The 164,888-nt window shown below is 43.4% G+C and carries 147 protein-coding genes and 3 pseudogenes; 67 read left to right on the top strand and 83 right to left on the bottom strand.

Annotated features, from left to right (window positions below; genetic code table 11):
- Positions 1-54 precede the first annotated feature (54 nt).
- A pseudogene (locus AB6E54_RS13090) lies at positions 55-981 on the top strand (efflux RND transporter periplasmic adaptor subunit); the annotation flags it as partial.
- Positions 978-4,037: an efflux RND transporter permease subunit gene (locus AB6E54_RS13085; protein ID WP_372106890.1), complete on the top strand. Its 3,060-nt coding sequence runs from the start codon at positions 978-980 to the stop codon at positions 4,035-4,037. The pseudogene AB6E54_RS13090 and the gene AB6E54_RS13085, both read left to right, overlap by 4 nt.
- Positions 4,038-4,216: 179 nt before the next feature.
- On the opposite strand, the gene AB6E54_RS13080 is transcribed toward AB6E54_RS13085, so the two are convergent.
- A complete protein-coding gene (locus AB6E54_RS13080; protein ID WP_029235240.1) occupies positions 4,217-4,954 on the bottom strand; it encodes an EAL domain-containing protein in 738 nt (245 codons plus the stop codon).
- 575 nt (positions 4,955-5,529) lie between these two features.
- Positions 5,530-6,165 carry a hypothetical protein gene (locus tag AB6E54_RS13075; RefSeq protein ID WP_017067365.1) on the bottom strand — a complete coding sequence of 212 codons (636 nt, stop codon included), beginning with the start codon at positions 6,163-6,165 and terminating at the stop codon, positions 5,530-5,532.
- A gap of 252 nt (positions 6,166-6,417) precedes the next feature.
- Here AB6E54_RS13075 and AB6E54_RS13070 point away from each other — a divergent pair, with 252 nt between their 5' ends.
- The 3 genes from AB6E54_RS13070 (at position 6,418) to AB6E54_RS13060 (ending at position 7,922) form a co-directional block, all read left to right on the top strand.
- Positions 6,418-6,663, top strand: a complete 246-nt coding sequence (locus tag AB6E54_RS13070; protein ID WP_017059821.1) for a DUF2164 domain-containing protein — start codon at positions 6,418-6,420, stop codon at positions 6,661-6,663.
- 153 nt (positions 6,664-6,816) lie between these two features.
- Positions 6,817-7,356: a cytochrome b gene (locus AB6E54_RS13065; RefSeq protein WP_017064631.1), complete on the top strand. Its 540-nt coding sequence runs from the start codon at positions 6,817-6,819 to the stop codon at positions 7,354-7,356.
- On the top strand, positions 7,353-7,922 hold the full coding sequence (locus tag AB6E54_RS13060) for a YceI family protein (RefSeq protein WP_372083714.1): 570 nt from the start codon (positions 7,353-7,355) through the stop codon (positions 7,920-7,922). Before AB6E54_RS13065 ends, AB6E54_RS13060 begins: the two co-directional genes overlap by 4 nt.
- 273 nt (positions 7,923-8,195) lie before the next feature.
- Here the strand turns inward: AB6E54_RS13060 and focA are convergent, their stop codons facing one another.
- Positions 8,196-9,647 (bottom strand): formate transporter FocA, encoded by a 1,452-nt coding sequence (gene focA, locus AB6E54_RS13055; RefSeq protein WP_050650436.1) that lies wholly within the window; start codon positions 9,645-9,647, stop codon positions 8,196-8,198.
- 273 nt (positions 9,648-9,920) lie between these two features.
- On the opposite strand from focA, the gene AB6E54_RS13050 reads away from it, so the two are divergent.
- Both AB6E54_RS13050 and AB6E54_RS13045 read left to right on the top strand, forming a co-directional pair.
- A complete protein-coding gene (locus tag AB6E54_RS13050; RefSeq protein ID WP_102333462.1) occupies positions 9,921-10,826 on the top strand; it encodes a LysR substrate-binding domain-containing protein in 906 nt (301 codons plus the stop codon).
- Between the two features lie 205 nt (positions 10,827-11,031).
- Positions 11,032-11,526: a DUF1097 domain-containing protein gene (locus tag AB6E54_RS13045; RefSeq protein WP_017059817.1), complete on the top strand. Its 495-nt coding sequence runs from the start codon at positions 11,032-11,034 to the stop codon at positions 11,524-11,526.
- A gap of 171 nt (positions 11,527-11,697) precedes the next feature.
- Here the strand turns inward: AB6E54_RS13045 and AB6E54_RS13040 are convergent, their stop codons facing one another.
- On the bottom strand, positions 11,698-13,449 hold the full coding sequence (locus AB6E54_RS13040) for an ATP-dependent endonuclease (protein ID WP_065584984.1): 1,752 nt from the start codon (positions 13,447-13,449) through the stop codon (positions 11,698-11,700).
- 238 nt (positions 13,450-13,687) lie between these two features.
- Between AB6E54_RS13040 and AB6E54_RS13035 the strand changes: the two genes are divergently transcribed.
- From AB6E54_RS13035 to AB6E54_RS13005, 7 genes and pseudogenes are all read left to right on the top strand, one after another.
- Positions 13,688-15,427, top strand: coding sequence for a bifunctional UDP-sugar hydrolase/5'-nucleotidase (locus tag AB6E54_RS13035; RefSeq protein WP_372106888.1), 1,740 nt, complete (start codon positions 13,688-13,690; stop codon positions 15,425-15,427).
- A gap of 574 nt (positions 15,428-16,001) precedes the next feature.
- Positions 16,002-17,003, top strand: coding sequence for a TerC/Alx family metal homeostasis membrane protein (locus tag AB6E54_RS13030; protein WP_017059813.1), 1,002 nt, complete (start codon positions 16,002-16,004; stop codon positions 17,001-17,003).
- Positions 17,004-17,316: 313 nt separating this feature from the next.
- Positions 17,317-17,505 carry a hypothetical protein gene (locus AB6E54_RS13025; RefSeq protein ID WP_017059812.1) on the top strand — a complete coding sequence of 63 codons (189 nt, stop codon included), beginning with the start codon at positions 17,317-17,319 and terminating at the stop codon, positions 17,503-17,505.
- Between the two features lie 175 nt (positions 17,506-17,680).
- Complete coding sequence (locus AB6E54_RS13020) at positions 17,681-18,421, top strand: DUF1223 domain-containing protein (protein WP_372106887.1); 741 nt, start codon at positions 17,681-17,683, stop codon at positions 18,419-18,421.
- Positions 18,422-18,622: 201 nt separating this feature from the next.
- Positions 18,623-19,912 (top strand): DEAD/DEAH box helicase, encoded by a 1,290-nt coding sequence (locus AB6E54_RS13015; protein ID WP_017059810.1) that lies wholly within the window; start codon positions 18,623-18,625, stop codon positions 19,910-19,912.
- A gap of 231 nt (positions 19,913-20,143) precedes the next feature.
- A complete protein-coding gene (locus tag AB6E54_RS13010; protein ID WP_372106885.1) occupies positions 20,144-21,862 on the top strand; it encodes an autotransporter assembly complex family protein in 1,719 nt (572 codons plus the stop codon).
- Positions 21,863-22,090: 228 nt separating this feature from the next.
- Positions 22,091-22,854 (top strand): annotated as a pseudogene (locus AB6E54_RS13005) (aspartate/glutamate racemase family protein).
- Positions 22,855-22,955: 101 nt separating this feature from the next.
- On the opposite strand, the gene AB6E54_RS13000 reads toward AB6E54_RS13005, so the two are convergent.
- From AB6E54_RS13000 to AB6E54_RS12975, 6 genes are all read right to left on the bottom strand, one after another.
- The gene (locus AB6E54_RS13000; protein ID WP_029235238.1) at positions 22,956-24,413 is read right to left on the bottom strand and encodes a phospholipase D family protein; all 1,458 of its coding nucleotides are present in this window, start codon (positions 24,411-24,413) and stop codon (positions 22,956-22,958) included.
- Positions 24,414-24,497: 84 nt separating this feature from the next.
- Positions 24,498-26,612: a carboxylesterase family protein gene (locus AB6E54_RS12995; RefSeq protein ID WP_372106883.1), complete on the bottom strand. Its 2,115-nt coding sequence runs from the start codon at positions 26,610-26,612 to the stop codon at positions 24,498-24,500.
- 213 nt (positions 26,613-26,825) lie between these two features.
- Entirely contained in the window at positions 26,826-28,484 is a 1,659-nt protein-coding gene (locus AB6E54_RS12990; RefSeq protein WP_372106882.1) for a hypothetical protein, read from the bottom strand.
- 325 nt (positions 28,485-28,809) lie between these two features.
- Complete coding sequence (locus tag AB6E54_RS12985) at positions 28,810-30,165, bottom strand: FUSC family protein (RefSeq protein ID WP_372106880.1); 1,356 nt, start codon at positions 30,163-30,165, stop codon at positions 28,810-28,812.
- 9 nt (positions 30,166-30,174) lie between these two features.
- Positions 30,175-31,041 (bottom strand): HlyD family secretion protein, encoded by an 867-nt coding sequence (locus tag AB6E54_RS12980; RefSeq protein WP_017059803.1) that lies wholly within the window; start codon positions 31,039-31,041, stop codon positions 30,175-30,177.
- 10 nt (positions 31,042-31,051) lie between these two features.
- On the bottom strand, positions 31,052-31,264 hold the full coding sequence (locus AB6E54_RS12975) for a DUF1656 domain-containing protein (protein WP_017059802.1): 213 nt from the start codon (positions 31,262-31,264) through the stop codon (positions 31,052-31,054).
- Between the two features lie 471 nt (positions 31,265-31,735).
- On the opposite strand from AB6E54_RS12975, the gene aspT reads away from it, so the two are divergent.
- The 7 genes from aspT (at position 31,736) to AB6E54_RS12940 (ending at position 40,574) form a co-directional block, all read left to right on the top strand.
- Positions 31,736-33,451: an aspartate-alanine antiporter gene (gene aspT / locus AB6E54_RS12970; RefSeq protein ID WP_372102593.1), complete on the top strand. Its 1,716-nt coding sequence runs from the start codon at positions 31,736-31,738 to the stop codon at positions 33,449-33,451.
- A gap of 151 nt (positions 33,452-33,602) precedes the next feature.
- Positions 33,603-35,201, top strand: a complete 1,599-nt coding sequence (locus AB6E54_RS12965) for a bifunctional aspartate transaminase/aspartate 4-decarboxylase (RefSeq protein ID WP_102333638.1) — start codon at positions 33,603-33,605, stop codon at positions 35,199-35,201.
- Between the two features lie 206 nt (positions 35,202-35,407).
- Positions 35,408-36,265 (top strand): pyridoxal kinase PdxY, encoded by an 858-nt coding sequence (pdxY, locus tag AB6E54_RS12960; RefSeq protein WP_017060057.1) that lies wholly within the window; start codon positions 35,408-35,410, stop codon positions 36,263-36,265.
- A 213-nt stretch (positions 36,266-36,478) separates the two neighbouring features.
- Positions 36,479-37,651 (top strand): patatin-like phospholipase family protein, encoded by a 1,173-nt coding sequence (locus tag AB6E54_RS12955; protein WP_017060058.1) that lies wholly within the window; start codon positions 36,479-36,481, stop codon positions 37,649-37,651.
- Between the two features lie 17 nt (positions 37,652-37,668).
- Complete coding sequence (locus tag AB6E54_RS12950; protein WP_017060059.1) at positions 37,669-38,094, top strand: hypothetical protein; 426 nt, start codon at positions 37,669-37,671, stop codon at positions 38,092-38,094.
- Positions 38,095-38,252: 158 nt separating this feature from the next.
- Complete coding sequence (locus AB6E54_RS12945; RefSeq protein ID WP_016767437.1) at positions 38,253-39,158, top strand: LysR family transcriptional regulator; 906 nt, start codon at positions 38,253-38,255, stop codon at positions 39,156-39,158.
- A gap of 261 nt (positions 39,159-39,419) precedes the next feature.
- Positions 39,420-40,574, top strand: coding sequence for a BamA/TamA family outer membrane protein (locus tag AB6E54_RS12940; RefSeq protein ID WP_372106878.1), 1,155 nt, complete (start codon positions 39,420-39,422; stop codon positions 40,572-40,574).
- 83 nt (positions 40,575-40,657) lie between these two features.
- Here the strand turns inward: AB6E54_RS12940 and AB6E54_RS12935 are convergent, their stop codons facing one another.
- The 3 genes from AB6E54_RS12935 to AB6E54_RS12925 form a co-directional block, all read right to left on the bottom strand.
- Positions 40,658-41,215: a PhnA domain-containing protein gene (locus AB6E54_RS12935; protein ID WP_017060062.1), complete on the bottom strand. Its 558-nt coding sequence runs from the start codon at positions 41,213-41,215 to the stop codon at positions 40,658-40,660.
- Positions 41,216-41,443: 228 nt separating this feature from the next.
- Complete coding sequence (locus tag AB6E54_RS12930) at positions 41,444-43,864, bottom strand: VolA/Pla-1 family phospholipase (RefSeq protein WP_372106877.1); 2,421 nt, start codon at positions 43,862-43,864, stop codon at positions 41,444-41,446.
- 14 nt (positions 43,865-43,878) lie between these two features.
- The gene (locus AB6E54_RS12925) at positions 43,879-45,126 is read right to left on the bottom strand and encodes a porin (RefSeq protein ID WP_050654485.1); all 1,248 of its coding nucleotides are present in this window, start codon (positions 45,124-45,126) and stop codon (positions 43,879-43,881) included.
- A gap of 358 nt (positions 45,127-45,484) precedes the next feature.
- Here AB6E54_RS12925 and AB6E54_RS12920 point away from each other — a divergent pair, with 358 nt between their 5' ends.
- Positions 45,485-46,567 carry a site-2 protease family protein gene (locus AB6E54_RS12920; protein ID WP_086968002.1) on the top strand — a complete coding sequence of 361 codons (1,083 nt, stop codon included), beginning with the start codon at positions 45,485-45,487 and terminating at the stop codon, positions 46,565-46,567.
- A gap of 137 nt (positions 46,568-46,704) precedes the next feature.
- On the opposite strand, the gene AB6E54_RS12915 is transcribed toward AB6E54_RS12920, so the two are convergent.
- Entirely contained in the window at positions 46,705-47,493 is a 789-nt protein-coding gene (locus AB6E54_RS12915; protein ID WP_017060066.1) for a M48 family metallopeptidase, read from the bottom strand.
- A 139-nt stretch (positions 47,494-47,632) separates the two neighbouring features.
- On the opposite strand from AB6E54_RS12915, the gene AB6E54_RS12910 reads away from it, so the two are divergent.
- The 5 genes from AB6E54_RS12910 (at position 47,633) to AB6E54_RS12890 (ending at position 51,459) form a co-directional block, all read left to right on the top strand.
- Positions 47,633-48,058, top strand: a complete 426-nt coding sequence (locus tag AB6E54_RS12910) for a hotdog fold thioesterase (RefSeq protein WP_017060067.1) — start codon at positions 47,633-47,635, stop codon at positions 48,056-48,058.
- A 95-nt stretch (positions 48,059-48,153) separates the two neighbouring features.
- Complete coding sequence (locus AB6E54_RS12905) at positions 48,154-48,387, top strand: DUF3389 domain-containing protein (RefSeq protein WP_017064605.1); 234 nt, start codon at positions 48,154-48,156, stop codon at positions 48,385-48,387.
- A 153-nt stretch (positions 48,388-48,540) separates the two neighbouring features.
- Complete coding sequence (locus AB6E54_RS12900; RefSeq protein WP_017069657.1) at positions 48,541-50,232, top strand: SgrR family transcriptional regulator; 1,692 nt, start codon at positions 48,541-48,543, stop codon at positions 50,230-50,232.
- Between the two features lie 48 nt (positions 50,233-50,280).
- Positions 50,281-51,186 carry a DMT family transporter gene (locus tag AB6E54_RS12895; RefSeq protein ID WP_102398369.1) on the top strand — a complete coding sequence of 302 codons (906 nt, stop codon included), beginning with the start codon at positions 50,281-50,283 and terminating at the stop codon, positions 51,184-51,186.
- A gap of 21 nt (positions 51,187-51,207) precedes the next feature.
- Positions 51,208-51,459: a hypothetical protein gene (locus AB6E54_RS12890; protein ID WP_017060071.1), complete on the top strand. Its 252-nt coding sequence runs from the start codon at positions 51,208-51,210 to the stop codon at positions 51,457-51,459.
- A 124-nt stretch (positions 51,460-51,583) separates the two neighbouring features.
- On the opposite strand, the gene AB6E54_RS12885 is transcribed toward AB6E54_RS12890, so the two are convergent.
- On the bottom strand, positions 51,584-52,192 hold the full coding sequence (locus tag AB6E54_RS12885) for a DUF2238 domain-containing protein (protein WP_017067299.1): 609 nt from the start codon (positions 52,190-52,192) through the stop codon (positions 51,584-51,586).
- A 201-nt stretch (positions 52,193-52,393) separates the two neighbouring features.
- Between AB6E54_RS12885 and AB6E54_RS12880 the strand changes: the two genes are divergently transcribed.
- Both AB6E54_RS12880 and AB6E54_RS12875 read left to right on the top strand, forming a co-directional pair.
- Positions 52,394-53,233 (top strand): isopenicillin N synthase family oxygenase, encoded by an 840-nt coding sequence (locus AB6E54_RS12880; protein WP_017060073.1) that lies wholly within the window; start codon positions 52,394-52,396, stop codon positions 53,231-53,233.
- 309 nt (positions 53,234-53,542) lie between these two features.
- Positions 53,543-54,163, top strand: coding sequence for a DNA-J related domain-containing protein (locus AB6E54_RS12875; RefSeq protein ID WP_029235437.1), 621 nt, complete (start codon positions 53,543-53,545; stop codon positions 54,161-54,163).
- 145 nt (positions 54,164-54,308) lie between these two features.
- Here AB6E54_RS12875 and mrdA read toward each other — a convergent pair whose 3' ends face one another.
- From mrdA to AB6E54_RS12850, 5 genes are all read right to left on the bottom strand, one after another.
- Complete coding sequence (mrdA, locus tag AB6E54_RS12870) at positions 54,309-56,207, bottom strand: penicillin-binding protein 2 (protein WP_102478747.1); 1,899 nt, start codon at positions 56,205-56,207, stop codon at positions 54,309-54,311.
- 376 nt (positions 56,208-56,583) lie between these two features.
- On the bottom strand, positions 56,584-58,239 hold the full coding sequence (locus AB6E54_RS12865; protein ID WP_017060076.1) for an ABC-ATPase domain-containing protein: 1,656 nt from the start codon (positions 58,237-58,239) through the stop codon (positions 56,584-56,586).
- A 120-nt stretch (positions 58,240-58,359) separates the two neighbouring features.
- Positions 58,360-60,267, bottom strand: coding sequence for a GGDEF and EAL domain-containing protein (locus AB6E54_RS12860; protein WP_102333628.1), 1,908 nt, complete (start codon positions 60,265-60,267; stop codon positions 58,360-58,362).
- A gap of 179 nt (positions 60,268-60,446) precedes the next feature.
- Positions 60,447-61,646 carry an enoyl-ACP reductase FabV gene (gene fabV, locus AB6E54_RS12855; RefSeq protein WP_017067782.1) on the bottom strand — a complete coding sequence of 400 codons (1,200 nt, stop codon included), beginning with the start codon at positions 61,644-61,646 and terminating at the stop codon, positions 60,447-60,449.
- Positions 61,647-61,727: 81 nt separating this feature from the next.
- Positions 61,728-62,345, bottom strand: coding sequence for an arylesterase (locus AB6E54_RS12850; protein ID WP_017060079.1), 618 nt, complete (start codon positions 62,343-62,345; stop codon positions 61,728-61,730).
- Between AB6E54_RS12850 and AB6E54_RS12845 the strand changes: the two genes are divergently transcribed.
- The 3 genes from AB6E54_RS12845 (at position 62,344) to AB6E54_RS12835 (ending at position 67,445) form a co-directional block, all read left to right on the top strand.
- Complete coding sequence (locus AB6E54_RS12845) at positions 62,344-63,018, top strand: ABC transporter ATP-binding protein (RefSeq protein WP_004730959.1); 675 nt, start codon at positions 62,344-62,346, stop codon at positions 63,016-63,018. The two genes, AB6E54_RS12850 and AB6E54_RS12845, sit on opposite strands and share 2 nt — an antisense overlap.
- A 1-nt stretch (position 63,019) precedes the next feature.
- The gene (locus AB6E54_RS12840; RefSeq protein ID WP_102333627.1) at positions 63,020-65,458 is read left to right on the top strand and encodes an ABC transporter permease; all 2,439 of its coding nucleotides are present in this window, start codon (positions 63,020-63,022) and stop codon (positions 65,456-65,458) included.
- Positions 65,459-65,990: 532 nt separating this feature from the next.
- On the top strand, positions 65,991-67,445 hold the full coding sequence (locus tag AB6E54_RS12835) for an FAD-dependent oxidoreductase (protein WP_102333626.1): 1,455 nt from the start codon (positions 65,991-65,993) through the stop codon (positions 67,443-67,445).
- 180 nt (positions 67,446-67,625) lie between these two features.
- Here the strand turns inward: AB6E54_RS12835 and AB6E54_RS12830 are convergent, their stop codons facing one another.
- The 3 genes from AB6E54_RS12830 to AB6E54_RS12820 all read right to left on the bottom strand — a co-directional run bounded on the left by AB6E54_RS12830 (position 67,626) and on the right by AB6E54_RS12820 (position 70,199).
- A complete protein-coding gene (locus AB6E54_RS12830; RefSeq protein ID WP_102333625.1) occupies positions 67,626-68,576 on the bottom strand; it encodes a biotin-dependent carboxyltransferase family protein in 951 nt (316 codons plus the stop codon).
- Positions 68,569-69,321 (bottom strand): allophanate hydrolase subunit 1, encoded by a 753-nt coding sequence (locus tag AB6E54_RS12825; RefSeq protein WP_017060083.1) that lies wholly within the window; start codon positions 69,319-69,321, stop codon positions 68,569-68,571. The genes AB6E54_RS12830 and AB6E54_RS12825 overlap by 8 nt, the downstream gene beginning before the upstream one ends.
- Before the next feature lie 134 nt (positions 69,322-69,455).
- Positions 69,456-70,199, bottom strand: a complete 744-nt coding sequence (locus AB6E54_RS12820; protein WP_017060084.1) for a 5-oxoprolinase subunit PxpA — start codon at positions 70,197-70,199, stop codon at positions 69,456-69,458.
- Between the two features lie 170 nt (positions 70,200-70,369).
- Between AB6E54_RS12820 and AB6E54_RS12815 the strand changes: the two genes are divergently transcribed.
- The 5 genes from AB6E54_RS12815 to galE all read left to right on the top strand — a co-directional run bounded on the left by AB6E54_RS12815 (position 70,370) and on the right by galE (position 75,886).
- A complete protein-coding gene (locus AB6E54_RS12815) occupies positions 70,370-71,887 on the top strand; it encodes a TonB-dependent receptor plug domain-containing protein (RefSeq protein WP_372106876.1) in 1,518 nt (505 codons plus the stop codon).
- 113 nt (positions 71,888-72,000) lie between these two features.
- Positions 72,001-72,288 carry a hypothetical protein gene (locus tag AB6E54_RS12810; protein ID WP_372106874.1) on the top strand — a complete coding sequence of 96 codons (288 nt, stop codon included), beginning with the start codon at positions 72,001-72,003 and terminating at the stop codon, positions 72,286-72,288.
- Positions 72,278-72,814, top strand: a complete 537-nt coding sequence (locus AB6E54_RS12805) for a YfiR family protein (protein WP_102333622.1) — start codon at positions 72,278-72,280, stop codon at positions 72,812-72,814. The genes AB6E54_RS12810 and AB6E54_RS12805 overlap by 11 nt, the downstream gene beginning before the upstream one ends.
- The gene (locus AB6E54_RS12800; RefSeq protein WP_102333621.1) at positions 72,814-74,790 is read left to right on the top strand and encodes a diguanylate cyclase domain-containing protein; all 1,977 of its coding nucleotides are present in this window, start codon (positions 72,814-72,816) and stop codon (positions 74,788-74,790) included. The genes AB6E54_RS12805 and AB6E54_RS12800 overlap by 1 nt, the downstream gene beginning before the upstream one ends.
- A gap of 82 nt (positions 74,791-74,872) precedes the next feature.
- A complete protein-coding gene (gene galE, locus AB6E54_RS12795; RefSeq protein ID WP_102333620.1) occupies positions 74,873-75,886 on the top strand; it encodes a UDP-glucose 4-epimerase GalE in 1,014 nt (337 codons plus the stop codon).
- Between the two features lie 340 nt (positions 75,887-76,226).
- Here the strand turns inward: galE and AB6E54_RS12790 are convergent, their stop codons facing one another.
- Positions 76,227-78,359, bottom strand: a complete 2,133-nt coding sequence (locus AB6E54_RS12790; protein WP_372168899.1) for a TonB-dependent hemoglobin/transferrin/lactoferrin family receptor — start codon at positions 78,357-78,359, stop codon at positions 76,227-76,229.
- Positions 78,360-78,583: 224 nt separating this feature from the next.
- Between AB6E54_RS12790 and AB6E54_RS12785 the strand changes: the two genes are divergently transcribed.
- Positions 78,584-79,471, top strand: coding sequence for a LysR family transcriptional regulator (locus tag AB6E54_RS12785; RefSeq protein WP_102333619.1), 888 nt, complete (start codon positions 78,584-78,586; stop codon positions 79,469-79,471).
- Here AB6E54_RS12785 and AB6E54_RS12780 read toward each other — a convergent pair.
- Positions 79,463-82,144, bottom strand: a complete 2,682-nt coding sequence (locus AB6E54_RS12780) for a bifunctional acetate--CoA ligase family protein/GNAT family N-acetyltransferase (RefSeq protein WP_017069918.1) — start codon at positions 82,142-82,144, stop codon at positions 79,463-79,465. The genes AB6E54_RS12785 and AB6E54_RS12780 overlap by 9 nt on opposite strands.
- A gap of 216 nt (positions 82,145-82,360) precedes the next feature.
- Between AB6E54_RS12780 and AB6E54_RS12775 the strand changes: the two genes are divergently transcribed.
- Positions 82,361-82,924 carry an SPOR domain-containing protein gene (locus tag AB6E54_RS12775; protein WP_017069919.1) on the top strand — a complete coding sequence of 188 codons (564 nt, stop codon included), beginning with the start codon at positions 82,361-82,363 and terminating at the stop codon, positions 82,922-82,924.
- A gap of 179 nt (positions 82,925-83,103) precedes the next feature.
- Positions 83,104-84,099: a D-alanine--D-alanine ligase gene (locus AB6E54_RS12770; protein WP_017064584.1), complete on the top strand. Its 996-nt coding sequence runs from the start codon at positions 83,104-83,106 to the stop codon at positions 84,097-84,099.
- 155 nt (positions 84,100-84,254) lie between these two features.
- Here AB6E54_RS12770 and AB6E54_RS12765 read toward each other — a convergent pair whose 3' ends face one another.
- Entirely contained in the window at positions 84,255-85,223 is a 969-nt protein-coding gene (locus tag AB6E54_RS12765; RefSeq protein ID WP_102333618.1) for a tyrosine-type recombinase/integrase, read from the bottom strand.
- Positions 85,224-85,323: 100 nt separating this feature from the next.
- Here AB6E54_RS12765 and AB6E54_RS12760 point away from each other — a divergent pair, with 100 nt between their 5' ends.
- Together AB6E54_RS12760 and yciH are read left to right on the top strand one after the other, a co-directional pair.
- On the top strand, positions 85,324-85,692 hold the full coding sequence (locus tag AB6E54_RS12760; protein WP_017060095.1) for a DUF3319 domain-containing protein: 369 nt from the start codon (positions 85,324-85,326) through the stop codon (positions 85,690-85,692).
- Between the two features lie 3 nt (positions 85,693-85,695).
- Complete coding sequence (yciH, locus tag AB6E54_RS12755) at positions 85,696-86,007, top strand: stress response translation initiation inhibitor YciH (RefSeq protein WP_008221404.1); 312 nt, start codon at positions 85,696-85,698, stop codon at positions 86,005-86,007.
- A gap of 170 nt (positions 86,008-86,177) precedes the next feature.
- On the opposite strand, the gene AB6E54_RS12750 is transcribed toward yciH, so the two are convergent.
- On the bottom strand, positions 86,178-86,546 hold the full coding sequence (locus AB6E54_RS12750) for a DUF3693 domain-containing protein (protein ID WP_061038269.1): 369 nt from the start codon (positions 86,544-86,546) through the stop codon (positions 86,178-86,180).
- A 123-nt stretch (positions 86,547-86,669) separates the two neighbouring features.
- Between AB6E54_RS12750 and AB6E54_RS12745 the strand changes: the two genes are divergently transcribed.
- From AB6E54_RS12745 to AB6E54_RS12705, 9 genes are all read left to right on the top strand, one after another.
- The gene (locus AB6E54_RS12745) at positions 86,670-86,966 is read left to right on the top strand and encodes a hypothetical protein (protein WP_061038268.1); all 297 of its coding nucleotides are present in this window, start codon (positions 86,670-86,672) and stop codon (positions 86,964-86,966) included.
- Between the two features lie 2 nt (positions 86,967-86,968).
- Complete coding sequence (locus AB6E54_RS12740; protein WP_061038267.1) at positions 86,969-87,169, top strand: hypothetical protein; 201 nt, start codon at positions 86,969-86,971, stop codon at positions 87,167-87,169.
- The gene (locus AB6E54_RS12735; RefSeq protein ID WP_372106872.1) at positions 87,159-88,271 is read left to right on the top strand and encodes a replication initiation factor domain-containing protein; all 1,113 of its coding nucleotides are present in this window, start codon (positions 87,159-87,161) and stop codon (positions 88,269-88,271) included. Before AB6E54_RS12740 ends, AB6E54_RS12735 begins: the two co-directional genes overlap by 11 nt.
- Positions 88,259-88,606: a DUF1293 family protein gene (locus tag AB6E54_RS12730; RefSeq protein WP_055319873.1), complete on the top strand. Its 348-nt coding sequence runs from the start codon at positions 88,259-88,261 to the stop codon at positions 88,604-88,606. The genes AB6E54_RS12735 and AB6E54_RS12730 overlap by 13 nt, the downstream gene beginning before the upstream one ends.
- A 2-nt stretch (positions 88,607-88,608) precedes the next feature.
- A complete protein-coding gene (locus tag AB6E54_RS12725; RefSeq protein WP_061038264.1) occupies positions 88,609-88,833 on the top strand; it encodes a hypothetical protein in 225 nt (74 codons plus the stop codon).
- A 41-nt stretch (positions 88,834-88,874) separates the two neighbouring features.
- On the top strand, positions 88,875-89,075 hold the full coding sequence (locus AB6E54_RS12720; RefSeq protein ID WP_055319872.1) for a hypothetical protein: 201 nt from the start codon (positions 88,875-88,877) through the stop codon (positions 89,073-89,075).
- Between the two features lie 130 nt (positions 89,076-89,205).
- Positions 89,206-90,936, top strand: a complete 1,731-nt coding sequence (locus AB6E54_RS12715; protein WP_372106870.1) for a hypothetical protein — start codon at positions 89,206-89,208, stop codon at positions 90,934-90,936.
- A gap of 2 nt (positions 90,937-90,938) precedes the next feature.
- Positions 90,939-91,280 (top strand): DUF2523 domain-containing protein, encoded by a 342-nt coding sequence (locus tag AB6E54_RS12710; RefSeq protein ID WP_372106868.1) that lies wholly within the window; start codon positions 90,939-90,941, stop codon positions 91,278-91,280.
- On the top strand, positions 91,280-92,647 hold the full coding sequence (locus AB6E54_RS12705) for a zonular occludens toxin domain-containing protein (RefSeq protein ID WP_372106867.1): 1,368 nt from the start codon (positions 91,280-91,282) through the stop codon (positions 92,645-92,647). Before AB6E54_RS12710 ends, AB6E54_RS12705 begins: the two co-directional genes overlap by 1 nt.
- 79 nt (positions 92,648-92,726) lie before the next feature.
- Here the strand turns inward: AB6E54_RS12705 and AB6E54_RS12700 are convergent, their stop codons facing one another.
- Positions 92,727-92,858: a hypothetical protein gene (locus AB6E54_RS12700; RefSeq protein WP_016799651.1), complete on the bottom strand. Its 132-nt coding sequence runs from the start codon at positions 92,856-92,858 to the stop codon at positions 92,727-92,729.
- A gap of 293 nt (positions 92,859-93,151) precedes the next feature.
- Here AB6E54_RS12700 and AB6E54_RS12695 point away from each other — a divergent pair, with 293 nt between their 5' ends.
- Together AB6E54_RS12695 and AB6E54_RS12690 are read left to right on the top strand one after the other, a co-directional pair.
- Complete coding sequence (locus AB6E54_RS12695; RefSeq protein ID WP_372106865.1) at positions 93,152-94,375, top strand: ATP/GTP-binding protein; 1,224 nt, start codon at positions 93,152-93,154, stop codon at positions 94,373-94,375.
- Positions 94,362-94,865 (top strand): hypothetical protein, encoded by a 504-nt coding sequence (locus tag AB6E54_RS12690; RefSeq protein WP_372106863.1) that lies wholly within the window; start codon positions 94,362-94,364, stop codon positions 94,863-94,865. Before AB6E54_RS12695 ends, AB6E54_RS12690 begins: the two co-directional genes overlap by 14 nt.
- 32 nt (positions 94,866-94,897) lie before the next feature.
- Here AB6E54_RS12690 and AB6E54_RS12685 read toward each other — a convergent pair whose 3' ends face one another.
- Complete coding sequence (locus AB6E54_RS12685) at positions 94,898-95,269, bottom strand: regulator (RefSeq protein WP_372106862.1); 372 nt, start codon at positions 95,267-95,269, stop codon at positions 94,898-94,900.
- 916 nt (positions 95,270-96,185) lie between these two features.
- On the opposite strand from AB6E54_RS12685, the pseudogene AB6E54_RS12680 reads away from it, so the two are divergent.
- Positions 96,186-96,677, top strand: a pseudogene (locus AB6E54_RS12680) (GGDEF domain-containing protein); the annotation flags it as partial.
- A 546-nt stretch (positions 96,678-97,223) separates the two neighbouring features.
- On the opposite strand, the gene AB6E54_RS12675 reads toward AB6E54_RS12680, so the two are convergent.
- From AB6E54_RS12675 to AB6E54_RS12635, 9 genes are all read right to left on the bottom strand, one after another.
- Complete coding sequence (locus AB6E54_RS12675; protein ID WP_004731009.1) at positions 97,224-97,376, bottom strand: YoaH family protein; 153 nt, start codon at positions 97,374-97,376, stop codon at positions 97,224-97,226.
- Positions 97,377-97,417: 41 nt separating this feature from the next.
- A complete protein-coding gene (locus AB6E54_RS12670; protein ID WP_017069084.1) occupies positions 97,418-98,572 on the bottom strand; it encodes a conjugal transfer protein TraF in 1,155 nt (384 codons plus the stop codon).
- Positions 98,573-98,622: 50 nt separating this feature from the next.
- Positions 98,623-99,510, bottom strand: a complete 888-nt coding sequence (locus tag AB6E54_RS12665; RefSeq protein WP_065584952.1) for a DUF2861 family protein — start codon at positions 99,508-99,510, stop codon at positions 98,623-98,625.
- The gene (vxrB, locus tag AB6E54_RS12660; RefSeq protein ID WP_009845363.1) at positions 99,510-100,169 is read right to left on the bottom strand and encodes a response regulator transcription factor VxrB; all 660 of its coding nucleotides are present in this window, start codon (positions 100,167-100,169) and stop codon (positions 99,510-99,512) included. Before vxrB ends, AB6E54_RS12665 begins: the two co-directional genes overlap by 1 nt.
- Positions 100,144-101,616 (bottom strand): sensor histidine kinase VxrA, encoded by a 1,473-nt coding sequence (gene vxrA, locus AB6E54_RS12655; protein ID WP_065584951.1) that lies wholly within the window; start codon positions 101,614-101,616, stop codon positions 100,144-100,146. The genes vxrB and vxrA overlap by 26 nt, the downstream gene beginning before the upstream one ends.
- 289 nt (positions 101,617-101,905) lie before the next feature.
- A complete protein-coding gene (gene pntB, locus AB6E54_RS12650; RefSeq protein WP_065584950.1) occupies positions 101,906-103,303 on the bottom strand; it encodes a Re/Si-specific NAD(P)(+) transhydrogenase subunit beta in 1,398 nt (465 codons plus the stop codon).
- A gap of 10 nt (positions 103,304-103,313) precedes the next feature.
- Positions 103,314-104,861 (bottom strand): Re/Si-specific NAD(P)(+) transhydrogenase subunit alpha, encoded by a 1,548-nt coding sequence (gene pntA, locus AB6E54_RS12645; protein WP_017069088.1) that lies wholly within the window; start codon positions 104,859-104,861, stop codon positions 103,314-103,316.
- Positions 104,862-105,161: 300 nt separating this feature from the next.
- A complete protein-coding gene (locus AB6E54_RS12640; RefSeq protein WP_004731023.1) occupies positions 105,162-105,443 on the bottom strand; it encodes an HlyU family transcriptional regulator in 282 nt (93 codons plus the stop codon).
- A gap of 40 nt (positions 105,444-105,483) precedes the next feature.
- On the bottom strand, positions 105,484-105,852 hold the full coding sequence (locus tag AB6E54_RS12635) for a late competence development ComFB family protein (protein ID WP_017060104.1): 369 nt from the start codon (positions 105,850-105,852) through the stop codon (positions 105,484-105,486).
- Positions 105,853-106,328: 476 nt separating this feature from the next.
- Between AB6E54_RS12635 and AB6E54_RS12630 the strand changes: the two genes are divergently transcribed.
- Complete coding sequence (locus tag AB6E54_RS12630) at positions 106,329-107,570, top strand: GGDEF domain-containing protein (protein WP_065584948.1); 1,242 nt, start codon at positions 106,329-106,331, stop codon at positions 107,568-107,570.
- A gap of 144 nt (positions 107,571-107,714) precedes the next feature.
- On the opposite strand, the gene AB6E54_RS12625 is transcribed toward AB6E54_RS12630, so the two are convergent.
- Both AB6E54_RS12625 and AB6E54_RS12620 read right to left on the bottom strand, forming a co-directional pair.
- Positions 107,715-108,725, bottom strand: coding sequence for a Solitary outer membrane autotransporter beta-barrel domain (locus tag AB6E54_RS12625; protein ID WP_029235232.1), 1,011 nt, complete (start codon positions 108,723-108,725; stop codon positions 107,715-107,717).
- A gap of 78 nt (positions 108,726-108,803) precedes the next feature.
- Positions 108,804-109,775 (bottom strand): diguanylate cyclase, encoded by a 972-nt coding sequence (locus tag AB6E54_RS12620; protein WP_170791831.1) that lies wholly within the window; start codon positions 109,773-109,775, stop codon positions 108,804-108,806.
- 131 nt (positions 109,776-109,906) lie between these two features.
- Between AB6E54_RS12620 and AB6E54_RS12615 the strand changes: the two genes are divergently transcribed.
- Positions 109,907-110,344: a DUF3069 domain-containing protein gene (locus tag AB6E54_RS12615; protein ID WP_017060108.1), complete on the top strand. Its 438-nt coding sequence runs from the start codon at positions 109,907-109,909 to the stop codon at positions 110,342-110,344.
- A gap of 311 nt (positions 110,345-110,655) precedes the next feature.
- On the opposite strand, the gene modC is transcribed toward AB6E54_RS12615, so the two are convergent.
- From modC to AB6E54_RS12595, 4 genes are read right to left on the bottom strand one after another with little or no spacing between them, the layout of a single operon-like run.
- The gene (modC, locus tag AB6E54_RS12610) at positions 110,656-111,762 is read right to left on the bottom strand and encodes a molybdenum ABC transporter ATP-binding protein ModC (RefSeq protein WP_017060109.1); all 1,107 of its coding nucleotides are present in this window, start codon (positions 111,760-111,762) and stop codon (positions 110,656-110,658) included.
- On the bottom strand, positions 111,759-112,457 hold the full coding sequence (gene modB / locus AB6E54_RS12605; protein WP_017060110.1) for a molybdate ABC transporter permease subunit: 699 nt from the start codon (positions 112,455-112,457) through the stop codon (positions 111,759-111,761). The genes modC and modB overlap by 4 nt, the downstream gene beginning before the upstream one ends.
- Entirely contained in the window at positions 112,458-113,216 is a 759-nt protein-coding gene (gene modA, locus AB6E54_RS12600) for a molybdate ABC transporter substrate-binding protein (RefSeq protein ID WP_372106859.1), read from the bottom strand.
- Between the two features lie 56 nt (positions 113,217-113,272).
- The gene (locus AB6E54_RS12595) at positions 113,273-114,739 is read right to left on the bottom strand and encodes a cobyric acid synthase (RefSeq protein ID WP_372052282.1); all 1,467 of its coding nucleotides are present in this window, start codon (positions 114,737-114,739) and stop codon (positions 113,273-113,275) included.
- A 286-nt stretch (positions 114,740-115,025) separates the two neighbouring features.
- On the opposite strand from AB6E54_RS12595, the gene AB6E54_RS12590 reads away from it, so the two are divergent.
- The gene (locus AB6E54_RS12590) at positions 115,026-115,418 is read left to right on the top strand and encodes a YgiW/YdeI family stress tolerance OB fold protein (protein WP_017064574.1); all 393 of its coding nucleotides are present in this window, start codon (positions 115,026-115,028) and stop codon (positions 115,416-115,418) included.
- Positions 115,419-115,516: 98 nt separating this feature from the next.
- A complete protein-coding gene (locus tag AB6E54_RS12585; RefSeq protein WP_017060115.1) occupies positions 115,517-116,041 on the top strand; it encodes a hypothetical protein in 525 nt (174 codons plus the stop codon).
- Between the two features lie 137 nt (positions 116,042-116,178).
- Here the strand turns inward: AB6E54_RS12585 and AB6E54_RS12580 are convergent, their stop codons facing one another.
- The 5 genes from AB6E54_RS12580 to nrdD form a co-directional block, all read right to left on the bottom strand.
- The gene (locus AB6E54_RS12580; protein WP_080582218.1) at positions 116,179-117,786 is read right to left on the bottom strand and encodes an ABC-F family ATPase; all 1,608 of its coding nucleotides are present in this window, start codon (positions 117,784-117,786) and stop codon (positions 116,179-116,181) included.
- A 324-nt stretch (positions 117,787-118,110) separates the two neighbouring features.
- The gene (locus tag AB6E54_RS12575; RefSeq protein ID WP_017069095.1) at positions 118,111-118,797 is read right to left on the bottom strand and encodes an ATP-dependent zinc protease; all 687 of its coding nucleotides are present in this window, start codon (positions 118,795-118,797) and stop codon (positions 118,111-118,113) included.
- Positions 118,798-118,808: 11 nt separating this feature from the next.
- Positions 118,809-119,993 (bottom strand): amino acid aminotransferase, encoded by a 1,185-nt coding sequence (locus tag AB6E54_RS12570; protein ID WP_017060118.1) that lies wholly within the window; start codon positions 119,991-119,993, stop codon positions 118,809-118,811.
- A 265-nt stretch (positions 119,994-120,258) separates the two neighbouring features.
- Positions 120,259-120,726, bottom strand: a complete 468-nt coding sequence (gene nrdG / locus AB6E54_RS12565) for an anaerobic ribonucleoside-triphosphate reductase-activating protein (protein ID WP_017064571.1) — start codon at positions 120,724-120,726, stop codon at positions 120,259-120,261.
- A 155-nt stretch (positions 120,727-120,881) separates the two neighbouring features.
- On the bottom strand, positions 120,882-123,002 hold the full coding sequence (gene nrdD / locus AB6E54_RS12560) for an anaerobic ribonucleoside-triphosphate reductase (protein WP_372106858.1): 2,121 nt from the start codon (positions 123,000-123,002) through the stop codon (positions 120,882-120,884).
- Positions 123,003-123,305: 303 nt separating this feature from the next.
- On the opposite strand from nrdD, the gene AB6E54_RS12555 reads away from it, so the two are divergent.
- Positions 123,306-124,181: an endonuclease/exonuclease/phosphatase family protein gene (locus AB6E54_RS12555; protein WP_171733211.1), complete on the top strand. Its 876-nt coding sequence runs from the start codon at positions 123,306-123,308 to the stop codon at positions 124,179-124,181.
- A 163-nt stretch (positions 124,182-124,344) separates the two neighbouring features.
- On the opposite strand, the gene AB6E54_RS12550 is transcribed toward AB6E54_RS12555, so the two are convergent.
- The 5 genes from AB6E54_RS12550 to AB6E54_RS12530 form a co-directional block, all read right to left on the bottom strand.
- Positions 124,345-124,776, bottom strand: a complete 432-nt coding sequence (locus AB6E54_RS12550) for a DUF6691 family protein (RefSeq protein ID WP_372106856.1) — start codon at positions 124,774-124,776, stop codon at positions 124,345-124,347.
- Entirely contained in the window at positions 124,776-125,237 is a 462-nt protein-coding gene (locus AB6E54_RS12545; protein ID WP_010429747.1) for a YeeE/YedE family protein, read from the bottom strand. Before AB6E54_RS12545 ends, AB6E54_RS12550 begins: the two co-directional genes overlap by 1 nt.
- A gap of 209 nt (positions 125,238-125,446) precedes the next feature.
- Positions 125,447-126,679 carry a glycosyltransferase gene (locus tag AB6E54_RS12540; protein WP_372106854.1) on the bottom strand — a complete coding sequence of 411 codons (1,233 nt, stop codon included), beginning with the start codon at positions 126,677-126,679 and terminating at the stop codon, positions 125,447-125,449.
- A 97-nt stretch (positions 126,680-126,776) separates the two neighbouring features.
- Positions 126,777-127,241, bottom strand: coding sequence for a GNAT family N-acetyltransferase (locus tag AB6E54_RS12535; protein WP_029235379.1), 465 nt, complete (start codon positions 127,239-127,241; stop codon positions 126,777-126,779).
- A gap of 22 nt (positions 127,242-127,263) precedes the next feature.
- Positions 127,264-128,361 (bottom strand): ketoacyl-ACP synthase III, encoded by a 1,098-nt coding sequence (locus tag AB6E54_RS12530; RefSeq protein ID WP_102333615.1) that lies wholly within the window; start codon positions 128,359-128,361, stop codon positions 127,264-127,266.
- Between the two features lie 122 nt (positions 128,362-128,483).
- Here AB6E54_RS12530 and trxC point away from each other — a divergent pair, with 122 nt between their 5' ends.
- Positions 128,484-128,918 carry a thioredoxin TrxC gene (gene trxC, locus AB6E54_RS12525; RefSeq protein ID WP_372106853.1) on the top strand — a complete coding sequence of 145 codons (435 nt, stop codon included), beginning with the start codon at positions 128,484-128,486 and terminating at the stop codon, positions 128,916-128,918.
- Positions 128,919-129,020: 102 nt separating this feature from the next.
- Here the strand turns inward: trxC and AB6E54_RS12520 are convergent, their stop codons facing one another.
- Positions 129,021-130,700, bottom strand: a complete 1,680-nt coding sequence (locus AB6E54_RS12520) for a GMC family oxidoreductase (protein WP_102333614.1) — start codon at positions 130,698-130,700, stop codon at positions 129,021-129,023.
- Positions 130,693-132,297, bottom strand: a complete 1,605-nt coding sequence (locus tag AB6E54_RS12515; protein ID WP_065584942.1) for a long-chain fatty acid--CoA ligase — start codon at positions 132,295-132,297, stop codon at positions 130,693-130,695. Before AB6E54_RS12515 ends, AB6E54_RS12520 begins: the two co-directional genes overlap by 8 nt.
- A 369-nt stretch (positions 132,298-132,666) precedes the next feature.
- Between AB6E54_RS12515 and AB6E54_RS12510 the strand changes: the two genes are divergently transcribed.
- Positions 132,667-133,692, top strand: coding sequence for an AraC family transcriptional regulator (locus AB6E54_RS12510; protein WP_372106851.1), 1,026 nt, complete (start codon positions 132,667-132,669; stop codon positions 133,690-133,692).
- A gap of 57 nt (positions 133,693-133,749) precedes the next feature.
- Here the strand turns inward: AB6E54_RS12510 and AB6E54_RS12505 are convergent, their stop codons facing one another.
- Positions 133,750-133,989 carry a hypothetical protein gene (locus AB6E54_RS12505; RefSeq protein WP_017060129.1) on the bottom strand — a complete coding sequence of 80 codons (240 nt, stop codon included), beginning with the start codon at positions 133,987-133,989 and terminating at the stop codon, positions 133,750-133,752.
- Between AB6E54_RS12505 and AB6E54_RS12500 the strand changes: the two genes are divergently transcribed.
- Positions 133,961-135,112: an MFS transporter gene (locus AB6E54_RS12500; RefSeq protein ID WP_372106850.1), complete on the top strand. Its 1,152-nt coding sequence runs from the start codon at positions 133,961-133,963 to the stop codon at positions 135,110-135,112. The genes AB6E54_RS12505 and AB6E54_RS12500 overlap by 29 nt on opposite strands.
- 134 nt (positions 135,113-135,246) lie before the next feature.
- Here the strand turns inward: AB6E54_RS12500 and AB6E54_RS12495 are convergent, their stop codons facing one another.
- Positions 135,247-136,140, bottom strand: a complete 894-nt coding sequence (locus AB6E54_RS12495; RefSeq protein ID WP_372106848.1) for a helix-turn-helix transcriptional regulator — start codon at positions 136,138-136,140, stop codon at positions 135,247-135,249.
- A gap of 50 nt (positions 136,141-136,190) precedes the next feature.
- On the opposite strand from AB6E54_RS12495, the gene AB6E54_RS12490 reads away from it, so the two are divergent.
- A complete protein-coding gene (locus AB6E54_RS12490) occupies positions 136,191-137,588 on the top strand; it encodes an MATE family efflux transporter (RefSeq protein ID WP_372097991.1) in 1,398 nt (465 codons plus the stop codon).
- A gap of 102 nt (positions 137,589-137,690) precedes the next feature.
- Here AB6E54_RS12490 and AB6E54_RS12485 read toward each other — a convergent pair whose 3' ends face one another.
- Together AB6E54_RS12485 and AB6E54_RS12480 are read right to left on the bottom strand one after the other, a co-directional pair.
- Positions 137,691-138,086: a nitrous oxide-stimulated promoter family protein gene (locus AB6E54_RS12485; protein ID WP_372099388.1), complete on the bottom strand. Its 396-nt coding sequence runs from the start codon at positions 138,084-138,086 to the stop codon at positions 137,691-137,693.
- A gap of 3 nt (positions 138,087-138,089) precedes the next feature.
- Positions 138,090-138,605, bottom strand: a complete 516-nt coding sequence (locus AB6E54_RS12480) for a GNAT family N-acetyltransferase (RefSeq protein WP_017067858.1) — start codon at positions 138,603-138,605, stop codon at positions 138,090-138,092.
- A 97-nt stretch (positions 138,606-138,702) separates the two neighbouring features.
- On the opposite strand from AB6E54_RS12480, the gene AB6E54_RS12475 reads away from it, so the two are divergent.
- Positions 138,703-138,912 (top strand): DUF2986 domain-containing protein, encoded by a 210-nt coding sequence (locus tag AB6E54_RS12475; protein WP_017060973.1) that lies wholly within the window; start codon positions 138,703-138,705, stop codon positions 138,910-138,912.
- Positions 138,913-139,026: 114 nt separating this feature from the next.
- On the opposite strand, the gene AB6E54_RS12470 is transcribed toward AB6E54_RS12475, so the two are convergent.
- From AB6E54_RS12470 to AB6E54_RS12430, 9 genes are all read right to left on the bottom strand, one after another.
- Complete coding sequence (locus AB6E54_RS12470) at positions 139,027-139,950, bottom strand: ABC transporter substrate-binding protein (RefSeq protein ID WP_017062538.1); 924 nt, start codon at positions 139,948-139,950, stop codon at positions 139,027-139,029.
- 2 nt (positions 139,951-139,952) lie between these two features.
- Positions 139,953-140,828 (bottom strand): metal ABC transporter permease, encoded by an 876-nt coding sequence (locus AB6E54_RS12465; protein WP_372106847.1) that lies wholly within the window; start codon positions 140,826-140,828, stop codon positions 139,953-139,955.
- Positions 140,828-141,562, bottom strand: coding sequence for a metal ABC transporter ATP-binding protein (locus tag AB6E54_RS12460; RefSeq protein ID WP_017067855.1), 735 nt, complete (start codon positions 141,560-141,562; stop codon positions 140,828-140,830). The genes AB6E54_RS12465 and AB6E54_RS12460 overlap by 1 nt, the downstream gene beginning before the upstream one ends.
- Positions 141,562-142,497: a metal ABC transporter solute-binding protein, Zn/Mn family gene (locus AB6E54_RS12455; protein ID WP_372106845.1), complete on the bottom strand. Its 936-nt coding sequence runs from the start codon at positions 142,495-142,497 to the stop codon at positions 141,562-141,564. Before AB6E54_RS12455 ends, AB6E54_RS12460 begins: the two co-directional genes overlap by 1 nt.
- Positions 142,498-142,513: 16 nt before the next feature.
- Positions 142,514-143,092, bottom strand: coding sequence for a DUF6162 family protein (locus tag AB6E54_RS12450; RefSeq protein WP_372106843.1), 579 nt, complete (start codon positions 143,090-143,092; stop codon positions 142,514-142,516).
- Positions 143,089-143,424 (bottom strand): hypothetical protein, encoded by a 336-nt coding sequence (locus tag AB6E54_RS12445; protein WP_017062543.1) that lies wholly within the window; start codon positions 143,422-143,424, stop codon positions 143,089-143,091. The genes AB6E54_RS12450 and AB6E54_RS12445 overlap by 4 nt, the downstream gene beginning before the upstream one ends.
- Positions 143,425-143,540: 116 nt before the next feature.
- Positions 143,541-144,377, bottom strand: a complete 837-nt coding sequence (locus tag AB6E54_RS12440) for a DUF4198 domain-containing protein (protein WP_372106841.1) — start codon at positions 144,375-144,377, stop codon at positions 143,541-143,543.
- Between the two features lie 138 nt (positions 144,378-144,515).
- Positions 144,516-145,034, bottom strand: a complete 519-nt coding sequence (locus AB6E54_RS12435) for a DUF2271 domain-containing protein (RefSeq protein ID WP_017062545.1) — start codon at positions 145,032-145,034, stop codon at positions 144,516-144,518.
- A 71-nt stretch (positions 145,035-145,105) separates the two neighbouring features.
- The gene (locus AB6E54_RS12430) at positions 145,106-145,735 is read right to left on the bottom strand and encodes a PepSY-associated TM helix domain-containing protein (protein ID WP_017062546.1); all 630 of its coding nucleotides are present in this window, start codon (positions 145,733-145,735) and stop codon (positions 145,106-145,108) included.
- 343 nt (positions 145,736-146,078) lie between these two features.
- Between AB6E54_RS12430 and AB6E54_RS12425 the strand changes: the two genes are divergently transcribed.
- A complete protein-coding gene (locus AB6E54_RS12425; protein ID WP_017062547.1) occupies positions 146,079-146,399 on the top strand; it encodes a hypothetical protein in 321 nt (106 codons plus the stop codon).
- 130 nt (positions 146,400-146,529) lie between these two features.
- Here AB6E54_RS12425 and AB6E54_RS12420 read toward each other — a convergent pair whose 3' ends face one another.
- The 7 genes from AB6E54_RS12420 to AB6E54_RS12390 form a co-directional block, all read right to left on the bottom strand.
- On the bottom strand, positions 146,530-147,708 hold the full coding sequence (locus tag AB6E54_RS12420; protein WP_372106840.1) for a tetratricopeptide repeat protein: 1,179 nt from the start codon (positions 147,706-147,708) through the stop codon (positions 146,530-146,532).
- Positions 147,705-148,325 (bottom strand): energy transducer TonB, encoded by a 621-nt coding sequence (locus AB6E54_RS12415; RefSeq protein ID WP_008219721.1) that lies wholly within the window; start codon positions 148,323-148,325, stop codon positions 147,705-147,707. Before AB6E54_RS12415 ends, AB6E54_RS12420 begins: the two co-directional genes overlap by 4 nt.
- 19 nt (positions 148,326-148,344) lie before the next feature.
- Positions 148,345-148,749, bottom strand: coding sequence for a biopolymer transporter ExbD (locus AB6E54_RS12410; RefSeq protein ID WP_004739212.1), 405 nt, complete (start codon positions 148,747-148,749; stop codon positions 148,345-148,347).
- Positions 148,746-149,306, bottom strand: a complete 561-nt coding sequence (locus tag AB6E54_RS12405) for a MotA/TolQ/ExbB proton channel family protein (protein ID WP_372106838.1) — start codon at positions 149,304-149,306, stop codon at positions 148,746-148,748. The genes AB6E54_RS12410 and AB6E54_RS12405 overlap by 4 nt, the downstream gene beginning before the upstream one ends.
- Complete coding sequence (locus AB6E54_RS12400; protein WP_372106836.1) at positions 149,306-150,682, bottom strand: MotA/TolQ/ExbB proton channel family protein; 1,377 nt, start codon at positions 150,680-150,682, stop codon at positions 149,306-149,308. Before AB6E54_RS12400 ends, AB6E54_RS12405 begins: the two co-directional genes overlap by 1 nt.
- Complete coding sequence (locus tag AB6E54_RS12395; protein WP_372106835.1) at positions 150,682-151,449, bottom strand: DUF3450 domain-containing protein; 768 nt, start codon at positions 151,447-151,449, stop codon at positions 150,682-150,684. Before AB6E54_RS12395 ends, AB6E54_RS12400 begins: the two co-directional genes overlap by 1 nt.
- Before the next feature lie 193 nt (positions 151,450-151,642).
- Positions 151,643-153,739, bottom strand: coding sequence for a TonB-dependent siderophore receptor (locus tag AB6E54_RS12390; RefSeq protein ID WP_372106833.1), 2,097 nt, complete (start codon positions 153,737-153,739; stop codon positions 151,643-151,645).
- A gap of 559 nt (positions 153,740-154,298) precedes the next feature.
- Here AB6E54_RS12390 and AB6E54_RS12385 point away from each other — a divergent pair.
- Entirely contained in the window at positions 154,299-155,603 is a 1,305-nt protein-coding gene (locus AB6E54_RS12385; RefSeq protein ID WP_372106831.1) for a dicarboxylate/amino acid:cation symporter, read from the top strand.
- Between the two features lie 184 nt (positions 155,604-155,787).
- Here AB6E54_RS12385 and AB6E54_RS12380 read toward each other — a convergent pair whose 3' ends face one another.
- The 3 genes from AB6E54_RS12380 to AB6E54_RS12370 form a co-directional block, all read right to left on the bottom strand.
- On the bottom strand, positions 155,788-157,173 hold the full coding sequence (locus AB6E54_RS12380; protein WP_017064547.1) for a sensor histidine kinase: 1,386 nt from the start codon (positions 157,171-157,173) through the stop codon (positions 155,788-155,790).
- A complete protein-coding gene (locus tag AB6E54_RS12375; RefSeq protein ID WP_017062555.1) occupies positions 157,170-157,835 on the bottom strand; it encodes a response regulator transcription factor in 666 nt (221 codons plus the stop codon). Before AB6E54_RS12375 ends, AB6E54_RS12380 begins: the two co-directional genes overlap by 4 nt.
- Positions 157,836-157,915: 80 nt before the next feature.
- Entirely contained in the window at positions 157,916-158,389 is a 474-nt protein-coding gene (locus AB6E54_RS12370; protein WP_372106830.1) for an NYN domain-containing protein, read from the bottom strand.
- Between the two features lie 323 nt (positions 158,390-158,712).
- Between AB6E54_RS12370 and AB6E54_RS12365 the strand changes: the two genes are divergently transcribed.
- A complete protein-coding gene (locus tag AB6E54_RS12365; protein ID WP_372072954.1) occupies positions 158,713-159,210 on the top strand; it encodes a DUF4174 domain-containing protein in 498 nt (165 codons plus the stop codon).
- Between the two features lie 51 nt (positions 159,211-159,261).
- Here AB6E54_RS12365 and cobA read toward each other — a convergent pair whose 3' ends face one another.
- The 4 genes from cobA to nirB form a co-directional block, all read right to left on the bottom strand.
- Entirely contained in the window at positions 159,262-160,038 is a 777-nt protein-coding gene (cobA, locus tag AB6E54_RS12360; protein ID WP_017066845.1) for a uroporphyrinogen-III C-methyltransferase, read from the bottom strand.
- Positions 160,039-160,366: 328 nt separating this feature from the next.
- Complete coding sequence (locus AB6E54_RS12355; RefSeq protein WP_017062558.1) at positions 160,367-161,182, bottom strand: formate/nitrite transporter family protein; 816 nt, start codon at positions 161,180-161,182, stop codon at positions 160,367-160,369.
- A gap of 123 nt (positions 161,183-161,305) precedes the next feature.
- Positions 161,306-161,629 carry a nitrite reductase small subunit NirD gene (gene nirD / locus AB6E54_RS12350; RefSeq protein WP_017066844.1) on the bottom strand — a complete coding sequence of 108 codons (324 nt, stop codon included), beginning with the start codon at positions 161,627-161,629 and terminating at the stop codon, positions 161,306-161,308.
- Between the two features lie 14 nt (positions 161,630-161,643).
- Entirely contained in the window at positions 161,644-164,217 is a 2,574-nt protein-coding gene (nirB, locus tag AB6E54_RS12345) for a nitrite reductase large subunit NirB (protein WP_017071488.1), read from the bottom strand.
- Between the last annotated feature and the right edge of the window lie 671 nt (positions 164,218-164,888).

Raw genomic sequence — 164,888 nt, 5'->3', positions numbered from 1 at the left:
TGGCTACCGATGTATTGTTGAACGCGAAATGTACAGCAAAGATCAACACGCCCTAATCAGTTCAGAAGTTTTAATGGACAGGTGATGCCAGCTGAATTGACTCCCTTGGCATTTAAGCTAGCAGGCGAGATTCAACAAGTATTAGTAGAAGCGGGCGACAATGTCGAAAAAGGGCAGTTATTAGCCACCTTAGATAACGCAACGTACGTACAAGATCTGACTGATGCTCAATCTCAATTCAAACTGGCAAGCAAACAGTTGGCCCGTGGAACGGAGATGTTTGGCAGCGAAATGTTATCGCAATCAGAACACGACCAACTGACGGCTAACTATAAGCTCGCATCGGCGAATTTGGCGGCGGCGAAACGCAAGCTGAGTTACACAGAACTTTTAGCGCCGTTCTCAGGAACAGTTTCAACTGTCGATAAGCAACGATTCGAAAATACGACGCCTGGAGAAACACTACTGAGTGTGTACCAGAACGACAAGGTGTATGTGCGAATTCAAGTATCAGATTCGATCTTGGCGTCAATTAGCCCAGACATGCTTTCAAATAGCTATCGTCCTGAGGCGACCTTTGGCGGTCACACAGGCCAATATCCACTGACGTATCTAGAACACACCAGTGAACTGCACCCACAATCCCGTACCTACGAATTTTGGATGCAGATGCAGCAGCCTGAAAGTGAAATTCTGCCGGGCACGAGCGTTACGGTCAATGTAGATATGGCGAAAGCGGGCCTGAGCGATGTTCAAGGCTACCAATTACCAATGACAACGCTAGAAGCGGGCTCTGAAGCGAATCAGTTCTATGTGTGGAAAATGGAAGACGGACAAGCATTCAAAAGCGAAGTAGAAGTCGACAAGATCAGTGGCCAAGGCGCACTCATCGCTCATGGTGTTGAGCAAGGTGAGCTACTCGTAAATTCGAATTTAAGAAAACTCCGTGACGGAATCCAATTGTCAGGAAAAGCAGAATGAACATCGCAGAATATTCAATAAAGAACAAAGTAATCAGCTGGCTGTTTCTAGTCATTTTGGCCATTGGCGGTGTGACGTCTTTTGGTAATCTATCCCGTTTAGAAGACCCAGCTTTTACCATTAAAGATGCAATGATTATTTCAACTTACCCTGGCGCTACGTCAATGGAAGTTGAAGAAGAGCTGACTTACCCACTAGAAAAAGAGATAAGACAGCTTCCGTACATCGACAAGATTACCTCGACATCATCGAACGGTATGTCCCAAATTATGGTCAGTATGAAGATGGACTACGGTCCAGACGAGCTGCCTCAGATCTGGGATGAAATGCGCCGTAAGATCAACGATCTACAACCAACACTGCCAAGTGGTGTAAATTCCGTTCAGATCATCGATGATTTTGGTGATGTGTTTGGTGTGATGATCATGCTGACCGGTGATGGTTACGATTACGTTGAGCTCAAACAGTACGCAGATTACCTAACGCGTGAAATCGAACTGGTCGACGGTGTCGGTAAAGTTAGCATTGCAGGTGACCAACAAGAACAACTGTTTGTTGAGATGTCACTGGAACGCTTAGCCGCATTGAACCTAGATATGTCGACGGTGACAGCATTGCTAGCACAGCAAAACAGTGTGGTATCGGCAGGCGAGGTGATGCTGAATGGTCAAAGCCTTACGATCAAGCCAAACGGCACCTTAAGCACGGTTGAAGAACTAGAAAACCTGATCATTCATGGTCGCGATACAGGTAACCTGATTCGCTTGAAAGATGTCGCTGAAGTAACTCGTGGTATTCAAGAAAAGCCGGGCAATGTATTAACGTACAACGGTAAACCAGCAATCAACTTGGGTATTGCGTTCTCTTCTGGTGTAAACGTGGTTGAGATTGGTAAAGCACTGGATGCGGAACTGGATCGCCTAGAAAGCATTAAGCCAGCGGGTGTAGAACTGAATTACTTCTACAACCAAGCGCAAGAAGTAGACAAATCTGTGGCTGACTTCTTAATCAGCCTAGTTGAAGCGGTAGCCATCGTTATAATTGTATTGTTGTTCGCAATGGGCTTACGCAGTGGTTTGATCATCGGTTTGGTTCTTCTATTGACGGTATTCGGTACCTTCATCCTGATGGATTACAACGATGTTGAACTGCACCGCATATCTCTGGGGGCACTGATCATCGCGCTGGGTATGCTGGTGGATAATGCGATTGTTGTCGTTGAAGGTATTTTGGTGGGCTTGAAGAAAGGCAAAACCAAGCTTCAAGCAGCGAAAGACATCGTCAAGCAAACACAATGGCCACTGTTAGGTGCGACCATTATCGCTATCACAGCGTTTGCACCGATTGGTTTGTCGAAGGATGCGACAGGCGAATTCATGGGTTCACTGTTTTGGGTACTGTGTTTCTCACTGTTTTTGAGTTGGGTAACTGCACTAACACTAACGCCATTCCTTGCCGAGATGTTGCTTAAAGAAGAAGACAAGGTTGATGAGAACGAAGACCCATACAAAGGCATCCTGTTTGTGGTATTCGGTGCGTGTCTGAAAGTAGCACTTCGATTTAGATGGCTTACTGTAGTTAGTATGGTCGCTCTATTAGCAGTTTCTGTCGTCGGTTTTGGTATGGTGAAGCAGCAGTTCTTCCCGCCGTCAAATACCCCAATGTTTTACGTAGACATGTGGATGCCAGAAGGCACCGATGTTCGTGAAACGATCAAGCAGACAGAAAAAGTTGAAAGCTACATTCGCCAGCAAGACGACGTGGAGTTTGTAACGACAACGGTTGGGCAGGGCATGCAACGTTTCGCACTGACTTACCAACCAGAGAAAAGCTACGAAGCGTACGCCCAGTTACAAGTAAGAACCACTGACCGCGACACTATGTTTAAGGCTCTAGCGGCGCTAGACAAAGACTTAGCGAACGAATTTGAGCAACCAACGTTCCAGTTCAAGTTGATTGAGTTTGGTCCGTCACCCGCTTCAAAAATTGAAGCGCGTATTATCGGTGCCGATCCACAAGTACTGCGTAACATTGCAGTTGAAGTCGAAGACATCTTGCTTGCCGATCTAGGCTCTCGAAATGTTCGTCATGACTGGCGTGAACGTACTAAAGAACTTGTACCACTGTTCAACGAATCTAAGGCTCGTCGCCTAGGCATTTCAAAAACTGACTTGTCTGAGACATTACAGATGGCGTTTGGCGGTTACAACATCGGCCTACTGCGTGATGGTACTCATATGTTACCTATCGTGGCGCGTTTACCGGAAGAAGAGCGTTTTGATTTCGAATCGCTAAACAATGTGAAGATTTGGAGCCCATCACTACAAACTTACATCCCAGTTGAGCAAGTGATTGATGGCGTAGAGCTTCAATGGTCTGAGCCACTGATTCAGCGTCGCGACAGAAAACGTACGCTAACAGTATTGGCTGACCACGATGTTCTTGGTTATGAAACGCCAGCGAGTCTGTTTGCTCGTGTGAAACCAAAGGTAGAAGCATTAGATTTACCAGAAGGCTACAGCATTAGCTGGGGTGGTGAGTACGAAAGCTCTAAAGATGCGCAAGAATCTCTGTTTGGCTCACTGCCAATGGGTTATTTGCTGATGTTTATCATCACGATGCTTCTGTTTAACTCGGTTCGTAAGCCGCTTGTGATTTGGTTTACGGTTCCACTCTCTATCATTGGTGTTTCAATTGGTCTGTTAGGTACCAATATGCCATTCAGCTTCACAGCGTTCCTTGGCTTATTGAGTCTAAGCGGCATGATTTTGAAGAACGGCATTGTACTGCTTGACCAGATCAACAGTGAGCTATCAACAGGTAAAGACCCATATTTAGCGGTTGTCGACAGTGCGATTAGTCGTGTACGACCGGTATCTATGGCAGCATTAACGACTATCTTGGGTATGATTCCTTTGGTATTCGATGCATTTTTCGGCTCGATGGCGATTACCATCATGGCAGGCTTAGGCTTTGCTACCGTACTAACGCTAATAGTAGTACCGGTGATGTTCGCTATTTTATATAGAATCAAACCGTCCACTGCGGGTTATTAGGGAATGATATAAAACAGATTCTTTTAAGCCAGCCCAGTCAAATTTGACTGGGTTTTTTATGCGTGTTGTCCCGTCCTGAAATGTGTTGACACGTGAGAGCGGTAAGAGGGTACGAATAGGCAAGCATTAAAAAATCCGCTACTCAATGGGCAAGCGGCTTTAAGAACAATAGGGCGATTCTAAATTGCTAGCCGTATGTCTAACTCAATCGGCTTTGGCATGGCTAAGTGGTAGCCTTGATACATATTGAAGCCTAAGCCCTGCATCGCTTCGAGTTGTTGTTGGGTTTCAATACCTTCAATCACTGTCTTTGCGCCAATTTGGTTTGCAAGATCAAGTACTAACTCCATTTCTCGAGTGTCGCCTTGTTCAAAGTCCAACATAACCGAGCGGTCTATCTTGATGATATGAGGGTTAATGTGACGAACGCGTTGTTCGGTTGATGCTTGTGTTCCAAAATCATCGACCGCTATTTGAAAGCCATTATCCGCAAGAGAAAGAGCGGCATCTTTCAAACGCTCTTCACTTTCTGCGTTCAACTCTACCAACTCCATCACTATCTGTTCGCATGAAAGGTTAAGCTCGTGAAGGCGTTTAGCTAACAAGCTATCGCTGACCTTTTCTGCAGCAAACAACTCACCAACGTTTGGAAGAACGTTCAAAAATAGATGTAAATGACGGATTGTCGATTGTGCGAAGTTACGGATATGAATCGCTCGACTCAACCTCTCTACATTGATTTTGTCTGTGCTTGAGGTTTCGTCGGAATGGAAGAAGTGATCAGGACGAACAATATCACCTTTGTTATTTGAAATGCGCACCAAAGCCTCAACACCTATTTGAGTCATAGAAGAGTCGAATATAGGTTGATAGACGCTTCTAAGCGTCAGGTCTTGGTATTTCGCAATAAACTGCATATCAGCATCTACGGATATACAGCTAATAAATTCACTTCTGTCTGATAAAATCATAGTCGCTAATAAAGGTGTTTATTTAATGACGAGAATATACGTCACGGCTGTCACAATATTGACAGGTGTTACTAAATTGTCAATTAATAAAAATTCATTTGTAACGTCAATATTTAAATTAATATAACTAACGAAAAATCAGCATGATAAATGACATTAACCATTAAATTTACTTATCATTGACTGTGTTTGATAGTTTAAGTGAATCTAACGGCTAAGTAACGTCTCACATATTAACCCCAACCAATATAAGGCTAGAACGCTGATACACCAGAGAAAAGTAGGGTTAATGGCTTAAATTATGGGGGAGTGTCAAAGTTATAAAATAGATTGACTAAGCGAGTTACACAGAAATGATATCTATCTCTCAAAATCGAGACTGTGAGTCGATCGGCTATTAATAATTAAAACAGGAAGTTCGAATAATTAATGAACAGGGAATGAGTTATCTTTTATAAAATACTGGGATGGAGGTCTAACTATTTACTTTCAAGACTGATTAAAAAAGTTGACCCGTATTCTTACTGCCATTGAAGTACTGCGTAAAGTTGCAGATATTTACGAACCAGTTGTTGATTTCCTGACCGCTTTAAAGGGTGTCCAAATTTAATGAAGCAAGGGCTGATTTTAAAATTATTATTTAAGTCAGTAGCAAATTGAGAATCACTCTCTCTTAGCGTGATACCTTGTTGACTATATTCCGTGATCTCATCTGGGAGTTCACCCATCCACCAATGCAATAATTCGCCACTGTTTTTACTTCGGCTAATCCAATGGTCGGAGACAATGATCAAAACGTCATTGGGTTGAATGGAAAATCCATACTCTTGTTGCCAATTATGGATGTCCAACATCAACTTTCTACGACATGTTTTCCCGGCGCTCACCATATGATGACTGATCATCCAAACGGTACCGATTTCGGAAGATATTCGGAAGTGTCGAGGCGTTTCTCTAGAGGAAAGCATTTCAAGTGGGCTGATGTTGCTTGCATGATTAAAGCTAACGAAGGTGTGCTCCATTCGGCGGGCAAATGCCTTACCTATATGGTGCTCACTGATCCCTTGATTGTGTACAGTAGGGTAGTGGCGTTCACAGAGCTTTAGGCAATCGTCTTGAAATTGATTAACGCTTTTAATCACTAGATCTAATAACAATGAAGTCCCTTATACACAGCTACTATCTTATTGATGGGCAATAGTACGGTAATTGCGGTTCCGTTACCTATCGTCAAAGTGCGAGTTCTTGATCTCTCTATCAAAATTAACCATTGCTGAGTGATTTTATGGATAGCACTGGCGCTCTACAGGTCTGTATTCTAAATTATGAGGAATTCTAGCTAGTTACCTCGACTATAGTCTAGTCAGCAAATCACAATTGATCTACTTACTCTTTATTTGGAAACATTCATGACCATTCAATTAGATTCGAAACAAAAGTCTGAGCTTACTCATACGCTCCAAAAGTACCTGCAGGATGAACTTGATGTGGAGCTTGGTCAGTTCGACACAGAATTCTTGGTCGATTTCATAAGTAAAAAGTTTGGGGCGGTTTACTACAACAAAGGGATAGAAGACGCTCAAAAAGTCATGGAACGTAAAATGTTAGATATCTCAGATGAGCTTTACGAGATCGAACAAATCGTTGAAATCTAACGTTTAGCCCAAACTTGTTCAAATAATTTGAATAACTCGTTTAATTTGAAATGATGTTACCAATGTAAAGCTTGGTAAATAATATGTTACACAAACTTGGTGTAGGGTACGCTTTTCGAAACTACACTACTCGTTAACATTCGGAAGAGATGCATGGACAACAACGTTAGAAATTACAACCCTTTAGCAAGAGCGATGCATTGGATTTCAGCTCTCGCGGTATTTGGCTTATTTGGTGTAGGCCTGTGGATGGTTGATCTTTCATACTACAGCGAGTGGTACAAAACAGCGCCAGACTATCACCGCTCGGTAGGCATTCTTTTGGCTGCCGTTACCGTTATCCGCTTGGTCTGGAAACTAGTTACCGCGTCACCTAAAGTGGAAGGTAAAAGCTATGAAATTGCAGCAGCGAAGATCGCTCACGGCTTCATGTACATCAACTTAGCGGTTTTGTTTATTTCAGGTTATTTGATTTCGACATCAGATGGCCGCGGGATAGAGGTATTCAATTGGTTCACTGTACCAAGTATGGGCGAACTGTTTGCAAACCAATCTGATCTCGCAGGTACGGTTCACTACTATGCTGCATGGGTACTGATCATTATGGCATCAGTGCACGCCTTAGCGGCGATAAAACACCACGTTATCGACAAAGACGATACGCTACGAAAAATGATAGGAGCTTCAAAATGAAAAAGTCAATTATCGCTACAGGATTAGCATTTGCTATGGCAATGCCTTTCGCTGCGAACGCCGCTGATTACGTGATTGATACAAAAGGTGCGCATGCTTCAGTTAACTTTAAAGTTAGCCACCTAGGTTATAGCTTTATCCAAGGCCGTTTTAACACATTCTCAGGTGATTTCTCATTTGATGAAAGCAACGTTGAAGCATCAAAAGTAAACGTAACTATTGATACAACAAGCCTTGATTCAAACCACGCAGAGCGTGACAAGCACATCCGTAGCTCTGACTTCATTGATGCAGGTAAATTCTCTGACGCTACTTTCAACAGCACAAAAGTGGTTGATAAAGGCAACGGCAAACTTGAAGTAATGGGTGACCTTAAGCTTCACGGCGTAACTAAGCCAATCGTTATCGAAGCTGAATTCATCGGTGCTGGTCAAGACCCTTGGGGCGGTGAGCGTGCTGGTTTCGTGGGTACAACTCGTCTAGAACTTGCTGACTTCAACATTCCAGTAATGGGCGCTTCAAGCTATGTAGATATGGATCTACACGTTGAAGGTGTAAAGAAGTAATCTAGCTATTGTTGATCGCTAACTAGTATCAATCTCTTATGTAACACCAAAAGTTAAATAGATACTTAGAAAGCAACAGTTAGAAATAGAGAAAGGCGCAAAGTTTTCACTTTGCGCCTTTTTTATTGAGATAAATGGCAACGCGTTTAGGTCTGTTTTGTGTCAAACCGTTTAGTACGTTAAAAGCCACCGTTTACCTCTAGCCAGTCAACGTTGCCATGACTGAGTTATCTAATTGAACTACTAATCCCTAATAGTTCAACTTAAGATTAGTTAAGCCGTTTCTAGTTCAGCTTGTGGAACCACGTTTAGTCGGTCACCGTAGATTGGACGTAGTGCTTGCATCACTTCAATGCGAGTCAACACACCTACCATTACGCCGTTTTCTAACACTGGAAGCATATGTGGTTGGCTTACTTTCATCGCTTTTGCACGCTCTTCTAGAGAAAGAGATGTCAGGCGAGTAGCGAAGCCCATGCTTGTCGTCGGGTACAGTTGCTCTTTGTCGATGCATAGGAACTCAGCAACGTCCACTAGCTTGTCGTTTGCGTCGATTGCCACAACGTCACGGCTCATTAGGTCTACAACTTTTTGGCCTTTAGTTGGGATGTAATCTTGGCACCAAAGGTCAACCATTACGTCATGAACAGAGAAGATACCCACTAGACGACCTTCAACATCGCAAACAGGAGCGCTAACAAGTTGCGCGTCTAAAAGTGTATCAATCGCGACTGATGTTGGCATTTCTACGCTCAGTGTAATTGGTTGAGTGTTCATGATTTGCTTGATAGTAGTTGCTGTGTTCATAGTAATTTCCTTAACTGACGTAATTTCTGTTGTTTGTGTAATAGCGGTAATTTTTGCTGCTTTAAGTTGTGGGCGACGGTAGATGCTCCAGTTCGCTAAGCCGACCAATACTGAACCACCTACGATGTTGCCGATTGTCACTGGTATTAAGTTTGCGGTGACAAATTGCATGACGTTTAGGTCTGCATACTGGGCTGGTGTTGCGCCGATTTGCATCCAGAAGCTTTCTGGTGCGAATGCTTGAATCGTGATGCCTAGCGGAACCATGAACATATTCGCCACACAGTGTTCAAAGCCTGAGCTTACGAACATTGCAACGGGTAACACGGTCATCATTGCTTTGGTCATTGCGTTAGCAGAGCTGAACGTTAACCAAATCGCTAAACACACCAACAAGTTACAAAGCACACCCAAAGCAAACGCTTGAACTGGGGTGTGGTGTAGCTTGTGTTGAGCAATGTTTAAAGCGTTTAAGCCCCATTGGCCGCCATCCAGTTGATACAAGCCTGCTGCGCTTACCAAAGCCAATAGGAACATGGCACCGATAAAGTTGCCGACATACACCTTGCCCCAGATAGACAGCATCTTCGTGAAGGTGATTTGCTTGTTAGCCCATGAGATGCTTGATAACACTGAGCTGGTAAATAGCTCACCACCGCAAATCACAATCAAGATCAAACCCATACTGAAGGCAAGACCGCCGGCTAAGCGACTCAGTCCCCATCCAGCATCAGCGCTGCCCGTGGTTACCGTGATGTAGAATAAAAAAGCAAGCCCGATGAATGCGCCAGCCATGATTGCCAAACTCAATGTCATGCTGCTGGTTTTATTTGCTTTACTTAATGCAAACTTCTCTGCTTCCGCCATCATTTCTGTTGGTGAGAACAGTTGATGATTTTCAGAAGTGCTGGTTGCCATATCCCCCCCTTGAACAATCCGTCATGTGTAATTCCTAGTGTTAATGACCTGGTTAATCCGTAATGGTTAATCAGTAATGTTTTGCAGGGCTCGTTGTGTCCTGCCATTCCAGATTAGGGCGTTGAGGGGTAGAGGTAAAATTGATAATTTTTAGAAACCACATCAAATTTATTGATATAGATTGGGTTACGCGTAGAATGAAATTGATTGCTCATTGGCTTTATAAAAAACGAGCATCAGGACACAAATAATTAAAAGCATTAAGGATGAATTTTGCGTTATTCATTAAAGCAACTCGCGGTATTTGATGCAGTAGCAGACTCCGGGAGCGTTAGTCAGGCAGCAGACAAATTGGCGTTGACTCAGTCAGCAACAAGTATGTCTCTTGCACAGTTGGAAAAAATGCTCGGCAGGCCTTTGTTTGAAAGGCAGGGCAAGCAAATGGCCCTGACTCATTGGGGTATGTGGTTAAGACCAAAAGCGAAGCGTTTACTGCAAGATGCGCAGCAAATTGAGATGGGTTTTTACGAGCAGCATTTGTTGAGTGGCGAACTCAAATTAGGTGCTAGCCAAACTCCAGCGGAACACCTCGTTCCGGATCTCATCAGTATTATTGATAACGACTTTCCTGAGATGCGAATCTCGCTTGGCGTGCAAAGTACCGACGCAGTCATTGATGGTGTATTAGATTATCAATATGACTTGGGTGTTATCGAAGGTCGTTGTGATGACAACCGAGTTCACCAAGAAGTGTGGTGTACCGACCATTTAACGGTGGTTGCATCGGCTCATCACCCGTTTGCGAAGCGTGAACGAGTCAGCTTGGCACAATTAGAACAAGCAAAGTGGGTATTACGCGAACATGGTTCGGGTACTCGCAAAGTTTTTGATAGCTCTATTCACCATTTAATTGGCGATCTCGATGTATGGCGAGAGTATGAACACGTTCCTGTTTTAAGAAGTTTGGTTGCAAACGGCCCATATTTAACGTGTTTACCTTATCTAGATGTCGAACAGTTTGTTGAGTCAGGTCAACTTGTGACGTTGAATGTTTCTGAGCTTGAAATGGAAAGAACCTTGTCCTTTATTTGGCGTGCTGACATGGCAGAGAACCCACTTGCTGAATGTATCAAGCGTGAAGGTAAGCGCATGATGAAAGGCAAACGGTCGGTTCTTTAGCCGCTATTCAACACCAATGCTAATAACCAAATGTGTTGAATAAGCGATTTCGGTCTCTATCTAGTGATAAATACACATCTGCATACATTATTAATGTGATCGTGATCGGCTAAATAAGGGCTATCTTCCCATAGTATGCTTACTTGATTTTAAGTGAGGCTAAATCCGGTTGCGTTCAATTACGTAATTAGGCTTTAGAAATAGTATGAGTACATTAGTCGCGATTTCATTAACAACAGGTATTTTGTCAGGTCTATGGGGATGGATTGCTATCTCTTTCGGCTTATTGTCATGGGCAGGTTTCTTAGGTTGCACCAGTTACTTTGCTTCGCCAACAGGCGGCGTTAAAGGACTAGCAGGTAGCTTATTGACCAACATGACTGGCGTATTCTGGGCAATGGTGATTATCGAAAGCTCAACCTTCGCAGGGTTAGAGATTTTAGGCTACATGATTACTGCTATTGTGGCATTCTTTATGTGTATTCAAGCGAAACAAGCGTGGCTAGGTTATATCCCAGGCACCTTCATTGGTTGCTGTGCGACGTTTGCTGCAGGTGGTGATTGGCAACTTGTAGTGCCATCTTTACTGCTTGGTGGTGTATTTGGATACTTGATGAAAGCAACGGGGCTATGGCTTCACGAGAAATCGACTCAATCTTCGGAAGTTGTTGAACAACACGCTAAACAGGCAAAGGCTTAATTCGTTAACCTAACCTTAGTTAGTCACTGTGAACTCTTGCAAGATAACCCCCAATTAATTTGTATATCGATTTATACAGGCACACCGTTTGGTGTGCCTTTTTTGGTTGAGGCGACTAGCTAAATATTTCATCAGTAGAGCAACTGATAGCATCTATAAAACAAATTATGTTTAGGTATTTCCATTCGCCATGGTGATCACGCGTTTTAATGTCCACCTTAATAAAAGCGGAATGCATTCTTGTCCTTGATTCTCGCAATGAGAAACAATGGCGAGTGCAAGGTCGGGTTTTGCATGTTTCTTCAATACCTTGGCAACCACTTTCTTTGGAGGGATAGGGTGATCGTATGGAATCTTAACCATGTCACGGAAAAAGCTCTCAAATCCATTCATATATAGGTAATGCTCGATATCTTTATCTGGCAGTTCCGTGAGTCGATGTCTTTCCTGATCATTACCAAGCTTCGATAGCACCGTTGCTGCGTATTTTTTACCCGCCGCATCGCCGTCAGTTACCACATGCCAATCGATGCCAAACTCTTGCGCGACCTTAATCAACGCCTTAAGTCCTGATTGGGCGAACTCAATAATCTGCACACCTTCCGCTGCTAGGTTATAGCCACATTGGTTGGCAAGTTCATTGAACAACCAAACCTCGGTTTCACCTTCTACTAATAGCCAACATCGAGCAAACAGAGCCCCTGAGCGGTGGAAACGGATATGAAAACCAATTCGTCGAAGTTCATCCTTACTGAAATGGTTCATGTTGAGTTGATTGGCGATGGTTTTGTCTGACTGACGAACCAAGCGACGAATCGATTGAAGTGGAACCGCCGCAAGTAGGTCGCCACTGTTGGTGGTCAGGATTTTCTGCATGGGCAATTTCTGCATCAAGCTCCAAGCCCTTGCCAAGTGTGTTGGGTGTAATCGACCTTCTGGATCTTCAAGGATCAAAAGAGGGCGCGCACATCGCCTTAAGTCGTTTGGCCCTTTAGCTTGTAGATAAGCGTTAAGTAACCCCATGAATAATAAGCGAGTTTGTTTGTTCTTGGTCTCTTCGACAAGTTGATGAATACTCTGATCATTGGCACCCGCAGAATAAAGCAATCCGTCTCGCTGTTTTCTAGGGTTACGACGAGAAGTACTTTTGAAAGAAAAATAGTGCTCAATCAAACTTTGCATCGACTCTAGGCTACTGCGCATTTCACCTTTATTAACATGTCCGGGTATCGCCATAAGACGGCGGCAGGTGTTGTCTATTCGTTTTTCTATTCTTGCTTGTCGACCATTACCGTTATTGGCGCCGTTTCCATTTGTTGTGCCATTGCTCGTGTGATGGTTCCCGTTCCCGTTTGAATTTGCATTAGTTGCGTGAACATTAGTCGGCAGGTGAGCATTGTGGTTAAGGGACTTGCCGTTGAAAGGACGATCAAAGTGCCTTGCATCACGCAAACGGATAACGGGATGTAAGGTCATTAATTCTTGAGCAAGCTTTTCTGAATGATGAAGCTTGAGCGGATTACCGTCCAAACCAAGAAATGCATAGTGTGTTGTTGTCTCATACTGTTCTAACGTCGCGCTGATGCGATAGTAGATGCGAAATACGCCAAATTCATCTTGAACCCAAATAGGTTTGAGTTTGCGATAACGACCTGCGTTAAGTTCGCTCTTATCGTTAGCTTTTAAAGCGAGAACAATTTGAAGATGTTGAGACTGCGGGTGTGAAACAGAGTAATCGACATGAAAATCGGTCATTTCAAAGTGATATGGCACACCGTCTGAGGGCAGAATGACGGAAAGGGCATCCAATAATGAAGACTTACCCCAAGTATTTTCACCAATAAGCGTGGTTAGCTCGTCAAACGCGAGTGACATGCGCTTGATACCTCGAAAGCCAGAAATCTCGATTCTTTCTAGTTGCATAGGCTTACTCCTAACGGAAGGCTCTGCTAATTATTTGAAAGCTAACAGATATCTTTAATCATAATCGAAAAATCCAAATCCGGTATGCTCACCTGTCACAAAACCCGTTGTTTATTAATACGGTGCAAAATGAGATTTTTGATCTATCTCGAGTATTTTTTTGCAGTGCAGTTTCATAAAATTCACGATTCTGTCATGATTCTCGACCTAGTATGAAGGGACAAAGAGAGAAGAAAATATGACTAAAAAGAATAAGCCGACAAAAATAGTGTTGGCACACATCAACGACACCCACTCATACTTTGAACCAACCTCGTTACAGCTATCACTTAAAATGAACAACCACATCATTGAACCTTATGTCAGTGCTGGTGGCTTTGCTCGAATTTCAACACGCTTCAAACAAATAGAACAAGATGCCCAGCGTCAGAAGGTTGGAACCTTGTTCTTGCACGCTGGTGACTGCTTCCAAGGCACGTTGTACTTTTCCTTATTCAAGGGAAAAGCCAATGCCGATTTGTTGAATGCCCTTAATATAGATGCCATGACGCTCGGTAATCACGAGTTAGACATGGGTAATGAGCCCGTTGCGATTTTCGCGAAAAGAATCAAATTCCCGCTGTTGGCCGGTAACTGGAATCTATCGAATGAGGATATCAATAAAACTCATACGCTAGCGGACAACGACATTGTTAAGCCTTATCGGCCTGAAACACGAAGTGCTTCTTTTATAACGAAAGAGTTTGATGGCGAGAAGGTCGCAATATTCGGCTTAAGCATCGACAAGATGGCAGGCATCGCTAACCCAGATATCGATACACCGTTTGAAAATGCTTTGGAAACAGCAAAAGCGACCATTGAGCAAATCCATCAAGCAGGTATCAACAAGATTGTGTTACTTAGCCATCTTGGTTACGAAGCTGATTTAGAGTTAGCAGCCAACGTAACAGGTATTGGTGTCATCGTTGGTGGTCATAGTCATCGCTTACAAGGTGATTTCTCTGATATCGGCTTAGTTAAAGATGATGAATACGGTGTGAAAATTGGCGATACCTATGTTGTGCAAGCGGGTTTCCACGCCATGAGCTTAGGACACTGCGAAATCGAGTTCGATTCTCAAGGCAAAGTGACGCACTTCAATGGTAAAAACGAACTGTTATTAGGCCGTCGACTCTTTATAGACGCGAAACTGAGTGAAGTAGGGCAAGACGATGCCCACGATATGGCGTGTGAGTTTTTAAACAATCACCCTAATATTGCAGTGTGTAAGAAAGATCCTGAGCTGCAGAGCATTCTGACGGATAAATACCAGCCGCGAGTTCGAAGGCTTCAGCAACAAGTGATTGCTCATGCAGACACTAAACTTCGCCATGTACGTATTCCAGATGCTAAAGGCCCGAGTCAACTAGCCCCCTTGGTTGCTCAATCATTTCACCATCTAATGAACAAGAAAGGGCATCAGGTTGACTTTGCCATTCACAACGCCGGTGGTGTAAGAAATTCACTGAACAGCGGCGATGTCTCTGTTGCCGATATTGCCGGAAAACTACTACCGTTTGCCGTACCTATTGGTGTGTATGAAGTAAAAGGTGAAACGATCGCTGGCATGCTTGAAGGTGCAATCAATAACGCGATTGATAATGGTGTCGTGGGCACAGGTTCAGGTAGCTTTCCTTATACACATAATTTGAGGTTTTGTTACCACAAAGAAGCGCCTATAGGACACAGGATTCACCATCTAGAAATTCACTCTGATGATTCAGGTTGGCAAGCTGTTTCTCGCAACCGTATTTACCGGGGCGCGTCGTCAGCCTATACAATGAAAGGCAAAGAGGGCTATAACGCTGTGTTGGATATGATCGGTGATGGCACGGTCACCACTGACTCTATGGCAGACTGCTTCATCGAGTTTCTGCAAGACCACCCAGAGTCGCTTCAACTCAATGAACCGTTGAATTGTATGGAGTGTTTTAGATAACTAAAGCTGATACTGATATTTAACACTATTACTCTGGGTTATTTATAAAATTGGCATTGTTTATGCTTTATCTCTGCAGGTCGCCTTCTTGTGGAGATATGCATGGATAAGAAAGATTGGTTAGATGCGGTAGCGGTTGTCGGTTGGGTATCAGTTTGGTCAGCGTTAGTGTATTTAATACCTGCCGCAGGGCTGTAAATTGCTCTTTTTGCAACTTCATTACGCAGTGCAATAGTGTGTTTGACTTGCGAATTTATTCTTAGAATCAATTCGCGTGTCTATTTGACAAAGTGGCATCAATCAGAAAGGAGCGTTTGCTCCTTTTTTGCTTTTTCCGTGCAAATTTATATAGACGAAACACAACCAGAGGATTATTATCCACGCGTTTGGGGAGTAGTTAGCGCAAGTTTACATATCGTCATCTCGTTAGGCCAAGAGTCTATCCGGTATGTAAAAGTGAAATCCCATATTTCACTTCAACGAGACCAACGCAATCACAGTCAAGATCCGTAATGGAGCTTGATATGCTTTGTTTGCGGAAGGTCTTTGTACAGTTCTTCCGCCCGGAGGAATAATGAACTCAACTCAATCTCTATTATCTACAAATAGTGAATCCTTTTTTTCATCGCCAATCATGACGACTTATGCGGGCTTTTTCCTGCTAACGGTTATTCTCGTCTCTATTGATATCTATCAGACTCGTGGCGGTAACGTTACTATCAAGAAAGCGGCAATCTGGAGTGTTTTCTGGTTTGTACTTGCGTTTTTGTTTGCTGGCTCGATTTACCTATTTTGGGACATTTATGCGCCGAACAGTGACTACACAGCGCAAAAAGCAACCGTGTCATTCATTACGGGTTACTTGTTAGAAAAATCCCTTAGCGTAGACAACTTGTTTGTTTTTGCGATGATCTTTGCTCAATACCAAGTTCCTGAGCATCTAAGACCTCGTGCGCTTCTTTGGGGCGTAATTGGTGCATTGGTGCTTCGTGCAATTATGATCGCACTAGGCGCACAGCTATTGGCGGAATATCACTGGGTGCTTTACGTGTTCGCTGCGTTCTTGATTGGTACAGGTATTAAGCTGGCATTAGACAAGGGCGAAGAGGAGAGTGTGAATACTCTGCCTGAAAAGCTACTTCGTAAAGTGATGCCGGTAACAGAGGACTTCCATGGCCCTGCATTAATGGTTAAACAGGGTGCTAAATGGGCATTCACTCCAATGATGTTGGTCATCGGTGCGATCGCAGTCATGGACGTGATGTTTGCATTAGATTCTATCCCTGCGATCTTTGCGGTAACACAAGAACCGTTCTTGGTACTTGCGGCTAACGTGTTTGCGTTACTTGGTCTTCGCTCGTTGTATTTTGTACTGCAAGGTATGATGGACAAGTTCATCTATTTGAAACCCGCGCTTTCATTCATCATGGTGTTCATTGGTGTGAAAATGCTTCTGGTTGATAGCGAGTGGGCTATCCCAACTTACTGGTCATTGGCGGTATTGGTTTCTACGATGACGATTGCGGTTATAGCGTCGGTTTATGCGAAGAAGCCAGGCATTGAACAAGTAAATTAAAAACAAATATAACTTATCGAAAAGTCGATAATGAACACGTGGCTGATGAAGTGGAAAATTTATTTATGTAAATTTTCTGTGACATTGGCCACTGTTGTTTGCGGGGTATTTGTACTAAATGCATGATTTAAACACTATGTTGAATTTGTACTCACATAATCTGCATATCTATTTTGTGGCATTGTTAATGGTTTGTTTTATTAGAAAAACTAATCCCAAAATCTAATTTTAGTCATTTTTTAACCTGCAAAAGATCACCTATTATTCTTGTCATCAGAACGAAACACATTAATAAATTTATAGAGAGGCAATCATGGCTCAAGCAGTACAAATGAATACTATCGCTGTTCCTAACTCTATGGATAAGAAAACCTACTCGGTTAACTTCAAAGGATTGATTGCACACATTTTCGATATTCTTTTCGTAGACAACTCTCCACGTAGTTACTACGCAAGCGACCTATCTGGTCACATGCAACGCGATATCGGTATTAACCGTTAATCTCAGCGTTAACATGTAAATATAGAATTTTAAGAAAACGCCAGCTTCTAAAGCTGGCGTTTTTGTATCTGAAATAAACTCAATCTCTTCGTAAACTAAGCACCTGAAAGAAAAACCTAGGCATAACGGTCTGTATTTGAGCGCCATTCAATTCGCTTTGTACAAGGATCTCGGTATGTCACACGCCAAACGCAATTCATCATTGATTAAACTTTGTTTATTTGCCTTACCGATCGGCTTCTATTCCTCAGTGTCGCTTGCACAAACCTGGAGTAATGAAGGCCAGCCCGCACAGGTTATCGAGCTCTTCACCTCTGAAGGTTGTTCAAGTTGTCCACCTGCTGATCAGTACCTCAGTACTTTTGAAGACCATCCAAAACTTTGGACACAAGTTATTCCGCTTGCCTATCACGTCGATTATTGGGATTACTTAGGTTGGGGCGACAAGTTCGCGAGTAAGGCGTTCAGTCAGAAGCAACGACTGTATAAAGCTTACGGCTTAACAAGTGGGGTTTACACGCCGGGCTTTGTTGTCGATGGAAAAGAGTGGCGCGGTTACTTTAACTGGTTAGACAGAACGTTACCTTCTCTTAAACAACAAAATAACCCCAAGCTAACGGTCAACCATAAAGGCGATACGTTCAGCGTAAGTTACGAAGGCAAAGGTGATTATGTGGCACATATCGCTCTATTGGCGATGAACGAAGTCACAAGTGTAAAAGCTGGTGAAAACAGAGGTAAGAAGTTAGAGCATGATTTTGTCGTAGTGTACGATGGCTACCAACGTGGTGAATCTGAGTGGCAATTCAATGTGGACTTTGATCCGCTAGTCGCTACACCAGACGCAGTCGCTGTTTGGTTAACCGAGCCGAATTCGTATGCACCGGAACAAACGGTAGCAGGTTGGCTGAACTAACTGCAACCCACGACAATTGTGTAGCTGGAATACTCTTAGACGAAGTTGGTACGGCGAGTATCGAGGTTCTCACATCGATAACTTCGCTTCTGACGGATATTAATCAGTGACATAGAAGCGAAAGGGCGATTTAGTTACGTAATACTGCTGAAATACGTTAATATAGCGCGCTATTATTTTAGCTTTGAGTTCCTGCAATTAATGACTAACACCACTACACCAACCAACTTCTCTGATCTTGGCTTAATCTCTCCTTTGATGGCTCGTTTATCTGAGCTTGAATACCAACAGCCAACGCCTATCCAAGCGCAAGTTATTCCAAGTGTGTTAGCAGGACGCGATTTAATTGCAGGCGCAAATACCGGTTCAGGTAAAACCGCAGCATTTGCACTTCCACTGTTACAAAAGATTCATGAAGATGCCCCTCTGGACCGTCGTTCAGGCAAAGGTAACTTTGTTTCTGGCCTTATCTTGGTTCCTACTCGTGAACTTGCTAAGCAAGTGGCTGACAGCGTTAAATCTTACGCTGTGCATTTCAATGGCGCGATTAAAACGGTTTGTGTGTTTGGTGGTGTATCGGTAAACACTCAAATGCAGGCGCTACGTGGCGGCACTGATATCTTGGTGGCAACACCGGGTCGTCTGCTTGACCTTATTTCAAGCAACGCTATCAAGTTAGACAAAGTGAAAACGTTAGTGCTTGATGAAGCTGACCGAATGCTAAGCCTAGGTTTTACCGAAGAACTTGATGCAATCTTGAAGCTCTTGCCGAGCAAAAAACAAACCTTGTTGTTCTCTGCAACTTTCCCAGAGCAAGTTAAAACGCTGACTCACGAACTTCTAAGCGATCCAATTGAAGTTCAACTTCAAAGTGCCAATGCGAGCACACTGGTTCAACGTGTATTCGAAGTAGAAAAAGGTCGCAAGACAGCGTTACTCGCACACCTAATTCAACAACATGAATGGCGCCAAGCTCTGATCTTCGTTAATGCGAAGAACAGCTGTGAGCACCTAGCAGACAAGCTTTACAAGCGCGGTATCATCGCAGAAGTATTCCACGGCGATAAAGGGCAAGGTTCACGTACTCGTATCCTAGAAGATTTCAAATCTGGCGAGATTGACGTTCTGATCGCGACAGACATCGCGGCACGTGGTCTGGATATTGAGAAGCTTCCAGTGGTAATCAACTTTGACTTACCGCGTAGCCCGTCAGACTACATGCACCGTATCGGCCGAAGTGGTCGTGCAGGTGAAGTTGGTCTTGCGTTATCTCTGATCGATCACGAAGATTACCACCACTTCAAAATCATCGAGAAGAAGAACAAGATTCGTCTTGAGCGTGAGCAAATTGAAGGCTTTGAAGTGGATGAAGAAGCGACAGCTGAACTGATCGCAGCACTAAAACCTGTTGCGCCACCGGCCGGTACTGGCAAGAAGAAAAAGAAAAAGAAAGCTCCAAAAAACCAAGATGTGTGGCTGAACAACAACTGATCTTGAGTCAGCAAGCCATATAAATCAGCAAGCCATATAAATCAATAAGTAATAGACATTCAAAAGGTGCTTAATTGCGCCTTTTTTGTGTCTGTAGGGCTGGGATTTGAGTCGTTAATAAACGACTGTTGCGGTGTTAAACAACCCGATAATCCGTTCGAAGGATAGCGTCCTCCATAAGAGATTCAGCGATTTAACGCTTTGCTCATAACCTGTTCGGGTTTTGAGCAATTGGGTAACCGCGTGAAGACCTCGATTAAACAATTAGTGCTGGCCACTTCATTTTTCCTGTTTACCCAACACTCTTCTAGTGCTGCTGAATTTGAGGTTAAAGGGGTTAATAAAACTCTCACCGAAAATGTAGAATTATATTTAGAACCTTTAGCCGATGTTCCTGCATCACAGCTATCGAAAACGAAGCTATCTAAACGTATTCAAGATGCACTCAACCCTTATGGTTATTATCACCCACAGCTCGATATCGACCTCAATGATTCTGATAACGTGATCATTAACATCGATTCTGGTCCTGTCATGCGCATCGCAGAATCGATAGTAAAAATAACAGGTGAAGCTAGCCTAGATGCGGAGTTCATCAATATACTCAATCAAAGCAAGTTAGGCTCAGGTTTAACTTTGTCTCACCAAGAATATGACCAAACTAAGCGTGCGATTTTCTCTTTAGCAAAGCGGAAAGGTTATTTTGACGGCAGGTTTATCGAGTCAAAGATTGAAGTTATTCCTAGCGAGAACATCGCGAATATACACTTGTATTTTGCAAGTGGTCCACGCTACAAGTTCGGTTCTATAAGTATTCCTGATGATGGGGTTGACCCTACTCGTATCGAGAAAATACCCACCTTTAAAAAAGGTGATGACTTTGACACCATCAAGTTAGGTGAACTGCAATCTGATTTGTCAGACACTCAATGGTTTCGAAGTGTCATCGTACATGGTGACTTTGACAAACTTGATGACAACCTAGAAGTTCCAATTGAAATCATTGCCGAGCCAAGTTCTCGAAATATCGTGCAGGTCGGTGGCGGCTATTCTACTGATCTCGGTTTACGCGCCTCTCTCAGTTGGTCAAAGCCTTGGTATAACCGGAGAGGCCACAGCTTTGAAACACAGACATATTTGTCTGAACAGGAGCAATCACTTCAGTTGGGGTACAAAATCCCCACAGAGAAAGTCACAACGGATTACTTTGGTATTCAGTTTGAATCGAAACGAATTGATCATCGAGACACCAATAGCTTTACAAACGATCTTAAGTTCGAACGTTACTGGCAATTAGACAGTGATTGGCAAAGCACCATTTATGTCAAATACTTGCACGAACAGTACCGTCAGGCGTCTGAGGAAGATCAATCGCAATTGCTGTTACCTGGCATCAGTTTTTCTCAGGTTGATCGTAAAAATGATCAGTTGGAGCTCAATCATCGACACATCTATTCTGTCGAGTATTCTGACCCTAGTCTGTTCTCTGACTCAAGGCTGTTGCGGTTGGAAGGAAACAGTGTCCTTTCATGGGATATTAGTGACAGGCAGAAGCTCCATTTCCGCTCCAACGTAGGCATCAACATTGCCAAATCATTATCTGATGTGCCGTCGTCACTGCGGTATTTTGCTGGTGGCGATGGAAACCTGCGAGGTTATGGTTACGAATCTATCTCCCCTAGAGACGAGAATGGTGAACTAACGGGGGCACGTTATATGTTAACTGCTGGGCTCGAATATCAGCATCAAGTCTATCGTTCAATTTGGTTGGGCGCATTTCTTGATGTGGGTGATGCATTTGATCAACAAGCGGATTGGAAGCGTGGGACGGGCGTGAGTTTGATTTGGAACTCACAGTTAATGCCAGTTAAGCTCGATTTTGCTTACGGCTTAGATGCGCCTGAAGGCGACGAATTTCGTATTCATTTTTCCTTTGGTACTCAATTCTGATTTTTGTACGCTGTTTATGCACTCGCGAGGATGCGAACCATCTAATAGGATTCAAGTAAATCGAAAGAGCGTAATAACCTTTGTGCTTTAGCAAACACAAAGGTAAAAACAATGAAAAAGCTACGATTCGGTGTATTTGGTAATATGGGCCCTGAAGCAGATGCTCTGTTCCAAGATATCGTCGCCAAGAAAGAAATTGAACACGGCGCACTTAAAGACTAAGACCACATGGCCATGATAGTGGTGAAAAACTCAGATATCCCCGATCGATCTGAAGTGATTAACGAAGGCGGTACCGATCCTGTGCCTGAACTGATTGAGTCAGCGTGCATTTTAGAACATGCCAATGTTCAGTTTGGCGTAATGACCTGTAACACCGCTCATTACTTTAGACCTGAGGTTCAAAAGCACACCAACGTTTATATCGTCGACATGCTCAAACCACCGTTGATCAAATCAAAGAGCAGAACTCTGAATCTGTTGTTGGTATTTTATGTACCAACGGCACATACAATTCGGGAATCTATGATCGTTACCTAACGGACGCGAATCTGGTGTTCGTTAAGCCAGATTCCTTTGAGCAAGAGCATAACGTGCATAGTGCTATCTATGGTGAAGTAACCGGTGAGATGACAGAGTGTGGACAAGCAATCCGAGAAACCAACGGGATCAAAGCGGGCGAGTTTGAGCGTAATGCCGCACTGCTTGCTGTAGCGATTCAATCCATCGTAGAGAAGGGCGTTGATACGGTTATTTGGGGATGCACGGAACTTCCTTTGGTTAGAAAGCAACTTGAAACGGCATTTCCAACAGTCACTTTTATTGATCCTATGGAAGCGGTAGCTGAGCGTGTCGTTGATATTTACCGTCTCGCTGAGCAATATGTGGAGCGTGGACATGTGGATTACAACATTAATGATGTTAATTCGATCTTCACAACGCTTGATATGGTGAACTACGTAGCCCAAAGAGCGATGACCTACCGTCTATAAGCTCAGATACGTGTATTTGAAACATGAGAAAGCCGCGAATTACGCGGCTTTTTTACATTTGGACTGGAGAAAATTAAAAATTAAGATTCGAAGCTGAACACTTAAAGCTCGAACTCGCCATTCATTTTTCGAAATAACCAATCAGGTACCTTGTTCCATGAACTGTAGTTCGGGTTCTTAGTATGGATTTGTTCCTCTGAAGCCCAGATGGTGTCACCTGATTGTTCTCGCGACACAGCCCAGAACAACTCCTCTTTCTGACGTGTTAAGTAGTGTGTCACTTGCTTCGCAAACTCTTCACTGTCAACCAACACCCCAAACTCAACGTTGAGAAAGTCTGATCTTGGATCGAAGTTAGAAGAGCCAATATAGGTGACACGCTCATCTAAAATTACTGTCTTGTTGTGGTAGTAGGTATCAACATGAAAGTAGTGATCATCATTGATCGCTTGGCTTTTGTACTCATAGATACTTACGCCCTTGTCGAGTAGAGTCTCACGGTGTTTTTCGTAATACGCAGGCACAAAGCCCGAATCATTAGAAGCCGATGAATTCGTCAGTAAGGTGACTTCGGCTTCGCTCTCTCTAAGTGCATCGACGAATACAAACTTGTTATCGCTTGGCACCATATAAGGCGTAGAAATAATAACCTTAGAAGGTGTCGGTACTTTTTGCTTCATCAAGTGTTCAATACGTTGGCGAAAGTAGGGCTTGTTGTCATTGAGTTTCTCCAGTGAGTCAAATACCGGCGTGACAGAGGCTGAAATGAACTTCGGTTGGTTTAAGCTCTTTATCTGCCTTTCGACTTCAGACGTGATCAATGCTTGATTCTTTTCACCTTTGTTCAACGCTTTGGTGAACGCTTGGTATTGCTCTTTCTCTTTGATTTTAATGCGTTCTTGAATTGGCACTACATGCTCACTGTTCCACAACGCTTGGTAGTTTCGGTCGAAAGCAGCAATCACGTCGCCTTTAAACAGCACATCCATATCAAAGAAGTTGGCACTTTCGCTGTAGCCAAAGTAGTCATCACCGATGTTGCGCCCACCGAGGATCATCGATTGGTGATCAACGTTAAAGTATTTCTCATGCAGCCGATTATCTAACTGTTTTTGATGAGTAGAGAAGTTGAGCGCACGACCAATCCAGCCAGCTTTACGTGACTCAAAAGGGTTGAACAGTCGAATCTCAATATTGGCGTGTGAGTCCAACTCCGCAAGCCATTTGTCATTGAATACCAACAAGTCATCCAGTGTGAGGCGCACGGCCACATCGCGGTCAGCGGCGTGTTTCAGCTCGTTTAACAGCATCAGACCCAGAGTGTCGTTTTCCCAAGAGAAGTAAGTCATATCAATCGAGTGTTTTGCTTGGCGAACCAGATCAATGCGGCGCGCAAAGGCTTCAGGCGCACTCGGGATCAAATAGACTTCGGCTTGATGTTCTGTGCTTTGCCAGTTAGCTTCGAAGTCAGGTTCAACATCGGGGTAAGGTTGGGCACATCCTGTGACCAAAGCAATCAACATTATTGTGCATGCTGTTTTTAGTTTGCTAAGTGTCATAACTAACCTGCGTTTAAACATAAAATTTGGTTATAGAAACGGCCAGCGAGCTGGCCGTTAAAGTAGGAAGGGTGTTGAATATGTTTAGTTTAGGTACCAGTCCCAAGGCATAAGACCTTGCTCTGCTAGACCCGTTAAGCGACCTTCACGAAGCTTAGGATCAACACCTGGGTTTGTGACATAGTCCCAGTCGAAGGTAGTGCTGTTGTCGCTGAATCCTGCACCATCAATGACAAGCACATTGTCGGTAGCATCGCTGTACTGGTAGCTCTGGAACAATTCATCGCTAAACCAAAGACGCGACATTTCGTTCATAAGGGCTTTATCTTTGCTTGATGGATTTACTTCGCTTCCATCAAAACGTACAGCTTTGTTGAACATAAATGGCAGTTCTGAACCGTTACATGCACCGCTGATGCAACCAATCGTTTTGAATAGATCAATGATTGGCAGTTGGTCGTATTCGCCCGTTTCTTCATTTAGACCTGTTTTATAGTTCCACATGTTAAAGCTTGGTTTGTGCTCAAAGTGGTATAGCGTTGCTTCTACTCCGCTGTTTACTGCCATGTGACGAGCTGGACCATTGAACAAGGTGTCATTTAGCAAGGTTTTAAATTGCTTCATGTTGTCAAGAGCGCCACCAAAGCTAGATTCTGAGTTAGGGTAGAAATCAGTTAGAGCCAGAATATCTTGGGTTTGCTGGTGGCTAGTGATCTCAACAATTTCGACCAAGCAACCTACGGTACCCGCAATATCGTTGGTATCAATGCATCCAGTCATTTCAAGTAGATCACCTTCTAGCTTGGCACCATAAAATAAGCCCGTTACTGCGCTGTACGCACTGCTTGGCAATACAAGATCTGCTGAAACTTCATCACTTGCTTGCTCAGATAGTTTTTGTTGCAGAAGAACGATGTTGTTTTCATCTTCTAACCAGTTAACCATAGCTAGAGCTAGCTTTGTTGGATCTTCGTTAGTAAGCAGTTCAGGTTCATCATTTGTTAATAACTCGATGACCGTCGGGATTAAGAACGTAGCGCTAAATAGCATGCCAAAGCTGTTCGCTTCATGTGCATTTTCACCTAGGACAGTTGGTACTGATAAGCCTGCTTGCGTTGGTGATTTTGCTGATTCTCTACAGCTACCAAGGAAAGTTTCTTCACACAATATGTAAGGAGCATAAGGCATCAGGTTTGACATTGGCGTCTCATCTGCGGCTGGGCTCAGAATTGGGATTTGCAAAGAACCTAACAACCAATTTTTTAGCTGTTCAATACCATCCAAAGCTGTTTCTTGCGACGCCATGATCTCGTCGACCGAAGTGTCTGCATCAAAGTTATTGTTGCGGCTCTTAGCAACGTCATAACTTGGATACTCGAACCCATAAGGGTTGCTTTGCATGATGGCACGTTGGAAATATTGACCTGCGATATCGTCATCTTGCTGCAAGAAACCGATAGACATAGCACCTGAGCCTTGACCCATAACGGTTACGTTTTGAGCGTTACCACCGAAGTCAGCGATATTGTTATGTACCCACTCTAAGGCGCGCTTCTGGTCACCTAGACCATAATTGCCATCTTTGTTCGCGCCTTTAATCCATTGAGTACCTAACTGACCAAGACGGTAGTTCAAGTTTACATAGATGAAAGGCTTACCATCGTCGCTTCCTTGAGCAACCACCGTATCACCTTGGATGAGCGGCTCTGCACCAGAACCGTATTCGAAATCACCACCGTGAATGAATACATAAACCGGTAGTTCTGCGTCAGCATCTACGCCTACTGGACGCCAAATGTTCAGATTCAAACAGTCTTCAGATGTGTTCTGTGAAACGGTCTTCAATTGAGGACAAGCATCACCAAACGACGTTGCTTCAACAATGCCTTCTGAATTGATCAGTTCAGTTAAATCGACAGGATTGCTGTGTTCAAAACGCTCTGCATCGGCAAACTTAATGCCTTTAAAAGACTCAACAGAAGCCAGTTTATCGTCTTCGGTATTAGATGTAACAACCAGCTCTTCTTTGGTCGCAGTAATCATCACATCGCCGATTTGAGTGGTAAAGGTTTCTGAAGGTGCTGGAATTAAAGGTTCAGGTTTATCAGGGAAAGGAACCGTTGGTTGGCTATCGTCGCCACAGCCTATAAGGGCAGTAGCAATAGACAATGCGATAAGTGAGCGGTATGCAATATTCATATTTAATTTTCCACAATAATATTCGGTATAGTTACGATCAAACGCACTTGTATCGACAATCCTGCAGTTCCATTGGGTATTGCGCTCCATCTATGGAGCATCGACATGGCATATATTTGAGTTGTCATCTTGCTGGACGACTGAGCTTCAGAGGCTCGTATGAAAATATCGCTCTAACGAATCTATATTCACAATAGAGCGATGGTTTGACCGTTAGAATCGGTAGCCAAGGTTCAATGTCACAGCCGAACGAGTTTCGCCTTTGTTGTACAACATGGTCATGTTGTAGTTTTTGCCGATCTGCTTGTTAACACCTGTTAGGAATGCCCACTGGTCGATATCGACGCCAACGTCATAATCAAATTCGATGTCGTCGGTTTTTACGGTGCCTTGCATACGTGAATTTAAACCTTGGTATTCAGCACCCACGAAAAACTGAGCTCGATAATCGACTAATTGGTAACCCAGCATGGGTTGAACCGTCACAATGCCATCACCCCAATCATCCAACCCTTTCAGGCGTGTTTGTGAATAGGTACCTGTGACTGAGGCAAAGAACTCTTTGTAACCAACAGATAATGTGGTGCCCGCGCCGCGTAAGTCATATTCAAGATGAAGTGGTACATTCAAACGACCACTGTTACATAAGGCAGAGACACCTTCGCAAAGTGCGTTACCTAGCCCTGGCAATTTGTTATTGAGCTTGTCTTTTAAGTATTCACCTGCGGCGCCGGTATAAGAGGCGTCAATATTCGCATCAACGTTTACCTTTCCTACGTACCCGAATACATTCCAGAATGGCAAGATATTTACGTCGCCGCGTATCGAAACACTTTCCGCTTTGACCGTCGCAACACTGTCTTCCGGGTCAAATAAATCATTCAAGCGCACTCCACCAATCACGTAATCTGTCATGGGTATATCCATATCTTGATTGCGATAAGCCACTGATACGCCGAATGGAAGGGGTAAATCGATACCTTGACGACGCACCATGTCACCCATTAAAGGGAATACTCGATCTAACTTAACACTCGCTTCTTGCATACGAGGATCTGAAACTTCTTTTAGACGCTCTTCATGCAGGACATTAACGCCGTTGTCGTCTTCATAAATTGCGACGGGTTCAGTTACAGCGCTCATGGTCATCGGTTTCGTTTTAGACGTACCCTCGATGTTAGTTGTCTTACGTTCAATAACGACTTTACCAGAGTCTAACGTTTGGAAATCAATCACTTGGTAATAGGTATCGACTTTTGACTTACCAAGATTAAATGGCTTGTCGTTGGTGATTACCATGCGTTTTGGTGTGCCGCCTACAAGTTCAATATCAACATTCAAGAAACGGAAATAGGCGATGTCTTGTGGTAAGCCGTATTTCGAATAGTTGAAGCTAATGGTCACGTCGCCGTTGTCTTTTTCATTGACTTTCACTGACGATGGATCGAAGCTTTCTGCATAATTTCTTAGTCGATACTCAGTGCGCGTAAACTCTTCAATTTCATCGATCAGTTTTTCGTTTTCATCCAGCTCTTGCGGGTTGTATTTGATGCGCAGGTCGATGTTGCCTTTGCTGTCTGTGTTTTTTATCAGATAGACGCTTGAGTCACGAACCTCATCGCCAATTTGTATGGTTCGATGTGCGTGTTCAACTAGGTGTTCGCCCTGTACGAGCGAACTGATTGCTAGCTTTGGTAAATCATGACTGATGCCATATTTGTCAAATAGTGCTCGACCTTTTTCCATAACTTCGCTGTAAGTCTTGGTTTCTGCCGCAGACGCAAAATTGGGGGTGGTAAGTAATAGGGCGCTCGCTAACACAGAAAGAGTATGGGTCTTACAGGCGCTGGTGCGTATTTCAAAAAAACTCATGACGGTTTCCACGCTGAGTGGCCTCAAACCTTCGAGACTCAAACAGTCGATGTAATACTGAACGTCGTGTTCAGTTGTTATGTATTTATCCGTTAGGATTGCTAGTGTGAATGTCGCGACTAAAAATGCATTGCGTCAATCAATGAGAGGATTTTAAGAGGAGGTGGCAGATCGCGTTAATCGCTTTTGATGGACGCTATCCTCACTTAGTAATAATTAGCGTTAATCAATTGATTTATAATGATTTTCAATAGATAAAAAACGGCCTGTGAAGTAAAAATACTTGGCAGACCGTTTTGTTGTGAGTTGTTAAGCGCATTTAGTTCTAAGCAGTTACCCTCACTCTAAATAGATCAGTAAACAACTTCGCTATCATCAGAATAATCAAAATGTTTACGAGCATCAAAAGTGGCGTTTCAATTCCATAAACAGGTGTGAGGTTGAGCGCACCAGATGTGAGAACAACTAATAAGTTAATACCCAATATTCGGTGTACCTTGAGCTTAGGTGTCGCGAACACTTTCCATATCACCATAATGTTAAGGAAGTAGAATAGTCCCAGCTCCCATAGTTCTGTCATTAATGGCATCACAAAGATGTATTGCAACAGAACCACCGACCCTGTACCCAACACACCATAAAAAGCGTCCTTAATAACGCTTGGTGGCATGGTCGGCACCATAGAAGAGAATACACCGGCTAACATAGGAAATATGAAACCACCTGGAACTGGAAGATAAATCCAAATCAACAGCGATGTGATAAACATCGACACGCCTTGCAGCACTTTGCGCCCATCTTCATTCAAATGTTCAAAAAACGTGCGATGTGCATGATGCCAAGACACGTCTTTATGATCACCTATGACATTGAGTTCACCCTCAACAAGAGATTGTTCTGGTGTTAATACATCGAACGTCTTCAAGTTGTGAGTAAGAACTGCCCATTGGATATCTAAGTCTGATTCGCTGTTACTTTGTTTGAGTAATGTATCTTGGATATGTGCCATTTCATCGATACGCAAGCGCCATGTTTGGATGTTCTCTTTAAGGTGGTAGCTTCCGGTCAGTGGCAGATCTAAAAGTTGATACAGCTTATCAATATTCGCGGTGTTGCTTTCAAGTGCGGCAATGTCGATGTTGTCTGTTTTTTCCATCGCATCTAACAACGCTTGTTTACTGGTTTCGAAACGTTGTACAAAGTTGAGTTCAGTATTCACAGGCCACACGATGCGATACACAATAGAGAACACAACAACACCTAATAGTGTTTCTTGAAGTCTAAGTACAGCAAAGTGAAAGGTGGTTTGGTTATCAAACCCGCCCATACAAGCAACAATCGAACACACGGTAAATCCTATTGAAAAGATGTAGCCGTATTTCTCGTCACTAGACATGAAAATACAAGTGCCTAAGAACACGGTAAGAAATGTTAGAAACAAAAATCGATCTTGTGAAAACATCGCAATGAGGAAAAAGGCATAACCGGTCCCTAACAAGGTTCCCATTAACCGGTTATGGCCTTTGTTTATTGAATGGGCGAAGCTCTCGTTCAATGCCATCACTGCGACGGCTATCGCAGCCCAATACGGTTTTTCCCAACCAAACCACAACGCTAGGCAGATTGCGATAACGATAGAGAGTGCGACTTTAATCGCGTCTTTAGTCGATGCAGTGAACATAAGAATCACCTAGCTATTTTTGATTATTTTGATCGAGGCAGTCATACCAACACGCAGTTGTACGTCTTCTGGTATTTTGTCTAACTTCACTTTGATAGGGATGCGTTGAGCTAGGCGTATCCATTGGAAGTTTGGATTCACGTTTGGCAATAAATCATTACCTGTGCTGCCGTCTTGCTTCGCGATACCAAAACCAATACTTTTGATATGTCCTTCTAGCTGAACATTGTTGTGCATCATTAAGGTCACATAAGCAGTGTCCTGAGCATCGACACCGACTAAATCAGTCTCTTTGAAATAACCTTCAATCCAGAAGCTATCTTCATCAATTAGCGCAACCACAGGTGAATTCGCGACAACTTGAGAGCCAACACGTAGGTTCAGATTGGTGATATAGCCGTTAGTAGGCGCATATACCTTGGTGTACTCAAGGTTGAGATGTGCTTCTTCTACGTTCGCTTTTGCCAGTTCGACATTTGCGGCGCTGGTTTCTACCGCGTTGTTCAAGTTGTTTAGTGTCAGCACGGGCACGGCACCGGGCGTTCTTTTCTCTAAATTCAACGCGCGTTGCTCTTCGTTTTTGGCTTTGGCGAGTAGGGCAAATGCTTGTTTTTGAGTCGCAAGTGCTTTTCTGTAGGTCGCCTTGTAAATACTCGGATCGATCTCAAAAAGAAGATCGCCTTTTTTTACCTTCGAGTTGTCTTCGACATGCACTTCAATGACTTGACCCGTGACTCGAGGTGTAATCGAGACGATATAAGCGCTGACTTGTCCGTCTCTGGTCCATGGGTTACTTGAGTACGACTGGTAATAGCTATAAACCACAGTTCCCGCAGCAGCCAATAATAAAAGTGTGATGAGATAACGTTTGATCACAGTAAGTGCCTCAAAAAATGGTAATAAAATGGCCGATAGCGCCAGTAAAAATCACGATCAAGCTCAGTTCTGCTATTGCAGGAAAGGCGACGTACTTATGAAGGCCAAACCGTGTCGCGATTGACCCTGTTAGCATTGTCAGTATGTAAGCCAGTGCGATAACCAATAACAGCGGTGGGAAGTAGACTTCATCCCACACAAGCTCATGCGGCATGGTATTCATGGTTCTGTTCTCTATTTGTTTAATGAATGCAACGATAACGGAGTTCGATTTATTGTGATAATCGCTTATAGAGGATCGTACCCATCAAAATCCAACTTTATTCGGTGATTATGCCAACTGCCTCTTTGTTGAGAGCCGTAAGCCAGTAAAACAACGGTAGGTAGGTTGTCGTTCTTGAAGTGGAAACACTTAATTGAAATTGATTTCGAAAATCATCTACTTTTGCCGATTTAATATAAATCTATTTAAACCAATCACTTAAGGTGTAAATTGCACTTCAAAAACTATGCGAACAGTTAAAGTGATGATTTGATCCATCAAATGGGATTACATAATAAAACCTTTTGTTCTTAATATTCGGTTCGAAGCAACGAGATGCTTTATTTATTTTGAATAATCCAACAAATATCATTATTAAGTTATTAGTTAGATTATTTACTCCTTATATTTAGTAACAAGAGTAAATTTGTCATGGACATTATTTCTAATCTGTTTGACATGGCACCATTTGTCGCACTATTTATTACACTCTCATTGGGTTATATGGTTGGTAAAATTACTATCGGCCGATTTGTTTTAGGCGGTGTGGCCGGAACATTATTAATGGGCGTAATTATTGGGCAATTTGGTGTTCAGATTGATCCCGGCGTAAAAAGTATTTTCTTTGCGCTCTTTATTTATGCTGTGGGTTATCAAGGCGGCGCACAATTCTTTAAAGCGCTTAACTTTAGAACCATCAACATTCTGTTGTCTGCGGTTGTTATGACGGTTTCAGGCTTATTGTGTGTACTTGCCGCTGCGTGGTTGTTTGACTTAGATAGAGGTACTGCTGCGGGCCTAGCTGCCGGTGGTTTAACTCAGTCTGCGATCATTGGTACTGCAGGCGATGCGATCGCCCGTTTGGGTGGTGTGCCTGAAGAAGCCAAACATCTGATGCAAACTAACGTTGCTGTAGGTTACGCTGTAACATACATCTTTGGTTCATTAGGTCCAATCTTGATGGTGACTTGGGTATTCCCAACGTTGATGAAGTGGGACATTCGCTCTGAAGCAATTGCGTTAGAGGAGAAAAATTCTAACGGTAAACGTGATTTGGCAGATGGCGAATTTAACGCAGTCACAGCTCTAGTGACACGTGCTTTTAAAGTCACTCACGACGATAAACTGGTTGGAAAAACACTCGCGCAATTGAATCAATCATCACTTGCTGCGTGTATCGAACTTATTGAACGCGACGGAAAAGAGCTGAGTGCAGACAAGTTCACAGCACTTAAAGCGGGCGACCTTGTTGTGGTTACCGGCCGTAGAAATGCGGTTCATGAGCTACAGAGCAAGGCGCAAAGTAATGAAGTCGCATTACCGGAAAGCTATGAAGTTATTGAAGAAAATCGTCAACTTATCGCTGACAATCGCAAACTGATTGGTCGTTCGCTAAGAGAGATCAAAGATAGCTCAAATCAACGTTCGTTCCGTGGTGTGTATGTTACAGACTACATGCGTGCTGGTGCTTCAGTCGCCATTACTGATGATCTGATTGTTCAGAAAAACGACGTTATTCAATTAACAGGCACCGCACAAGACATCAACCGAGTTGAAAAACACATCGGTAAGCGTATGGGCTCAGCAACCATGACTGATTTCATCGTACTGGGTTTTGGTATGGTGTTGGGCCTTCTTATCGGCTTAATCAGTTTCAAGATTGCAGGTATTCCAGTAACGATTGGATCTGGTGCAGGTTGTTTGATCTCTGGTTTGCTTGTTGGTTGGTTACGTAGCCGAAACCCACATGTGGCTCAGTTCCCTGCGGGTGCAGCAAACTTTATTCGTGACTTTGGTTTAGCAGCATTTGTTGGCATCGTTGGCCTCCAAGCGGGCCCTCAAGCAGTTGATACCATAAAAGAACATGGTATGTCGCTTCTGTTCTTGGGTATGGCGGTCACCATCATTCCACAGATTATTTCATTCTTTTTCTCGTACTTTGTATTGAAGATAAAGAACCCAGTAGAAGCGTTAGGTTGTGTGACTGGTGGTCGAAGTGCAAACCCAGCGTTCGCTGCATTGATGGAAAAAACAGGCAACGCAACGCCAGTATTCTCTTTCACTGTGACTTACGCCGTAGCCAACGTGTTACTGACTCTATGGGGACCAATTATCGTCGGCATTATTACCGTTAATGCGGGTATGTAATTAAAACCTACAACTCATTATAGATTTAAAAAATCATCAACTTATTAACAGACCTACCCAATCAAAAATAGGGTAGGCCTGAATAATCACGCTTAAGTAAAACACTTTATTTAATTACAAGTGTTTAATATTAAATTATTAGGTAAATATTATGACTACACAAAATACAACTATCGACTTTTCAAAATTCGCTGATTTAAGCCCATTTGAATTAAAAGACAAATTAATTGAAGTTGCTCAAGCAGTGCCAGATCGTGCTTTACTAGACGCAGGTCGTGGTAATCCAAACTTCCTAGCAACATTGCCACGTAAAGCATTTATTCGCTTGGGTGAATTTGCAGTAATGGAAGCGGAACGTAACTACGCTTACCTCGGTGGTGATTTCGGTGGTATCCCTGATGGCGTGGGTATCGTTGAGCGTTTCGATACGTTTACTAAAGAATACTCAAACGACAAAGGTGTTCAGTTCATCGAGCGCGCACTAAGCTACGCAAAAGATCGTCTAGGCATCCAAAAACAAGCGTTCCTAAACGAACTCGTTCTTGCTTACCTAGCGTGTAACTACCCAGTACCACCACGTATGTTGACTAACATTGAGAAAGTGGTGAAGCAGTACATTGCAGAAGAGATGTATGGCCCAGTTCCAATGACCACGGACTTTGACTTGTTCGCAACGGAAGGTGGTACGGCATCAATGACCTACACATTCCAAACGATGTTCAACAATGGTCTATTGAAAAAAGGCGATAAAGTGGCGCTAATTACGCCAATCTTTACCCCTTACCTAGAAATCCCAGAGCTTTCTGAGTACGAACTAGAGATCGTTGAACTGCGTCTTGATGAGACCACTTGGCAGCTTCCAATGTCTGAAATCGAGAAACTGGCAGATACAGACATCAAACTACTTTGCGTCGTTAACCCTGCTAATCCAGCATCAGTGAAATTCTCTGACGAGACTCTAGAGAACCTAACAAACTTTGTGAATGAGCAACGCAGTGACCTATTCATCATCACTGATGACGTATACGGTACATTTGCCGATGACTTCGTTTCTCTATTTGCAAAACTACCATACAACACACTTTGTGTTTACTCGTTCTCTAAGTACTTTGGCGCAACAGGCTGGCGTTTAGGTACCATTGGTATCCAACACAAAAACGTATTTGATGACGCACTAAGTTCTTTCAGCGAAGAAAAACAGTGTCAACTTGATGACCGTTACAAAACACTGACTCCAGAGCCACGTGACATTAAGTTCATCGACCGCATCGTTGCGGATAGCCGTAGCGTAGCCTTGAATCACACTGCCGGTCTATCTCTACCGCAACAAGTGCAAATGGCGATGTTTGCTCTAACTTGCCTAATGGATTCTGAAGGTAGCTACAAAGCAGCATGCAAGCGCATCATTCGTGAGCGCTATACAACTCTATACACCAACATGGGGCTAGAAGTTGAAGAGAACAAAGATCGTGTGGACTACTACACACTACTAGAGTTAGACACTCTAGGTGGCAAACTATACGGTCAAGAGTTCGTTGAATGGTTCAAAGCAAGCGGTAAAGGTAAAGATTTCTTATTCCGTCTAGCTCACGAAACTGGTGTTATTTTACTACCAGGAAATGGCTTCGATACTGTACATGCGTCGGTTCGCGTATCTCTGGCTAACCTGACTCACCATGAGTACGAACTGATTGGCCGCGCAACTCGCAAGGTATTGGACGAGCACTTCGCTGAGTTTCAAGACGCATAAGTTCAAGTCTGGCTTAGAATCAAATACATGATTTAAAGCCGATGACGTCCAACTCATTAAGAATAAGCCTCGGCGATGTCGAGGCTATTCCGACCAAATAAGCACAGTGGTTAGATCGATAAAACTTCCTATCTTGATGTTCCGTTGTGTTTATTTAGTCGTCTTATCCAAGTATTCAAATCCATTTCAAACTGAAAGAGCGACGCATGAAAAGCATTATTTCTATTCAATCTCACGTGGTTTACGGGCATGCAGGAAACAGTTCTGCGGTTTTTCCAATCCAAAGAATGGGACTCGATGTGTGGCCAATCCACACTGTTCAGTTCTCTAATCACACTCAATATCAACAAGGTTGGACCGGGCAAACATTCGGCTCAGATGATATTCGAAACTTGATTCGAGGCTTAGACAACATCAACGTACTGAAAGACTGTGGTGCGATCCTATCGGGTTATCAGGGAAGCGCAGACCAATGTAAAGCGGTTGCCGAGTCGGTTAATTTAGTTAAAGAAAAGAACCACAGTGCACTCTATGTTTGTGACCCTGTAATGGGTGACCCAGATAAAGGTTGTATCGTTGAGGATGGCGTTAGAACCGCCATTACTAAACACTTGCTTCCTATTGCCGATGTTATAGTGCCAAACCAATTTGAACTAAGTGAATTGACCGGCATTAAAATCCTCTCCCTTTATGACGCGGTTACAGCATGTAAGAAAGCATTGGAGCTTGGTCCAAAGATGGTGCTCGTGAAGCATCTTCACTCATTACCCGATGACGCGTTCAGTATGATTTTAGCAACGAAAAAGGCATGTTATTTAGCCCAACGACCGAACATTGAATTTGCTCAACAACCGGTTGGTGTCGGTGACCTTATCTCTGGCCTGTTTACCGCAGGGTTAATAAAGAGAATGTCTCCCGTAGCTGCATTCCGACATGCAAATAACGCGGTCTATGGTGTGTTGGAGCTAACTAAAAGCTATGGCACTTGGGAGCTACAAACAATCAATGCACAATATGAATTTGTAGAGCCTACCCACGATTTCAACGTGGTCAAAATCGGGTAGAGCGTTTAACTCCGATAGTGGTGGAGGGTGTACCTATTCGATGGGTCGCATCCTACAAACGAGATTACGAGCTAAGACTAAACCTAGCTATATTACTCCCAGAAAGAGACGGACTTCACTTTATCCCTATTTATTAACTTCTCTGTTTATAGCTGTTCTTTTGATTAAACAGAGTCTCTGAATCATTTTAGAGAACATTAAATGAGCCTAATTATGAACCGTCTAATTTCCTCGGGTTTTACCGTTGCTTTGTCATTACTTGTAGTGGCATGTAGCTCACCCCACACGTTGGATGTACGCGTACACAAAGACAATTACAAAGAAGTGGTTGTAGAAGAAGCGATATCAGTAAAAGAGCCATTGCGTATGTGGGCGAGTGAGAACCCAGACTTTTTATACTCTCCAATCGATCAAACAACGCCAATTAAAGTGTCAGGTGAGCAACTAAATATCTTAGCTTTGTCAGGAGGCGGCGCGAACGGAGCCTTTGGAGCCGGTATTTTGATAGGGCTGGAAGAATCTGGCCAATTGAAAGACTACTCAATAGTTACTGGCATCAGTGCAGGAGCGCTAATGGCACCATTTGTATTCATCGGCGGAGATGCATTTCCGAAGATGAAGGAGGTGATGTTAAACATCAATGACAAATCAGTGCTCGGCAAAAAGAACTTTTTAAACACCGTGTTTAAAGATGCTTTTACTGACGGTAAAAACTTGAATCAATTTATCGCTCAGGCGTTCCCTGAACCGATGATCGAGCAAATTGCTGCGCGACACCGCAACGGTAAGCGTTTGTTTATTGGTAGCACACACTTTGATTCTGGAGAGCTTGTCATTTGGAATGTGGGCGCAATTGCAAATAGTGACATGCCAGATAAGTCTGAACTTATATATAAGGTTTTAGCAGCAAGTGCTTCTATTCCTGGAGTCTTCCCACCGCAGTTTATCAATGTGAAGTACGAAGGTAAAAGTTATGAAGAACTTCACGTCGATGGTGGTTTAGCCGCTCAAGTATTTTTCAATCCATCTAACTTCGACTATCAGCAGATCTCAGATGCTCTTGGGTTAGAAAAACCACCACAGCTCGATGTTATTCGAAATGGAGCACTGAAAGCGCCGTACCACTCGCTGAGAGATAAGGGTCTAGATTTAGTAGCAAAGAGCGTATCAAGCCTGACTCTTGCTCAAACACGTGGTGATTTATATCGAATGAAATACATCTGTGAAATCAACAACATTGATATGCAATTTACTTACATCGAGCACGACTTTGGTTACGCCAAACGAACCAAAGACATGTTTGATGAACACTATTTATTAACCATATACGAATATGGTTATCACAAAGCAACTCAGGGCAAACCTTGGGTAACAGAATTACCTTAATTTAGGGATATCGTAAAATGAATAAAACAGCTTTAGCGCTACTTATCATGGCAACGTCTAGCGCTGCCATGGCACAAAATGTGACCTCAATGGAACAGCAAAAAGTCGATAACGACATGCTACAACTGGCCGACGTTCAACAAGAAGCGGCGTTGTTCATGGTTGAAGAAAATTCAGATTACGTGGAGATTGACTACATTGGTCAGTGGGTTGACGTGAACAATTACGTCACACACAAAGAAGCTAAAGAACGCCAGCTTCAAAAGACCACCAAGAAATACATTTACTCGCAAACAGGTGAAACTCTAGAATCCATCGAGCAGCGAATTGCTGAGCATATTCAAGTGGACCAACCTAGATATTTCAGTGTCGATGTTTACCGTAATTACCACGGTGATTCTGGGGACTTTAACTATCTAGCTCGAGTTATCGAATACATTTAAGTTATTCGTTTGACATCAACGATAAAACCTACTAGCTTAAGTAGGTTTTTTTGTTTCAAATTGACGAATTATTTTCACTAATATTATTCTGACAAAGTAGATATTTCGCCAACCTGTGGTAATTTAAATACATAACGATTAAAAGTAAGCACAACAACATGAATTTCAGCATTGAACAACTTCTCGCGTTCGTTACCGTTTATGACCAACTCTCTTTCAGCAAAGCCGCCGTTAAACTCAATAAACACAGAACGACAATCGGGCAGGTTATAACTAACCTTGAAGACCAACTCGCGGTAAGCCTATTTGAAAGGGTTGGACGCTCTGTAAAGCCGACAGAAGATGGTCATCATCTTTACCACTACGCTAAGCAAACGATTGAACAGGCACGCACTTTCGACAAGGTAGCCTTGAGCTTGTCTTATGGCGGTTTGGAAAACATTACTTTTGCTTATTCAAGTGTGATACCTCATCAAATCCTTGTGGATATTCGAAAGAAGTTGCGTCGTGATTTCCCGATGATGCGAGTGAATTTTCTTGTACGAAATAAAAAAGACATTAAGCAAGGCCTTCAGAGCGGTGAGTATCATTTTGGATTGGTCAACGTGCATGACAGTCGTGGAATACACAGTTTTGATGCCACCTTTTTAGGCCATATAGAATTTTTTCCTTTCGTTCAAAAAAATGGTGAGTTTTCATCTTTGGCAAAAGAAGATGTACTTTTAGCGCTAAGAAATGCGAAGCAGTTTGTCTTAAAATCCTTCATTGAAGAAGGAATGTCCGAAAAAATAACCGTTAGTTCTGACAATGAAGAAGTCGACCAATTAGCGCTAGTTATCAAAATGGTTGAAGCAGGTCTAGGATGGGCACTTCTACCAAAAACGTTCGCTCATTCTGAATTTTCGCATTACGACATCGAACCTATACAATCGTCTGAAATGGAACAAGGATTTAAATTTGGCTTTGCACTATGGTGCCCTCATTCTAAACAAATTAGCGAAGTTAAGTCATCAGTATTATCAGTTATCAAAGAAAACGTAGAGCGATTGCTAAAGCGAGATTAATGAACCAATAACACAGTTTACTTGTTCACAGAGGCTCATTTATATGAGCCTTTTTCGTATTTGTCATCTTTAGAATGATTTGATTTTGTAGGGCTAGATCCTCCATATGAGAGTAGGGCAATACCACAGTTTGACCTATTCTAACCTTGTCGATTAAGGACCCCTTTATTGGCAATAAGTGTTTAATTTCTATGTTTATTGCAAGGAAGCAAACTTTCGGCCGGGTTTTATTACCCGGCCTTTTTTATTGAGGCCAATCTTATGAATCGCTGCGGCGGCTTTGCTCTTTTTTCTTACTCTTTGCTTACGATAACACCTTCCTTTGCATCGTTTTATGATCCTGTTGATAATCAATTTGATATGGGACATCACATTGCAGAAAATGCAACGGGGTTTTTACCTATACCTATACTAATTACCGAGCCAGCGGTTGGTTATGGTGGTGGTGTTGCTGGGTTGTTTTTACACGAGGGCGAAGAAGAAAAACGAATCCGTAAAGAAGCAGCGTTAAAGGCTATTGATGGTGGTGCGCAGTTAGTACCCTCAGCAATGTCAGTAGTGGGCGCAGTAGGGACAGAGAACGAAACTTGGTTTGTATTTGGTGGCCATAGACGATCTTGGATGAATGATTCCATTCGTTACACAGGAGGCGGCGGCTTTGGTGTTGCGAATTTGGATTTGTACACATCAATCAACTGGGGCCCCATAGATCATGACCTTAGAATAGGCACGTCAACTTCGGTAGCCGTACTTTCACAAAAGGTGCAGTTCCGGATTGGGCATACGCCTTGGATGTTGGGAATAAAGCAGTTATTAGCTAAGTCTGAGATTGAATTTGATAACATGGTTTTAGACCGAATTTTGGGTAACGAATCGGTTACTTCTGGTTTAGGGTTGGAGGCTGAATATGACACAAGAGATAATTTATTTTATCCAACCAAAGGTTACAAATTGTCTGCAGATTACATGGTGTACGACGATGCGATTGGCAGTGATTACAATTACCGAAATTTGAACATAGATGGCGAAGCCTATATCCCAATTACCAATAAATGGACGTTAGGCTTGGCTGCAAATTATCAAAGCTTCGAACAGCAAGACCTGTTTGTATCACCCACAGCGAAACCGTACGTGTCGTTACGCGGGGTGTCATCTTATCGGTACCAAGGAGATGAGATTGAAACAATTCAAGGCCAATTGACGTATAGCATCACTCATCGTTGGAAGGTGTCTGGGTTTTACGGTTCAGGGGTTGCAAAGCAAGATAACGGCATAAGCCACGACAGTACCGTCAATGCCGGAGGTGTCGGCTTTCGATACCAAATCGCGAGACGTTACGGTTTGCACCTTGGGATGGATTATGCGCAAAGCCATGAAGAACGCGCTATCTACTTTAACGTAGGCAGTGGTTTCTAGAACAACGGAATAGGTTGAATTTTTCCAAGAAAAAAGGCGCTAATTAGCGCCTTTTCGTTTTCTATCACTTTCTTACAGTAAGATTACTTCTTACGGCAGAACTCAGCGATTACGTACATTGATTGACCGCCGTTTGTTTTACCAGAAACAAGCTTAGGATCGTCACCAACGCTGATACCACGAATAACAGTACCTTGCTTAATCACTTGGTTAGTACCTTTGATTGGCAGGTCTTTGATTACTGTTACGTCGTCACCTTTCTTAAGTTCAACGCCATTCACATCAAGAGGCTTGTCATCAGCAGACATGCCGATTTGTGCCCAAACTGATGTTTCTTCTTCAAGGTACATCATGTCTAGCGCGTCCTGAGCCCAGCTTTCTGTGTTCAGACGAGTAAGTTGACGCCATGCCGTTACTTGAACTGGCGCTTCCTGGCTCCACATGCTGTCAGTCAGACAACGCCAGTGGTTGATATCTTTAGGATCGTCAATCTCACCAAGACATTTGTCACATACCATGATGCCGTGATCCACTGTTACGTGGCTGTGTGGCGGCACTGCGTATGCAGTAAGAGAAGAATCAGAACCACATAGTTCACATTTAGATTGGCAGCGTTCTAGCATAGTAGCTTCAGAAGACATAATGGACTCACATTTATTAGGTATTAAATTACGGGGCTATTATCCACTTTATTTACAATAAAGAAAGAGGTCGTACGGTATTCTGTCTTGATTAATTTTAGCTGAGATCAACCATTTGTGTTTTAAAGTTTTATGCAAACGGTCAACTAGGGGACTTGTTCGAACGACAGAGACAAAAATGCCAGCGGTTAGGCTGGCATTTGGTTTAGTGAAAAGCTTAAGTCTTAGTTATTCCAATAAAGCATCCGGTGCTGCTGCATCAAGGCTATCCGATTCTAAGAAATCAGCTACTTGAGCTCTCATTGATAGGGTATGAGTGGCATCAGAAAGGTCTGCTTGCGGTCCGATGATCGTAGAGTGCTTAGCCGTTTCGTTATACTGAACAAACACTCGGTTTCCAGTTGAAGTGCTAGCTTTTGTAGAGTCATCCAACCCTAAAGTTGAATCCAATCCTTCAGAACCAACAAACGAAGCCGTGTAAGACAATGGTTTATCGTTATCATCATTACCATTGTTTGGTACCGTTTCATCATTTTGCGACTGGATCAACAACGTTGGATAGCTAGAGCTAATTGATGACTGGTCCTCAGTGTTTGCTATTGAATGTGGATCGACCGTGTCAATAAGGGTTTGAGCGGCGACTTTAAATGCAACTAATTCAGTTTCAATTGCTGCGGCACTAGTTGGATTTTCCTTAGCAAAAGCGGTATAGCAATCGCCATCTTCAATGTCGTCCGTAGTACAAGCTGAAGCCACTGAATCCCGATACGTTGCATTTAACTGTTTAGCTAGATTGTGTTTAATTTCGGGGCCAAAGGTTTCCGATGCGAAGAGTAATTCAGCAATGTGCCCACCTGAATTAGCATATACCGCCGAGCTAAATTTATGTGTACCAGCAATTTCAGATGTAGCTACTGACGTAAATCCAGTAATACCGCCCAATGAGTGGCCCATAAATTTAACGGTTGTGTCTTTTACATCAACTCCGGCTAATGGTGTACCAGTAAAGTCATTCCCCACTTTTTCAAGTGCCATACGAAGACCTATTACATCAAGTGCACTTTGACGGATGTTGTCACGCGCAACGGGCAAAGCGCTTAGATTCAAGTAGTACAGAGCATTATCGTTAGTTGAAATAGCACCTCCGGCAAGTGAACGAGACCCATGAATAGGGTGGTCAATTGCAATGACAGCAAGACCTTCAGCCGTTAAGTTTGCCGCAAACGCATACGCATTCTCTTTTACAGAGGTAATACCGTGTTGGTAGATTACAACCCCGGTTATTGGGTCAGTCACAGGAGTAAACAAAAGCACATCAACAGCTTCAAGTGATTTAATTTGTGGTATTGGTGAATACTGAGTGACAATGCGATCACTATCTAGAGCTGTTCCACTTGCGTCCTTTGTGAGTGTTTTTCCCATTAAAGTCGTGACATCAGCTGCGCTAAGGTTTGTTGGGTCTAATCCTAATTTAACCAACTCTCCACCAACGAAAGAACTTGTAGAGTTATCCGTTAGTGCGCTTTTTATAACCGCTAAACTGTCCAATGCTGATGCAAATGGCGTTGTAGAGAACTTAGTTGGATCGGTTTCCAAGAAATATGGGAGTTGAACAGTACCTTTAGTCACGTTTACCGACGTAGTGCTGATACCAGCGTTAGAGTAAAGGAGATTTATCCCTCCAATCAAAGTGGCATTTTCTGTTGCATCGTCATCGGCAAGATATTTTTTAAAGTCAGCATCTGCAGCGATTGCTGTAGCAAATGGTGTTGTTGATGAGGAATCTAAACTAAGATTGTAAGCGTTTGTCAGATCGATATTATTTGGGTTTGCGCTGCCATTCCAATAAGTCGAAAGTGGGGCCCCAGCATCAATCATTCCGCCAATCAACGATGCTGTAGAGGCAAGAACATCACCAACAGAAGTTGTAGTAAACCAAGCTGAATACACAATCTTTTCCGCATCAATACCAACAGCGGCAGCTATAGCTTCTTGACCTTTAATTAAAGTTTGCGCACTAGCTAAGTCACCGGTTGAATAAGTTTTAGTGGCTGTTTTGAGAGCCGCATAGCTTTGCGATGTACCTACTGGGTTACCATTTACATCTGTAACGTCATCAGTAACAACAAGCAAATATTCAGACTTCTCATCAAAAGGAGTATTAGGTGTAATTGCTAGGTTTGAGCCTACTTTGTAAACTTTGTATTCAGAGCTAGCAACAGGTGTTGGTACTTGAGCCGCTGTGGATGTGTCTGTTAGCTTTTTAGAAAGCTTCAACAATGTCACTCCGGAAGTAACAACTCCAGGAGTATCACCAAAACCGTCGCCTTCAAACTCGATGTAAATTGGCATGCTGGTCGAAAAACCATCGGCATAATTTAATGCTGCTTTTGGGTTAGAAATGCTATCGTCGCCACCTGTTGGGATCGCTAACGTGCCATCTGTAGAGTCAAATAATAGGTTATTGCTTAAAGGAACTGATGCATTACTACCTTGCAAGAGCATTTTTTGAGTTGTCGCTCTTGCCAAAGACGTTTCTAGATAGGCTTCAAGTTGTTGGTTACTTGTTACCGAACTTTCGGTGTTGTCGCCACAACCTGCTAGCAGGATCGCTGAACATAGTAGAGAGATCTTAAAGTTACGTTTCATGATACGATCCTGATTTAGTTAAAAGTGTAGTTAAGCTGAACTGAAGAAAGGTAAGCGGTACCTTCTGCTTCGAAAGTCCTTTCTTGCTGAGCGCCATTTGTCTCAGTGAACTCACCGTCATCACTTACAACAAGTGCGAATCCTGCATCGACAGTCATATTTTCGCTCCAAACATAAGTGAAGCCAGCGCTATACCACATACGATCACTATCAGGAATGCTTAAAGTTGCTTCACCAGCTTGTTCGTCATAAGCGTAACCAGCTCTTAATGTCCACTTACTGTTTAGTTGGTACGTTGCGCCTAGTGAATATCGATTGTTGTCTTCATATTTTTCAGGTTTGTAGAAGCACTGACCTGCTACACCGTTGTCAGTACAATCTGGACTTGTTGCTTTTAACTCCTTAAAAGTACTCCAATCAGTTTGTTGCCAACCGTAGTGAATTGCCCATTGTTCGTTAAGTTGGTGAAATGCTGAAAGCTCCAGAATAGAAGGAAGCTCGATTTGAAGACGACCATCAACCTTGGGAGATGTTGCTCTACCTGAATCGTAGCTGGTAAATTCACCGTCATCGAAATCAAGATCAACAGAAGAGCGGTAAGCGATACTAAAGCGATTGTTTTCGTTCAGCTCATACATCGCGCCAACATTCCAACCATAGGCAAATGTTTCACCGGTCATGCCTATAAGTTTGTCAGATGGATTTCCACCAACAAAGTTAGCGAGCTCGCCTTTATGGCGAGTAAGTTCAGCTTCCGCATACACAAGGTTTAAACCTGCACCAACGCTAAATGATTCATTCACGCGATACGCAATATTTGGATTTAGATTTACAGATAAGAGCGACGTATCACCAGCCATATCACCTGCCGAGATGTCATCAGGGTAATCCGTAGCAACACCATAATTGGTGAACATACCGATACCCCAAGCCCATTTTTCGTTGATTGGGCTGATGTAATATGCGGCTGGCACGACTTGTAATGGAGCAACATCTTTTGAATGCTCGTTAGCGTCAACGTCGTAAACGTTAACCTCTGGATCAACGATAGAAACCGCGCCTGAAAATTGGGCTGTATCAAATAGGGTCATTGCGGCGGGGTTTCTCGCTAGTACACTCGCGTTATCGGCTACAGCGCCTTCACCTGAAAATGCGCGACCAAGACCTGAGGCAGAATGCTCAGCAACTTGGAAACCAGCCGCAAGTGAGTTACATGCAAATAGTACTGAAAGTGAAACGAGAGAGCGTTGTATTGTTTTCATCCTTGACCCTCCTAGGGCATCGAATTTCGTTATTATGGTTTGAAAACACACTGAGCATTTTTGGTGTTGAAGCTCTAATGTAAATGGTATGTTAAATTCATGTTTTATATAAAGTCAAAGAAAGAGTTGTTATTTTGTGAGGTTATGTTTTAAAGGGGCGGCACTTTAACATCGATAATATAAGTATAATCAATAATTTATTCGTGGTTGGAGGTGTGACCAGAGTGTTTATGCATCGTTGCGGTATAAATAGTGTTCAATAGCTCAATATGTAACAACTTTGTTTCTGTTTACCACCATTCGCTAAATCGGCATAATATCGACACTCGTTAGAAGTCATTAAATTGGAATTTTAAGTTTGGAATTACTCGCGATAGAGTTTCTTGGAAAACCGCTTCGTTTAGAAGGATCAATGGCAGGGTGGCAACAGTTGTATTGGGATAACACTTTGGTATCTCAATTAGATGCGACCACAGACCAAGAAGACGCACGAAAACACGAATTTACACTACGCGCTGGCGAAGAAACGTTGCAGTGTCACGTTGAGTCGACAGTTCAGTGGCAACCGTTTGAGATGACGTATAAAGCATTGGTCAATGGCCAAACCATTTCCGAAGGCAATCGAAACACCAAAGATATCGAACAACAAACTCCTGTTGTCGCTCCTAAACCAGAGAAGCGTTTTAGCTTAATTGGGTTGGTGTCGCTCGGTATGAAAGCGCTAAAAAGCGCCAAGCTAATCAAGGTCGTACTTGCTTCTGCGAGTTTAGCGGCCTATTCATGGTTGTTTTCAATTCAGTTCGCTTTGGCCTTAATCGCCTGTTTAATGTTCCATGAGTACGGTCATATTAGAGCGATGAAATACTTCGGCATGAAAACCAAAGGGATCTATTTGATACCATTTCTTGGTGGCTTGGCGTTATCCGATGAAAAGATTAATACGCGTTGGCAAGATGTGGTTATATCAATCATGGGGCCATTGTTCGGCCTGATATTGTCGTTAGTATTTATGGTGCTGTACTGGGCGACTGGCGAAATGTTCTTTGCCGGCCTTGCAGTATTTAATGCTCTATTAAACCTGTTCAATCTATTGCCGATTTTGCCTCTCGATGGCGGACATGTTCTTAAAAGTATCAGTTTCTCGATGAACAGCGTACTTGGCATTGTACTTTGTGTCGCGGCTGCCGTTGCTGGTGTGGTATTGAGTTATCAGTTGAATTTAACCCTGTTTGGTTTCTTATTGATCATGGGCAGTGTTGAAATACTGTTCGAATGGAAAGGACGTCATCACAGTCACTTGTTACCGTTAGACAAATACGGGCAAGTCGTGTCGTTCGTTTGGTATGTGGGTTTAGTGAGCAGTTTGATTGGTGTCATCTGGTATTTTGCATCTACTGGTGATCAGCTATTAAGCCTACCATTACAAATTCTTGGTACTTAACCTGTGAATTTCTGTTGTTGGAATTATCCAGCTACTTAGTGCACTTGAACTGTTAGCAAGCAAGAAACTAAAAATGCCCTAACCAATATGGATAGGGCATTTTTGTATTTACACCAGCTAGGCGATTCTTACTTAGATTACGCTTTGCAATTTGGTCTTGGTGAACCTGATTGAGGAAGCGTTTTTATCGTTGCTTGTAGATCTTTAATACGCGTACTGTGGGAAGGGTGCGTAGAAAGCAACTCTGGCGGTTGATTACCCCCTGATGCTTTCGCCATGTTTTGCCACAAGTTGACACTTTGGTTTGGATCGAAACCTGCTTGAGCCATATACTCTAAACCAACAACATCGGCTTCAGACTCTTGAGTTCGCCCATACGGTAGAATAACGCCATATTGAACGCCTAACCCTAACGCGGCCATCGTCATACCTTGATACTGTTTGTATTCTGATGCACCTAACGCAACGTTAGTAATAGATAAGCCCGTATTAGCGATTTGAGACTGAGAAAGGCGCTCATTACTGTGGTCCGCTAAAACGTGTGCCACTTCGTGACCGATAACCGTCGCGAGTTGGTCTTGATTGACTGCAACCTTGAGTAACCCTGTGTATACACCGATTTTTCCGCCAGGTAGGGCGAATGCGTTCACTTGATCACTATCAAACACAACAACTTCCCATTCACTAAAACCTTGTTTAGGAATATATTGAGTGATGCTGTTCGCTACGCACTGTACATAAGCGTTAGTTTTGGCATCTTTGCTGATGGGTTGTTCTTTTTTCATTTGTTCAAAAGACTGTGCTCCAAGCTGAGACATGTCTTTATCTGAAAAAAGCAGCAATTGGTTTCTTCCTGTCGGAGAAGCGCTACACGCGGTTAGGCCTGCTAGTGTGAGAAGCGAGGCAAACTTCATCCATGACGTCATACAATATCCTCTGTGTATTCGGTTTTTATGCATGTTAACATCAACTTGCGTAATCACTAAGGGCTGTAAGATAACTAACAGCGGTAATATAGAAAAAAGCTATGTACGCGATAACAAGATCAATAATTAAGGAACCCACATGAGTATTTGGAAAAAGCCCGTTGACCTAGATACCTTCAACGCGACCTCAAAAAATACCTTAATTGAACACCTCAACATTGTTTACACCGAAGTAAATGACAACTCTTTGGTGGCAACCATGCCGGTTTGTCACTTTACGCACCAACCACTGGGTATGCTTCATGGCGGCGCATCGGTTGTGCTAGCAGAAACGCTTGGCTCATTGGCTGCAAACTTCTGCGTACCAGAAGGCTATTATTGCGTTGGGCTCGATATCAATGCGAACCACGTAAGGTCAATGCGTGAAGGGCATGTCATTGGTACTGCTGAGCCTATTCACTTGGGCGTCTCTACTCAAGTATGGCAGATCAATATCACTGATGATCGTCAACGCTTAGTTTGTACCAGCCGTTTAACCATTGCCGTTAAGAAACATAAGCGATAACAGACTAGGCAGTCGTACGCTGGTTTTGTCTTTAGAAGAAGTAATCAGTACTTAGAACAAGCAATCAGTATTTAAAGCAGTAACCCGAGAAGCCCATGGTCATAACGTTTAAAAGTGGAAAAGTCATCGCAACCGCACATGAATTGGTTGTTCGTTTAGATGGGGAGCATAGAGTCACGCTGCAAGCCCAAGTTGATGCAATTCAATTGATCGGAAAAGGGGCAAATGTTATTTCAGCTAACGGTTCTGAGTGTAAATGGTCGATAAAATTAGACGATGAACAGCAGCTCCGTGAAATCGCTAATGAAATTGGCTGCGATGTAATGTAATCCTTTACGGTAAAGGCACTTAACCCTTAAGATTGAATAACATCTTAGGATGTCGTACTCATAATTCACAATAAAATTGTGTCAGTAATATTGATTTTACGCCATAAAATAGGGAAACTGAATTCAATGTCCTTTGAATAAGTTTTCCTCTTTATGAGCAGCCCAAGACTTCGCGTTCAATTTGAAACCCTGTTTGAATACTTCGATGGTAAAGATTCTGATGTTCAACTCGACGACATCACGGATGTGCTTTGTTGTACCCGTCGTAATGCCCGAATGGTACTCAACAAGCTTGAAGAAGAAGGGTGGGTAGAATGGTTACCTGCAGCAGGTCGAGGAAAGTTATCTCAACTTATCTTTAAACAGAATCGTTGTGATGTCAGCGAGAACTTAGCAAGACGCTACTTGCAGGAAGGAAAAATTGGACAGGCGCTGTCAGTGCTTGATCACAATGCTGCCAAACTCACGCAAGTTATTCAAAACTACTTGGGCGTACAGTATCAAGAAGGCGAACAAGTTATTCGTTTGCCTTATTACCGGCCGCTTTCAATGCTTAACCCAACCAAATCGATGCGTCGTTCAGAGCAACATATCGCTTGTCAGGTATTCAGTGGGTTGACTCGTCTAGATGAGAATGACCAACTTCAACCCGATCTTGCTCATTCATGGCAAAAAATCAGCGATTACCAATGGCGATTCTTCTTGAGACCCGGTGTTCGTTTCCATAACGGGGAACCTCTGTTAACCAATCATGTTGTGGATACACTGCTTGCACTCGAACCTCTCAACATGTTTTCGCATATCAAAGATGTCTCTTCACCTGCAAATTGTGTAGTAGATGTTTTTCTCACACGTCCAGACAAGTATTTTCCCCTCGCACTAACGGAATCGGTCGCTAAAGTCACATTACCGATCACTTTACGTGGTGAAGACTACGATATTCGACCGATTGGAACGGGACCTTATCGCATTGAAAAGAACGACGAGAAACAACTCGTGTTAACCGCTTTCAATGGGTACTTTGGTTTCAGACCGTTAATTGATCGCGTTGAAGTTTGGGTGGTGGATGAGGCTTATTCTTCAATGGTTTACCCAAGCCTATCTAAGCCTGTTATGGCCGACCGTGGCGATAGCGATGAAGTAGAACTCGATCCTGGCTGCACGTATTTACTGCTCAATAGAAAGAAGGGTATTGCACAAGATCCCGCATGGGCACAGTTTTTATCTAACGCGTTGAATGCGGCGGATCTGTTTGTTCATATTCCAAAAGAGACTGTTATCGATTTGGGCGTGTTACACGCTTATGGGATAAAACCCGGTTGGTATGACATAAAGTTAAAAGTGCCCGTTTGTCCACCAGCAGATTCGAAGCCTACCATAAGATTAGCGTATCAATGCCAACACCCAATGTTCCCAACGCTTGCAAAGGCGATTGTCACGGTGCTGAAGCAATACAACGTCGATGTTGATCTTTACGGTTACGAAACCGATCCTCCGCACGCCGATGATGTTGATGTTTGGATTAACCCTATGGGCATCGCCAATAACAGAGACGACGCCTTGGCTGGCTGGTTAATGGACTACAGTTTTCTTGATGAATCTAGCCCGGCAGAGGACTTCGACCAATGGTGTCACATGATTGACCGTTGGCGTTCTGGTGAATTCGAGCAATTCCCAGCACGACAGTTAGGTAAACAACTGGTCCAAAGCAATCAATTGATCCCGATGTTCCATTGCTGGTTAGGCGTTAATAAAGATCAATGTGGTACGTTGCAAAACGCGAAATGTAATGCATTAGGTTGGTTCGACTTTAGCCAAGTTTGGGTGAAGCCTGACGTTGATTGAAATCCAAGAAAACTCAGTTAGGACCAAATAACTCATTTAGGAAAAACGATGCAAACTCTGATGGTTACATTTATTACGCTGGTGGCATTTGCTGCGAATTCAGTTTTGTGTCGCTGGGCCTTAATGGATCAAACGATCGATCCTTTGAGCTTTTCGATCGTTCGCATCTTATCTGGTGCGCTTACGCTTCTGATTTTATTAACTTTGTCTTCCCAATCTAAAGCTAGACGTGTGTTAACAAACAACACATCGCTATACACAAGGCTAAAATCACAGTTTCAATTCACGTCAATACTGTCACTGCTCGTGTATATGTTTGGTTTCTCGTTTGCTTACTTAGAGCTCGGCGCAGGTCTTGGTGCTCTGGTGTTGTTTGTCGCAGTGCAATTTACGATGATTGCCGCGCACCTGTTTTCTGGAAACAGAATGTCGCTCATTGAGTGGGGCGGGTGTTTGTTATCTGTGGCAGGGCTTGTTTATTTGTTAATGCCAACGGAATCGACTCAAGCACCCGACTTAGTTTCTATTATCTTGATGTCTCTGGCCGGAATTGGGTGGGGCATTTACACATTGGCAGGAAAGAAATCGTCAAACGCACTGCAATCGACCACCGCTAACTTTGGATTCAGCTCGCTAGTTATCCTTGTGGCATTGAGCTTATTAGTTTTAATACCTAATGCATTAACGCAAGTGTCTATCACTGAGCAAGGTTTGATTTACGCGGTTATATCGGGCTCTGTGGCTTCTGGTATCGGTTATAGTTTGTGGTATTACGTAGTGAAAAAACTGAATACCGTGGTTGCGTCTATTGCACAGCTTTCTGTTCCAGTTATCGCGACACTTGGTGGCGTATTACTGTTATCTGAACCTGTCACTATGCAATTTATAGTCTCATCAACCGTTATACTTCTTGGGATAAGCTTGGTTCTTGTCGCACCTAAACTTAAGAAATAAAGAGTTCAATCATTAACTTCTATGGCTAAACCAAACAAGAAACAACCGACCAAGACGGTTCAGATTTTCTGTGCCAAATGCAAAACGCAGCTTTTTAAGTATCGGAAAGGTGGCAAAGGTGCACTCGTGAAATGTTTTAAGGAGCGTATCGTTGAAGATTTCACGACAAAACCATGTGTGTGCCCTGAATGCGGGATTGAATTTGCGCGAGACACTTTGGTTCGAGGTACGCCAGCCTACAAGTTTGTTGGTGGCAAGGTAACGATGAAATAACCCGTCACGATGAAACGACCAATCATTATAAACGAGAAAATAATGTTGAAACTAAAAATGCCACAGCACAGTTTGTGTGTGGCATTTCAACGTTGCTTTTGATACTCAGAGTAAAGAATTGAGCTCAGTAAGCTCTGACACGCCCTTGAAGCTTAAGAAGTAATAGCGAAACAATTGCGCCCGTCGTATCACACAGCATATCTTTCTGTGCATCCCAAATATCGCCTTGTGAACCAAGGAATGCGATACCTTCATCACCACCTGCAATCTCCGCGTACCACCACTCGATGATTTCATAACCTGCAGCAACACTCATGATCGCAAATAACGCAAAGAAACATGCAAGCACCGGTTGAGCCAGTTTTTTACGAATCAAGTACTCAGCGAGTGGGTAAGCATAAAGGCCAATAGAGAAATGCGCGACACGGTCAAAGTTATTCCGTTCTGAACCTATCATGTTATTGAACCAATCAAATGGCACTTCCGCGAAGGTATATTTTGCGCCTATCGTATGCAAAATCAGCCAGATAAACATCAAAACGTAAGCTGTCTTAGTGAAGGTGAGCTTTGTTGATAACCACCAAATACCCACCAATATCGCGAGCGCTGGGACAATTTCGGCAATCCACACCGCTCTTGAAGAGGGAGCGAACGCTGAAAATAGAAACACCGTCAGATACAGCGTCGTCAATGACAGCAATGGTCGATTTTGAGCAAGTGGCGTGATTGTCATATCAAGATCTCTCGTCGAAGTTTTTAATAGTTTTACACAATAATGAACAGTGTTCAATTGGGTCTTAATCACCAGATTTGTTGAAAAGTGGTGTTATCGCCCAGTATCTAGACAAACGGTTGCTAGAGTTTCACAAAAGTTTGATTTACAACAAAGCGATCCTTAAAATCGCTCTATTACTACATAACAAGAAAGAAAGTCATGAAACTGGAAACTGTCGATTACCTTGCTGACGACGCAGCAGAACAATTTGTTCGCTCTCTACGTGAAACTGGTTTTGGTGTTCTTAAGAACCACCCAATCCCGAAAGAGCTTGTTGAGTCAATTTACGAAAACTGGTACCAATTCTTCATCTCTGAAGAGAAAGAGAACTTCCACTTTAATGTTGAAACACAAGATGGATATTTTCCACCTTCAGTGTCTGAAGTTGCTAAAGGCCACACTGTAAAAGACATCAAAGAGTACTTTCACGTATACCCTTGGGGCCAAATCCCTGAACAGCTGAAAGAACAGATTCTAGATTACTACCAACGTGCGAATGCTTTTGCTCAAGAGCTGCTAGGTTGGGTTGAAGCTCATGCTCCTAAAGAAGTACAAGAGAAATTCTCTATTGCGTTATCAGAAATGATCAACGGCAGTGAACAGACTCTGCTTCGTGTTCTTCACTACCCACCAATGCAAGGTGATGAAGAGCCAGGTGCAATCCGCGCTGCGGCACACGAAGACATCAACTTACTGACGGTTCTTCCTGCTGCAAGCGAGCCGGGCCTTCAAGTTAAAGCTCAAAATGACGAGTGGCTAGATGTTCCATGTGACTTCGGTAACATGATCATCAACATCGGTGACATGCTTCAAGAAGCATCTGGTGGTTACTTCCCATCGACAACTCACCGTGTAATCAACCCATCAGGTGAACGCCAAGAGAAGTCTCGTATCTCTTTGCCTCTATTCCTTCACCCGAAACCAGAAGTAGTGCTATCTGAAAAGTACACAGCAAACGAATACCTAATGGAACGTCTAAGAGAGCTTGGCGTTATCTAGTCAGTTCAATGCTTCGTCCCTAAAATTGGGATATATGTGAAAGGTCAGCTAAGTCGCTGACCTTTTTTGTATCCGTACCAAAGAATTGCGGCTTTATTACTAACGGTTGTATTCAACGAAATGGTACTCAGTTTTGACGATAAAAGGTGCCTTTAAGCCAAACGTTAGAAAGTTGTTTGTCCTTAAGCTCGACAAATCTTAGAAAATCGCTTTCAATTAAAGAAGATACGCAACGGATGCGAAACAGGTTACTTATAGTATCCACAGTTCTAGAAATCCATTAATTCAGAGAAGCTAACTGAGTCAACTATGTCGAATTATCAAGATGTGAGAGCAAACTTTCATTGCCATATGGAAAACCCATTGCTTTGGCCGATAATGGAAGTGCTTAAGCAAAAGCCAAGCGGATGGAAAGTACACACATTGGCAGCTCATCTGAACGATCTTGGGTTTGTGCCAGTGTTGGATGCTGTGCCTGAGAAAGAGTTGTTTAAAAAGAACTTCCTTATCATGAATGCGCTTTATCAGCTTCAAGAAACCTTACACCCAGATGGTTGGCTCCAAGTCCAAGCGATGGACATCGAATTGATGAATGGTCGTTATCACGGAAGCAGTCACAGCATCGATCATCAAGACCCACTTCGAGAATACTACATTAATTGGGTTAACTATGAAGCGGATGAAGGTGAAGTCAAAAGGCTGTTGAACGAATTTTGGACTCGGTATAGAAAGTATGTGGGTGGTGATGAACTCGATATGGATCGAAGTCGAGCATTGAACCTGTTTGAGTTACCTTTAGACGCGACACACCATGAAATTAGAAAACGTTGGCGACAACTGGCATTGAGATGGCATCCGGACAGAGACGAAGGCAACACCGCAAAATTTCAGACGCTCTGTGAAGCATGGCATGTATTAAGAAGCTCATAATCGACAGGCATTTTTAGCTGTCTAATTGCTTAGAACCCTAAAACAGAAAGCCCCACATTGTGAGTGACACAAGTGGGGCTTTGTCGTTATTACGTTATGTTTTGGGTAACTACGTTATGTGCTGTAGCGACTTAAGTTATTGGTGTTAGGAGTGATCTTTGCTCTCGCCACTTTTATGTTCAAAGGCATAGTCGAGTACTTTACGGATATAAGGCGCACCGACTTTTGAACCGCCGTTACCGTGTTCAATGACCACAGTTGCGACATATTCAGGGTGTTCATACGGTGCGAAAGCCGTGTAAAGCGCGTGGTCAAGTAAATGCCTAGCGAGTTTCTTCGAGTTGTAGACCTGATCTTTCGCAAGATCAAAGACTTGTGCAGTTCCTGATTTTCCGCCGCTCGTATAGTCAGTTCCCTTAAATGCACGTCTGCCGCTGCCTCTACTTCCGTGGTTCACGAGTCGCATCGCGTTGATTGGTACATCCCAAATTCTATCCGGCACTTCGGTGATTGAGGGCATTGGCTCCGGTTCGACAAGTTGTTGTGTACTGAAATCTTCACCATGATCTAAGGTGGCTCTTAAGATATGAGGTGGCATCACCTTACCATGATTAACCAATACTGACGTTGCTTTAGCAAGTTGCATAGGTGTCGATGTCCAATAACCTTGGCCAATACCAATCGGAACTGTGTCACCCTGATACCAAGGGGTGCGATAACGCATCATCTTCCATTCTCGAGTCGGCATGTTGGCGGTACTTTCTTCATAGATATCAATGCCTGTCGGTTCACCAAATCCAAATCGGTTCATCCAACTTGAAATTCGGTCAATACCCAAATCGAAAGCGGTTTGATAGAAGAATGAATCTACCGACTCTTCAATGGCTTGAGTGACATCGACAGGTCCGTGACCCCAACGTTTCCAGTCACGCCACGATTTAGAGTTTCGTTTAGAGCCAGGAATTCTCCAAACGCCATGGTCGTTACGGATGGTATCTTCAGAGATGACATGTTCTTGCAGTCCTGCCACAGCCATAAATGGTTTAACGGTTGAGGCAGGAGGATAAACGCCTAGAGTGGTGCGGTTAACCAACGGGTGAGCCGGATCATTCAATAAACGTTGGTAGTTCTTACTCGAAATGCCGTCGACAAATAGGTTAGGGTCGTAACTCGGGCTTGATGCCATCGCCAACACGCTGTTGTCTTTCGGATCGAGAATAACCGCGCTTCCAGTTCGGTGATCAAGTTGCTCAAAGACGTATTTTTGCAGCTCAAGGTCAATATTTAACACGATATCTTTACCAGCTACTGGCGGCACGTACTCAATGGTTCGGACTATTCGCCCACGGCTGTTTACTTCGACTTCTTGATAACCTTTGGTGCCGTGCAGAATATCTTCGTAATAACGTTCAACACCCAGTTTTCCTATGATTGTTGTAGCTTGATAATTCGCTTCTATCCCTTGTTCTTCAAGCTTTCTGAGATCGCTATCATTGATGTGCGCCACGTAACCAAGAACATGGGTAAGCACCTCACCATTCGGGTAAAAACGCTTTAAGCTGGTATCTATAGATAAGCCGGGGAACTGGTACTGGTGCACGGAGAACTTGGCGATCTCTTCCTCCGTTAAGTTCTCTAGAATAGTCACAGATTTAAAACGGCGGGTGTTGTGATAGCGTTTTTTGAAACGAGCGATCTGCTCTGCATCACGGGGGACATATTTGTCTAGCTTGGTGAGCATTGCATCGACATCATCGGTTTGCTCAGGAATCATGGTTAGATCAAAGACAAGCTTGTTCTCTGCAAGCAACACGCCGTTACGGTCGTAAATAAGTCCACGAGTAGGGGCGATAGGTAATACTTTGATTCTGTTGCCATCGGCACGAGTTTGATAGCTTTTAAAATTTTCAACTTGAAGTCGGTATAGATTGCCGACTAAGACAAGAGTGAACATCAAGATCCCACAAAACGCGACGATTACGCGGTTTTTGAATAGGTTCACTTCGATTTTATGGTCACGCATCTTAACGCGTTTATGATTCATTGAAGCCTCAAGGGTCTGTTACATTTGGTTACACTTGTCGAATCGGGACTTTATCTGAATATCACTAGGGTTTTGTAAAAGCTGTGTCATGTTTTGAGGGATCGACAGCATTAGATGGCGGTAAACAGTGCCTTTAATTTTCTCATTACAAAAGATGATAAGTAATTGATGTAAAGATTGGTTTTATGAATTTATAAAGTTCAAGAGTTTTGACGACACTAGAGGTTAGGTCAAAAGAGGTTAGATAAATTTACGGCCCTCAGAATGAGAACCGTAGAAGGTTAATTTGCTTATTTAGTGGCTTAGAAGCTTTAGTAAATTAGAAGATTAAAACTTCAAAAACCTAGAAGCACAATAAATCCGATATTTAACGAAATCAGTTCGAAGGCTTGAACTGAGATTTACGCATACGGTTCAGAGCAGCCATCACATCTAACGTTCTTGGTTTCGCTAGGTCACCGTAGTTAGGCATGTTAGCGTGCCATTCGTTTTCTAAAATAGCGTTAAACTCTTTAGCAGGGTTGTTTGACCAACCTGGAGTTTGTGCGAATTGGAACCAAGCCCAACCGATCGCATTCACTTCAGACGGTGATTCTAATTGCTCAAGCGCAGAAAGGTCTGCAAACTCTTTACCAAAACGCAGTGACTCTTTGCCTTTAGCATTAACACGGAATTTACCGTCAGTCAGAATGTTCATCAGTGAAGCACGGTTCAATGAACGCGGTACAAACGTTTCTAAAGCAGTTTCACATTCGTTAGTACGCTGAGTAGGGTGCTGAGCAATCACGTCTTTTGCTTTTTCAGTCACATCTACCGCTTGGTAGTCGTGCATTTGAATCACAGTGTTCGCGACATCTAGGTAATCACCAGAGCCACCCATTACAACAATGGTAGAGATATCCATCTCTTCACGAAGCTGACCAATGCGGTCGACAAGTGGTGTGATTGGCTCATCGCCTTTTGACACTAGCGCTTGCATACGCTCGTCACGAATCATGAAGTTAGTCGCTGACGTATCTTCATCGATAAGTAGAGTTTGAACGCCGGCTTCAATCGATTCTTGTAACCAAGCCGCTTGAGACGTAGAACCTGACGCATCTTGTGTGCTGAAGTCAGATGTGTCTTTCTGCATTGGTAAATGGTTGATGTAGTTTGACAGGTTCAAGCTGTGCACACATCGACCATCTTCAGCGCGGATCTTCATCGTATCAATCGCAGTTACAATGCCTTCGCGACCGTCACCAGGAATATGGTTGTAGATAGAACGTTCAACGGCGTTCAACAGTGTCGATTTACCATGGAAACCACCACCAACGATCAGCGTAATGCCTTTTGGAATGCCTAGGCCGGTCACGTCACCTTGGTTTGGAGTATTTAACGTAACACTCAATGATTCTGGAGCCGCGAAAGGTACCGCGTCTTTCATTGGAAGGTCGCAGTTACCCGCGATACGAGGTAACACACTGCCGTTTGCAACGAAAGCGGCTAGGTTGTTTTCATCCAATTGAGCACGCAGCGCTTCTTGGTCTTCAATCGTTTCACAATGTTTGATCATTGCATCGATGTTTAACTCACGCTCAAGCGTCGCGCGACGAATAAACTTCGGTAAGTAGAAAGTGATGATGTTGTTCGCTTTCTTAGCAAGAATGCTACGACCATCAGCTGGTAAATTAATACGGAAACGAATTTCGATGCCGTGGTCTGTGAATACAACAGCTGTGTTGTCTAATACGGTTTGACCCGTCAGCGCGATAGAAACGGTCGACTCTTGTTTCGCGAACTCAGAGAAGCTACGTGCGATAAAGTCACGAGCGGCTACTTGGTATTCGTAAGATTTTTCTTTCAGCCAATCTAACCCGGTCAAAGACCACGCGCGCGTTGCACGAAAACGAGAAGCTGACGCGTATGGGTCACCTTGGATGTGGTCGATGTGTAATTCAAAATCAGCAAAGTCGTATTGACCTTTAATTTGTTGATATGCACGGTAGTTTTGTTTTTCGAGCTTTTTAAGCTTTGCAGTCAACTGATCCATAACGAGGAATGCCTATATAAGGGGAAAGATAAAAACAGAAAGGCGGCGATTATAAAAATCACCACCTTTAGAGTAAAGAGAAAGTAGGCCTAAATCCAAAACTAACTGCTCTTTTTCGCTTTAAGCGTAACGAGTTGTCCCCAAATAGTTTTGATTGATTAAGCTGTGTTCGAATTCTTGGCTCGGCATTGGTCTTCCGTAAAGGTAACCTTGGCCCACATCGCAGCCTTCGTTAATAATAAATTGCTCCTGAACCTCCGTTTCTATGCCTTCAATCGTCACTTTTAAGTCGAGCTTTTTGGCAATTTGGACAATAGAACGAACAATTTCCGAGTCTTCGTGTGAGTTGAGCATTTGGTCGATAAAGCTCTTATCAATCTTAATGGTGTCGAATGGGAACTTCTTCAGATAACTGAAGGAGGCGTAGCCCGTACCGAAGTCATCTAGTGACAATGTAACGCCAATATCGTGCAAAGATCCCAAGGTATTCTTGGCAACCACTTCATCTGCTATCAGTCCACTCTCCGTAACTTCAAGTTCTAAGAAACGAGGCTCTAAATGATAGGTTTCGAGTAGGTGAACCACTTGTTCCGCAAAGTGTACGTTCTTGAGTTGAATTGCAGACACATTCACAGCCATCTTGAAATCTTCAACGTATTCGGACCACTCTTTGGCTTTTTCAATCGCATTGCGTAAAACAAAGCTGCCCACTTCGAAAATCAAACCGTTTTGTTCAGCCATGTGGATCAGGGTTTCGTTAGAGATATCACCCAAAACAGGATGTCGCCAACGAAGCAAAGCTTCAGCACCGACCCAGCGATGCGTCAACGGGCTAACTTTGGGTTGAAAGTAGAGCATAAGGTCATCATTACGAACGGCTTGAAGCAAATAGCCTTCGATCTTATTAATGTGAGTTTGTTCTTCGGTATGGGATTGAGAGTAGTAAGCGAACTTTTGTCCTGAATCTTTGCAGGCTAACATCGCTTCAGAAGATTTCTGCAGAATGCTTTCCGCGTCATCTTCGTCGTTCGTAATTGCAATCCCAATAAACGCGTGCAAATGCACTTTGTCACTTTCGATGTCGAATTCTGAATGACCAACTTTAACGAGCGTCTGGCAAAGTTCTTCAAGGCGATGGTGTAAATCTTTAACGCTAAACGCCAATACGAGGTCAACCGAAGTAGGGCGTGCAGTTAATACATCGATATCAGAAATACAGTCGATGCGTTTTCGGTATTCAACAAGCACTTGGTCTAACGCGTTATAGCCGTAGCGTGCTTGTATGCGTCTACCGTTGGTAAAACCAATATGAACGACTGCAAATGAGCTGTCTGTCAGCCTTCTCTGTGACAGTAGCTTGTGGTTTAAGCGAGATTCAAATGCGTTTCGGTTTAAAAAGCCGGTGCCGAGGTCGTGATTCTTTTGGAAGTTAATCTTCTGTTCAGCCGCTTTTCGTTTATCAATTTCTTGATTCAACGAGTAATTAAGGCTCGCGAGATCTTTAGTGCGATTGTAAACGCGGTTTTTTAGGTCGCGATTCATTTGGGTAAGCTTGGCGTGTTGGAATAGGGTTTTAAGCTGAGATTCAATCGAGGTGCGAAAGCTCTGTAAAAGCTTGATATAGGTGGGGGTGTAGTGGTTTTCTTTCGAGTCTAAAATGCAGATAGTGCCAAATAATTCACCATTCGGCCAAAGCAGCGGAATGCCACAATAAGAGATTAAGCCAAGCTTCGTGTCGGGGTTGTTTTCCCAATCAACATCGGCAAGCGCATTGGGTACCACAAGTTGCTGCTGGGAATCCATCACCGTCTCACAGTAAAGCCCATTGCCTAGGGTTTCAGAATCACCTTTGTTGTAAGGGTTATTTTCATTTCGGCTGGTCGAGAATACTTCAATATAATTGGCGTGAACACGCATGATCAGTGCGGCGGGCACTTGAGTGATTTGAGCCAAGAGGTCGACAATATTTTGCCAACCAGACACCATATCGTCTGGGATATCTAAGTCTACTGTTTTTATCTTCTTCATATGACTCCGAGTCAATTATGCTAAATGCATCAACACATCCTGTGTTAATTATGATGAACCAAAGAAAACTATGAACCTTACGTTTAATAAGTATAAGAAATGTTGCACGAAAAAACCTCCGCAATTATGCAGAGGTTTTCAAATGTGAATCCGGGTCCCAGTAATGAGATAATTTTAGATTAAGGCTTTAACTTTATAAAATCTTCTGTATTAAGTTTCTGGCTATAATCTACCGATGGTTGAGCAAACCCATTTAATTGTAGAAATTCTTCTTTAAACCCTTGGTAATCCCCTAAGGTTTGGAAGTTATTTTCGTCCATCTTTTCTAGCAGTTCAGTTACGTGCGCTTGGGTTTCTGGGTCTAATTCCCAATCATCCATACGGATCAATCGCTCACCATCAAGTGGTACTTTGGATTGACCATAAAGTTTACTGCCAAACAGACGCTGCATTTGTTGGATACAACCTTCGTGGGTCTCTTTCTCTTTCATCACCTTATACAAAGCAAGTAAGTAAGGGCTTAATCCAGGGATGAAAACGCTCGCTTTAGTGACTAGGGCTTTACATACCGCCGCGTAAGCGTTGCCATCAAAGTTAGCTAACTCTAGATTAAGAGCGTGGCTGGTTTGGTGAAGGTCGATCTTAGCGCGTCCCAATGTACCGTCTAAATAGATAGGATGTGTGACTTCTGGACCCACATAAGAAAACGCGATTGTCTTACAACCCGGAGCAATAGATTCTGCGTTGATGAGCTCATCTATCCATTGTTCCCAATCTTCGCCTCCCATCACTTTGAGTGTGCTTTCGGCTTCCTCTTCCGTCGCGGCTTCAAGCGTGTTGGTGACCCAGTTGTCGTGTTCCAGAGAAATGGTTGCGCCAGTTACGCTTTCACCAATAGGTTTGATGGCAGAGCGCCAAAACTCATCGGAATCTGGTTTAGGACGAACGCCTGCAGCTAAGCTATAGATAATCAGATCCACTTCACCTTCGAAGTAGGTTTCAATGGCTTCGACAACTTGTGAGCGTGTTTCTTGCGAAAATGCGTCGCCAACGATGTTGATAGCAGTGCGTTGCTCTCGTTCGGCTTCTTTTTTGAAGTAGATGTTGTTGTACCAACCAGCACTACCTAGGGATTTTTCGTTTGGACCGCGCTCGAATGAGACGCCGATAGTGTCAGCTTTTGCGCCGCCAAAGGTAAGGGCAATACGAGCGGCAAGGCCAAAGCCTGAGGAAGCGCCGATAATCAGTACTCGTTTAGGGCCATCTTTGATTTGCGGCGCACTCTTAACAAACTTGATTTGTTGCTTTACGGCTTCTTGACAGCCAAGAGGGTGAGCGCTTTTGGCTACCACACCCTTGATAACAGGTTCGATCAGCATAAATAACCTTACAGTTAACGGTGATATGCACTCAGGCTAACGTAAAGCTGTGTAAAATTTATTGAGCTAGACCATTAAAACTTAAAGATACTGATATAATTCTTCGGCGACGAATTCAGCAATCCAAGGTTGAGCTTCTGGTTTTGGATGCAGTCCATCGTTCATCATCCACTCAGGTTTGAGGATGATATGCTCTAGGAAAAACGGCAAAAGTGGCACGTTTTGTTGATCAGCAAGCGCTGCAAAAACGTATTCAAACTGCTGGTTGTAACGCTTTCCGTAATTTGGTGGGATTTTAATCTGCATCATTATAGGTTTGGCGCCCGCAGCTTTTATCTGCTCAATGATCTGCTCAAGATTTGCAGACATCAGCTTAGGTGGGAAACCACGAAGTCCATCATTCGCACCAAGTTCGATAAGAACGGTGTCTGGAGCATGTTCTTCAAGCAATTGTGGTAGGCGGGCTAAACCATTGCCCGTTGTATCACCAGAAATACTCCCGTTAACCACGGTTACCGTTTTGTCATGCTTTGCTAACGCGTCTGGTAACAGGCTTGGCCAACTCTGTTTGATGTCCATGTTGTAACCAGCACTCAGGCTATCACCAAGGACCAGTAACTTAGAATCTAAGCGGGTATCTTGAGCCAAAGAAGCGGTTGAAAATAAAATAAAGAATAAAAAGGAAATTAGTCGAGTCATGCATACATCCATCATTAAAGCAGAAGCTGTTTCGAAGACAGTGTCTACTAATCAAGAACATTTAACAATCCTAGAGCACGTTGATATCGATATTCGTGAAGGCGAAACGGTCGCGATCGTAGGCACGTCTGGTGCGGGTAAATCGACCTTAATGACGCTGCTTGCTGGTCTTGATGTACCAACGAAAGGCGAAATCAGTTTATTAGGACAGCCACTTTCACAGCTTGATGACGAGGCAAGAGCGAAGATCCGCAGTGAATCGGTAGGGTTTGTATTTCAAAGCTTCTTGTTAATTCCAAGTCTTTCAGCGCTACAAAATGTCACGTTACCTTGTTTGTTAAAGGGAGAAGACGAAGACATCGAACGCGCGACTGCTCTGCTTGAATCAGTAGGCTTGAAAGACAGGCTTGATCACTTACCGTCGCAGCTATCTGGTGGTGAACAACAAAGGGTCGCGTTGGCGCGCGCATTTATGATTAAGCCAAAAATTCTTTTTGCCGATGAACCCACAGGCAACCTAGACCAACAAACGGCAGCCAAAATTGTTGAGTTGTTGTTTGAATTGAACTCATCCCACGGTACAACTTTAGTTTTGGTGACACACGATCCTAAGCTTGCACAACGTTGCCAAAGAACACTCAAGATGCATGTCGGTCAGATAGAGGAAGTCTAAATTGAATTCATCAAACGGACTGAATAAACGCCTGTTTTCATGGAGTATCGAAGAGATTCGACACGGTCAGCTTTGGCCAGTTTCAATCGCTTTAACGCTTATTATTGCTTGTGTATTTGCATTGTCGGCGTTGGCCGAACGTATGGAGCAGGTAATTGTTAAGCAGGGCAAAGATGCGCTTACTGCCGATATCGTGTTTATCTCAGCAAACCCAGTTCCACAATCCTTATTAGACCTCACTCAAGTTGAACAGTTAGAAAGCTCTCAGTTGACTCGTTTTTCAACCATGGCATTCAGTGACAACTCGATGCAGTTAGTGACGGTGAAAGCGGTTGAAAGTAATTATCCATTACGCGGTGAAATGATCTTAGTGGGTGCTGATAAAGCATCAAGTAACCATGTTGAGCCTGGGGAACTTTGGTTAGACGAGCGTATATTTGCACAGTTAGAGGTTGAGATTGGTGACGTTGTCACTATTGGCGATGCCGATTTAGCGATAACTGGACGAATCACTCAAGAACCAGGCTTAAGCTTTAACCCATTCCAACAGATGCCAGCCGTTCTGATTCATACAAGCGATATTGATGCCACGGGAGCGATTCAACCGGGCAGTCGTGTTAGTTTTAGGCTGTTTCTCAACGGTGATGATACAAAACTGCAAGCCGCGCAAGACAGCGTAGAATTAACACCAAGCGATCGCTGGCGTACTCAAGATTCTGCGAGCCGTACTAACGACATGTTCGAAAGCACGACTCAATATCTTTCGTTAACCGTTGCTATTGTTGTGATCATGGCTGCGACCACTTTGGTACTCACTTGCCAACATTATGTTGCGAGTCGCCGTAAAACCATCGCGATGCTTAAGAGTTTGGGTGCAAGCAAGCAGTGGATCGTTAAATGGTTGTCTGTACAGGTATCTTTATTAGTGGTTATCGGTGCAGTACTGGGAATAACTATCGGTATCGGCTTAGAGTTTTTGCTTCGTATACCTCTGGGTGACTTATTACCAACGCCACTTCCTAGCTATGGTATTGAACCTGCAATCTTGGCGATTTTATCAAGCATCTTAATTGGTGTTCCTGCTCTTGGTATCCCGTTAATTGGCTTGGTCAATACCTCGGCAATCAGCGTTATCCAATCAAGTCACCAGTCCAATGAAAGCTACAAGAAATATTTGTTGTTACTGGTACCGATTATTCCAATGATGCTGATGTATGGCGACAATCTATTGGTATGGATAGTTCTAGCGGGTATCGCTTGCCTGTTCTTAGTACTTGCGGTCGTTAGTACGCTTGTTCTGCGTTTGGTTGGCAAGTTACCGACATCTACGTCTATGCGTTTAGCATTGAGCAGAATTAATCGCACACCTTTAGCAACGGGGATTCAATTTGGCTCTTTAGCGCTTTCACTGATGTTGCTGTCTATCATCTGGTTGGTAAGAAGTGATTTACTGTCAGATTGGCAGCAAACCTTACCCGAGAACGCACCAAATGCGTTTGCACTTAACATTGCAAGCTATGAAAAAGACAGTTATCTCGAGACGATTGATGCAAACGAAGTAGAGCGTACTCAAGCGTTTCCAATTATCCGAGGACGACTGACGACGATAAACGGTGTCGAAGCATCGGAATACAGTGATACCTCTGGAGAAACAGACGCACTAAGCCGTGAGATCAACTTCACTTGGGGAGATAGCTTACCTAAGTACAATGAAGTATTAGAAGGTAACTGGACACAAGAGCATGGCGTATCTGTAGAATCGGATGTCGCGGAGCAACTGGATCTAAAGATTGGCGATGAGCTGTCATTCACAATCAACAGCCAGAATGTTTCTGCCAAGGTGAATAGCATCCGCAAAGTCGAGTGGCGAGAAATGAAGCCGAACTTCTACTTCATTTTTACTCCAGATGTCTTGAGTTCAATCCCTTCTACTTGGCTAGTGAGCTTCAGATTAGAAGAACAACACAATCAGATGCTCAACGAACTCTCTCGAAATCATCCAACCGTGAGTTTGATGGATATTCGTAAGATGGGTAGCAAGATCCAAGAGTTGCTTAAGCAGATTGTTTGGTCGATTACCGTACTTGCGGCGTTAGGTGTGGTGGCGGGGCTGTTGCTTATCTTCACTCTATTGCGATTGAGCTTATCTCAAAGACAACAAGAGATACGCTTGTATCGAACATTAGGCGCGAGTAAGAAGCGAATTCTCAATACTATTTGGTGTGAGTACGGTTTAATGGCGTTAGTCGCAGGCTCAATTGCAGCCCTTGGTTCTGAGCTCAGCGTGGCAGGAGTGATGAACTTTGGTTTTGAGTTACAACCTTCACTTCACCCGATGTTGTGGATAGCGCTACCGGTGCTAACGTTCATCACATTAGCCGCGGTAGTGAATAGCTTAATCAAACGTTTGTTGGCACCAGTAAACAAGGATTTTGGCTAGTCGTTAGCGAGATCTAGCCAAGCGCTTAAAACGGTCTAAAAGTGAGATTATTTATACTTAGTCATGCACTATTTATAATACGTCGCTTTAGACCGTTTTTTATTTAACCAACCGGTAGCATAAGTAAAAAATATCGCACCTTAGATTCCACTGTTTTTAGCATTTTTTAAAACTAATTACCCAATAATGCCGATTTAATGAACAGCGGTTAGTCCCTGTAAACAAAGGGTTTGCGCAACTTAGCAAGAACGTTATCAACAGTTATCCACAAAAACGGTGGATAACTTTAGGGATAAGTTAACCGCTATGTTTTAAGAGTACTGAGGCAGCCTTTATGTGGCGTCACTTAGGACAAATTTGACTGTTAGAATAACCTTTAAAACCCTATCTGGAGTTATTGAGTCAAGAGATTATTTATGTTTTTTACATAGATATTAAATCCCGCCTATCTAAGACCTTGATAAAAATGTGTTTTAATTCATCGCAGAACAAAAGTAGAATAGAGGCAGTTAATCTTATTCTACAGAACACGATGAACCACAACAAAACGGATACAAATCAACCTTCTATTGCCATTGTTGGTGGTGGTATTGCCGGAACAACGAGCGCGATTCACTTTAGTGAGTTGGGTTTTAAGGTCACTATCTTAGAAAAAGGGCCGAGTTTGGTTAATGGTCCACCAATTTGCCACCTGCACGCTGGCGGCAATTTGTATCGAGATATTTCTGTAGAGCAGTGTCTTCAGTTGCTCACGCAGTCAATTGATACCGTCCGCTTATTTCCTCATACGATCAATATTCGTCCGACAATCATCGCCGTTCCGCACAGTGATGGTGGAGAGCCGTTGGATCTGCTTCCTCGTCTCAAGATAATCAAAAGCGCTTATGCCGATCTTGTTAAACAAGATAAAAGCAACCAAGTGCTCGGTGATCCGGAAGAGTATTATAAGCTGTACAGCAAAGAAGATTTATTAGCACTTTCTGCGAAAACACAGCCTCTGAAACCAACATCGCTTGATGATTGGTGTATTCCTTTCGCCAAGCATACGGATTTAGAGACCCTAAAGTATCCTGTTGCGATGGTCCAAGAGTATGGCTGGAGCGTATTCCGACTTTCTGCGACCGCTCAACTCTCTTTGGGGCAACAAGCTAACTGTACTGTGTTAACCAACAGCCGATTACATTCTGTTGAGTCGACAGGTCAAGGTTGGTCTTTGACTTATACCGATGCCGAAAACCAAAGCTGCCAACTAACGACCGATTACTTGATTAATGCGAGTGGGTTTGAAACGGGTATCGTAGATGACTTTGTTGGCTCTAAGCAGCAAAGACTTGTTGAGTTTAAAGCTGCATACGTTACAGAGTGGCCATATTCGCAAGAATGTAAGGAAGAGTGGCCAGAAGTTATCTTCCATGGCCCGAGAGGTACACCGCAAGGCATGGCGCAATTAACGCCGTATGCTGATGGTGTGTTCCAACTTCACGGCATGACAGAAGGGATTACTCTGTTTGAGGGTGGGCTTGTTTCATCGTCAACAGACTCGTCACAGCCACAGTTGCCTTCGAAGCTGCTTAAGAAAATCGTATCGGGTTGGAGTGAAGATCAGCTTGAATTAAGAACTCGCGCGGCAATAACGCATATGTCTCAGTTCATCCCAAGTTTCAGTTCTGCATTGGTCGGTGGTAAACCTTTGTTTGGTGCACAACAGATTCCGGGAACCGATCCAAGCTTAAGAGCTTCAGACGTTTCATTCTGTGGGGATCGCTATGCTCGACTTGAAGTAGTAAAAGCTTCTTCAACATTAGAAGCGGCACAAAAGGTCGCTGAGCAATGGTTTGATGTATCAGAGGCGGCATCTATTGAAGACACACACTCAGTGACAATGTCACTTAATCTAAATGATATTGAAAACAGAGCGATAGATTTGACACAAGAACGTGGATACCCAGAAGCGCTTGCCAAGGTGTCAGGTCAAGATCACGCTTAATAGCCTATAATTAGTCTATCATCATCGACTGCGTTTAATTTCTTCAATTCGGCTTACTGTAATAGGTAAGCCGAATCTTCATTTCAACATCTGCTTAGATACCGAACCTCATCTAAATGACATCTTCCTAGTTGATTATTCTCAGCTACATAGCATTTAGCACATAACACATCGCAAAAACTAATAGCCGAAAAACTGAGCCCATTGGCACCAAACATCTTGTAAGCCCAAGCGATCGCCCTTGCTGAACGATATCGCATGTCCAGGTTTTGCTTGCGCCAAGCGTGGTAAATCGATTCTGGCGACACATCCTATCTTCGGATAACCACCTAAGGTCTGTCTATCATTAAGCAGCACGATAGGCTGTCCATCTTGTGGAATTTGAATCGCACCTAGGGCAATGCCTTCTGACAATAGCGAAATGTCAGGCGAGTCTACGGGCTCGCCACTGAGTCGATAACCCATCCGATTAGAGTTTTGGTCAACGTGATACTGCGCGTTATACAAAATCTCTCTTGCTGACTCGGAGAATAGCTCGCTTTGATAGCCTTCAATCACTCGTAGGTTCACGGGTAGATTGTAATCAGGCGTGTATCGGAAGGTAACACTCAACGCTTTAAATGGATGAGAGAGTTGGTGTTGGGTAAAAGCGATTTGTTGCCCTTGCTGGCATGGCTCGCCATCTTGCGTTAATCCACCAATCTTTTCACGAGTGACTGTAGAGCAGCTATCAAGAGTTGATGGAACATCGAAACCGCCCTTAATGGCTAAATACGCCCTTAGACCATTTTTAGGCAAACCAAATGAGAGAACTTGCCCCTTAAAAGCTTGAAAAGTGCTCCAGTTAGCCTGTGGTTTACCATCGAGTTTCGCTTGTAAATCACCCCCGCATAGTGCCATCTCGCAATCAACATCGATTCTCAACGCACATTGCCCAAGCGTGATTTCCAACGCCGCTTGGTTGACTGGGTTGCCCAATAGATGGTTAGCCCAGCTATAAGAGTAGTCATCAACCGGTCCACCTTGCGTTAATCCAAGATGAGCAACACCAAATCGCCCAAAGTCTTGAATCAAACTCAACGGGCCGGGCTTAATCACTGTCAGTGTTGGTTTAGTTTTTGTCTTAGCCATTTACGATGCCTCCACCCAACTCTACAAATTCTTTTTTTGAAATCGCTATGAAACGGACGGTATCACCAACATTAAGCAGAGACAGTGGTCTTTGCGTGATATCGGCGTTCTTCAACTGGCTATGATCGAACAACGGAAGTGGGCAATTGCCAATAATATTCCAACCGCCCGGTGAATCCGAAGGGTACACAGCTGTTTTCGTATCCGCGATGGCGATACTGCCTTTGGGCACAATTAAGCGGGGTGTGGAGTGACGGGGCAAGGCAAGCTCATTAACCACATCCGACATAAAGGCAAAGCCAGGCGTAAACCCAATCGCACTGACGCTGTATGTCTGTGAGGTGTGATGTTGAATTATCTGGTCGAGCGACAGGCCTTTGTTTTGATATCGGTCTAAATCGAGCGCCGTTTCTGGTGAGTAATAGGCAGGAAGCTCAATCGTATCACGAGTTTTACTAACACTAGAAAAGGACGACAGAGCATGACTCAACAAATTATTGAGCTGTTCAATGAGCTGCTGTTCTGATATTCGATAAGGGAGGTAGTCGACCAATATTGTTTGGTAAGCCGGTGTCACATTCATCAACACCGATGCTAAGTTTTGGCGAATGGCATCGGAAAAGTGAGCTATGTATTGCGCATATTCGGCGCTAGATTGATTATTTGAAGGCGATAGCGTCAAGGTCACCAAAACGCTGCATTCCGCGACTGGCGCTATATTGAATTCAATCTGATTCGTCGTCATTTCGTTTCCATACGTTTGTTATCTTGCCTTTTTTAGCTTACTTGGCGTGTCTCACTTCCGTGTCCAAGCCAATACAAATCAATTAGATCTCACGAGCGATTAGACCATGCGTCATACCAATCACACGCTTCATACTAATTAAAAGCGTTGAGGTCTTGTCTGATTTTTCTAATTAATGCGATGGATTGAGGGTTATCACCATGAACACAGATAGTATCAGCTTCAATAGGCAGTCTTTCGCCCTCTAAAGTCGTAACCGAGCCATAGTTAATGATTTGCATAACTTGGTTATAGATATCGTCTTGATTGACGTAAACCGAGCCTTTTTGAGTACGTGGCGCTAATTGTCCGTTATTTAAATAAGCACGGTCGGCAAACGCTTCAAACAAGAGAGGCAAGTCATGGTCGTCAGCAATATCCAAATACTGTTGATTGTCTGATGAAGAGAGAATCATCAACGGGATGTTAAACTCAGCGACGGCTTGGGCTACCGCATTGAACACATCAATGTTTGCCATCATATCGTTATAAAGAGCGCCATGAGGTTTCACATAGCCAACAGTGGTATGGTGATAGCGGCAAAGGGCTTGTAATGCACCGACTTGATAACAAACCAGCTCACTGATTTCGTCCATGGTGTGTGGAATAGAACGGCGACCAAAACCAACGAGATCTTGATAACCGGGATGAGCACCAATTTGGGTGTGATAGTGCTGTGCCAGTTTTATCGTCTTGGACATAACGTGCGGATCAGACGCGTGGAAGCCACAAGCGATGTTTGCCATATCGACCCATTCCATGACCGACTCGTCATCGCCCATCTTCCAATTGCCGAAACTTTCTCCCATGTCGCAATTAAGCAAAATCTTCGTTGTCACGTGGTGCTAATCCTTTACGTTGAGGTAAGTAATGACGGTCTTATAAATACCATAAATAAACAGTGACCTAACTCAAACTTTCGACACCGTAGATTTACCAGTATGGCATTTCATATATAGTTGAACTATTGATTAAAGGATTAATATCTATCTGTATATTAGGTGAGCACATGATATCCCGCCAGGTTTGCTTAGGACTAGCATTAACGACACCTGTTTTTGTCTCTGCTCAAGAAAACTCTCTAGACCAGCTCATGTCGATGAGCCTTGAAGAGTTGTCTATGTTAGATGTCGAAATGGAAACGGCTTCGAAAGTGACACAAAAACTCACTGATATTCCCTCGTCGGTGTACGTACTTTCTAATGAGCGAATTCAGCGTAGTGGGGCGAAAACCATTGCTGAAGTCCTAACACTTGTACCCGGACTCAAAGTCACCAAATTCAACGAAACCTCATGGTTTGTTTCGACTCGCGGCTTTCATGATGGGCTATATAACAAGATGCTCGTGATGATGGATGGACGAAGCTTGTTTAGCCCAGTCTATGGCGGTACGTATTGGAGTGACGTTGATTATGTGCTTGCCGACATCGAACGCATCGAAGTACTAAAAGGCCCCGGCGGAACAATTTGGGGAGGCAACGCGGTTAATGGTGTTGTCAATATCATTACTAAGTCTGCCAATGATACGCAGGGGACTTATCTCTCCGGTGTCGCGTCTAATACTGATAACTATGAATTTAGTGTTCGTCAGGGATTAAGCCTCAACGACAGTGTGAATGCGCGTGCCTTTTATAAGTACCGAGAAGAACCCACGTATCGCACAAACGAATCTGAAAAATGGAAAGCACAAACGGCAGGGATGGTTTTTCAGCCAAGTAATGCCGAAGAAAATTGGTCATTACGTATCGGGGGTGAGAAAAGCTTTTATGAGTCGGACTTGTATACGTTTCAATATGATAACTCAGGGTCGTTTGTCGGATCACAAGCCAACGATTTCGATAACAAGAGTCAATCTGTTTACGTCCAATTCAACGACTCTCGCCATTTTGATGAAAGTTCGACACTCTCATATTCGTTATGGGGTGAATATAATGAGGATAATGCGCCAGACGCTCCGGGAAGCTATTCGACCCTCGATTTTGACTCTACTTATATCAACCAACTATCGGAAAGCCATCAGCTAACACTTGGTGGTGGCCTGCGATATATGTATCTTGATTTCTCCTCAAGCCAAGTTTCGGACGTGGATTGGTACAACCCTGATTACTACGGTCGAGCTTACAACATCCAATCTGCCAACGATTACATTGCGAACGCTTTTATACAGTCTCAAATTCAAATGACGGAAGCGCTGTCTATTACTCTTGGTGCCAAGGTTGAACACTTTACACAGAATGAATCAACTGAGCTTTCACCTCAATTGCGTGGTTTATATAAGTTCACCCAACGTCACTCCGTATGGGCGGGGCTTAGCCGTGCGGTCGTTGCACCATCTTATATGGATTCCAATTCCACCTATTATTTCAATAGTTACAATGCTGACTCAAACAACAGCTACCTAGATGTATATAAATCAAGCTCGAGTCTTGAAACAGAGAGTGTCGTAACGGCGGAAATGGGTTATCGCTACTCAAACAATTCAAATTTCGAACTCGATGCAACGATTTATCTGAGTGAACATGACTGAGTTACGCCTATACGACATTGGAAGGTGAGAATAAAGGTGATGACCTGAAATCTAGTCCTCAAACGAGTGTTTATTACGATATTGATAATGAACATTTAGCCACGGCACAGTTGATGTGGAATATCACCGAAAGTTGGCAATTCGATGTGATAGGCCAGTACATTAATGTGAATTACCCAGACTATTGGGTAGCAGGCGATGGCACTCAATATAAATGGCAGTCTTACCCACATGAAATAACCTTTGATGCGCGTCTCGCATGGAAAAAATCGTCCGCAGCACCTTTAATTGAAGTGGTTGTTGAAAATATAGGTAAGAGTGACGGCTATCAAGCTGAATTCACATCTCAGAAAAGCGTCAATCAAGAATCGGTGTATGTGAGGATCTCTCATGAATTCTAAATGGCTTAAGCACCGCATTAAGCTCGGCTTATCTAAACTAGGCTTAGCGGCTTTAACGATGCTTATTGTGCCGTTGAACACCTCAGCTGCTAGCTTCAAACCTTATGAAGTGAAAGCGGTGTACCTTTTTAGAATTGCGAATTTTATACGTTGGAATGATGAAAGCTCAATGAACGCTGTGAACTTTTGTGTGATTGGCGATGAAAAGGTAAGCCAAGTGCTGACGTCAATTACCGAGGGGAAATCTATTCGTTCACTCGATATCCAAGTCCAACAGTCGATTACTTCTAAGTGCGATATTACGTATTTGTCTGACCGTAAAAATGACCAATTTCTTAGTCAAGAGCACTCGCCACATACTGTGACAATCAGTGATATGCCTAACTTTACGGACTTAGGTGGAATCATTGAACTCACGCACATCGATAATAAGCTCAAACCTAAGATCAACCTAGAGAACGCAAGGCGCGGTGACTACGCCATTGGCTCAAGCCTGTTACGAATCGCTATAGTGGAGGGCCAATAATGTTGTCTTTCATTAATAACATATCGATTAAAAACAAGCTGATATTACCCATTATCATCTTTATCGCAGTCACTTTTGTCACGATTCAATCAGTAAATTACACTGTCACGTTTGAGAGAGAGAAAGAGAGTCTTATTCAGCGTGTTAAAGTGCTAGCACAAGTTGTTGCTTATAACTTGCAAGCCGCGATTTTATTTGAAGACAAGTCATCGGCTCAGGAAATATTGTCAGCTTTCGTCGCAGATAAAGATATTGTTAGAGTGAAGCTCTATGACATCAACGAACAGCTTTTTGCCAGCTATCAGGTGAGCAACACTCTGGTTCCAAGGCCAAACGCAGAAGAATTAGACGATATCGCCGATCATCAATTTGCCATCTCTGAGCATTTCATCTTCTTGCTCGTTCCAGTGACACTGGATGGCGCAGTGATCGCGAACTTGAGAGTAACAATATCGAAAGAGACGTTTAATTCGATCTTAACGAATATTTTCAAGGTTGCGGTCGTCTACCTGTTGTTTCTGGTGATGTTAGGCGGAGTAGTGGTCAAATTGGTGCAACGCTTGATTATCGAACCGATGTTTGACCTCAATGAGGCGATGCAAGCCTTTGTTGAGCGTCGTTCGAAGCAGCCTAAATTAGTCGTAACGAACCGCGATGAAATCGGCGATCTGGTTCGAGCTTTCAATACCATGTTAGAAAGGCTTCAACATCGCGATAACCAAATCAATTTTACGTTAGACAAGTTACAAGAAGAAAAATCATTCGCAAATGAGGTCATTGAAACCGTTCAGCACTCTTTGTTGGTGGTGGATGAAAAAGGGCTCATTCTTCATGCGAACGCAGCTACTCGGGATATTTTTAAATGCTCGGAAGCCTTTCTTGAGAATTTGTTGATCCAAGAGTTGATCGCGACCAAGCAAACGGGTTACTTACAAGATGTTATTGATGCCAATATTGAACTTAATGACGAATTGCTGGAAACCACCGATCTCTTTCAATCAAAACGCTGGCTTCGTGTGAGCAGTCGTTCTTTGACAAAACATGGTCGTATTCTTTATGCAATCCAAGATGTCACCGACATAGAAACGGCCATGAGTCGCCAACGTATTGCTGCGGGTGTTTTCGAAAACAGTAAAGACGGCTTGATCGTGCTCAACTCATCCAATGTGATAACCATGGTTAACCCGGCGATCACACAACTTCTCGGTTATCACTCTGATCTGCTGGTGGGCAAAACACCATTTGAAGTATTTTCGTGGCAGCAATTTTCATCATTGATGCCGACAATTCGCAGTTCGTTAGACAACTATGGTCAATGGCAAGGCGAAGTGTGGGAGAAAAGCGCGTCCGGCACGTTAGTTCCAATGTTTGTCAAAGTGAATCGAATTGCCTCAGACAACGAGAAAGACGAGTTTGATATGGTATTAACGCTGTCTGATTTATCCAACGTTAAAGAGATGGAAAGACTCGAACACTTGGCTCATCACGATGCATTAACCGGGTTAGCGAATAGAGCGCAGCTGTATAAGGTTATGGATGATGTTGTCACGTCGAGCCACTATTCAAATCAGCATTTTGCGGTTATTTACTTGGATTTGGATGGCTTCAAAGAAGTGAATGACAACTATGGTCACGATGCGGGTGACGAAATCCTTAAAGAAGTGTCAAACCGGTTATTATCTCAGGTAAGAGCGGGGGATTTGGTTGCACGTTTGTCGGGTGATGAATTTGTTCTTATTATTAAACAGACAAACAAAGTCTTATTAGCGAAGTTAGCCGAGCGATTGTTGGATCTGATCGGGCAAGAAGTGAATTATAAACAGCGTTCACTTCATGTTGGGGCGAGCTTAGGTATCAATTTAGTTGATGGCTCAGAGCGTGATATTGACGTGATTCTAAAGGTTGCTGATGAGGCTATGTACCAAGCGAAACGCAAAGGAAAAGGTCAGTTTGTGTTCGCTCGTGAGGGTAAATAGGCACCGGTGTTTGTGAGCTCACCCTAAGTTGTTGTATCATAAGTGATAGGTTGAATATTTTTAATTAAAAGGTCTGCTAAGCATGAATGTTTTAGTTACAGGTGGCATGGGTTACATTGGTAGCCATACAAGTATCCAGATGATCAACGCAGGTATGACACCTGTACTTTTTGATAGCTTGTACAACAGCAAACCAAGCGTTCTAGAGCGCATCGAAAAAGTCTCGGGCGTTCGTCCCAACTTCATTGAAGGTGACGTTCGTGATAAAGCGCTTTTGACTGAAACTATGAAGCAACACAACATCGAAGCGGTTATCCATTTTGCTGGTCTGAAAGCCGTCGGAGAGTCTGTGGAAAAGCCTCTTGAATACTACGACAACAACGTAAACGGCACTTTAGTTCTTGTTGATGCAATGCGTGATGCGGGTGTAAAAACCTTGGTATTTAGCTCTTCAGCAACGGTATACGGTGATCCTGCAAGTGTGCCAATTACTGAAGACTTCCCAACAAGCGCTACCAACCCATATGGTCGTAGTAAACTAATCGTTGAAGAGTGTTTAACCGATTTCCAAAAAGCCAATCCTGATTGGAGCATTACACTGCTGCGTTACTTTAACCCTGTAGGTTCACATCCAAGTGGTGAGCTAGGTGAAGACCCGCAAGGTATCCCAAATAACCTAATGCCATTTGTCTCTCAAGTAGCAGTGGGCCGCCGTGAATTCCTATCTGTATTTGGTAGCGATTATCCAACAAAAGACGGGACTGGCGTTCGCGATTACATCCACGTAATGGATCTGTCTGATGGCCACATCGCAGCGCTTGAGAAAGTAGGGTGCAAAGACGGTCTTCATATCTACAACCTTGGTACGGGTAACGGTTCAAGTGTGTTAGACATGGTTAAAGCATTCGAACAAGCAAGCGGTAAAGAGATCCCTTACAAGCTAGTTGAACGCCGTCCTGGTGACATCGCAGAGTGTTGGGCAGATCCAGCTAAAGCTCAGAAAGAACTGGGCTGGAATGCAAGCCGCACATTGGCTGAAATGACCGAAGATACATGGCGCTGGCAGTCAACAAACCCGAATGGATTCCCTGGTTAACCTAGTGGTTTCGTGAATGATTCAAAAATTAAAAGATGCTTTCGGGCATCTTTTTTGATCTTAATCGAATAAAAAGTAAATTAGTGGTTAAAAAGTATCATTCTGTATCCGCTGTGTTATTATGCTCGCGAATTATATGTTTAATGTTAATTTTCTTTGGAGTTAATCATGGAACTAGGCCTAATCATCACTTTCATCGTTGCTGCTGCAGTAATGGTTAAAAAAGAGATGGCAGAGAAGTAATTTCACTTATTACCTTTTTTATACAATTTTTTAGTGAAATAATAAAAGCCAGCATTTAGCTGGCTTTTTAGTATCTGCAATTCAGTTTTTTAACGAATTAGAATTCGTATTTAGCTGTAATTGACCAGTTACGACCTGCTTGCGTGTAATCTTTATCTTCTTGTGAGAATCCACGAACGTCATTCCACGAGTAGTACTCTTCATCCGTAACGTTGAAGAGACCTGCTCTAAGCGTAAGATCCTTCATCGGCAAGTAGTATGCTGTTAGGTCAACTACAGTTGCTGAATCAATTGGTAGAATTTCATCATTCAAACCATCGCTGTTGATATCACTAGACTTCTTACCTGCTGTGTAGCTTATGTTAAGTGATGTACCCCATAGTGCTGAAGGAGCATCATAGTTAAAACCAACGACAGCGTTCCAAGGGTTTACACTGTTAAGAGGATTACCTTCGCCATCTTCACCTTCAGTATACGTTGCAGAAACACGAGTACTAACACCTTTCACTGGCATGAAGCTATTCCAAGACTGTGTATTTGACGCTTCGATACCTTTAATTACGGCTTCATCAATGTTTACATTCTGATATATTGTTGGATCGGCCGGAGTGGCTGAGCCACTAACTGCTACGTTATCAATAAAGTTATCATAATCGCTGTAGAAGATAGCAATTTCGCTTGATGAATAATTTGTGTTATGACGCCAACCTAACTCGTATGAAATACTTTCTTCAGCTTCTAAGTCAGGGTTAGGGGCATTCAAATAACCGTGAGCAGGATTACCAAATGAGTAGTAAAGCTCTTGGAAATCAGGAGCTCTAAAGCCTTGGCTGATTTGACCGAAGATCTTATTTTCATCATTAAGCGTGTAAGTTGTACCCAAACGTCCGGTAACAGCTGAGTCTGAATATTTTGCATAAGACTCTTCTGGGTTACCACTTGGGTTTTGACTTGTATCACCTGGATCAGTTTCAAAACCATCAAAACGAACACCCGGAGTAATCATCCAATTTCCGATCGTCATTTCATTTTGAGCAAAGAATCCATATTTTCTTTCAGATGCGGCAGGGATGTAGAAAATAACTTGGTCTGCGCTGATGGAGTTATATTCGTTATTAACGTTTTTAATGTCTTTGTCCGAATATGAAGCGCCATAGATAAAGTAGTTTTCTACATTACCCGTCATGAAGAACTTATCGAATTGCACATCAAATTGATAACCTTCATCCTCGTAGATATAGTCCTTTTTCTGAACATTACCTGCCGGAGGTAGGAACATACCGCCATTAGAAGTACGATTAGTTACGCCATTCTCTTCTTTGCTCAGCCAGTCAGCTTGCCAAGTAATAGTATCTGCAAACGCTAGGTCAGCATCCCAAATATGTTTGATACCGATTTGCTGTTGGCTAGTTGTGTCTTCGCCAGTGTAGTCGGTGTAACTTGCACTATTTAAATCGGTATCACCAGAATTCTCAATGAAGTTACCAGAAAACTCTAAACGGTGTTGTTCGTTTAATTGGTACTGAAGCTTAACCAACAAGTTGTTGTGCTGAGTATCTTGCTCATCAGGTGTACCAAAGTTATCAGTTTGCTCACCGTCTCTGCGAGTATAAGCAACTAACGTTTCTAGGTCGCCAATACGATTTGCTAAAGCAACCGATTCGCTAAAGGTATTATCAGATGAAGAGTAGTTGAACTTCGCGTGGCCACCGAAGTCTTTGTCTTTTAAAAAGTCACTCGGGTCTTTTGTTTCGAACGCAGCAATACCACCAATCGCGTCAGAACCATACAGAGAAGAAGCCGCACCTTTAACAATCTCGACAGACTTCAACATATCCGTATCGACATCAATGCGTGAAGAGTTAATGAAGTTATATGACTGAGTACCACTTGGAGTAAATTGGCTAGTTTGTGATACTCCATCAACGATAACCTTTACTCGGTTACCTTCCATACCACGAATGTTAATACCTTGAATCCCTTGGCGAGAATTCGTCGTCACCGTGACACCTGGTGTGTACTTAAATAAGTCTTCTACATCCGTAACCATGTTTTTTTCGATATCTTTATCGTTAATCACAGTTACCGACGCAGCAACATCTTCAAGTTGTTGATTAGTACGAGTCGAAGATACAACAACCTCGTCAAATAGGGCATAATCTTCAGCAAAGGCTGATGTTGATGAAAGCGCTAAAACGATTGAAGCAGAGAGCAGGGATTGCTTATACATCTGATAGTTACCTTAGTTCCATAGTATTATCTTGATTTGCGAAATATAATATTGGATCTAAATGATAATTACTATTATTTGCATTTAAATGATTTTCAATTTTATCAACTAACTCATAATTAATACTCTTAAATATCTGTATTAAAAAGACTTTTACAGTTCCATTCACAGTCTGAATGCTTCTGTTTTTGTGATTCAAGTCTCATTTATAAAGTAGGAAAGCTATGCATAGTCCAATAACACTTGAAGCGTTACACATCCTAGACGCCATCGACCGACGTGGAAGTTTCGCCGCCGCGGCCAATGAAATGGACAGAGCGCCTTCATCACTCAGCTATCAAATACAGAAGCTTGAACAAGATCTAGACATCATGATTTTTGACCGCTCAGGCCACCGTGCAAATTTCACGGAAGCGGGTCAGTTGATACTTGAGCAAGGTAGAATCATTCTTGGAGCTACAGAACGTCTTGTTAACGAGGCAAGCATTCTAGCCAATGGTTGGGAGCTCGATTTGACCATCGCCTTTGATGGCATTATCCCGATTGCTAACTTTTTCCCACTGGTAGATGAACTAGGAAAAATCAGTAAAACACGCGTTCGTTTGCAAGAGGAAATCTTAGCGGGTTGTTGGGAATCTCTCACAGATGGTCGTGCTGACTTATTGGTATGCCCTAAGCTCGATACAATTCCAAACGATATGAAAAGTGACGCAATTGGTAAAATGGAGATGGTGTGGGTCGCGGCATCAAGCCACTATGTTCACAAGCGTTCTGGTGAATTCGATCAGAAGGTGAGAGAAAGTTACAGGGTTATTGCCATTGCAGACACCGCACGCGATCAGCCAGCACTAAGCATCAATATTCTAGAGAAACAGCCACGTTTAACCGTGACAAGCTTTCCTGCGAAAGTAGAGGCTTTGACATCAGGACTAGGGATTGGCACCTTACCGAATAGTGTCGCTAAACCTTTGATTGAATCTGGCGTACTACAGCAGATCTCCGGTACAGAACCACAACCGATCGATATTGTTATGGCTTGGCGACGCAACAAAATGGGCGACGCCAAGTCTTGGTGTATCCAACATCTTAAAAAGACATGGGCGTTAAAGTAACGGTAACACCATATCTGCAGTACCATCTTCAAAACTGATATCTAGCTTAAAACCGAGCTTTTGAGCTAGTGTCAGCATCCCTCTATTGGTTGGCATCGTCATACCCGACATCTGCTTGGTCTGCTTCGCACGGCAGTAATCGATAACCTTGGTCATAAGAATGCGACCTAGACCAACACCTTTAAGGTCAGAACGAATCAATATTGCGAATTCGGCGTCTGTGTTCTCAGGGTTAATCAGCGCACGGGACACGCCGATGATCGCTGGAACGCCTTGTTCCTCGCGAACGACCACAAAGGCGATTTCTCTATCGAAATCAATCTGAGTGAAATTCGCCAACGCCTCATGATTGAATTCACCGACATCACTAAAGAAACGCTTATAGAGATCTTCCTTAGACACACGGTTAATGAAGTCAGCATGAAGCGGTTCATCTTCGGGAAGAATAGGGCGTAACAACACTTCGGTTCCATCTTTTAGCTGGATACGTTCTTCAAGCTCGACCGGATAAGGGCGAATCGCAAGACGTTCCTGTGGATCGCCTTCGTACGCTTTCAAGATGATATCGGCATCTAATATCGTGAACTTGTCACCATTGGCCAGTACTGGATGGATATCCAAATCATGTATTTCAGGGCAATCCACTACCATTTGCGATATACGTACCAATAACTCAGACAAACCTTCTATATCGATGGGGTTAGGGAGTTTTTGTAGACGAATCTTGCCGCTTTTTATCGCTCGAATAATCAAGTAACGCGCCAGTGTCATGTTGAGCGGTGGAAAAGCAGCTGCGGCATCAATCGACTCATCCCACTCCGAACCACCTTGTCCAAGTAATATGATTGGGCCGAAGGTTTCGTCTGTTGTAACCTTAATACGCAACTCTTGGCCGCCCGCGAGCTTAGCCATACCTTGAATTAACAAGCCGTGGATGTTTGCTGTAGGGAAGGATAATTGAGAACGATCGAGAATTGCCTGAGCCGCATTGGCAACTTCACTGCTGTTTCGCAAATTGAGCATCACGCCTTGTACGTCTGACTTATGTGCAATATCCGGCGAACGTAATTTTACTGCGACGGGATAACCGATCGTTTCAGCGATGTGTACCGCTTCACTTGGGTCAGAAGCGATCCAAGTTGGTAACACATCGAGGTTGAAGCTCTTGAAAAACTGACTGTTTTGGTGAGTATCAAGGCTAACTGTATCTTTATCCAGTAGTTTTCTTTCTATCCAACCTTTCGCATCTGCTAGATCTTCAATGTGTACTTTTTCTGCAGTGGTCGGCGTTTCCATTAACTGACGTTGGTTACGTCTGTACTCGACTAAGTGCATGAATGCGACCACAGAGCTTTCAGGGGTCCGATAAGTTGGGAAACCCGCTTCGGTAAACAGCTTTCGTGCGGGCCTTGCTGTTAGCTCACCAGACCAATTCGTCAGGATGTTAAAGCGCTTGTGGCGAGGGTGCTTCTTAATCGCTTCAATAATTCGTTCTGCCGTTTTAGCGGAATGTGCGACCGCTGAAGGGCTGTGCATGATAAGAATCGCGTCTGCTTCATCGCCATCGAGTAAGATGTTTATAGTGTCGATATAACGTTGATCACCAGCGTCGCCGACAATATCGATAGGATTGCTATGAGACCAACTCGATGGCAAAACCTTGTTCAACTTATCAAGTGTCTCTTCTGAAAACTCTGCGAGCTTACCACCGCGGTCAAATAGGGTGTCCACAGCCATAATCGCAGGGCCGCCACCATTAGTAACAATAGCCAAGCGCTCGCCTCGCAATGGTACTGAATGAGTCAGTGTTTCTACCGCAGCAAACAGTTCATGTAAGTTCTTAACTCGTAGCATGCCGCTGCGTCGGATTGCGGAATCATAAATAATATCTAATGTGTCGGCACCGCCAGTGTGAGCCATTGCTGCGGCTCTGCCTTTCGCCGTTCGACCGCCTTTCAACACCAAAATTCGTCGGTTACGCGAAGCCGCACGCGCTGCAGAAATAAAGCGCCTCGCATCAGTAATGCTGTCTACATAAAGCAATATCGCTTCGGTGTGAGAGTCGGTACTGAGATAATCCAATAACTCCGAGAATTCGATATCGCTACCATTGCCTATAGAGATAAACGCCGAAAAACCGATCTCTTTGTCATTAGCCCAATCGAGAATAGTGGTACACACAGCTGCCGACTGAGAAACAAAGGCGATCTTACCGGGTAATGCTGTCACTGGAGAGAATGAGGCGTTCAAATTTAACCAAGGAACAATCACCCCCAAACTATTGGAACCCAACACTCGAATGTTGTGCTTTTTGGCAATCGCTAGGCATCGTTCATCATACGTCTCACCATTATCGCTTTCTTGCTGCATGTCTGAAGAAAGCACAATGACAGAGGCTATACCTTTCTCAGCCAGTTCTTCAAAAATAGCGACATTACGGGTCGCATTGGTACACAAGATTGCGAGGTCAGGAACAATCGGTAACGACAAAATGTTCTTGTAAGAAAGCACACCGGCCACTGAATCATATTTCGGCGTAACCGGCATCACCGCACCTTTAAAATCCCCATGCAACAAATTGTTCATAACAATATATCCTGCGCGTGTTTCTCGTTGAGAAGCACCAACAACAGCGATTGAACGGGGTTTAAGTAGGGGATCAAGATGATTCATAGACATATCCTAGCAATGCACGTAACTTCATCGTAACTTACTTTGCACTCACAGGTTGATGGCAAATTCACCGAATTCAGATGAATAAGCAAACACTGCATAAAGTTTGTGAAATAGGTCACCCACTAATGGTGTATAATCCCAAAGTTAACTTGATTCTAAACCGACGTATCGGCATGATTTATAGTAATTATTATTAAGGATATAGAGCTTTCCATGAAAAAATTTGCAATTGTGACTTTGCCACTGCTCTTGGCTGCGTGTGTATCTGACGACTACGTTACCAATGTCACTTCAGATAGTTATCAAGAAGAGTACAAAACGGCAAAAGTTGAAGCTCCAGTTGTATCTCAATCTGAGCAAACAAGCGTTGTTGAAGAAAATGTTGTCAACGTTATCAGAACCGAACCTGTTGAACAGAAAGTCGCTCAAACGACTCAAGCTAAGCCAGTTGCAGTAGTGACAGGCCCAACCAAGAAACAACAAGACATGAACCAACGTTTTGGTTACACAGTTCAAGTTGTTGCTGTTGGCAGCCAAAGTAAAGTCGATTCTTTCGTGAAAATGCTACCTACGACTTCTCAACCAGTTTGGGAAAACTACAAAATGGTTAACGGCACTAAGTGGTTCACGGTACTTTATGGTGACTACGCAACACGCTTAGAAGCTAAAAAGGCAATCTCAACACTGCCGAACACTTTCCAAAACTTGAAGCCGTTCGTTAAGAGCATTGATGACATCAAGAACTCTGAATACCCAACGCTTAACAAGTTGAACTAAGTTTTGATTCATAAAGAAGGGGCAAATGCTCCTTCTTTTGTTTTAAGACTCGCTGTTTTGTTTAATAGTTAATCGCTCGATCTTTCGAACGCAATTTTAACAATCAAAACACTGTACCTATCTCGACTTTTGTTTATCATTGAAGTCAGTACTCCTAGTTTCAAGGACCGAATTTACCCATGAACACCACAAACATCCTTCTACTTTGCGGCGGTGGATCTTCAGAGCATGAAGTATCTTTAGTTTCAGCCAATTACCTTTTTGAACAACTTAATAGCGTTGCAGATTTTAACGTTGTAAGAGTTGAAATTAAGAACGAAGGCTGGTGTCTTGATTCAGGTGAATTGGTTTATCTTGATATTAACGACCAAACCTTACGCGGTGACAATTTAGCATCTAAAGTCGATTTCATTGTGCCTTGCATACACGGTTTCCCAGGTGAAACAGGTGACATTCAATCACTGTTTGAAATGGCTAAAATTCCATACCTAGGTTGTGGTCCAGAAGCAAGCAACAACAGCTTTAACAAAATCACGTCAAAGCTTTGGTACGACGCACTTGGTATTCCAAACACGCCGTACCTGTTCTTATCAGACAACAATGATCAAGCTCACTCACAAGCAACTCAAGCATTTGAAAAGTGGGGTAAAGTGTTTGTGAAAGCGGCTCGTCAAGGTTCTTCTGTAGGTTGTTACCAAGTTAACCAAGTAGAAGATTTAAGCGAGGCTATCAACAAGGCGTTCACTTTCTCGGACCAAGTATTGGTTGAGAAATCAGTGGTGCCTAGAGAGCTAGAAATTGCTGCTTATGAAATCGATGGCGAGCTACACATCAGCAAGCCGGGTGAGGTGATTGCACCGAATGGCGCATTTTACTCTTACGAAGAGAAGTACAGTGCAGACAGCCACTCGATCACTGAAGTTGAAGCAAGTAATTTAACTGACGAACAGCGTGAATTGATTGCAGACAGCGCACGAAAAGTCTTCACCCAGATGAAGCTTCGTCACTTGTCTCGTATCGACTTCTTTTTAACGCAAGACAACGAAATCTACCTGAACGAAGTCAACACCTTCCCAGGTATGACGCCAATCTCCATGTTCCCTAAAATGGTTGAGCATGACGGCCACAAATTCAGCCAGTTCTTAGAAAACTGCGTGAGAACAAGCCTTTCTTAGGTTTCTAACTCGTTTTCGTTCACTTAGAGCTGAACCAACAAGTGCCTTGAGCTTTCGCCAAGGCGCTTTTTGTTTTTAACGCTAACCGTTTTTTCAAATATCGTTTTAACCATAACTTATATCAAAATAGTAATATCCAAGTAATCTGCGACCCGTCATTGCCAAGGTATTAACGCCTTAAACTTCATCTTCTCACTATCAGCCGTTCCCGTGAAACCGACATATTGAGCTGGCATTGCCGGGCTAAGCCAACGACCAAAGTCCTGAATATCTCTCACCTTAAGACCTTGTTTCGACAACTCTTGTGCAGCACCAACACGAATCGAATTTCCAGAGAAATGGTGATTTTCTGGCAGTTGAAGTAAGTCGCTAGCTCTTCTCAATATCCTATAGATGGACGAATCATCTAAAGGCTGCAAACCAATATTCTCATGCTTGTCTATCGCACGAAATACTGGCAAGTCATCTTGTATACCAGTAAACGAAAGCCAACGTTGAAGTGCAACATTGGCTATTTGTGACAACTGATAAGCCGAATCTTTGACTGTTACTTGGTAATGATCTTCAACGTACTCAACATCACTCATCGATAACAACTTAAGCTCTGAGCGCTTTAAAGCACACTCGAACATCACGTTATAAATAGCAATGTCTCTGATCTCTTTCAGGTTTGCTTTCTCATGGGAGAGTAACGTATTCAAATCAGTGAGATGCACAGATGTCATAGCATTGGTTTGTTTAGCGTCACCGGCCATTTGAGATTGTAAATGGAGTAGGGTAAAGCGAACTTGCCTGTGCTTGATCGGGTTAGCAAAGCTCAACACAGTATGCAACATGCTAAGCGTTGCAGTGTAACGTTTTAGCGATGCGTATTTTCTATCGTTAGACTCCGTTTCAAGAAAACGACGAACAGCGGTTATAGATGCGGGAAGTGTGTTAATACGATGTTTGGTACAGAACGCATGATAGCGATTCCAATCACTGTAAATGCCCAACAGTGAATTGCGAGAGTATTGAAATCCTGTCAACTCATCTATAATTTCTATTGTCGCGTTGCTGTTTAATTTTTCAACAAATGAATTAATTATCACAGAGTCAGTTAAAATAGGGACTTTTTTTCTCAAATTACCATACCTCGACAGGTGTTTTTACCATATTATGCTTGATATCATTATTAGTATACTTATGATTAATGCAGTGAAAACAGAAAGATGATTAATAGATATGGCTAATTCAATTTACCGAAGCGTCCATCTTCAATCGATAGATGCTAACAACACAGTTTGGCGTGCTAAGTTAAAAAACAACGTTATTCAGGGCAACCTAGCTGCCGTGAAAAAGAGTATTGATTGGTGGATTGATACCGCATCTATTATTGATCCAAAAGAATTCATGTCATTAAATAAGTCGAGAGGAACTGGTGGCTCGACTGAAAACTTCAACGGCTACCAAATCAAGAATGATACCGGTGAGCCTAATGCGTGGTATTGCATGTTTAACGGTCGCTTAATCAAAGGCGGCAAGGTTGCAATCCAACGCCATATAGAAGCTTACTTACTCGCAAAACAAAAAGCAGAGCAACAAAAGAAGTAAATTATGAGCCTAGTATATTCAACAGAAACAGGTCGCATTAAGCCTGAAGAAGAGAAAGTCCAACGTCCTAAAGGCGATGGTATCGTTCGAATCCAAAAAGAAACCAAAGGCCGTAAAGGCAAAGGCGTTTCTGTCGTAACTGGCTTAGACCTAGATGACGCACCATTAAAACTAATGGCAGCAGAACTCAAGAAAGTTTGCGGCTGCGGTGGCTCAGTAAAAGATGGCAACATCGAAATTCAAGGTGACGCGCGCGACAAGATCAAAGCGCACCTTGAAAAGAAAGGCTACAAAGTTAAATTTGCTGGCGGTTAATCTCTAACTAATACCAGGGTTAAAATCGAAGATTATTATCACTGGTTATTAGGTATTTTATGGTAAATAGCCAGTTTGGTTAAATACACAGTATAAATTAGAGAATATCGGCACAATACAAAGGCAGGGCATCACACAAAGATACCTGCCTTATAAACATCAAAATACATTTAACATAACGTACATAATACGCAGTTGGCTAGTGCTTTATTTGGGGTGGCTGCCATCAGTGCTAATCCCGCGCAAGTCATTGAAATCGCTTTTAATCCTAGCCCGTTGCACTTTTTTGCTATGTGTTCCCATAGCTGTTTAATCTCTGGATTTTCGTTGCGGTCAACGTGACAACCAAGCAATGCCATCTCTGGATCAATTCCTGCGCTTTCCGCTAGAAAAACCGCTTCTGAATCAGATATATAGCGAGTTCCTTTTCGCATTTCACCAATCCGTTGTCTAGGCAGATTCAAATCATGTGCAATCTGCTTATCTTGTACGTAGTTTTGAGCCTTTTTGTAGGCATCTAACAGTTCATTTTGATACATAAGACATTCTCCCTTTAGCTACATTCTAGCTGATTAGGCATGATTTTCCGTGCTTAACAGGCACAACTTTTCGTGCCTATAATCCTCCTAAGTCAATCGCAACCAACTTATCGAGGTGCTGTTATGTTTACAATTGAACCGATTCAATACGGCTCTGTTTTGAAATCTGAACACGTTAGCTTCTCTAACTACCCAGATTTCACACACGCGTCCGTGTCTCTTCATAACTCACCACTAGAAATCTGCTTTGAGTTCCTTGTTAGCGAACTTGAATTTGGCCAGCGCACAATTGGCGAAGAACTTTTTCATACTGTCAGCTATAAGAATCCACTTTATAACTCTAGTGACTCTTTCACTTTTACCTTTGATAACGACCAAGAGCTTGAACAGTTCTGCGCGTTCTACGGCTTGGAACGTTAATCATGGATTCTATCTACTTCGACAACGAACCCAATCATGGCATTAACGCCTATTTCCCTTGGGGTCATAACTTCTTCAAGACTCAGCGTGAGTTCTTCCAGTTCATGGAGGTTCATTACGGCATGGTGTCATTTCAGGTTGTTGAAATCACCGATGAAAACTACCAAGAGCTTTTGGTTAAGGGTGTGTTCCATGCCATCTAAAAAGCCTCATAAGTTCCATGATGAAATTCGTCCGGTTCAAGTGGATCACCTAGCCTTTTCGTTTTCTTACGGTTCGCTTAGACACTTGGATAACTCGAACGAACAAGACTTTATCAACATGCAGTTTCCTGAGTTTAAAAAGCAAAGCGTTAAAGGTCGTTTTAACTCACCAGAAGCTATCGAGAAATCAATTGAGTTACACCGTAACAAGTGTCGTAAGGTTTTAGCCGATAGGTTTGATGAGTTCATGGCAAAAGTCTTTAACTTCCGTCTGTCTCCTATGCGTGGCCGTGGTTTGCATGGCTATGAAGATTCAATGGTGATTTACGATTCTACGGGCACGGTTGAATGTGGCTTGGTGGGTGTTGGCGGTAACAACGATACGGTTTACGTACAAATCAATGGTACGGGTTGCGCTAAGTTGTTCGACTTCACCACACACAAAAAGGTGCATTGGTGGTTGTCACTGTTGGGTATCACTCGCCTAGCCCGTTTAGATCTCTGCGTGGATGACTACACCGGAATCTTTGACTGTAAGTATGCTGAGAAATGTTTTTATGAGGGAGCATTTCGCACTGCTTCTCGTGGTCGTGGTCCGACAATGGTTCCTCATAAGCGCGTTTCACAATCCGGTGAATTATCAGAGGAAGCCGTTTTAGTTGGCTCTCGTACCTCTGCAATTTACTGGCGTGTGTACAACAAGAAGTTCGAGCAAAACATCGCTGACCCTGAAGTGATTTGGTACCGCAATGAAGTGGAATTGAAGAAGTGTGATTTGGCACTACTCGCCTCGCCTGCTTCGGCCTTTGCTGGTCTTTGTGACTTCTCAGCAAGTATCGACCCTGCTGAACCGATGAAGATTGAGCTTAACAAAAAGAAAGCCGGTCTTGAGTTCTTTGCTCGTATTGCTTGGGTTCGTCGCCAATGTGGTAAAGCACTTTCTGAAGTTGTGGCAATGACTGAGGGAGACTTAGGTGAAGCATTCGGAATGCTCATTCCTACGCACCATAGACGCGCAAACTTTGAAACCTCGTTAGGCATTCCTGACGAATACACTAAACAGAAAATCGAAATTTTGGAGTCAAGAATATGCCTACAATAACTGGTATCTCTATCAAGCGTTTCCCTAAATCTAATATGGAGTTCGCCGAGCTGTCTGTCCTACGTGCTGTTGAAGAAGTCGATAACGAGAAGTTTCAACAAACGGGTATCGGCTTTTCAACTGACATCCCTTACAACAAACAAGCGCTGAAAATTGATGTGGCCTACGCTCGTCAACTTATCCAAAGCCGCGCTTTTGTTGCTAACCGTGAATACGAACTTAGCTTTGGTGCAAACCCAAATGATCCTCTAGATATCTTGGTGAACAAGCTTGTCCCTGTCGATGAAGAAATTAAAAAGCACTTCGATAACTTTATGAAAGCTAACAAGGCTTAACAATGAACTGCATTACGACCACTCAACAAGGTTACTTAAGAACGTCAACTGACTTTGATTGTCAGCTCGTAATGCTTAGCGACACTGAATACAACAATTTAGTCACTGCGTCTCAGTCTTTGAACATCGACAGTGAGCTCTATACCGCTGTTTCAGGTTGGATTTTATTATCTTTCGTTTCTGGCCATGTGCTAGGACGAATCTTAAAAACTCTTGGCAAAGGCTAAGGGTCAACTTTTAGTAACACACTCTTAAAAAAGGAAATATCATGAAAAAACGTCTATTGGTTCTAGGTTCTACTGCATTTGTATCTGCTTCTTCATTTGCTGATAATACTGCAATCACAACGGCTATCAACGAAGCTGTAACGACTGGTCAATCGAACTACGGTTTGGTTGTGGTTGGTCTTATCGGTCTTGCTGCGATTGGCTTTGGTCTTCGCGCTATCATGAACTCTATGGGGAACTAATGGGAGACATTGTCTCTCAAGTCGTAACCGTCCTGTTTGGGGTGGTTATGGCTATGTCATTCGTATATGGAGTATATACGGGTATTAATGCCTCCTAGTTTGGGGGCGTTTTCTTATCTGGGGTTTTACAGTGAAACAATATCCAAAATACCTCTCTCTTCTTCTTGTCCTTGTGGCTTTCAATTCCAACGCTTTGCAGTGTGGTGCGGGTGAAGTTGAGGTTGATGGCGTTTGCGTTAGTTCTTGTAAGATACTAGAAGGAACGGGAAAAAATTTGACGTGGGATTCTTACGTATGGGGTGATAATCCTCGATCTTACTGTATTGGTGATCGTTCCTCTGGTGCAGCTTGTAACATGACTCCTAGTTCTGTGTCTGTTTCTGTTGAAGCAGGACGTTGGACTAACAAGTTTTATTATACGGGTTCTACTTGTAGCTTTGACCAAATCAACCGCTATTCAGGTGACGTTCCTGAGCTCTTTCCATTTGAAGGTGATGTTAACCAAAATGGTGTTCAAGATGACTTAGAAGATTGGGATGGCGATGGCATTAAAAACGGTGAAGACCCTAACCCTTATAGCAATGACAACCAGGTTACGGATTCTGATGGTAACAATGTTCCTGATAATTTAGACGAGTTTTATGAACGTCTAGAAGAAGCTCAAACTATTAATAATTGTTTTGTTGACGATGATAATAGAGATTGTCTCCATTACCGTTATGTGATGGATGAGTTGAATGATAATAACTCTAAATTAATAGGAATAGTTTCTGATTTAAGTAGACGTAATTTAACCAAAGAAGATTTTAATCGAGCGGTTGCAGAGTTAATCAATACTCAAAAGACCAATGATTTATCTTTTGCTCACAAGATAGACTCTTTAACGGCCGCTCAGGGTGGTTTGGAAAACACCGTTAGAGAAAGTGTTTGGGCAGCAAGGCAAGATATAAAAAATCGTTTGGAAGACCGTTACAACCAGACGTTTTACAGGTTTGATGATTTGGAAGAATTAATCAACTCTAATGGAGGCGGCTCTGGTGGTGATGGCGGCCTGACTAAAGACCAAAATGACTGGCTTCTTGAGGCTTACCGAAGCAGCTTGTTTAATGAAGTAACGGTTAAGCAGCTTATGCAAGGTCAAGACAGTGAGCGTAAGATGATGACTGGTATGCATTACGCGGTTATTGACGCTATTGAATCTTCCGGCTCTGGCTCTGGTCTTACTGACCAACAAAAAACTCAATTAAGAAATGCAGCAAAAGCAAATGCTAATAATAAATTACTAAAAACCCTAGCTTCTGACACTTCTGATATCAAAGAAAAGGTTTCAAGCAATAACGCTATGATTGATGGCCTTTACTACGAGTTTGAAGATGTTAATTCAAGAATAGATTCCTTGGGCTCTCCTGATTTATCTGGTGTCGAGTCCAGTATTTCTGATCTATCAGACAAAATCGACGGCCTTGAAACGGGTGATATGTCTGGGGTTGAAGGTAAGATTGACGAACTAATCAACGGCATCACTAACAATAATAACTTCGTTGAGCCTAGCTCTAGTTTCAATGGCGAAGGGTTTATTGTCACTCCAGACCAAATTGCTGAAGTTCAAAACGAAGTCATAGAAATCAAACAAGAAATGACCGATGAATTTGAAAAGTTCAAAGCGTTATTCTCTATCGATACCAGCTCTTTCAACAACGGTACTTACAAAGAGCACTCCTTAAATCTCAATGTTAACCATGCTGAACGCTCTTTCAAATCTGGCGTGTTATCTGCCCTACTCGATAACGCCACACTCATCTCAGCTGTTGTAATGTTCTTGTTTGTTTTATCTGGAATTAGAATGTTAGGTAAGGATTAGTTATGGATTACATCTACTCTTTTATTGATTGGATTAGCTTACAGATGTCATTCATCACTGACTTCTTTAAAGCTATCCCCCAAATGACGCTAGACCTCTTTTCATACATTCAGATTTTTATGATTAAGATGAAGTTAAAAGCGGAATTGGAGTTTATCAAGCTCTCTTACAACTCGGCTCAAATCCTCTTAAAAGAGATCGGCTTTAACGACATTTTGTCCAAAGCTTTTAATGCTTTGCCTGACGAGTTGCGATTCTATGCGTTTAAGTTTGGCGTCCCTCAAAGTCTTGCCGTCTGGGCTAACTTCTTCACTACCGCTTTAGTGATGAGGCTCTCTAGATAATGGCTATTACTATAAGAACGGGCGCTAACGGCTCTTACAAATCTGCATACACGGCTTACTTCTCTATCTATCAAGCTCTAAAAGCAGGTAGAACGGTTGTAACTAACATGGAGGGTATGCAGCCCTTAAACGTCATTGAAGAGCGATTTAATATCCAGTTCCCTAGCACCGCTAAACTCTTTCGTATTAGCTCTAGGGACGAATCTGGCGTTCACCTATGGACGCACTTTTTCTGTTGGTGCCCTATTGGCGCTCTGATTGTTATTGATGAATGTCAGGATATCTTCTCTAAAAACGTTGGCTTCGATATACGCAAAGTGAAGTACAAACCTTTGTCTGACTTCATCACCCAATCGCCTCGTGACGGTTTATTGCCGAAAGACTATGAGCGCTTTTTCAATTCTCGTTACACCCCTGCGAACATGGACGAATTACAAGATTCTGAAATCGATGACAGAGGCATTGCTGAGTACGATTCAGAAGGCAGAATTATCTATCCTCACAGCTTCAATGAAGGATTCATGAGGCACCGAAAATATGATTGGGATATCGAGTTGCTTTCACCAGATTGGAAGCAAATCGATTCAGGAATCAAGGCATGTGCAAACCAGAACTTCTTTCATAAGGGACGCGATCAGTTTTTCTGGACGAAACGAAATCCCTACATCTTGAAGCATGACAAATCGGTATCAACACCGGTCATTCCCAAAAAGAAGGACGTTAACTTAACCAACCAAAAAATCCCTCTAGACTCTTTCCTACTTTACAAATCTACGGGGACAGGCAGCGCTAAACAACAATTAGCCATGAATACGCTTTTTCGTAACCCTAAAGCTATTTTGGTTTTCCTTTTATCCATCTTCTGTTTGGGGTACATAATCTATGACTTATCCAATCGTTATTTTGAAACTACTGAGACGGTGGAGGAAACGGGACAAGCAACGTCTTCAGCTACCGTTCCTAAGCAAAGTGAAACACTACCTAGCAAAAATAGTGAAGCTTCTGGGGATGTATCTTCTAGTGGGGATAGCAGTAAAGGCACTGACAAAGATAGCCTTTCTCATGTTCCTATAGCTGAGGTACTTCCTTTTGAGGGGATCAAGAAAGCCTTTGTAACGGGTGTGAACTTCGCTATTAAAAACGGCTCTATTGAACGTCATGTTAGCATCGAGGTGGAAGCGCTCGATGGTTTCTATTCTGTAAACGAACACTTTCTGAAAGCTTACGACATTACGTTTGACCGGATTGATGATTGCTTATTGAAGCTGAACAGAGGCCAGCTGTCGAAGTTGATAACATGTAAGCCTTACGCAGCTGCCGCGGCCACTTTGCCAGAAGTGAGTCGAGCTGATGTCAGTTTGTTTTAACTAGCCCCGCAGGGATAAGAGAGTGCGAAGCGCGAACGAGGCACCGAGCCACACCGTAGAGGTTATTAGTCCGTATGTCTTAACTGGCGAGTGTTTCTAACTGCCAATGCCAATCTAAGTAGCACCCTCCCTCATCCTGCCAGAATCGCTCTTTAAGGCCTTGCCACATCGGTAAGGCTTTTTTGTGTTCACTGGCTTTCTTTAAGATCATTTGAGTGTCGAAAAGGATCTCTTTTCAGTGCTGACGGACAACAAGTGAGGACGACGAAGACTGAGGAGGACGAGCGCGGCGGGAGGAAGCCAACCCCCGTGTTGTATCACGGGGGTAAATTCGACCAAACTATAACGGTTCACCTTTCTGCTCTATGTTAGTTTTGTTCATAAATACGCCCTTAAATGGCAACTTATGACAATTAAGTCAGAAAGTCTCGATAAGAGGTGATTTAAAGATCTAATTACTATATAGTCATCGCATAAAGTTTAGTTAGTAGTAATGAGTTACATATGATAAGAAAATTTGGATTTACGAACTTCACTAGCTTCAAAGAAAGTGTCGAAGTGAACTTTGAGTTCGATGGTAAAACGCCAGAAAGTGTCAAGAATGGTATGCCGGTATCTACAGTAATGGGGATAAAAGGCGCCAATGGTTCCGGTAAGACTAATATACTTAGAGCTTTAGCCTTTCTTAGTTACTTTTGCACAAAAGGAGCTCGTACTCATGTAAAAAGAAAAGGTTCAGAGCCAACATCGCTAGTTGCTGTTGATGGTTTTTTTAATAATAATGAGCCGGTTAACTTCTATATTGATTTTGAAATCGACAATGTTCAATACTTTTACGAGCTCGATATAAAATCGGGTAAGATTATACACGAGTCATTGGCTAAAAAAGCTCAGCGTTCAGTTAACTTAATAAAAAGAGTAAATAATACAATAACTGAACGGATTAAAACATTAGAAGACTTTGACAACTTCGAGCTTAGCGAAGATACGTCAATTTTAGAAATGGTTACTAAATTTAAATTCAAGCATGACATTAGTGAACTCAAAAAAGTATATGACTTCTTCTACAATATAATTATAAATGTCACATATGAAGGCTACACTGAACTTAGCTTTGACTTAGGCGAAGACACTCTTATATTTAGTAAAAATAAACACATGTTCGAATTTGTTAAAGAGCTAATTAAGGCTTCAGATTCTTCTATCATCGATATAGAAATAAGGCAGTACAAGGATAGCAAAGGTGATGACATACACCTTCCCGTGTTTATACACCGATGTGAAAGCGGTACCGAAGAGCTAAGTTTTGGTAGTCAATCAAGCGGAACCAAAAAGCTATACCAAGTACTTAGCGCATACTTTGAAGTTCTAAGAAATGGCGGAGTTTTAGCCCTAGATGAATTTGACATACATCTTCACGCCAAAATGTTGCCTCTGATACTAAAACTATTTTTAAATAAAAAAGTAAATACTAAAAACGCTCAATTTATTTTCACCTCACACAATACTGAAATTATAGATACTTTAGGTAAATATCGAACTTTATTGGTTAATAAAGAAGATAGTGAAAGCTATGGTTACAGATTAGACGAGATTCCAGGTTCAATGATTCGTAACGACAGACCGATATCACCGCTATATATAGACGGGAAGATTGGTGGTATCCCAACTATCTGTGATATGAATTTAGAATCTATAATGGAAAGAATTGAATATGGCGAAGAATAATAATAGTAGGAAGGACCGATTTTTAAGCTCACGTTCAACTTGTGGGCTAGATACGTCAGATATAAATAAGAGGTGCCTATTTAATTTTTCATATTTTTCACCATCTTTTGGTGGAGAGCCTCTATCTGATTGGGCGAAACAACCCAATGGCTCTGCGACATTGAATAATTTATTTGAAAAACTTGTGAACTTCACGAAAGAGCCCTTGACGTACTGGGAAAATGAGCGAGCAGGTGCAGGTGGATTAAAAGTACTAACCTATTACCCTTCGTTCCCTCAAAAGTCTCCTTTTCAGATCCCCCCTTCAGTACCGCATGATGTTAGGTGGGGACGCTTTCGGCTTGGTAATAAAGTTAGAGTAGCAGGTTTTTCAGTACCTAATACATTAGCATCTCAACTTGACAAAGATGGTAACTGCTTTAACCCCAATATATTCTACGTTGTTTTCCTTGATAAAAATCATTCGTTTTGGCCTGTAGAAACTAATTGATAGAGGCTCCAATTGGAGCCTCTAAAACTCTTTTAATTATCCTTGATTCTCGCTATCGCCCTAGCAAGACCAAGTAAATGTGTTGAAGTCTTGATCTCTAACTCCGATTGAATCCCCAACAACGCAATTCCGGCTAAAATTTGTTGTGGCCTCACGACTTGGCCTGTCGGCAGCTCCATACTGTCGTATAACATTTTGAACTGTTCCCAATCACCACTTACGCTGAGTTCCCGACCTTTGGCCATTCGCATAAGCCTTTTGCACTCCGGAGGTATTGGGTTTCCCTCATCCCAACCTGTGACAGTTCTCACAGATTTAAAACACAGTTCAGCGACCTCTTCTTTCGTCATTTGGCATTCTAACTCTCGAAAAATGTAATTCTTACTCATTTCGCGATACTTCAATGATAAAACCTCTAAATACAAGAGGTTGCACTGAATTTATAAGATATGCACCATTAAACATAATCAGACATAATACGCAGTTAATAATACGTGTAGTTAATTCTAAAGGTAGTATTCTCATCTTTTGTCCTTAAAATCCTTGTTCCAACTGACTCTCACGCTTCTTGCGCCGTTCAGGGTTTTCTTAGCGCATTTGAAATCAAATAATTATATGTGCGGCCAACATCTACACAATCCAACCTTCATTCAGCAAATCTAATTGACGAGAAACTTTGTCCATCTGATTTAACTTATCTTGCCACTTCTCTGTTTGCACTAACGAACCGCCGCGTTGTGTGTGATTCTTGTGAGCATTGCTGTTGTTTCTTTTTCAGATTTCACACACGCGACCAATGTTTTTTATCAACTGCACATGCTGAGCTTTCGTTCAAATCCATCAGCTAATAAAGTTCGTCTGTCTTACGTAGATTCGCACACACATTTTTCAAACCTTCTTAACGATTCTCTCTAGAGTTAGTACTTTGTGTTCAGTTTGCATAGATTCATTACACTTATTGCTGGTACACAACACCGATACTTGGCAGATCCATAATCACGGTTTGCCCTGAAATTACGTTCAATTGGACTTAGGTAGCTTTGGTAATAAACCTAAGAGTTACTTTAAACCCATTGCGCTTAGTTTTTCTTTACTTGTTTTCTCTAACTGATATGCCTGCTTTGAAGTCGCAATGGTGTTACCGCCTGAGATTAGAAAGCTTATAATGTTTATCGACACATGTAATCAATAAGTAAAGTGACACTGTAGCTAGCTGTACAGGTAAAGCTTGGTCCTATGGAACACAAAATAAAGAACCCAAATAATAACTGTATATTTACACAGTTAAATTATTATCCCCTTAAAAACGTTACCTTTCGTATAAATACCGAACAAAAACAACGCTATTTAGGCATATATCTGTCGCTGGGCGCGTATTTTTGCCTAGCAATCACGCTAGTGTCGTTGATCTCTTTTAATACGCTCATGGATAAGAACTACATCATCACACCTGACAGATAGCCTACGCGCGTAAATACGGACAGAGACCACGATGGTGGCACCGTAGGCTCATTACATAAGTCAGAAGATGGAATTAAGTTACAGCGTGACTTTGAACAAACCTATAGCTTACCCTTCTGTGAAATTGAGTACGTTAAGAGATCGACCCAAAATAAAGGGCTCGATCTCTCAACGTTCGATTCGGTCACCATCAATATAGAATATGAAGGTCAAGAGGAGCCAAGGTTTCGATTCTACATACGTAACCACGACGACAACTACAGCGCTCAAAGCGACCCTATTTCTAACAAGTTCTATCGCTTAGACTTATCATTCCCCAATAGAAAACACATCGATTTAGCATTCTCAAATTGATACGCGCCGCATTCCTTAATCGACTTCTACACAACACCTTACGCCTCGTAAGCTTTTTAAATACTTATTCTGTAAAGCACATATGTGGCAACGAAGCTTGCTCTAAGCGGTGGTAAGCCATTCGCGATATCGGTTTTGAACATTACCGCTGTGGATTGTTTCACTCTGTTCTTAGATAAAATCCTCATTTGTCTGCTTCTGATCATTCATGGATTCTCATCCGTTCAAAATACAAGTCACAACGTCACTAGCCGTAAAAACACCATATATTTAGCCATTTAGACATGGTGACACAAATACTGACACCTAAAGTGGCGATTGTTTTACTTTCAGATCTTGCTGTAATTTAATTACAACTCAAAGCCAAGTAAAGCCTGAGAAGTTAATTACTCTGACGTAACTTGTTGAATAAAAAGTATTTAAGAGTTTTGGACAGGTCGGGATTTAGAGAAACTAAAGAGTAGGTATGTACGAGATAATATACTAGAGGGTAATATATTTAGTTATAGTGCACTATCGTATTAAAAAAGAAGGGCTGATGCCCTACTCTTCTTTATTACTCATTTCTTCACGGATTTGCTCAGCAACGATTTTGATAGCTTGTGCTGTGCTGATGCCTTGGGTCATCATTTCTTGAATTCGTTCAACAGCTTTCTGTTGTTCTTCGTGAGAAAGGGTTGGTAAGTCGTTTAGCATGCTCTGCTCCTTTATTTAGGAGCAGAACTATATAAGGACTGTTAGTAACTAGCAAGGAAATTGATGGATGCACCCATTGCATTTTCATTCGTGTAGTTAGCACTTAGATCTAGCTGAAACAAGTTCAATGGCGAGATACCAACACCAGCTGTCACTGTTCCTTCTGAATCAGAGTAAGCCAGGTTCTTGTAATACCCTCCCCTTAGCTTAAGCTGACGTAACAGGTCGACTTCAGTACCAACACGAATCATCTGTTCGTTGTCTTCGAACGAAGTAAACTTCTCTGCTTCATTCAAATCATAATCAACACTCAACGTAAAGTAATCAGAAACGATCCCCGCACCAACAGTGTAGACAGGCCCCAGGTTATAAGAATGACTCGATGTTACTGTTCTTGTAGCCCCTGTGCTGCTTGTTAGCTGTTGGCTAACGGATTTAGTTTCAATCTCACGGTCTATAATATTCGTTGCAGAAAAACCCACTCTAAATGGGCCGTAAAACCAAAGCGCACCTGCATCAATATTAAATGTAGTTTCCGCGGTGTCGTTTTCTCGAACATCACTTAGATCGTAGTTTTGTGCCGAGGCAATGTAGTTATACGTATAGATTCTTTGGAGTTTTGGAGAAATACCAAACGACAAATGTTGTCCCATGAACGTTTGATATTTTGCTAATGATATACCAGCTTCCATAATGCCAATAGAAACAGCTTTAACAGCAGTTAACTCAGCATTAACCAAGTCACTATTAGCAGCGTCACTAGATGTATCAGGGGTTACAAATGATTCAGTGTATGCTTTTGCAAATACGTTTGCTGCAATATACTGATTTGGTAGAGCGAATGCTACAACACCACCTAAATCAACATTCAGGCTATCACCATTAAGAGCATCTAGATCAGAACCAGTCACAGTACCTGACTCAATGCTGTCAACTAAATTATCGATATCATCAACTAAGTTATTAGGGTCATTATAATTACCGCCAAAACTTGGCGTGATCATTCCCATGTCATCATTACGACGATAAATCGCAACAAGTGCTGGGTTATAGAATGGAGCAGTTAGGAAGTTTGCTGAAACAACACCAACACCACCCATCGCATCACCACGCGCTTCAATGGCGTAGTTTGCTGCTGAAAGAGGAAGACTGGCGAATGCAATTGATGCTGCGAGTAGTTTTGTGGTTTTTTTCATGCCGTTTATCTTTGTTAGATCCCTTACATAGTTAACGGCTCAATTCTAAATTACTTTAACTCTTCTTCGCTAGAAATATCATAAGTTTTACTGATAGTTTGTGCTTGTTCTATCGCTATGTCACCTTGCCAGCGTGAATGCACCATTGAAACCGCCAAAACGTAGCGATCATTGGGAAGTTCTTCGCCAGTTAGGTTCATTGGATAATCAGATTCATAGCTCTTGCCCCACACCTGCTCATAGTGTTCATCGATGTAATCGTACAAACCAATTTCGAGCTTAGGAAGCGGACAATAAGGGTTCAGCAGTTCTTTTTTATCGATGCGCCACGTGTCTTTTGATGCCCAACGAACTTGCTGACGAAAAGCAACGTCACCAAGAATAATCCAAGTACTCCATGAATTACCGCCATCGCCTTTCACACTTAAACGATACAGGCCTGACTCAAGTTGAGATGCTAAATTGTAACGCTTGCGGTATAGGCTCACCGATGCGTTGTTTACCACTTCACTGTCTTTGGTTAGCTCACTGTCCGATGAAACAATCTTATCGACCCATTTCTCGAAGGTAATATCTTGAATGTTGTTTTCGGATTCAACATCAATCGATACGCGAAAAGTATCTCGGCCAGGGCTTTGAATGATGTGTCTTTTAACGACGACTGAACTGATCCAATCTGGGAGTGTTTTTCTGGTGAGGGTTTTACCACAATCTTTGTTCAATGCTTGATCGAACAGCTCATTGAGGTGATCTTCTCGTGATTGAGAAGAGTTGATTTGCCAAACTTCCACTAGTGAATCAAACATCTGAGGTAAGTCATTATCCAACAGGTGTTTATGAACTTGAGTTAGAGTATCACTACTCTTAAACCAATCCGCAGCTTGCGCGGTATTCACCACGCAAGACAACATTAATAGTGGAAGTAAGGCTTTTTTCATTACGCTTTCATCTTGTAACCAACGCCACGCAGCGTTTCGATTTCTAGACCCGGCAGTTTCTGTCTTAGTTGCAGAACGTGCGTGTCTACCGTACGTGTTGTTGGGAAATGGTTGTAACCCCATACATGGTCAAGCAGCTCATCACGAGTGAATACACGGCCAAGGTTGCTTGCCAAAAATAGCAGTAGGTCAAACTCAGTACGCGTTAGGGTGACTTCCAGTTCATTGAAAAACACTTCACGTGTCGCTTTATCGATAACTAGATTTTGAGCCATCACTTTTGATGCATCTTGATCTTCAGCATCAGGCAGGCGTAACTGCGCGCGAATTCGAGCAAACAATTCAGCTTCAGCGAAAGGCTTAGTTAGATAGTCGTTTGCACCTGAGTCTAGGCCCGCAACTTTGTCTTTTACTGTGACGAGAGCCGTTAGCAAAATAACTGGGATGTCTTTCTTTTTCTTCCAACCTGGAAGTGAATCTACTGAGTCACCATCAGGAAGTTGACGGTCTAGAATCACTAGGTCCGCTTGTTCCCAGTAGCCTTCAACTTCAGAGATCAGTTCTGCATGCAAACATTCATATCCAGCTTGCTCAAGGCTAACTAATAAACCGTCAGCTAAATTTTTATCATCTTCAACGAGAAGCAATGTCTGTTTCACAAGGTATCTCCAAAATAAATGTTGTTGGGGGGCCGATAAGCGTCATGTGACCGCCCATTTTTCCGACCATAGATTCCACTATCGTCAGACCTAAACCGAGTCCACTCTTACTTACGAATGGCTTTCTTAGTTGCCCCCAATCTTTGCGGGACAAGTCTCCATTATCTATAACTTTGAATGTCAGCTTCTTGTCAGAAGTATTCAGTTCTAGTATCACTGGTGCGACACCGTATTTCACGGCGTTTCTGATCAGGTTGTCGATGCACGTTCCTAACCAATATACGTTTATTTTTGCAGCAATATCTTTGTTTACACGGAGTTCAATACCCGGTGCAAATTCTTCTTCAACTTTGTATTGAAGCCACTCTTCAACGCTTGGTACCCACTCTGTTGCGAGCGGTTGGTTGTCTGATTGCAAATAGTCTTTACTTGCTTCTGCCAACTGTCTTAAACGGCGTGTATCTTCACACAGCCTACGAAACTCATCATATACTGATTCTGGTAAGTGTTCGAACTCGCGTCTGAACCCTTCAACCGTCAATGACAAACTTGCAATCGGCGTTCTTAATTCGTGCGTTAGGATTTGAAGCACCAGCATGCGGCTCTTCATCTCTTGTTTCTTACTGTTCCAACGGTAAACCGCCCAACCTAAGACAAGCATGATGTTGGCAATAACCAAGATAAACATGGCGACTTGCAGAAGCTCTGAATGATCTTCTATTTCCCAACACACATTACCACGCTGGACAAAACAGCTTTTACCTTCTGAAGACAAGCTAAACGATAACCCAGCAAGCGTGGCATTTTCGTTCCAGACTGATTTTTTATACAGGTAATATCTGTAGCCGCGTTTTACCCACATCTCATCAAGCTCAACAAACATACTCGCACCCGCTAACAGCGCGGTGATTGCTTCGCTATCCATTTGTTGCAAGCGAGACAGTAGTTCATCGTGTTCGGTGTTTGGTCGCTCTTGAATATGCATAAAGCGCTTCAGAGAGTCGAATTTTTCTGGGTACTTCTCAACGTATCGTGCCGCATAAGAACCGCCGCCAGGGTGAATCAAACCACTACGGCTAAACCAACGGTCAGAAAGCTTGGTGCCTTTACACATTGCACGAGTAAAAACTAAAGGCTCAGTAATCAAAGGGCTTAACGGCAGTTTACCACTACAGGTTTTTGATAACTGGTACAAGCGCTGAATGTCTTTTAACGGGTACTCTGCTGTTTGTGGCAGCATAGAAGACGGCATGATCAAACGTGTTGGATAATCAGCCTGTAGCACTCGAATATCGTAAGATTCGATTGCCGTTTCATGATCAAAGAGTTTGGTGAAATTATCGATACGCTCAGGTAAAGAGTCGGCAAATGCGTTTGCAGACACAGACAACGTAGCGATAAGAAGAGTAAATGTTCTTTTGATGATCACAAACCAACGCAAATTCATATAGATCAACCAAATATATACCATTCGCTATCAAAGATAAATTTTTAACCGCATGAAAAACATTGAGAATGGCGAGCTACAGAGATAAAGGCCAATATATTACGGCCACATTGTACATACGTACTAGTAGGCTGATTGGCAAGCCAAACCTCAATTGCGACAAGTTTTGCATCAGGCTTCGTCAACTTCGTATCAACTGAGATCACACATAGAGTCGCTTTCGTAAGATAAAAAAAGGAGCTCAAATGAGCTCCTTATCGAGTTGTTACATATTGTTTAGAGGTGATCTCTATAGATGTTCTAAGATACTTAGACAACTCTTTTTAGCATCGCCAAACAGCATCTGCGTGTTCTCTTTGAAGAACAGTGGGTTTTGCACACCGGCGTAACCTGTGTTCATCGAACGCTTGAATACGATAACATTCTGAGCGTTCCAAACTTCAAGTACTGGCATACCAGCAATTGGGCTGTTTGGATCTTCAAGTGCTGCAGGGTTTACGGTGTCATTCGCACCAATTACCAATACAGTATCTGTCTCATCGAAGTCATCGTTGATTTCGTCCATTTCTAGAACGATATCGTAAGGCACTTTCGCTTCAGCAAGCAGTACGTTCATGTGACCCGGTAACCTACCAGCAACTGGGTGGATACCAAATCGAACATTAATGCCCTGCGCTCGTAGCTTGTCAGTGATTTCATGCACTGGGTATTGTGCTTGAGCTACTGCCATGCCGTATCCAGGAGTGATGATTACTGACTTAGAGTTTTTCAGCATATCAGCCACATCTTCAGCTGATGTTTCGCGGTGTTCACCTTGCTCTTCATCGCCATCAGACACAACCACTTCTTGGCCGAATCCACCAGCAATAACGCTGATGAAAGAGCGGTTCATCGCCTTACACATAATGTAAGACAGAATCGCACCCGACGAACCAACCAATGCACCAGTTACGATAAGCAGATCGTTTGCAAGCATGAAACCTGCCGCTGCTGCTGCCCAACCAGAGTACGAGTTCAGCATAGAGACAACTACTGGCATATCTGCACCGCCAATCGATGCCACTAGGTGGTAACCGAATGCGAATGCGATAAGTGTCATCACCATTAGTGCGAACATGCTGCCGTCTGCTTTAACGAACATGATCATCAGCAGTGTAGAAACTACGATAGCCGCTAGATTCCACTTGTGCTTATGAGGGATGTTCAATGCAGACGAAGAGATAACGCCACGAAGCTTACCAAACGCAACAATAGAACCCGTGAACGTCACCGCACCGATAAACACGCCAAGGAACACTTCCACTAGATGGATAACGTGCTCTGCATGAATATCTGCAGGGTTGATAGAAACAGCAGCAGGTGGATCGATGTAGCTGTTGTAACCTACAAGTACTGCAGCCATACCTACGAAGCTGTGCAGAATTGCAACCAGCTCTGGCATTTCAGTCATTTCTACTTTTCTTGCGTAGTGGATACCAATACCACCACCGATCACCATAGCGATGATGATCCACACAATACCAGCAGAGTGAGGGCCAAAGATCGTTGCGATCAACGCGATTGCCATACCCGTGATACCGTAATAGTTACCTGCACGCGCAGATTCCTGTTTCGATAACCCAGCCAAACTCATAATAAAAAATACAGCAGCAACAATATAAGCTGCTTGTACTAATCCTTCAGACATCTGTTACTCCTTAGTCTTTACGGAACATTTCAAGCATACGTTTGGTCACGGTAAAGCCACCAAAGATATTGATACTTGCAATTAATACGGCAATAAATGATAAGAACGTGACGACGCCACTTCCTTGTCCGATCTGTAACAGTGCACCTACTACAATGATGCCTGAAATCGCGTTAGTCACAGACATCAAAGGCGTATGCAGAGAATGGCTTACATTCCAAACTACGTAATAACCCACCACACAAGCGAGAACAAAAACGGTAAAGTGAGATAAGAACGCAGCTGGAGCAACCGAAGCTACCCAAGCGAATGCACCAACAGCTACCGCCATACCCGCCACTTTCTTAATTGGAGAAACAGGTTCTTCAACTTTAGGCTCTGGTTTGGCCGCTTTTGGCTTAGTTTGTTGTGGTTGAGCTGAAACTTGAATTGGTGGAGCTGGCCAAGTGACCTCGCCCTCTTTAACGACAGTAACACCACGCAGAACAACATCTTCAAAGTCGATATTGATGTTGCCATCTTTCTCTTTGCAAAGCAGTTTCAAAAGGTTAACTAGGTTCGTTGCATACAGTTGAGATGATTGAGTCGGCAGTCGACCAACCATATCAGTGTAACCAACCACCTTCACGCCATTAGCCGTTGTAATGACTTGATCCGCAACCGTGTATTCACAGTTACCGCCATTGGCCGCCGCAAGGTCTACAATCACACTACCTGCACTCATGCTGTCTACCATCTCTTTGGTAATCAGCTTCGGAGCCGGGCGACCTGGAATCAGCGCCGTAGTAATGATGATATCAACGTCTTTTGCTTGAGCTGCATAAAGCTCTTCCGCTTTCTTATTGAATGCTTCAGACATCTCTTTTGCGTAGCCGTCACCAGCACTGGTATCTTCCTTGAAATCCACTTCCAAGAATTCAGCACCCATCGACTCAACTTGTTCTTTAACTTCAGGACGAACATCGAATGAACGAACGATCGCACCTAAGCTACCCGCAGCGCCGATTGCCGCTAGTCCAGCAACACCAGCACCTGCAACCAGTACTTTTGCTGGTGGAACTTTACCCGCAGCCGTAATCTGGCCCGTGAAGAATCGACCAAACTCATGCGCCGCTTCAACAACAGCACGATAACCCGCGATGTTTGCCATAGAACTCAATGCATCTAACGCCTGAGCTCTTGAAATTCGTGGTACAGAATCCATCGCCATCACGTTGATGTTACGACTGGACAATTGTTCCATTAACTCTGGATTTTGAGCAGGCCAAATAAAGCTGACCAATGTTGCGCCATCTTTAAGAAGATCGATTTCATTTTTAGACTCGTCAACGATCGGAGCGTTAACTTTAAAGATAATATCGGATTTCCAAGCTTCATCTGCGGTGACAACTTTTGCTCCAGCTTGTTCATAAGCTGCATCTTCAAAACTTGCTAACGCACCTGCTTGTGATTCAACACAAACTTCAAATCCTAATTTTAGAAGCTGTTCTACCGATTTCGGCGAAGCAGCGACTCGCGTTTCACCTGCGAGCGTTTCTCTTGGTACACCAATTTGCATAGCTATTCCTTGACTATTGGCACGAATGACTTATTCGTTTGTATCTAACGACAACTAATACTTCAAGCGTTTTGTTCAAAGAACAGGAAAAGTTATTACTTATAACGATTTGGACGGAATTTAAGCGCTTCATTCGGATAAATGACGACCGTCTCGAACCAAGAGGTCAAACCACTTGCAAATAATCCTTTTAATAACAACTCACTAGCTGTTCTTTATCCATAAAACTAAAAAGAGCTTTCAGCATATACACTGAAAGCTCTCCAAATTATGACCAACATCAATTCTAACCCTAATTGGTTAGCTAAATATATTGTCGCCCATTTGGTCGATGAACATCTGCGATTTTTTGAGCATCAATTCATCGGCATCTTGTTTGTTTGAAACAACATCTGAACGAATAAAACGGTGAGTTTTGATTTCACCATCGAATTCTTTCTCGATTCGCCCAGCAACACGGTATTGACCAGATTCTGCAATGGCATCTTGATAGATATTGAAACCCTTATATTCGACTGGCTCAATCTCTACTTTTTGTTCGGTTTTTTCTTTGCCACCAAATAATCTAGAAAAGAATCCCACGTTTTTTTACTCCTTAAATGACCGTATTCACCCTAAACTATCATGACTGTTTACGGTTCAACAACGGCTTTTCATACCATTGCAATTCTACGTCATCGTCAAAATTGTGTTGACTAAATATAACAGGCACATTGTCGTCACGTTCACGTCTTCGATCGTCAATAATCATACTTTCTGCATTTTTGACCGCGATCTCACTATTGCGTTTATAGAGCACCAATTTGTCTTCTGGCAATGCTGACAGAAAATCGATATCAAAACGAATATAGATAGGTTTTAGCTGGCCCAAAGCCAAGCACGCGAGATCGGCCAACTGTTCGTTGGTATAACTAGACACATATTCCTCGGTAGCCAATACATGACCGACCAGAGTTTCCATATAGTTATGTACATCAACACTAATTTGCATACCACACCTCCATTTGTAGCGGTTTTTCTAGTCGCAGTCGTTTCTAAAGTCACTTGAAACCATGCAATTCCTAATAGCTTTCTATAACTCAGTTATAGGTTTTACTGTCCATAGTTGAAACTTAGGTATTATTTAATCTTACTCTGACTTCATTACAGATCTTCGTCGCTTAATGAAAAGGTCACTCAATGATAACTGATCATCAAGCCCTTTAAGTGACAGCGCCAACGTAAGAGCAGCAGAGCAGATTTTGTTAAGTATCTATAACGACTAATTAATTTCTCATATATACTGTGTAGTTCGTTCTAAGGTTAATAGCAACTCAAAATACATATAAAAATGATTGCACCAATAGCGACCTATGACTATGTTTTTGCTCTAATTTAGGTAAAAAGCTTGGCAATCGCTTGTTTAACCGTATCCTACGCATAGTATTAAATAATAAGATCATCAATATAGTTAGGCTCACCACATAAATGGCATCATCTTTTGTAACGTCGAGCATGTTTCGATTTTGCTTCCCTTTAGTCCTGTTAACAATTTTGCTCGTTGGTATGGACAACGTCATTCTCGTGACGGACTCAAATTTAGGGTTTGCTAGCAACCTCCCTTACATTTTATTGAGCGTTGCGGTTCTGCTATGCCATACGTTCAGACAAGGTCGAATGGCGATGGTATCGGTGACCATGCTTGTCGCTTATCTGATCATCCAAGTTCGCTTACAAACGCCTCTCAATACTGGCACAACGCTATTAGAGCTCTCGTTACTTGCGGCATTAGTACCTGTCACTTGCTTACTTGTTTATGCCTTCCCTGATAACGGCGTAAACTCAAAGTCGATGCTGCTCTACGCCATCGTTCTTGTTCTGTTTATGGTGTGGGCACAATTGATCGTCTCTCACTTCCATGCCGGCGGTTTTGAATCATGGAGTGATGGTCTTCTATTTATTGTCAGAGACTTCTCCAAACTGCCTTTTGTTTTAGTGCTGTATAGCCTTTGCTTGCTTGGCCTTACTGCCATTCTCGTGTTGGTGTATAACCGCTCTATCGATGTTGTGGTTTATAGCGCTATCCTGCTTTCTTCTTGTACGTTCATCTTCTTCGATATTCAGTACATCTCGAGCACCATGTTCTCGCTGTCAGGCACGTTGATCATCGTCTATGTGATGTCTGCTAGTCATGATATGGCCTTTAATGACCAACTGACTAACATTCCAGGTCGACACGCCTTAGAAGTCGATATGAAGCACTTGGGGCGTAAGTATTCGATGGCGATGGTCGATATCGATCACTTTAAGCAATTCAACGACACCTACGGACATGACATTGGGGACGATGTGTTAAAACTGGTGGCACGCATTCTGAGAGAAACCACAGGCGGCGCTAAAGCTTATCGCTATGGTGGTGAAGAGTTCACGATTATCTTCAAAGGCAAACATTCGGAACAAGTTAAAGAGCACCTTCAAGCTCTGATTTCCGAGGTTCAAAACTACGACATGACGATTCGCAATAGTCACGAGCGCCCTGACGATCATGAAGTGGGGATGAAAAAGCGTGGTAAGAACGGCAAACCATCGGAAGTGGTGAATGTGACGGTGAGTATTGGATTGTCTGACAGTACAACCACCAGACATCCTGAAGAGGTGTTGAAGCTTGCTGACCAAGCGCTGTATAAAGCGAAAGAAACCGGTCGAAACAAACTGTGTATTGACCGTTAACAATAGTTGATAGCGAAAGATATTGAGTGCTAGAGATCTAAATAGCTTAAGCCATTAATAGCGATCTGCTTCAATAACTATCACTTCCAAGTTCAACGAGCCTCATTGATTTGAGGCCGTATGGGCTTAACTGGAAAAAAGAGCTTAATCTTGGTTGAAGAATATAACCAAGCTGCCACCTTTTAAGCTACTTCCGTAGTTAATCGTAAAACCTATTCCCACGTTATCGACCCACTCATTAAACAGGTTTGGGTTAAGCAACCAACCAACACTGCCCTCGTAGTAAGATGTGGTGCCCATAGATGCCACGGTGTCACCACCAATATCAATTCGTCTTATACTCGAGTACATCGAAGTGATGTTCTTATCCCAACGCACGAGATCATAGAAAACCTTGGCTTCATTGGCGATATACCACCCTTCAGGATGACCGACATTGCCATTATTCGCCTCGCCCCAGCCGATGCCATTAAAGTAATGCCAACTGGTGCTCAATTTATACTTTCCCCAGTCATTCTTATCTTCGTACATCAGCTTGATTTTAGGCTCGATGATGTAAGCCCAAGCATCAGTATTGAGATATACGCCATCCAGTTGGTCTTGAATAGGCTTTAGCAACGAAGCGCGATATTCATAATCATTGCGGTAGTAAGAGATGTGGTTACCGATTGCAGAGCTGAAGCTCCAATATTCGTCTAGCTGGGACACATTCGCGAATTCGACGTAGCCAGACACTACCGACTCTTTTTGAAAATCGTTTCTGTTTGCTGCCGCGTACTCGACATCGTTCTCGATTCGCAATGCAGACAAGCGTAGCGTCACCTCTTGATGGTTGTCTTCGATGTAACTTGGTAATTCAAATGTGTAAGGCAAACTCAGGGAGGTGATGTTTTGGCGACGACTTACCGAATCATTCGAACCGATGTCTTCATTGTCCAAACTAAACACTTTATTGGGGTCAAAGTTATTGATACCAAAAGTGAAAACATCGGTGTCGTTGAGCAATACACTGGTGGCAAAGCTCTGCTCTAGATCCTTTCGAAAAAGATCAGATAGCGTATTGGCATTAACAGTGGTCGCCAAAGCGGTAAAAAATAGAGGAACCGCAAGCGTCCAAGATGTGTTAGTCATAGAAAATGACTTCGAATGTGGCATTTCTTTTATCACTTAAAGCACTTCCTAGCTCAAACGCTATTAGAAGTATAAATTCAAATATCGAAAAGAGCTCGCCAACTAACGCGCAAGCTCCAAAATGTTACGTTGTACAAAGGTATTTCTACCACTTTGCTTCGCTTGATAAAGCGCTTGATCGACCTTTTCGTAAATAGACGCAATAGATTCGCCACCTTCTGGCACAAATGACAACACACCTTGTGACGCTGTCACTCTATCCGATACCGTTGAGTGTTCATGAGCGTAGTTCATCTCATGCAATGCCTCTTTAACTCGAGTCGCGTGTACCTTAGCGCCTTCACTATCTGTATCACTAAGAATCAGAACAAACTCTTCACCGCCATAACGACCTACAAATTCTCCCGCACGAACAAACAGTTGTTTCAAGGTATTAGCAAGCCCTTGTAAGCACTTATCCCCTTGAATATGACCATAATTATCGTTGTAAGGCTTAAAGAAGTCTACATCTAGAAGTATGACTGTCATGGATATATTACGTCTTCCGTGCCACGCTATGCTCTCTTCAAGCTTAGTATCCATATATCGACGGTTATACAATTTGGTCAGGCCATCTTCGTTGGCTTGTTGCTGCAGAAGGATGTTCAGTTCTTCGAGTTTGGCTGTGCTTTGTTTTAGCTCTCGTCTCATGTGCGCGATACGTTGCATCGCAATCAGCTTAGAATTCAAAACAACCTTGTTTACTGGCTTGATCAGGTAATCATCGCCACCAGCGTCAATCGCTTTTGCGATCATCTCAGGTTCTTCGTGACCACTAAGAAAGATGATGGGAACCCATTCTGGGAATCGGCTTCGAACCTCATTCGCCACTTCAAAACCATCCATATCAGGCATGCTGATATCAAGTAACACGAGTTCAGGATCAAAATCAGAATAAACACTCAGGGCTTCTTTTCCGCTACCGACAGCTTCTACAATATGACCCAGTTGCTTGAGTCGGATAGCAAGTTGCATCCTGTCTAGTTGAACGTCATCAACCAGCAATATGCGCATTGAAGATCCCTTTTCTATCATCACATCACCTTTATCTAGTGTTGAATATTCAAAGTAGCTCAAATTTGGGCTTAAATCATGCCCTAATCTCTATATTAGATTGACTTTTTTACAGATCTTTTTAGCATTGTTTCTTTTTAAAGAGAAATACTATGTCAGACGCTACAAACAACGAACAACAAGAAATCGATTTAACCACCATCTCACCAGAACTTCGTCAAGTTATCGAATTTGATGGCGTACCAAAAGAGATGCACTTTATGGTTACTTCTATTCACGAAGTGTCTGAAGAAGCAGTACGCGAAGCTTGGGATAGTCTTCCAGCAAGCGCACAAAATGTTTTAGACAACTTCGAGCAGTTCCACGCTCTAATCTCAGTTAGCCAAGCTTTCGCTGGTGTTAACGTGATGGAAGAGTTCCCTACTCTTAAACTTCCAGAAGACATGTCTGACGAAGAAAAAGAAGAGTACCGTGCTCAACTGCTAGACCAAGTTCTACACAACTGTGTAAAAGACATGGTTAAACAAATCAAGAAAGCTCGTCGTGATGCAATCTTGAAGCGTGATTTCAAAGAAGTTTTTACTAAGTAAGTCGCTAGTCGCCTAAACTAGGCTAAGCGCTAACAGTACTACTTAGAATTAAGCCGCATGTTTCTTTAAACACGCGGCTTTTTTATATCCGCTATTTTCTGTTCGTCGATCGTTACGTCTGTATGTTCTTGTTGCTAATGTTCATATGATTCGACAAATCATATGCTTTAACACTCATATAGTGTGGCGCAAAACTGGCAGTTATACCGTATAAAAATGACGCATGTATCCATTCATGGAATCAAGACCGAATTTTCAGAACCTATAACAGGCAGTATCGCGGCAATATCGAAAAACTGACCTTGTCAGGTTTAATGCGTTACCGCGATATCTCTTTGAGCGACACTCACACCTTTAATTTGAGCGTAAACACGCTGCCCGATTTCTAGATTTAACTCATCCAGCGCCCACAATGTAATGGTTGCCCATAGGTAGCACCCAGACTCTAACTCTAGCTCGACCTCGACACTCTGCTTATTTGTGCCTTGTTGGTGCGTCTCTACGCTTTTAATGGTGACAGGAAGGATGTTACGTATAGAAGTCCCTTTCGGCCGTTCTAGCGTGATAGAGACATCATTTGCCCTAACTTGCAGCCTCACTGTCGTACCAAGCTCACTCGATACTTTCTGAACCCATAACGACGTCGACTTTCCTAGCATCAGGCGAGACAGCGCATAATCGTCATTGTGTTCCGCTAATGTCGCTTCAAACAACGAGCTTTGCTCTGAGAAAGATTGCCAAGGTTGCATGGCTCTCGATGCCCAAACCTCTTCCGTCACACCCGACGAAATCACTTTGCCTTGGTCAATAATCACAAGGTGATTTGCCAAGCGTAAAATTTCATTGAGGCTATGGGTGACATAGATGATCGGTATTTGGACGGTTTCGGATAAGTTTTCCAGAAATGGCATCACTTCGCGCTTACGAGGCAAGTCGAGAGACGCTAAAGGCTCATCCATCAACAAAATGCTCGGCTTTGATAACAAAGCGCGGCCAATCGCCACACGTTGCTTCTCACCGCCAGACAAACGAGCTGGGTATCGGTCAAGCAATGAACCCAAAGACAACAGCGAGACTATTTGCTCAAAGTGCGCTTGATCGACGCTTTTCATACCGTATTTAAGGTTCGCTGCCACCTTCATATGTGGAAACAATCGCGACTCTTGAAACACATAACCGACGTTGCGTTTGTGAGTCGGCAAATTAATGCCATTTTCACTATCGAACAGTGTGGTTCCAGATACGCTGATCAGACCTTTGTCGGGCTGTTTAAGGCCACTGATTGCATTGATAAGTGAGGTTTTACCCGCGCCAGAACGACCAAAAATTGCCGTAATGCCGCTACTTGGTAATTCCAAGTCGATATCAAAGAACGTTTCACCAAGTTGTTGTTGATATTGGAGGATCAAAGCACTCATGCATTGCCTCCCAAGCGTTGTGCTGACTTTTTGTTGAGCCACTCAGATAGCATCAATGAACCCAGCGCTATCACAATAGAAATGACACACAAACGCGCGGCTTCCATTTCAGCGCCAGGGGTTTCAATAAAGGTATACATAGCCAAAGGAATGGTTTGAGTTTCACCGGGAATATTTGAAACGAAGCTGATGGTCGCGCCAAACTCCCCTAGGCTTCTTGCGAATGAAAGCATGGTGCCGGTAATGACCCCTGGGATCATCAAGGGTAAAGTGATCGTGAAAAACACACGAAGAGGTGAAGCGCCTAATGTAGCAGCCGCCTCTTCAAGCTTACTGTCTACGGTTTCTAGGCTCAATCTAATAGAGCGAACCATCAGCGGCAACGCCACAACCACACAAGCGAGTGCCGCGCCCTTCCAGCTAAAGCTGAATACAATACCAAACACGTCATTGAGCCACGAACCTATGATACCTTGCCTGCCCATCATCACTAGCAGTAAATAGCCAATAACTACAGGTGGAAGTACCAAAGGTAAATGGACAATACTCTCAACAATGCTCTTACCTACAAATTGTTTCTTAGCAAGTAGCCATGCTAAGCCAATACCGATAGGGATAAGCCATAAGATTGCAAACCCAGCGACTTTTAAGCTCAGCATTAAGGCTTGGTATTCGTATTCCGATAAATACATCATTTAACGCACTTCAAATCCAAAACTGTTCAAGGTGTCTTTCGCTTTTTCGCTCTTTAGGAAAGTATAGAACTCTTCTGCCACAACTTTATCACTCAACTTCGCTACAGGGTAACGTATTGGTGTGTGCAGATCTGATGGGAAGGTCGACACTAGGTTTACTTCTTTAGAAAGCAACGCATCCGTTTTGTAGACAATGCCAAGCTTAGCTTCACTGCGCTCGACTAAGGCTAAGGCTATACGAACATTGTTACTTGGTGCCAATCGAGTTTTCACATCGTCCCATACACCTAACGTTTCTAACGCTTCTTTTGCATAGATACCAGCAGGAACCGACATGGTGTTACCCACTGCGAGCCTTTCATTAGTAAGCAGTTTAGCCCATTGTTCACCTTTTGATAGGTCTAACGTTACCGATGTCTCTTTAGGAGCAATCAGCACCAGTTCGTTTTCACATAGGTTTATGACATTGTCACTATAAACCAATTTACGATCGACTAAATGCGTCATCCATTTCTCATTTGCCGAGATAAAAATGTCTGCTGGTGCTCCTCTTTCGATTTGTCGCACCAAAGACGACGTACTCGCGTACACAGGAATCACATCGACAGAATGGTCTTTCTCAAACTCTTCAACCAACAGATTAACCGCATTGGTCATCGACGATGCAGCGTAAACTCGTAGCTTTTCCGCAGCAAAAAGATGACTAGAACTCAATGCCGAAGTTAAAGCCATGGTTAAAAGGAAGACTCGCTTTTTCATTGTTATCACTTATCTATTGTTCGTTTAAGTTCTTTAGCTAACTTCTAAATGGCGGCTTAAGCTGTTAACTCTGGCCAAAGCAGATCAAGATTTAAGTACTCTTCGATGGCATCAGCGATTCGATTAATACCCAGCTCTTTAAGCTGTTCGTGGTCAATCGCGGTCACATCGTTGGCTCCTGCCCATTCGCAAATAAGCGACAACGCATCACTGTTGTCGAATACGCCATGCAAGTAAGTACCAAAAATCGAGTTATCTTGATTCACAGCGCCATCTAGGCTGCCAGATTCTAACTGAACCGGTAAGGCTGTTTCTTTGACATCAGTCCTACCTACGTGGATTTCATACCCTTTTACTTGTGCTGTTTTGCCATCCAGCGTCATGGTGCCGCGTACGTTGGTTAAGGTTTTCTGCTGTGTAAGGGTCGTTTCAGTATCCAGATACCCTAACCCTTCGCTGCTGCCGGGTTCCCCTTCAACGCCATCAGGATCGTGGATGATGTTACCTAACATTTGGTAGCCACCGCAGATACCCATCACTTTGCCGCCTAAGCGCAGGTGGCGTTGAATATCTTTATCCCAGCCTTGTTCTTTTAGGTAATCCAAATCTGCTCTTACCGACTTTGTACCCGGCAAGATAATTAAATCAGCATTGTTTACACGTTCGCCTTTACCGACATAACGTAAATCAATCGAAGGATTCAATCTTAACGCGTCAAAGTCTGTATGGTTGCTGATTCGGGTTAGCACTGGCACCGCCACCTTAAGCTTAGCTTCTCCGTCAGACTCTTGAGCAGAGGTAATGGCATCTTCCGCTTCTAAGTTAAAACCATGCAGATATGGCAAAACACCAATGACTGGCTTGCCGGTTTTTTCCTCTAGCCAATCTAGGCCAGATTGAAGCAGTGCGATATCGCCTCTAAAACGATTTATCACAAAGCCTTTTACACGAGCTTGTTCAGATTCAGACAATAGAGCTAATGTCCCGTAGAGATGCGCAAAAACGCCACCACGGTCAATATCAGCAACGATGATCACAGGGATGTCCGCTTTCTCAGCAAATCCCATGTTAGCGATATCATTTTCACGAAGATTGATTTCGGCTGGGCTCCCCGCACCTTCAATCATCACGCTTTCATATTCTTCAGAAAGTCGGTCAAACGAATCGATAACTGTATCCATCGCCACTTTCTTGTAATCATGATAACCCGTCGCTTCCATGTTGCTCAGCGCTCGGCCTTGCAAAATCACTTGCGCGCCGGTATCTGAGTTGGGCTTTAGCAATACAGGGTTCATGTGAACGGTTGGCTCTATATTACAAGCTTGCGCCTGAACCGCTTGAGCACGGCCAATTTCGCCACCATCTTTTGTCACAGCACTGTTCAACGCCATGTTTTGTGGCTTAAAAGGTGCCACTTTGATTCCTTTCCTTGCCAAAACACGGCATAAACCTGCCACCAAAACACTTTTTCCGGCATCTGACGTTGTCCCTTGAACCATAAGGGCACTTAATGGTGCTCGCATTTGTACTTAAATCCTTAATTTCTTAATTTCTTAATTTTCAATTTATAGCTGTGGGCAATATTTCTCTGCGACCATCTTAACGTCATTGCCGAGTAGATGCTCAATAAAATGAATGGAAAATGAATGTGTTACTCACTCTGGATTCAACCCCAGTGTTGTTTAATAGCTCCATCGAAACGAAGCTTGTGAACGATAACAGGCGCTTCAACAAAAAACGTACTAACGAAAAGAAACGTTTCAAATTCAGAAAAACGTTTCTACTAAAAACAACATTAAGGGATTCACCATGAAAAAAACTGTATTAGCTATCGCATCTACTATTATCCTTGCTCCTACTTTCGCAATGGCTAGTGACCACAACAGCAATAATAATGTCAACAGCAAGCACGAAAGCGCTATTGCTTATACTGGCCCAATTGAAACCGTTTCTGTTGCGACACTACTTGCCGACACAAGCATGTTCGCAGAGCAAGAAGCAATTGTGGATGGCAAGATCGTTCGTCAACTTAAGAATGACACGTTTGTCTTCTCTGATGGCCAGAGTGAAATTCAAATCGAACTTGATGATGATATCCGCCTAGCACAACCACTGACCGCTGATACAAAAGTTCGTATCTTCGGTGAATATGAAGGTGGTAAGACACCTGAAATCGAAGTGGACCACATCCAGGTTCTATAAGCGATTAATATAAAAATACCGACTTCAAATAATTGGCCTGCATATTGCATGCTTTTTTGTATTATACTGCCGCAAAATACAATTTATATGGAGTCACCATGCTAGGTTGCACGAATAAGACTGTCCTTTTAGGACTCGCTGCACTGTGTTCATTCTCTGCGTCTGCAAACAACTTTAACTACAACACATTCGAGCTGCGCATGGGTACTAGCCCAAGTACTTTCGGTGGTGAAGTCACAACAATGTTCACTCAGAACTCTCATTTTGTTGCTCGTATCGATTCAGAATTTGAAAGTGATTGGGATGCAGCGGTAGGTATGGGATTCAACGGCCCAATCAGTCAATTTGCTGACGTTACTGGCCAAATGTTACTGCACAACATTGAACGGAATGACGATAACCACATCAAAACAGAAATTAACCTTGGCTTGAGAGCTTGGTTAATGGCAAACGTTGAAGTTAACGCACGCCTTGGTCAACTGATCGACAACGATGACACTCGTTCAATTTTGGGTATCGGTGCTCGTTTCCATTCAACTGATCAACTGTCTGTTGGTCTTGATATGCGCAATAACGGCACATATGGCCACCAAATCTTAATGTCGGCTCGATTCGGATTCTAATCTAGATTTCAATTACTGAGTAATAAATAGCTAAACGTATTACATAGAAAAGCCCCGAACATATTAATGTTCGGGGCTTTTTTGTTTGTTAGTTTCGCTGGCTTTTAGTCGTTCACGACCTGAGCCAGCGACTTGCTTTATAAGCTAACCATCAGCATCTTTTTCTGGTGATCTAAGTACTCTTCATAAGTACCTTGGAAGCTCACTAGCTGTTGATCTTTTACATCGATGATGTGTGTTGCTAATGAAGAAACGAACTCTCGGTCATGGCTTACGAAGATAAGCGTGCCAGTGTAAACCTTCAACGCGTCGTTCAGGGCTTGGATTGCTTCCATGTCCATGTGGTTGGTTGGTTCGTCCATTACAAGCACGTTGATGTCTTGCATCATTAGCTTGCCGAATAACAGACGGTTCTTCTCACCACCAGAACAGTTACGCGCTTTTTTGTTCGCATCGTCAGCAGTAAACAATAGGCGACCTAGAATGCCACGTACCATAAGGTCATCGTGCTTCACTGTGCGCCATTGTGAGATCCAATCGAAGATGCTCAGGTCGTTATCAAAGTCAGACGTACTATCTTGTGGGCAGTAGCCTACAGATGCGTTTTCAGACCATTTTACGATACCTTCGTTTTGCTCTAGCTCTTGAACTAGGCAACGTAGCAGCGTGGTTTTACCTACACCGTTCTCACCGATAACCGCAAGACGAGTACCCGCTTCAAGCAGCAAGTTACCACCGGCAAACAATGTTTCGCCATCGAAGCCGTGACCAAGGTCTTGAAGTTCAAGCGCTTGACGGTGTAGTTTCTTACCTTCGCCAAAATCAATAGATGGGCTCATGCGGCTCGATGATTTCACTTCATCAAGCGTGATCTTATCCATTTTCTTGGCACGAGAGCTTGCTTGTTTTGCTTTAGATGCGTTAGCACCAAAACGGTTTACGAAATCTTGAAGCTCGCTGATTTCAGCCGCTTTCTTAGCGTTGCTTGCTAAAAGCTGTTCACGAATCAAGCCAGATGCTTCTAGGAAGTACTCGTAGTTACCAGGGTAGACACGTAGCTCACCGTAGTCGATGTCTGCCATGTGTGTACACACAGAGTTCAGGAAGTGTCTATCGTGCGAAATGATGATCATTGTACATTTACGCTGGTTTAGCTCTTCAGCAAGCCAGTTGATCGTGTGAATGTCCAAGTTGTTGGTTGGTTCATCAAGAAGCAGGATATCTGGGTTTGCAAACAGAGCTTGTGCCAATAGCACACGCAGTTTCCAACCTGGAGCTACTTGCTGCATCAAGCCGAAATGGAACTCTTCTTCAATACCCGCTTGAATTAGGATGTCGCCAGCACGGCTTTCTGCTGTGTAGCCATCCATTTCCGCGAATTCACTTTCAAGTTCTGCGACTTTCATGCCGTCGTCTTCGCTCATTTCTGGCAAAGAGTAAATGCGGTCACGTTCTTGTTTTACTTCCCAAAGTTTTCTGTCGCCCATGATCACAACGTCGATAACGCTGTACTGTTCGAAAGCGAACTGATCTTGGCTTAGCACACCCAGTTTTTCTCCTGGAGTGATAGAAACGTTGCCCGAGCTTGGCGTTAATGCGCCACTTAGGATTTTCATGAACGTTGATTTGCCGCAACCATTAGCGCCGATCAAACCATAACGGTTGCCGTTACCAAATTTAGCAGAGATGTTTTCAAACAGCGGCTCTGCGCCAAATTGCATTGTGATGTTCGCGGTAGATATCAAAGAACTAATTCCTAAGCGTGTACTGACAGATAATTATTAGGCTATTTCAAGAACCTAAATAAGAAGTACGAAAGTATGGATTAAACAAAAATCGAAGCGCGGATTATATAGAGATCTCGATCACGTTGTCGAGGCTAAACAGTAAACGAATAGTAAACATAGACCATTTAGATGCTTTTCATACGTTATGGGGTGTAAATAAAAAAATCCCCACCAGCAGAACTGGTAGGGATTTCATTTATCAACACTAAAAGTCTTTTAAGCCCGTCACCTTTGAAACTATAGCTCTTCAAAACGAAAAGCTTTGATGACGAGCAGAACTTGTTATTTAGTAATTTTCTTCTGAACGTATTTTTTGCTCACGTCGACAACCGCAACATCTCTAAAGAAGCTTCTACCCAACAGAAGTGGGAAAGAAAGATGCGTTCGGTCGGCTAGCGTAAATTCAGTTTTGTCTTTTAGATCGCCAATTTGAATCGAAGCTACAACCACAGCGCGTCGTTGTGTGCCTTCTGCGCTTGATTGCTTGATCTTAACCCAGCGTTCTACTGGTAAGCTGATCTCTTCAGTTGTAATTCCGTCGTGTTCAATCTTGAACTTAACCCAGTCTTTGCCGTCACGTTCAAAATCAACAATATCAACTGCACTGATTGAAGAGGTTGTTGCACCGGTATCGACACGTGCTTTAAACGCTTCTTTTAAACCAGGAACAAACACCCACTCTTCTTCACCAAGAATCAGTTTGCCGTCACTTGTTTTTCTAACCTTCTCTACTGGTTTTTCAACAGGTGCAGGTTTTACTTCCGGCTCAGTTGGTTTTACTTCTTCAGGCTTCTCAGTAGGTTCCGTTACTTTCTCGCCTTCTGTTGCGTCAGTTTTTGAAGAGTCATCCACAACAGGTTGTTCGATTTGAGGCTTTTGCTCTGGCTCAACAGGAGCTTGAGTTGTAGCCGAACAAGCAAACAGGCCACCACTTAGCATTAAAACTACAATCGCTTTCCAATTATACATTCAGTCACCTTCTATTTTGAAACGTTTGCTATCGCTTTTGCTACATAAGGAATATGAGATTCAGAAAGGCCTGCGATATTGATGCGTCCGTCACCAACACCATAGACTCCATATTCTTCACGTAATTGATTCATTTGAGTTTCTTTAAAGCCTAGTACACTAAACATGCCTTTATGGCTTTCAATGAAGTCAAATTGTGACGTGTTATAAGTATTTCGCAATTCATCACATAAACTTTGGCGCAGATTTAACAAACGTTGCTGCATTTCACTCAATTCTTGCTTCCAAATCGATGTTAGCTCTTGATTCTGAAGAATTGTTTTAACCAAAGCGGCACCGTGATCAGGCGGCATCGTGTAAGTTGAACGAGCAAGCGTTAGAAGCTTACCTTTCGCGTTACCAACGTGTTCGCTGTTCTTACCAATCACAATCGCTGCACCCGTTCTTTCACGGTATAAACCGAAGTTCTTCGAGCAAGATGTCGTAATCAACATCTCTTCGACGTTGTTAGCCATGTGTTGAAGACCTTTTGCGTCTTCTTCTAAGCCATCACCAAAGCCTTGGTAAGCAATATCAACGAACGGCAAGAAGCCATTTTTCTGCGATAGTTTGGTAATTTCCTGCCACGCCTCAAAGTCGATATCCGCACCCGTTGGGTTATGACAGCAACCGTGCAGTAGTACCACATCTGATGGACCCGCTTTTGAAAGGTCATCCAACATTCTTGCAGTATCAACTTGCTTCGTTTCAGGACTGAAGTAATTGTAATATCGAACTTTTAAGCCTGCCGCTTCCATCACCGGTTTGTGGTTAACGTAGCTTGGGTTTGAAATCCAAACCGTGGTGTCTGGTTGAGAAACTTTCATTAAGTCACCCAACATGCGAAGTGCACCACTTGCACCCGGTGTTTGAATCGCAGCAACGCGATCCATTGCAGAAGTCCCTTTAAGCAGCAGATCAACCATGCTCTGGTTGAACTCTTCACAGCCTGCTAGGCCAACGTAAGCTTTGGTTTTCTGCGTTTCAACAACGATATCTTGAGCCATAGAAACGGCTTTCATGATCGGAGTTTCGCCTTGATCGTTTTTGTAAACGCCAATGCCTAAGTCGACTTTATCAGTACGAGTATCGCCGCGGTAAGCAACAGAAAGAGATAGAATTGGATCTAAAGTTGGTTTTGGTAGATGTGAAAACATGAAAGTCACAACCCTTTGAAATTCAAGTAATGGCCTCCAAGTTATCATTTTATTTACAATTTAAGAAACAGAAATTCATCAAAGTTTTGATTTTTAGGAGATAACTCTAGTTGAGACTGGTGCAATCTAATATTCCCTATTCCATATAGTTCAATATTCAATCAATTTACAAATTTAGAACGTCATAAAATAAAAAAGCCTCAACAGAGAAGCTGAGGCTACTAATTTGCACTAATGTAGGTTGACGTTAACTAACGAAAGTCTACTAGAGTCGGAACCGATGAATAATTTGGTTTGAACTACCACGCCAATCCAACATTGGATCCGCTTTATCTTGCTCAAAACGACCATCAATCAAAGTATCAACATATTCAAGTACTTGCCTCTGCTTTTCGTCGAGTTCGTCGAGCTCGTAGCCCGTCCACATCCAGATGTCTTTGCCTTCACATTCTGCTTTTACACGCTGAACAAGCTTAAGCACTTCAGACACGTTTGCAGGATGCAAAGGATCACCACCAGAAAGCGACAAGCCACGACGCTTAATTCGCGGATCATTGAGATCAGCGATAATGTGGTCTTGCAGTTCTTGAGTAAACAAATGCCCAGAGTCCAACCTTTGCGTCGATTGGTTATAACACCCGCGACACTGGTGTACACAACCCGACACAAACAAAGTGCAGCGTGTTCCAGGGCCATTTACAACGTCGATTGGGTGATATTGGTGATAATTCATAAGGCAGTATTGAAAACTCTTGATTACTTAATAGTTTGAGAAGATGTGTTGTAAAAGCTGAAACGAAAGAATTGGTATCGACATAACGCCGATACCAATCATATTTCTTGAAACGTAGCTCTTCTAAGTAAGCTAGCTAATAATCTTAGAGCTTACTAAAGATGCTTCACGCGGCGTTTAACTTCTTCTTGCTTACCGAAGTTAAATGGTCGTGCATCTGGGCTACCAAGGTAACCACAAACACGGCGCGTCACCGATACTTTGGTTGAGTCATGGTTGCCACATTTAGGACACGTAAAGCCCTTACTTGTACAGTCGAACTCACCGTTGTAACCACATTCGTAACACTCATCAATCGGTGTGTTAGTGCCGTAGTAAGGAACACGTGTGTAGCTGTAATCCCATACGTTTTCTAGTGCTTCGATGTTCTTCTGCATGTTCGGGAATTCGCCGTAACAGATAAAACCACCGCTAGAAATTTCAGGATAAGGCATCTCGAAATCGATCTTGTCGTATGGGTTCACTGTCTTCTGCACATCTAAGTGGAAGCTGTTGGTGTAGTAACCACGGTCTGTCACACCATCAATCACACCAAATTCTTTGGTGTCGATGCTGCAGAAACGGCTACATAGGTTTTCACTTGGTGTGCCGTATAGGCTGAATGCGTAACCTGTCTCTTTCGTCCAAGATTCCACTTCACGCTTCATGTACTCCACCAGCTCAAGCGCTTTAGCACGCATTTCGCCATCGTCGTACAGGTGAACGTCAGAACCGTAAAGTGCTGTCATCGCTTCGTGGATACCAATGTAACCAAGAGAAACAGACGCGCGGCCGTTCTTGAAGATATCGGCAATAGAGTCGTCTGCTTTCAAGCGAACGCCACATGCACCTTCCATGTATAGGATTGGAGCAACACGTGCTTTCACGTTTTCTAGACGAGAAATACGAGTTTCTAATGCACGACGAGCCAGCTTGAGTTTATCATCAAGCAGTTCGTAGAACTTAGCCATATCTTGTTTTGCGTTAATCGCAATACGTGGCAAGTTCAAGCTAACAACACCTAAGTTGTTACGGCCTTCGTGAATCAACTCACCATTTTCTTCATAAGTATTCAAGAAGCTACGACAACCCATAGGAGTTTTAAATGACCCTGTCACTTCTACTACTTTGTCGTAGTTAAGAATGTCTGGGTACATACGCTTAGACGCACACTCTAGCGCTAATTGCTTGATGTCGTAGTTTGGATCTTGCTTCTGGTGGTTCAAACCATCTTTGATCGCAAATACCAGTTTAGGGAATACCGCTGTTTTACGGTTCTTACCCAAACCTGCAATGCGGTTTTTCAAGATTGATTGCTGAATCAATTTCGATCCCCAGCTTTCACCTAAACCAAAACCAAACGTCACGAATGGTGTTTGACCATTAGCGGTGTGCAGCGTGTTTACTTCGTACTCCAGAGATTGGAACGCGTCGTAACACTCTTTCTCTGTGCGAGAGATAGCAAAGCCTTCTGGGCTATGAATGTCCCACTCTTTCGCTAGCGATAAGTGCTTCTCGTAGCTCGCCATAACGTAAGGTTCAAGAACCTCATCGATGCGGTTAATCGTTGTGCCGCCGTAGATGTGACTCGCCACTTGCGCGATGATCTGCGCGGTTACCGCTGTCGCCGTAGAAATAGACTTAGGTGTGTCGATTTCCGCGTTACCCATCTTGAAGCCATGCGTTAACATGCCTTTCAGATCGATAAGCATGCAGTTAAACATTGGGAAGAACGGTGCGTAGTCTAGATCGTGGTAGTGAATATCACCACATTCGTGAGCATGTACGATATCACGTGGCAAAATGTGAGTTTTCGCATAGTGTTTAGCCACGATACCCGCCAGCAGGTCACGCTGAGTTGGGATTACTTTGCCATCTTTGTTCGCGTTTTCATTGATTAGATCAACGTTGCTTTCTTCGATCAAACCTTCGATCTCACGAGTTAAAGCGCTTTGCTTCTCACGGGCGATGTCGCGATCATGACGATATTCAATGTAGGCACGAGCCAGAGACTTGTATGGTCCCTGCATTAGCTCGTTCTCGACCATGGTTTGAATTTCAGAGATATGAACTTCATCGTAGTCTTCGAGCTTCAACTCAACTGCTAATGCCACATTCAGTGCATAAATAGCAATTTCCTTATCGGCTTTGTCTGATGCTGCTTCCACTGCAGCTTGGATGCGATCTCTACTGAATGGAGCTCTTGAGCCATCACGCTTGATTACGATTGATTTCACCACTTCTCCTTACTCTTGAGGTATTCACAGACTTATCCACAAACACACTATATAGAGCGATTTATCGTTTAACTAACACTAGATATTGTGGCGTATTTAACGAGAACCACCAACTTTGAGTATTGATTTGGATCAATAAAAAGAGAACGCTGACTAAGATCAATTCAATATTATTACGCTAGTTCTCAAGTCGAAAAGAAACAATGTAACAATAAAAAAACTCCTAAAAAGAGTTGAATTTTTGGTAAGTGTTGTAGGATAACGGCTCATCAATATTGGCAGACAAAATTAGGGATATTTGGCATGAAACGACTTCAAAACTGGATAATGTTAGGCTGCTTACTCAGTAGCCAGACATTTGCTGAACCTTTGACCATATCCAGTTGGAATATCGAATGGTTATCAACCAACGAGGCTGTGAATAAGTTTTCTGACAAACGTGATCAAGCTGATTTCGACAAACTCGCAACTTATTTTCAATCCTTAGACGCAGACGTGGTTGCGTTTCAAGAAGTCGATAACGTAAATGCCATTCAGCGTGTGGCTGGTGATCAATACAAGATATTGATGTCTGACCGGGCGCTATCTAAGAACAGCAACCGCCAATTTAAAGAAGTGAACCAATACACGGGATTTGCAGTTCGTAAAGGAGTAGCCCTCATCGACTACGCTGACTTTCCGCTTGAAACCACATCCAACAGTAAACTTAGGTTTGCCAGCTATATCGTTGTAGAAACAAACTTTAAACCCATTCACATGTTGTCTGTGCATTTAAAGGCAGGTTGTAGCGGAGCGTATAAGTCCAACCGCGATTGCTCTCGTTTAAAAGAGCAAGCTCAGCAACTGAACAAGTGGATAAAGCAAAGAGAGCGCAATAACGAAGACTACGCCATTCTTGGCGACTTTAACCATAACCTCGCTTACTCACGAGATTGGATGTGGAAAGAGTTATCACAATATACTGATGCGCAGTTAGCGACACGAAAGACCCGTGCAGATTGTAAGGTACGCTCTAACCGCAACAATTATCGCACACATCAGTTCCGCTCTGTTATTGATCATATTGTGGTGAGTGAGTCGCTAAATGCTTCTCCTGCAAAGCAGAAGGTATTTGAAACACAAGATGTTCTGGACTACAAACTCAGCGACCACTGTCCAGTTTCAACGACTATTAAATAGTAGATTTTAGATAACAGCAGATTGTAGATAACCGAAAATAATAGAAACAGTAAATATAGAAAGAGGCTGACTGACTTTCGTGCTGAAAGCGAGTCAACCTCTATGCTTGGTCAGCTCAGAACGGATAACGTCAAAGCCAATGTAATCAGCTATAAGCTTGCTACTAACACGTTTTGTTCATACGATCCGCCAGCCACATTCCCACCAGCATGCTTATCATAAACACCCACACCGTCGGGTTGCCGCCACTTAGGCTGGTTACCGCAGGGCCTGGGCAAAAGCCTGCAATCCCCCAGCCTAAGCCAAACGCTGTAGATCCAAGAATCAGCTTTCTGTCTATCAACGGATTGTTACGGCTATCTAACGGCTCGCCATTGATGGTTTTAGCGCGCTTTTTAATGACCAGATGATAAAACGGTGCAAAGACCAATAGCGCGCCACCCATGACGAATGCCAAACTAATGTCCCAGTTACCGGTAATGTCTAAGAAGCCGAGTACCTTCTCAGGATCAACCATCCCTGAGATGATCATGCCAGAGCCAAAAAGAATACCTGCGACCAAACCGATAACGATAGTAAATGAAGCGTTTTTCATTATGCCCCCAAGCCAGTCAGATTCTTGATAAACACGGTTACGATTGCCACACCCATAAATACACAGGTCGCAACAATAGAACGTTTAGATAAACGCGCCATTCCGACAATGCCATGCCCGCTAGTACAACCGTTCGCTGTTTTAGTACCAAAGCCCACCAGAAGGCCAGCAATAATCACTAAAGCGAGATTCATCTCTTCTAACTGCGGAAGTTGGTAGCCCGTCGGAATTAATAGCCAACCACTTGCGACCATTCCCACAACAAAGGCGATACGCCAGTGTTTTTCGGTGTTTGCTGTATCCGCATCTTTACGTTCTTTGTTGCTGGTGCCAGTTGGCAATAATCGGCTGACAATGCCACTAATGCCAGCAACTCGACCAATCCCCAACATTAAAACAATGGCCGACACGCCTAACAACATGCCGCCGAAAAAAGCATCCCAAGGAATCAAACTAAGCACAAACCTCTCCTATCCACAAACATCATAAACTCATAACAACCTATAAATTAGAGTTTACTAATAAATATAAATTAGTCAATGCTAATGTACTGCGAGTATGTGTCGTTTTGTAAGTCTGGAATTAACAAGCGCCCTGCATGAAAAAAGCCCCTAGGCGTTAACCTAAGGGCTTATGATTTAATTCGGTTGTATTGGTTGTATTATGTAAGCTACTTAGTCTTGTTCTTTTCAGCTATCCACTGGGACATATACTTCGTGCTCGCCATGCTGTGGTGTTTGAGCATCGAACCAAAGAAGTTATCCAGTCGATGAGATTCAAGATCCGACTCTAACGCAATCAATCGCTCAATCAATGTGTCGCCTAGTTTATTCTGCTCGTAGTGCGCTTCAAGGATTGAATGACATCGGCTTTGTGCCTTAAGCCACTTCTCTTCATCTTTATAAAGGGCAACTGCAGCTTCAACAAATTCGTCGATATCATCAGCAACCGCACCTGGCCATTGCAGTTCTCCTTGTGGCAACATGCCTTCGCTGCCGATTTCACTGGTCACGTTCGGAGTCTGTAGCTTCATCGCATCAAGTAACTTGCCTTTAATGCCTGCGCCAAATCGTAAAGGTGCAACACACACACGAGCCTGCTCCATCACTTCTTGAGCGTCTTTCGCCCAACCTTTGATATGGAAGCCAGTTTTAGGGTTATGCAAAGCGGTTGCTTTTGGCGGCGGATACGATCCATAAATATGAAGTTCAGTGTCAGGTAACTGTTTACGAATCTTCGGCCAAATCTTCTGTAGCCGAAGTACGGCATCCCAGTTCGGTGCGTGTCTAAAATTGCCTATCGTCATGAAATGCTTACGTTCTTCAAAGCTTTTCGTGCTTTCAGGAAGCGTATTAAGATCAACCATGAACGGCAGATGATGAAGCAGTTTGGGATCGATATTGAACTCAGATTGAAGCAGTTCCATCTCGTAACTTGAAATGATCAACGAAAGATCACAGCGCAAAATCGCGGCAATTTCACGTTTAGCCAAGTCACTGTACAAGTGTGCTTTGGTCAGATCTGTTTCTTTCTTAACCGCTTCGTGTCGAGCATTACGCAGAAACTGTAAGTCTTCCGTATCCAGTAACTTAAAGGCATTCGGGCATACTTTCTCGACACGCCAACCAAACTGTTCTTCCATCATAAAACGGTCAAACATCACAACATCGGGCTGCAGCTCTTCAATGTAATCGTCAAAGCTATCGCAATTTAACTGTATAGATTGGCTTGTGATGCCCTCTTCAGAGAGATCAATCATGTGCTCGGTTTCTTGAGCGGGTGTTGCAAATTCAACTGACCAACCTTGTCTCTTAAATAGACGTAAAAGAGACATCATATGGCTGCCAGCCGCCGATGAATTCGGTTCTGGCCAAACGTAGCCAATTGCTAAAACTTTCTTCAAAATACTTCCTAAGAAATAACAAAAGGGCCACAGAAGCCCCTAATAAAACGTTAATCGAGTTATGCCGCTGATAATAATGGTTCTAAGAACTCAGCGATCAGATTCGTTCACCTACATTGCGAGCTATCATAAGCACTTCATCGGCTGAGTAAAAGTTTGAAATCGTGGTTTCGACTTGAGCGCCCAATGTCGACTGATAGAGCTTTTGTGCAAAGTTATCTGCTCTGGTGGTCACTAATACATGTTTTAGTGTCGAGCCCTGCTCTGATAGCTTCTGCTTCACTTGAGGCAAAGAGTCTAGAATCAGCTTTTTGCCCAATCCTTGCCCCTGAGCACTCGGTAACACAGCAAGTTGTTCTAGCTCCAAAACAGCTTCAGGCCTAAACCCACTCTTTTGAACCCAAATAATGTAGCCGACAATCTCGCCATCGCTTTCAGCAACAAAGTTAAGAAAGCGTGGCGCAGCATTTAAGTTACATTGTAACCAATTTTTTGAGTTTTGCTGTCGAACAAAAGTAGCTTGGTGAACTAAAGCCGCTCCATCGAGGTCGGCTTCTGTCATAAAACGAACTTGGGCCATGCTGCTACTCATTCTCAGAATTAGGACGCGTTTTACAGTGTAAAATGGCTCTCTCTAGAAGTTCTAATGCCGAGCTATCTGCTTCTGGAAGCTTAGCGTCCGATTGACCTAACGGCTCAACACGGCTACCCCACTTAATATGGCCTGCCCCCCAAGTTAAACCGGCACCGAATGCCGCCACAAGAATGTTTGAGTTAGGTTTAACAAAGCCTTGCTCTAACGATTCACACAATGCAATCGGCACAGTCGCAGCCGATGTGTTGCCGTAGTTTTGAATGTTCACAAACGCTTTCTCACGTTCAATGCCCGCCATATCACACAGAGTTTGAATAATTCGGATGTTCGCTTGGTGCGGAATCACAACATCGATGTTTTCAGTTGAGATGCCAGTGCGACTCAATACTGTATGTGCTGCAGCGCCCATTCCTTTCACTGCACGCTTGAAGATCTCTTTACCAACGAAATCAAAATCCCAGTAACCGTTATCAGCAGCAAAGCGGTCCATAGAAGTACCGAATTTTGGTACTGCTAGAATGTCACGGCCCTCTGCGTCACAACCGATTTGAGCTTCTTGTAAACCCACTTGCTCTTCAGTACGTGATAGAACCACAGCGCCAGCGCCATCACCGAATAGAACCGCAGTATCACGCTTGGTCCAGTCGATGAAGAATGAAAGACGCTCTGCACCCACAACGATTGCATTGCGGTAGTTGCCCGCTTGAATCAATCGAGTTGCTGTTTCAACACCGTAGATAAAGCCTGTACACGCTGCATTAAGGTCAAAAGCTGCTGCGCTCTTGATGCCTAAGTTCTGTTGAACTTTAGACGCGGTATTTGGAATAAGAGAGTCTGGACTGCACGTCGCTACGATCACAAGATCGATATCTTCGGCTGTTAAACCAGCACACGCCATTGCATGTTGAGCAGCAACGGTCGCTAGCTCAGAGGTATTTACATGACTGATACGACGATTTTCGATACCAGTTCGAGTACGAATCCACTCGTCAGACGTATCAATGAAAGTGCTTAAATCATCATTGGATAGCACGGCTGGTGGCAGACACTTTCCCCAGCCCGTAATTTCAGCGTAAAATTTTGTCATCATTTACCTGTTTATTGTTTGTTTTTATTTGAGTATCTTATTCTTGTTTTAAACAGTATAAGCGTTCCGTACATGATTCGTAAATCGCGTTAGGCACGGAGACGCAATAAAAAGAGAAAGTTATGTCTACATTCAACACACGTTGCCCTTCTTGCGGTGGCGTAAACCGAGTTCCTTCAGAAAGAATTTCAGAAAGCCCTACTTGTGGTAAGTGCAAAAACGCACTTCTAGACGGTGCACCAATCGAAGGTACGTCACTGAATTTCCAATCAATTTTGAACAGTCCACAGCCTGTCGTTGTCGATTTTTGGGCGACATGGTGCAACCCATGTGTAGGTTTCGCACCTGTGTTCAGCGATGTCGCTAAAGAGCGCGCTGGCGATGTTCGATTTGTTAAAATTGATACCGAAGCTCAACAGCAACTGGCGGCTATGTATCAAATCAGAAGCATCCCAACGGTGATGGTGTTCAAGAACGGTCAACGTGTTGATACGATTAACGGTGCACTGCCAAAAGGTCAATTTGATCAGTGGCTTAATCAAGCACTAACTAAGTAATACTATTGGTTAAGCTATTGATTTAGCATTACTTAATTCTAAGTAAGCACACAAAAATAGGTTAGAGAGTCTTACCAAATCAAGACTATCTAACCTACTGTTTTATTTATGGTTATCACTTAACTTCTTGAATAAAACTACAGCTTCGCCTTTCGCTTGAATATTAGATTCTTGCTTGCCAAACCCGTATTGCTGTTTGATTTGATCTGCGACTTTCTCAGCAATCATAATGGTTGGTGCATTGGTGTTTGCCCCAATCAGTGTCGGCATCACAGAAGCATCAATGACTCTCAAATTATCCAATCCATAAACTTTGAGATCTTTATCTACCACAGCTAAAGAATCGCTACTAGGTCCCATTTTACAGGTCCCGATCGGGTGATACTGAGTGTCTGCACGATTGCGAATATCTTGCTCGATAGCCTTGTCATCACTGGCGTCCACAGGGTAGAAAGCATTGCCTCGGATATCATCAAACGCGGAACTCTCTAACATTTGATACTGCTTCTTCCAGCCCTTAATCATGATCTCCATGTCTTCAGGATGACTGAAAAACGCAGGATCGATCTTAGGCGGATCATAGGGATCATTACTATTGAGCGTTACGGTGCCGTAGCTCTTCGGTCGCAATAAGGTGACATGAGAGGTAAAGCCATGACTGGTATGAATTTTTCTAGCATGGTCATCTACAACAGCGACCACAAATACAAACTCTAAATCCGGTACAGCGATATGATCTTCGGAACAGAGAAAGCCTATTCCCTCTGCAAAATTACTGCTCATTTTGCCGCGGCGTTCTTTGTGCCATAGTGGTAAGGCTTTGGTCATTTCAGAGGCCATTTGCAGCGAGATACCAAAAGTTTCACGCTTTTCACTGCATTTATACGAATGTACTAAGTCGATATGATCTTGAAGGTTCTTGCCCACTCCAGGTAATTCATGAACCTGTTCGATTCCATGTGTCTCTAGTTCAGTTTGAGCACCGACACCAGACAGTAACAGCAATTGGGGAGAACCAAACGCGCCAGCGGAAAGAATCACTTCTTTGTTGCATCGTATCTGATAACGCTTTCCGCTAGAACCATATTCAACACCAATCGCCTTCTTGCATTCAAACAAAACCTTATGTGTGGTGGCTTTAGTCACGACCGTGAGATTCGATCGTGAAAGGTTTGGCGTTAAGTAAGCCTTGGCAGCACTGCATCGTTCACCATTCAGCTGTGTTACCTGCGTCGGCATCGCCCCAAACTGAGCAGCGCCGTTAATATCCTCATTGCGAGGTACACCTATCGATTCACACGCCGTTAAATAACGTTCCAACATAGGGCTTGGCGATCTAAGATTGGCCACATTAAGAGGACCACCTTGGCCATGGAACTCATCTTGGTGGACTTCGTTGTTTTCTGCTTTCTTAAAGTAAGGCAAACAGGATTCATAGTTCCAGCCAGCATTGCCCAAGCTTTCCCATCTATCGTAGTCATAGCGATGTCCACGAGCGTACATCATGGCATTGATAGAGCTAGAACCGCCAAGTGTCTTACCTCTAGGCTGATAGCCTTTACGACCGTTCAAACCCGGCTGTTCAACCGTTTCGAATGCCCAATTATTGAGTTTGGTTGGCATCATCGCCACCACGCCAACGGGTGTGTGAATGAATGGGCTGGTGTCTTTACCACCCGCTTCTAACAAGCAAACCGTCACATCAGGATCTTCCGACAGCCGAGAAGCCATCACACACCCAGCTGAACCACCGCCAACAATAATAAAATCATAACTATCCATTTGCCATCTCCGCTATTTCTAGTGGGTGTAACTCACGCTTCAAGATTTTTCCGGTTGCTGTCATGGGTAAGGCTTTACGAATGAATACCTTACGCGGGTATTTGTAGTCGGCGAGTTGCTCACGACACCATGCTATCAAGGCGGCACTATCACATTGCGTATGTTCGTGAAGAACCACATGCGCGTGGATCTCCTCGCCTAAATGTTCATGATGCTCGCCTACCACCGCGACCATTTCGACATCGGGGTGACACATCAACACTTCTTCGACTTCACGTGGATAAACGTTGTACCCACCACGAATAATCATGTCTTTAACACGGTCAACAATGAACAAATTGCCATGCTCATCGACGCGACCGATATCTCCCGTTAAGAACCAACCATCACGAATAGATTCAGCTGTCGCCTCTGGCCTTTGATAATAGCCTTTCATCACACTTGGGCTTTTAATGCAGACTTCGCCGAGTTCACCCATAGCGACAGAGTTGCCTTGTATATCAGTAATCTTGATGAGGTGGCCACATAAAGGCTGACCGACACTACCCGATAAACGATCGCCATCAATATGATTAAAGGTCGCAACCGGCGCCGTTTCCGAGAGCCCATAACCTTCTAAGACTGGTAATTCAAAACGAGATTCAAACTGTCGTATAACCTCAAGCGGCATAGAAGCACCGCCAGAAACACCTAACCTCAAGCTGTGTTTAACCTGTTCAGAGCGTTTGCTTGTGTTTTCTAAACTATCAGAAGACTCTTCTCCCGCCTTTAATAGCGCGATATACATAGTAGGAACACCCGCAAACACGCTGACTTTATGGCTAATGATCTGTTCAATAACCAATGACGGTTCAAAACGAGGAATCAACACCATGGTGGACCCTGTTAGCACACTCGCGTTCATCATCACCGTCTGACCGAAGCTATGGAATAAAGGCAGTGTAGCCATTGTGGTGTCGCTGTACTCCAATCTCATTAGATACTGTGACGACATCGCATTGGTTTGCATGTTGGTGTGGGAAAGCTCAGCCCCTTTTGGTTGACCGGTCGTGCCAGAGGTATAAAGGATCACAGCGGTATCATCGCCATGACAAGCCACAGACTCAAAAGGAGTAAAAGGTTGTGCCAACCAATCAGCGATTGATTCATGCTCCCCATTACTTTCTAAAGTAGTGTCTGTGTTTGTTGGGATAGGCATCTCGACAAAGTGTTCACAGTGGTTTGCCTGCTCAAAACCTTGTAAACCATAGCGACCAATTGGAAGCTCTTCACTGCCGTCAAAACATAAATAGGCCTTCGCGTTAGAGTCATTAAGGTGATAAGCGATCTCTCTGGCCTTGAATAGCACGTTCAAAGGCACGACTACACAACCCGCTTTTAGAATCCCGTAATAGGCTATCGGAAAGTAAGTCACGTTCGGGCATGACAACGCTACCTTATCTCCGTTCTGCAACCCAAGTCTTTTCAAGTTAGCAGCCACGTTTCCAGAAAGTTGTTCTAACTGAGAAAAACTGATTTCATCCGATCCCATACGCAGAGCGGCTTTAGTTGGAAAAAGCGAAGCGCTACGCTCCAAATTAACAGCAAGATTGTGCATCCATGATCTCCTTGTGCGGCTTAGACCTGTTTGTGACGGTCACCGTAGACGTTCTAATCGTTGTAATAAGTCTCTTTCTTGTCATCACGAGCCTGCACGTTGGTGTGTCATGTAGATAAGAGTCGTTATTGAGCAAAATGTTTGAGACGCTCCAATGTGCAGCCCAATAAATTACAACATTTCGATAACATTTCGAACAGGTTTCAAAAAGACAAAAACCGGTGATATTCGGACACAGCCTGCGCTAGCCCAATAAAACCTTGCACACATAAACCAAAATTTGGAACAAGCTTGCGAAAGTGAGAACAAGCAACAGGCGTAAATGTTAAAAGTTCGGTTAAGATATCGATATTCAACAAGAGGCAGCTTATGGAATACACCGCAGTTTACGAACCCGACATGCAAGCATTCGGCATTCTGGATCTTCAGTTGCTGCATCGTTACCTGTCGCCTGTTCTCAGTATCGAAGAGTTGCTCGAAGGCAGTAACATCGATGCTCTCCAACTCAACACACCCGATACACACATCACTTTGGCGCAAAAGCTTGCTGTGTTCAGTAATGCGTTAGCGAATTCCAACGAAGACGGATTGGGGCTTAAAGTTGGCCAACAAGCGAGGTTCAGCGATTTCGGCGTGCTCGGTTATGCGGTGTTTAGCAGCGAAACACTACTCGATGCCTTTTTAATCGGGTTTAAGTATCTGCAACTTGCTGGCCCTGTCCTCAGAAAAACCATGTCTGTAGAAGACAACATTGGTTACTTTCGCGCAGAGCAACTTATCGAACTCGATTCTTTACTGCCCTTTTGTTGTGAATACTGGTTCGCAGCGATACACAGTTTGTGCGAAGAGGTCTTACAGCAGCCCTTTCCTTCTCAAGTGATCCGCTTCCCCTATCCAAAACCTGAATACGGCGATCTATACACAGAGATTTTCCGCTGCCCGGTTGAATTCAATAGTGACCGGCTTGAATGGGAGTTCGACGCAACCACCTTGTATTCATCTCTTCCTACCGCCAACCCCATCACTTTACAGATGTGCTTAAAATCGTGTGATGACATGTTGGCAAAAGTCAGTGCACCCAGTAGCCTCAAAGAGAAAGTCTCTCAGATGCTGATTGAAAGGCCAGGATGTTACCCTTCTATAGAATCCATTTCTTCAGAACTGGGCATGTCTTCTCGAACTCTGCGTCGTCACCTGAGAGCAGCGGATACGAGCTATCAGAAGATACTGGACCATGTTCGCTTTCACCTTTCCCGGCACTACCTTTCTTCAACTCGAATGAGTATTGAAGAGATATCTGAACGAGTTGGCTTTTCTGATAGCGCTAACTTTCGTCATGCCTTTCGTAAGTGGAGTGGTAACTCGCCACGTCAATACCGTAAAGAAACGGTCTAACACTTAAAATCCCACTCAATCCAAATCATAAAAAGACAATCACGCTGCAATCTTTTTCTAAATTAAACCACCAATGAACAACGGCTTAACGACTTTTTGCCCGCATAAAATCTCGCCAAACCACCAAATATCGCAACCGTATTTTAGTTTAGTTGGTCGATAAATTTCTTTTATCTTAACGACCATTTTTATTTGTTTTACCCAATTCAGTTTCTCCCCCATAGTCGCGGAAAATTCATCGTTTCTTTTACTATCAGAGGCTCCTGCATTGGACAACATCCAACCAACAACTCGCATAACTGTTCCTGTTATTGCATTGTCTTTTTACGCGATCGCTTCAGGCTACTTAATGAGTTCATTACCATTAATGCTGTCTGAGTATGGCTTAGACAAAGATCTATCGAGTTGGTTGGCGAGTGCATTCTATGCAGGTCTACTGGCTGGTACATTATTGATTGAACGTGCCATTGCGCGTGTTGGCCACAAAGATGCGTTCGTCATCGCATTGAGTGTGTTCATCGCAACGATCCTTGTATTGCCATTGATCCCACACCAAGCAGTATGGCTACTAGCTCGCTTTGTGGCTGGTGTGGCGGTTGCAGGTATCTTCGTGATTGTAGAGTCTTGGCTAATGAGCGGTGACGAGTCACAACGCGCAAAACGTCTCGCTATCTACATGTGTTCACTGTACGGCGGTTCTGCAGTTGGTCAGCTTGGTATCGGTTACTTAGGTATTACTGGTGGCGTACCTTTCATCGCAATGTTCACCCTTCTGTTTGGTGCGATCATTGTGCTGATGTACGGACAAGCAACTCCACCACAGATCCACGATGCGCAATCTTTGTCTTTAAAGCAGATCAGCAAATTAAGCCACAGCGCGCTAATTGGCTGCATTGTTTCCGGATTAACGCTAGGTGCGATTTACGGCTTGATGCCAGTTGAACTTGCTCAACGTAACATTGCACACGAAGACATTGGTGGTTTGATGGCTTTGGTTATCATGGGTGGTATGGCTGTACAGCCGATGGTGACTTGGTTATCTCACCACGTAGGACAAGTGTTATTAATGGCTCTGTTCTGCCTGCTAGGGGTTGCAAGCATTGGTGTGCTGACTATCAATCACGATTTCTACGTACTAGGCATGAGCTTGTTCGTATTAGGCATGGCCGCATTTGCGCTATACCCAATCGCGATTAACTTAGGTTGCCGTAACCTTGACCCAAGCTACTTGGTGTCAGTGACTCAAATCATGCTACTTTGCTACAGCATCGGTTCTGTTGCGGGACCAATCGTTGCAGACAGCTTTATGGATTCACAAGCAGGATTGTTCACTTACCTGTTCGCGTCTCTACTTGCTACAACGATCTACATGTTGATTGCTAGCCTAAAGCGCTCTCACCTACAGATTGCAGGCGAGTAAGCTTAAATAGACAGACACCAGATACGTGTCATTAGGGCTCCGAGTTAAGACTTCATGTCTAAGCGAAGGGCCCTTTTCAACTCATGCCTATATGTAACCTTCTTCTCCCACACTTCTCATTTCATCGTGCAAGGCTAACCAAGAAGTCGATGGCTCTTTCGATATTGACTGGGTGATAAACCGAAATGCTTTTTGAAGCGATGCGAAAAGTTATAAGGATCTTTGTAGCCCAAGCGATTAGCAATCATAGAAACTGACCAATCTTGATATTTCAACAGGCTGGTGGCTTTATCCATGCGTAATTGAATCAATTTACTGCGTGGAGACAGGTTAAATAGCGTCTTGGTGACTCGATTGAGCTGCTCTTCACTGATGAACACTCTTTCGGCCATCCCTGCCACTGTCCATGGCTGGTGCAGACTACTTTCAATTTCGTTATAGAGCGCTTGAACACGTGCAGTGGTGCTGGTCGACTTAGGCTCAAACCCCGTCAACGTTCGAATAATCTCACTCAAGAGTAACTTACGGTAACTGGCTCTGCCGCCTATCTCAAAGTAAACCAAGTTCATTAATGACCAGATCTGCTCACACTCTCCAAAAGGCACAATCCCCTGTCCTAAACTTGCTATGTGCTGCCATTGCTTGGTGTCAGGCGTCAGCATCCACGCCATTTTCCAATAATTATATTGAGGATCGAGTTCAAAACGAAATGGGGTTTCAGCAGGAAGCACCACGAGTGTATAAGGTGTAATCGCTTGGACCGATGTTGCGGTTGTTAGAATGCCGCCACCTTCCATAGTGAAAATCAACGTATGAACATTAACGGATTCGCGCTCAACCCAGTAGCCATCATATAGCTTCGCCATGCCGCCCATATAGACACCAAAGCTTTTCATCTCTGGAATATCTTCAACGGTCAAAAAACGTTCTTTGCACTGTTCAGCGAGAAAAACGTCATCGTGCCAAGTGGATTTTGGCTTCATTGATTCAATGACGGATTCGCACAGGTTTTGTTGTTTTTTAAACATGTTGTTACTTCGCTCAAAACACTATAGTTCTGCCATAAATCGGAGAGCTTATGACAACTAACATCAACCCTAACTCATCTATGAATAACAAGCCAGAGAGCATCTTACCTCGTATCGTTAAACTTGGTTTACCTGTTGCTTTGCAAAGTGCGCTTGTCGCTATTCTTGCACTTGCTGACGTATTAATGGTCAGTGATTATGGTATGGAAGCAGCTGCGGCTGTGGGAATTGCATCAAAATGGCACTTCGTTGCTATTATGATTATGGCAGGGTTGGCCTCAGCAAATGGAACATTAGTCGCTCAATACTGGGGAAAGAATGACCGAAAAAGCGCGCGAACAGTATCATCTATCGCGATGGTGTTTGGCTTAAAAGTTCTGTTGCCTGTTACTGCAATCATCACTCTTGGTTCTCAGTTTTTAATGATGTTGCAAACCAGCGATCAAACCGTGATTGAACTTGGCGCGACTTACCTATGGTATGGCTTCCCCGTTCTACTGCTGACTCACATTGTCGTCGTGGTAGAAGCAAGCATGCGCTCATCAGGTGACACCGTAACCCCGCTGCTATTAGGCGCGGTGACCATTGCACTCAACATTGCGCTTAACTTCGTTCTAATCAAAGGTGCCTTTGGTATTCCCGCTATGGGCGTAGCAGGTGCAGCACTAGCGACGACACTCGCTCGCGCAATTCAAGTCGGCTTGATGTATAGCTACATGCGCATGCGTAAACATTGGTTGTTAACCACGCCTAGCTCACCACATCGTCCATCATTGTGGCTATCTTACCGTCGTATTGCTTTGCCACTAACGATGAATGCCGTGTTATGGGCAATGGGCACTATGGCGTACCAAATGATCTTCGGCCACATGGGCACAACGGAACTTGCCGTGTTCTCTATGCTCGCACCGTTTGAATCGTTGTGTTATTCGATTTTCTTTGGTATTTCGGTAGCGTGTTCAGTGTTGCTTGGTCATTCATTAGGCCGTGATGAGTTTGATGACGCAATGAGCATGGGGCTGACATTCATTAAAGCCGTCGTTGGATTTGGCGCGGTTGTTGGATTGCTACTGTTTATGGGCAAAGAGCATGTTCTAACATGGCTGAACCTTTCTACAGATGCGCTCTACCCGCTCGCTTCACCTGCAATGACCATTATGTGTTTTGCTGTGGTGATTCGTATGCTGAACATGGTGATCATCAACGGTATCATTCGCGCTGGTGGTGATAATACGTTCTGCCTTCGTATGGACTTCATCGCAATGTGGATGGTCGGCATTCCAGTATGTGTTTACGGCGCGTTTGTCGCTGGATGGGATTTCAAATACATCTATGGTTTGATGTTGGTGGAAGAAGTGGTGAAACTGGCAATTTGTTCTCATCGTTACCTAAGCCGACGCTGGATCAACAACCTCACAGTGACCTATGACGAGCCTCAAGCGGCATAGGCTACTTGGCTATATTCAAACTTAGATAAAACGTATCTACATAAAAAAGGTCTGAGAAATCAGACCTTTTGCATTTCTTTAGAAATTACTTTAAAGCGCCACTTACTTCTTGTTCATTCGGATATGGCGGTTCGACACATTCGGCAACGGCTTTTCAGGCACTTTCCGTTTCTCATGAATCAGATGTCGAATCGCTAATATCGGATGCTTAAGTAGCATTCTTGGCCCGGCATAGCGCATCACCAATCGCATTTGCTCTTTCGGGTCTGGTTTATAGCAATGAATCGGACACTTATTACAGGTCGGTTTTGCTTCGCCATAAGGACATCTATCCAGTCGTGTTTCGGCGTAACGCAACAGTTGCTCACACTCCTCACATAACGCGTTATTCTGACGAACTTCACCGTGGTGATCTTTGCAATAGATGTGCACCATCGCAATAACGGTTTTGTACTCCGTTGCGAGCTCACCTTGTAGAATATTGCTATGTTGGAACATGTTTTAATTACCTAATGAGAAACCGTACAGGTTGAGATTAACGCTTTCGCTTATCACATCTTCAACTCGCTCGAACACAAAGCCTAACTTAGTCAGTAGTGTGATACTTCGAATGTTATCAGAGGTAGTGATGGCAACTAAATGATCGATATCAGCATTCTGCTTAGCTTGTTCAATTATCGCCTCCGCGGCTTCTTGGGCAAAGCCTTGACCATAAAACTCAGGAGCAAACCCGTAGCCAATATCATGCGACGCTAAGGTGTCTCTTTTTATTAATCCGCAGATACCAATTGGCGTTGAAGTTTCTTTGATTTCAACCATCAACAAACAGACACCCTTCTCTTCATGCATCTTAAGAATGTTGTTTTCAATGTACTCGACAGCCTTTTCAGTGTCGTTGATTTCCTTATCACCAATGTAACGCAGGAAATCTTCTGAGCTGTATAGTCGTTGAATAAACGCCGCATCTTGAGGTGTGATCATTCTTAATCTTAAACGTTCGGTCTCGACTGACTGCATAGTGATATTTTCCTTGCTGAATACCATGTAAATATTGAGTTCTAGAGCTAAAATGATTATCCTCCACCGCCTAAACTAAATACAAGGCTATGCAGCAATGAACCGTAAGAAAAAAATCAATCAAATTCTAAAAAAGAAGCAGAAACAGGCGAATTCTAAACTGCATAGTAGCAACAAGCCTCGCTACATCTCTAAAGCTGACCGTGCAAAAATGGAAGCTGAAGAACAAGCGAAAGCAGCTCAAGAGCAAGCTGAAGGTTCAGTAGAAGCAACGGTTGAAGCTGAAGAGACAAAAGCTGCAGAGTAAGTTTATACTCGCAGTCCTCTTGTCTGACACTCTTTTCAGAGCCAACAGACAAGAACAAAAAAGCAGCCTCAAATTGGGCTGCTTTTTTGATCCTACCATTTTTAATCGCGCTGGTTAGCCTTTGAATGGCTGCACTTCCCAACGGGCAAACGGTGCTTTTGCGTTGATTCCCGCTCTGCCCCAACGATCAACAGAATCCACTACCAAGATACGCTCATTCGGTACCAATGATTTAATCAAGTTGCTTGGCTTTTTCGCTGTAACTAACCATAGAGCATCATCTTCCGAAAACATCTCTTTAAGCTTGGCTTTGTCCTGCTCTGTCCATTCCAGTTCAGCTTTGAACATGCGTTCTTCAACAAACAGTTGGCTGCCAGAGGCGAAATCTTCCAAGCTTTCTGAAAGCAACAATACTGAATCTACGTCATTGTCGAGCAATACTGCTTGCTGCTTGTTGATCAGTTCACGAACATCCAACATCACACGTTGTAAGTTGCTATCAATCGTTTCAGCTTGCGCAGGCCACAACAACTTAAAGTCGTCAGCCACAATCGCCGCCATACGTGTTAAGTTGGTCGGGTTTAACCATGCGTATTTAGACACATCACCATTCGACAATGTAAGCGCAGCAACGCCTTGTGCACGCGGTGTAATCGCTTGAGCGGCATCAACCTCAACTAAACGGATATTGCTTTGTCTTGCGTATACAAACGTAGGGTCGGCTTGCCAGATCGATGACAACGTTACCGCAACGGTCGCCTTTTCACCCGATTGAAGCACTTTACTCGCACCCTTGGTACCAAACCAATTCGGCAGACGGTCAATACCGTAGCGCTTAGGTGGTAGATATTCGGTCGTAATGTCCGTGCCTTTGGTTAGCTCTGTCGCCAATGCATAAGTCACAGGTGTACTGGTTAGGATGTCTTCTGCATTCACGTTCAGTGACATCACAGAACCAGCCATTAATACACTACCAAGTACACTCACTTGAGCCGTTGCTTTTACTGAGCTAGCGATACGATTCATTAAACAAGTCATGATTACGCCTTTCTTACAATTCGGTATAGCGTTGCTGCTAGGAAAAACGTTGCAGAAACGATGATGATTGAAGCGCCCGTTGGCACTGGCAGTTTGAGTTCCATAGGCAACACGGTTCCAACCAAACATGCGATGGTTGCGAGTAATGCCGACAAGAGAACAAAGCTCCCCATACGTTTAGTTAACAATCGAGCGGTCGCACCTGGAATCAACAATAACGCACCCACTAGAACTGCACCTACGATCTTCACGGCCGCAATTGTCACTAAGGTGATCATCATGACAAACAAGTAATCGTAAAAGCTGGTGTTGTAACCACGAACCTTAGCTATATCAGGGCTGATACAAGTCAGGAGAATGCGGTTGAATGTCGGTATCAAGAGCAAGATGATGATCGCGCAACTACCTGCGAGAATCGCTAAGTCTTGGTCTGTTACCGTAAGAATCGAGCCAAACAGTACGTTTTCAAGCATGTGGATATTGATCTTACGAGCAACATACATCAGTAACGCCGCACCCACAGCCAACGCTAGCGCAAGGAAAACACCCACTAAGGTATCGTATGGAACGTTGGTCCTGTTTCTTACAAAGTGAAGAAGCAGAGCGAAGATCATACAGAAGCTAAACAGACCAATAATTGGGTTTTCTGGTGGCTCGCCAAGCAACACACCTATAGCGATACCGGTTAATGCCGCGTGGCCTACCGCTTCAGAGAAGAAAGCCAAACGCTTAGCAATCACCAAAGTACCCAGGCCACCTAGTAACGGGCCCAGTAACAATGCAGCAACCAGTGCATTGACCATGAACGCATACATGAAGCTGTCAGATAACCAACCCGCTTCAACACCACTTACGGCAAGTTGTCGTAGCCAATCCATTACGCAACCTCCTTCGGTTTGTTCATCGCAGCACCACTGCTGTAATGCTGGAATAAGCTTTCAATCTTACTTGGATGTAGTACCTGTTCGTGTGGACCACTATCAACCAAGAATCGATTCACAACATGTACATTGGCTTCAAGGCGACGTACTGCGGTTACATCGTGGTGAACCGCAAGGATCGTGCGACCCTCGTCAACACATTCACGAATCAGCGATTCAAGATAACGAACGCCCTGCTCGTCCATACCGGTCGTTGGTTCATCCAACACCAATAGACTTGGGTTATCCAATAGCGCTTGAGCAAACAACACACGTTGCTGCTCACCACCCGACAACTGTCCCATACGGCGATCGCTACGTGTCGCCATACCCACTCGATCCAATTGCGCGAGTGCAAGATCCAATTGCTTAGACTTACGACGCCAAAATAGCGGAATTCGAGTTTGGTTAAGCAACACGAAATCCATGACCGTCAAAGGCAAGCTCGATTCGAAGGTCGCTTTTTGTGGAACATAACCGATACTTGGCTTTTCTGGCCAATGAATATTGATTTGCCCAGAGAAAGGCGTCAAACCAAGAACAGAGCGTAGCAGAGAGGTTTTACCACCGCCGTTTGGCCCCATGATTACATGGCACTCACCCGCTTTAAGTTCTAGTGAGATATCGTCAAGAATGACGTTGTTGTCATATTGCAGACCGAGTTGATTGATTGAAATCGATGGACCTAACATTATGCGTTCCCGCTTTTAGCTTGGTTCGCCGCCGCAAATTTCATGGCTTCGATTAACGTCTCTAGGTTCTTCTTCATCTCAACTTCGACTTTATCGTCTTCATATTCACCGTGCGTCATGTGAGAAAAACGATAAAGCTGAACGCCTGTTTCCGCTTCAATTGTGTCAACAAAACGGTTTGGCATGTTTAACTCGTAAAACAGAACATCAATGCCTGATGCGCGGATCTTCTCGATCGTCTCTTGCAGTTGACTAGCACTTGGTTCAACACCGTGTGCAGGCTCGATTACTGCCGCAACATCCACACCAAACTCTTGAAGGATGTAGCCATAAGCATTATGTGTAGTCGCGACCTTCATACCTGAAGTATCTAACTCACCTAATGACAACATCGCATCGCGCTTCATAAAGCGAAATTGCTTTGCGTATTTACGTGCATTCTTACGATAAAAAGCCGCGTTGTCAGGGTCGAGCTTAGAGACCTCACTCTCGATGGTGTAAACCTTTTGAATTGTTGTCGAAAGCCCAACAAAGGTATGTGGGTTAACGGCACCTTGACCAACAGACTGACCAAGAGCAGGAAGTAGAGGCACTTCTTTGTTTGCTTCGATCACGACTAGGTCATCACGTTGCGCGGCTGAAATCACTTTAAGCGCGAAGTCATCGTGACCAATACCGTTTACCACGATGGCGTCCATCTGGCTCAATCTCTTCAAGTCGTTCGGTTGTGGCAAGTAGTTATGCGGATTAAAGCCGGCATCAACCAAAGGAAGGATGTTCACTTTGTCGCCTACTACTGCTTTTACGTAGCTGTAGTAAGGTTGAAGCGTGATACCAATCGTCAGCTTGTTGCTGTCGATCTTATATTCTTTTGCCAATGCATTGGGTGCCATGAACACCGCTAATAACGACATGAACAGAGTCATAATTCGCATAGTAATTCTCTTATTATTAGTGAGCATCGCTTTCATGATGCTTTTCAATTTCTGATTCGTTCACGACCATTTTCCAACCCGTAGACTCTAGCGTGTGTTGGTCAAAAGTAGCGGGCTGTTTCGCTACACCGCCCAAGAAGATCCAGATTTCAGGAGAAACGCTGTTCGCATTTAAAATAAAGGAATCCGCAAAACCATGATCGGTAGGCGTAGCTTGTTCACTTGGAGTAGAAAAGTAATAACCACGCTCGTCCAGTACCCAAGCATGAGAACCTTTGCGCTTCCAACTCTGATCTTCTATAAACGGGGCAACCCATTCATCTTTAAGTGATGCAACACTCGGCCATTCACCATCTGAGTCCATGCGCAGGTCACGGATTTCTTCATGCGCTAAACGCAGCTCTGATAGCATCGCCAAGTTTTCTTGTTCAACATCAGTCACTAGAATTTGATGATCAAGCACTGCTTTAACGTGGGATTCAGCCTGATGAAATGGGATTGCGACAGTTGCAAAGCAAAGGATGAACACAATGATCAGTCCTACCCATTTGCCCTCTCTGCCGCCCGTATCAGCACGTACGCTTTGAATCATCATTTTTCACTGATCTCTACAACATCAACTTCAACTGGAAACTCATGACCTGAATCGAACACAAGGTAGAACTCAGTGTCAGGATGTGGGAATTCAACGATAGAACGTTTATCTGTCATCTCTTTTGCAATCAAGTTGTCTTCGTAATCGTACATCTCAACTGCGTAATCAATCGCTTTGCTGCCATCCGAATAACCCGCTTCACAAGCAACAGTCTTACCTTCAAACCAGCAGCTCATCAGTGGAAAGTGTGCTTGCGCAGGTAATGCAGCGAAACCAAGTCCCAATGCTAAGCAAGGAGTCATTAAAGCGTTAAGTTTTGTTTTTATTGTCATGGTTCGTACCCTAGCCACAGTGCAAATTCTCAGAAGTAAACTGAGCGATAAAGGGCTCAAATGAGCCCTTAAGTTTTTTTGATTCTTAATCAGGGATCTAGCCCCGATATCACAGACTATTGAAGCAGCGCTTCGAACGTTAGGTGAACGTTCGCGCTTGCTTTGTCTGCCAGTGGGTTGTCAATCAACTCACCTTTGTAGTTCGCTTTCATTACGTAACGACCTGCTACGTCTGGAGTAAACGTGATTTCACCGTTCTCATCACTCACCACATCAATCTGCTCTTGGTGGTTGCGGTAAAGCGTACCTTCACGAGTAATCTCCGCTTTCACGTCTTTCTGGATTTCACCGTTGTAGAAGAACTGGAATGTCACAGGTTCGCCTTCAACGATATCTGAAGGGTGTGTCACAGGCTTCATTTCTAGAAGCTTGCCTTCAATTTTGAACACTGAATCCGTTGGCTTACCTACCGTGATGTAGCTTTCTGCACGAGTGAAGCTGATCTGCGTTACCACGTCACGTGGTTTTTCAGGCAGAACTGAGTCACGCTCAGCTTTGTTTGCTTTAATCCACTTCACCGTGTCACGGCGACCCGCTTTGTATTGCGTGTAGTAAGACGGCTGGTTGTTGATCGCCACTTTGTGTGTACCTTCTTCTTCAAAATAGAAGTCGAAGATTGAACGACGCTTGCCACGAATAACGAAGTTAGGACGCTCGCTGCGGCCATCTGGCATGATGACATGAGCATTTTCGCTGCCAGCAGGCTTATCAAAAACAAACGTACCGTGAGACGCAGTAACATCGAACGTTAGCCAATCACCACCTTCTTTAGATACAGTAAAGTGAGATGGCAAAATCCAACGTGGGTGAGCTTGTGCCGTTGTCGTTGCTGCTAGGCCGAATGCCATCACACCCGCTAGAGCAAGTGCTTTGATTTTTGTCTGTTTCATCATGTTCAATTCCATTATTCATAATTGTTAGCCGTGTCGCTCTATCTGAGCCTACGATGACCACTGTCTATTCTGTTCAGCTTGGTTTTAGTTCGTACTTACTAGTTACTGTTCGTACTTACTAGTTACTGTTCGCACTTGCTATTTAGCGATGTAGTTCAGGGTGATTTCACCCGTCTCTTCCGTTGCTTTTAATTCGTAAGATATGTTTGAATCTGCGAGTGATACTTTTTGGCGAAGGTAATTACGGCCACCGTGTTCACGAACCACTTCGATATGAACCGTGTACTCGCCTTGTTCTAACGTTTCACCGCTGTCGCTCTTACCATCCCACACGAAACGGTACTGGCCAGCAGGACGTGTTGCAGACGTCACAGCATCAACCAGTTCACGATCGTAACGGCCAACCTTTCTCCACCAGCTGCGCAGATCCTTAAGCCATTCGTCTTTACCGACCCAAAGCTCGATGGTTTTCACTGACTTTCGTTCGCTATTCTCTACCCACACCGCCACATAAGGACGTGCATACATAGAGGTATCAATCTTTGGAAGCTCAAAGCTGACATCCAGTTTTGCCGTATCAGGAATCGCTTGTGCCATACCTAGGCTTGGCAAAAGAGATAAAGCAAGAAGCGCCTTGCTCCAGTTCATTTTTTTCATTTTTAACAACCTTTTAAATCCGTTTAACCTTAAGTTCGCTCTTCAATCCGATTCATCAATCGAATCAAGCGTTAAGGCACGGCGACAAAATAGATAACCAATGAGATTGCAGACCCAAACACCGTCCATTTGATGGAAGTATTAAGCGTCTTTTTCTTAGGTAACAGTAAGCACACGCCAGTAAGCACAAAGAAGATCATCAATAGCGCAGTGATATCGATAAACCATTTCCATACTTCACCGCTGTTACGACCTTTATGCAGATCGTTCAACAATGCGATAACGCCGTAATTAGTGGTTTCGACTTCTACAAACTCAGACGTAACGTCAACAAAAACGGAAGCGTTGTAGCCGGGTCCTTTGAAGTCCATAGATACCTCACCGATGAGCAACTCACCATCTTCAATCTCTGCATAGATGTCCAAACCAGAAGGAACGCCGGAGAGGTTGGCTTCTTCGAACAGAAACGTTTCAAAGGCTGTCTCGTCAGCTTTTAAACGTCCGTCTTGAACCGTAAATAAACTTGTAGGAAGCGTTAGCGTAGAGCGTTGGATATTGGGTTGGCTTGATTCAAATAACTCAGGTCGGTTCAGGGTGATACCGGTTACTGAGAAAAAAAGAACCACGAACAGAAGCGCCATAGAAATATAAACATGAAGTCGACGAGCCCATGACTGAACCGCCCTACTTTTTAACGACATACAAACCAATACCTATAAATTTTATGGCGACAATTTAGTTGATAATCATTCGTATTGGCATTCAATTTACATTGTTTACGTTTGCCGAGTGGCGTAAGGAAATTTACATAACATTACATGGGAAGTAATCGAACTGTATGCATATTCTTGCTAACGTGTACTAAAGGGATTTGATTCGTTTTATTAGAGGTTATTGATAACAGGGTCAAAGCTCAAAAAAGCTCAATCTCAACATGCTTGATTGAGATGGGTTTAAGGTAACAGTCGTAGCTTTAAGGATAGAAAGTTGGGACTATTTGATCACTGGTTTGATGATAGCTAATGAAGCTTAAAAGGATTTGAAATGCGTATTTTTGTTTTGGCTTTTGCTGCGCTAGTGACGGCGTGCACCAGCCAAATAATCAGCACGGAAGAACATATTCAAGAATACATCGGTTCAGACATAACCGATGTACAAGAACGTTATCTCACCGAACGGTCACGCCCTATCAGTTTTTGGGCGTCTCGAAACTATGCTTGGATTGAAACCAAGAAACCGTTAGACAATGGTTATACAGTACACGCATTCAAAAACCCTTATCGTGATTGCACTATTAACTGGGTTGCTGATACCAGTGGCGTAATCCAAAGTGCGACGTCCCGCGGTACGATGTGCGAGCCTTAACTGACGTACTGGAACGATAAAGTTCAAAAAGCTTTAACCGCCAAAAATTAAAAAGGGTGTCATTTGAACCATCAAATGACACCCTTTTCTATTTACTACTTTCTCTTGTCTTCTTTTGCGTTAACAGCAGTTAGACGTTGCCGTTATCACTAACCGTTCTTAGCTGAGTCAGATATTTAATCCATCCTTTTGCCTCAGAAGAAGGTTCAATGTTGTTGGCACGTTTCGCTTGAGCAAGAGCATTATCAAGATTCTTTAGCTTATACCATGAACGTACTTTCGCTAAAGCGACATCGGCTTGCTTGTTCTTGTCTTTCACTTTATCTAAAACAACCAGAGCTCGGTCGTAGTAACCTTGCTGAACCAATAGCTGAGCCACATTCCAATGATACTGAGTGTCTTTTTTAGACGCTAACGTCCATACTTCAATAGCACTGTCCCACTCTTTCGCTAACTGCCAGTAGGTTGCTTGCTCTGCCAGGAGTTGAACATCGCTGTTCGCATCATCTAACTTAGCGATCTCTTGTGCTGCTCTCTCTGGAATGCCTCGTTTAGCATAAAGCTGAGCCAGTAATCTACGGTCTGAGTTTTTCAACTCAACACCTTGTAGATCAGCCAACGCTAGCGTGTTCAATGCATCACGATTACGTTCTAATCTTAGCTGAATACCAACAAGTTGACGCCACCAGTTATCTTTCTCTGGTTGAAGTTCAATGAGGCTTTCCAGTGTCGGAATAGACTGTTTCCACTGCTTTAACTGTAGCTGAGCACCCAATTTTAGCGATAAAGGTGATAGCTCTGGTTTTGAATTGAACTTGTCGTGATTACCGATGGCCACTAGGACTTTCGACCAGTTTTCAATTTGGTATTCAGCTTGTGCAATTCGCATCCAAAGCGTGTCTTTCTTTTCCTTTTCAGGCGCTGTTTTCACTAACTCGTAGTAGTGCGGAAGCGCGTTTTTAAACTGCTGATCGTTCAACAACAAATCAGCCAGCATACGCTTCGTTATCCAAGCTTGCTCATCGACTAACAAATTCGTATCGACGGCATAAGTGAGCTGCTTAATCGCCGCGTCAGTTTTGCCACCTTGCCAGTAAAAAACACCTAGCATACGAGCTACGTACGCTTTGTCGTAGCCCTTAGAAAGCTCTAAACCTGCTAGTACGTCAATGGCCTGTTTAACCTGTTCATCTTGAGCAAGCTTATGCGCCTTTTGAACACGAATAGCAGTATATTGGGTTAGCTCTTGTGCCTGTGTTGTAAGGGGCATTAACAACAAGCCCACTAATATCCATATATGTTTCATCATTTTGCCAACTTAAACTCTAGTTTCACGGTTTGACCAACCTGAGCTATCGCTTTTCCATCGACGACTTTCGGTTGATATTTCCATTTTTTAAGTGCTCTCATCGCTTCACGTTCAAACATACGACGTGGGTTTGCGTCAGTGACTTGAATGTCAATTGGACGTCCCGTTTCATCGATAGTAAAAGACATAATCACATGGCCTTCAGCTCCACGCTTAAGCGCTTTCGCTGGATAACGAGGCTCTACTCGATACAAAGGCATTGCTTGTTGGTTTGACCCAAAATCAGAGAATGTCGGTGCGTTAATCGCTAAGCCATCAATGGATGTGTTCAAATCCAATGAAGGCAAAGAAGACATCGAATTCAGAGGCGTAACTTCAGCTTGTGACTGAGACGTTTGCGCTTCCGGTGGCGGCTCTGGCATTTCTGGTTTTTCAGGGACTGCACGTTGTCTTCTTTGAACTTCTTGTTCTTGTTCCACCATTACCATGTTGAAACTTAACGTCTCGCTATCGTCTGGTGAACGTTGGTGGCCATTATCGACCATCCAAGCCATGAAAGAAAACAGCGCTAAGCCCAACGCGCCCGCTAGCGGTAAAGCAAGAAATAGGCGAATCATTTATGAAGATCCTCCAAGATCATCGCTTATCAGCAGCAAGCGCAATGTTTTTAACACCTGCACCTTTCGCGGCATCCATCACTTTAACAACAGTACCGTTGTAAGCGTGTTCATCCGCTTGAATAACCAAAGAAGCATCAGGTTGTTCTAGCAACAAGTGCTCTAACGTCGCTTGGACACGTTCAACATCTACGACACGCTTGTCGATGAAAATGTCGTTTGCAGAAGTAATCGCAACAAAGATGCCTGCATCCTTTTGGCTTACTACGTTAGAAGCTTGTGGGCGATTGACTTCCACCCCTGACTCACGAACAAATGAACTGGTCACAATAAAGAAAATAAGCATGATAAAGACAATATCAAGCATCGAAGTAAGGTCTATTTGAGCCTCTTCGTTTTTAGAATGACGTCGACCGAGTCTCATCGTTGACTCCTTAAAGATTTTTCTAATTTCAATTCTAAGCGGTTACACACTTTCGCTAAGCGAGCGTGAACAAACATGCCCGCTAACGCTGCAACCATGCCTGCCATGGTAGGCAGTGTTGCTAACGAGATACCTGAAGCCATCAATTTAGGGTCACTGCTGCCTTGTGTCGCCATGACATCAAAAACAGAGATCATACCGGTTACAGTGCCTAGCAAGCCCAACATCGGGCAAATAGCGACTAACAGCTTAATAAAGTTCAAGTTTTGGTTAAGTAAGATACTCGCTTGCCCCAACCAACCTTCACGAATGGCTTTAGCATGCCAAGAAGAGTGATCTTCTCTTTCATGCCACTTAGTAATCCAAGCTTGGCGCTGCTTAGGAAAGTAGAACGCAAGATAAAGCACGCGTTCTACCACAAGCACCCAATATACTAGGACGACAGCCGCTAGCCACCACAGAACGAAACCGCCCTGCTCCATAAAGCTTGATAAAGACAGCAGCCAGTCACTCGTTAACCAACTCGCTGGTAATAGAGAAGCCGACAAAATATCCATTACGCAGCAGTCCCAACTGGTGAAACAACAGCGTTTGATTCAACGGTCTTTTCTGCCTGCTCAGCAACAAGGCCAATGCCCTGCTTCTCAAGAATATTGCGAATGTTCTCTGACTGAGTGCTAAGAATGTTATGTGCTAATAGCAGTGGCATTGCTGCAACCAGGCCAAGTACCGTTGTTACAAGCGCCATCGAAATACCACCAGCCATGACTTTAGGATCGCCATTACCAAACTGTGTGATCACTTGGAATGTTTCGATCATGCCGGTTACGGTACCCAATAAGCCAAGCATCGGTGCTAGTGCCGCCAATAGCTTAAGCATCGACAAACCTTTCTCTAAGTGAGTCTGTTCATCAACGACAGCTTCTAAAAGACGTAGCTCTAGTGCTTCAACCGTTTGGTTTTGCTCTTTGTTGTACACCGCAAGAACACGGCCTAGAGGGTTGTCGCCCGCTTGCTCAGGGTTCTTAAGTTGTGCGCGAATTTTTTGACGAGCGATAGCGAGAGAAATACCGCGAACCAATGCGATGATTAGACCAATCGCTAGTAGGCCAAGAATCACTTTACCAACCACACCACCCGCTTGTAGACGGTCAGTTAAACTTGGCGTAAGTGCTAATTGCTCTAGCATAAACCCGCGAGAAGGATCGACAACCACGTTAGATACTTCACCATTCGCTAACGAAGAAAGTGACGCTAACGTTGGACCATTTTGTGGTTGCTTAAGGTAAGCGATCGCATCTTCACGCTGAGTGTTCCAGCTAACATAGCCTTGCTCTGTCACAAGACCAATCGAACCTAGTCGGTAAGCGTCAACCTTGTTTGTATTGCCTTCACCATTAATGAATGCAATTTGAGATTTGCTAAGCTCAGAACTCGCTTGGATCTGTTCAACCATGCTCATCCACAAACCGGTCAGCTGTGGCATTGAAGGCAGTGATTTAGCATCAATGATTTGATCAACAGTTGCAGTGTGTTCAGCACGATCAACACTATTCACGGTTGAGCTAAGCTCTGCGCCGAGTTCTTTTGCGTTTTGACGAACGACACCGAACAGCTCGCCTAAGCTACCGGTTTCTAAACGCAGCTTCTCTTCTAAGCGAGCAAGCTTGTTTTCGTTATCACTGAACGTTTGAGTCAGAACATCTGTCGCACCTTGGATAGACGTACGCTTCGCTTCAAGCTGAGCTTTGATCGCTTTCAGTTCTTGTTCTGTCTTTTTGAAATCAGCTTCACGCACTACGTTGTGAGAAGCTTGAGTACGGTTTTCTGATTTTGCTTTGTTAACGAGCTGAGCCGTTGAGTCTGAAGCTGAGAAAGCAGAAAATGAAAGTGATGTAATGCAAAGCAATGCTGCTAATGATTTTAAGTTCATTACTTAACCTCCGCAACAATTAAAGAAACAGGTAAAGTAATCAAGCTTGGGGCAGCTTGTTGGCCAGCAATATCGTACGCTTTATCTAGCTCAGATTTCATTGAAGAATCTAGCTCTTGCCACTGATTTTGTGTTTGATTCCAAGACCAATATTGGCTGCCATTTAGGTTACGAGCCACCAAAGAGATACGACCTAGGTGCAACACGTCAGCTTCAATCGTTCTGTCGTTGCTCAATGCAACGCGGCCTTGGTAAGCACCGAGCTTGATGCCGTAGTCCATCTCGATTTGGTAAGCTTCCAGGATACGACGATACTTCTCAGCGTCACTTACGTCAGCACGAGTCATCATTGCTTGTAGCTTTTCTACTCTTTCTAGACGCTGTTCTTTCTTAATCGGCACGTCTTTCTCTACCAACTGTTCAAGACCATCGATCATTTGATACATCAATGGCACAACACCTTGGCGTGTGTATTTGATTTCTTCGATCTGCTCTTCAATGCTTTGAGCTTCTTGGTTTTGGCTTTCAACCAATGCAGCAAGGTGATCGTGATAGATTTCTAAGTTTTTAACTTCTTCTTGCAGACGCTCAATCTCAGCTTGCAGCATTAAAGTCGCTTGTGAGCTTTTATCAATAACCTTTTGGCTCGAAGCCGACGCGTTATTGGTCTTGTTTTGAATTGATTGAGCTTGATCCAAGCTGTTTGCCATAGAAGACGTTGCAACCAAACTGATGGCAAGCGCTAGGCTAGTTTTTAAAAGATTCATAATTGTAGTCATTTACTATAGAAGAAGGTCAAATACATTTTATTGATAAATACTATTATTGATAAGCACTCTCATTATCATTAAAAGTCACTCGCATTACTAGGGATATTTTACTGAATAGCAGAATCACGAAAGGGGAAAGCCGAAACTTTCCCCTTAGTATTTAGGCTAACAATAGTACCCTACTAACAAATTAGTATTTTACCTGTAAAGTCGCCATGTAGTTACGGCCTTCGCCGATTACTACGTCTTCAGCAAATTGGTGGTTTGAAGATGTTGAACCGCCACCCGCTAGGTATTCTTTATCAAATACGTTCTCGACTGTTAGACGCGCTACGAAATCAAGAGAATCGTCGTACTTAAGCGTGTATGCAGCACCCATATCTACACGTGCGTAGCCGTCTTTCTTGAATGTGTTCGCGCTATCGCCGTAACGAGAACCTTCGTAGATAAGACCCAGGTTCACATCAACTTCGTTTGTTGCTGCATAGGTAGACCAAACGCTTGCTGCAAACTCAGGTACGTCTACTGGACGGTTACCTTCATATGTTTCATGGTTCGTGATTTCAGCATCTAAGTACATTGCAGAACCAGACATAGAGAATTTTTCGGAGATAAAGCCTTGCGCTGCTAACTCAGCGCCACGGTGAACTTGTTCGCCACCTTGTGTCTTCGTCCAATCGCCTGATGAAGTGTCTTCTACATCCATTGAGATGTTTTCTTGGGTAATATCAAATACCGCACCAGAAACGAATAGACGTTCGTCCATCAGCTCCCACTTAGTACCGACTTCGTAAGAAACACCCGTCGCGGCATCAAGAAGTTCGCCATCGTTGGTGTAGTTACGGCTACCGCTAGAGACAACACCTTGTGGTTCAAAGCTTTCAGAGTAAGAAGCGTAAATGCTACCGTTTGATGCCGGGTGGTAAATCACGCCAAGCTTAGGTGCTACGTTTTCTTCTGCAACGCCATCACTTACTTTACGGTCGAAACGAGCGCCCGCAAGAACTTGCCATTCGTCATTGATAGTAATCAGATCTTGAATGTAGAAACCCCAAGTATCGTAAGTGCTCATCTTGCCTAGCGATGTTGGACCCACTGACGGTGCTGGTACCGTTGCATCTGGCGCGTATTCGCCGCTGCTGAAACGATCCATACCACGGTAATAGCTGTAACCTAACCAGTTAGCGCCGAATAATAGTTGGTGCTCTGTGCCAGCAAGATCAGCGGTTGTTGTTAGATCAACGTAAGCTGTTCTGAAACGCCATTTGTCATGACGGTAGTTGCCACCTTGAGTCACGGTTCCTGTACCATCAGGATTCATGTTTGAAAAGCTTGGGTAGCTTTCCATATCAATACGTTCGAAATCTTGGTAATTGAAACCTGTTTTTAAAGACCATGTGTCAGTCAGGTTAGCAGCAATATCAAAACCTACGTTCTCAACATCGTTTTCAATCTGTGACCACTGCGCATCCCAGATATGCTTGTCGCTACCCACTCGGTTGCCGTCTAGTGTGTATAGTGCACCAGAATCTACGCTGCCTTCGTCGTTGGTCTTATCGTAGTGAACAGAAACCATTACGTCTTCAGTTACATCGTAATCAACGAATACACCACCAACAAAACGTTCTGTTTGTGGTTCAGTTCCGTCACCGTAAGTTCTCCAAGAGCCGTAGCTTTCTTTAGATAGAATCGCGCGACCACGTAGAGTTTCAGCGTCGTTCAAAGCGCCACTTACGTCTACCGTTGTACGAGAATGGTCATTAGAACCAATATCTTGGCTAACACTTACTTGCGTATCGTAAGTTGGCTTTTTGCTTACCATGTTGATCAAACCACCTGGTGCAGAAATACCGTAAAGAAGACCAGAAGGTCCTTTTAGTACTTCAACACGCTCTAGCAGTTCGATTGGTTGACGGTAGTGAGACCAATGTTGCTGGCCATTTTTAAGGAAGCCCGAAGAGCTTTCTACCGAGAAACCACGTAGAGAGAAACGTTCACGGTTACGGCTTGTACCGCCAGCACTTACACTCGCGTCATTCTTAAGCACGTCACCAAGCGTTGTTGCACGCTGTTCATCGATGATTTGCTCATCGATTACTAAAACTTGTCCCGGAGTCTCTAATTGAGTCGCCTCCATGCGCATTGCTGTTGTGTTCGTGTCGGCTTTATAACCGTAGTCACGACCTTCAACAACCATATGCTCGTCTGTTTTTACTGTTTCTGCCAATACTGCTGGTGAAGCTAATACTGCGCCGATCACTAAAGCCAATGGGCTCTTTGAAAACATGTCCTTTACTCCGCTTTTATTCTTTTAGACGAACACTTTGTTATTTATTCGATGTGTTCGCTGAACCGTTGCCGGTACCACTGAATTATTTCGGGAGTAAATATAAGTGATAACTATTACCATTTGCATTAAATTTACATTCTTTGCATTCGTAAAGTTTTGTAAAGGCCTGTCGGTGAGTCATATTTGAGGAGTTCAACAAAACCATTCAATACAAATAGTTAAGGCTCATGGGCGTAAATCGACTGGTTATCTTCACCGAATTTTTTGAAACAACGGTATTTGTTCAGTCAATTGAAGACGTGAAGATTGATAAGAAAATCATCTCTTCTTATTTACTACCTTTGAAACGACAAATTTATGTATAAAACCCTCGATAGATGTAAATTAATAGTGAATTATTTTGTTTTTATTTGTTTAATTTACACAATTATCAGTGATTTTGATCACATCTATAATTCCAAACTCATTTTTTGTTTTTCGAATTGATTATCCGACTGCTAATCTCCTGCTCACTTTGAAAAGGTATCAAAGTTATAAATAATAAGGAGTGTTCTAAATGAATACCAAGAAACCTATGTCTCTGACTGGTCGAGTAATCCTCGGTATGGTCGTAGGTATATTAACGGGATTCGCCATTCAATCCCTTTTTGCAGACAACGGATTTGTTAACAACTACATCGTTAACGGACTCTTTGAAGTGGGCGGACAAATCTTTGTCGCCAGTTTAAAAATGCTTGTTGTGCCTCTAGTCTTCGTTTCACTAGTGTGCGGTACAAGTTCTCTTAAAGACTTATCAACTCTTGGCCGTATGGGTGGCAAAACGCTTGCACTTTATATCGGTACTACTGCCGTTGCCATCACTCTAGCATTAACTATCGGTAACCTGTTCCAACCTGGAGCTGGTGCGGATCTTACTGCTGCGAGCTCTTTCAAATCAGCGGATGCCCCTTCTCTGGGCCAAGTAATCATCGACATGTTCCCAACCAACCCTATTCAGGCGATGGCTGAGGGCAAAACGTTACAAGTTATCGTATTTGCAGTGTTGTTTGGTATCGCAATCAGTGCAGCGGGCAAACCCGGTGAACGTATCGCTGCAGTTTTCTCTGATCTAAACGAAGTGATCATGAAGCTAGTTGCGCTACTAATGAACCTTGCTCCTTACGGCGTATTCTTCTTGATGGCGAAACTGTTCTCTGGCCTTGGTTTAAGCGCAATTTGGAACCTAGCAGAATACTTCTTAGTACTTGCTGGTACCCTACTTCTACACGGTTTGGTTACCTACAGTGCAATGCTTAAAGGATTCACAGGCCTAAGCCCGATTACGTTCTTACGTAAGATGGAAGATGCAATCATGTTTGCATTCTCAACGGCATCTTCAAACGCAACGATTCCAGTAACGATGGAAACGGCTAAAAACCGCATGGGCGTAGACAACAAAGTCGCTTCTTTCACAGTACCACTAGGTGCAACTGTGAACATGGACGGCACTGCAATCATGCAAGGTGTTGCGACGGCGTTTATCGCGCAAGCGTACAACATCGACCTTTCAATGGGTGATTACCTAATGGTTATCCTAACGGCGACACTGGCGTCTGTTGGTACTGCAGGTGTCCCTGGTGTTGGTCTTGTTATGCTAGCGATGGTATTGAACCAAGTTGGCCTGCCGCTTGAAGGTATTGCTCTAATCATGGGTGTTGACCGCCTTCTTGATATGATTCGTACCGCTGTAAACATCACAGGTGATAGTGCCGTATCTATCATCGTTGCTAAGTCTGAAGGCGCTCTAGACGAGTCTCGCTTCAACGACCCAGCAGCAGGTGAGAAAGAAGAAGAAGTTAAGCTAGCTCGCCAACAGGCATAGTCTCGCTTATCTTATGCTCTTGTCTTCAAGCTCAGGCGTAATTAATGGCTACGCCTAGCCCATACCAAAGCGCATAAAGAAAAACGCCACTGCAGATGCAGTGGCGTTTTTATTGGGTATCGCTTAAGTCAGTACTACTGAGTTGGGACAGTTATCAATTTAAGGTAATTATCAATAGGGAAAGCTAATCACCGATTGGGAACATCAAGTTCACTCTCAGCCCCCCACCTTCTCTATTCTCAGCAGTTACATGTCCATTCATCACACCCATCGCTTCTTTAACAATCGCAAGGCCCAGACCGTAGCCACCAGACCGTTTGTCTCTTGCTGATTCAATACGAGTAAACGGGTCGAATATACCTGCAATCTTGTTATCAGGAATACCGTCACCGTCATCTTCTACAGATATTACACTGTAACGTCTATCCATTACCTGTTCGTATGTCGTCACGACCACATGAGCGTTCTCACCCGCGTATTTAATGGCATTCCCGACCAAGTTACCAATGACTCGAAGCAGTAGCCTCTCATCAACGTTCACCATTGATATCGGCGTCTCTAGGGAACCAATCAAAGTTTGATTCGGTTTTAAATCGTTTTGCATCTGCGCGATCAACATTGAACAATAGTGCTCAAGGTGCATTAAACTTAACTTGGAGTCATAGCGAGAGGTTTCTAAGCGGCTAAATTCAAGTATCTCACCCACCAGCTTATTCATCTCTTCTGTTTCATTTTCCATTCGTTCTAGCAAACCAATGCTTTTATCATCAACCTTGCTGCGCAGCAGGTGTAGTGCGAGGTTTTGCCTTGCTAATGGTGTTCTTAACTCGTGTGAGACATCACGAATCAAACAACGTTGCTTTTCAGCCAGAGATTTAATCTCAAAGGTCATATAATCAAAATCGTGTGCAAGCTCGTTGAATTCACGCGTGGTGGAGTTCAACTCCGACACCACACTGACCGTGAAGTCACCTTGAGCCAGTCTGCGGCTCGCTTCTCTCAATCTATCCAACGGTTGCTGAAGGCTTTTGGCCATGATAATCGAGAACAGAGACAATACGACCAATGCAATCAATGCTTTAAGCATATAGGAATATGGCGCAAAAGATTTTGCGGGATGAAACTGGTGCGGTAGTTGGATAACCAGTGTTTTACCGTTATCCAGTGGTAGGCCGAAGATCGGCTTACTCACACGATCACTAAGTTGGTGATCTAACGTTCTTAAGTATTTGAGCTTAAATTCAAAATGTGGGTGCATGTGACGATGCGTGATCGGACGATTGTCTTTGTCGATGACGAACAGATAATACTGCTGAGCATTACCCCAGTCCGCGAGTTCATCCATGTCCCCTTCTTCAATCAACACATTCGCTTGGTAAGCAAGGTCGAGCATCTCCGCTTTAACCGATTCTGGCACTTTAAGCAGCGCTTTCATCAAGGCTCTTTCTGCGACACCTTGCAGAATCAAAATACTCACCAAAATGACGGTCAGGTAACTGAACAGTTGGAAAGTGAGTCCGTCTTTACGCTTAGCAATAAAATCAGGGCAACGCAGCAGTTTTTTACTCATGCTCCGACCGACTCTAGGTAACTGTAACCTTTACCACGAACGGTTTTTATATGTTGTTTAGACAAACCTGCCTGAACGAGCTTTCTACGTATATTGCTGATATGCATATCTAAATTACGATCGAAGGGACACAATTCTTTCTTGAGTACATGGATTTGCAGATCAGATTTTGAGACGACAATACCGTCATTTTTGACCAAATAATCAAGCAAGTCTTTTTCAGTGCCAGTTAATGGCAAACGAGAGAGTTGTTCACACAAGCCGTGATTAGAGGAAGCTAAAGATTGTCTTTGGCGTTCAAAACCCACTCGGCGCAAGATCACCTTAATACGGGTTAAGAGTTCAGGAACATTGAAAGGTTTAGCGATGTACTGGTCGGCGCCTGCTTGGTAGCCATCGAGCATTGAGGCATCGTCGTTAAGCGCGGTTAGCATAAGAATAGGAGTAGCAAAACGCTGACAAATACGTCTTGCTACTTGAATGCCGCTTAGGTTCGGAAGCATTACATCGAGTAGAACCAAATCGACAGGGTGAGATTGAATAAACTCAAGCGCGGATTCACCGCAATGAACAGTATCAACGTGATACCCCTCATTTTCTAACACTTCACCCAGTAATTCACACAACTGAATATCATCATCAACAACTAAAACGCGAGACATTACACATACCGATAAATAAGAACTGTTTGCATTCTAATTATCGTTATTATTGATTTCAATTATAAAGTGCCCGATTTCCTCTATAGAAGAAAATCTTTTTCAATCGGTACAAATTTTGATGCAGAATCGATAAGATTTTGAGCAGTAAACCCGGGAACACCATACACTTCAACAGGCTTGCCAAAGCGCTCTTTGATTCGCTCTACAAGGATTTCGAAATCACCGTCTCCTGATACCAAAACAATCGTATCAACCGTCTCAGCAAGTTCTATCGCGTCTAACGCAATACCCACATCCCAATCGCCTTTTGCACTGCCATCTCGACGCTGAATAAACGGCTTTAACTTCACATTAAAGCCCACACCACGAAGGATATGATGAAATTGACGCTGCTTTGGATCTTGGCTTGAGATTGCGTAAGCATTAGCTGCAATAACGTTACGCCCTTCCGTGGCAACATACCAAAACTGGTTATAGTCGAAGTTAGAACGGTATTTGTCGCGCGTCGTGTAGTAAACGTTCTGAACGTCGACCAAAATTGCTATGTTTTCCATAAATTCATACCTTTAGATTTTCCGTATACCCTATTCTATTCAATTGTAAAATGCGAGTCGCTTTACTCAATAAAAATGAACCTGCCAGCTATCGTTAACGTAAATCTAATATCTTTAGCGTAAAGCTAAGTGTCTTTACGTAATCCTAACTATGCTTATTGTAAGTGGATTTGTTTTGAGCGTTTCTTAGGTGGTTCTGATCTTCACCTTCTTCTTTACGTAGCGTTCAAATCGTACTCAGGCTTAGAGTTTTTAAAGGGAGGTTGGCAATGCTGCACCGACAAACACACAATTCGATCGTAAGCATCGACACAACCAAAGCGATGCAAACTTTAAATCAACCATCAAACTCTGGTAGTTGGTTTAGTTTGCTTAAACTACTGACCATCAGCACGTTAATAATCATGAGCTTAACCATCAATTCAGTACTCGCCTACCCCGCTTATTCTCACTCAAAGCCTTTGCCACACCGCAGTGTGATTTATTTCGCTCCAAAGGAAGATTCAATCGTTAAAGAGTTTCTGAATGAAGTGTTGCTCAATAACTGTCAATTGGACGAACGGGATGTCGTCATTATGGTTATTGCTGAGAGTGGTTACACAGTCCCAACTTGGTTAGAAGAAGAGTTTAACTTAGAAGCAGTCACCAGTATTTACGAGATCCCGAAAGGATCACATACCGCTGTTTTGATTGGTAAAGACGGGAAAGAGAAGCACCGATGGAGTGGCAAAACAGATTGGAAACAGATCACCAATATCATTGACGAAATGCCGATGCGCCAACAAGAAATGCAGCGACAAGGCAGCCGCTGCAGTATTTGATTCTTGATGGACTCAGTAGTGGCTTAGAGATCCAATTAGAAGGTCAAACGATCAAGCTTGTTTGTTAAACCAAGCAAGTTTTTCATGGAGCTGAGCCACGCTGCCTACAACAATCAGCGCTGGGCTCTTTGCGACGCTCGCAAGGTCAGCTAAATCACGTAACCCACCTCTAAACACCTTTTGTTCTTGGCGTGTACCGTTTTCGATGATCGCAACTGGCATGTCAGCTCGCATACCATTATCGAGTAGATTCTTCTGAATGTTCGGACTCTCTTTCAAGCCCATGTAAAACACGATGGTATGGTTGTGCTGAGCAAGAGATTGCCAGTCAATATCTTCGCCATCTTTCTTCAAGTGACCTGTAATAAACTGCACGCTTTGTGCATGATCACGGTGCGTCAACGGAATGCCCGCATAAGCCGTTGCTCCGGCAGCAGCTGTGATGCCCGGAATCACTTCAAATCTCACGTCATTCTCAGCTAACGTTTCACACTCTTCACCACCACGACCAAAGATAAACGAGTCACCACCTTTTAGACGCACTACGTGTTTGTTCTCTTGAGCTTTGGTCACTAATAGTTGGTTGATCTGATCTTGCGGTACGCAGTGATGATCGAGCTTTTTGCCCACATACAACATTTCCGCTTCTGGATTAGCCATCGCCAAAATATCTTTTGATACCAAACGGTCATAAACCAACACGTCTGCTTGTTGAATCACTCGTGCCGCTTTTAACGTAAGTAAGTCTGGGTCGCCCGGACCTGCACCTACTAATGAAACAAATCCTGTGTTTCCTGTTTTAACATTCGATGGCGATACTTCTGACATGCTTTGCTCCGAAAGTTAGCTTGTTATATTTCAAGCTTAATTCTGTATGACGATTCATCGTTATATGAATCACCAATATCCCTACTTCTTAGACTATCAGTTGTTGCCATAAAACTTTACGATTAATTCTAATCAAGATAGAAGTTTATATAACAAAACAATCTATTACGTTGGAAAACCCTGACATTTGCACCATCATCAAGCACACATTGCTCGCCTTAGGTGCACGGTTATCAAAGTAGAGAGTGTTAAGATCAAAAAAACCCCAAATCAACAGCTTGGGGCTTAACACACATTATTAGTTGCTCATTAACCTAGAACTATCTAATTACTTAGCGCCTAGAGAAGGAGCTGTTTTAGCATGAGTTAGGTATAGAGGAACACACGTCATTAATAGACCACCAACGATGTTACCTAAGATTGTTGGGATAAGGTTGAAGTTCAACCATGTCGCGATACCAAAATCAGCGCCAAGAATCATACCTAGTGGGAATAGGAACATGTTTACCACTGTGTGCTCAAATACGAGTGCGAAGAAGATGAAGATTGGGAACCACATCATTGCTACACGGCCAGATACTGTGCGTGCAGTCATGTTGCCAATCACACCTAGACATACCATAAGGTTACAGAAGATACCGCGTACGAAACACGTGATCCATCCGTCCATACCCATGTTTTCAAAACCTAGGCTACGACCTGTAGAAACAGCAATGAACTTTTGAGCAACAGCGTTTGGTTCTAAAGAGAAGTTACCCGTTAGTGATACTGCAACAAGGAAAGCAACAATCAAAGAACCGATAAGGTTACCAAGACCAACAATACCCCAACAACGTAGGATACGACCCCAAGTAATACCTGGGCGGTTGTCGAATTTCGCTAAAGGTGCAAGGCCGAATACGCCAGTTACTAGGTCATAACCCATTACACTTAGAATGACGAAGCCAACTGGGAACACAAGTGCGCCAACAAGGCCAATACCGGTTTGAACCATTGCTGTAATAGCAACAACAACCGCTAGAGAAAGGATGATACCAGCCATAGTGCTTCGAATCAGAAGATCGCGAGTACTTGTTTTCGTTTTCGCTTCACCCACATCAATCATCGTTTGAACGAATTCAGCTGGTTTGTAATCAGGAGACATAAGGTTGTCCTTAAAAAGTTTAAATTAAAAGTTAAAATTGGATAGGAAAAGGCTCTAGTTGCCGAGTTAAGGCAATATCGAGAACTAGAACCCTTGAACTATCAAATCTTACTCATCCAAAGATTAAGCAGAGATTTCTACAGCACCTTTGGTAACACGAGCTTTGTACGCTTTGACGTTGAAGTTCTCGTCTTCCATGCACGCACCGGTTGTCAGGTTGAAGCGTTGTTTCTTAAGTGGACTTGCCACCCAAAGCTCTTCTTTGTGCTCAACAATCAAGCCACGTGATAACACGTTAGACTGGAAGTAAGGGTCTGTGTTGCTAATCGCGAATACTTCTTCAGCTTTCGTTGGGCGGAATACAGCTACTTGCTCACCACCAACCAACGCACAAACACCTGTACCTGGGATAATGTCTTCGATCTTACAAACTTTGGTAAATGCCATGATGTCGTCTCCCCTTAAACAGATTCTACGTGAATGATGTCGCCCTGATGCTTTGAAGTAATGGCTTCAGGGTGTTTCTCAGTGAATGTCGCAGGACGGTGTTGTTCACGGCCATCATCAACAAACACAACGTTTTCATCACGGTCATCAGCATTGATGAAGTGTGCAAAGCGTTTAAGTTGAGCTTCATCGTTGATAGTGTCTGTCCACTCACAAGCAAAGTTATCTACTAGGCCAGCAATGTCAGTTTCAAGTTGGTCATTGATACCAAGCTTGTTGTCTACAATCACTTCACGTAGGTAATCAACACCACCTTCTAGGTTGTCCATCCATACCGAAGTACGTTGTAGTGGCGCAGCCGTGCGGATGTAGAACATCATGAAACGGTCGATGTACTTGATTAGCGTTTCTTGGTCTAGGTCGCTTGCCAGTAAGTCTGCGTGACGAGGTTTCATACCACCGTTACCACATACATACATGTTCCAACCTGCGTCAGTCGCAATAATACCTAAATCTTTACCTTGAGCTTCAGCACACTCACGAGTACAGCCAGACACACCAAACTTCATCTTATGAGGAGTACGGATGCCTTTGTAACGGTTCTCGATCATCACGCCTAGGCCAACTGAATCTTGAACGCCGTAACGACACCAAGTAGAACCTACACATGTTTTCGCCATACGAAGTGCTTTTGCGTAAGCTTGACCCGTTTCGTAACCTGCAGCGATTAACTTCTTCCAGATTGCTGGTAAGTCATCTTTCTGAGCACCAAATAGGCCGATACGTTGTGCACCTGTGATCTTGGTGTACAAGTTGTATTCAGCAGCAACATCAGCAAGAACGCTTAGTGCTTGAGGTGTTACTTCACCACCCGCCATACGAGGGATTACAGAGTAAGTACCGTCTTTTTGCATGTTACCTAGGAAGTTGTCGTTGGTATCGTGCAGCTTCACTAATTCAGGCTTAAGGATGTGTTCACCCCAGCAAGAAGCAAGGATAGAACCTGCTAGAGGCTTACATACTTCACAGCCGTAGCCTTTACCGTATTTCTCTAATAGCTCATCGAACGTTTTGATTTCTTCGATGCGAATTAGGTGGAAAAGCTCTTGGCGAGAGTATGCAAAGTGCTCACACACGTCGTTCTTCACTTCAACACCAGCTTTAGCAAGTTCAGCGTTTAGTACTGAAGTCACTAGTGGAATACAACCACCACAACCAGTACCTGCGCCTGTTACTGCTTTGATATCACCGATTGTGTGGTGACCTTCAGCAACCGCTTGAGCGATCTTGCCTTTAGTCACATCGAAACAAGAACAGATAACAGCAGACTCAGGAAGAGAATCCGCGCCAAGTGTTGGCTTTTCAGCACCAGCATGAGCAGGAAGAATCAATGCATCTGGGTGTTCTGGTAGGTCGATTTCGTTCAGCATAAGCTGTAGAAGATCACCGTAGTCAGACGTGTCACCAACCATTACTGCACCAAGCAGCTTCTTGTTGTCTTCAGAAACGATTAGACGCTTGTAAACTTCTTGTTCTTCGTTTTGGTAAACGTAGCTCTTACAGCCAGGAGTACGACCGTTCGCATCGCCGATAGAGCCTACTTTCACGCCCAAAAGCTTAAGCTTCGCAGACATGTCAGCACCTTCAAATGTGCTTTCGTTACCAACAACGTGGTCAACCGCTACCGTTGCCATTTTGTAACCAGGAGCCACTAGGCCGTAGAACGTTTGGTTCCAAGACGCACACTCACCGATTGCGTAGATGTCTTTGTCTGTCGTTTGACAGTGATCATTAATCTCGATACCGCCACGTGGTGCAATACCCAGCCCCATTTGACGAGCAAGTTTGTCTTGTGGGCGAATACCAGCAGAGAATACGATGAAATCAGTTTCTAGCTCAGTACCGTCTGCAAAGCGCATTACGTTACGAGCTTCAGTGCCTTCAGGAGCAATCTCAAGCGTGTTCTTACTTGTATGTACGTTAACGCCCATACGTTCGATTTTTTGACGAAGTTGGTTACCACCCGCTTGGTCAAGCTGCTCAGCCATTAGCTTTGGAGCAAACTCAACAACGTGCGTGGTTACACCAAGAGCTTTTAGTGCGCCTGCAGCTTCAAGACCAAGCAAACCACCACCAACAACCACACCAGATTTAGAATTCTTAGCGGTTGCTTCGATAGCTTTCAAGTCTTCGATTGTGCGGTAAACGAAACAGTCTTTACCTTCGTTACCTTTGATTGGCGGAACGAATGGGTATGAACCTGTAGCAAGGATTAGCTTGTCGTATTGAATTTCACGACCAGTACTTGAGTAAACTGTTTTCTTTTCACGGTTAACGTTAATAGCACGCTCACCGATCAGCATGTTGATGCCGTGTTTCTCGTAGAAGCCTTCTTTAACTAAAGAAAGTTCGTCCGCAGTATGGTGTGAAAAGTAAGAAGAAAGGTGTACACGATCATAGGCTACGCGAGGCTCTTCACAGAAGACTGTGATGTCCATGTTAGCAACGTCTGTCTTCTCGACTAAATCTTCGATATAGCGATGGCCGACCATCCCGTTACCGATTACGACTAGCTTCATCTTGCTCATAAGAATTCCTGAAGGTTATATATTTCTTAACTGAGCGAATAATGAATTATGAAAGAAAATGAAAATATGATGTAAATCAATTACGAAATCGAACTACCCTAAAGGGGTAGGACAAAAGAGGTAGATCTGCTGATTTATCATACGAAGCAAACGAATAACCGTAGGTTTAATAAGGTTTAGCGGGGTTTTATATACACTTTCGTGCAGTAGATAAGATGTTGTAAAGTTTCACAATAGGTTAGCAGTAACACAAGTAAATGACAATCATTTTCATTTGTGGTCATAATAAGTGTAATAACTCATGAAAGCGTTACAGGATCATGAGCAACTATGTATAAATATGAAGAATTTAATGACGCAAAAGACAGTCGCCCTTTTCCATTCCCCACTCATTCCACTCACAAACGGCGCAATTGGTTAACAGATGCTGTTGGTTGTTTAGCAAATGATAGGTTTACATAAGGAAAAGACCGGCACAAAAGTGATCTGATATAGCTTGTTCCTAGTGGTGCTACTGATTAGAGAGCATACGTGGAAGTTTGAACATAGCATGAGGGTTTAGAATTTCAGATAGCAAAAAGGCCAGCATTTCTGCTGGCCTTTCAACTTTGAATAGTGGAGGCGCCTCCCGGAGTCGAACCGAGGTCCACGGATTTGCAATCCGCTGCATA

Origin of the sequence: Vibrio sp. 10N.247.311.49 (assembly GCF_041467655.1) — a bacterium.
Lineage (GTDB): Bacteria > Pseudomonadota > Gammaproteobacteria > Enterobacterales > Vibrionaceae > Vibrio > Vibrio crassostreae_C.
This window is presented reverse-complemented; position numbering and strand designations above follow the sequence as displayed.

What these genes read in the sequence shown, in the direction of transcription:
- AB6E54_RS13085 (WP_372106890.1), top strand. Translation starts at nt 978, where the DNA reads ATGAACATCGCAGAATATTCAATAAAGAACAAAGTAATCAGCTGGCTG.
- AB6E54_RS13080 (WP_029235240.1), bottom strand. Translation starts at nt 4,954, where the DNA reads ATGCAGTTTATTGCGAAATACCAAGACCTGACGCTTAGAAGCGTCTAT.
- AB6E54_RS13070 (WP_017059821.1), top strand. Translation starts at nt 6,418, where the DNA reads ATGACCATTCAATTAGATTCGAAACAAAAGTCTGAGCTTACTCATACG.
- AB6E54_RS13065 (WP_017064631.1), top strand. Translation starts at nt 6,817, where the DNA reads ATGGACAACAACGTTAGAAATTACAACCCTTTAGCAAGAGCGATGCAT.
- AB6E54_RS13060 (WP_372083714.1), top strand. Translation starts at nt 7,353, where the DNA reads ATGAAAAAGTCAATTATCGCTACAGGATTAGCATTTGCTATGGCAATG.
- focA (WP_050650436.1), bottom strand. Translation starts at nt 9,647, where the DNA reads ATGGCAACCAGCACTTCTGAAAATCATCAACTGTTCTCACCAACAGAA.
- AB6E54_RS13045 (WP_017059817.1), top strand. Translation starts at nt 11,032, where the DNA reads ATGAGTACATTAGTCGCGATTTCATTAACAACAGGTATTTTGTCAGGT.
- AB6E54_RS13040 (WP_065584984.1), bottom strand. Translation starts at nt 13,449, where the DNA reads ATGCAACTAGAAAGAATCGAGATTTCTGGCTTTCGAGGTATCAAGCGC.
- AB6E54_RS13035 (WP_372106888.1), top strand. Translation starts at nt 13,688, where the DNA reads ATGACTAAAAAGAATAAGCCGACAAAAATAGTGTTGGCACACATCAAC.
- AB6E54_RS13030 (WP_017059813.1), top strand. Translation starts at nt 16,002, where the DNA reads ATGAACTCAACTCAATCTCTATTATCTACAAATAGTGAATCCTTTTTT.
- AB6E54_RS13025 (WP_017059812.1), top strand. Translation starts at nt 17,317, where the DNA reads ATGGCTCAAGCAGTACAAATGAATACTATCGCTGTTCCTAACTCTATG.
- AB6E54_RS13020 (WP_372106887.1), top strand. Translation starts at nt 17,681, where the DNA reads ATGTCACACGCCAAACGCAATTCATCATTGATTAAACTTTGTTTATTT.
- AB6E54_RS13015 (WP_017059810.1), top strand. Translation starts at nt 18,623, where the DNA reads ATGACTAACACCACTACACCAACCAACTTCTCTGATCTTGGCTTAATC.
- AB6E54_RS13000 (WP_029235238.1), bottom strand. Translation starts at nt 24,413, where the DNA reads ATGACACTTAGCAAACTAAAAACAGCATGCACAATAATGTTGATTGCT.
- AB6E54_RS12995 (WP_372106883.1), bottom strand. Translation starts at nt 26,612, where the DNA reads ATGAATATTGCATACCGCTCACTTATCGCATTGTCTATTGCTACTGCC.
- AB6E54_RS12990 (WP_372106882.1), bottom strand. Translation starts at nt 28,484, where the DNA reads ATGAGTTTTTTTGAAATACGCACCAGCGCCTGTAAGACCCATACTCTT.
- AB6E54_RS12985 (WP_372106880.1), bottom strand. Translation starts at nt 30,165, where the DNA reads ATGTTCACTGCATCGACTAAAGACGCGATTAAAGTCGCACTCTCTATC.
- AB6E54_RS12975 (WP_017059802.1), bottom strand. Translation starts at nt 31,264, where the DNA reads ATGAATACCATGCCGCATGAGCTTGTGTGGGATGAAGTCTACTTCCCA.
- aspT (WP_372102593.1), top strand. Translation starts at nt 31,736, where the DNA reads ATGGACATTATTTCTAATCTGTTTGACATGGCACCATTTGTCGCACTA.
- AB6E54_RS12965 (WP_102333638.1), top strand. Translation starts at nt 33,603, where the DNA reads ATGACTACACAAAATACAACTATCGACTTTTCAAAATTCGCTGATTTA.
- pdxY (WP_017060057.1), top strand. Translation starts at nt 35,408, where the DNA reads ATGAAAAGCATTATTTCTATTCAATCTCACGTGGTTTACGGGCATGCA.
- AB6E54_RS12955 (WP_017060058.1), top strand. Translation starts at nt 36,479, where the DNA reads ATGAACCGTCTAATTTCCTCGGGTTTTACCGTTGCTTTGTCATTACTT.
- AB6E54_RS12950 (WP_017060059.1), top strand. Translation starts at nt 37,669, where the DNA reads ATGAATAAAACAGCTTTAGCGCTACTTATCATGGCAACGTCTAGCGCT.
- AB6E54_RS12945 (WP_016767437.1), top strand. Translation starts at nt 38,253, where the DNA reads ATGAATTTCAGCATTGAACAACTTCTCGCGTTCGTTACCGTTTATGAC.
- AB6E54_RS12940 (WP_372106878.1), top strand. Translation starts at nt 39,420, where the DNA reads ATGAATCGCTGCGGCGGCTTTGCTCTTTTTTCTTACTCTTTGCTTACG.
- AB6E54_RS12935 (WP_017060062.1), bottom strand. Translation starts at nt 41,215, where the DNA reads ATGTCTTCTGAAGCTACTATGCTAGAACGCTGCCAATCTAAATGTGAA.
- AB6E54_RS12930 (WP_372106877.1), bottom strand. Translation starts at nt 43,864, where the DNA reads ATGAAACGTAACTTTAAGATCTCTCTACTATGTTCAGCGATCCTGCTA.
- AB6E54_RS12925 (WP_050654485.1), bottom strand. Translation starts at nt 45,126, where the DNA reads ATGAAAACAATACAACGCTCTCTCGTTTCACTTTCAGTACTATTTGCA.
- AB6E54_RS12915 (WP_017060066.1), bottom strand. Translation starts at nt 47,493, where the DNA reads ATGACGTCATGGATGAAGTTTGCCTCGCTTCTCACACTAGCAGGCCTA.
- AB6E54_RS12910 (WP_017060067.1), top strand. Translation starts at nt 47,633, where the DNA reads ATGAGTATTTGGAAAAAGCCCGTTGACCTAGATACCTTCAACGCGACC.
- AB6E54_RS12905 (WP_017064605.1), top strand. Translation starts at nt 48,154, where the DNA reads ATGGTCATAACGTTTAAAAGTGGAAAAGTCATCGCAACCGCACATGAA.
- AB6E54_RS12900 (WP_017069657.1), top strand. Translation starts at nt 48,541, where the DNA reads ATGAGCAGCCCAAGACTTCGCGTTCAATTTGAAACCCTGTTTGAATAC.
- AB6E54_RS12895 (WP_102398369.1), top strand. Translation starts at nt 50,281, where the DNA reads ATGCAAACTCTGATGGTTACATTTATTACGCTGGTGGCATTTGCTGCG.
- AB6E54_RS12890 (WP_017060071.1), top strand. Translation starts at nt 51,208, where the DNA reads ATGGCTAAACCAAACAAGAAACAACCGACCAAGACGGTTCAGATTTTC.
- AB6E54_RS12885 (WP_017067299.1), bottom strand. Translation starts at nt 52,192, where the DNA reads ATGACAATCACGCCACTTGCTCAAAATCGACCATTGCTGTCATTGACG.
- AB6E54_RS12880 (WP_017060073.1), top strand. Translation starts at nt 52,394, where the DNA reads ATGAAACTGGAAACTGTCGATTACCTTGCTGACGACGCAGCAGAACAA.
- AB6E54_RS12875 (WP_029235437.1), top strand. Translation starts at nt 53,543, where the DNA reads ATGTCGAATTATCAAGATGTGAGAGCAAACTTTCATTGCCATATGGAA.
- mrdA (WP_102478747.1), bottom strand. Translation starts at nt 56,207, where the DNA reads ATGAATCATAAACGCGTTAAGATGCGTGACCATAAAATCGAAGTGAAC.
- AB6E54_RS12865 (WP_017060076.1), bottom strand. Translation starts at nt 58,239, where the DNA reads ATGGATCAGTTGACTGCAAAGCTTAAAAAGCTCGAAAAACAAAACTAC.
- AB6E54_RS12860 (WP_102333628.1), bottom strand. Translation starts at nt 60,267, where the DNA reads ATGAAGAAGATAAAAACAGTAGACTTAGATATCCCAGACGATATGGTG.
- fabV (WP_017067782.1), bottom strand. Translation starts at nt 61,646, where the DNA reads ATGCTGATCGAACCTGTTATCAAGGGTGTGGTAGCCAAAAGCGCTCAC.
- AB6E54_RS12845 (WP_004730959.1), top strand. Translation starts at nt 62,344, where the DNA reads ATGCATACATCCATCATTAAAGCAGAAGCTGTTTCGAAGACAGTGTCT.
- AB6E54_RS12850 (WP_017060079.1), bottom strand. Translation starts at nt 62,345, where the DNA reads ATGACTCGACTAATTTCCTTTTTATTCTTTATTTTATTTTCAACCGCT.
- AB6E54_RS12835 (WP_102333626.1), top strand. Translation starts at nt 65,991, where the DNA reads ATGAACCACAACAAAACGGATACAAATCAACCTTCTATTGCCATTGTT.
- AB6E54_RS12830 (WP_102333625.1), bottom strand. Translation starts at nt 68,576, where the DNA reads ATGGCTAAGACAAAAACTAAACCAACACTGACAGTGATTAAGCCCGGC.
- AB6E54_RS12825 (WP_017060083.1), bottom strand. Translation starts at nt 69,321, where the DNA reads ATGACGACGAATCAGATTGAATTCAATATAGCGCCAGTCGCGGAATGC.
- AB6E54_RS12815 (WP_372106876.1), top strand. Translation starts at nt 70,370, where the DNA reads ATGATATCCCGCCAGGTTTGCTTAGGACTAGCATTAACGACACCTGTT.
- AB6E54_RS12810 (WP_372106874.1), top strand. Translation starts at nt 72,001, where the DNA reads ATGTGGAATATCACCGAAAGTTGGCAATTCGATGTGATAGGCCAGTAC.
- AB6E54_RS12805 (WP_102333622.1), top strand. Translation starts at nt 72,278, where the DNA reads ATGAATTCTAAATGGCTTAAGCACCGCATTAAGCTCGGCTTATCTAAA.
- AB6E54_RS12800 (WP_102333621.1), top strand. Translation starts at nt 72,814, where the DNA reads ATGTTGTCTTTCATTAATAACATATCGATTAAAAACAAGCTGATATTA.
- galE (WP_102333620.1), top strand. Translation starts at nt 74,873, where the DNA reads ATGAATGTTTTAGTTACAGGTGGCATGGGTTACATTGGTAGCCATACA.
- AB6E54_RS12790 (WP_372168899.1), bottom strand. Translation starts at nt 78,359, where the DNA reads ATGTATAAGCAATCCCTGCTCTCTGCTTCAATCGTTTTAGCGCTTTCA.
- AB6E54_RS12785 (WP_102333619.1), top strand. Translation starts at nt 78,584, where the DNA reads ATGCATAGTCCAATAACACTTGAAGCGTTACACATCCTAGACGCCATC.
- AB6E54_RS12780 (WP_017069918.1), bottom strand. Translation starts at nt 82,144, where the DNA reads ATGAATCATCTTGATCCCCTACTTAAACCCCGTTCAATCGCTGTTGTT.
- AB6E54_RS12775 (WP_017069919.1), top strand. Translation starts at nt 82,361, where the DNA reads ATGAAAAAATTTGCAATTGTGACTTTGCCACTGCTCTTGGCTGCGTGT.
- AB6E54_RS12770 (WP_017064584.1), top strand. Translation starts at nt 83,104, where the DNA reads ATGAACACCACAAACATCCTTCTACTTTGCGGCGGTGGATCTTCAGAG.
- AB6E54_RS12760 (WP_017060095.1), top strand. Translation starts at nt 85,324, where the DNA reads ATGGCTAATTCAATTTACCGAAGCGTCCATCTTCAATCGATAGATGCT.
- yciH (WP_008221404.1), top strand. Translation starts at nt 85,696, where the DNA reads ATGAGCCTAGTATATTCAACAGAAACAGGTCGCATTAAGCCTGAAGAA.
- AB6E54_RS12750 (WP_061038269.1), bottom strand. Translation starts at nt 86,546, where the DNA reads ATGTATCAAAATGAACTGTTAGATGCCTACAAAAAGGCTCAAAACTAC.
- AB6E54_RS12745 (WP_061038268.1), top strand. Translation starts at nt 86,670, where the DNA reads ATGTTTACAATTGAACCGATTCAATACGGCTCTGTTTTGAAATCTGAA.
- AB6E54_RS12740 (WP_061038267.1), top strand. Translation starts at nt 86,969, where the DNA reads ATGGATTCTATCTACTTCGACAACGAACCCAATCATGGCATTAACGCC.
- AB6E54_RS12735 (WP_372106872.1), top strand. Translation starts at nt 87,159, where the DNA reads ATGCCATCTAAAAAGCCTCATAAGTTCCATGATGAAATTCGTCCGGTT.
- AB6E54_RS12730 (WP_055319873.1), top strand. Translation starts at nt 88,259, where the DNA reads ATGCCTACAATAACTGGTATCTCTATCAAGCGTTTCCCTAAATCTAAT.
- AB6E54_RS12725 (WP_061038264.1), top strand. Translation starts at nt 88,609, where the DNA reads ATGAACTGCATTACGACCACTCAACAAGGTTACTTAAGAACGTCAACT.
- AB6E54_RS12720 (WP_055319872.1), top strand. Translation starts at nt 88,875, where the DNA reads ATGAAAAAACGTCTATTGGTTCTAGGTTCTACTGCATTTGTATCTGCT.
- AB6E54_RS12710 (WP_372106868.1), top strand. Translation starts at nt 90,939, where the DNA reads ATGGATTACATCTACTCTTTTATTGATTGGATTAGCTTACAGATGTCA.
- AB6E54_RS12705 (WP_372106867.1), top strand. Translation starts at nt 91,280, where the DNA reads ATGGCTATTACTATAAGAACGGGCGCTAACGGCTCTTACAAATCTGCA.
- AB6E54_RS12700 (WP_016799651.1), bottom strand. Translation starts at nt 92,858, where the DNA reads ATGATCTTAAAGAAAGCCAGTGAACACAAAAAAGCCTTACCGATGTGG.
- AB6E54_RS12695 (WP_372106865.1), top strand. Translation starts at nt 93,152, where the DNA reads ATGATAAGAAAATTTGGATTTACGAACTTCACTAGCTTCAAAGAAAGT.
- AB6E54_RS12690 (WP_372106863.1), top strand. Translation starts at nt 94,362, where the DNA reads ATGGCGAAGAATAATAATAGTAGGAAGGACCGATTTTTAAGCTCACGT.
- AB6E54_RS12675 (WP_004731009.1), bottom strand. Translation starts at nt 97,376, where the DNA reads ATGCTAAACGACTTACCAACCCTTTCTCACGAAGAACAACAGAAAGCT.
- AB6E54_RS12670 (WP_017069084.1), bottom strand. Translation starts at nt 98,572, where the DNA reads ATGAAAAAAACCACAAAACTACTCGCAGCATCAATTGCATTCGCCAGT.
- AB6E54_RS12665 (WP_065584952.1), bottom strand. Translation starts at nt 99,510, where the DNA reads ATGAAAAAAGCCTTACTTCCACTATTAATGTTGTCTTGCGTGGTGAAT.
- vxrA (WP_065584951.1), bottom strand. Translation starts at nt 101,616, where the DNA reads ATGAATTTGCGTTGGTTTGTGATCATCAAAAGAACATTTACTCTTCTT.
- pntB (WP_065584950.1), bottom strand. Translation starts at nt 103,303, where the DNA reads ATGTCTGAAGGATTAGTACAAGCAGCTTATATTGTTGCTGCTGTATTT.
- pntA (WP_017069088.1), bottom strand. Translation starts at nt 104,861, where the DNA reads ATGCAAATTGGTGTACCAAGAGAAACGCTCGCAGGTGAAACGCGAGTC.
- AB6E54_RS12635 (WP_017060104.1), bottom strand. Translation starts at nt 105,852, where the DNA reads ATGCAAATTAGTGTTGATGTACATAACTATATGGAAACTCTGGTCGGT.
- AB6E54_RS12630 (WP_065584948.1), top strand. Translation starts at nt 106,329, where the DNA reads ATGGCATCATCTTTTGTAACGTCGAGCATGTTTCGATTTTGCTTCCCT.
- AB6E54_RS12625 (WP_029235232.1), bottom strand. Translation starts at nt 108,725, where the DNA reads ATGCCACATTCGAAGTCATTTTCTATGACTAACACATCTTGGACGCTT.
- AB6E54_RS12620 (WP_170791831.1), bottom strand. Translation starts at nt 109,775, where the DNA reads ATGATAGAAAAGGGATCTTCAATGCGCATATTGCTGGTTGATGACGTT.
- AB6E54_RS12615 (WP_017060108.1), top strand. Translation starts at nt 109,907, where the DNA reads ATGTCAGACGCTACAAACAACGAACAACAAGAAATCGATTTAACCACC.
- modC (WP_017060109.1), bottom strand. Translation starts at nt 111,762, where the DNA reads ATGAGTGCTTTGATCCTCCAATATCAACAACAACTTGGTGAAACGTTC.
- modB (WP_017060110.1), bottom strand. Translation starts at nt 112,457, where the DNA reads ATGATGTATTTATCGGAATACGAATACCAAGCCTTAATGCTGAGCTTA.
- modA (WP_372106859.1), bottom strand. Translation starts at nt 113,216, where the DNA reads ATGAAAAAGCGAGTCTTCCTTTTAACCATGGCTTTAACTTCGGCATTG.
- AB6E54_RS12595 (WP_372052282.1), bottom strand. Translation starts at nt 114,739, where the DNA reads ATGCGAGCACCATTAAGTGCCCTTATGGTTCAAGGGACAACGTCAGAT.
- AB6E54_RS12590 (WP_017064574.1), top strand. Translation starts at nt 115,026, where the DNA reads ATGAAAAAAACTGTATTAGCTATCGCATCTACTATTATCCTTGCTCCT.
- AB6E54_RS12585 (WP_017060115.1), top strand. Translation starts at nt 115,517, where the DNA reads ATGCTAGGTTGCACGAATAAGACTGTCCTTTTAGGACTCGCTGCACTG.
- AB6E54_RS12575 (WP_017069095.1), bottom strand. Translation starts at nt 118,797, where the DNA reads ATGTATAATTGGAAAGCGATTGTAGTTTTAATGCTAAGTGGTGGCCTG.
- AB6E54_RS12570 (WP_017060118.1), bottom strand. Translation starts at nt 119,993, where the DNA reads ATGTTTTCACATCTACCAAAACCAACTTTAGATCCAATTCTATCTCTT.
- nrdG (WP_017064571.1), bottom strand. Translation starts at nt 120,726, where the DNA reads ATGAATTATCACCAATATCACCCAATCGACGTTGTAAATGGCCCTGGA.
- AB6E54_RS12555 (WP_171733211.1), top strand. Translation starts at nt 123,306, where the DNA reads ATGAAACGACTTCAAAACTGGATAATGTTAGGCTGCTTACTCAGTAGC.
- AB6E54_RS12550 (WP_372106856.1), bottom strand. Translation starts at nt 124,776, where the DNA reads ATGAAAAACGCTTCATTTACTATCGTTATCGGTTTGGTCGCAGGTATT.
- AB6E54_RS12535 (WP_029235379.1), bottom strand. Translation starts at nt 127,241, where the DNA reads ATGACAGAAGCCGACCTCGATGGAGCGGCTTTAGTTCACCAAGCTACT.
- AB6E54_RS12530 (WP_102333615.1), bottom strand. Translation starts at nt 128,361, where the DNA reads ATGACAAAATTTTACGCTGAAATTACGGGCTGGGGAAAGTGTCTGCCA.
- trxC (WP_372106853.1), top strand. Translation starts at nt 128,484, where the DNA reads ATGTCTACATTCAACACACGTTGCCCTTCTTGCGGTGGCGTAAACCGA.
- AB6E54_RS12520 (WP_102333614.1), bottom strand. Translation starts at nt 130,700, where the DNA reads ATGGATAGTTATGATTTTATTATTGTTGGCGGTGGTTCAGCTGGGTGT.
- AB6E54_RS12515 (WP_065584942.1), bottom strand. Translation starts at nt 132,297, where the DNA reads ATGCACAATCTTGCTGTTAATTTGGAGCGTAGCGCTTCGCTTTTTCCA.
- AB6E54_RS12510 (WP_372106851.1), top strand. Translation starts at nt 132,667, where the DNA reads ATGGAATACACCGCAGTTTACGAACCCGACATGCAAGCATTCGGCATT.
- AB6E54_RS12505 (WP_017060129.1), bottom strand. Translation starts at nt 133,989, where the DNA reads ATGCGAGTTGTTGGTTGGATGTTGTCCAATGCAGGAGCCTCTGATAGT.
- AB6E54_RS12495 (WP_372106848.1), bottom strand. Translation starts at nt 136,140, where the DNA reads ATGTTTAAAAAACAACAAAACCTGTGCGAATCCGTCATTGAATCAATG.
- AB6E54_RS12490 (WP_372097991.1), top strand. Translation starts at nt 136,191, where the DNA reads ATGACAACTAACATCAACCCTAACTCATCTATGAATAACAAGCCAGAG.
- AB6E54_RS12485 (WP_372099388.1), bottom strand. Translation starts at nt 138,086, where the DNA reads ATGTTCCAACATAGCAATATTCTACAAGGTGAGCTCGCAACGGAGTAC.
- AB6E54_RS12480 (WP_017067858.1), bottom strand. Translation starts at nt 138,605, where the DNA reads ATGCAGTCAGTCGAGACCGAACGTTTAAGATTAAGAATGATCACACCT.
- AB6E54_RS12475 (WP_017060973.1), top strand. Translation starts at nt 138,703, where the DNA reads ATGAACCGTAAGAAAAAAATCAATCAAATTCTAAAAAAGAAGCAGAAA.
- AB6E54_RS12470 (WP_017062538.1), bottom strand. Translation starts at nt 139,950, where the DNA reads ATGACTTGTTTAATGAATCGTATCGCTAGCTCAGTAAAAGCAACGGCT.
- AB6E54_RS12465 (WP_372106847.1), bottom strand. Translation starts at nt 140,828, where the DNA reads ATGGATTGGCTACGACAACTTGCCGTAAGTGGTGTTGAAGCGGGTTGG.
- AB6E54_RS12460 (WP_017067855.1), bottom strand. Translation starts at nt 141,562, where the DNA reads ATGTTAGGTCCATCGATTTCAATCAATCAACTCGGTCTGCAATATGAC.
- AB6E54_RS12455 (WP_372106845.1), bottom strand. Translation starts at nt 142,497, where the DNA reads ATGCGAATTATGACTCTGTTCATGTCGTTATTAGCGGTGTTCATGGCA.
- AB6E54_RS12450 (WP_372106843.1), bottom strand. Translation starts at nt 143,092, where the DNA reads ATGATGATTCAAAGCGTACGTGCTGATACGGGCGGCAGAGAGGGCAAA.
- AB6E54_RS12445 (WP_017062543.1), bottom strand. Translation starts at nt 143,424, where the DNA reads ATGACAATAAAAACAAAACTTAACGCTTTAATGACTCCTTGCTTAGCA.
- AB6E54_RS12440 (WP_372106841.1), bottom strand. Translation starts at nt 144,377, where the DNA reads ATGATGAAACAGACAAAAATCAAAGCACTTGCTCTAGCGGGTGTGATG.
- AB6E54_RS12435 (WP_017062545.1), bottom strand. Translation starts at nt 145,034, where the DNA reads ATGAAAAAAATGAACTGGAGCAAGGCGCTTCTTGCTTTATCTCTTTTG.
- AB6E54_RS12430 (WP_017062546.1), bottom strand. Translation starts at nt 145,735, where the DNA reads ATGTCGTTAAAAAGTAGGGCGGTTCAGTCATGGGCTCGTCGACTTCAT.
- AB6E54_RS12425 (WP_017062547.1), top strand. Translation starts at nt 146,079, where the DNA reads ATGCGTATTTTTGTTTTGGCTTTTGCTGCGCTAGTGACGGCGTGCACC.
- AB6E54_RS12420 (WP_372106840.1), bottom strand. Translation starts at nt 147,708, where the DNA reads ATGATGAAACATATATGGATATTAGTGGGCTTGTTGTTAATGCCCCTT.
- AB6E54_RS12415 (WP_008219721.1), bottom strand. Translation starts at nt 148,325, where the DNA reads ATGATTCGCCTATTTCTTGCTTTACCGCTAGCGGGCGCGTTGGGCTTA.
- AB6E54_RS12410 (WP_004739212.1), bottom strand. Translation starts at nt 148,749, where the DNA reads ATGAGACTCGGTCGACGTCATTCTAAAAACGAAGAGGCTCAAATAGAC.
- AB6E54_RS12405 (WP_372106838.1), bottom strand. Translation starts at nt 149,306, where the DNA reads ATGGATATTTTGTCGGCTTCTCTATTACCAGCGAGTTGGTTAACGAGT.
- AB6E54_RS12400 (WP_372106836.1), bottom strand. Translation starts at nt 150,682, where the DNA reads ATGAACTTAAAATCATTAGCAGCATTGCTTTGCATTACATCACTTTCA.
- AB6E54_RS12395 (WP_372106835.1), bottom strand. Translation starts at nt 151,449, where the DNA reads ATGAATCTTTTAAAAACTAGCCTAGCGCTTGCCATCAGTTTGGTTGCA.
- AB6E54_RS12390 (WP_372106833.1), bottom strand. Translation starts at nt 153,739, where the DNA reads ATGTTTTCAAAGAGCCCATTGGCTTTAGTGATCGGCGCAGTATTAGCT.
- AB6E54_RS12385 (WP_372106831.1), top strand. Translation starts at nt 154,299, where the DNA reads ATGAATACCAAGAAACCTATGTCTCTGACTGGTCGAGTAATCCTCGGT.
- AB6E54_RS12380 (WP_017064547.1), bottom strand. Translation starts at nt 157,173, where the DNA reads ATGAGTAAAAAACTGCTGCGTTGCCCTGATTTTATTGCTAAGCGTAAA.
- AB6E54_RS12375 (WP_017062555.1), bottom strand. Translation starts at nt 157,835, where the DNA reads ATGTCTCGCGTTTTAGTTGTTGATGATGATATTCAGTTGTGTGAATTA.
- AB6E54_RS12370 (WP_372106830.1), bottom strand. Translation starts at nt 158,389, where the DNA reads ATGGAAAACATAGCAATTTTGGTCGACGTTCAGAACGTTTACTACACG.
- AB6E54_RS12365 (WP_372072954.1), top strand. Translation starts at nt 158,713, where the DNA reads ATGCAAACTTTAAATCAACCATCAAACTCTGGTAGTTGGTTTAGTTTG.
- cobA (WP_017066845.1), bottom strand. Translation starts at nt 160,038, where the DNA reads ATGTCAGAAGTATCGCCATCGAATGTTAAAACAGGAAACACAGGATTT.
- AB6E54_RS12355 (WP_017062558.1), bottom strand. Translation starts at nt 161,182, where the DNA reads ATGTCTCCTGATTACAAACCAGCTGAATTCGTTCAAACGATGATTGAT.
- nirD (WP_017066844.1), bottom strand. Translation starts at nt 161,629, where the DNA reads ATGGCATTTACCAAAGTTTGTAAGATCGAAGACATTATCCCAGGTACA.
- nirB (WP_017071488.1), bottom strand. Translation starts at nt 164,217, where the DNA reads ATGAGCAAGATGAAGCTAGTCGTAATCGGTAACGGGATGGTCGGCCAT.